At 69.5% G+C, this 229,108-nt stretch carries 204 protein-coding genes, 4 tRNA genes and 4 pseudogenes (3 of these 212 cut by a window edge); 86 read left to right on the top strand and 126 right to left on the bottom strand.

Annotation, left to right across the window (positions count from 1 at the left end):
- Nucleotides 1-45 carry the final stretch of a VanW family protein gene (locus tag ACYVAG_RS05820; protein ID WP_460767786.1) on the top strand. 753 nt of this gene lie to the left of the window's left edge, so 45 of the gene's 798 nt are visible here — the last part of the coding sequence; its start codon lies off the left edge, out of view; the stop codon is at nt 43-45.
- Here the strand turns inward: ACYVAG_RS05820 and ACYVAG_RS05815 are convergent.
- The 3 genes from ACYVAG_RS05815 to ACYVAG_RS05805 form a co-directional block, all read right to left on the bottom strand.
- Nucleotides 1-550, bottom strand: the 5' portion of a protein-coding gene (locus ACYVAG_RS05815; protein WP_460767783.1) for an SRPBCC family protein. Its footprint begins 35 nt before the window's first position; the window shows 550 of its 585 coding nt (coding positions 1-550); the start codon lies at nt 548-550; the stop codon falls past the left edge of the window. The genes ACYVAG_RS05820 and ACYVAG_RS05815 overlap by 80 nt on opposite strands.
- A 6-nt stretch (nt 551-556) precedes the next feature.
- Nucleotides 557-2,137 carry a signal recognition particle protein gene (gene ffh, locus ACYVAG_RS05810; RefSeq protein ID WP_460767780.1) on the bottom strand — a complete coding sequence of 527 codons (1,581 nt, stop codon included), beginning with the start codon at nt 2,135-2,137 and terminating at the stop codon, nt 557-559.
- Between the two features lie 96 nt (nt 2,138-2,233).
- A complete protein-coding gene (locus ACYVAG_RS05805; protein WP_460767777.1) occupies nt 2,234-2,362 on the bottom strand; it encodes a hypothetical protein in 129 nt (42 codons plus the stop codon).
- A 27-nt stretch (nt 2,363-2,389) separates the two neighbouring features.
- On the opposite strand from ACYVAG_RS05805, the gene ACYVAG_RS05800 reads away from it, so the two are divergent.
- Nucleotides 2,390-2,890, top strand: coding sequence for a hypothetical protein (locus tag ACYVAG_RS05800; protein ID WP_460767774.1), 501 nt, complete (start codon nt 2,390-2,392; stop codon nt 2,888-2,890).
- Between the two features lie 304 nt (nt 2,891-3,194).
- On the opposite strand, the gene ACYVAG_RS05795 is transcribed toward ACYVAG_RS05800, so the two are convergent.
- Nucleotides 3,195-3,362, bottom strand: coding sequence for a hypothetical protein (locus tag ACYVAG_RS05795; protein ID WP_460767771.1), 168 nt, complete (start codon nt 3,360-3,362; stop codon nt 3,195-3,197).
- 31 nt (nt 3,363-3,393) lie between these two features.
- Nucleotides 3,394-4,515 (bottom strand): signal recognition particle-docking protein FtsY, encoded by a 1,122-nt coding sequence (gene ftsY / locus ACYVAG_RS05790; RefSeq protein ID WP_460767768.1) that lies wholly within the window; start codon nt 4,513-4,515, stop codon nt 3,394-3,396.
- 56 nt (nt 4,516-4,571) lie between these two features.
- On the opposite strand from ftsY, the gene ACYVAG_RS05785 reads away from it, so the two are divergent.
- Nucleotides 4,572-5,009 (top strand): nitroreductase family deazaflavin-dependent oxidoreductase, encoded by a 438-nt coding sequence (locus ACYVAG_RS05785; RefSeq protein WP_460767765.1) that lies wholly within the window; start codon nt 4,572-4,574, stop codon nt 5,007-5,009.
- A 14-nt stretch (nt 5,010-5,023) separates the two neighbouring features.
- On the opposite strand, the gene ACYVAG_RS05780 is transcribed toward ACYVAG_RS05785, so the two are convergent.
- The 7 genes from ACYVAG_RS05780 to ACYVAG_RS05750 all read right to left on the bottom strand — a co-directional run bounded on the left by ACYVAG_RS05780 (nt 5,024) and on the right by ACYVAG_RS05750 (nt 12,123).
- Nucleotides 5,024-5,224: a hypothetical protein gene (locus ACYVAG_RS05780; RefSeq protein ID WP_460767762.1), complete on the bottom strand. Its 201-nt coding sequence runs from the start codon at nt 5,222-5,224 to the stop codon at nt 5,024-5,026.
- A gap of 142 nt (nt 5,225-5,366) precedes the next feature.
- On the bottom strand, nt 5,367-8,921 hold the full coding sequence (gene smc / locus ACYVAG_RS05775) for a chromosome segregation protein SMC (RefSeq protein ID WP_460767758.1): 3,555 nt from the start codon (nt 8,919-8,921) through the stop codon (nt 5,367-5,369).
- A gap of 3 nt (nt 8,922-8,924) precedes the next feature.
- Nucleotides 8,925-9,599, bottom strand: coding sequence for a GtrA family protein (locus ACYVAG_RS05770; RefSeq protein ID WP_460767755.1), 675 nt, complete (start codon nt 9,597-9,599; stop codon nt 8,925-8,927).
- A complete protein-coding gene (gene mutM, locus ACYVAG_RS05765; protein ID WP_460767752.1) occupies nt 9,596-10,501 on the bottom strand; it encodes a bifunctional DNA-formamidopyrimidine glycosylase/DNA-(apurinic or apyrimidinic site) lyase in 906 nt (301 codons plus the stop codon). Before mutM ends, ACYVAG_RS05770 begins: the two co-directional genes overlap by 4 nt.
- A 1-nt stretch (nt 10,502) precedes the next feature.
- Nucleotides 10,503-11,285, bottom strand: coding sequence for a ribonuclease III (gene rnc, locus ACYVAG_RS05760; protein WP_460767749.1), 783 nt, complete (start codon nt 11,283-11,285; stop codon nt 10,503-10,505).
- A gap of 14 nt (nt 11,286-11,299) precedes the next feature.
- Complete coding sequence (gene rpmF / locus ACYVAG_RS05755; RefSeq protein WP_460767746.1) at nt 11,300-11,491, bottom strand: 50S ribosomal protein L32; 192 nt, start codon at nt 11,489-11,491, stop codon at nt 11,300-11,302.
- A gap of 83 nt (nt 11,492-11,574) precedes the next feature.
- Nucleotides 11,575-12,123, bottom strand: coding sequence for a YceD family protein (locus ACYVAG_RS05750; protein WP_460767742.1), 549 nt, complete (start codon nt 12,121-12,123; stop codon nt 11,575-11,577).
- A 180-nt stretch (nt 12,124-12,303) separates the two neighbouring features.
- On the opposite strand from ACYVAG_RS05750, the gene ACYVAG_RS05745 reads away from it, so the two are divergent.
- The 3 genes from ACYVAG_RS05745 (at nt 12,304) to ACYVAG_RS05735 (ending at nt 14,763) form a co-directional block, all read left to right on the top strand.
- Nucleotides 12,304-13,746 carry a sensor histidine kinase gene (locus ACYVAG_RS05745; protein ID WP_460767739.1) on the top strand — a complete coding sequence of 481 codons (1,443 nt, stop codon included), beginning with the start codon at nt 12,304-12,306 and terminating at the stop codon, nt 13,744-13,746.
- Between the two features lie 12 nt (nt 13,747-13,758).
- Complete coding sequence (locus ACYVAG_RS05740; protein WP_460767735.1) at nt 13,759-14,418, top strand: response regulator transcription factor; 660 nt, start codon at nt 13,759-13,761, stop codon at nt 14,416-14,418.
- 111 nt (nt 14,419-14,529) lie between these two features.
- Nucleotides 14,530-14,763, top strand: a complete 234-nt coding sequence (locus ACYVAG_RS05735) for a hypothetical protein (protein WP_460767732.1) — start codon at nt 14,530-14,532, stop codon at nt 14,761-14,763.
- 665 nt (nt 14,764-15,428) lie between these two features.
- On the opposite strand, the gene coaD is transcribed toward ACYVAG_RS05735, so the two are convergent.
- Nucleotides 15,429-15,911, bottom strand: a complete 483-nt coding sequence (coaD, locus tag ACYVAG_RS05730; protein ID WP_460767729.1) for a pantetheine-phosphate adenylyltransferase — start codon at nt 15,909-15,911, stop codon at nt 15,429-15,431.
- Nucleotides 15,908-16,531, bottom strand: a complete 624-nt coding sequence (rsmD, locus tag ACYVAG_RS05725; protein ID WP_460767726.1) for a 16S rRNA (guanine(966)-N(2))-methyltransferase RsmD — start codon at nt 16,529-16,531, stop codon at nt 15,908-15,910. The genes coaD and rsmD overlap by 4 nt, the downstream gene beginning before the upstream one ends.
- A gap of 92 nt (nt 16,532-16,623) precedes the next feature.
- On the opposite strand from rsmD, the gene ACYVAG_RS05720 reads away from it, so the two are divergent.
- Together ACYVAG_RS05720 and ACYVAG_RS05715 are read left to right on the top strand one after the other, a co-directional pair.
- On the top strand, nt 16,624-17,061 hold the full coding sequence (locus ACYVAG_RS05720; protein WP_460767723.1) for a pyridoxamine 5'-phosphate oxidase family protein: 438 nt from the start codon (nt 16,624-16,626) through the stop codon (nt 17,059-17,061).
- Nucleotides 17,062-17,130: 69 nt separating this feature from the next.
- Entirely contained in the window at nt 17,131-17,910 is a 780-nt protein-coding gene (locus ACYVAG_RS05715; protein ID WP_460767720.1) for an NAD-dependent epimerase/dehydratase family protein, read from the top strand.
- A 20-nt stretch (nt 17,911-17,930) separates the two neighbouring features.
- Here ACYVAG_RS05715 and ACYVAG_RS05710 read toward each other — a convergent pair whose 3' ends face one another.
- The 3 genes from ACYVAG_RS05710 to ACYVAG_RS05700 form a co-directional block, all read right to left on the bottom strand.
- Entirely contained in the window at nt 17,931-20,144 is a 2,214-nt protein-coding gene (locus ACYVAG_RS05710) for an ATP-dependent DNA helicase RecG (protein WP_460767717.1), read from the bottom strand.
- A gap of 311 nt (nt 20,145-20,455) precedes the next feature.
- Nucleotides 20,456-20,641, bottom strand: coding sequence for a 50S ribosomal protein L28 (gene rpmB / locus ACYVAG_RS05705; RefSeq protein ID WP_460767714.1), 186 nt, complete (start codon nt 20,639-20,641; stop codon nt 20,456-20,458).
- A gap of 173 nt (nt 20,642-20,814) precedes the next feature.
- Nucleotides 20,815-22,500: a ribonuclease J gene (locus ACYVAG_RS05700; protein ID WP_460767711.1), complete on the bottom strand. Its 1,686-nt coding sequence runs from the start codon at nt 22,498-22,500 to the stop codon at nt 20,815-20,817.
- A 92-nt stretch (nt 22,501-22,592) separates the two neighbouring features.
- Between ACYVAG_RS05700 and ACYVAG_RS05695 the strand changes: the two genes are divergently transcribed.
- Nucleotides 22,593-23,156 carry a GNAT family N-acetyltransferase gene (locus tag ACYVAG_RS05695; RefSeq protein WP_460767708.1) on the top strand — a complete coding sequence of 188 codons (564 nt, stop codon included), beginning with the start codon at nt 22,593-22,595 and terminating at the stop codon, nt 23,154-23,156.
- A 22-nt stretch (nt 23,157-23,178) separates the two neighbouring features.
- Here the strand turns inward: ACYVAG_RS05695 and ACYVAG_RS05690 are convergent, their stop codons facing one another.
- The 7 genes from ACYVAG_RS05690 to rpsO form a co-directional block, all read right to left on the bottom strand.
- Nucleotides 23,179-23,898, bottom strand: a complete 720-nt coding sequence (locus ACYVAG_RS05690; RefSeq protein WP_460767705.1) for an LmeA family phospholipid-binding protein — start codon at nt 23,896-23,898, stop codon at nt 23,179-23,181.
- Entirely contained in the window at nt 23,895-24,635 is a 741-nt protein-coding gene (gene dapB / locus ACYVAG_RS05685) for a 4-hydroxy-tetrahydrodipicolinate reductase (protein WP_460767702.1), read from the bottom strand. The genes ACYVAG_RS05690 and dapB overlap by 4 nt, the downstream gene beginning before the upstream one ends.
- Nucleotides 24,636-24,713: 78 nt before the next feature.
- Nucleotides 24,714-25,943, bottom strand: a complete 1,230-nt coding sequence (locus tag ACYVAG_RS05680) for an NAD(P)/FAD-dependent oxidoreductase (protein ID WP_460767699.1) — start codon at nt 25,941-25,943, stop codon at nt 24,714-24,716.
- 2 nt (nt 25,944-25,945) lie between these two features.
- Nucleotides 25,946-27,277 (bottom strand): M16 family metallopeptidase, encoded by a 1,332-nt coding sequence (locus ACYVAG_RS05675; protein WP_460767696.1) that lies wholly within the window; start codon nt 27,275-27,277, stop codon nt 25,946-25,948.
- A 3-nt stretch (nt 27,278-27,280) separates the two neighbouring features.
- Nucleotides 27,281-29,512 (bottom strand): polyribonucleotide nucleotidyltransferase, encoded by a 2,232-nt coding sequence (locus ACYVAG_RS05670; RefSeq protein ID WP_460767694.1) that lies wholly within the window; start codon nt 29,510-29,512, stop codon nt 27,281-27,283.
- Between the two features lie 254 nt (nt 29,513-29,766).
- Nucleotides 29,767-30,816 (bottom strand): DUF4185 domain-containing protein, encoded by a 1,050-nt coding sequence (locus ACYVAG_RS05665; RefSeq protein ID WP_460767691.1) that lies wholly within the window; start codon nt 30,814-30,816, stop codon nt 29,767-29,769.
- 175 nt (nt 30,817-30,991) lie between these two features.
- Nucleotides 30,992-31,255: a 30S ribosomal protein S15 gene (gene rpsO, locus ACYVAG_RS05660; protein ID WP_460767688.1), complete on the bottom strand. Its 264-nt coding sequence runs from the start codon at nt 31,253-31,255 to the stop codon at nt 30,992-30,994.
- 249 nt (nt 31,256-31,504) lie between these two features.
- Here rpsO and ACYVAG_RS05655 point away from each other — a divergent pair, with 249 nt between their 5' ends.
- The 6 genes from ACYVAG_RS05655 to nadE all read left to right on the top strand — a co-directional run bounded on the left by ACYVAG_RS05655 (nt 31,505) and on the right by nadE (nt 37,709).
- Nucleotides 31,505-32,218, top strand: coding sequence for a lysostaphin resistance A-like protein (locus tag ACYVAG_RS05655; RefSeq protein WP_460767685.1), 714 nt, complete (start codon nt 31,505-31,507; stop codon nt 32,216-32,218).
- Between the two features lie 74 nt (nt 32,219-32,292).
- The gene (locus tag ACYVAG_RS05650) at nt 32,293-34,686 is read left to right on the top strand and encodes a glycoside hydrolase family 31 protein (RefSeq protein ID WP_460767682.1); all 2,394 of its coding nucleotides are present in this window, start codon (nt 32,293-32,295) and stop codon (nt 34,684-34,686) included.
- The gene (locus ACYVAG_RS05645) at nt 34,674-35,453 is read left to right on the top strand and encodes an enoyl-CoA hydratase/isomerase family protein (protein WP_460767679.1); all 780 of its coding nucleotides are present in this window, start codon (nt 34,674-34,676) and stop codon (nt 35,451-35,453) included. The genes ACYVAG_RS05650 and ACYVAG_RS05645 overlap by 13 nt, the downstream gene beginning before the upstream one ends.
- The gene (locus ACYVAG_RS05640; RefSeq protein ID WP_460767676.1) at nt 35,450-36,274 is read left to right on the top strand and encodes an SGNH/GDSL hydrolase family protein; all 825 of its coding nucleotides are present in this window, start codon (nt 35,450-35,452) and stop codon (nt 36,272-36,274) included. The genes ACYVAG_RS05645 and ACYVAG_RS05640 overlap by 4 nt, the downstream gene beginning before the upstream one ends.
- A gap of 76 nt (nt 36,275-36,350) precedes the next feature.
- Nucleotides 36,351-36,812, top strand: coding sequence for a GatB/YqeY domain-containing protein (locus ACYVAG_RS05635; RefSeq protein WP_460767673.1), 462 nt, complete (start codon nt 36,351-36,353; stop codon nt 36,810-36,812).
- Nucleotides 36,813-36,854: 42 nt separating this feature from the next.
- On the top strand, nt 36,855-37,709 hold the full coding sequence (nadE, locus tag ACYVAG_RS05630; protein WP_460767670.1) for an ammonia-dependent NAD(+) synthetase: 855 nt from the start codon (nt 36,855-36,857) through the stop codon (nt 37,707-37,709).
- Nucleotides 37,710-37,721: 12 nt separating this feature from the next.
- On the opposite strand, the gene ACYVAG_RS05625 is transcribed toward nadE, so the two are convergent.
- On the bottom strand, nt 37,722-38,444 hold the full coding sequence (locus ACYVAG_RS05625; RefSeq protein WP_460767667.1) for a glycerophosphodiester phosphodiesterase: 723 nt from the start codon (nt 38,442-38,444) through the stop codon (nt 37,722-37,724).
- A gap of 144 nt (nt 38,445-38,588) precedes the next feature.
- On the opposite strand from ACYVAG_RS05625, the gene ACYVAG_RS05620 reads away from it, so the two are divergent.
- The 10 genes from ACYVAG_RS05620 (at nt 38,589) to ACYVAG_RS05575 (ending at nt 53,479) form a co-directional block, all read left to right on the top strand.
- Nucleotides 38,589-39,767, top strand: a complete 1,179-nt coding sequence (locus tag ACYVAG_RS05620; RefSeq protein ID WP_460767663.1) for an SGNH/GDSL hydrolase family protein — start codon at nt 38,589-38,591, stop codon at nt 39,765-39,767.
- A tRNA-Val gene (locus ACYVAG_RS05615) sits at nt 39,758-39,831 on the top strand. Before ACYVAG_RS05620 ends, ACYVAG_RS05615 begins: the two co-directional genes overlap by 10 nt.
- Before the next feature lie 227 nt (nt 39,832-40,058).
- Nucleotides 40,059-41,048, top strand: coding sequence for an alpha/beta hydrolase (locus ACYVAG_RS05610; RefSeq protein WP_460767660.1), 990 nt, complete (start codon nt 40,059-40,061; stop codon nt 41,046-41,048).
- 135 nt (nt 41,049-41,183) lie between these two features.
- On the top strand, nt 41,184-41,384 hold the full coding sequence (locus ACYVAG_RS05605) for a helix-turn-helix domain-containing protein (protein ID WP_460767657.1): 201 nt from the start codon (nt 41,184-41,186) through the stop codon (nt 41,382-41,384).
- Nucleotides 41,385-41,388: 4 nt separating this feature from the next.
- A complete protein-coding gene (locus ACYVAG_RS05600; protein ID WP_460767654.1) occupies nt 41,389-44,643 on the top strand; it encodes a helicase-related protein in 3,255 nt (1,084 codons plus the stop codon).
- Between the two features lie 10 nt (nt 44,644-44,653).
- Complete coding sequence (locus ACYVAG_RS05595) at nt 44,654-45,319, top strand: DUF4391 domain-containing protein (RefSeq protein WP_313366557.1); 666 nt, start codon at nt 44,654-44,656, stop codon at nt 45,317-45,319.
- A gap of 18 nt (nt 45,320-45,337) precedes the next feature.
- Entirely contained in the window at nt 45,338-47,278 is a 1,941-nt protein-coding gene (locus tag ACYVAG_RS05590) for a site-specific DNA-methyltransferase (RefSeq protein ID WP_313366558.1), read from the top strand.
- 8 nt (nt 47,279-47,286) lie between these two features.
- Entirely contained in the window at nt 47,287-49,032 is a 1,746-nt protein-coding gene (locus ACYVAG_RS05585; protein WP_460767650.1) for an RNA-binding domain-containing protein, read from the top strand.
- 76 nt (nt 49,033-49,108) lie between these two features.
- Nucleotides 49,109-52,186, top strand: coding sequence for a type III restriction-modification system endonuclease (locus ACYVAG_RS05580; RefSeq protein ID WP_460767647.1), 3,078 nt, complete (start codon nt 49,109-49,111; stop codon nt 52,184-52,186).
- Nucleotides 52,187-52,195: 9 nt separating this feature from the next.
- Complete coding sequence (locus ACYVAG_RS05575) at nt 52,196-53,479, top strand: HEPN domain-containing protein (protein ID WP_460767644.1); 1,284 nt, start codon at nt 52,196-52,198, stop codon at nt 53,477-53,479.
- On the opposite strand, the gene ACYVAG_RS05570 is transcribed toward ACYVAG_RS05575, so the two are convergent.
- Nucleotides 53,472-54,629 carry a DNA cytosine methyltransferase gene (locus tag ACYVAG_RS05570; protein ID WP_313366563.1) on the bottom strand — a complete coding sequence of 386 codons (1,158 nt, stop codon included), beginning with the start codon at nt 54,627-54,629 and terminating at the stop codon, nt 53,472-53,474. The genes ACYVAG_RS05575 and ACYVAG_RS05570 overlap by 8 nt on opposite strands.
- Nucleotides 54,630-54,861: 232 nt before the next feature.
- Here ACYVAG_RS05570 and mobF (ACYVAG_RS05565) point away from each other — a divergent pair, with 232 nt between their 5' ends.
- Together mobF (ACYVAG_RS05565) and ACYVAG_RS05560 are read left to right on the top strand one after the other, a co-directional pair.
- Nucleotides 54,862-58,473: a MobF family relaxase gene (mobF, locus tag ACYVAG_RS05565; RefSeq protein WP_460768043.1), complete on the top strand. Its 3,612-nt coding sequence runs from the start codon at nt 54,862-54,864 to the stop codon at nt 58,471-58,473.
- A 143-nt stretch (nt 58,474-58,616) separates the two neighbouring features.
- The gene (locus ACYVAG_RS05560; RefSeq protein WP_460767641.1) at nt 58,617-61,205 is read left to right on the top strand and encodes an AAA family ATPase; all 2,589 of its coding nucleotides are present in this window, start codon (nt 58,617-58,619) and stop codon (nt 61,203-61,205) included.
- A gap of 50 nt (nt 61,206-61,255) precedes the next feature.
- On the opposite strand, the gene ACYVAG_RS05555 is transcribed toward ACYVAG_RS05560, so the two are convergent.
- The 3 genes and pseudogenes from ACYVAG_RS05555 to ACYVAG_RS05545 form a co-directional block, all read right to left on the bottom strand.
- Nucleotides 61,256-62,296 carry an ArdC-like ssDNA-binding domain-containing protein gene (locus ACYVAG_RS05555; RefSeq protein WP_460767638.1) on the bottom strand — a complete coding sequence of 347 codons (1,041 nt, stop codon included), beginning with the start codon at nt 62,294-62,296 and terminating at the stop codon, nt 61,256-61,258.
- A gap of 241 nt (nt 62,297-62,537) precedes the next feature.
- Nucleotides 62,538-63,365, bottom strand: a complete 828-nt coding sequence (locus ACYVAG_RS05550) for a helix-turn-helix transcriptional regulator (protein ID WP_119076141.1) — start codon at nt 63,363-63,365, stop codon at nt 62,538-62,540.
- 481 nt (nt 63,366-63,846) lie between these two features.
- Nucleotides 63,847-65,468: pseudogene (locus ACYVAG_RS05545) on the bottom strand (heavy metal translocating P-type ATPase).
- A gap of 360 nt (nt 65,469-65,828) precedes the next feature.
- Here ACYVAG_RS05545 and ACYVAG_RS05540 point away from each other — a divergent pair.
- Nucleotides 65,829-66,071 carry a hypothetical protein gene (locus tag ACYVAG_RS05540; RefSeq protein WP_054683002.1) on the top strand — a complete coding sequence of 81 codons (243 nt, stop codon included), beginning with the start codon at nt 65,829-65,831 and terminating at the stop codon, nt 66,069-66,071.
- A gap of 217 nt (nt 66,072-66,288) precedes the next feature.
- Here the strand turns inward: ACYVAG_RS05540 and ACYVAG_RS05535 are convergent, their stop codons facing one another.
- The 4 genes from ACYVAG_RS05535 to ACYVAG_RS05520 all read right to left on the bottom strand — a co-directional run bounded on the left by ACYVAG_RS05535 (nt 66,289) and on the right by ACYVAG_RS05520 (nt 70,151).
- Nucleotides 66,289-67,194 carry an NADP-dependent oxidoreductase gene (locus ACYVAG_RS05535; RefSeq protein ID WP_054683000.1) on the bottom strand — a complete coding sequence of 302 codons (906 nt, stop codon included), beginning with the start codon at nt 67,192-67,194 and terminating at the stop codon, nt 66,289-66,291.
- Nucleotides 67,195-67,276: 82 nt separating this feature from the next.
- Nucleotides 67,277-67,702: a cupin domain-containing protein gene (locus ACYVAG_RS05530; RefSeq protein ID WP_054682998.1), complete on the bottom strand. Its 426-nt coding sequence runs from the start codon at nt 67,700-67,702 to the stop codon at nt 67,277-67,279.
- Nucleotides 67,703-67,807: 105 nt separating this feature from the next.
- Nucleotides 67,808-69,616 carry a heavy metal translocating P-type ATPase gene (locus ACYVAG_RS05525; RefSeq protein WP_460767632.1) on the bottom strand — a complete coding sequence of 603 codons (1,809 nt, stop codon included), beginning with the start codon at nt 69,614-69,616 and terminating at the stop codon, nt 67,808-67,810.
- A 289-nt stretch (nt 69,617-69,905) separates the two neighbouring features.
- Nucleotides 69,906-70,151: a heavy-metal-associated domain-containing protein gene (locus ACYVAG_RS05520; protein WP_054682994.1), complete on the bottom strand. Its 246-nt coding sequence runs from the start codon at nt 70,149-70,151 to the stop codon at nt 69,906-69,908.
- A 182-nt stretch (nt 70,152-70,333) separates the two neighbouring features.
- On the opposite strand from ACYVAG_RS05520, the gene ACYVAG_RS05515 reads away from it, so the two are divergent.
- A complete protein-coding gene (locus ACYVAG_RS05515) occupies nt 70,334-71,017 on the top strand; it encodes a Crp/Fnr family transcriptional regulator (protein WP_246990420.1) in 684 nt (227 codons plus the stop codon).
- Nucleotides 71,018-71,101: 84 nt separating this feature from the next.
- Here ACYVAG_RS05515 and ACYVAG_RS05510 read toward each other — a convergent pair whose 3' ends face one another.
- From ACYVAG_RS05510 to chrA, 5 genes are all read right to left on the bottom strand, one after another.
- Entirely contained in the window at nt 71,102-71,887 is a 786-nt protein-coding gene (locus ACYVAG_RS05510; RefSeq protein ID WP_246990419.1) for a ZIP family metal transporter, read from the bottom strand.
- Between the two features lie 13 nt (nt 71,888-71,900).
- A complete protein-coding gene (gene fdxA / locus ACYVAG_RS05505; protein ID WP_119076069.1) occupies nt 71,901-72,233 on the bottom strand; it encodes a ferredoxin in 333 nt (110 codons plus the stop codon).
- 48 nt (nt 72,234-72,281) lie between these two features.
- Nucleotides 72,282-73,010, bottom strand: coding sequence for a VIT1/CCC1 transporter family protein (locus ACYVAG_RS05500; RefSeq protein ID WP_460767626.1), 729 nt, complete (start codon nt 73,008-73,010; stop codon nt 72,282-72,284).
- A 24-nt stretch (nt 73,011-73,034) separates the two neighbouring features.
- Nucleotides 73,035-74,978, bottom strand: coding sequence for a heavy metal translocating P-type ATPase (locus tag ACYVAG_RS05495; protein ID WP_460767623.1), 1,944 nt, complete (start codon nt 74,976-74,978; stop codon nt 73,035-73,037).
- 124 nt (nt 74,979-75,102) lie between these two features.
- Complete coding sequence (chrA, locus tag ACYVAG_RS05490) at nt 75,103-76,266, bottom strand: chromate efflux transporter (protein ID WP_460767620.1); 1,164 nt, start codon at nt 76,264-76,266, stop codon at nt 75,103-75,105.
- Between the two features lie 290 nt (nt 76,267-76,556).
- Here chrA and mobF (ACYVAG_RS05485) point away from each other — a divergent pair, with 290 nt between their 5' ends.
- The 3 genes from mobF (ACYVAG_RS05485) (at nt 76,557) to ACYVAG_RS05475 (ending at nt 83,775) form a co-directional block, all read left to right on the top strand.
- The gene (gene mobF, locus ACYVAG_RS05485; RefSeq protein WP_460767617.1) at nt 76,557-80,093 is read left to right on the top strand and encodes a MobF family relaxase; all 3,537 of its coding nucleotides are present in this window, start codon (nt 76,557-76,559) and stop codon (nt 80,091-80,093) included.
- Between the two features lie 116 nt (nt 80,094-80,209).
- Nucleotides 80,210-81,166, top strand: coding sequence for an AAA family ATPase (locus ACYVAG_RS05480; protein WP_055344166.1), 957 nt, complete (start codon nt 80,210-80,212; stop codon nt 81,164-81,166).
- A gap of 140 nt (nt 81,167-81,306) precedes the next feature.
- Nucleotides 81,307-83,775, top strand: coding sequence for a S8 family peptidase (locus tag ACYVAG_RS05475; RefSeq protein WP_460767612.1), 2,469 nt, complete (start codon nt 81,307-81,309; stop codon nt 83,773-83,775).
- A 19-nt stretch (nt 83,776-83,794) separates the two neighbouring features.
- On the opposite strand, the gene ACYVAG_RS05470 is transcribed toward ACYVAG_RS05475, so the two are convergent.
- The 5 genes from ACYVAG_RS05470 to ACYVAG_RS05450 all read right to left on the bottom strand — a co-directional run bounded on the left by ACYVAG_RS05470 (nt 83,795) and on the right by ACYVAG_RS05450 (nt 87,680).
- Nucleotides 83,795-84,787: a DNA-processing protein DprA gene (locus ACYVAG_RS05470; protein ID WP_313366568.1), complete on the bottom strand. Its 993-nt coding sequence runs from the start codon at nt 84,785-84,787 to the stop codon at nt 83,795-83,797.
- A gap of 568 nt (nt 84,788-85,355) precedes the next feature.
- Nucleotides 85,356-85,700: a hypothetical protein gene (locus tag ACYVAG_RS05465; protein ID WP_235812663.1), complete on the bottom strand. Its 345-nt coding sequence runs from the start codon at nt 85,698-85,700 to the stop codon at nt 85,356-85,358.
- A gap of 175 nt (nt 85,701-85,875) precedes the next feature.
- The gene (locus ACYVAG_RS05460) at nt 85,876-86,718 is read right to left on the bottom strand and encodes an SDR family oxidoreductase (protein ID WP_460767608.1); all 843 of its coding nucleotides are present in this window, start codon (nt 86,716-86,718) and stop codon (nt 85,876-85,878) included.
- A 54-nt stretch (nt 86,719-86,772) separates the two neighbouring features.
- Entirely contained in the window at nt 86,773-87,231 is a 459-nt protein-coding gene (locus ACYVAG_RS05455; protein WP_460767605.1) for a redoxin domain-containing protein, read from the bottom strand.
- A gap of 20 nt (nt 87,232-87,251) precedes the next feature.
- Entirely contained in the window at nt 87,252-87,680 is a 429-nt protein-coding gene (locus tag ACYVAG_RS05450; protein ID WP_460767602.1) for a DUF3052 domain-containing protein, read from the bottom strand.
- Nucleotides 87,681-87,884: 204 nt separating this feature from the next.
- Here ACYVAG_RS05450 and aceE point away from each other — a divergent pair, with 204 nt between their 5' ends.
- On the top strand, nt 87,885-90,647 hold the full coding sequence (gene aceE, locus ACYVAG_RS05445; RefSeq protein WP_460767599.1) for a pyruvate dehydrogenase (acetyl-transferring), homodimeric type: 2,763 nt from the start codon (nt 87,885-87,887) through the stop codon (nt 90,645-90,647).
- 428 nt (nt 90,648-91,075) lie between these two features.
- Here the strand turns inward: aceE and ACYVAG_RS05440 are convergent, their stop codons facing one another.
- Together ACYVAG_RS05440 and ACYVAG_RS05435 are read right to left on the bottom strand one after the other, a co-directional pair.
- Nucleotides 91,076-93,124, bottom strand: a complete 2,049-nt coding sequence (locus ACYVAG_RS05440; protein ID WP_460767596.1) for a bifunctional metallophosphatase/5'-nucleotidase — start codon at nt 93,122-93,124, stop codon at nt 91,076-91,078.
- An 85-nt stretch (nt 93,125-93,209) separates the two neighbouring features.
- The gene (locus ACYVAG_RS05435; RefSeq protein ID WP_460767593.1) at nt 93,210-94,226 is read right to left on the bottom strand and encodes a PHP domain-containing protein; all 1,017 of its coding nucleotides are present in this window, start codon (nt 94,224-94,226) and stop codon (nt 93,210-93,212) included.
- Nucleotides 94,227-94,323: 97 nt separating this feature from the next.
- Here ACYVAG_RS05435 and ACYVAG_RS05430 point away from each other — a divergent pair, with 97 nt between their 5' ends.
- The 7 genes from ACYVAG_RS05430 (at nt 94,324) to ACYVAG_RS05400 (ending at nt 101,838) form a co-directional block, all read left to right on the top strand.
- A complete protein-coding gene (locus ACYVAG_RS05430; RefSeq protein WP_460767591.1) occupies nt 94,324-95,514 on the top strand; it encodes a PucR family transcriptional regulator in 1,191 nt (396 codons plus the stop codon).
- Nucleotides 95,515-95,599: 85 nt separating this feature from the next.
- Nucleotides 95,600-96,817 (top strand): acyltransferase domain-containing protein, encoded by a 1,218-nt coding sequence (locus ACYVAG_RS05425; RefSeq protein ID WP_460767588.1) that lies wholly within the window; start codon nt 95,600-95,602, stop codon nt 96,815-96,817.
- The gene (locus tag ACYVAG_RS05420) at nt 96,814-97,800 is read left to right on the top strand and encodes a beta-ketoacyl-ACP synthase III (RefSeq protein WP_460767585.1); all 987 of its coding nucleotides are present in this window, start codon (nt 96,814-96,816) and stop codon (nt 97,798-97,800) included. Before ACYVAG_RS05425 ends, ACYVAG_RS05420 begins: the two co-directional genes overlap by 4 nt.
- A gap of 106 nt (nt 97,801-97,906) precedes the next feature.
- The gene (locus ACYVAG_RS05415; RefSeq protein ID WP_460767582.1) at nt 97,907-98,152 is read left to right on the top strand and encodes an acyl carrier protein; all 246 of its coding nucleotides are present in this window, start codon (nt 97,907-97,909) and stop codon (nt 98,150-98,152) included.
- A gap of 165 nt (nt 98,153-98,317) precedes the next feature.
- Nucleotides 98,318-99,583 (top strand): beta-ketoacyl-[acyl-carrier-protein] synthase family protein, encoded by a 1,266-nt coding sequence (locus ACYVAG_RS05410; RefSeq protein WP_460767578.1) that lies wholly within the window; start codon nt 98,318-98,320, stop codon nt 99,581-99,583.
- Nucleotides 99,580-101,031 carry an acyl-CoA carboxylase subunit beta gene (locus ACYVAG_RS05405; protein ID WP_460767575.1) on the top strand — a complete coding sequence of 484 codons (1,452 nt, stop codon included), beginning with the start codon at nt 99,580-99,582 and terminating at the stop codon, nt 101,029-101,031. Before ACYVAG_RS05410 ends, ACYVAG_RS05405 begins: the two co-directional genes overlap by 4 nt.
- Nucleotides 101,032-101,340: 309 nt before the next feature.
- Nucleotides 101,341-101,838 carry a DUF3145 domain-containing protein gene (locus ACYVAG_RS05400; protein WP_460767572.1) on the top strand — a complete coding sequence of 166 codons (498 nt, stop codon included), beginning with the start codon at nt 101,341-101,343 and terminating at the stop codon, nt 101,836-101,838.
- A gap of 19 nt (nt 101,839-101,857) precedes the next feature.
- Here ACYVAG_RS05400 and ACYVAG_RS05395 read toward each other — a convergent pair whose 3' ends face one another.
- The 5 genes and pseudogenes from ACYVAG_RS05395 to ACYVAG_RS05375 all read right to left on the bottom strand — a co-directional run.
- Nucleotides 101,858-102,556: a YggS family pyridoxal phosphate-dependent enzyme gene (locus ACYVAG_RS05395; RefSeq protein WP_460767569.1), complete on the bottom strand. Its 699-nt coding sequence runs from the start codon at nt 102,554-102,556 to the stop codon at nt 101,858-101,860.
- Nucleotides 102,553-103,521, bottom strand: coding sequence for a VWA domain-containing protein (locus ACYVAG_RS05390; protein ID WP_460767566.1), 969 nt, complete (start codon nt 103,519-103,521; stop codon nt 102,553-102,555). Before ACYVAG_RS05390 ends, ACYVAG_RS05395 begins: the two co-directional genes overlap by 4 nt.
- The gene (locus ACYVAG_RS05385) at nt 103,521-104,507 is read right to left on the bottom strand and encodes a VWA domain-containing protein (RefSeq protein ID WP_460767563.1); all 987 of its coding nucleotides are present in this window, start codon (nt 104,505-104,507) and stop codon (nt 103,521-103,523) included. Before ACYVAG_RS05385 ends, ACYVAG_RS05390 begins: the two co-directional genes overlap by 1 nt.
- The gene (locus ACYVAG_RS05380; protein ID WP_460767559.1) at nt 104,504-105,553 is read right to left on the bottom strand and encodes a DUF58 domain-containing protein; all 1,050 of its coding nucleotides are present in this window, start codon (nt 105,551-105,553) and stop codon (nt 104,504-104,506) included. Before ACYVAG_RS05380 ends, ACYVAG_RS05385 begins: the two co-directional genes overlap by 4 nt.
- 11 nt (nt 105,554-105,564) lie before the next feature.
- Nucleotides 105,565-106,593, bottom strand: a pseudogene (locus ACYVAG_RS05375) (AAA family ATPase); the annotation flags it as partial.
- 227 nt (nt 106,594-106,820) lie between these two features.
- On the opposite strand from ACYVAG_RS05375, the gene ACYVAG_RS05370 reads away from it, so the two are divergent.
- From ACYVAG_RS05370 to ACYVAG_RS05355, 4 genes are read left to right on the top strand one after another with little or no spacing between them, the layout of a single operon-like run.
- On the top strand, nt 106,821-107,717 hold the full coding sequence (locus ACYVAG_RS05370) for a hypothetical protein (protein ID WP_460767556.1): 897 nt from the start codon (nt 106,821-106,823) through the stop codon (nt 107,715-107,717).
- The gene (locus tag ACYVAG_RS05365) at nt 107,714-108,574 is read left to right on the top strand and encodes an HAD family hydrolase (RefSeq protein ID WP_460767553.1); all 861 of its coding nucleotides are present in this window, start codon (nt 107,714-107,716) and stop codon (nt 108,572-108,574) included. Before ACYVAG_RS05370 ends, ACYVAG_RS05365 begins: the two co-directional genes overlap by 4 nt.
- Nucleotides 108,562-109,797, top strand: coding sequence for a glycosyltransferase 87 family protein (locus ACYVAG_RS05360; RefSeq protein WP_460767550.1), 1,236 nt, complete (start codon nt 108,562-108,564; stop codon nt 109,795-109,797). Before ACYVAG_RS05365 ends, ACYVAG_RS05360 begins: the two co-directional genes overlap by 13 nt.
- On the top strand, nt 109,746-111,053 hold the full coding sequence (locus ACYVAG_RS05355) for a glycosyltransferase 87 family protein (protein ID WP_460767547.1): 1,308 nt from the start codon (nt 109,746-109,748) through the stop codon (nt 111,051-111,053). The genes ACYVAG_RS05360 and ACYVAG_RS05355 overlap by 52 nt, the downstream gene beginning before the upstream one ends.
- Here ACYVAG_RS05355 and ACYVAG_RS05350 read toward each other — a convergent pair.
- Nucleotides 111,035-111,108: transfer RNA gene (locus ACYVAG_RS05350), tRNA-Ile, on the bottom strand. The genes ACYVAG_RS05355 and ACYVAG_RS05350 overlap by 19 nt on opposite strands.
- Nucleotides 111,109-111,134: 26 nt before the next feature.
- Nucleotides 111,135-112,415, bottom strand: coding sequence for a glycosyltransferase 87 family protein (locus tag ACYVAG_RS05345; RefSeq protein ID WP_460767545.1), 1,281 nt, complete (start codon nt 112,413-112,415; stop codon nt 111,135-111,137).
- 69 nt (nt 112,416-112,484) lie between these two features.
- Here ACYVAG_RS05345 and ACYVAG_RS05340 point away from each other — a divergent pair, with 69 nt between their 5' ends.
- The gene (locus tag ACYVAG_RS05340; RefSeq protein WP_460767542.1) at nt 112,485-115,028 is read left to right on the top strand and encodes a glycosyltransferase family 87 protein; all 2,544 of its coding nucleotides are present in this window, start codon (nt 112,485-112,487) and stop codon (nt 115,026-115,028) included.
- Here ACYVAG_RS05340 and ACYVAG_RS05335 read toward each other — a convergent pair.
- Both ACYVAG_RS05335 and otsB read right to left on the bottom strand, forming a co-directional pair.
- The gene (locus ACYVAG_RS05335) at nt 114,970-116,145 is read right to left on the bottom strand and encodes a polysaccharide deacetylase family protein (RefSeq protein WP_460767539.1); all 1,176 of its coding nucleotides are present in this window, start codon (nt 116,143-116,145) and stop codon (nt 114,970-114,972) included. The genes ACYVAG_RS05340 and ACYVAG_RS05335 overlap by 59 nt on opposite strands.
- An 86-nt stretch (nt 116,146-116,231) precedes the next feature.
- Entirely contained in the window at nt 116,232-117,092 is an 861-nt protein-coding gene (gene otsB, locus ACYVAG_RS05330; protein ID WP_460767535.1) for a trehalose-phosphatase, read from the bottom strand.
- A gap of 104 nt (nt 117,093-117,196) precedes the next feature.
- Here otsB and ACYVAG_RS05325 point away from each other — a divergent pair, with 104 nt between their 5' ends.
- Entirely contained in the window at nt 117,197-118,621 is a 1,425-nt protein-coding gene (locus tag ACYVAG_RS05325) for an alpha,alpha-trehalose-phosphate synthase (UDP-forming) (RefSeq protein ID WP_460767532.1), read from the top strand.
- 19 nt (nt 118,622-118,640) lie between these two features.
- Here the strand turns inward: ACYVAG_RS05325 and ACYVAG_RS05320 are convergent, their stop codons facing one another.
- The 3 genes from ACYVAG_RS05320 to ACYVAG_RS05310 form a co-directional block, all read right to left on the bottom strand.
- Complete coding sequence (locus ACYVAG_RS05320) at nt 118,641-118,982, bottom strand: bifunctional 3-phenylpropionate/cinnamic acid dioxygenase ferredoxin subunit (protein ID WP_460767529.1); 342 nt, start codon at nt 118,980-118,982, stop codon at nt 118,641-118,643.
- Between the two features lie 87 nt (nt 118,983-119,069).
- A tRNA-Asn gene (locus ACYVAG_RS05315) sits at nt 119,070-119,145 on the bottom strand.
- Between the two features lie 69 nt (nt 119,146-119,214).
- Nucleotides 119,215-119,736, bottom strand: a complete 522-nt coding sequence (locus ACYVAG_RS05310; protein ID WP_460767526.1) for a hypothetical protein — start codon at nt 119,734-119,736, stop codon at nt 119,215-119,217.
- Between the two features lie 163 nt (nt 119,737-119,899).
- Between ACYVAG_RS05310 and ACYVAG_RS05305 the strand changes: the two genes are divergently transcribed.
- The gene (locus ACYVAG_RS05305; protein WP_460767523.1) at nt 119,900-120,760 is read left to right on the top strand and encodes a sigma-70 family RNA polymerase sigma factor; all 861 of its coding nucleotides are present in this window, start codon (nt 119,900-119,902) and stop codon (nt 120,758-120,760) included.
- A gap of 28 nt (nt 120,761-120,788) precedes the next feature.
- Here the strand turns inward: ACYVAG_RS05305 and dnaG are convergent, their stop codons facing one another.
- Nucleotides 120,789-122,657 carry a DNA primase gene (gene dnaG / locus ACYVAG_RS05300; RefSeq protein WP_460767520.1) on the bottom strand — a complete coding sequence of 623 codons (1,869 nt, stop codon included), beginning with the start codon at nt 122,655-122,657 and terminating at the stop codon, nt 120,789-120,791.
- A gap of 69 nt (nt 122,658-122,726) precedes the next feature.
- Here dnaG and ACYVAG_RS05295 point away from each other — a divergent pair, with 69 nt between their 5' ends.
- On the top strand, nt 122,727-123,488 hold the full coding sequence (locus tag ACYVAG_RS05295; protein WP_460767517.1) for an ABC transporter permease: 762 nt from the start codon (nt 122,727-122,729) through the stop codon (nt 123,486-123,488).
- A gap of 230 nt (nt 123,489-123,718) precedes the next feature.
- On the opposite strand, the gene ACYVAG_RS05290 is transcribed toward ACYVAG_RS05295, so the two are convergent.
- Both ACYVAG_RS05290 and ACYVAG_RS05285 read right to left on the bottom strand, forming a co-directional pair.
- Nucleotides 123,719-125,908 carry an alpha-galactosidase gene (locus tag ACYVAG_RS05290; RefSeq protein ID WP_460767514.1) on the bottom strand — a complete coding sequence of 730 codons (2,190 nt, stop codon included), beginning with the start codon at nt 125,906-125,908 and terminating at the stop codon, nt 123,719-123,721.
- Nucleotides 125,901-126,980 carry an HD domain-containing protein gene (locus ACYVAG_RS05285; protein ID WP_460768041.1) on the bottom strand — a complete coding sequence of 360 codons (1,080 nt, stop codon included), beginning with the start codon at nt 126,978-126,980 and terminating at the stop codon, nt 125,901-125,903. The genes ACYVAG_RS05290 and ACYVAG_RS05285 overlap by 8 nt, the downstream gene beginning before the upstream one ends.
- Before the next feature lie 127 nt (nt 126,981-127,107).
- On the opposite strand from ACYVAG_RS05285, the gene ACYVAG_RS05280 reads away from it, so the two are divergent.
- Nucleotides 127,108-127,653, top strand: a complete 546-nt coding sequence (locus ACYVAG_RS05280; protein WP_460767511.1) for a hypothetical protein — start codon at nt 127,108-127,110, stop codon at nt 127,651-127,653.
- Nucleotides 127,654-127,660: 7 nt separating this feature from the next.
- Here the strand turns inward: ACYVAG_RS05280 and dusB are convergent, their stop codons facing one another.
- On the bottom strand, nt 127,661-128,809 hold the full coding sequence (gene dusB / locus ACYVAG_RS05275; RefSeq protein WP_460768039.1) for a tRNA dihydrouridine synthase DusB: 1,149 nt from the start codon (nt 128,807-128,809) through the stop codon (nt 127,661-127,663).
- 201 nt (nt 128,810-129,010) lie between these two features.
- On the opposite strand from dusB, the gene ACYVAG_RS05270 reads away from it, so the two are divergent.
- The 4 genes from ACYVAG_RS05270 (at nt 129,011) to ACYVAG_RS05255 (ending at nt 133,346) form a co-directional block, all read left to right on the top strand.
- Complete coding sequence (locus ACYVAG_RS05270; protein WP_460767509.1) at nt 129,011-129,928, top strand: carbohydrate ABC transporter permease; 918 nt, start codon at nt 129,011-129,013, stop codon at nt 129,926-129,928.
- Nucleotide 129,929: 1 nt separating this feature from the next.
- Nucleotides 129,930-130,781 carry a carbohydrate ABC transporter permease gene (locus tag ACYVAG_RS05265; RefSeq protein WP_460767506.1) on the top strand — a complete coding sequence of 284 codons (852 nt, stop codon included), beginning with the start codon at nt 129,930-129,932 and terminating at the stop codon, nt 130,779-130,781.
- Nucleotides 130,782-130,842: 61 nt separating this feature from the next.
- The gene (locus ACYVAG_RS05260) at nt 130,843-132,147 is read left to right on the top strand and encodes an ABC transporter substrate-binding protein (protein WP_460767504.1); all 1,305 of its coding nucleotides are present in this window, start codon (nt 130,843-130,845) and stop codon (nt 132,145-132,147) included.
- Nucleotides 132,148-132,239: 92 nt separating this feature from the next.
- Nucleotides 132,240-133,346 (top strand): ABC transporter ATP-binding protein, encoded by a 1,107-nt coding sequence (locus ACYVAG_RS05255; RefSeq protein WP_460767501.1) that lies wholly within the window; start codon nt 132,240-132,242, stop codon nt 133,344-133,346.
- 66 nt (nt 133,347-133,412) lie between these two features.
- Here the strand turns inward: ACYVAG_RS05255 and ACYVAG_RS05250 are convergent, their stop codons facing one another.
- The 3 genes from ACYVAG_RS05250 to ACYVAG_RS05240 form a co-directional block, all read right to left on the bottom strand.
- Nucleotides 133,413-133,976: an antibiotic biosynthesis monooxygenase gene (locus ACYVAG_RS05250; RefSeq protein ID WP_460767498.1), complete on the bottom strand. Its 564-nt coding sequence runs from the start codon at nt 133,974-133,976 to the stop codon at nt 133,413-133,415.
- A 10-nt stretch (nt 133,977-133,986) separates the two neighbouring features.
- Nucleotides 133,987-135,384, bottom strand: a complete 1,398-nt coding sequence (locus ACYVAG_RS05245; protein ID WP_460767495.1) for a glycine--tRNA ligase — start codon at nt 135,382-135,384, stop codon at nt 133,987-133,989.
- An 85-nt stretch (nt 135,385-135,469) separates the two neighbouring features.
- The gene (locus ACYVAG_RS05240) at nt 135,470-135,778 is read right to left on the bottom strand and encodes an antibiotic biosynthesis monooxygenase family protein (protein WP_460767493.1); all 309 of its coding nucleotides are present in this window, start codon (nt 135,776-135,778) and stop codon (nt 135,470-135,472) included.
- Nucleotides 135,779-135,865: 87 nt separating this feature from the next.
- On the opposite strand from ACYVAG_RS05240, the gene ACYVAG_RS05235 reads away from it, so the two are divergent.
- From ACYVAG_RS05235 to ACYVAG_RS05220, 4 genes are read left to right on the top strand one after another with little or no spacing between them, the layout of a single operon-like run.
- Complete coding sequence (locus ACYVAG_RS05235; protein ID WP_460767490.1) at nt 135,866-136,810, top strand: metal ABC transporter substrate-binding protein; 945 nt, start codon at nt 135,866-135,868, stop codon at nt 136,808-136,810.
- A complete protein-coding gene (locus tag ACYVAG_RS05230) occupies nt 136,807-137,589 on the top strand; it encodes a metal ABC transporter ATP-binding protein (protein WP_460767487.1) in 783 nt (260 codons plus the stop codon). Before ACYVAG_RS05235 ends, ACYVAG_RS05230 begins: the two co-directional genes overlap by 4 nt.
- The gene (locus ACYVAG_RS05225; RefSeq protein WP_460767484.1) at nt 137,586-138,470 is read left to right on the top strand and encodes a metal ABC transporter permease; all 885 of its coding nucleotides are present in this window, start codon (nt 137,586-137,588) and stop codon (nt 138,468-138,470) included. Before ACYVAG_RS05230 ends, ACYVAG_RS05225 begins: the two co-directional genes overlap by 4 nt.
- A complete protein-coding gene (locus tag ACYVAG_RS05220; protein WP_460767481.1) occupies nt 138,467-138,874 on the top strand; it encodes a Fur family transcriptional regulator in 408 nt (135 codons plus the stop codon). Before ACYVAG_RS05225 ends, ACYVAG_RS05220 begins: the two co-directional genes overlap by 4 nt.
- Nucleotide 138,875: 1 nt before the next feature.
- Here ACYVAG_RS05220 and recO read toward each other — a convergent pair whose 3' ends face one another.
- Nucleotides 138,876-139,616 carry a DNA repair protein RecO gene (gene recO / locus ACYVAG_RS05215; RefSeq protein WP_460767478.1) on the bottom strand — a complete coding sequence of 247 codons (741 nt, stop codon included), beginning with the start codon at nt 139,614-139,616 and terminating at the stop codon, nt 138,876-138,878.
- Nucleotides 139,617-139,796: 180 nt separating this feature from the next.
- The gene (locus ACYVAG_RS05210; RefSeq protein WP_460767476.1) at nt 139,797-140,774 is read right to left on the bottom strand and encodes a PQQ-dependent sugar dehydrogenase; all 978 of its coding nucleotides are present in this window, start codon (nt 140,772-140,774) and stop codon (nt 139,797-139,799) included.
- 215 nt (nt 140,775-140,989) lie between these two features.
- On the opposite strand from ACYVAG_RS05210, the gene ACYVAG_RS05205 reads away from it, so the two are divergent.
- A complete protein-coding gene (locus tag ACYVAG_RS05205; RefSeq protein ID WP_460767473.1) occupies nt 140,990-141,796 on the top strand; it encodes an isoprenyl transferase in 807 nt (268 codons plus the stop codon).
- Nucleotides 141,797-141,864: 68 nt separating this feature from the next.
- Nucleotides 141,865-143,406, top strand: a complete 1,542-nt coding sequence (locus ACYVAG_RS05200; RefSeq protein WP_460767470.1) for an amino acid permease — start codon at nt 141,865-141,867, stop codon at nt 143,404-143,406.
- A gap of 16 nt (nt 143,407-143,422) precedes the next feature.
- Here the strand turns inward: ACYVAG_RS05200 and ACYVAG_RS05195 are convergent, their stop codons facing one another.
- The 8 genes from ACYVAG_RS05195 to ACYVAG_RS05160 all read right to left on the bottom strand — a co-directional run bounded on the left by ACYVAG_RS05195 (nt 143,423) and on the right by ACYVAG_RS05160 (nt 152,289).
- Entirely contained in the window at nt 143,423-143,890 is a 468-nt protein-coding gene (locus ACYVAG_RS05195) for a DUF1707 domain-containing protein (protein ID WP_460767467.1), read from the bottom strand.
- A gap of 376 nt (nt 143,891-144,266) precedes the next feature.
- Entirely contained in the window at nt 144,267-146,021 is a 1,755-nt protein-coding gene (leuA, locus tag ACYVAG_RS05190; RefSeq protein WP_460767464.1) for a 2-isopropylmalate synthase, read from the bottom strand.
- Nucleotides 146,022-146,232: 211 nt separating this feature from the next.
- Complete coding sequence (argG, locus tag ACYVAG_RS05185; protein WP_460767461.1) at nt 146,233-147,648, bottom strand: argininosuccinate synthase; 1,416 nt, start codon at nt 147,646-147,648, stop codon at nt 146,233-146,235.
- Between the two features lie 74 nt (nt 147,649-147,722).
- The gene (era, locus tag ACYVAG_RS05180; protein ID WP_460767458.1) at nt 147,723-148,661 is read right to left on the bottom strand and encodes a GTPase Era; all 939 of its coding nucleotides are present in this window, start codon (nt 148,659-148,661) and stop codon (nt 147,723-147,725) included.
- A gap of 75 nt (nt 148,662-148,736) precedes the next feature.
- A complete protein-coding gene (locus tag ACYVAG_RS05175) occupies nt 148,737-150,083 on the bottom strand; it encodes a hemolysin family protein (protein ID WP_460767455.1) in 1,347 nt (448 codons plus the stop codon).
- A gap of 1 nt (nt 150,084) precedes the next feature.
- The gene (gene ybeY, locus ACYVAG_RS05170) at nt 150,085-150,543 is read right to left on the bottom strand and encodes an rRNA maturation RNase YbeY (protein WP_460767452.1); all 459 of its coding nucleotides are present in this window, start codon (nt 150,541-150,543) and stop codon (nt 150,085-150,087) included.
- On the bottom strand, nt 150,540-151,490 hold the full coding sequence (locus tag ACYVAG_RS05165) for a PhoH family protein (RefSeq protein WP_460768037.1): 951 nt from the start codon (nt 151,488-151,490) through the stop codon (nt 150,540-150,542). Before ACYVAG_RS05165 ends, ybeY begins: the two co-directional genes overlap by 4 nt.
- A 145-nt stretch (nt 151,491-151,635) precedes the next feature.
- On the bottom strand, nt 151,636-152,289 hold the full coding sequence (locus ACYVAG_RS05160) for a GntR family transcriptional regulator (protein ID WP_460767450.1): 654 nt from the start codon (nt 152,287-152,289) through the stop codon (nt 151,636-151,638).
- On the opposite strand from ACYVAG_RS05160, the gene ACYVAG_RS05155 reads away from it, so the two are divergent.
- Nucleotides 152,200-153,096 (top strand): ABC transporter ATP-binding protein, encoded by an 897-nt coding sequence (locus tag ACYVAG_RS05155; RefSeq protein ID WP_460768035.1) that lies wholly within the window; start codon nt 152,200-152,202, stop codon nt 153,094-153,096. The two genes, ACYVAG_RS05160 and ACYVAG_RS05155, sit on opposite strands and share 90 nt — an antisense overlap.
- Before the next feature lie 68 nt (nt 153,097-153,164).
- On the opposite strand, the gene ACYVAG_RS05150 is transcribed toward ACYVAG_RS05155, so the two are convergent.
- The 5 genes and pseudogenes from ACYVAG_RS05150 to ACYVAG_RS05130 all read right to left on the bottom strand — a co-directional run bounded on the left by ACYVAG_RS05150 (nt 153,165) and on the right by ACYVAG_RS05130 (nt 159,382).
- The gene (locus ACYVAG_RS05150; protein ID WP_460767447.1) at nt 153,165-153,602 is read right to left on the bottom strand and encodes a DUF5709 domain-containing protein; all 438 of its coding nucleotides are present in this window, start codon (nt 153,600-153,602) and stop codon (nt 153,165-153,167) included.
- Nucleotides 153,603-153,704: 102 nt separating this feature from the next.
- The gene (locus ACYVAG_RS05145) at nt 153,705-154,406 is read right to left on the bottom strand and encodes a hypothetical protein (RefSeq protein WP_460767444.1); all 702 of its coding nucleotides are present in this window, start codon (nt 154,404-154,406) and stop codon (nt 153,705-153,707) included.
- 181 nt (nt 154,407-154,587) lie between these two features.
- Nucleotides 154,588-155,558 (bottom strand): annotated as a pseudogene (locus tag ACYVAG_RS05140) (IS481 family transposase); the annotation flags it as partial.
- Nucleotides 155,559-155,628: 70 nt separating this feature from the next.
- Nucleotides 155,629-157,920: an ATP-binding cassette domain-containing protein gene (locus tag ACYVAG_RS05135; protein ID WP_460767441.1), complete on the bottom strand. Its 2,292-nt coding sequence runs from the start codon at nt 157,918-157,920 to the stop codon at nt 155,629-155,631.
- Nucleotides 157,921-157,924: 4 nt separating this feature from the next.
- A complete protein-coding gene (locus tag ACYVAG_RS05130) occupies nt 157,925-159,382 on the bottom strand; it encodes an MFS transporter (RefSeq protein WP_460767438.1) in 1,458 nt (485 codons plus the stop codon).
- A gap of 61 nt (nt 159,383-159,443) precedes the next feature.
- Here ACYVAG_RS05130 and ACYVAG_RS05125 point away from each other — a divergent pair, with 61 nt between their 5' ends.
- The 3 genes from ACYVAG_RS05125 (at nt 159,444) to ACYVAG_RS05115 (ending at nt 162,394) form a co-directional block, all read left to right on the top strand.
- The gene (locus ACYVAG_RS05125) at nt 159,444-160,445 is read left to right on the top strand and encodes a helix-turn-helix transcriptional regulator (RefSeq protein ID WP_460767435.1); all 1,002 of its coding nucleotides are present in this window, start codon (nt 159,444-159,446) and stop codon (nt 160,443-160,445) included.
- 131 nt (nt 160,446-160,576) lie between these two features.
- Complete coding sequence (locus ACYVAG_RS05120; RefSeq protein ID WP_460767432.1) at nt 160,577-161,653, top strand: hypothetical protein; 1,077 nt, start codon at nt 160,577-160,579, stop codon at nt 161,651-161,653.
- Nucleotides 161,654-161,674: 21 nt separating this feature from the next.
- Nucleotides 161,675-162,394, top strand: coding sequence for a queuosine precursor transporter (locus ACYVAG_RS05115; protein ID WP_460767429.1), 720 nt, complete (start codon nt 161,675-161,677; stop codon nt 162,392-162,394).
- A 229-nt stretch (nt 162,395-162,623) separates the two neighbouring features.
- Here the strand turns inward: ACYVAG_RS05115 and ACYVAG_RS05110 are convergent, their stop codons facing one another.
- From ACYVAG_RS05110 to hrcA, 5 genes and pseudogenes are all read right to left on the bottom strand, one after another.
- On the bottom strand, nt 162,624-163,643 hold the full coding sequence (locus tag ACYVAG_RS05110) for a nucleoside hydrolase (RefSeq protein WP_460767426.1): 1,020 nt from the start codon (nt 163,641-163,643) through the stop codon (nt 162,624-162,626).
- Nucleotides 163,644-163,903: 260 nt separating this feature from the next.
- A pseudogene (gene tgt / locus ACYVAG_RS05105) lies at nt 163,904-165,124 on the bottom strand (tRNA guanosine(34) transglycosylase Tgt); the annotation flags it as partial.
- A gap of 37 nt (nt 165,125-165,161) precedes the next feature.
- Nucleotides 165,162-165,902 carry a 16S rRNA (uracil(1498)-N(3))-methyltransferase gene (locus ACYVAG_RS05100; protein WP_460767423.1) on the bottom strand — a complete coding sequence of 247 codons (741 nt, stop codon included), beginning with the start codon at nt 165,900-165,902 and terminating at the stop codon, nt 165,162-165,164.
- A gap of 12 nt (nt 165,903-165,914) precedes the next feature.
- Nucleotides 165,915-167,081 (bottom strand): molecular chaperone DnaJ, encoded by a 1,167-nt coding sequence (dnaJ, locus tag ACYVAG_RS05095; protein WP_460767420.1) that lies wholly within the window; start codon nt 167,079-167,081, stop codon nt 165,915-165,917.
- Between the two features lie 11 nt (nt 167,082-167,092).
- Nucleotides 167,093-168,109, bottom strand: a complete 1,017-nt coding sequence (gene hrcA, locus ACYVAG_RS05090) for a heat-inducible transcriptional repressor HrcA (RefSeq protein ID WP_460767417.1) — start codon at nt 168,107-168,109, stop codon at nt 167,093-167,095.
- A 107-nt stretch (nt 168,110-168,216) separates the two neighbouring features.
- Between hrcA and ACYVAG_RS05085 the strand changes: the two genes are divergently transcribed.
- On the top strand, nt 168,217-169,101 hold the full coding sequence (locus ACYVAG_RS05085) for an MBL fold metallo-hydrolase (RefSeq protein WP_460767414.1): 885 nt from the start codon (nt 168,217-168,219) through the stop codon (nt 169,099-169,101).
- Nucleotides 169,102-169,119: 18 nt separating this feature from the next.
- Here ACYVAG_RS05085 and ACYVAG_RS05080 read toward each other — a convergent pair whose 3' ends face one another.
- Nucleotides 169,120-169,902 carry an inositol monophosphatase family protein gene (locus ACYVAG_RS05080; protein ID WP_460767411.1) on the bottom strand — a complete coding sequence of 261 codons (783 nt, stop codon included), beginning with the start codon at nt 169,900-169,902 and terminating at the stop codon, nt 169,120-169,122.
- Between the two features lie 103 nt (nt 169,903-170,005).
- On the opposite strand from ACYVAG_RS05080, the gene ACYVAG_RS05075 reads away from it, so the two are divergent.
- Nucleotides 170,006-171,061: a LacI family DNA-binding transcriptional regulator gene (locus tag ACYVAG_RS05075; protein WP_460767408.1), complete on the top strand. Its 1,056-nt coding sequence runs from the start codon at nt 170,006-170,008 to the stop codon at nt 171,059-171,061.
- Nucleotides 171,062-171,219: 158 nt separating this feature from the next.
- Here the strand turns inward: ACYVAG_RS05075 and ACYVAG_RS05070 are convergent, their stop codons facing one another.
- Nucleotides 171,220-172,074 carry a DUF3097 domain-containing protein gene (locus tag ACYVAG_RS05070; protein ID WP_460767405.1) on the bottom strand — a complete coding sequence of 285 codons (855 nt, stop codon included), beginning with the start codon at nt 172,072-172,074 and terminating at the stop codon, nt 171,220-171,222.
- A 69-nt stretch (nt 172,075-172,143) separates the two neighbouring features.
- Nucleotides 172,144-172,365, bottom strand: a complete 222-nt coding sequence (locus ACYVAG_RS05065; RefSeq protein WP_460767402.1) for a hypothetical protein — start codon at nt 172,363-172,365, stop codon at nt 172,144-172,146.
- 70 nt (nt 172,366-172,435) lie between these two features.
- Here ACYVAG_RS05065 and ACYVAG_RS05060 point away from each other — a divergent pair, with 70 nt between their 5' ends.
- Complete coding sequence (locus tag ACYVAG_RS05060) at nt 172,436-173,158, top strand: hypothetical protein (protein ID WP_460767400.1); 723 nt, start codon at nt 172,436-172,438, stop codon at nt 173,156-173,158.
- Nucleotides 173,159-173,309: 151 nt separating this feature from the next.
- Here the strand turns inward: ACYVAG_RS05060 and hemW are convergent, their stop codons facing one another.
- Together hemW and ACYVAG_RS05050 are read right to left on the bottom strand one after the other, a co-directional pair.
- Nucleotides 173,310-174,701 carry a radical SAM family heme chaperone HemW gene (gene hemW / locus ACYVAG_RS05055; RefSeq protein WP_460767397.1) on the bottom strand — a complete coding sequence of 464 codons (1,392 nt, stop codon included), beginning with the start codon at nt 174,699-174,701 and terminating at the stop codon, nt 173,310-173,312.
- Nucleotides 174,698-175,519, bottom strand: a complete 822-nt coding sequence (locus ACYVAG_RS05050) for an S-methyl-5'-thioadenosine phosphorylase (RefSeq protein ID WP_460767395.1) — start codon at nt 175,517-175,519, stop codon at nt 174,698-174,700. Before ACYVAG_RS05050 ends, hemW begins: the two co-directional genes overlap by 4 nt.
- 122 nt (nt 175,520-175,641) lie before the next feature.
- Here ACYVAG_RS05050 and ACYVAG_RS05045 point away from each other — a divergent pair, with 122 nt between their 5' ends.
- The 8 genes from ACYVAG_RS05045 to rpsT all read left to right on the top strand — a co-directional run bounded on the left by ACYVAG_RS05045 (nt 175,642) and on the right by rpsT (nt 183,939).
- Nucleotides 175,642-176,544: a carbohydrate ABC transporter permease gene (locus tag ACYVAG_RS05045; protein ID WP_460767392.1), complete on the top strand. Its 903-nt coding sequence runs from the start codon at nt 175,642-175,644 to the stop codon at nt 176,542-176,544.
- A 34-nt stretch (nt 176,545-176,578) separates the two neighbouring features.
- Nucleotides 176,579-177,433: a carbohydrate ABC transporter permease gene (locus ACYVAG_RS05040; protein ID WP_460767389.1), complete on the top strand. Its 855-nt coding sequence runs from the start codon at nt 176,579-176,581 to the stop codon at nt 177,431-177,433.
- A gap of 55 nt (nt 177,434-177,488) precedes the next feature.
- Entirely contained in the window at nt 177,489-178,841 is a 1,353-nt protein-coding gene (locus ACYVAG_RS05035) for an ABC transporter substrate-binding protein (RefSeq protein WP_460767387.1), read from the top strand.
- A gap of 138 nt (nt 178,842-178,979) precedes the next feature.
- Nucleotides 178,980-180,875: a translation elongation factor 4 gene (lepA, locus tag ACYVAG_RS05030; RefSeq protein ID WP_460767384.1), complete on the top strand. Its 1,896-nt coding sequence runs from the start codon at nt 178,980-178,982 to the stop codon at nt 180,873-180,875.
- A complete protein-coding gene (locus ACYVAG_RS05025; protein ID WP_460767381.1) occupies nt 180,872-181,441 on the top strand; it encodes a nucleosidase in 570 nt (189 codons plus the stop codon). The genes lepA and ACYVAG_RS05025 overlap by 4 nt, the downstream gene beginning before the upstream one ends.
- A 215-nt stretch (nt 181,442-181,656) precedes the next feature.
- Nucleotides 181,657-182,202: a rhomboid family intramembrane serine protease gene (locus ACYVAG_RS05020; protein ID WP_460768033.1), complete on the top strand. Its 546-nt coding sequence runs from the start codon at nt 181,657-181,659 to the stop codon at nt 182,200-182,202.
- A gap of 127 nt (nt 182,203-182,329) precedes the next feature.
- Nucleotides 182,330-183,538: an ornithine--oxo-acid transaminase gene (rocD, locus tag ACYVAG_RS05015; protein ID WP_460767378.1), complete on the top strand. Its 1,209-nt coding sequence runs from the start codon at nt 182,330-182,332 to the stop codon at nt 183,536-183,538.
- 137 nt (nt 183,539-183,675) lie between these two features.
- Entirely contained in the window at nt 183,676-183,939 is a 264-nt protein-coding gene (gene rpsT, locus ACYVAG_RS05010; RefSeq protein ID WP_460767375.1) for a 30S ribosomal protein S20, read from the top strand.
- Nucleotides 183,940-184,022: 83 nt separating this feature from the next.
- On the opposite strand, the gene holA is transcribed toward rpsT, so the two are convergent.
- Nucleotides 184,023-184,997 carry a DNA polymerase III subunit delta gene (gene holA, locus ACYVAG_RS05005; RefSeq protein ID WP_460767372.1) on the bottom strand — a complete coding sequence of 325 codons (975 nt, stop codon included), beginning with the start codon at nt 184,995-184,997 and terminating at the stop codon, nt 184,023-184,025.
- Between the two features lie 252 nt (nt 184,998-185,249).
- Between holA and ACYVAG_RS05000 the strand changes: the two genes are divergently transcribed.
- A complete protein-coding gene (locus ACYVAG_RS05000) occupies nt 185,250-185,705 on the top strand; it encodes a hypothetical protein (protein WP_460767370.1) in 456 nt (151 codons plus the stop codon).
- Nucleotides 185,706-185,766: 61 nt separating this feature from the next.
- On the opposite strand, the gene ACYVAG_RS04995 is transcribed toward ACYVAG_RS05000, so the two are convergent.
- The 5 genes from ACYVAG_RS04995 to ACYVAG_RS04975 all read right to left on the bottom strand — a co-directional run bounded on the left by ACYVAG_RS04995 (nt 185,767) and on the right by ACYVAG_RS04975 (nt 192,279).
- The gene (locus tag ACYVAG_RS04995) at nt 185,767-186,300 is read right to left on the bottom strand and encodes a class F sortase (RefSeq protein WP_460767367.1); all 534 of its coding nucleotides are present in this window, start codon (nt 186,298-186,300) and stop codon (nt 185,767-185,769) included.
- 227 nt (nt 186,301-186,527) lie between these two features.
- Nucleotides 186,528-188,120 carry a hypothetical protein gene (locus ACYVAG_RS04990; RefSeq protein ID WP_460767365.1) on the bottom strand — a complete coding sequence of 531 codons (1,593 nt, stop codon included), beginning with the start codon at nt 188,118-188,120 and terminating at the stop codon, nt 186,528-186,530.
- 31 nt (nt 188,121-188,151) lie between these two features.
- Nucleotides 188,152-190,497, bottom strand: a complete 2,346-nt coding sequence (locus ACYVAG_RS04985; RefSeq protein ID WP_460767362.1) for a ComEC/Rec2 family competence protein — start codon at nt 190,495-190,497, stop codon at nt 188,152-188,154.
- Entirely contained in the window at nt 190,497-191,366 is an 870-nt protein-coding gene (locus tag ACYVAG_RS04980) for a ComEA family DNA-binding protein (RefSeq protein ID WP_460767359.1), read from the bottom strand. Before ACYVAG_RS04980 ends, ACYVAG_RS04985 begins: the two co-directional genes overlap by 1 nt.
- 292 nt (nt 191,367-191,658) lie before the next feature.
- A complete protein-coding gene (locus ACYVAG_RS04975) occupies nt 191,659-192,279 on the bottom strand; it encodes a helix-turn-helix transcriptional regulator (RefSeq protein ID WP_460767357.1) in 621 nt (206 codons plus the stop codon).
- A 65-nt stretch (nt 192,280-192,344) separates the two neighbouring features.
- On the opposite strand from ACYVAG_RS04975, the gene ACYVAG_RS04970 reads away from it, so the two are divergent.
- Nucleotides 192,345-193,319, top strand: coding sequence for an endonuclease/exonuclease/phosphatase family protein (locus tag ACYVAG_RS04970; RefSeq protein WP_460767354.1), 975 nt, complete (start codon nt 192,345-192,347; stop codon nt 193,317-193,319).
- A 144-nt stretch (nt 193,320-193,463) separates the two neighbouring features.
- On the opposite strand, the gene leuS is transcribed toward ACYVAG_RS04970, so the two are convergent.
- Nucleotides 193,464-195,959 carry a leucine--tRNA ligase gene (gene leuS / locus ACYVAG_RS04965; RefSeq protein WP_460767352.1) on the bottom strand — a complete coding sequence of 832 codons (2,496 nt, stop codon included), beginning with the start codon at nt 195,957-195,959 and terminating at the stop codon, nt 193,464-193,466.
- Nucleotides 195,960-196,196: 237 nt separating this feature from the next.
- On the opposite strand from leuS, the gene ACYVAG_RS04960 reads away from it, so the two are divergent.
- Nucleotides 196,197-196,940, top strand: a complete 744-nt coding sequence (locus ACYVAG_RS04960; protein ID WP_460767349.1) for a VIT1/CCC1 transporter family protein — start codon at nt 196,197-196,199, stop codon at nt 196,938-196,940.
- Between the two features lie 20 nt (nt 196,941-196,960).
- Here ACYVAG_RS04960 and ACYVAG_RS04955 read toward each other — a convergent pair whose 3' ends face one another.
- From ACYVAG_RS04955 to ACYVAG_RS04935, 5 genes are all read right to left on the bottom strand, one after another.
- Nucleotides 196,961-197,917, bottom strand: a complete 957-nt coding sequence (locus ACYVAG_RS04955) for a carbohydrate kinase family protein (RefSeq protein WP_460767345.1) — start codon at nt 197,915-197,917, stop codon at nt 196,961-196,963.
- A 9-nt stretch (nt 197,918-197,926) separates the two neighbouring features.
- Nucleotides 197,927-198,880, bottom strand: a complete 954-nt coding sequence (locus tag ACYVAG_RS04950) for a DUF4192 domain-containing protein (protein WP_460767342.1) — start codon at nt 198,878-198,880, stop codon at nt 197,927-197,929.
- 107 nt (nt 198,881-198,987) lie between these two features.
- Nucleotides 198,988-200,139, bottom strand: coding sequence for a glycosyltransferase (locus tag ACYVAG_RS04945; RefSeq protein WP_460767339.1), 1,152 nt, complete (start codon nt 200,137-200,139; stop codon nt 198,988-198,990).
- On the bottom strand, nt 200,136-201,371 hold the full coding sequence (locus ACYVAG_RS04940) for a glycosyltransferase (protein ID WP_460767336.1): 1,236 nt from the start codon (nt 201,369-201,371) through the stop codon (nt 200,136-200,138). The genes ACYVAG_RS04945 and ACYVAG_RS04940 overlap by 4 nt, the downstream gene beginning before the upstream one ends.
- Nucleotides 201,368-202,303 (bottom strand): DMT family protein, encoded by a 936-nt coding sequence (locus ACYVAG_RS04935; RefSeq protein ID WP_460767334.1) that lies wholly within the window; start codon nt 202,301-202,303, stop codon nt 201,368-201,370. Before ACYVAG_RS04935 ends, ACYVAG_RS04940 begins: the two co-directional genes overlap by 4 nt.
- A 183-nt stretch (nt 202,304-202,486) precedes the next feature.
- Here ACYVAG_RS04935 and ACYVAG_RS04930 point away from each other — a divergent pair, with 183 nt between their 5' ends.
- Nucleotides 202,487-203,011 (top strand): PH domain-containing protein, encoded by a 525-nt coding sequence (locus tag ACYVAG_RS04930; protein ID WP_460767331.1) that lies wholly within the window; start codon nt 202,487-202,489, stop codon nt 203,009-203,011.
- Here the strand turns inward: ACYVAG_RS04930 and ACYVAG_RS04925 are convergent.
- Nucleotides 203,002-204,255 (bottom strand): peptidoglycan-binding protein, encoded by a 1,254-nt coding sequence (locus ACYVAG_RS04925; protein ID WP_460767329.1) that lies wholly within the window; start codon nt 204,253-204,255, stop codon nt 203,002-203,004. The two genes, ACYVAG_RS04930 and ACYVAG_RS04925, sit on opposite strands and share 10 nt — an antisense overlap.
- 235 nt (nt 204,256-204,490) lie before the next feature.
- Here ACYVAG_RS04925 and ACYVAG_RS04920 point away from each other — a divergent pair, with 235 nt between their 5' ends.
- On the top strand, nt 204,491-205,015 hold the full coding sequence (locus ACYVAG_RS04920; protein WP_460767326.1) for a DUF1707 SHOCT-like domain-containing protein: 525 nt from the start codon (nt 204,491-204,493) through the stop codon (nt 205,013-205,015).
- On the opposite strand, the gene ACYVAG_RS04915 is transcribed toward ACYVAG_RS04920, so the two are convergent.
- From ACYVAG_RS04915 to ACYVAG_RS04875, 9 genes are all read right to left on the bottom strand, one after another.
- A complete protein-coding gene (locus tag ACYVAG_RS04915; RefSeq protein ID WP_460767324.1) occupies nt 204,918-205,811 on the bottom strand; it encodes a 3-methyladenine DNA glycosylase in 894 nt (297 codons plus the stop codon). The genes ACYVAG_RS04920 and ACYVAG_RS04915 overlap by 98 nt on opposite strands.
- 10 nt (nt 205,812-205,821) lie before the next feature.
- A complete protein-coding gene (locus tag ACYVAG_RS04910; protein ID WP_460767322.1) occupies nt 205,822-207,015 on the bottom strand; it encodes an alpha-D-ribose 1-methylphosphonate 5-triphosphate diphosphatase in 1,194 nt (397 codons plus the stop codon).
- Nucleotides 207,012-207,818 carry an ATP-binding cassette domain-containing protein gene (locus ACYVAG_RS04905; RefSeq protein WP_460767320.1) on the bottom strand — a complete coding sequence of 269 codons (807 nt, stop codon included), beginning with the start codon at nt 207,816-207,818 and terminating at the stop codon, nt 207,012-207,014. The genes ACYVAG_RS04910 and ACYVAG_RS04905 overlap by 4 nt, the downstream gene beginning before the upstream one ends.
- Nucleotides 207,819-207,825: 7 nt before the next feature.
- Entirely contained in the window at nt 207,826-209,622 is a 1,797-nt protein-coding gene (locus ACYVAG_RS04900) for an alpha-D-ribose 1-methylphosphonate 5-phosphate C-P-lyase PhnJ (protein ID WP_460767317.1), read from the bottom strand.
- Nucleotides 209,612-210,748: a carbon-phosphorus lyase complex subunit PhnI gene (locus ACYVAG_RS04895; RefSeq protein ID WP_460767314.1), complete on the bottom strand. Its 1,137-nt coding sequence runs from the start codon at nt 210,746-210,748 to the stop codon at nt 209,612-209,614. Before ACYVAG_RS04895 ends, ACYVAG_RS04900 begins: the two co-directional genes overlap by 11 nt.
- Nucleotides 210,745-211,326 (bottom strand): phosphonate C-P lyase system protein PhnH, encoded by a 582-nt coding sequence (phnH, locus tag ACYVAG_RS04890; protein ID WP_460767312.1) that lies wholly within the window; start codon nt 211,324-211,326, stop codon nt 210,745-210,747. The genes ACYVAG_RS04895 and phnH overlap by 4 nt, the downstream gene beginning before the upstream one ends.
- Nucleotides 211,323-211,769 (bottom strand): phosphonate C-P lyase system protein PhnG, encoded by a 447-nt coding sequence (locus ACYVAG_RS04885; protein WP_460767310.1) that lies wholly within the window; start codon nt 211,767-211,769, stop codon nt 211,323-211,325. The genes phnH and ACYVAG_RS04885 overlap by 4 nt, the downstream gene beginning before the upstream one ends.
- Before the next feature lie 143 nt (nt 211,770-211,912).
- Nucleotides 211,913-212,608, bottom strand: coding sequence for a GntR family transcriptional regulator (locus ACYVAG_RS04880; RefSeq protein WP_460767307.1), 696 nt, complete (start codon nt 212,606-212,608; stop codon nt 211,913-211,915).
- Complete coding sequence (locus ACYVAG_RS04875; RefSeq protein WP_460767305.1) at nt 212,605-213,279, bottom strand: phosphonatase-like hydrolase; 675 nt, start codon at nt 213,277-213,279, stop codon at nt 212,605-212,607. The genes ACYVAG_RS04880 and ACYVAG_RS04875 overlap by 4 nt, the downstream gene beginning before the upstream one ends.
- Before the next feature lie 132 nt (nt 213,280-213,411).
- Between ACYVAG_RS04875 and ACYVAG_RS04870 the strand changes: the two genes are divergently transcribed.
- Nucleotides 213,412-214,521, top strand: coding sequence for a TIGR03364 family FAD-dependent oxidoreductase (locus ACYVAG_RS04870; protein WP_460767303.1), 1,110 nt, complete (start codon nt 213,412-213,414; stop codon nt 214,519-214,521).
- A 16-nt stretch (nt 214,522-214,537) separates the two neighbouring features.
- Here the strand turns inward: ACYVAG_RS04870 and phnE are convergent, their stop codons facing one another.
- From phnE to ACYVAG_RS04845, 5 genes are all read right to left on the bottom strand, one after another.
- Complete coding sequence (gene phnE / locus ACYVAG_RS04865; RefSeq protein WP_460767300.1) at nt 214,538-216,274, bottom strand: phosphonate ABC transporter, permease protein PhnE; 1,737 nt, start codon at nt 216,272-216,274, stop codon at nt 214,538-214,540.
- Nucleotides 216,271-217,119, bottom strand: coding sequence for a phosphonate ABC transporter ATP-binding protein (gene phnC, locus ACYVAG_RS04860; protein ID WP_460767298.1), 849 nt, complete (start codon nt 217,117-217,119; stop codon nt 216,271-216,273). Before phnC ends, phnE begins: the two co-directional genes overlap by 4 nt.
- A 23-nt stretch (nt 217,120-217,142) precedes the next feature.
- The gene (locus ACYVAG_RS04855; RefSeq protein WP_460767296.1) at nt 217,143-218,096 is read right to left on the bottom strand and encodes a phosphate/phosphite/phosphonate ABC transporter substrate-binding protein; all 954 of its coding nucleotides are present in this window, start codon (nt 218,094-218,096) and stop codon (nt 217,143-217,145) included.
- 169 nt (nt 218,097-218,265) lie between these two features.
- Complete coding sequence (locus tag ACYVAG_RS04850) at nt 218,266-218,739, bottom strand: hypothetical protein (RefSeq protein ID WP_460767293.1); 474 nt, start codon at nt 218,737-218,739, stop codon at nt 218,266-218,268.
- 33 nt (nt 218,740-218,772) lie between these two features.
- Nucleotides 218,773-218,907, bottom strand: coding sequence for a hypothetical protein (locus ACYVAG_RS04845; protein ID WP_460767291.1), 135 nt, complete (start codon nt 218,905-218,907; stop codon nt 218,773-218,775).
- 197 nt (nt 218,908-219,104) lie between these two features.
- On the opposite strand from ACYVAG_RS04845, the gene ACYVAG_RS04840 reads away from it, so the two are divergent.
- Together ACYVAG_RS04840 and ACYVAG_RS04835 are read left to right on the top strand one after the other, a co-directional pair.
- Nucleotides 219,105-219,248, top strand: a complete 144-nt coding sequence (locus tag ACYVAG_RS04840; RefSeq protein WP_460767289.1) for a hypothetical protein — start codon at nt 219,105-219,107, stop codon at nt 219,246-219,248.
- 199 nt (nt 219,249-219,447) lie between these two features.
- Nucleotides 219,448-220,410, top strand: a complete 963-nt coding sequence (locus ACYVAG_RS04835) for a LacI family DNA-binding transcriptional regulator (protein ID WP_460767286.1) — start codon at nt 219,448-219,450, stop codon at nt 220,408-220,410.
- A 122-nt stretch (nt 220,411-220,532) separates the two neighbouring features.
- Here the strand turns inward: ACYVAG_RS04835 and ACYVAG_RS04830 are convergent, their stop codons facing one another.
- The 3 genes from ACYVAG_RS04830 to ACYVAG_RS04820 all read right to left on the bottom strand — a co-directional run bounded on the left by ACYVAG_RS04830 (nt 220,533) and on the right by ACYVAG_RS04820 (nt 221,657).
- Nucleotides 220,533-220,844 (bottom strand): hypothetical protein, encoded by a 312-nt coding sequence (locus tag ACYVAG_RS04830; protein ID WP_460767284.1) that lies wholly within the window; start codon nt 220,842-220,844, stop codon nt 220,533-220,535.
- An 89-nt stretch (nt 220,845-220,933) separates the two neighbouring features.
- Nucleotides 220,934-221,164, bottom strand: a complete 231-nt coding sequence (locus ACYVAG_RS04825) for a hypothetical protein (RefSeq protein WP_460767281.1) — start codon at nt 221,162-221,164, stop codon at nt 220,934-220,936.
- A 16-nt stretch (nt 221,165-221,180) separates the two neighbouring features.
- On the bottom strand, nt 221,181-221,657 hold the full coding sequence (locus ACYVAG_RS04820) for a TetR/AcrR family transcriptional regulator (RefSeq protein ID WP_460767278.1): 477 nt from the start codon (nt 221,655-221,657) through the stop codon (nt 221,181-221,183).
- Nucleotides 221,658-221,704: 47 nt separating this feature from the next.
- Here ACYVAG_RS04820 and ACYVAG_RS04815 point away from each other — a divergent pair, with 47 nt between their 5' ends.
- The gene (locus tag ACYVAG_RS04815) at nt 221,705-222,262 is read left to right on the top strand and encodes a hypothetical protein (protein ID WP_460767276.1); all 558 of its coding nucleotides are present in this window, start codon (nt 221,705-221,707) and stop codon (nt 222,260-222,262) included.
- A 120-nt stretch (nt 222,263-222,382) separates the two neighbouring features.
- Here the strand turns inward: ACYVAG_RS04815 and ACYVAG_RS04810 are convergent, their stop codons facing one another.
- From ACYVAG_RS04810 to ACYVAG_RS04800, 3 genes are read right to left on the bottom strand one after another with little or no spacing between them, the layout of a single operon-like run.
- Nucleotides 222,383-223,615 (bottom strand): metal-dependent hydrolase family protein, encoded by a 1,233-nt coding sequence (locus tag ACYVAG_RS04810; protein ID WP_460767273.1) that lies wholly within the window; start codon nt 223,613-223,615, stop codon nt 222,383-222,385.
- Nucleotides 223,612-224,064, bottom strand: coding sequence for a hypothetical protein (locus tag ACYVAG_RS04805; protein ID WP_460767271.1), 453 nt, complete (start codon nt 224,062-224,064; stop codon nt 223,612-223,614). Before ACYVAG_RS04805 ends, ACYVAG_RS04810 begins: the two co-directional genes overlap by 4 nt.
- Nucleotide 224,065: 1 nt before the next feature.
- Complete coding sequence (locus ACYVAG_RS04800) at nt 224,066-225,424, bottom strand: MFS transporter (RefSeq protein ID WP_460767268.1); 1,359 nt, start codon at nt 225,422-225,424, stop codon at nt 224,066-224,068.
- 112 nt (nt 225,425-225,536) lie between these two features.
- Here ACYVAG_RS04800 and ACYVAG_RS04795 point away from each other — a divergent pair, with 112 nt between their 5' ends.
- Entirely contained in the window at nt 225,537-226,418 is an 882-nt protein-coding gene (locus ACYVAG_RS04795; protein WP_460767266.1) for a MurR/RpiR family transcriptional regulator, read from the top strand.
- A 165-nt stretch (nt 226,419-226,583) separates the two neighbouring features.
- Here ACYVAG_RS04795 and ACYVAG_RS04790 read toward each other — a convergent pair.
- Nucleotides 226,584-226,656, bottom strand: a tRNA-Ala gene (locus tag ACYVAG_RS04790).
- 97 nt (nt 226,657-226,753) lie between these two features.
- Between ACYVAG_RS04790 and ACYVAG_RS04785 the strand changes: the two genes are divergently transcribed.
- Together ACYVAG_RS04785 and ACYVAG_RS04780 are read left to right on the top strand one after the other, a co-directional pair.
- Nucleotides 226,754-227,122, top strand: coding sequence for a nuclear transport factor 2 family protein (locus tag ACYVAG_RS04785; RefSeq protein WP_460767263.1), 369 nt, complete (start codon nt 226,754-226,756; stop codon nt 227,120-227,122).
- The gene (locus tag ACYVAG_RS04780; RefSeq protein ID WP_460767261.1) at nt 227,119-227,730 is read left to right on the top strand and encodes a class I SAM-dependent methyltransferase; all 612 of its coding nucleotides are present in this window, start codon (nt 227,119-227,121) and stop codon (nt 227,728-227,730) included. The genes ACYVAG_RS04785 and ACYVAG_RS04780 overlap by 4 nt, the downstream gene beginning before the upstream one ends.
- A gap of 109 nt (nt 227,731-227,839) precedes the next feature.
- On the opposite strand, the gene ACYVAG_RS04775 is transcribed toward ACYVAG_RS04780, so the two are convergent.
- The 3 genes in view from ACYVAG_RS04775 to nadD are tightly spaced (each overlapping or abutting the next) and all read right to left on the bottom strand, a layout consistent with a single transcriptional unit that may run on beyond the window.
- The gene (locus ACYVAG_RS04775; RefSeq protein ID WP_460767258.1) at nt 227,840-228,457 is read right to left on the bottom strand and encodes a histidine phosphatase family protein; all 618 of its coding nucleotides are present in this window, start codon (nt 228,455-228,457) and stop codon (nt 227,840-227,842) included.
- Nucleotides 228,454-228,840, bottom strand: a complete 387-nt coding sequence (gene rsfS / locus ACYVAG_RS04770) for a ribosome silencing factor (protein ID WP_460767256.1) — start codon at nt 228,838-228,840, stop codon at nt 228,454-228,456. The genes ACYVAG_RS04775 and rsfS overlap by 4 nt, the downstream gene beginning before the upstream one ends.
- Nucleotides 228,837-229,108, bottom strand: the end of a protein-coding gene (gene nadD, locus ACYVAG_RS04765; protein WP_460767254.1) for a nicotinate-nucleotide adenylyltransferase. The gene runs 391 nt beyond the window's last position; the window shows 272 of its 663 coding nt (coding positions 392-663); the start codon falls outside the window, past its right edge; the stop codon is at nt 228,837-228,839. Before nadD ends, rsfS begins: the two co-directional genes overlap by 4 nt.

Here is a 229,108-nt window from a genome sequence, read left to right as displayed (position 1 = left end):
GGGTGGCCGCGGCCGCCTGAGCCGGCGAAGGCGAAGCAGTGCTGACACCGCTCCGGCCTAGGTCGGGTCGGTCGTGGCCCGCGGCGTCACGGCCGCCAGCACCACCGGGTCGGGCGCACCCTTGCACGAATCCCGCCAGCCGCGCCCGGATCTCGCGGCCCAGCAGCCACTGCCCGATCGGTTCGGCGACGGGCCGCAACCACGCCGGCCTGATCGTGTAGGTGTATTTCCAGACCGCCCGCGTCCCGTCGCCGTCCGGCGTGAACCGCCAGCCCCCGCCGAAGCTCGCGAAGAACCACGGGCCGCCCTCCATGGTCATGCCGACGCTGGTCGGGGGGCGCCACGCGACACAGCGGGTGATCATGGACGGACCGAGCCTTGCGTGCGTCTTGGTGCGGACGCCGACGGCCGGCGCGGTGGCGCCGTCGAGGAAGTGCTGGCGCCGGATGAACCCGTCCCAGCGCAGGCGCACGTCGCCGGTGGTCTGGGAGACCGCGTACGCGACCTCGGGCGGGACGGGCACGTACGCCTCGGCGACCACCTGGGGCACGTCAGCTCACTTCTGGTTCTTGAACATCTTCTGCAGCTCGGGCGGCAGCTGGAAGTCCTGGGCCGACCCGCCCTGCAGCGCCGCCGGGTCGAAGCCGCCCCCGAAGGCGTCCATCGGGTTGGCCGCCGGAGCCTCGGCCTCGGCCGGGGTCTGCGTACGCCGGGCCGGGTTGCCGGACACGCCCTTCTTGTTCTTGGCGGTCTTCTTCTGGGCGGTCTTTGCCCGCTTGGAGGCGCCGCCCGGGAGTCCCGGCATGCCGGGCATGCCGGCCGGCATCTGGCCGTTGGCGAGCGCCGACATCATCTTGCGGGCCTCGAAGAAGCGGTCGACGAGCTGGTTGACCTCGGTCACTGTGGTGCCGGAACCCTTGGCGATGCGGGCGCGGCGGGAGCCGTTGAGGACCTTGGGGTCATCGCGCTCGGCGGGCGTCATCGAGAGGATGATCGCCTCCAGCCGGTCAACCTCCTTCTCGTCGATGTTGGCGATCTGGTCCTTCATCTCGCCCATGCCGGGCATCATCGCGAAGATCTTGGACAGCGGCCCCATCTTGCGAACGGCCTTCATCTGCTCCAGGAAGTCGCCCAGGCCGAACTCGTTGCCGCCCTTGGAGGCGATCTTCGCCGCGGCCTTGCGGGACTTCTCCTCGTCGAAGGTCTTTTCGGCCTGCTCGATGAGGGTGAGCATGTCGCCCATGCCGAGGATGCGCGACGCCATGCGCTCGGGATGGAAGACGTCGAAGTCCCTCATGCCCTCGCCGGAGCTGGCGAACATGATGGGCCTGCCGATGACGCGGGCGATGGACAGGGCGGCGCCGCCGCGGGCGTCGCCGTCGAGCTTGGTGAGGACGACGCCGTCATAGCCGACGCCCTCGGCGAAGGCCTGGGCCGTGTTGACGGCGTCCTGGCCGATCATGGCGTCGACGACGAAGAGCACCTCGTCGGGGTTCACCGCCGCCTTGATGTCGGCGGCCTGCTGCATCAGCGTCTGGTCGATGCCGAGGCGGCCGGCGGTGTCCACGATGACGACGTCATAGAGCTTGCGGTCGGCCTCGGCCAGCGAGGCGCGCGCCACCTGGACGGGGTCGCCCACTCCGTTTCCGGGCTCGGGAGCGAAGCAGTGCACGCCGGCGCGCTGGGCGACGACCTGCAGCTGGGTGACGGCGTTGGGGCGCTGGAGGTCGGCCGCGACGAGGAGCGGCGAGTGGCCCTCGCTCTTCAGCCAGTGGGCCAGCTTTCCGGCCAGCGTGGTCTTGCCGGCGCCCTGGAGGCCCGCGAGCATGATCACGGTCGGCGGACGCTTGGCGAAGCGCACGGTGCGCGTGTCGCCGCCCAGGATGTTGATCAGCTCGTCGTTGACGATCTTGATGATCTGCTGGGCCGGGTTGAGTGCCTCGGAGACCTCCGCGCCCTTCGCCCGCTCCTTGACGTTGGCGATGAACTCCTTGACGACGCCCAGGTTGACGTCGGCCTCGAGCAGCGCGATGCGGATCTCCCGCGCGGTTGCGTCGATGTCGGCGTCGCTGAGCCTGCCCTTGCCGCGCAGGTTCTTGAACGTGGCGGAGAGGCGGTCGGACAGTGTGTCGAACAAGGTGTTCCCTCGGTCAGTCGGGCGGTCGGTCGGTGTCTCGAACGGGGTGCGGCCTCCCAGATTACAAGGTTTCGCCCCGACGGGTTCCCTCGTCGGTCACAGTCCGTTGACGCGCCCGAGCCAGGCCAGGGACTGGGAGAACGCCTCATGGTAGGTGTCGGGGGTGTGACCGCCCCGCTCGAGGACGACCTTCGCCGTCCCGGGCCAGCGGGCCGCAGCGTCCACCGCGGCACCCGAGTCGCCCTCGCTGCCGTGGCCGCCCCACGACGCCGGGTCGCCCTTCGACGTGATGTTCAGCAGCTTCGTCGGAACGGGCTGTTCACTCCGGAGTCGACCGAGGATGTCCGCCGCCTTCTTGCGCGCCGGGTCGCCGCCGAACAGGTCGCCGATCGTGTGGTCGGACCAGGCGTGGAAATAGCCCCCGATGGAGACCGCCGCCCCGAACCGGTCGCGATGGTTGAACAGCAGGTTCGCCGCGCATTAGCCGCCGGTCGACCACCCGCTGAGGCTCCATCGCTGACGGTCCTTCGAGACCCGAAGGCGCTCACTGACCGCGCGGCCGACGTCGTCGACGAGCCAGGTCGTGGCCTGCGGGCCGCCCGGCACGTCGAGGCACTCGGAGCTGCGTGGCGGGGCGATCGCGATGGGCGGCAGCACGACGACGAACGCTTCGCCGCGCCCGACCGGATCGCCGCCGACGCGCGCTGGTCGATCTCGAACTGGTCCAGCATCGCCTGCGGGTTGCCCGGCTGACCCGGCATGAAATAGAGGACCGGGAGGTCCTGACCCGCCAGGGCATCGTCATAGCCGGGCGGCAACCACACCAGCACGTCCCCGCGGGCCTTCGACTCGTGACCGGTGACATCCAGGGAGACCATGCGGGCGCCGGACGGCAGGGTCCTGCCCTCGGCCCCCGGCGCGGCGGTGGCGCCTCCCGCTCCCCCTGTCGCGGCTCCTCCGGCCGGGGCCTCCTCGAGCGTCGCCGACGCGGGCCTGCCGAACAGGTCGGCGGTGCTCACGAAGAGCCGGAACTGGTTGTTGACGAGCACGAACGCCGTCACCATGGCACGAGGCCCTGGGCGAGCAGAACCACGAACCAGCGGCCCGGGCCCGGGCGTACGCCCCACCGCCAGGATCCGGCCGAGAACCGCGGCGCATGACTCCCCCGCCGGGCCGGCCCCCAGATCAGCAGCAGCGGGACGATGAGGGTGAGTCCGATGAGCACACCGGCAAGGACGGGGACTGGTGAGGTCCACTCAGCCCTCCAGGAGCGCGTCGACGAACTGCTCGGCGTCGAAGGGAGCGAGGTCGTCGGCCCCCTCACCGAGCCCGATCAGCTTGACCGGGACGCCCAGCTCGCGCTGGACCTGGACGATGATGCCGCCCTTGGCCGACCCGTCGAGCTTGGTCAGCACGATGCCGGTGACGTCGACGACCTCGCGGAAGATGCGGGCCTGCGTGAGGCCGTTCTGGCCGGTGGTGGCGTCGATGACGAGCAGGACCTCGGTCACCGGGGCCTTCTTCTCGATGACCCGCTTGACCTTGCCCAGCTCATCCATCAGGCCGATCTTGGTGTGGAGACGGCCGGCGGTGTCGACGAGCACGACGTCGACCTCGTTCTCGACGCCCGCGGCGACCGCCTCATAGGCGACCGACGCCGGGTCGGCCCCCTCGGCGCCGCGCACGGTCGGGACGCCGACGCGTCCGCCCCAGGTCTCGAGCTGGTCCGCGGCGGCGGCGCGGAAGGTGTCGGCGGCGCCGAGCAGCACGTCCTTGTCCTCGGCGACCAGCACGCGCGCCAGCTTGCCGACCGTGGTGGTCTTGCCGGTGCCGTTCACGCCGACGACGAGCACGACGGCGGGGTGGTCGCCCTCGCGGTCGAGATTCAGCGCTCGATCGAGCGAGGGGTCGACCAGCGCGAGCAGCTCCTCGCGGAGGATCGTGCGGGCGGCCTCGGGCTCGTTGACCCCGTCGACCGCGAACCGCGTACGCAGCCGGTCGACCAGCTCGGTGGTCGGGCCGACGCCCAGGTCGGACTGGATGAGCGTGGCCTCGAAGTCGTCCCAGGTGTCGTCATCGATCGTGCCCCCGGAGATGAGGCCCAGCAGGCCGCGCGAGAGCGGATTGTTCTGGCCCGCGAGACGGGCACGGAGCCGCTGCAGGCGCGTCCGGGCGGCCTCGGGACGCTCGAGGGTCGTGGTGCCGCCGGCACCCGGCGCGGGCTCCCGCTCGCGGCCGATCTCGTCGGTCGTGGGGAGCTCGCCGGTGCGCCCGCGCTCGAGGGTTCGGCGACGCTGACGGACGACGACCGCGCCGACCCCGACCACCAGGACGGCGGCGACGAGGGCGATCAGGAGATAGAGGGTTGTCGGATCCACGCGCCCATCCTAGGGGCGCACGGAAGATCTCCTGGGCCGCTGCCTAGGCTGGGGGCATGCCCATCATCGGAGAATATGTCCCCAGCACGTCGGACTGGGTCCGCGAGCAGGTCGAGGCCATCGAGGAGGCCGGCACCACCGACGCGGTGTCCATGCAGGGCCTCAAGGTGGTCCTGCTGACCATGCTCGGCGTGTCCGGCAAGGTCCGCAAGGTCCCGCTGATGCGGGTCGAGCACGACGGCTCGTACGCCGCCGTCGCCAGCCAGGGCGGCGCGCCCGAGCACCCCAAGTGGTACGCCAACCTCAAGAAGAACCCCGTGCTCGACCTGATGGACGGCGCCCAGACGCAGGCCGTCCGCGCCCGCGAGCTGGCGGGCGACGAGCGCGCGGAGTGGTGGGAGCGGTGTGTGGCGGCATTCCCGCCCTACGCCGACTACGCCACCAAGACCGAGCGGCTGATCCCGCTGTTCGTGCTGGAGCCGGTCGAGCCCTGAGGACGGACCGCGCGTCAGCGCGCGGTGCGCACGAGGCGGTCGAACACGTCGGGCGTCTCGCCGTCGCCGTTGAGCGCCATGGCGGCGCGGGCGAACGAGTCGGCCATCCGTGGGTGCTGGTGTTTGCCCTTGCCGCGCATGCCCATCGCCACCGCGGCGATGACGAAGGTGCCGACAACGACGACGAGAAGCATGGCGAAGATGATCGAGCCCATGGGGAAGTGCCTTTCAGAGGGTCTTGACCGGGGAAGGTGCCGCCGTCGACCACGCGGCGGGCACCACCAGTGTGACACCTGTGACTCGTGTGACCCAAGCCGGACAGGGTCACGATCCCCTAACAGCGCTCCGCCGCGGGGCTCAGTCGCGCAGTCTCTGCGAGATGACCGTCGACACCCCGTCGCCACGCATCGTCACTCCGTAGAGCGCGTCCGCGATCTCCATCGTGCGCTTCTGGTGGGTGATCACCAGCAGCTGGGAGTTCTCACGGAGCTGCTCATAGATCTCCAGCAGCCGACCCAGGTTGGTGTCGTCGAGGGCCGCCTCGACCTCGTCGAGGATGTAGAACGGGCTCGGTCGCGCGATGAACAGCGAGACGAGGAAGGCGACCGCCACCAGTGACCGCTCGCCCCCCGACAGCAACGACAGGCGCTTGACCTTCTTGCCGGCCGGCCGGGCCTCCACGTCGACCCCGGTGGTCAACCACTGGCCGGGATCGGTGAGCACCAGGCGTCCCTCTCCGCCGGGGAACAGCGTGGCGAACACCTTCTCGAACGCCTGCTCGACATCGGCGTACGCCTCCGCGAACACCTGCTCGACCCGGTTGTCGACCTCGGTGATGATGTCGGCGAGGTCGCGTCGCGTCTTGTTGAGGTCGTTCAGCTGCTCCGACAGGAACTGGTGGCGCTCCTGCATCGCGTCGAACTCCTCGAGCGCGAGCGGGTTCACCCGCCCCAGGACCTGCAGGCTCTTCTCGGCGCGACGCAGGCGCTTCTCCTGCTCGGCCCGCACGAACGGCACCGGGTCGGGCACCTCGTCGTCGGCGGTGAGCGCCGTCCCGTCGGGGCGGGTGAGCACCGGCACCGCGACCTCGGGTCCGAACTCCTCCATCAGGGCCTCGGCCTCGAGCCCGAGCTCTTCCATGGCCTTCTCTGCGAGGTTGTCGACCCTCATGCGCTGCTGGGCGCGCGCGATCTCGTCGCGATGCACGGTGTCGACCAACTGCTGCAACTCGCCCGCGAGCTCGCGGGAACGCTGACGCGCGCCCGACAGCACCTGCTCGGCCTCGGCCCGGGCCGTCTCGGCCGCCCTCCGCTCGACCTCAGCCGCGTCGCGGGAGGCCTCGACCCGGACGACGAGCCAATCCGCCGCCTGCTTCACCGCGCGGGCGATCTCGGCCTCCCGCTGCAGCTGCAGGCGGCGAGCCTCGGCGCGTTCCCGGGCCTGGCGCTCGTTCTGGGCGGCGCGGCGCAGCGCGTCGGCGCGGCCCGAGAGGCCGCGTACGCGCTCCTCCACCGTTCGCAGCGCCAGTCGCGCGTCCATCTCGCCCTGGCGGGCCCGGCGGGCCTGTTCGCCCAGGCGGTCGCGCTCGCTCGGGTCGACGTCCTCGTCGATCTCCTGCGCCGAGGCGTTCGCGAGGCGCTCTTCGAGGTCGGCCAGCTTGGCGGCGTCGGCGTCGCGGCCTTCATGGGCCTGGGCGATCGACTTCGTGAGTCGCTCGGCCTCGCCCGAGGCCTGCCGCGCGGTGGACTGCAGCTGGCCGAGCTCCTCGGCCAGCGCGGCCATGGCGGCGTCCGACTCGTGCAGGCGGGCGAGCGCGACCTCGACGCGGCCCTCGGCGTCCGCCAGCCGGGCCCCGACCTCCTCGAGCGAGAACCGCACGCGTTCGACGGTGTGGTCGGCGTCCACCAGTCGCTTCTCGGCCTCGTCGACTGCGGCCTGCACCTCGATCAGGGACTGTTTGTTGCCGGAGCCGCCGGACGCGAACCACGCCGAGAGGATGTCGCCGTCACGCGTGACCGCGGTGACGTCGGGAAGGTCCCCCACGAGCCGGCGGGCGGCCGGAAGGTCGTCGACGATCGCGATCTTGCGCAGGACGCGCACCACCGCGGCCCGCAGGGCGTCGTCGCACGTCACCACGTCGGCCGCGTAGCGGGCCCACTCGGGCAGGCGCGGCCACACCTCGCCGTCGGTGACGGCCCCGTGCATCAGGATGCCGGCGCGGCCCAGGTCTTCGGACTTCAACAGGTCGAACGCGCCCACCGCGGCGTCGACGTCCGACGCGGCCACGGCGTCCGCGGCGGAACCGAACGCCGCCGACACAGCGGCCTCGAAGCCCGGCTCGACGCTGACGAGCGCGGCGACCGAGCCCAGGAGTCCGCCCACGCGGTCGCCCGCCGCCAGCAGGGCCGCCGACGCGTCCTTGCGTTCCAGCCCCAACCGCAGCGCGTCGAGCCGCGCGGCGGCGGCGGCGCGGTCCTGACGGGCCGTCTGTTCCTGTTTCTGGAGGTCGCGGACCTCCCGCTCGATGGCCTCGAGCAGCTCGGCGGCGTCGTCGTGCTCCGAGTCGAGGTCGAGCTCTCCGGCGTCCAGCCCGGCCACGCGCGACTCGAGCGCCGTGAACTCCCGTGTGGCCCGTTGGGCGCGCTCGCGGGCGGCGTCGCGCGACTGCTCCAGTCGCGTGATCTCCGCGACGACCGCCTCGGTGCGCGACGCCATGGAGTCGACCTGGCCACGGAGCCGGGCGAGGCCCTCGCGCCGGTCGGCGATGGCCCGCAGCTGTGCGTTGAGGCGCTTCTCCTCGGCGGCATGGGCGAGTTCGAGCTCGTTGCGCGCGCGCGTGGCCTCGGCCAGCGCCACCTCGCGCTGGGCGGCCTCCTCGCGGAGCGCCGCCTCCTGCCGGCCGACCTCGTCGGCCTCCTTCTCCATCATCGCCGGGTCGCGGCCCTGCCGGTCCTCGGTGGGCTGGTTCGCGGCATTGCGTACGCGCTCGCTCGCGATCGACGCGGTCGAGGCGACGCGCTCGCGCAGGGAGGACAGCGAATACCAGGTCTCCTGGGCCCGCTGGAGGGCCGGGAGCCCCTCGCGGACGGCCTCCTCGGCCTCCGCCTCGGTCGCGCGGGCCTGCGCCAGCGCCTCCTCCACGGCCGTACGCCGGGCCCGCAGCGCCTGCTCGTCGGCGAGGTCGGACTCAAGGGCGAGGGTGGCCTGGACGAGGTCGTCGGCCAGCAGGCGGGCGCGGGCGTCGCGCACTTCGGCCTGGATCACCGCTGCGCGGCGGGCCACCTCGGCCTGGCGACCGAGCGGCTTCAACTGGCGCCGGATCTCCGCGATCAGGTCACTGAGTCGGTTGAGGTTGCCCTCGGTGGACTCGAGCTTGCGCAGCGCCTTCTCCTTGCGGCGCCGGTGCTTCAGGACCCCCGCAGCCTCCTCGATGAACCCGCGACGGCCCTCGGGCGTCGCCTGCAGGATCGAGTCGAGCTGGCCCTGGCCGACGATGACGTGCATCTCGCGCCCGATGCCGGAGTCGGACAACAGTTCCTGGACGTCGAGCAGGCGCGCGTTGTTGCCGTTGATCTGGTATTCCGAGCCCCCGTTGCGGAACATGGTCCGGGCGATCGTGACCTCGGAATAGTCGATCGGCAACGCCCCGTCGGAGTTGTCGATCGTCAGCGCGACCTCGGCCCGTCCGAGCGGGGCTCGGCCGGAGGTGCCGGCAAAGATCACATCTTCCATCTTGCCGCCGCGCAGCGACTTCGCGGCCTGGGCGCCCATCACCCACGAGAGCGCGTCGACGACGTTGGACTTGCCGGAGCCGTTGGGCCCCACGACGCAGGTGATGCCCGGCTCGAAGTTGAGGGTGGTGGCCGAGGCGAAGGACTTGAAGCCGCGCAGCGTCAGGCTCTTCAGATACACCGGTCAGCCCGTCCGATCACCCGGTCCGGGGCGAGCTTCCGCCGCCGCGTCCTGCCCCGCGGGCAGGGGGTTGCCCTCCTCGTCGACGACCTCCGGTGCGACCACGGGCGCCACCATCGGCAGCTCGGAGGTGGGACGGGCCTTCCGCCCCCGCACGGCGCGGAACGTCCACAGCTTGTTCACGATGAAGTTGATCGGCATGGTGAGCACGATCTGGATGAGGTTCGCCCAATAGAGCGCCGTCCGCAGCCCCGTCGAGTCGTCGAGCGCCGGCACCAGGTCGGCCAGCTCGACCGGCGACCCGTGCCACAGCAACAACTGGATGATGACCTGGCCGACCACCAGCGCGACCGAGCCGACCGCGAGGAACGGGAGGAACTCGCGCCACCACCCCGCGTGCTTGCCCGACTTGAAGGTCCACGTGCGGTTCAACTGGAAGTTCCACGTGTTGGCGACGAGGAACGCCACGACGGTGAACACCACGAACCAGCGGACGTTGAAGGCCGTGAACGGGATGGGGAAGGCCACCGCGCGATAGTCGCCGTCGATGAGCTTCTTCAGGATGATCAGCACGAGCTGGTTCACGAGGACGCCGGACCCACCCACGGCCCCGAACCGCAGGAATTGCAGCCAGTTGTGGCGATGCCGCACGAAGACGAAGTGGGTGACTCTTTTCACGATTCGCCCACCCTAGCCGTCCCGGTGGGCATTTCCGAACGATGCGGGGGCCGCGTACGCGGGCGGGGCGGGCGCTGGCACGTCGGGCACAGGAACGACGAGCGGTTCATGAAGGCCTCGCGTCGCATCGCCGTTCCACAGCGCTCGCACGGCTCGCCCTCGCGGCCGTACGCATGCAGCGCCCGATCGAAGTAGCCCGATTCGCCGTTGACGTTCACATAGAGCGCGTCGAAGGACGTCCCGCCCTCGGCGAGCGCGGCCGCCATGACGGCGTACGCCTCCCCCAGCAGGCCGACGGCCGCCTTCTGGGTGAGGGCATCCGCGGGCCGCGCGTAGTGGAGCCGGGATCGCCACAGCGCCTCGTCGGCGTAGATGTTGCCGATGCCGGAGACCAGCGTCTGGTCGAGCAGCGCGCGCTTGACCCCGGTCCGCTTGGCGCGCAGGCGCCGCGCCACCGCCCCCACGTCGTACGCCGGGTCGAACGGGTCGAGGGCGATGTGGGCGATCTCGCTCGGCAGCGTCGCGCCGTCGCGGGCCAGCGAGAGGCCCCCGAACATGCGCTGGTCGACGAAGCGCACCTCGTCACCCCCGTCGTCGAAGGCGAAGCGGACACGCGTGTTGCGCACGTCGGGCGCCGCGGTCGACGCGGTGCGGAACTGGCCGCTCATGCCGAGGTGGACCAGGAGCGCGTCGCCGTCGTCGAACGGCAGCCAGAGATATTTCCCCCGACGCCGTGGCTCGGCGAACGTGCGCCCGACCAGGGTGGCCGCGAAGTCGTCGGGGCCGGCCAGATGGCGGCGGACGGGGCGCGGGTGGAGGACGTCGACCCGCGTGAGCCGCCGCCCGGTCAGGTGGCGGGCCAGGCCCGCGCGGACCACCTCGACCTCGGGCAGCTCCGGCATGTCAGGCCCGGGGCGCCGAGGGAGCGCCCGAGGTCGCCGGATCAGTCGCGGCCCCCACGTTCGCGGACTCGGTGATCTTCTGCAGCTCGGCGAACCCGAGGCCGGCGGCCTCCTGCTCGGCCTGCTTCTTGTTGCGGCCGCGCCCGGGGCCGAACCTCAGGTCACCCACGACCGCCATCGCCTCGAACCGCTTGTCGTGGTCGGGACCGGACTCGGTCACCTCATAGCGGGGCGCCCCGAGGCCGGCGTTGGCCGCGAGCTCCTGCAGGGACGTCTTCCAATCGAGGCCCGCGCCCAGCTGGGCGGCCTCGTCCATGAGGGGGTCGAAGAGGTGGTGCACGAGGACCCGCGCCCCGTCGATCCCGTGGGTCAGATAGGTGGCCCCGATCAGGGCCTCCATGGTGTCGGCGAGGATCGACGACTTGTCGTGACCGCCGGTGGTGACCTCGCCGCGCCCGAGACGGATGAGCCGGCCCACGGCGAGGCCTCGCGCGACCTTGGCGAGGGCGCGGGCGTTCACCACCGCGGCCCGCAGCTTGGCGAGCTCGCCTTCGGAAAGGTCGGGGTGGGTGGTGTAGAGGTGGTCGGTCACCACGATGCCGAGCACCGAGTCGCCGAGGAACTCGAGGCGCTCGTTCGTCGGCAGGCCACCGTTCTCGTACGCGTACGACCGGTGGGTGAGGGCAAGCACGAAAAGCTGGGGGTCCACGGGGACCCCCAGCTTCGCGCAGACCTCTTCGAAACCGTCACCGACGGTCTCGGGAGTCGTGGACCCTTCGGTCACGCCGCGGCGACGGCTCAGGACTCGAGGACCTGGCGACGCGCGGTGCGCGGGCCGTACTGGCCGCAGGCGGCGCAGGCGGTGTGGGGCAGGTGCTTCTCGCGGCAGGCCGGGTTGGCGCAGGTCACGAGGGTCGGCGCGGCCATCTTCCACTGCGAGCGGCGATGGCGGGTGTTGCTACGGGACATCTTCCGCTTGGGAACTGCCACTGGTCTCTCCTGTCGTGAGTCGCCGGCCGGTCGGCCGCCGAGGTCGTACGCGTGTTCGTGCTCTGGTCCTGCGATGGTGCTGGTCAGGCCTTCGGGTCGCCCCAGTCGGCGAGGTCTCCCCAGCGTGGGTCGACCGCGTCACCGTGACCATGACCGGGGTCGTCGTTGAGGTTGGCCCCACAGGTGGGGCACAGTCCCTCGCAGTCGTCCCGGCACAGCGGCTGCAACGGCATCTCCAGCACCACTTCGTCGCGCACGAGGGGCTCGAGGTCGATGAACTCGCCCTCCATGCGGCTGGCGTCGTCATCGTCGAAGTCTGACCCGGGGTGGACGAACAGCTCCTGGATGTCGATGACGAGATCGTCCTCGATGGGTTCCAGACAGCGCCCGCACTCCCCGACCACGCCGACCTCGGCGGTTCCGGTGACCAGCACTCCCTCGACCACCGCCTCAAGCCGAAGATCGAGGTGGATGGGCGACGTGGGTGGTACGCCGATCATGTCCGTGCCAAGGCCCTCGGGAGCGTCGACGACTGTGTCCACCGTCGTCATCGCGCCCGCGCCACGACCGAGGTCGTGGGTGTTGAGGACCAGCCCGGAGCGGGGGTCCACGGCGCGATGCGAGGAAGTCACCACAGTCCCTTTCACATCCGGGGTCATGACGCGTCATAACCGACCGCCAACCTTACCCCCGTCGCCCGCTCCACGCCAAACGAGCGCATACGGCAGTATGGCGGACATATGCTGGCCGCTGACCGCTTTGGTCCACACAGGGCCGACCACGCCGCACACCGGCACGATGGCGAAGGCACCATGGCACAGACACCAGCGCAGGACAACCACGAGGACAGCACCTCGTGGATCGCGAGCCTCCGCTTCCGCGTCTTCGCCGCCCTCGTTCTGGCGACACTGCTGTCGCTGCTGGTCGCCGGCACGGTCACGTATTCGTTGGAGCGGGGGCGCCTCGATGCCGACATCGACGCCCACCTGCGCCAGCGCCACGCCGAGGTGACGGCGCTGGCGGCCCGCGGCAACGACCCGTTCACCGGGCAGCCGATCACCGACGTCACGAGCCTCCTCCGCGCCTCGATGCAGACCGTCCTTCCCGGGCCCAACGACGGGGAGATCGGCATCGTCGACGGTGTGGTGACCCTGACCGCCCCGTCCAGCACCCGGGTGCGCCCCGAGAACAACACCGCACTCGTCAGGCTGGTCACCAGCCCCGGCGACCGCGCCCTGATCGACACCACGACCGGCACCGACGGCACCTACCGCTACATCATCGTTCCCGTCAGCGTCCCCGGTGACGCCCGCACCGCGTCCCTGGTCGCCGTCGTCGACCTCGGCGCGGAGCGCACACGCCTCAACGCGAACTTCCGCACGTTCACCCTGGTCGGCCTGGGCTCCAGCCTCCTGGTGGGACTGCTGGCCTGGCTGATTCTTGGACATCTCCTCCAGCCCATCGAATGGGTACGCCGGACCGCGCAGGAGATCACCGACCGCGACCTGTCCCGCCGCATCCCCGTGCGGGGGCGCGACGACCTGGCGGCCCTCACACGGACCGTGAACGCCATGCTCGACCGGCTCCAGTCGACCTTCGCGTCCCAGCGCCAGCTCCAGGACGACGTCAGCCATGAGCTGCGTACGCCCCTCACCGTCATGCGCGGCCACCTCGAACTCATGGACGAGACCGACCCCGACGACGTCGACCAGGCCCGCGCGGTGGCCCTGTCGGAGATCGACCGCATGGCGGGGCTCGTGGAAGACCTGATCACGCTGGCGAAGTCCGATCGCCCCGACTTCGTCCAGCCGGTCACCGTGGACGTCGCCATGCTCACCGACGAGGTGCTGGACAAGGCGACCGCGCTCGGCGATCGACGCTGGTCGCTCGACGGCCTCGCCGACGTCGAGGCCGTCCTCGACCCACGGCGTGTGAGCCAGGCCCTGCTCGAGCTGGCCCGCAACGCGGTCAAGTTCAGCGAACCCGATTCCGCGGTCGCCGTGGGCAGCGCGGTCGTCGGTGACCGCGTGCTCCTGTGGGTCCGCGACGAGGGTCGCGGCATCGAACCCGACCGCCTCCACGAAGTGACGCAGAGATTCTCGCGCATCCACCACGATGTGGAAGGATCGGGACTCGGCCTGACGATCGTGACGTCGATCGCGCGGGCCCATGGCGGGTCACTCCGCGTGGATTCGCACCCGGGTGAGGGCAGCACCTTCACCCTCGACCTGCCCCTGAGCGGGGCGCATGACTGAGGAGGTCCCGACGTGTCATCGACGATCCTGATCATCGAGGACGAGGCGGCGATCGCCGCCTTCATCGCCAAGGGACTGGCCCGGGATGGCATGCGCGCCACCGTGGCGGGAACAGGGGCGAAAGCCATCGAGATCGCCACCACGGACCCCCACGACCTGGCCGTCCTCGACCTGGGACTCCCCGACATGGACGGCTTCGCCGTCCTGGCGCGCCTTCGTGAGGCGGTGCCCCAGATGCCGGTGATCATCCTCACCGCGCGCTCGTCGGTTCCCGACACGGTGGCAGGGCTCCAGGGCGGCGCCGACGACTACATGGCCAAGCCGTTCGGCGTCGAGGAGCTGGTGGCCCGCATCAGGCTGCGGTTGCGTCAGGACTCGCCCCGCGACCGGCTCGTCCTCACCCACGGAACGCTCTCGCTGGACGTGCGTACGCGCAGGGCGACCGTCGACGGCCGACAGGTCGAGTTGACGTCCCGCGAGTTCGCGCTCGCCGAGACCTTCCTGCGCAACGCCGGCACCGTGTTGAGCCGCGAACAACTGTTGTCGGAGGTCTGGGGCTACGACTTCGACCCGGGGTCCAACGTGGTGGAGGTCTATATGCGCTATCTCCGCAAGAAGCTCGGCGCGGAGCGGTTCGTCACCGTGCGCGGCATGGGCTATCGGCTGGCCTGACAGACATCTCAGGACCTGGGGCGAGGACCCCCGGGTCGGCACTTGTCGGGGTCGTTGCCCCAACCGTGGTCATGGTCGTCCGGGTTCTCCACACAGGGTGTGGGGCTGGGCGTGGGCCTCGGAGTCGGCGTCGCGCTGGGCGTGGGCCTCGGAGTCGGCGTCGCGCTGGGCGTGGGCCTCGGAGTCGGCGTCGCGCTGGGGGGCGGTGTCGGCATCGGCGTCGCGCTGGGAGTGGGCTTCGGAGTCGGTGTCACGCGGGGGGGCGTGGTCGCCGGCGCCGGAGGCACCGGCTTCTGCGTGACGGGCTTCCCCGGGACAGGAACAGGTCGCTCGGTCCGGACGTGATCCGGACGCGATGGACGGTCGGTCGGCCTGCCGGGCCCCCTGGTCGGTGCGGGTCGACGCGGCTGGTTGGTCGGGCGAGACGCACCGTCGCCACCGGAGGCCGCCGGCGGGTTGTCATCGGCGCGCGTCCGAGTGCTCTCTGTCGACCGAGGGTCCCCATCCGACCCTCCCCCGTCCTGGGTCGCAGGCTGCGATGGGGGCCCCTGGTCGGGGACCCCGACGTTCGCGGGCGACTCAGTCGTCTGGCTGGCCGAGGGGCTCGGGTCAACGCCCGGCACCGGGGTCGCGGCCGGAGGAAGTGGGGGCACAGGATCCGTCGCGGGTGCAGCCACGGGAGTGGAACTCCACCGCGGCGCTTGGGGACGGACGACTCGCGGGTCGTGGGTCGGGGCCACGGCCGCGCTCACCCCGGGCACCGCCTGGACCGGCGCGCCCAACTCGACAGGATTCCGTTGGAGAGCGGACAACGAACTCATCGTGAGCACCGCGGCCGTCGACACGGCGGCGGCGCCCACAGCGGCCGTCGTCATGTGTCGGGTGGCCATGCCGGTCCTCACGCTCGGAGTCAACTTAGAGGACCATTATGCCGCGCGCGGGGGCCCGATCTGCCCGGGATCGGCCCGAACTCGTGAGAAATGTCCAATACTGCGCTCCGCAGGTGGCGATCAGCCACGGCCTTGTGCCGCGCGCTCGCGGATGCGCTCGGCCACCATGGCCGGCACGAACTCGCGCACGTCCCCCCCGAGCGCCGCGACCTCGCGCACCAGCGTACTCGACACATAGGACCACTGGGCGGCGGTCGGGAGGAGGATGGTCTCGATGCCGGTGAGTTTACGGTTCATCTGGGCCATCTGAAGCTCGTAGTCGAAATCGGACGCGAACCGCAGACCCTTGACGATCGCCTCGATGTCGTTCTCGCGGCAGAAGTCGACCAGGAGTCCCGAGATCGGGGTGACCTCGACGTTGCCCATCTCGGCCACGGCATCGGTCAGCATCTCGACCCGCTCGTCCGGCTGGAACAGGCCGTTCTTCGCCATGTTGCGCCCCACCCCGACCACCACGGCATCGAACAGGACGGACGCCCTCCCGATGATGTCGAGGTGTCCGTGGGTGACGGGGTCGAACGAGCCGGGGCAGATCGCCTTCATGAGGTCATCCCTTCAGTGCGGTCGTCGGGGGTGTCAGGCTCACCCGGCTGGGCGAAATGGAGCGTGGTCTCACCGTAGCGCCGCTCCCAGCGTTCGCCCAGGACGTCGGGCCACCGGGGAGATGCGCTGCGCCGGGAACGCTCCACCACCACCAGGCCGTGCTCGGCCAGCCAGCCGCGGCCCACCAGGTCGGCGACGACGTCGTCGACCACCTCCGAGGCGACGTCGTAGGGCGGGTCGGCCCACACGATGTCGAAGCCGCCCGCCGGGCTCGTCGCCAGGAAGGTCTCGACCTTCGCGGCATGGACCGCGGCGTCCAGGCCGAGTGCCTGGGCATTGGCCCGTGCGAGGTCGGCGGTCCGCCGGTCGGCCTCCACCAGCCCCACGGGTCCCGCGCCCCGGCTGGCAGCCTCGAGGCCCACCGCGCCGGAGCCCGCGTACAGGTCGAGGAAGGAGAAGCTCTCCAGGGCCAGGTCCGGGCTGCGGTCTGGGCCGTCCGCCCAGGCGACGAGTGCGGAGAAGAGGGCCTCGCGTACGCGGTCGGTCGTGGGTCGGGTCTGCTGGTGGGCCGGCATGGTGAGGCGTCGCCCCCGTGCCCGGCCGGCGATGATGCGGCTCATGGGGTGACCACGCTATCCGACGCGTCGCGATGTGGCGCATCACTCACCCTGTGGGGGGTGACGTGGGCCGACCGGCTTCCCACGATGGACCCATGAGCGACCACGGATCCACCAGCGACCAGAGCCCCGTGACCCGCCTCGACGACGCGGAGAGCTGGGAACTGCTCCGGTCGGAGCGGGTGGGTCGCCTGGCCACCAGCATCGACCGTCAACCGGAGATCTTCCCGGTCAACTTCGTCGTCGACGGTGACGACATCGTGTTCCGCACGGCCCAGGGGTCGAAGCTGTTCGAGGTCGTCGCCAACGACCACGTCGCCTTCGAGGTGGACCGCTGGGACGAGGGCGAGTCGGGGTGGTCGGTCGTCTGCACCGGTCGCGCCGCACGGGTCGAGTCGCAGGCCGACGCCGACCATTGCGACACCCTCGGGCTGCGTCCCTGGGTGGCGAAGGTGAAGACCACCTACGTGCGCATCCACGTGACCCGGATCAGCGGTCGCCGCTTCGTGTTCGGCGACGAGCCAGAGCTCTGACGCCCTGGCGACACGGCCGAATCGACGCCCGCCCCCACGCGCCGGAGGCCGGTCCCGGAGAATGGGGTCATGACGAATCCCCGACGACGCATTCTCATCACCGGCGCCACCGGCGGCATCGGGCTGGTCCTGGCCGACCGCCTCGCCGACGACTACGAGGTGGTCCAGCACGGGCGCACGCCCCGCACCGACGAACAGGAACGTGTTCTGCGCCGCGCGGACCTCACGGACCGCGACGAGGTCGGCGAGCTGATGGACGGCGTCGATACAGTGCTCCACCTGGCCGGCTCGGCATCGCCCGAGTCGTCGTGGGAGGACGTCCTCGAGGCCAACATCATCGGCTACCGCAATGTGCTCGACGCGGCGCGGGAGGCGGGCGTACGCCGGGTCGTGTTCGCCTCCTCCAACCACGCCATGGGCATGTATGACCGCTATGAGGAGTGGCCGGTCTATGCGTCCCAGCCGACCCGTCCCGACTCGCTCTATGGCGTGTCGAAGGTGTTCGGCGAGGCGATCGGCCGGTTCTACCACGACGAGTTCGGCATCGACGTGATCTCGCTGCGCATCGGCTGGATGACCAAGGACCCGCTGGAGGCCGACCAGGACGTGCTTCGGGCGATGTGGCTGAGCGAGGACGACACCGAGCGCGTGTTCCGCTGCGCGATCGAGGCCGAGACGACGTATGGCGTCTACTACGCGATCTCGGACAACCCCAACCGGCGCTGGGACCTCACCAACACGATGTTGGAACTCGGCTATCGGCCCCAGGACTCGTGGACCGACCTCGAGCCCGAGGAGGTCGTCGAGGGCGGCGAGGACACGCCCGACGACTGGCCGCGAGGCTCCTGAACCGGGGGCTGGTGGCTGGCTCAGCCGCGTTCGAGCCACTCCCCCGCAGCCAGTTCCTCGACCTGGGCGACGGCGTCGGCCACGCCCGGGTGGGCCAGGTCGGGGTCGGCGGTCGCCCACCGCTCGGCCAGGGTGCGGCACTCCTCGATGATCGCGGCGTGCTCCAGCACGCGCAGCAGTCGCAGGCTCGACCGGCCACCCGACTGGGAGGCCCCCAGCACGTTGCCCTCGCGGCGTTGCGCGAGGTCGGCCTCGGCGAGCGCGAACCCGTCGCGCGTACGCGCCACCGCGGCGAGCCGCTCGGCGGCCAGTGAGTCATCCGGCGCCTTGGTGAGGAGCAGGCAGACGCCGGGGTGGGCACCGCGGCCGATGCGGCCGCGGAGCTGGTGGAGTTGGGAGACCCCGAACCGGTCGCCGTCGCAGATCACCATGACCGAGGCGTTGGGGACGTCGACGCCGACCTCGACGACGGTCGTCGCAACGATCACGTCCAGGTCACCCGCGGCGAAGCGTCGCATCACGGCGTCCTTCTCATCGGTCGCGAGCTGGCCGTGGAGCATCGCGACGCGGAGGTCGGCCAGCGGTCCGCCGGGCTCGCTGAGCTCGGCGTACAGCTCGGTGACGTTGCGCGGCACGATCTTCTCGGTCTTCTCGTCGGACGCGTGGACCGACTCGGCCGATCGGTCGTTGGGCGTGATCTGGGGGGCGACCACGAACGCCTGGCGGCCCTCGGCGACCTCTTCGCGGATGCGCTGCCAGGCGCGGTCGACCCACCCGGGGTGGAGGTTCTCGTCGACGACGGTGGTCGACACGGTGCTGCGCCCGGCGGGGACCTCGGTGAGCGTCGACACCTCCAGGTCGCCGAAGACGGTGATGGCGACTGTCCGCGGGATCGGGGTCGCGGTCATGACGAGGACGTGGGGCCGCTGGGCGGCCTTGTCGTTGAGGGCGGCGCGCTGCTCGACGCCGAAGCGGTGCTGCTCGTCGATGACGACGAGCCCGAGGTCGGCGAACTGGACCCGGTCGGCGAGGAGGGCGTGGGTGCCGATGACGATGCCGGCCTCTCCGGTCGCGATCTTGAGCATCGCGGTCTTCTTCTCGGCGGCCGACTGGGAGCCGGACAACAGGATGACGTCGGTCCCGCCGGTGACCAGACCCCCGTGGCCCAGGCTGCCGAGTTGGCCCGTGATGGTCTGGAAGTGCTGGCGCGCGAGCACCTCGGTGGGTGCGAGCAGGGCGGCCTGTCCCCCGGCGTCGACGACGGCGAGCATCGCGCGGAGGGCGACCAGCGTCTTGCCGGAGCCGACCTCGCCCTGCAGGAGCCGCTGCATCGGGTGGGTCTGGGCCAGTCCGGCGAAGATCTCGTCGCTCACGGCCCGCTGTCCTTCGGTGAGGGTGAACGGCAGTGCCTCGTCGAACTTCGCGAGGATGCCGTCGCCGGTCGCGCGCCGCGGGGTGGCGGGGACGAGGCGCGCGGCCGCACGGCGATAGGCCATGGCGGCCTGGATGGCGAAGGCCTCGTCGAACAGGAGGCGCTCGTGGCCGAGCTCGGCGCGCTCCACGGTGTCGGGGTTGTGGACCGCGTCGATCGCCTCGGCGAGGCCGAGCACCCCGGCCTCGCGGACGATGTCGTCGGGCAGGGGCTCGGGCAGTTCGCCCAGGCCCTCGCGTACGAAGTCGAGGGTCTCGACGATCGACCACGTGGGCATCCTGGAGGTCGCCGGATAGATGCCGATGAGACCGGAGCGAGACGCGAGCCGCGCCATCTTCTGGTTCTCCTTCGAACCGGCCGTGATGGCGCCGGTCTCGTCGAACATCACGAACGCGGGATGGGTCAGCTGGAGGAGGCCGTTGAACTTCCCCACCTTGCCGACGAACAGGCCACGGTCACCCTCGCGCAGTTTCGACGACCAATAGCCGATCAACCCAGACTTGCCGAAGAACGTCAGCCGCATGCGGGCCGTGCCGTCGGAGACCGTCACCTCCAGCCGCAGGCGGGGCTTGACGCCCTTGACCTCGGCCTTGGTGATGGTCGAGATCACGGCGGCGTCCTCGCCCACCACGAGGTCACGCAGGCTCGAGTCCTCGGCGCCGCGCAGGTAGCGCCGCGGCACGTGACGCACGAGGTCGCCCACCGTCGCGAGTCGCAACGAGGCCAGGTCCTTGGCCGTGCGGTCGCCCACGACCTCGACCAGGGGCTGGTTCAACGTCTGGTACGCCGGGGTCCGCCACATGGGCAGCAGCCTAGCGATTCGGGCTGCGCCCTTGCCCACTTGCGGGCTGCGCCCTTGCCCACCTTGTGGGCTGCGCCCTTGCCCAACTTGCGGGCTGCGCCCTTGCCCAACTTGTGCACCCCGCTGCGCGAGTTGCGTCGACACGCCGGGTGAAAAACGCAATCCGTGCACTCGGGTGCACAAGTTGGGCACTCCGGCGAAGCCGGACCGCACACGAAAAAGCCCCCGCGGCGGGACTGGAACCAGTCCGCAGCGGGGGGCTTCGACGACCGAGCCGGAGGCAGCGCCTCCAGCCAGTCAGCGCTGAGGTGTCAGCGCGAGACCTTGCCGGCCTTGAGGCACGACGTGCACACATTCATGCGCTTCGAGGTGCCACCCATGAGGGTCTTGACGCGCTGGATGTTGGGGTTCCAGCGACGCTTGGTCTTCTTCTTGGACCAGGGCACGTTGTGGCCGAAGCCCGGGCCCTTGGCGCAAACGTCACATACGGCAGCCACTGGAGCTCTCCTCGTTCATGCTGCCCACGGTGAGCAGACTTGGTCGATCCACCGGGGTGGATGATGTTCGGGATGGGGTACGCCGGGCCGGGGCCCGAGCGACAACCGCTCTAGCGTAGCCGAGGCCACGCGTACGGACCAAATCACACGGGTGTCCCGCCGACAGGCCGACCTCAGGTCGTGACGACGACCGGAACGATCATGGGACGGCGGCGATGGACCTTGTTCACCCAGCGGCCGATGCGCCGGCGGATGACCTGCTGGAGGCGGTGGGAGTCGTCGACACCCTCCTGCATCGCCTCGACGAGCGCACGCTCGATCTCGGGGCGGATCTGGTCGAACACGGTCTCGTCCTCGAGGAAGCCGCGGGCGTGGATGTCGGGGCCACTGACCACCTGGCCCGAGTGGGGGTTGATCACGACGACGACCGAGATGAAGCCCTCCTCACCGAGGATGCGGCGATCCGTCAGCGACGTCTCCGACACATCGCCCACCGACGACCCGTCGACGAAGATGTAGCCCGCGTCGATCTTGCCGACGACCGACACGTTGCCCTTCGCGAGGTCGACGACCTCGCCGTCCTCGACGACCACGGTGTGGTCGATGCCCACACCGGTCGAGACCGCGAGGTCACGGTTGGCGATGAGGTGGCGCACCTCGCCGTGGACCGGCATCACGTTGCGCGGCCGCACGATGTTGTAGCAATAGAGCAGCTCGCCCGCCGAGGCGTGGCCCGAGACGTGCACGAGCGCGTTGCCCTTGTGGACCACGCGCGCCCCGAGCCTCGACAGACCGTTGATCACCCGATAGACCGAGTTCTCGTTGCCGGGGATGAGCGACGACGCCAGCAGCACCGTGTCGCCCGGCTCCAACGCGATGACCGGGTGCTCGTGGTTGGCGATGCGCGCCAGCGCGGACAGCGGCTCGCCCTGTGACCCGGTCGAGATGATGACGACCTTCGACGGGTCGTGCTTCTCGATGTCCTTGAGGTCGATCAGGGTGTTGCCCGGCACCTTCAGATAGCCGAGGTCGCGGGCGATGCCCATGTTGCGGACCATCGAGCGGCCCACATAGACGACCTTCCGACCGTGCTTGACCGCGGTGTCCATGACCTGCTGGACGCGGTGGACGTGGGAGGCGAAGCAGGCGACGATCAGCCGCTTCTCGGAGGTCGCGAAGACCCGCTCCATGGCCGGGGTGATGTCCTTCTCGGGCGTGGTGAAGCCCGGCACCTCGGAGTTGGTCGAGTCGGTCATGAACAGGTCGACGCCCTCCTCGCCCAGCTTGGCGAAGCGGCGGAGGTCGGTGATGCGGCCGTCGAGCGGCAGCTGGTCCATCTTGAAGTCGCCGGTGTGCAGCACGTTGCCGGCGGCGGTGCGCGCGAAGACGGCCAGCGCGTCGGGGATGGAGTGGTTGACGGCGACGAACTCGAGCTCGAACTCCGGCAGCTTCACCAGGGAGTCGTGGTCGACGACGCGCAGGTCGCAGTCACGCAGCCGGTGTTCGCGCAGCTTCTCGCGCAGCAGCGCCAGCGTCAGCTCCGACCCGATGACCGGGATGTCGCGCCGCATGCGCAGCAGATAGGGGGCAGCGCCGATGTGGTCCTCGTGGCCGTGGGTGAGCACGAGGCCCACCACGTCGTCGAGGCGGTCAGCGATGGCGTCCAGCCCCGGGAGGATGAGGTCGACGCCCGGATGGGTGTCCTCGGGGAACAGCACGCCGCAGTCGATCAGCAGGATCTTGCCGTTGACCTCGAGGGCCGCCATGTTGCGGCCGACGTCGCCCAGACCACCCAACGGGATGACGCGCAGGGTGTCGGGTTTGAGCTTGGGCGGGGTTCGCAGGCCGGTCGGAGACATGCCCTTCAGGCTAGCGGATCGCGGCCGGGAAGCCCGCCCCGCCGAGACCCGCGTGCGCCGTCACCCGCCTCCCGATGGCCTAGGGTGCAGGGGTGAGCGACGACGTGCAGACCCCCGGAACCTCCACCCCCGATTCCGTACGCCTGGCCCTGCCCCGCGAGGCCGCCGACATCGCGGGACTCCAGCGCCGTTCGTGGGCCGACGAGCTGGGCGGCGTCGGCGGCGCGTTGCTCGACAACCTGGCGCTCGACGAGATGGTGGGCGCCTGGCACGAGGCCATCACCCGTCCCCCGCTGGCGGCCTGCCGCGTGCTCGTCTGCGTCGAACAGGACAAGGTCGTCGGCTTCGCCACGACACTGCCGAGCGACGACCCCGACGCCACGCCGGGCCAGGACGGCCTCATCTCGGAGTTCATCATCGACCCGACGGCACGCGGTCGCGGCCATGGCTCGCGCCTGCTGAACGCCTGCGTCGACACCCTGCGCGCCGACGGGTTCTCGCGCGCCGCCCTCTGGCTGCGGTCGACCGACGACGCGACGCGCGAGTTCGTCACGTCGTCCGGCTGGGCGACCGACGGCTCCCACCGCGAGATCGGCACCGAGGACGACGGCACCCGCATCAAGCAGGTACGCCTGCACAGCGACATCAGCGCCTGACGGACAGGCCCGCCCCCCGGCTTCAGCCGACGAGCTTCACGTCCTTGCCGGTCAGTTGGAGGTCGAGCCCGTCGGCCGACGCGGTCGCCCCGGTCGCCCGAAGGCCCAGCGGCAGGTTCAGCGGGGTCGGGCGTACGACGTCGTTCATCACCAGGCGCACGATCGAGTCCGGCACCTTCTGACCCGCGAGCTCGGCGCGCGGCTGGGCGAAGGTGAACGTCTGGCGCGCCGGGTCGATGGACGGCACGCCGCTGACGGTGATGCGGATCGTCTGCCCATAGACCCGCTGCGACGCGTCCAGCAACACGCGGTCACCCCCGCCGTGGCGGATCGGCAGCTTCACCAGGCGGGCCGTCTCGTCCCACGCGAGCTGGACGGTGCCGTCGAGCCCGGTCGCGGTCACCTTCTGGAACTGCTGGGCGGTCACGACGTCGGTGAGCCTCAGGCGCACGCGGCGCAGCGCGAGCGACTGGCCGCCGTCGGCGAGCACCACGCCGTCCCCGGCCACGTTGACCTCACCGAAGCGATTCGCCGCCACCTGGGTGAGGAACGGGAAACCCTCGATCGCGACCTTCGGGTCGCTCGCCATGGCGAGCTGCGTACGCAGCCGCGCGGCCACTTCCTTCTCCGCGTACGCGTCCGCGGCGCGGTCGGCGCCGAACAGCAGGGCGGCCAGCAGCGCGCCGACGAGCAGGAACGCCAGGGGGCCGCAGCCGCCGCGTCGCCTGTTCCGTGCGCTCACTCGAGGCCCAGGATCGACTCGATCCCCTGGGTCAGGCCGGGGCGGTCGCCGACCGCGCGTACGGCGGCGATGACACCGGGCATGAAGGAGATGCGGTCGAAGGAGTCGTGACGCAGGGTGAGGGTCTCGCCGTCGGTGCCGAACAGCACCTCCTGGTGGGCGACCATGCCCTGGAGGCGCACGGCGTGGACGGGAATGCCGTCGATCCGGGCGCCGCGGGCGCCGTCGACCTCGTGCTCGGTGGCGTCGGGCAGGGCGCCCAGCCCGGCCGCGGAGCGGGCTTCAGCGATCTGTCGGGCGGTCGTCGTCGCCGTGCCCGAGGGGGCGTCGGCCTTGTTCGGGTGGTGGAGCTCGATGATCTCGACGGACTCGAAGAAGCGGGCGCCACGGCGGGCGAGGTCCATCATCAGGATGGCGCCGATGGAGAAGTTCGCGGCGATGATCACGCCGACCTCGGGCTTCTCGGCAAGCCAACCCCGAACCTCCTCGAGGCGCTCGTCGGTCCAGCCCGTCGTGCCGACCACGCAGTGGATGCCGCGCTCGACGCACCACCGGACGTTGTCCATCACGGCCGACGGATGGGTGAAGTCGACGACGACCTGGGCCCGGGCGGCCTCGTCGCGGGGGTCTCCGTGGTCGATGCCGGCGAGCAGCGTCAGCCCCTCGGCGCGGCCGACGGCGCGGCAGACCTCCGCGCCCATCTTCCCGTTGGCTCCGAACACTGCGACGTCGATCATGGTTCCTCTTCCTGGCGGCGGTCGTGGGACGGCGGTCGAGACCCAGCGTAGTGCGGGCGTCCCAGCGCAGATCGCGGGCTACCGGGCCAGCTTTTTCAGGTTGACCGTCGGGTCAGCGAGCTGGGCGGGGTCCACCACGAGCCCCCGGTCGATGATGCGGCGCGCTGCACGTACGCCCACACCGCCGTCGATCGCGGCCGCGCCGAGCATCCGCCCGTCGGGGGCGAGATGGAACGCCATCTGGGGCATTCCCTCGACCGCCCGCACCACTGACCGCCCGGCGCCCGCCATCGACCCGACCGCCTCCAGGTGGACGCCGTGGCGGTCCGACCAGAACCAGGGCGCTGTGGGCGCTGGGGGCGACTCCCCCACCAGCCACGCTGCTGCGGCCTGGGCCTCGTGCATCGCCGACTCCCAGTGCTCGTGGCGACGGAGCAGGTTGCCGTTGGGCAGCTGCGTACGGGCGGAGTCGCCGACGGCGAGGACGGCCGGGTTGGCCGTGCGCTGGTGCGCGTCCACGAGGATGCCGTTGTCCACATCCAGCGCCGCCGACTGGGCCAGACCCTCCTCGGCATCGATGCCGATCGCGACCAGCACCGTGTCGGCGTCCACGACCCGACCCCCGGCGTCGGCCCCGCCGTCGATCTCGAGGCGGTACGCGTCACCCCGAGCCTCGATCCGCGACGTCGTGCCCGTGATCGTGGTGACGCCGGCTGCCGTGTGCATGGTCTGCAGGCGTGAGGCGAGCTCGGGCCCGACGACCGGAACCAGTGGCACCGGCACGGGGTCGATGAGCGTGACCGCCAAGCCCTGAGACACGGCGGTGGAGGCGACCTCGGCGCCGATGAGCCCCGCGCCGATGATGGCCAGGGTTCCGCCAGCCACGAGCCGCTCCCGGAGTCGGTCGGCGTCACTCCGCGTGCGCAGGACCAGGACCCCGGGCAGGTCACCCCCGGGGATGGACAGGCGCCGCGGCAGGCCGCCGGTGGCCAGCACGACCGCGTCGGCGATCACCCTGCGCCCGCTGTCGAGCAGCACGGCGGATTCGTTCGCCACAAGGCGATCGGCGCGATCGGTCACGATCGTCACGGCGGCCTCGTCGAACCAGGAGGGCGCGCAGAGCGCCAGCTGGTCCGAGGTGTACGCGCCGCTCAGGTAGTGCTTGCTCAGCGGGGGTCGGTCGTAGGGAAGACCTTCCGGATCGATGAGGTCGATGCGGCCCGCGAAGCCCCGCGCCCGCAGCTCCCGTGCGGTCGTGAAGCCCGCGACACCCCCGCCCACGACGGCCACCGACTCTGGGACGGTCATGATCAGCCCAGCCAGCGCGACACGAGCGTCTGCAGCCGGCTCCGGTTCGCCTGAGCGCCGACGACGGCCAGCACGGGAGGCCTGGAGAGCAGCTCGGCGGCGACCTGCTGCACCTCGGCCTCGTCGACCCGTGCATACCGCTCGAGGATGTCGCTGATCGTGCGCGCGTCGCCGATCAGCTCCGACGTGCCCAGGCGCGACATCCGTGCGTTGGGGCCCTCATAGCCCAGCATCATCTGGCCCCGCATCTGGCCCTGCGCCCGGGCCAGCTCCACCGGCGTGATGCCGTGCTCGATCACGTCGCCCACGGTGGCACGGACCACGTCGGCGATGGCGGGGACCCGGTCGGCCGCGCTCCCCCACTCGATCGTGAACGTGCCGGCGTCGGCGTACGCGGCCTCGCCCGCCTCGATCGCGTAGGTGAGCGCGCGGCGCTCGCGGACCTCGACGAACAGGCGCGAGCTCATGCCGCCGCCGAGCACGAGCGCGAGCACGTTCAGCGCATAGCGGCGCTCGTCGAACTCGCCCGGCGCCGCGAAGACGCCGGGGCTCGCGAAGGCGAGGACGGCGTTGGAGTGCTCGAGCGGGCGCCTGTGGACCAGGACGCCGGGATCGCCGGCCTTCACGCGCGCCACGGGCGTACGCGGGGTCGTCCCCCGTTTCGCGAGCCGCTCGTCGAACGGGCGCAGCTGGTCGACCAGCCACTCGTGGTCGACGTGGCCGGCGGCGGCCACCACGATCGACCCGGCTCCGTAGTGACGCCGCCAGTAGGACGCCACCTGGTCGCGGTCCAGCCCGCGGATCGAGGCTTCGGTGCCGATGACGTTGCGTGCGAGCGACGAGCCGGCGAAGAGCCGGGACGAGACGAGCTCGTGGGCGACCTCGATCGCGTCGTCGTTGTGCATGGCGATCTCGTCGAGGATCACGTCGCGCTCGGCCTCGAGGTCGGTGCGGCGGATGACCGATTCGGCGAGCATGTCGACGATGACGTCGACCGCGACGCCGGCGTTGTCGGCCAGCACCTTGGCATAGAAGCAGGTGTGCTCCTTGGCCGTGTAGGCGTTGATGTCGCCGCCGACCTCCTCGATGGCCGCGGAGATCTGCTCGGGCGTACGCCGCCGTGTGCCCTTGAACAGGACGTGCTCGAGGAAGTGGGAGGCGCCGTGCAGGTGGGCCGACTCGTGGCGCGAGCCGGTGGCCACGAAGAAGCCGAGGCTGAACGTGTGGGACCCCGGCATGTCCTCGCTGACGACGCGCAGACCGCCCGGCAACACAGTGCGGCGGGTCTCCCCTCCGATGTATCGCCGGGCGGTCTGTGCAGTGCGGTCAGGCAAAGATCAGGCGTCCTCGCCCGCGGCGGCGTCGACGGCCTTCTCCTCGTCGGTCTCGTCCTCGATGACCGGGATCAGCGAGAGCTTGCCCCGGTCGTCGATCTCGGAGATCTCGACCTGGAGCTTCTGGCCGACCGAGACGACGTCCTCGACGTTCTCGACGCGCCCGCCACCCGCGAGGGGACGGAGCTTCGAGATGTGCAGCAGGCCGTCCTTGCCGGGCAGCAGCGACACGAAGGCGCCGAAGTTGGTCGTCTTGACGACGGTGCCGAGGTAGCGCTCGCCCTTCTCCGGCATCGTCGGGTTGGCGATGGCGTTGATGGTCGAGCGGGCGGCCTCGGCCGACGTGCCGTCGGCGGCACCGATGTAGATCGTGCCGTCGTCCTCGATCGTGATCTGGGCGCCGGTGTCATCCTGGATCTGGTTGATCATCTTGCCCTTGGGGCCGATGACCTCGCCGATCTTGTCGATCGGGATCTTCACCGTGATGATGCGCGGCGCGTACTGCGACATCTCGTCGGGGCGATCGATGGCCTCGTTCATGACCTCGAGGATCGTGTAGCGGGCCTCCTTGGCCTGCATGAGCGCCTTCGACAGCTCGTCGGCGGGGATGCCGTCGAGCTTGGTGTCGAGCTGGAGCGCGGTCACGAACTCCTTGGTGCCGGCGACCTTGAAGTCCATGTCGCCCAGCGCGTCCTCGTCACCGAGGATGTCGGTCAGCGCGACATAGTGGGTCTTGCCGTCGATCTGCTCGCTCATGAGGCCCATGGCGATGCCGGCCACGGGGGCCTTCAGCGGCACACCGGCGTTGAGCAGGGCCAGCGTCGACGCGCAGACCGAGCCCATCGACGTCGAGCCGTTGGAGCCCAGCGCCTCGGAGACCTGGCGGATCGCGTACGGGAACTCCTCGCGGTCGGGCAACACCGGCACGAGCGCGCGCTCGGCCAGGGCGCCATGACCGATCTCGCGGCGCTTCGGCGAGCCGACGCGGCCCGTCTCGCCCGTGGAGAACGGCGGGAAGTTGTAGTGGTGCATGTAGCGCTTCGAGCTCTCGGGAGCCAGCGTGTCGAGCTTCTGCTCGAGGCCCAGCATGTTCAGCGTGGTCACGCCGAGGATCTGGGTCTCGCCGCGCTGGAACAGCGCGGAGCCGTGGACACGCGGGATCACGTCGACCTCGGCCGACAGCGTGCGGATGTCGCTGACACCGCGGCCGTCGATGCGGACCTTGTCGGTCAGCGTGCGGTGGCGGACGAGCTTCTTCGTGAGCGCCTTGAACGCTCCCGAGATCTCCTTCTCGCGACCCTCGAACTGCGCGTCGAGCTGCTGGTGGAGCTCGGCCTTCAGCGCGTCGGAGGCGTCGTTGCGCTCGGCCTTCGAGGCGATCGTCATGACCTGCTTGAGCTTGTCCTCGCCTGCGGCGCGGACGGCCTCGAGCACGTCGTCCTCGTAGTCCTTGAAGACCGGGAACTCCGTGGTGTCCTTGGGGAACCTGGCGGCGAGCTCGGCCTGGGCCTCGCACAGCGCCTTGATGAACTTCTTCGACTCCTCGAGGCCCTGGCCCACGACCTCCTCGGTCGGGGCGGTGCGCCCGGCGCGGACGAAGCCCCAGGTCTGCTCGGTGGACTCGGCCTCGACCATCATGATCGCGACATCGCCGTCGGCGAGCACGCGGCCCGCGACGACCATGTCGAACGTGGCGTCCTCGAGCTGGCCCACGGTCGGGAAGGCGACCCACTGGTCCTCGATCAGGGCGATGCGCACGCCGCCGATGGGGCCGGTGAACGGCAGCCCGGCGAGCTGGGTCGACATCGACGCCGCATTGATGGCGATGACGTCGTAGGCGACATCGGGGTTGAGGGCCATGACGGTCACGACGACCTGGACCTCGTTGCGCAGGCCCTTGACGAAGCAGGGGCGCAGCGGGCGGTCGATCAGGCGGCAGGCCAGGATGGCGCCCTCGGACGGGCGGCCCTCGCGACGGAAGAACGAGCCGGGGATGCGGCCCGCGGCGTACATGCGCTCTTCGACGTCGACGGTCAGGGGGAAGAAGTCGATGGCGTCACGCGGCGTCTTCTGGGCCGTGGTCGCCGAGAGGAGCATGGTGTCCTCGTCGATGTAGACCGCAGCGGAGCCGGCGGCCTGACGGGCCAGCAGGCCCGACTCGAAACGAACGGTGTGCTTGCCGAACTTGCCGTTGTCGATCACGGCTTCGGTGAACTGCAGGTCAGGTCCCTCCACAGGGATTCCTTTCGTGGTGCGATCGCAGCCGCACGCAGCCGGTCCGTGGGGTGGAGACCGGTCTTCGATCGAGGTCCGCGGGCGGGCGCCGAACGCGGCGGTTCCCGAAGACCACTACCGAGGACCGAGGCCTCCCGAAGCGGGCGGGCGAGCGCGATCTGGTGATCAGATTTATGCGGTTGTGACCCTCAGGCTACTAGACAACGTCGGCTTTGGCCCCTCCGCACCCGCGCGCGCCCCAACCCGGGCGCCGCTCAGATGCCCTGCGCCTTGCACAGGAACACGCGATAGGACCGGATCGCGTCGTTCCACTGGCTGACGGTGAACCAGAAGTTGTCGAAGGTCGAGCCCGGCATGATGAAGCCGCCGTACGGCGAGGTGATGGTGTTGCCCGACTGCATGTTCGGGTGGCCGTTGACGATGAGCGTCCGGCTGGGCGCGGCGTGCAGGTTCGCCGTGGGCAGCGGGAACTTCTTGACCTTGATCGTCGCGTCGGCCGGCTCGAACCAGGACAGCGCGTACGCCCCGCTCATCGCGCGGAAGCTGATCTCGCCCCACGCCTGGGGCGGCATGATCGTGGAGGCCGGGTGGCCCCAGCCCCAGTCGCGGCCGTTCCAGCCCCACGGCTCGTACGCGCGGGGGTCGCCGACCCGGTCGTGGCGGACGCGGTGGAGCAGCAGCTCCGACGGCGTGTTGCGGTTGAAGCGGCTCGACATGACATAGCACCAGCCGTCGTTGGCCACCGCGTACGTCTTCTGCTGGAACGCGCCGCGCAGCATGTCGCCGGGCCACTGGCACAGGTAGCGCCACGTCTCGCCGTTGTCGCGCGACTCCCACAGGTCGGAGTGGTGGGTGGCGTGGAGGCGTCCGCGCATGAGGTGCATGTAGAGCCGGTCGCCGATGCGGAAGACGTCGGACGGGAGCGCGGTGTTGCCGCCGGCGTGGTTCTCGGGGACCATGCCGCGGGCGAAGTTCCCGCCGACCGCGCCATCGATCGCGCCATCGCGGCGGTGGGTCGAGCGCAGGCCGATCGGCGAGCGCCAGTTGCCCTGCCCGACCCAGCCGCCGTCGAACGTGTCACCGCAGACATAGAGCACCGAGCCGTTGGGGCAGCGCACCGGGATCGCGAGGTCGGTGAGCGGCGCCCCGAAGCGGCCGGTCTCCGCGGGTCCGGTGAGGGTGCGTACGCGACGGGCGGCCGCCGGCATGAACGCACTGGCGGCCTGGGGGGCGACGGCACCGACCGCGGTGATCGCGCCGACGCCGGCACCGGCGAGGAGGAAGGAACGGCGATCGAGGCCCATGGTCGACTCCTGGAGTGAAGGGCCCCGGGGGTGGGGTCGGGGGCCACGAACCTGAGTCAAGCGACCCAGGGTCGGTCCGGGCAACTGTGGAGGCGCGGAAGTTTCCGTCTTGAACGCGACGAACGCCGCCCCCCGTCCGGGGGAGCGGCGTCCGTGAAGATCGATCGGCGCTGGGTCAGCGACGCAGGCCGAGGCGCTTGATGAGCTCGCGGTAGTGCTCGACGTCCTGCTTCGCGACGTAGTTCAGCAGGCGGCGGCGCTGGCCGACCATGAGCATGAGGCCGCGACGCGAGTGGTGGTCACCCTTGTGCTCCTTCAGGTGCTCGGTCAGGTGGGCGATGCGCTTGGTGAGCAGAGCGATCTGGACGTCGGGCGAACCCGTGTCGCCCGGCTTGGTCGCGTACTCGTCGATGATCTTCTTCTTCAGGTCGGCGTCCATGGAACGCTCCTCTCCGGTTTCCCGTTGCGCGGCGCCCCCGTGCCGTGTGCGTTGGGAGCTCTTGTTCTTCCGCGGCCGTCGTGACGGCAACCGGGGAACCATACCAGCGTGCTCGCCGCCCACGCGAATCCCGCGAGCGGTTTCGACAGGTGAGGGTACGCTTTGAGGTTGCCCGGCCGCAGGCCCGGGACGTGTCACCGTCGAGGCGGCACGGCGACCTTGAACACCGGAACGGATCGAACCCCACCCATGCAGAGCACCACCCCCGCCCCCACCCCTGAAGCGACCGGCACGGGCTGGCGGAACCCCGTCACCTACGTCGCCCTCTATGCGCTGCTCGCGCACGCGATGCCCGAGATCGTGGGGCGGTTCGTGCCCCAGGAGCGCCTCGGGGTCTGGAACGCGGTCACCGTCGCGGCGTACGCGGTGCTGGGCGCCGCCGGCATCGTCCTGTTCCGGGAGACGCTGCGCGCAGCCCTCGCCGACTGTCGCCGCCACCCGTGGCGGGTGCTCGGATCGGCCGTCGGCGCCTTCCTTGTGGTCTTCCTCGCCTCGGCCGTGTTGCTCGCCGTGCGGGGAGGCGCGACGCCTGTGACGGAGAACCAGACCGCGGTCAACCAGCTGCTGCAGGCGTCGGTGCTGAGCACGGTGATCATCGTCGTCGTCGGCCCCCTGGCCGAGGAGCTGATCTTCCGCGAGGTCCTGATCGGACGCCTCCGACGCTGGGCGCCACTCTGGGTCCTGTGCCTCCTCTCCACCGCGGCCTTCGCCCTGATCCACCTGAAGTCGTTCACGCTGGGCGGGCTCGCCGACCTCGGTCAATACGTCATCCTCGGCGCCGTGTTGTCCGTCCTCTATGTGCGGTCGAAGGGGAAGCTGGCCTATCCGCTCGCGGCCCACCTGTTCAACAACCTCATGGCGACGCTGCTGTTCTATGCGAGCCGACTGGCCTCGGCCGCCTGACGGTCGGGGTCGCGGCGTCACGCTTGTCGCGGACCGGCGGGCCGGTGCGGCCAAGGCCCGGCTAGCCTCGGCGCATGAAGATCCTGCGGGACCTGCGACTCGTGGACCACGACACCCACAAGGTGGTGTGGGAGGTCGACGGGCGCCACCGGCTGACTGTCGCCGTGCTCGATGAGCACCTGTTCCGGGTGTGGCTCCAGCCCGACTCGGTGTCGCTGGTCGACCGCACGTGGCTGGTCGCGCCGGAGGGCGACGTGCCCTTCGAGGGCCGCGACCGCGCCTCGCTGGACGGGTTTCCCCTGCCGAGCTGCACGATCAGCGAGGACGCGGGCGTCCTGACGATCGCGACCGATCGGCTGCGCGTACGGGTCCAGGCCGACCCGGTGCGGCTGGAGTGGGAGCACGCGGGTGCCGACGCCGCGTGGGCGCCGCTGGTGCACGACCGGGTGACGGGCGCGTACGCGGTGGGCCGCGACGGCTCGGTCCACCACTGGCAGGACTTCCCGGCCCACCACCGCTATTTCGGGCTGGGCGAGAAGGCCGGCGACCTGGAACGCACCGGACGCCGCTTCGAGTTGCGCGGGCTCGACGCGATGGGCTATGACGCGGGGTCGACCGATCCGCTTTACAAGCACGTGCCCGTGACGATCACGGCTCCCCGGGTCGCTGACGCCGGAGCGGGGTGGGCCCCCTTCGGCATGCTCTACGACAACCTGGCGACGAGCTGGTTCGACCTGGGCAACGAGATCGACAACTACCACCGGCGCTACCGCACCTACACCGCCGAGTGCGGCGACCTCGACTACTACCTGTGGGTGGCCGATGGCGTCGAGGCGGTGACGCGGGAGATCCCGCGTCTGACGGGGCGCACGTGCTTCCCGCCGAAGTGGTCGTTGGGCTATTCGGGCTCGACCATGCACTACACCGACGCGCCGAACGCGAGCGAGCAGCTGCTCGAGTTCATCGACCTGTGCCGCGAGCACGACATCCCGTGCGACTCGTTCCAGCTGAGCTCCGGCTACACGTCGATCGCCGGCAAGCGCTACGTCTTCCACTGGAACCGCGACAAGTTCCCGGAGCCGAGGGCGACCACCGCCGCGTTCGCCGAGGCCGGCATCCACCTCGCGGCCAACATCAAGCCGTGCCTGCTGCACGACCACCCCGCGTACGCCGACGCCGAGCGCGAGGGCCTGTTCCTCACCGACCCCGACACCGGCGCCCCGGAGCGCTCCCCGTTCTGGGACGACTGGGGCAGCCACCTCGACATGACCAATCCGGCCACGATCCGTTGGTGGCAGGGAAATGTGACGAGCCAGCTGCTCGAGCTCGGCATCGGCTCGACGTGGAACGACAACAACGAATATCCGGTGACCGACGGCGCGGCGGTGTGCGACGGGTTCGGTCGATCCCTTCCGGTGAAGGCGATCCGGCCGTTGCATCCGCTGCTGATGAACAAGGCGTCCCGCGAGGCGCAGGAGGCGTACGCGCCGGACGCGCGGCCCTACCTGATCACGCGCTCGGGGCCGATCGGGCTGCAGCGCTATGCGCAGACGTGGTCCGGCGACAACCGCACGAGCTGGCGAACCCTGCGCTACAACACCCGCATGGGTGTGGGCATGTCGATGTCGGGCCTCTACAACATCGGCCACGACGTCGGTGGCTTCTCCGGCGACCGGCCCGATCCTGAGCTCTTCGTGCGCTGGGTGCAGAACGGCGTCATGCATCCTCGATTCACGATCCACTCGTGGAACGACGACCACACCGTCAACGAGCCCTGGATGTACGCCGACGCCCTGCCCGCCGTCCGCGACGCGATCGCGTTGCGCTATCGCCTGCTCCCCTACCTCTACACGCTCCTGTGGCGCGCGGCGGCGTTCGACGACCCGATGCTCCGCCCGGTCTTCTTCGACTTCCCCGACGACCCGGGGGCCTGGGAGGAGACCGATGATTTCCTGCTGGGCAAGGAGATCCTCGTCGCCTCGGTCGTCGAGCCGCGGGCGACGACGCGGCGCGTCCGCCTCCCCGCGGGCGGCGCCGGGTGGATCGACTGGCACACGGGCGAACACCACGCGTCCGGCCAGACGATCACCCTCGACGCGCCCCTCGACCGCCTCCCCCTGCTCGTGCGTGCGGGCGGCGCGATCCCCATGTCGGAACGGATTGCGCACGTCGACCCGGCCGCCGACACCACGCGCACGCTGCGGCTCTTCCCGGCGCCGGCGTCCGAGGGAACCGTGAAGACCGAGGGCCAGGTGTTCGAGGACGACGGCGTCGGCCACGGCTGGACGACCGACGACCATTTGGTCATTGACTGGACGCTCACCTCGACGCCGGACGCGGTCACCCTCGGCATCGCCCACCGCGGCGCGTACGCACCCCCGTGGGGACAGCTCCGCATCGCGATGCCGGAGGCTGAGCAGAGGCCGCTCACGATCACCGACCCGGAGGGCCTCACGTGCCGCAGCTGACCACCGAAATCCGTGGCCACACGGCGATCGTGACGATCGACAACGCTCCCAAGCGCAACGCGATCTCGGTCGCGATGTGGGAGTCGTTCCCCCCGCTGTTCGCGCGGATCACCGAGGACGACGCGGTGAAGGTCGTCGTCCTCACCGGCGCCGGCGCCCACTTCTCCGCGGGGTCGGACATCGCCGAGCTCGACCAGCTCGGCGACGCCCGCCTCCCGGTGGCCGCGGAGGCCTCGATCGCCGACTGCCCGAAGCCCGTGATCGCTGCCATCACGGGGTTCTGCCTGGGCGGCGGCTGTGAGGTGGCGACCGCGTGTGACCTGCGGATCGCCGGCGACGACGCCCGCTTCTCGGTGCCGCCCGCCAATCTCGGCATCATCTATCCCCTGTCGGCGACCCAGCGTCTGGTCCACCTCATCGGCCCAGCAGCGACGAAGCTCCTCACGTTCACCGGCGAGCCCATCGGTGCCGCCCGCGCCCTCCACATCGGGCTCGTCGACGAGGTCGTCGCCCCGGACACCGTGCTCGACCGGGCCCTCCACGTCGCCGACCGCATCGCCTCGCGCTCCCAGCTCACGGTCCAGGCCACCAAGGAGATCGTGGACGGCATCACCGCGCACCGCCCGGACGTGGCGGCCCTGGCCGGCGACTGGCTGCGCCGCGCGAACTCCGGCCCCGACCTCGCCGAGGGCCGGACCGCCTTCCTCGACCGCCGCGACCCCGCCTTCACCTGGACCCGCCACACCCCACAGGAGTTCGACGCATGATCGCCACCTCGCCCCGTCCCTGGCGCCGCTACGTCGCCGTGGGCGACTCCTTCACAGAGGGCATGTCGGACGCCGATCCGACGCGCGCGAACCGCTATGTGGGGTGGGCCGATCGCCTCGCCCACCGCCTCGCGGTCGTCGCGGCCCGCGAAGGATCGCAGTTCGAGTACGCCAACCTCGCCATCCGCGGCCGCAAGCTCGACGACGTCGTCGGGCGCCAGGTCGAGCTCGCCCTGGCGCTCGAGCCCGACCTCGTCTCGCTCGTCGGGGGCGGGAACGACATCCTGCGCCCCCGGGCCGACATCGACGCACTGGGCGACCAGCTCGAGGCCGCCGTCGTCCGCCTGCGCGAGGCCGGCGCCGACGTATTGCTGGCGACGCCCATGGATCCCGTCAACGCCCCCGTCATCGAGTGGACGCGTGGCCGCGCGGCGACCTACGGCTCGCGCATCTGGTCGATCGCCGAGGCCCACGGCTGCCACGTGGTGAACCAGTGGGGCATGGGCGTCCTCAAGGACTGGCGCCTGTGGGCCGAGGACCGCATCCACATGACGGCCGAGGGCCACGAGCACGTCTCCCTGAAAGCCTTTGCGGCATTGGGGTTCGAGGCCGCCGAGGGCGACCTCCTGGAGCCGCTGCCGCCGCTGCAGCCCGTGCCGTGGCGCACGATGCTGTCCAGCAACGCCGCGTGGACGCGGACGCACCTCGGCCCATGGATGCACCGCCGGCTCACGGGACGGTCCTCGGGCGACGGCATCGAGGCGAAGCGCCCCCACGCCGAGGTCGTCGACCCCGCCACTCCCCTGCCACCGGTGCGATAGCCCCGGCCCGCCACCGAAAACCGCTTCCTCCCGCGTGGGAGGATGGACGGCGTACCGACGACGAAAGGAGCCCACCATGGCCGAGCTCAAGGACCGCCTTCGCGCCGACATGACCGCCGCGATGAAGGCGAAGGAGAAGGAGACCACGAAGGTGCTCCGCGCCATGCTGTCGGCCTTCCAGACCGAGGAGGTGTCCGGCGACGCCGCCCACGAGCTCACCGCCGACCAGGAACTCGCGATCGTCACCAAGCAGGTCCGCCAGCGCCGCGACTCGGCCGACGAGTACGCGAAGGGCGGCCGTCAGGACCTCGCCGACGTCGAGCTGGCCGAGGCCGAGATCCTGCAGGCCTATCTTCCTGCCCCGCTGACCGACGCCGAGCTGGCCGAGCTCGTGGATGCGGAGGTCGCCGCCGCCGGACCCGACGCCTCGATGAAGCAGATGGGCCAGATCGTGCGCGCGGTCAACGAGAAGGCGAAGGGCCGCGCCGACGGCGGCACGGTCGCCGCCGCGGTCAAGCAGCGCCTGATGGGCAAGTGACGCCCGACCACCTCACCGTTTCCCACCGCTGAAGGGATTTCCGTGGACAAGCAGCTCCAGACCCAGATCATCGACGAGCTCGAGGTCGTCGCTCCGGACCGCTTCGACGCCGCCACCGAGGTCGAGAGACGCGTGGCCTTCCTCGCCGACTACCTGCGCTTCACGCGCTGCTCGGGCTATGTGCTCGGCATCTCCGGCGGCGTCGACTCGTCGGTCGGCGGACGACTGGCCCAGCTCGCCTGCGAACGCGTACGCGAGCAGGGGGGCGATGCCACCTTCGTGGCGATGCGGCTGCCCTACGGGACTCAGAAGGACGAGGACGACGCGCAGCGCGCACTGGGGTTCATCCGGCCCGACGAGCGCATGACGGTCAACATCAAGCCGGCCGTCGACGGCCTGTGGGCCGAGCTCATCGGCGCCGGCATGCCGGTCACCGATGAGAAGGACGACTTCGTCAAAGGCAATGTGAAGGCCCGCGAGCGCATGATCGCCCAATACACGGTGGCCGGGGCGCGCAGCCTGCTCGTCATCGGCACCGACCAGGCGGCCGAGGCCATCGTGGGCTTCTTCACCAAGTTCGGCGACGGCGCCTGCGACCTCACCCCGCTCACGGGCCTGCCCAAACGTCGGGTCAAGGAGATCGCGCGCTTCCTCGGGGCCGACGAGCGCGTGGTCGAGAAGGTGCCCACCGCCGACCTCGAGGACGACAAGCCACTGGTCGCCGACGAGGTCGCCCTGGGCGTCCGCTACGAGCACGTCGACGACTACCTCGAGGGCCTCGACGTGCCGGCCGACGCCGAGAAGACCATCCTTGGCTGGTATCGCCGCACCGGACACAAGCGCGCCCTCCCCGTCACGCCGCGGGTGCGGGAGCAGGAGCTGAAGCCGCGGGGCTGACTCCGCGACAGGTCAGGAGTTCAGCGCGTCCAGCCCGCGGTCAGGGTGGTTGGTGATGATGCCATCAACCCCGGCGGCGACGCACAGGGCCAGGTGTTCCGGCTCGTTCACCGTCCAGACGTTCACCTCGACGCCGGCCTGGTGGGAATATTCGACCACGCCCGGCACCTGCAGGAACGGCAGCGCCGGGTGGATCGCCCGGGCGCCGAAGTCGGCCGCGTACTCCCACGGCAGATAGAGGCCCTCGGCGAACAGCAGCCCCAACGGGAGCAAGGGGTCGAGCTGCTGCACCGTCTTCAGACTGTAGTGGTTGAACGACGAGATCAACACCCGGTCTGCCATCCCCAGGTCACCCACGAGGTCGACGACTCGCTTCTCCATGCCGGGATAGAAGTTGATGCCGTTCTTGAGCTCGACGTTGACCACCATGTCCCCGGGGCTGACCGCCTCGAACACCTCGCCCAGCGTGGGGATGCGGACGTCAGAGAAGCCCGCCATGCCGTTCGCGAAGTCGAACGCACGCAGGGAGTCCAGCGACAGGTCCACGACCCTTCCTGACCCGGTCGACGTGCGGTCGACGGTCTCGTCGTGGATGACCACGAGCTCCCCGTCGGCGCTGAGCTGGACGTCCAGTTCGATGCCGTCCGCCCCCTGGCGCTCGGCGAGCTCGAAGGCTTCGATGGTGTTCTCGGGCGCATAGGCCGATGCCCCGCGGTGGGCCCAGATCTTCGTCACGCGGCCCATCGTGCCGCAGCCGGGCGACCCGGAGGTGTCGGGAGGGTGAACCGTGTCGGATCGCACCGTCGATGCGCCCGGGCGGCGCCATAGGAGCCCTCGGGCGCATCGAGCGTGCGATCGCGCACGTGCGACGATGCCCCCATGACTCCGCCCGCGCTGATCGCCGTCCCGATCGACCCCCTCGTCCGCGGAGCCGCCGAGGTCGAGCAGACCGACGAGGGCCTTCGGGTGCACCGCCTGCCCGGGTGGGCGCGGGCGCAGTCCGCCGACCCGCAGCTCGCGATGGTCGAGGCCCAGCCCAGCGGCGTCCGCCTGGCCCTCCGCACCTCCGCCACCGTCCTCGAACTCGACCTCCATCGGACGGTCACGGTCTTTCGCGCCCTGCCCGCGCGCCCCGATGGCGTCGTGGAGCTGGTCGTCGGCGGCGAGGTCGTGAACCACTCCCCCACCTCGGCGGGCACCCGGGTCACGATCGACCTCGCCACGGGCCGGCCCGAGGTCGAGCCGGGCCCCGCCTGCACGGTGCACTTCGCCGAGCTCTCCCCCGACGCCAAGGACGTCGAGATCTGGCTTCCGCACAACGAATCCCTGACGATCGTCGAGCTCCGCGCGGACGCACCGGTCGAGCCCGCGCCACCGAGCGCCCGCCCCGTGTGGGTCCACCACGGCAGCTCCATCAGCCACGGGTCGAATGCCACGCGCCCGACCGGCATCTGGCCCGTCGTCGCGGCCCGCCTCGCCGGCGTGGACCTCGTCAACCTGGGCTTCGGCGGCAGCGCCCTGCTCGACCCCTTCGTCGCGCGCCACATCCGCGACACCCCCGCCGACGTCATCAGCATGAAAGTCGGCATCAACGTCGTCGGCCGCGACGTGATGCGCCTGCGGGCGTTCGGCCCGGCCGTCCACGGGATGCTCGACACCATCCGTGACGGGCACCCGACGACGCCGCTGCTCGTGGTGTCCCCGCTGTTCTGCGGGATCCACGAGGACACGCCCGGCCCCGGGACCTTCGACCCCGAGGCCATGGCCCGTGGCGAGCTACGGTTCGCCGCCGCAGGCGATCCGGCGGCCGTCGGAGCGGGCGCGCTGACCCTGAAGGTCGTCCGCGACGAACTCGCCCGCATCGTCGCCGAGCGGCGCGCCACCGACCCGAACCTCCACCACCTCGACGGGCTCGAGCTCTACGGCGAGGCGGACGCCGCGACCCTTCCCCTCCCCGACGCGCTGCACCCCGGGCCCGAGACCCACCAGGTCGTCGGCGAGCGATTCGCGCAGGCGTGGCTGAAAGCGGCTACCATGGTGCAGCCCTCGGGCGCATAGCTCAGTTGGTTAGAGCGTCTGCCTTACAAGCAGGATGTCGGGGGTTCGAGTCCCTCTGCGCCCACCGCACGCACAAGGCTCGAACCCTTGCCAACGGAAACGTTGGTCGAGGTTCGGGCCTTGTTCGCGTCCGCGACCCAGGTTAGAGCGTTGGCGTTGACCTGCGGATCGAGCAGCATCTCGAAGGGGCGGTTGTGCTGGACGCGCAGTTCGTTGTCCTCGTCGATGAAGACCTTCGTGAAGAACGCCTGGTTGCACAGACGCCGGTTGGTGTCGTCGCAGCGGGTGTAGATGTCGGCGCAGTTGGCGAGCAGGCCGAGGGCGTCGTCGAGGTGGGCTCGGGCGTCGGCGTTCGAGCACGGCGGCTGGGCGCAACTCTCCACCAAGATCATCGATTGCGGACCCACCCACGTCGCCCGCAGGATCACAGGCGTAGCGCCCGGTCTGACCCCGAAGGCCGGTGATCGCGCTTCGTGGAGCGGCATCTACTACGCCACCCCGGCCGACGGCGGACTTCGTGTACGCGACATCACCATCGCCACTCCCGCCGGACAATGCCCGGCCTGGCGCATCGACGGCGACCCCTCGGTCTGGGCAATCCACATCCACGGTCTCGGCAGCACCCGCGCCGGCACCCTCCGAGGGGTCCTCGCCGCAACCGAACTCGGGTACACCTCACTCGTCGTCAGCTACCGCAACACCGCAGAAGACCCCCGCGTCGGCAACGGCCGCTCAACCCTCGGCGACACCGAGATGGCCGACGTTGACGAAGCCATCGGCTACGCAGTCCGACGCGGAGCCCGCCAGGTCGTGCTCTTCGGCTGGTCAATGGGAGCCGCCATCGCGCTCCAACTCGCCGACCAGCCGCGACACGATGAGCTGATCGCCGGGCTCGTCCTCGACTCACCAGTACTCGACTGGTCTGAGGTCATCAAGACCAACTGCGCCCGAAGCGGACTGCCCGCAACGGCCGGGCACCTCGCGATCCCGTGGTTCACCCTTCACCCGTTGGCGCGCGCCGTCGGGTTGCCGGAGCGCATTCCGCTCCGCTCGTTCGATTGGACTGCGCGAGCCGCAGACCTCGTGACGCCGATCCTGATCCTCCACGGCACCCGCGACGACTCCGTGCCGATCGGGCTCTCTCAAGCACTCCGAGACGCCCGCCCGGACCTCGTCACGCTGGAGCCCTTCGACGCCGGCCACACCCTCTGCTGGAACGCCGACCCCGACCGGTGGCATAAGTCAGTGACCTCCTGGCTCCAGTCGCGTGTCGCACGCTGATCGGCCGACCGGACCCACCGCTCTCGGCACCCATCTCGTTCGGCCACGCCCGGAGAAACCCAACTCAAGCCGTACCTCCGCCGGTATCATCGTGAGAGTTGGCCTGCCTGGGCCATAGAGCGAGGGAGGACCAACGTGGCTGAGCCGTGGCTGTCCGCAGACGACATCGCCGCCCACCTCGGGGTCACCAAGGACACCGTCTACACCTGGATCGCCGAGAAGGCCATGCCCGCCCACAAGGTCGGACGCCTCTGGAAGTTCGAAGCCAGCGAGATCGATGACTGGGTGCGACGAGGCGGCGCATCATCCTCGACTCACGACGAGGACGCCGGGTAGTCACGTGCGAATCATCAACAACGTCTCCGACCTCCTGGGTGACGATCTCAAGGCCGAGATCGCGCCGGGCTCGAAGGTGCGCATCGCCGCGTCGACGTTCTCGATCTTCGCGTTCGAGGCGCTCCGCAAGGAGTTGGAGAAGGTCAGCGAGCTGGAGTTCATCTTCACGTCGCCGTCGTTCGTGACCGAGAAGGTGACGGACAAGCTCCGCAAGGAGCGGCGCGAGTTCTTCATCCCCGGCGGACAGGCCGAGTCGAGCCTTGCCGGGTCCGACTTCGAGATCAGGCTACGCAACAAGCTCACCCAGCGCGCTATCGCACGAGAGTGCGCGGACTGGGTTCGCCGGAAGGTCACCTTCCGCTCGAACGCCACGGGCAACCCGATGCAGCAGTTCGCGGTCGTCGATGACAAGGCTGCCTACACCCAGCTCCAGGGGTTCACGACCGCCGATCTCGGCTACGAGCGCGGCAACGCCGTGTCGAGCTTCGTGAACCGGCTCGACGAGGCTCCGATGACCGAGCAGTACATGCAGCTGTTCGACCAGATTTGGAATAACCCCGAGCAGGTCAGCGATGTCACCCAGGCCGTCCACGACCACATCGCGAGCGTGTACACCGAGAACTCGCCGGCACGTATCTACTTTCTGATCCTCTACAACCTGTTCGCAGAGTTCCTCGACGACATCAACGAGGACGTGCTGCCGAACGACCGCACTGGGTATCAGGAGACGAAGGTCTGGCAGAGCCTCTACAACTTCCAGCGCGACGCGGCCACCGGCATCATCAACAAGCTGGAGACGTACAACGGCTGTATCCTCGCCGACTCCGTGGGCCTCGGCAAGACGTTCACCGCGCTCGCGGTCATCAAGTACTACGAGCTGCGCAACAAGTCGGTGCTGGTGCTGTGCCCAAAGAAGCTCGCGGAGAACTGGACGAACTACAACGCCAACCTCACGACCAACATCTTCGCCGCCGACCGGTTCAACTACGACGTGCTCGCCCACACCGATCTCTCTCGCACCAAAGGTGAGTCGCTCGGGCTGCGGTTGGACCGGATCAACTGGGGCAACTACGACCTCGTCGTAATCGACGAGTCCCACAACTTCCGCAACGCCGACTACGCCGAAGAGAAGGAGTCCCGCTACCAGCGCCTCATGCGCCAAGTCATCCGCGAGGGCGTCAAGACCAAGGTGCTGATGCTCTCAGCCACGCCGGTGAACAACCGGTTCAACGACCTCAAGAACCAACTCCAGCTCGCCTACGAGGGCGAGTCAGAGAACCTCGCCCAGCACCTGAGCCTCTCCACGACCGTCGAGAAGGTGTTCTCCGACGCCCAGCGCGTGTTCAACGAGTGGTCCAAGCTCGATCCCGAGCAGCGCACCACCGACCGCATCCTCCAGATGCTCGACTTCGACTTCTTCGAGCTGCTCGATTCGGTCACCATCGCCCGCTCCCGCAAGCACATCCAAGCGTTCTATGACACCACCGAGATCGGCGCATTCCCCGAGCGCCGTCCACCGATCTCTATCCGCGAGCCGCTCACGCACCTCCCGGATGTGCCCGGCTTCAACGACATCTTCGAGCAGCTCCAAGCCCTGACTCTCGCCGTCTATACCCCGCTCGCTTACGTGTTCCCGAGCCGGCGCTCCAAGTACGAAGACCTCTACAACGTCACCGCAGGCAGCGCTCGATCCAACCTCGGGCAGGCAGGACGTGAGCAAGGCTTGAAGAAGCTCATGACCGTCAACCTGCTCAAGCGTCTGGAGAGCTCGGTCGATGCCTTCCGTCTCACGTTGGCGAAGATCGAAGAGTCCGTCAGCCAGACGCTGGGACGCATCAGCAACCACGCGGGCAACCTCGCCGACCTCAGCCCCGAGCTCGCCGGGCTCGACTTCGATGTCGATGACGAAGACGACGCGAACATCGAGGCGCTGTCGTTCGGTGAGAAGATCAAGATCGACCTCAACGACCTCGACATCGAGTCCTGGCAGCGCGACCTGTGGAACGACCGCGAGACACTCCGCGAGCTCCTCGACGAGATGCGCAAAGTCACTCCCGACCGCGACCTCAAACTCCGCAAACTCAAGCAGCTCATCCAGGACAAGGCCCAGCACCCGCTCAACGACGGCAACCGCAAGGTGCTCGTGTTCTCCGCCTTCGCCGACACGGCCGACTATCTCTATCGAGAGCTGGCGCCCACCCTCGCGGCGGCGGGACTCGACACTGCGGTGATCACCGGCGGAAGCCACGGTGCGAAGACGACCCTCGGCACGGGCTTCGACTTCCAGCAGGTCATGTCCCTGTTCTCGCCGCGCTCAAAGCAGCGCCACCTCACGATGCCGCGCGAGACGCGCGAGCTGGATGTGCTCATCGGTACCGACGTGATCAGCGAGGGCCAGAACCTCCAGGACTGCGACTACCTGATCAACTACGACATCCACTGGAACCCCGTGCGCATTATCCAGCGCTTCGGACGCATCGACCGCATCGGCTCCACCAACAGCCAGATTCAGCTCGTGAACTTCTGGCCCGACATCTCCCTCGACGAGTACATCAACCTCAAGGAACGCGTCGAGAACCGCATGGTCATCGCCGACCTTGCCAGCACCGCCGACGACAACGTCCTCACCCTCGAAGACTCCGACGCGGCCTTCCGCAAAGAACAGCTCCGCAAGCTCCAAGATGAGGTCATCGAGCTCGAAGATGTCCGCACTGGGGTGTCGATCACCGATCTCGGGCTCAACGACTTCCGCATGGACCTTCTCGGATACATCAAGGAACACGGTGACCTTGACACCGCACCCCGCGGTCTCCACGCTGTGATCCCCGCCGACCCCAGCAAGGGACTGCGGCCTGGTGTCATCTTCGCCCTGCGGACCCTCACCGCAGACGAGCACATCAACCGAGGCAACCGGCTCCACCCGCACTACCTCGTCTACCTCGACGACCAGGGCGAAGTCATCGCGAACCACACCGAGGCCAAGCACCTCCTCGACCTACTGCGCGCCGGCTGCCGCCCCTACGAGGAGCCGGTCAGTGATGTCGTCGGGGTGTTCAACGCCGCTACCGTCGAGGGTGCCCAGATGGGGATGTACTCGGCGCTGCTCACCGACGCGATCCACTCGATGATCGATGTCACCGAGGAACGCGACATCGACAGCCTCTTCACCGGCGGCAGCACCACCGCCCTCACCCAGACCATCGCCGGCCTCGACGACTTCGAGCTGACCGCGTTCATCGCCGTCGTAGACCCCACCTAGGCTGGCGCCGATGACTGACGTCCTCTACCGCTGGCCCGAGGCAGCGAAGTTCGGCAGACGAGTGCCGAAGGAGAAGTTCTACGAGCACGGCACCGTCAGCACCGCTGTCCGCGAGAAGTTCATCAACGAGGTCCAACGCATCACCTGGGCCTACAAACTCGCCGAGGCCACCATTAACCTGCCCGGCACGACGACCGTGCCGGAGATACAGGTCTTCACGATCGACGCCAAAACCGATGACGTGAGCGAAGCCGTCCTGGGCGCCGTCGACAAGGCCATCCCGTTCCCGATCATCTTCGAGATCGCGCACCACCGCGGTGAGCAGCCCGAGGCGCGGACCGTCGCGGCACACAAGCAGCTCGGCACCGGGGCGCCCAAGATCAGTGCCTACTACTCGACCGGCTGGCAGCCAGGAGACACGGAGCGGCAGGCCATGCCGACAGCGATCACGCTGCCCGCCCTCTACGCAGCGCTCCTGCAGCCGCTGACGCCGATCACCGCCCGCCCGGGCGAAGAAATGTCAGACGTCGCCGACAGACTGGCCAAAGTGCGCAAGCTCGAGCGCGAGGTCGCGTCCTTGGAGCGCAAGCTCCGTACCGAGCCACAGCTCAACCGCAAGGTCGAGCTCCGCCGCACACTCAAGACCAAGCAACACGAACTGGAACAGCAGGGGTAACCCGTGGAGAGACTACGCATGACATCGCCCGACCTCACGCGGGCCAACATCGACAAGATCGCTGATCTGTTCCCCAACGTCGTCACCGAGCGCTCCGACGCCGACGGCAACCCCGTGCGAGCGGTCGACTTCGACCTGCTGCGCCAGGAACTCAGCGACCACATCGTGGAGGGTCCGCAGGAACGGTACCGGCTCGACTGGCCCGGCAAGCGTGCCGCCGCCTTCACTGCGAACGCTCCGATCGCGAAGACCCTTCGCCCCGTGCGGGAGGAGTCGGTCGACTTCGACACCACGAAGAACCTCTTCATCGAGGGCGACAACCTCGACGCACTCAAGCTGCTGCAGGAGTCCTACCTCGGCAAGGTGAAGCTGATCTACATCGACCCTCCGTACAACACTGGCAACGACTTCGTCTACGAGGACGACTTCGCGGAGTCAAACGAAGAGTATTTGGAGCGATCTGGACAGACGGATAGTTCCGGTGCCCGTCTCACTGCCAATACTGAGTCCAACGGTCGCTTTCACTCAGACTGGCTGAGCATGATGTATCCGCGGCTCAAGTTGGCCCGCAACCTGCTCTCGGATGATGGCGTGATGTTCGTGTCAATTGATGACGGCGAGCACGCAGGTCTCGTTGAGGTACTGAAGGAGCTTTTCGGCGCGAACAACTACATTGCGTCTGTAGCCAGGGTGACCAAGAAGACTTCAAATAAGGGCACTCACTTTGCACCGTCCAAGGACTACGTGGTTGCCGTGGCCCGCAACGCAAGTGCTGTCCCCCCTCTAATGGACGAGGTTCCTGATGAGTACCGAAAGAAGTTCTCTGGTCGCGACGACCGCGGGCACTTCGCGACAGTTGGCCTCTACCAGGCCAGTCTTGACCCGTTGAGGGGCTGCGCAAATCAACGGTACTGGATCGAAGCACCTGACGGTACTTTCGTACTTCCCCCCGGCCCGAACCGCCCTGCTTCCGTGGGCGATGCCTCGAACCGTCCGCCGGAGAGCCGAGAAGATCGCGTTTGGCGCTGGTCTTTCCAGTCATACCTGGAGAAGAAGGATCTACTCGTCTTCAAGGAAACGCCATCCAGCCCACTCCAGGATCAATATGGGCGCCAATCCCGCTGGAACGTGTACACGAAGTATTACCTCGAAGATCGTCTGGGTGACGGAATTCGTCCGAGGGATTTCCTAGATGGTGTGACGAATGATCAAGGCACGAAGGCACTCATAAAACTAGGACTCGGCGGTATCTTTGACTTCGCCAAGCCGCCCCAGCTAGTTTCCAAACTCCTCACGTGGATAGACGATCCTCACGCCGTCATTCTGGACTTCTTTGCAGGGTCTGGAACGACGGCCCAGGCGGTAATTGATCACAACGAACTCGATGGCGGGGGTAGGCGGTTCATCTGCATCCAGCTCGATGAGGAGTGCCCTGAGGGGTCTGAAGCTCGGCGGGCAGGGTTTACCAGTATCGCTGAGATCGCTCGCGAGAGGGTGCGACGGTCTGGCCAGGCATTAGTTGAACGGGAGGGGCTCAGTGCAGGTCACACAGATCGTGGTTTCCGTGCGCTCCGCGTCGACACCACGAACCTTGAAGACACACTACGAGCGCCCAATGCTACCAATCAGTTCGACCTTGAATCATTTCAAGGAAGTATCAAACCAAGCCGCTCCGGCGAGGACCTCCTATTCCACGTCCTCCTCGATTGGGGCCTCGACCTGTCGCTACCGATAGTTCGAGAGACGGTCGACGATCGTGGGGTGTACTCCGTCGACGATGATGCGCTGGTCGCCTGCTTTGCTGAGTCTGTGACTCCCGAGGTCGTGCGAGTGATCGCCGAACGTGGCCCGCTGCGCGTGGTCTTCCGCGACGATGCCTTCGAGTCCGACGCTGCACGTATCAACGCCGAGCAGGTGTTCCGGGAGGTGTCGCCCGCGACTGAGGTAAGGACTATCTGAGGAACGACATGACCCTTACGAACGACGAACTCACCGAGCTCCTCGACCGGCTGTTGGCCGGTTGGGAGAACGAGGTTGTCGAGTTCAAGGAGGCTGCGCGGCAGTTCTCTGCGGACAAGACAGGTGAGTACGTCTCGGCACTGAGCAACGAGGCGAACCTACGCGGACTCGCCTCGGGGTGGCTCGTCTTCGGGGTCTCGAACGCTCGGCAGGTCGCGGGCACAACGCATCTCATCGATGTGCAGCAGCGTCAGACCTTGAAGCACCACATCCATCAGTCCATCGACCAAGGCCTGACCGTGAGAGAGGTCTACGAGGTCACGCACTCGGGCAAGCGTGTGGTCCTTCTTGAGGTGCCAGCGGCGCCCCGCGGCATGCCAATCTCGTGGAAGGGTGACTACCGAGCTCGCGCCGGCGAGATCCTGGTGCCGCTCTCGCTCGACAAGTTGGATGAGATTCGGCGGCAGACGATCAGCGCGGACTGGACAGCGGTCGTGGTTCCTGACGCCACGCTCGCTCACCTCGATCCAGCGGCGATCGCCCGCGCGCGTCAGGGGTTCACCGAGCGGTACGCCTCTCGCATCCCGGCCGCCGACATCGACGCATGGGATGACACGACCTTCCTGGCCAAGGCGAGGTTGACCCGCGACGGTCGGATCACCCGAGCTGCGCTCCTTCTGCTCGGCGCCGACACCTCCACGCACCTGCTGACCCCGCACCCGGCTCAGATGACCTGGAAGCTCGTTGGCGAGCAGCGGGCGAACGAGCACTTCCGTCTGCCGTTCCTGCTGAACACGACCGCGCTCGCGAAGCGCATCCGCAACGTGCAGCTCCGGCTCCTGCCGCCCGACGAGCTGATCTATCGAGAGATCAGCAAGTACGACGAACGCAGCCTGCTCGAAGCGCTCTACAACTGCATCGCGCACCAGGACTACACACGAAACTCTCGGATCATCGTCACCGAGCATGCTGACCGCATCGTGTTCGAGAGCGTGGGCGAGTTCTTCGACGGCACACCCGACGACTACGCCCTGGACGAGCGCACCCCGCGGCAGTACCGCAACCCGTTCCTCGTGGAGGCGATGACTGAGTTGAATCTCATCGACCAGATGGGCTACGGAATCCACCGCATGGTCCAGGATCAGGTCCGTCGCTTCTTGCCGCTACCTGACTACGACCTCAGCACCGCTGGCGAGGTGAAGCTCACCATCCCGGGTGCGGTGATCGATGAGTCGTACTCCCAGCTGCTCATGGTCCGTACCGATCTCCCGCTCGAAGACGTGCTCGCGCTGGACCGGGTGCAGAAGGGACTCGACATCAGCGAGAAGGCCGCCCGCCATCTGCGCAGAGTCGGCCTGATCGAGGCCCGCAAGCCCCACCGCCGGATCACCCCTCGTGTGGCGGCGGCAACGGGAGCGATGGCCGACTACATCCGCACCCGACCCCAGGCGGATGCCCACTACGCCGCCCTGCTGACTGACTTCCTCCGCGCGCAGGGACACGCAAACCGCGGCGACGTGGAGGCCCTCCTCCGGCCCGCACTCAGCGAGGCGCTCACCGAGCAGCAGAAGGCCACCAAGATCACGAACCTACTGACGAATCTGCGACGCCACGGCGTCATCATCAACCGAGGCACCCGCACGAAGCCACGATGGGAGCTTACTTTCGCAGGCGACGAAGGCGCGCAGTTCGAGCCCTCTCGCAAGAAGGATGACGACACAGGCGGGACCGCTAGAGGGCCAGGATCAGCATGAACACACGCATCCACACCGCCCGCAACCTTCTAGCAGCGGCGACGAACAGCGTCGGTTGCAGAAAGAAAGACACTCGATGAAGCTCCAGTTCAAGGTCCAGCAGTACCAGACCGATGCCGTCGATGCTGTCGTCGAGACCTTCGCCGGGCAGCCGAAGCACGACGGCATCTCCTACCGGATCGACCCCGGCAAGGTCCGCCCCGTGACTGCCCCGGCACTGTTCGAGGCCGAGGAGCGGCCGGACGCCGGTCTGCGCAACGCTGAGATCGTCCTGTCGGGAGCGCAACTGCTGGAGAACGTCCACGCGGTGCAGCGGTCACGGAACCTCCCGCTGTCGGCCAAGCTCGCCTCTAGTGCTGCCGCGCCGGGTGCGCCGAACCTTGACGTGGAGATGGAGACCGGCACGGGCAAGACCTACGTCTACATCAAGACGATCATGGAGCTGCACAAGCGGTACGGCTGGTCGAAGTACATCATCGTGGTGCCATCAGTCGCGATCCGCGAGGGCGTGAAGAAGTCGTTCGACGTGACCGCCGAGCACTTCCAACAGCTCTACGGGACCAAGCCGCGCTCGTTCATCTACAACTCCTCCCAGCTGCACGAGCTGGAGCGATTCAGCTCGGACGCCGGGGTGCAGGTGATGATCATCAACATCCAGGCGTTCAACGCCACCGGCAAAGACAACCGCCGCATCTACGACGAGCTGGACGACTTCCAGTCCCGCCGTCCGATCGACGTGATCAGCGCCAACCGGCCGATCGTGATCATCGACGAGCCGCAGAAGATCGGAGCGCCCAAGTCGCTGGAAGCGCTGTCACGGTTCAACGCCCTGATGCTGCTGCGGTACTCCGCCACGCACAAGGTCGACCACACCAAGGTGCACCGCCTCGACGCGCTGGACGCCTACAACCAGAAGCTCGTGAAGAAGATCGCCGTGCGAGGCATCACCGTGAAGGGACTCGCCGGATCGACCGCCTACCTGTACCTGGACGCCATCGAGATCGCCAAGGGTGCCAAGCCTCGGGCGCGGGTCGAGATCGAGGTGCAGACAGCCTCGGGCATCAAACGGCAGGTCAAGCGCCTCGACATGGGAGCAAACCTTCACGATGTCTCCAATGGGATCGAGGCATACAAGGGCTTGTTCATCACCGAGGTGGACGCCAACCGCGACGTGATCGAGCTCAGCAACGGCGATGTGGTCGTGGCCGGGCAGCTCGCCGACCGGGATGTCACCGAGGAGACCAAGCGGCGCATCCAGATTCGCGAGGTCGTCCGTGCACATCTGGACAAGGAGCGCGAGCTGTTCAGCCAAGGCATCAAGGTGCTCTCGCTGTTCTTCATCGACGAGGTCGCCAAGTACCGCGACTACAGCCGCGAGGACACCCTCGGCGACTACGCGCGCATGTTCGAAGAGGAGTACGCCGCGATCCGCGACGAGGTGCTCGGCGAACTCGCCATCGATGCGGCCACCGAGGAGTACCAGACCTACCTGCGCCGCGACGACGTGCACCGGGTACACGAGGGCTACTTCTCCATCGACAAGAAGACCAAGCACCAGATCGACGGCAAGGTCTCCGGCCGGGGCGACGATAAGGGCCAGTCCACGGACACCGACGCCTACGACCTGATCCTCAAAGACAAGGAACGCCTGCTGTCGTTCGTCGAACCCGTCCGGTTCATCTTCTCCCACTCCGCACTGCGCGAGGGCTGGGACAACCCCAACGTGTTCGTCATGGGCATGCTCAAGAAGAGCGACAACACCGTCTCCCGTCGCCAAGAGATCGGACGTGGCCTGCGGCTGGCCGTCGACCAGCACGGAGAGCGGATGGACAACCCCGTCACGGTGCACGACATCAACGAGCTGACCGTCGTCACCGACGAGTCCTACACCGACTTCGTGACCGGTCTCCAACGCGAAATCTCCGAGTCGCTCGGCGCGCGGCCGCGCAAGGCCAGCGTCAAGTTCTTCGTCGGCAAGACCATCCAGACGCTCTCCGGCGAGTCGGTCATCGAGGAAACCGTCGCCCAGGCCCTCTACAAGTACCTCGTCAAGAACGACTACGTGAACGACGACGACACCATCTCCGACGCCTACAAGCAGGCCAAGGAAGAAGGCACCCTCGCCGCGCCAACGTCCGAGGTGCTCAAGCCGGTGATCGACTTCGTGTGGCCGCTGATCGACGTGCTCTACCTCGACCTGCCAGTGCCAACCGATGACCGCAAGCCGAAGAAGATACCGCTGAACGAAGCCAACTTCGCCCGCAAGGAGTTCCAGGCGTTGTGGGGCAGAATCAACCACCGCGCCGTCTACCAGGTCGAGTTCGACTCCGGCGAACTGATCCGCAAGGCCATCGGCCACCTCGACAAGCACCTCAACGTCGCCGCGCTGCAATACGTCGTGCAAGCCGGCCAGCAGCGCGAGCAGTTGGAGGCCGACGACCTGACCAGCGGCTACGGCTTCGCAGTGCAGACCACGCAGACGCACACCGAGACCGTGAGCGCCGGCTCGCAGGTGAAGTACGACCTGCTGGGCGAGATTACCGAGAAGACCCAGCTCACCCGTCGCACGGTCGCGGCGATCCTCCGCGGCGTCACGCCAGGAACGTTCGCCAAGTTCCGCCTCAACCCCGAGCAGTTCATTACCGAGGCGGCCCGGCTCATCAACGAGCAGAAGGCCACGGTCATCGTCGAACACCTCGCATACGACGCGCTCGAAGACCGCTTCGACTCCGCTATCTTCACCGAGAACCAGACCGCCCAAGACTTCTCGAAGGCCGGCTCGAAGCTCAAGAAGCACGTATACGACTACGTGATCACCGACTCCAAAATCGAGCGCGAGTTCGTCACCGAACTCGACACCAGCCACGAGGTCGCCGTCTACGCGAAGCTCCCGCGCGGGTTCTTCATCCCCACACCGGTCGGCGACTACAACCCGGACTGGGCCATCGCGTTCACCGAGGGCAGCGTGAAGCACGTCTACTTCGTTGCCGAGACGAAGGGCTCGCTGTCTACACTCCAGCTGAAGGGCGTTGAGGACGCCAAGATCGAGTGCGCCCGCAAGTTCTTCGCATCCCTCAGCGAGCAGAACGGCAACGACGTCACCTACGACGTGGTGACCGACTACACCGAGCTGATGCAGCTCGTTACGGCGTAGGAGGAATCCATGCCGTTGTACGCGTCCACCTTCCTGTGGCCCGACCCAGTCATAAGCTTCGTTTCTCTCTCCTCCGGGGCTCGTGACGGCGACGCGGAACTCGTAGAGAAGAGCGATCGCTGGATCCTGAAAGCGCCCGGACACTTCTCGGGAGCCACCGGTCAGTCTGAACAGCGCGTCCTCAGTACGACTCTCAACGGCGAACCGACACTGATACGAGGTTCGGTATTCGTGATCGACGGCGACCTCGGCCTTCGCGTGGATGAACTGAGGGTTGGATCAGTGGAGCCGGATGCAGAGTACGTGTCTGCCACAGCCCACTTTGAGCACCTCGCCTCCGCGTGCACGTATCGACATGAAGACGGCGCTGCCCGCGACGCCCACCAAGCTCTCACGTTCCCAGCCCTCGACGATGGGCCCGGAATGCGAGCGGAGCTCCCTTGTTGCGCCACGGCCATCACACTTTCCGCAGATGAGCCCGTCCCTCTGGAGGCGTTCGAGACACAGCTCACCACATTCCAGGACCTACTCACGTTTGCAGCCGACCAGCCATGCGGTAGAACGAGCCTGATACTGACCGATCGCTCAGGCAATGATGTTCAAGTTTTCGGCAGGGACAAGTACAAGCCGTTCAACGGGAAGACGCGGAAGCCGGTTGAGTTCTCGCTCCGCTTCGTCAGCGATCAGACTCAGCGAGTGATTGACGGGTGGTGGAAAGCTCGTGACGAGCTGCTCCCGGTCACGCAGATCATCGCTGGGCTCCGCTACCAACCGGGATACGTCGAAGCGGACGCTATCCTGAGCGCGGCTGCGATCGAGGCCTTGGCTACTGCCGCGCTGGGCGCTTCTCGGCCCCCATTGAGCGTTGAGGAGGCTGAGCCGATCATTACTGCTCTGGACTCGCTGAGTGGCATGAATAGCGCTCAGAGTGAAGCGATCGCGAGATTGAAGGGGGACCTGCATAGGACCACATTCCGCTCGAAAGTTGAGAGTCTGATCCAGGGCGTAGCGCCCGAGAAGTGGCGGTTCTCCCGAGTCGAGGTAGATGAGTGGATCAAGCTATTCATCAGGGCGAGGAACGGAATCGCGCACGCAGCTTCGGGACTTCCCGGCGGAGCGAACATCTGGAAAGAGAGTGAACTCCTTCGCAGCATTCGGGACGCGAACTGGATCGTCATCACCCTGGTATTGCTCACCCAGCTTGGCGTACCGGATGCGGCGATCGATCGGGCGGCAGAACGCCTCGGAACGCGCTACGGCGTTCGCCACAGCGGTACACCGATATTCACGTAGCGGGAGTGCTGAGTCTCGCATCAGAGAACCACGCCCACCCCTGCTGGACCAACATCGACAGCGCCGAGGTGGCTTGGAGCGGCAGAACGCCATTGCCGAGCGCGGTGATCCGCTGGTTCTGCGTCAGGTTGTCGGTGCCGGTGACCCACCCTGCGGGCAGGCCCATGAGCCATTCGACGAATGCTGGTGCTGGGCGGGGGCCGTCAGCGTCGTTCAGGAGCGCTGGCGCTGGCGCGGGACGTCCGGTGATGTGTTCCCAGCGGGCGATTGCGTCGGCGTAGCGTCCCCAGCGCTGAACAGTCCGTCGATCAGGGACCACAGCGTTTCCGATTCGCCTCTCCTGCTCGGCGAGCCAGCCGGTCCGTGGAGTGCGAAGTCGATGATCTGGTGCGACAGCGCGATCGTCCCGCGCCTCGCTCGCACTTGGTCGAGAGTCTCCCAGCCGCGAGATGAGTCCGTCGCCAGCGGGGTGCGGAACAGCGCGCCGGGCGAGGGCGAAGACGCGGGAGCGTTGGTGAGGAGCGTCGACAAGAGAAGCCGGTAGGCCGATCCATCGTGCATCCAGCCGCAGGTCGGCCAGATCGCCGAGAACGGCGCCGAGAGCCCGTAGAGGTCGAGCTGCGTTGTCTCCCAGGTGCCACGGGTCGCGTTCCATGACGCGAAGGGTTGCGCCGTCGGGGTTGCGTTGTCCATGGTCGTCTCCTTGTGCGGTTGGCCGTGTCGCGGGTGAGGACAGCAGCCCGCAGACGTTCTCGATGACGACCCATTCGGGCTGGAGCGCGTCGATGGCTGCGGCCATGTGTGCCCAGAGCCCCGAGCGCGTTCCGGGTGCGAGGCCGGCGCGCTTGCCAACGGTGGACACGTCTTGGCATGGGAACCCTCCGATGAGGATGTCAATGGGCGCGACGTGGCTCCAGTCGATGGTGGTGATGTCACCGATGTTCGGTGCGCCGGGCCAGTGGTGGGAGAAGACTCTGGCGACGGACTCGTTGAGTTCGGAGAACCACACGGTCTTGGCGTTGAAGACGTGCTCGACGCCGAGGTCGAGGCCGCCGTAGCCGCTGAATAGCGACCCGATCCTGAGTTCTGAGCCGCCGCTGGCGTTGAGGTCGTGCATGAAGTCCGCTCCGGTGACGGTCGTCTCCGGCATCGCCTCGTCACGGAGCTGATGCCGAGCTGGTCACCTGTCAGGTGCACGGCTCCGACACACCCGCCGCTCACCGAGCCCTGATCGACTCCGCGAGTCGCGCCACTGCCTCCGGTCTCTGCTCGCGCCCTGTTCGAGGTCACACGCGTCTTGCAGATCGAGGTTGACCGAGCATTCCCGCGGCCGAGATCACCGGGTGCGGGAGCTCACCTGCCCGGCAGGAGCGGAGGTGAGCATGACGGTTTCGATGCGTGTGATGTCGGCGGGTGATGGCTACAAGTACCTGCTCAAGACGGTTGCGGCAGCCGACGGGAACAGACCATTCTCCACGCCGCTCACCCGCTACTACATGGAGGAAGGCACCCCGCCTGGTCGTTGGCTCGGCGCGGGCGTAGCGGCCCTCGGCAAGGGCGAGATTCAGGTGGGTGACCGAGTTTCGGAGCACCAGCTCCAGCTCCTGATGGGGACTGGCCATGATCCGATCACCGACGAGCCGCTCGGTCGTGCCTTCCCGACCTACAAGAGCCAGGACGAGCGGATCGAGGGACGGATCGCCGCTCTTGACCAGACGCTCACACCTGGGGCCAAGGGCGAGGCCATCGCGCAGATCGTTGCCGAGGAGACCGCTCACAGCACACGGCGTGCGGTCGTAGGCTTCGACTTCACCTTCTCCATCCCGAAGTCCGCATCGGTGCTGTGGGCAGTCGCCGACGCCGGAGTCCAAGCACTCATCGCCAAGGCGCACCATCGAGCGGTTGCGGAGGTGGTTGCGTTCATGGAACGTGAAGTTGCAGCCACCCGCACAGGCGCAACCGCCGGAGACGGCGCGGTTGCGCAGGTCGATGTCACCGGGCTCATCGCAACCGCCTTCGATCACTTCGACTCCCGCGCCGGCGACCCCCACCTCCACACGCACGTGGTCATCAGTAACAAGGCCAAGACCGTCCTCGATGGGAAGTGGCGCTCGCTTGACGGCAGACCGATGCACGCCGCCGTCGTTGCCCTCTCCGAACTACACGAAGCCGTGTTCGCCGACCATATGACGCGCTTCTTCGGCGTCTCGTGGGAGGAGCGCGAGATGGGGCGGGACCGGAATCCGGCGTGGGCGATCACCGGGGTTCCGGAAGAGCTGGTCTCGGAGTTCTCGTCCCGTGCCCGTCACATCGACGTCGAGAAGAACCGGCTCATCGCCGAGTACGTTGCCCATCACGGACACCAACCATCGAACGCGACGATCCTCAAGCTGCGAGCCCAGGCCACGCTGGCCACGAGGCCTGAGAAGCAGGTCCGATCCTTGGCTGACCTGACCGCCGAGTGGCGGGATCGCGCGTCCAAGACGCTCGGTCGGGACGCGACGGCGTGGGCACGCGAGATGACCAACAACGACAAGCCGCTCCTTCTGCGGGCCGACGACGTTCCCCTCGATGTGATCGGCGAGCTGGGACGCTCGGTCGTCGAGGTGGTCGGTGAGAAGCGCTCGACCTGGCGACGGTGGAATCTCATGGCCGAGGCCTCCCGGCAGACAATGGGTTGGCGATTCGCCGCCACGCAGGATCGGGAAGCCATCGTCGCAATGGTCGCCGATGCTGCCGAGCTCGTCTCGCTTCGGTTGACACCGCCCGAGCTCGCGGCCTCGCCGGTCATGTTCCGTCGGCCCGACGGCACCTCGGTTTTCCGACCGAAGAGCTCGACCGTGTTCACCTCCGAGTCCCAGCTCGCGGCCGAGGACAGACTCCTCGAACGAGCAGCCAACCTCGGCGGGCCAACGGTGCCGCTTGCCACGGTCGAGAAGATCACGCACGGCCCCGACTCGGACGGCAGGATGCTCGGCGACGACCAAGCCGACGCCCTGACCCGCATCGCGGTATCGGGACGGGTGCTCGACGTGTTGGTCGGTCCTGCCGGGGCGGGCAAGACCACCGCTATGAACGCGCTCCGCCGCGCCTGGGAAGCCGAGCACGGCACGGGCTCCGTCGTCGGGCTCGCACCGTCAGCGGTCGCCGCACAGGTCCTCGCCGACGATCTCGGAATCGCGACGGAGAACACGGCGAAGTGGTGGCAGAACCACCTCCTCCACGGCACCACGTTCGAGGCGGGACAGCTCGTCATCATCGACGAAGCCTCCCTCGCCGGCACCCTGTCGCTGGACCGCATCACACACCTCGCCCAAGACGCGGGCGCGAAGGTACTGCTGGTCGGCGACTACGCCCAACTGCAATCCATGGACGCCGGTGGTGCGTTCGCAATGATCGCCAGAGATCGAGCCGACACTCCCGAACTGGTCGACGTTCACCGCTTCACCCACGCCTGGGAGAAGACCGCCTCACTCGAACTGCGTCACGGACGCGCCCAATCCATCGACACCTACCTCGCCCATCAGCGCATCATCGACGGCGACGCCGAGGCTATGACCGACACGGCGTACAACGCATGGCGTGCCGACCGCGACGCGGGACTGATCTCGGTGCTGATCGCCGAGGCTCACGAAGACGTAACCGCACTGAACAGCCGCGCCCGAGCCGACCTGATCCTCAACAAGACGCTGAACCCCGACCGCGAGGTCGAACTGCGCGACGGCACCTCCGCAGGCGTCGGCGACACCATCATCACGCGACTCAACAACCGCGACCTCCGCACCCTGGCCGGGCGGGATTGGGTACGCAATGGCGACATCTGGACCGTGACCGCCGTCGGCGACGACGGGACAATCACCATCGCACGCGACTACGGGACCGGCACTACCGTCCGCGACGACGGAACCATCACGGCTCCCAGGCGTGGGCGCAGGCTCGGCGGCAGCATCATCCTCCCGGCGTCGTACGTGGCCGAGCATGTCGATCTCGGCTACGCGGTCACCGCCTACCGAGCGCAAGGCATCACGACCGACACGGCGCACGTGCTGGTGGAACCAACCTCGACGAGAGAGACCTTCTACGTCGCGATGACCCGAGGACGGCACTCGAACCACGCCTACGTGACGCTCGACCGCGCAGACGACCATGCGCAGCCACACCCCGGCGACGACCCGCACGCCACCGCGCGAAGCGTGCTCTACGGCGTTCTGCAGCACAGCGGAGCCGAACTCTCGGCGCACGAGACCATCGTGGCCGAACAGGAACAGTGGGGCTCCATCGCTCAACTCGCCGCCGAGTACGAGACCATCGCCGCCGCAGCCCAACACGACCGCTGGGCCACCCTCATCCGCGGCTCCGGGCTCACCGACGAACAGGCCGAGAGCGCCATCGAGTCCGACGCGTTCGGGCCGCTCGCGGCCGAGCTCCGCCGTGCCGAAGCTAACCACCACAACCTCAATGCGCTCCTGCCGCGCCTCGTCGCAGCGCGTGGGTTCATCGACGCCGACGACATCGCCGCAGTCCTCCACTACCGGGTCGAGCAGGCGACCGCCCGTCCCGCAGGCTCGGGCCGGGCTCGCAAGCCACCGCGACTCATCGCCGGCCTCATCCCACAGGCCCACGGCGTCATCGACGCCGAGATGCGAGCGGCTCTCGACGAACGCGAATCACTGATCGAGGCCCGCGCCGACGCTGCACTCGAAGCTGCGCTCACCGAGAACGCACCGTGGACGAACGCTCTTGGAGCAGCACCCACCGACCGGCAACGAGCCGCGGCCTGGCGCAAGGCCGCCCGCGTAGTCGCCGCCTACCGCGTCCGCTACCGCATCACCGACGACGCACCCCTCGGAGCCCCGCCCGAGTCAGCCGCCCAGAAGATCGACGCCGCACGGGCCCGTGTAGCCCTCGACCGAACGCTGAACGTCGCTCGCGTCGAACAAGACCAAGAACACTCTCGACGCGCTCGGACCCAGCGCACCGGGCCGTCGCTGTGAGCCAGAGTGAGCTTCGAGCGCCGCGTCCGCTGTGTCGTCCAGCCTGACCCCGGCTCCTCGGGCATGATGGACAGCACGATGACAGTTCGAGTTGGACCGGTGACACGTATCTCCTGACACCGTTCGCCAGGACGGAGGTAGACGTGGCCGCTCAAGAGGTCTCAGTCAACTTGGGAGATGCGACGCCCCGACGCCTGCTGGTGGATTGGGCGAACGGTCAGGACGCATGGGTGCGTCAGATCACCGCTGAAACGATTCTCTCTCGCCAGGCACCGAGCAATGCCTTGCTGGACGCCGCCTACGCCACCTTCCTCGCTGAGAAAGGGCTTGGCGATGACGAGGCCCCGGAAGTCCCAAAGCTTGAACTCGTCGCTGCGGATGCGGCGGAAGAGGAGACTCTCGAACTCGTCAGTCTGGCGAACATCGAAGGCGTCAATGCACTCGCCGCCGGCCAAGAACTTGCCTTCGACCCGGAACTGACCGTGCTCTTTGGGCAAAACGGATCGGGGAAGACGGGGTATGCACGAATACTGAAGCGCATCTCGGCTGTTCGGACCGCTGAGGACATCCTGCCGAACGCGCACACCGCCTATTTCGACAGCCCGCCGTCGCCCAGCGCCACCATCCAGTACCGATTGTCTGGCACGGACTCCTCGGTGATGTGGAAGGACGAATCCGGCCTTGCGCCATTCACCCGCATCAGCGTCTTCGACGCGAGCGCAGTCTCGCTGCACGTTGACAGCGATCTGGGTTACGTCTACACGCCGGCCGAACTCGCACTGTTTGGTCACGTCGCTGCCGGGCTGCAAGGCATTCAGCAGCGGATCGCAACCGAGGTCAAGGCCTTGGCACCGGGGAGCAACCCGCTGTTGTCGAGGTTCACGCGAGGTACGAAGGTGTATCCCGTGATCGAGACCCTGGGTGCTACCACAGACCTCGCGGAGCTTGACGCACTGGCAACGCTGCCCGACGGTGCCGAGGTCAACCGCGAGCGTCTCGAAGGTGAGATCGCGGCATTGCGTTCCAACTCGCTCGACGCGATTCTCTCCAGCACACAGGAGATGGGACGTCACCTCAATCGGCTGCACAGCGTGCTTACAACGGCGATGAACTTCGATGCGGTCGTCTACGAGAAAGCCCGGGTGAAACTCCAGGAAGCGGAGGGTCGGAGGGCAGAAGCGCGAGAGCAACTCTTCAGTCAGGATGAGCTGCCGGGTCCAGCAGATGGGGAATGGCAGGAATTCATCGTTGCGGGAGACTCGTACCGCCAACACCTTGGCCGCGGGCACTATCCAACTGCCGGGGACAAGTGCCTCTACTGCATGCAGGAGCTCAGCCCGACGGCCTTGAATCTGCTGACTCGCTATCGCACGTTCCTCGATGAAACGCTTGTCCGTCAGGTCGAGGACGCGAACACCGAGGTGCGCAACTCCAGCCTCAGGTTCGACGAAGCCGAGCTAACCCGCGCGAACGAGTTCGCCACAGAACAGCGGGATGGTGAAGACCCACCAGTATGGGCGAGGCAGGCATGTGAGGTGCTCGCGGCGGCCCGAGCCGCAGCTCAGGACACCGCGAATGGGAAGCCCGTGACCGCAGGCACCCTCCGAGCGAGCGCAGAAGCAGTGGCCTCCAAGGTCGGAGCCGAACTGGCGACTGCACGGGCCGCCGTCCAGGAGATGTCGGAGGATAAAGCAAATGCGGCAAGCGCGCTCACCGGAAAGCAGAAGGAGCTTTCAGAACTCACGGCACGCATTGAGTTGAACCGGAACATCGCCGCAGCCCGCGAGTACGTCCGACGCGCGCGAAGAGCGCAACAACTCGACAAGCTCTCACGGGTCATTTCAAGCGGCGCGTCGAAGCAGCTCACGGTCCAGTCCAAGCTTGCCAGTGAAGACCTCGTGAACAAGAACTTCGAGGCGCTGTTCGCCGAGGAGTGCGCTCGTCTTCGAGCGCCTCAAGTCGCACTTCGATTTCAGGGGCGTAGCGGACAGGCGCAACGCAAGAAGGCGGTCGCCGCCTACAAGCCCTCTGCGGTGCTCTCGGAAGGTGAGCAGAAGGTGTTGGCGCTGGCCGATTTTCTTGCCGAGAGTCGGATGCGAGGGACCAAAGCACCTTTGATCTTCGATGACCCGGTGACAAGTCTCGACTACCGGAGACTTGATGAGGTTGCTGCACGCATCCAGAATCTCGCAGAGACGCATCAGGTTGTTGTCTTGACTCACAACATCATGTTCGCGTCAGCGCTGATGGCGGCCAGGCAGAACAAGAAGCTCAGGACGAAAATCTACGAGGTGCGCGACGGCGGAGAGGTCAAGGGAATCCTGGCCCCGGACGTCGAGCCGAGACTCGATACGCCAGCCGATCTGGCCAAGCGGATCAACGTCAAACTTCAAGAGATGACGAGTGCTGAGCCGGTGGTTCAGGATGCACTCATCAAAGAGACCTACGACCTCATTCGCGCCTGGTGCGAAGCATTCGTCGAGCAGGAGCTCCTACAGAACGTCACACAGCGATATCGCAAGAACATCATGATGACCCGCCTGTCGAAGATCGACAGCTCTCGGCTCGATGCTGCCATCGCAGTCATTGAACCTCTCTTCGATCGTGCTTGCGAGCGGATGACCGGACACTCTCACGCCGCCGAGTACATGAGCACTAAGCCGACTGTGAGCGAAGTGCAGGAAGACTGGGAGAAGGCCAAAGCAGCGCGGTCGGCATACATCACCACCTGAGCTGCAGATCGTCGTAGAAGCGGCTCGCAGGCGCTACAGGATGCGTGCGCTCATCGACTCCGTGGCTGTTGAGGGGCGCCCTGAATCGCGGGATGCCGCAGAAGCCCGGATCGTGCTTGCGCTGTCACGTCCGCGTGGAGAGAGCACGTCCGCAGCATCCGTAACGCCAGGGGTGCGAACACGATCGCCACCAGCAACAGTGCCTTGCGCACGAGCAGCGACAGCCACACGATCGCGGCGGCGGCGATCGCCAGGCCGGCGAGGAAGATCGTGATGATCGCGCCCACCCCGGGCGCGGCGATGTTGATCCCGACCAGGCCCGCGGCGAGGAGGGTGATCTTGTCGCCCATGGACTCGGTGGTCTCTCCGGCGGCCTGGATGATCCCGACACAGAGTTGGTCGACGATCTCCAGCAGCAACGCCGTCAGGGTGATCGCCACGAACGAGCCGAGCACGGACTTCGCCAACCCGAGGGCCGCCCGAGACAGGGCGGTGGGGTCACGACGGATCAGCCCGGTGATCAGTTGGAGGCAGAAGAAGATCAGCATCACGAACACGGCGATGTCCCAGAGACCGGTGGGGGCCTCGCCTTCCAGCAGTGTCGGCGCCGGAGGCTCCGGGAGCGGCTCGCCAGCAGTCTGGGAGGCGTCCCACACGTAGGCGGGGCGGACGGTGATCATCTTCGACCGGACCACCTCGCCCGGCCGGGGCCTCTCACCCTTGCCCAGGCGCCGCCACGACTCCGCATCAGCTGGGTTCGATGAGGCGAACCGGCCGGTGACCGGCGCGAGAATCTGGTACCCGGCCTGCCCCTTCTCGACCTGCCGGCCCAGGGTCTGCCACTCCCGGTACCCGGCCACATACGACGGCATCGGCTCCGGTACCCGGCCTGCTTCGTAGGCGCCCTGGTGCTGGACCCAGATCAGCAGTGTGTTCGAGAACGATCTGGCCCTGAACCGAGCCGCGAACGCGAGCGCCCGCGCCCAGTCGTCCCCGGAGACGAGCTGTTCGACCGCGCCGGTCAGCTTCTTGTGCAGCTCGTCGAGTTTCGCCTCCCGCGCCGCCTGGGTGTTCTCCCGTGTCGCGGCCATTCTCGCTGTCCCCTTCCCGATACCCCGAGCACCGGGCCAGTACTGGCTCGGTGACCCTCAGGTACGCCGGGACCACCAGGGGCGAGGAGACGGACAACGAAACGGGCGATGCGACCGTCAGGCGCGGCGGTGAACCCAACGAGTCCCTCCCGGACTACCAGCCCACAACCCAGATACGAGCCGGGATCGACCGATGATGCGGATCGGCGTATCGCAAATGCGAAGATGTGTATCGAAACGGTCAGACGTCGCCCTCATCCCGGCTGAGTTGCCGGTACCGCGTCGGGGTGACGCCGACGGCCTGGCGGAACAGTCGAGCGGCGTGACCCCGGCTGCGCCAGCCGACCTCACCCATCGCCACCTCGATGGGCAGGTTCGTCTCGCGCAGCAAGCGGGCCAGGAGTTCGGCACGCAGTGTCGTCAGGTACGTCATCGGGGTGGCGCCGTAGGCCTCGACGAAGACCCGACCGAGCTGCGACGGCGACAAGTGCACGGCACCGGCTAGTTCTCGCAGCGTCCATCTCAGAGTCGGCTGCTCGCGCAGGAGGTGGGCCGCAGCGCGGGCCTCGGAACGCAGGGGTGCGAACCGGCGATGGTGTGGCAGGCCGGGCCGGGTCGATTTCCGTTGTCTCGGCGTCCGTCGCATGGTAGTCGTTCTCACGTACGGCGTCACGATATCCAGCACGGCGAACAGCAGTGCTTGCAGCCGGTAGAACCGCTCTGGCGAGGGGCCGTCAATGCTCAGCGCCACAAGCTCATCGAGCCACGGCATCAGCATCCCGGCCTGGTCCTCGCCGAGCTGGAGTATCTGGGCTGGCTCGGAGTACAACTTCTCGGCGAAGTCCTGCGCGTCCCATCGATCCGCTAACTGCGCGGCGTACTGCCAGAACACCTGATCGACCACGTAGTCATGGTCGAGGTAGAGAGTGGTTACCGTGATCGAGCACTCAGGTTCACTGCCGCACAGCGTGTTGGCACCGAGCATGACGACGTCGCCGATGGTCACCGGTTTCTCGCCGAACTCGCTCAATAAGATTGCTGAGCCGGCGCGTACGAAGATCAGTTTCACGCAGTCGTACGCCACCGGCGCGATGGGGTGGTGTATCGACCTCGTACGTGCGACGACCGGCGCGAACCGGTCGAGATCAGGTGTATCGGGGTCCCCATCTCGACTCACCAGTGGTCCGATTGATCCTCGCGGCCAGCGCTCCGAGTCATCCTTACGTCACACGGGTATGCGTCGTCCGGAAGCGTCGGCTACGGCGCTGAGCCTGGCGTCAGCAACAGGCCTTGACAGCGCGGGTGGACGCTTCAACGACCCAGTGAGTCCGTCTGGGACTGCTTGACGTCTGGAGGCCTGCTTCACGTTCTGTCGAGGTGCGGAGGTCAGCGTTTGGAATGCAAGCAGCAGAGGTTTGAGACAGGTGCATGCGGGGCGCATCCAACCACGGCCGTTCAAAACTTGACCAAGCGGTGTTTTGGTCTTGGTGGCCATCCTGTCTGCTCCTGTTTCGTGGCTTGGCGAATCTGATGTCGGTCCGGTCGGGTATTCACCCGGACGTATCGCGGTCGAGGAACCTGGAGGTGCTGTGGGCTGGAGTCAGATCTAGCCGACGCAGCAACTGGGCGTTGAGCGCGACCACCACGGTCGAGGCGGACATGAGGATCGCGCCAACGCTCATCGGCAGTACGAATCCGATCGGTGCGAGCACTCCGGCGGCCAGCGGTACGGAGATGAGGTTGTAGCCGGCGGCCCACCAGAGGTTCTGCTTCATCTTCCGGTACGAGGCCCGGGAGAGGTCGATGACCGACAGCACCGAGCGCGGGTCCGAGCTGGCCAGGATGACACCGGCGGAGCCGATGGCCACGTCGGTGCCTGCGCCGATGGCGATGCCGACATCGGCTTGGGCCAGTGCCGGGGCATCGTTGACTCCATCGCCGACCATGGCCACCTTGCGGCCCTCGCCCTGAAGTTCGGCGACCATGGCGGCCTTGTCCTCCGGCCGGACCCCGGCGAAGACTCGGTCGATGCCCAGCTCGGCGGCGACGGTGTCGGCCACGGCCTGGGCGTCGCCGGTGATCATCACGACCTGCGCACCGGCAGCGTGGAGCGCATCGATGGCGTCGCGGGACTCGGACCGGACCTCATCGGCCAACCGCAGCGCGCCGATCACCTGGCTGTCGGCAAGGATGTGCAGGATGATCGCGAGGTCGGTGCGCCACTCATCGGCGACGGCGAGTTCGTCGAGGCCACGCTGGTCCAGGAGGTGGGGGCCGCCGACCTCGACTACGGTGCCGTCCACCCTGGCCCTCACACCCACAGCGGGCGAGGAGGAGAAGTCGGTCGCCTCGGCCACGGCCAGCTCACGGGCGCGCGCCGCCCCGACCACGGCCCTTGCCAGCGGGTGCTCGCTGTCGCTCTCGGCTGCTGCGGCCAGAGCCAGCACCTCGTCTTCGGTGTGCCCTTCGATCGGTTCGATCCCGGTGACGTTGGGCTCGCCCTTGGTCAGGGTTCCGGTCTTGTCGAACAGGACGGTGTCCACCGTTCGCATCGACTCCAGCGCGAGGCGGTCCTTGACCAGCACTCCGCCGCGGGCGGCGCGTTCGGTGGCGATCGAGACCACCAGCGGGATCGCCAACCCCAGAGCGTGCGGGCAGGCGATCACCAGCACGGTGATCGTCCGTACCACCGCCGTATCCGGCATCCCTAGGAAGCTCCAGATGACGGCGGTGATCGCGGCCGCACCGATTGCGAACCAGAACAACCAGGCCGCCGCCGTGTCGGCGATGCGCTGAGCGCGCGAGATGATGCCTGCGCGTCGGTCACCAGCTTCTGGATACCGGCCAGGGCGGTGTCCTCGCCGATCGCGGTGACCTCGATGCGCAAGCCTGAATCGGTGGCCACCGTGCCGGCGACCACCTGCTCGCCGGTCTCGCGTCGGACGGACTTGGATTCGCCGGTGACCATGGATTCGTCCATGCTCGCCGAGCCGTCGGTGATTCTGCCGTCGGCGGGCACGGAGGCGCCGGGGCGCACGATGACGATGTCACCGACCGCGAGGTCGGCCGGAGCGACTGTGACCACGTCGTCGCCGTCGATCTTCTCGGCCTCGTCGGGCAGCAGGGCAGCCAAGGAATCGAGTGCGGAGGTGGTCTGCGCCAGGGAACGCATCTCGATCCAGTGGCCCAGCAGCATGATGACCACCAGCAAGGCCAGTTCCCACCAGAAGTTCAACTCGTGATCCAGAATTCGCAGACTCGCGCCCCAGGAGGCGATGAACGCCACGGTGATCGCCAGGCCGATGAGAAGCATCATGCCGGGTTGGCGGGCGCGGAGCTCGGAAACCGCGCCGGTCAAGAACGGCCGGCCGCCCCAGACATACATCACGGTGCCCAGAATTGGGGAGACCCACCACACCCATCCGGCATCGGGGAGCTGGTAGCCCAGGAGGTCGGCGAACATGTCGTTGAAGCCCACCACTGGCACCGCCAGAACCAGCATGATCCAGAACAGCCGCCTGAACTGCCCGACGTGGTCGCCGTGGCCTGCATGACCGCCGTGGTCCTCGTGCCCGGCGTGGTGCTGGCCGGCCTGACCGTGATCGCCATGGTGGCCGGCGTGCTCGTCACGGTGTGCTGGGTCATGATCTGGACTGCCGTAATGGAAAGGCGCGTGATGATGGTCGTGACCGCCGCCATCGGAGTGCTTGTCGCCGTGATCCGTGGCGCCCGAGTGCGTGTCGGGATGGTCTCCGTGCTGCTCAGGTGTGGGTGATTCTGGCGTTCGGTGATGATCGGGTCGCGTCATCATGCTCCTTTCTTTACCCGGTATGGGTATGCGGCGGGCGGGCTTAAGGACACCCGGCTCGTCAGCCAATGGAAGCGGCCCAGTGCCGGTGGTCGTTCCCATGGTGGTTATCTGTTGTCATGTGTTCGTCTTCGGATTTGCCGGTTGATCACCCACGCCCCCGGTGGTGTCGGTGGAGCCAGCCTTAGGGCACCACGATGATCTTTCCAGCGGCGTGTCCGGTCTCCACTGCGGCAATCGCCTGATCTGCTTGATCAAGGGCGAACTGAGCGTCCACGTGGGGATCGACCAGTCCGTATTGGATGACCTCGGTGATCTTGGCCATGGCCTCATCCGTGCGTGCCAGGGCCAGGCCGCCCAGCTCGGCGGCGGTGTCTGGGTCCGCTGCGGAGATGATCCGGGTTCGGTCGGGCACCAGGTCCGCAACAGCACGCAGCGCATCGCCACCGACGAGATCAACAATCAGGTCGGGGCCGTCGGCACTCACCTGCCGCACCCGATCGGCCACCCCTGGACCGGATTCGATGAAGGTGGCACCAGTTGACTCGACGAGTTCCCGCTTGGTTGCGCTGGCCACGCCGATGACCGTGAACTCGTGCACGCGACCAATCTGGGTCGCCATCAGTCCCACTCCGCCGCCGGCGCCGAGCAGTAGCAGGGTCTGGCCAGGTTTGAGTTCAATCTGGTGGGTGGCGTCGTAGGCCGTGGCTGCGGCCACCGGGATGGTGGCCGCGTCGGCGAAGGAGATCTCCTCGGGCTTGGCCACAGTCGTGGAGGCGCGCAGCAGTGTGTGCTCGGCCATTCCACCCTGCCCGGGCGCCACCAGGCCGAGCACCTCGTCGCCCACGGCGAAGTCCTCGACCCCGTCGCCGACCTCAGTGACTACGCCGGCGGCTTCACGGCCCATCGGCGCCGGCAGGCTCCAGTGACGGCCCAGCTGGCCTTCCCGGATCTTCCAGTCCGCCGGATTTACACCGGCGGCTCGGACTTCGATGGCCAGTTCCCCGGGCCCGGGCGTTGGAACAGGCCCCTCGATCAGTTGCTGGGTCTCGGGTCCGCCGTAGCCGGTGAAGACATAAACCTTGGACATGAATCGAATCTCCTTCTGATCTGGACTGGGTGGCGCGTCGTCGACGTCCCGGGTGGGTCTTTCGTGGCGGTGGCGGTGGCGGTCAGGACCGGGGCGGTTCGTCCTCACCGGCGGCTTCGGCGGCGTCAGCCTCTTCCCGGGTGGCGAATACGGCGCCGGTAGCGTGCTCGGGTGGGCTGTAGATGGTGTACAGCACCAGCGGCTCGTCGCCGGTGTTGCGGAAGTTGTGCTGGGCACCGGCGGGTACCGCGCACTGGTCACCGGCATCGATGGGGTGGGTGTGGCCATTGAGGTCGGCTTCGCCGGTTCCGGAGACGAAGGTCAGGATCTGATCGGTGTGTTCGTGGACCTCGTCTCCGATCTCGCCACCGGGCGGAATGGTCATCACCACGATCTGGGTGTGTTCTCCGGTCCACAGCACCTTCCGGAAGTCAGGATTATCCCTGGCCACGTCCTCGATGGTGAAATGCTCGACGTTGTCGCCAAGGGTGAAGTTCTTTTCGCTCATGGTCGGTCTCCTCTGTTTCGTGTGTTGATTTTGGTGTTCGCGTCGTTGTTTTGAGTCTTGGAGGTGCCCGGTGTCCGGGGTGGGTCCATTGCCCCGGGATGGGCGTCAGGCGGCCACCTGCTCCGCAGCTGTCCCGATGGTGCGTTCACTCTTTGGCATCGTCGTGGAGTCTCGGGTGTTTCGCAGCAGCCGCATCGCGTTGGCGATCACCACGAGCACGGAGGCTTCGTGGACGAGCATGCCGATCGACATGGTCACTCCGCCGGCGAAGACTCCGGCCAGTAGCAGCACCACGGTGATCAGGGCGATCGCGATGTTCTGCTTCATCACGTTCACGGTTCGCTTGGCCAGGCCGATGGCCTCGGGCAGCTTGAGCAGGTTGTCGCCCATCAGGGCGATGTCCGCGGTCTCCACGGCCACGGCCGAGCCTGCCGCACCCATCGCCACGCCGATGTTCGCGGTGGCGAGAGCCGGAGCGTCATTGACGCCGTCACCGACCATCGCGATCGTGTGGCCCTGGCGCTGTAGCTCGGTGACAGCGTCCAGCTTGTCCTCAGGGAGCAGGGAGGCGTGGATCTCGTCGATCCCGGTGGCTTTGCCGACGGCCTCGGCCACCAGTCGGGTGTCACCGGTGAGCATGACGACCTTCTCGACGCCGGCCCGGTGCAGTCGCGCGACCATCTCCGGTGCGTCCTGGCGGATCTGGTCCGCGACGGCGACGACGCCGATCACCCTCCCGTCAACAGCGACGATCATAGGTGTTTTCCCGGCGGCGGCCAGGTCCTGGGCGGCCTGCGCAGCCTCGGCGATGCCCGAGGCAATGCCGTACTGCTCCAGTAGCGGCGGGTTGCCGATCAGCACCTGGCGGCCATTGACGTTCGCCACGATGCCCTTGCCGGGGACCGGGGTGACGGCGCCGGGGATGCCCTGCGGGGCAACGCCCTCCTCGCGGGCGGTCTCCAGGATGGGGCGGGCCAATGGGTGTTCGGAGCCGGCCTCAGCTGCCGCGGCCCAGCGCAACACCTCCGTACGGTCGAGCGTGGAATCCAGGATGATGACGTCGGTCAGCTGCGGTTTGCCCTCGGTGAGGGTGCCGGTCTTGTCCACGGCGACCGCCGTGATCTTCGCGGAGGTCTCCAGGAACTCGCCGCCCTTGATGAGGATGCCGTTGCGCGCGGCGCGGCCGATGCCCGCCACGATGGCGACCGGGATGGAGATCACCAGGGCGCCCGGGCAGCCGATGACCAACAGGGTCAGGGCCAGCACCACGTCTCCGCTGATAAGTCCGGCCACCAGGGCCAGGACCATGACGGCGGGGGTGTACCACGTGGAGAACCGGTCGATGAAGGCCTGGGTCTTGGCCTTGGCGTCCTGAGCCTCTTCCACACGGTGGATGATGCGGGCCAAGGTGGTATCTGCGCCGATGCCAGTGGCCAGGACCTGTAGGAAGCCGCCGCGGGAGACGGTGCCGGCGAAGACCTGCCCGCCTTTAGTTTTCTCCACCGGGATGGACTCGCCGGTGATGGAGGCCTCGTCGATGGCACCGGTGCCGGAGACGACCTGGCCGTCCACGGGGACCTTCGCACCGTTCTTGACCAGGACGATCTCGCCCATTCTCACTTGCCCGGCAGGGATCTCCTGTTGCTCGCCATCGCGCACAACGATCGCGGAATCCGGGGCGACGGCGACGAGTTCGGCCAGTGCCGAGCGGGTCTTGTTCAGGGTCGCAGCTTCCAGCGCGTGGCCGATCGCGAACAGGAACGTGACCGCCGCGGCCTCCCAGAAGTTGCCGATGATGACCGCGCCGATAGCCGCAACCGACACGAGCAGGTCGATGCCGACGACCTTGGCGATCAGCGCGCGCACCGCCTTCACCACGATCCCGTAGCCGGCAACCACGGCCGCGGCGATCATGAAGACATCCCCGAGGGTGAAAGCCGCGCTGGCGTGAGTGGCGTGGGCCCCGGCGTCGAGCCACCACTGGGGGCTGACGGTGAGGTTGGCGACACCCCCGGCCAGCCACTGGATGGCGAAGGAGATGATGATGAGCACGCCGGACACGACGGGGACTGACCAGTTCCCATAGACCCATTTTTGGAGCCTGTTCACTTTCGGGTACGACCTTTCTGGGTCTCGTGCCAGCAGACCGGCAGCGTGGAATGTCGGAAGGATGTCCGCAGGCGGCCCGCGGGGGCCGTTGGCCTCAGAAGGCAGACGGTGCGGCCCTGTAGCCGGCTTTGGCGATAGCGGCGACGAGGTCATCCACGGAGATGCGCTCGGCGTCATGGTCGACCTCGATGCGGGCGGAGGCGAAGTGGACCTTCACGTTCTCGACACCCTTGAGTCGCCCGACCTGCTTCTCGATCTTCGCCACGCACGACGGGCAGGAGAATCCCTCCGCTCTCAGGACGGTGTGAGTGGTGGTGGGGGTGGAGGTGGAGGTGGCCATTGTGGACCCCTTTCGTGATGTGTTCCTTATTGGTACCTTCACGATAGGTTTGCGGCGCCCGGAACTCCTTGACATAGATCATGTTCGGTGCGCGCCTGCTACCGAGGCGTCGCTGCCGCTGCCGCTGCCGCTGCCGCTGTCCGGTCCCGCGGCGCCGATGCCGACTCCGGTAGACTTGCCACATGCCTGTGGATGATTTGTGCGTCAGCCGCGTGCCGATCTTCCAAGGACTCACCCGCGAGGAGCAGTTGCGGGTCGCGGAGTTCGTCCGCCCGGTGCATGTTGCCAAGGGAGAGACGGTCTATTCGCCAGGACAGTCGGTGTCGCGTCTGTTGGTGATGCACAGCGGACAGCTCAAGGTCAGCCATGCGGCGGCCAATGGCCAGGAACAAATCCTGCGCACGGTGACCAACGGTGATGTCGTGGGCGAACGGGCCTTCCTGACCGGCCACCTGCCCAATGACCTCGTCGTCGCGCTGGAAGACAGCCGGATGTGCGTCTTCGACCACACCGACCTCTCGGCCCTGCTGCGCGACTACCCTGATGTCGGTCTGCGGATGCTGCGGACTCTGTCCGACAGGCTCGCCTCCGTCGAGCGATTGCTGGCCGCCATCACCTCCAGCGATGTCAGTGCCCGCATCGCGGCCTACTTGCTGGATCTGCCCGGCAGCATCCGAGACGGCGTGCCCACAGTGTGGCTGCCGTTGGCGAAGTACGAAATCGCCTCCTATCTGGGCACCACGCCAGAAACTCTGAGCCGACGCCTTGCCGCGCTCTCCGCCTCCGGTGTCATCGAACTCCACGGGCGTCGTGATGTCACGATTCTCGACATTGATGGGCTCGAACGCGTAGCCACACCTCGATAGACCGGTATCGCCATGGCTTGGCTAAAGGTGGCGTGCGACCGGGCCCGTATGCGGCTTGCCCCGTCCTCGGGTGCGTAAGCATGGTCACATCAGCATCATGAGGATGAGAAATAGCAGGAAGCCGCCGGCTGCCATCGCGATGGTGCCGGTGCTCTCTTTGATTTCGTAGGCTTCGACCAACAGCTCTGCGACGGCGGTGAAAAGCAGGGCGGCGGCACCAAAGCCGAGGCCTGCGATCAGCACGGGGGCTGAGACACCGGCGAAGACGACAGCGCCGAGCACCGCGCCGATAGGCATCATGACCGCAACGAAGGCGCCGACACCGATCGCGGTGCCGAGGGAGCCGCCGCCCGCGCGCGCGGATCCCGCTGTGGAGGCGGCGACGAACAGAAGCTCGATCGACAGCGCGATCGCGATCAAGAGGGCTGCCGCCCCGCCGGCGGACAAGGCGATGCCGATGATGGCGCCGTCGATCAAGACAACGACCGCGAGGGCGACGACGAGGCGGAGATTCACACCCGTGACCGCCTTGGTCTGACTATCACCGTGCCCGTGCCCGTGCCCGTGCCCGTGCTCGTCGCCGTGGGAATGGCCGTGGCCGAACCGGGTGAGGAGCGCGCGCAGCGCCAGCATGAACGCAGTGCCTAGCACGAAGCCGATGATCAGCGGCCAGCCGCCACCCAGGTGGAGCGCCTCCGGGAGCAGATCCAGTGTTGCCGCGGCGATGATCAAGCCTGCGGCGAAGTGTTGTACATAACTGGTGAGTGTGGAGGTCTGGCCACGCGTCGCGAGAGCCGCGATCACCGCCCCCAGGACACCTGCCACCAGGCCGATCGTGCCCAGTCCGAGCGCCTGTCCGAACAGTTCCATGTCGATTCGCCAGTTAGAGGCTGGCGTCTTTATTTTGCGGGGGCAATGCCGCAACCAATGGATGATCCCTGCCGGTGTTGCCGAGTTTGACGGCGCCACCCGGTGAACCCAGTTCGTCAAAGAACTCGACATTCACTCTGTAGTACTCCGCCCACTGATCGGGGGTGTCATCCTCGTAATAGATGGCTTCAACCGGACAGACGGGCTCGCAGGCCCCGCAGTCCACACACTCGTCCGGGTGAATGTAGAGCGACCGCTCGCCTTCATAGATGCAGTCCACCGGGCACTCTTCAACGCAGGCCTTGTCCTTGACGTCTATACAGGGCTGGGCGATTACATAAGTCATGGGTGAACGCCACCTTCACGGTCAGCTGGGTTCAGCGGTCGTCTCCGCTCAGCCAACAGCGACGCCGAAGAGCAGGCCGATGAGGTAAGTCGCAATCATCGTCGCTGAGCCCATCACCACGTTCCGGAGGATGGCCCGGCCGCGCGGGGCCCCGCCGAGGGCGGCGCTGATCCAGCCGGTGAGGAACAAGCCGATCACCACTGCAACCGCGGCGATCCAGACGCGATTCTCGCCGAATGGCAAAAGGATCATTACGAGCGGGATGAGCGCTCCCAGCGCGAACGAGACGAATGACGAGACAGCCGCCGCCCAGGGGCTGGTGAACTCTTCGGGGTCGATTCCAAGTTCAACCTCTGCATGGGCTGCGAGGGCGTCCTTCGCGGTGAGCTCGACCGCGACCTGATGCGCGAGGTCGTCCGAGAGCCCACGCTGACGGTAGAAGCCGGCGAGTTCTTCGAGTTCTTCCTGAGGTATGGTCTCGACTTCCCATTTCTCCTTGGCGATCAGCGCCTTCTCGGTATCGCGCTGGGTGCTCACCGAAACGTACTCGCCTCCGGCCATCGAGAATGCGCCAGCGACCACTGCGGCGATTCCTGCCGTGGCGATCGCGAGAACGTTGTTCGGGGTCGCCGCTGCGACACCGATCACGACGCCAGCGGTCGAGACGATGCCGTCGTTCGCTCCCAGTACCCCGGCGCGCAGCCAGTTGAGTCGCTGGCCGGTGCCCCGGTCGTGAGGTTCGCCGGGATGGGCTTGGGGTGCTGTTTTTCTAGCCATGGCTCGGTGCCTCCATAGTGATTCTCAGTGGGTTCGCTGGCTCTCTCGGCCTGTCAGCGGTGTGCGCTGTGCGCCGTCTGCGTTGGCTCGCGACGCCTTGAGTTTGCGCTCGGCGCGCGGGCCGACGGCGCGCAGCGCGCCCAGGATCGCGACGAGGTCGACGACTTCTTGGAGCCAGGCCCCGATCAACGCGGGAAGGAACCCGAACGCTGCGACGAGCATGAGACCCACGCTGATGATGATGCCGAGCCAGATGCTCTGGAGAGCGATCCGCACCGTGTCCTTTCCCACGCGTACCGCCAGGGGGAGGGAAGCGAGGGTGTCGTACCGGTTCACAATGTCGGCGGACTCGCTCGCGGCGGTCGCGCCCCGAGCCCCCATCGCGAAACCGATATCGGCAGCGGCGAGCACCGGGGCGTCGTTGAGGCCGTCGCCGACCATGATGAGCGGCCTGGGCTGCACCGTGCTCACGATGCGTACTTTGTCGGAGGGCCGGCACTCGGCGTGCACCTCGTCGATGCCGAGGCTCGCGGCGATCGGCTCGGCAGTGGTCGCCACGTCGCCGGTGACCATGAGCGTGCGTTCGATCCCGAGCCCGTGCAGCTCGTGGAGCGCCTGCGCAGCCTCGTCCCGCGTCTGGTCGCGCATCACGATCGCGCCCGCGAAGCGGTCGTCGACGGCGACGTAGATCGCGAGCTCCCCGGGCTCCAGCGAGGCGAGCGCGAGGGTCGGGGCGAACTCGCGGAGCCAGGAGGGCTTGCCTACCCGTACCGTCGCCACCGCACCGTTTGTGCTGTCGGACGCGAACTGCGCGGCGACGCCGTTGGTGGCGATCTCCTCGGCTCCGAGCTCCTCGGCTCCGAGCACTTCCAGCAGCGGATATCCGTGCTGCTTGGCCGCCGCGACGACCGATTCTGCGAGCACGTGGGACGAGTACACCTCGGCCGATGCGGCGAACCGGAGCACGCTCATCTCGTCGAAGCCGGGCTCAGCAAGGATGCGTTCGAGCACGGGCCGCCCGGTCGTGATGGTGCCGGTCTTGTCGAACGCCGCGGAGCGTACCCGCGAGAGCTGTTCGAGAGTGCCGCCGCCCTTCACGATAAGCCCGAAGCGCGCAGCCCGGCTCATGCCGCCGAGGAACGCGACCGGTGCGGCGATCAGCAGGGGGCACGGCGTTGCGACCACCAGCACCTCGGCGAATCTGACCGCCTCCCCGCTGGCCACCCATGCAACGCCCGCGATGACGAGCGAGAGTACCGTGAACGGCACCGCATAGCGATCGGCGAGCCGCACCACTTTCGCCTTGCTGCCCGCGGCCTGCTCGACCAGACGCACGATCTGCTGGTACTCGCTGTCTGAGGCGAGCGCGACAGCCCGCATCGTGACCGCACTCGCACCGTTCACCACTCCGCTGGAGACGCGCTCGCCCGCCACGCGCTCGACCGGCAGGCTCTCACCCGTGAGCGAGGATTCATCGAGCACAGCATGCTCTGACACGAGCACCGCGTCGACCGGTACGAGCGCGCCGGGCCGTACAAGCAGCAGATCGCCGACCTCGACGGCTTCGACCGGCACGTCCTCGGCGACCGCCTCGAGGGTTGAGCGGCCCGCCGGGGCGGCCTCGTCGCGCAGCAGCCTGGTGGCCTGCTGCGGGGCTTTGCGCAGCAGCGCGGTGAGCTCGCGCTTGGAGCGGTTCTCAGCGTAGTCTTCGAGGGCCGCGCCGCCGGTGAGCATGAGCACGACCACGAGCGCGGCCCACGGCTCACCGACGAGCACAGCCGCAGTGATCGCGGTGACCGCGAGGATGTCGAGCCCGGCGTGGCCTTTGAGGAGCTGGCGGATCATGCCGACCGCCTCCCACGCTGCGATCGCCAGCGCATACGCGCCGACGAGCCACGGGGCGGTTTCTCGGGCAGGGGTGGTGAGCAGGATCAGGCCGACCATCGCGATCAGCAGGGTCGCGAACACCAGCGGATACGCCTTGGCTGCGGCAGAAACTCGTCTCACGCTGCAAGCTTCGCAGATCGCGGGCGTCGGCGCATCGCAGGCGGGCCTTGCCTCAGCCTGCTTCGGTCTCGGCCGAGGGCGTGGTTCAGAGCAGCAGCGCCCCCAGCCCAGCAGCTCCCAGCACCACCGCCCAGGCGGGAGCCTTCCACGCGGTCAGTGCGACGAATGCCACTGCGACGATTACGAGAGAGTGCGGTCCGGCGACGCCCTCGTTGAACACCGGATCGTACAGGGCCGCCGCGAGCAGGCCGACGACTCCCGCATTCACGCCCTTCAGCGCTCGCTGCACCCTCGGGGCTCGGCGCAGCCGATTCCAGAGCGGCAGTACGCCGATGATGAGGAGGGCCGAGGGGAGGAAGATCGCGACGAGGGCGATCGATGCTCCGAGCGCCCCCGAGGGGCCGCTCGTCGTGACCGCGCCAAGGAAAGCGGAGAACGTGAACAACGGACCAGGCACCGCCTGCGCGGCTCCGTACCCGGCCAGGAACGCGCCGGGCTCTACGAGCCCTGTCTGCACCGTCTCCGCCTGCAGGAGCGGCAGCACGACATGGCCGCCCCCGAACACGAACGAGCCCGCACGGTAGAAGAGGTCGAACAGACTGAGTGCCGCATCTCCTGTCGCTGTTGCGAGGATCGGGAGGGTCACCAGCAGCAGGGCGAACGCGATCAGGCAGCCGATCGAGACGCCCCGGTGCAGGCGCACCGGAAATCGATCCTCAGTCCTGGCGGGTGCCCCGGTGTGCGCGGTGCGCGCAAGGAACAGCAACCCGGCGATGCCCGCGGCGATCATGGCACCAAGCATCGCGAGCGGGCCCGGCACGAGCAGCACGAGCACCATGACCGCGACCGCGATCGTCGCGCGACGAGCATCGGGGGTGAGCGATCTTGCCATGGCGAGCACAGCGTGGGCGACTACCGCGACCGCAGCCGCCTTCAAACCGAGTACCCAGCCCGCCTGCGAGAGATCCCCGCTCGCGCCGATACCGAGCGCGAAAGCGAAAAGCAGCATGGCTGAGGGGAGCGTGAAGCCGGCCCAGGCGGCGAGCATGCCGAGGATACCGGCGCGCTGCAGGCCGATCGCCATGCCGACCTGACTCGACGCCGGCCCGGGCAGGAACTGGCACAGCGCGACGAGATCCGCGTAGGCGCGGTCACTGAGCCATCCTCGCCGCTCGACGAACTCGGTGCGGAAATAGCCGAGGTGAGCGACCGGCCCGCCAAACGACGTCAACCCGAGCCGCAGGAACACGAGGAAGACCCGTCCCGATGAACCCGGGAATGGGCGAGACGCAACTGAATCAGGGAGTCCCATCCCACCAAGTCTGCCGTTGAGCCCGCGCTCTGGAAAGCAACTCGCCAGCTGACACCTAACGTTCATATTGGTTCGCATGACTCCGAAACGCATTTGCCTCCTTGCTCCCGGATCTACCCCGTTCCCCTCCAGTGCTCTCGGCAACAAGATGGAAGCCGTCTGGAGCTCAGGGCTTGAGCCAAGCCTCGGATTCCTACCTATCGGATGTGACGGTTACGATGCGCGTGATGAGCGCCGGTGACGGCTACAAGTATCTGCTGCGCTCCGTCGTTGCAGGCGACGGCGACCGGAGCCTTTCGACGCCGCTGACTCGCTACTATGCCGAGGTCGGGAATCCTCCCGGCAGCTGGCTCGGCTCTGGCCTCGCCCAGCTCGGCGAAGGTCGCATCACTCCCGGCGAGGAGGTATCGGAGCAGCAGCTCCAGCTCCTCATCGGGATGGGCTGCGACCCGGTGACAGGCGACCCGCTCGGCCGCGCCTACCCGGTGTACAAGACCCCGGCCGAGCGCATCGCCGAGCGTGTCGAGGCTCTTGACGCGGATCTCGGCCCGGCCTCGCGTGCGGAAGCGATCGCCGAGATCGAGGCCGAAGAACACGGACGCGGAACGAGGAAGGCCGTCGCGGGATACGATTACACGTTCTCGCTGCCGAAGTCGGCGTCGGTGCTGTGGGCGGTCGCTGACGCCGGAACCCAGGCGCTCATCGCCGAAGCGCATCACGCGGCGATCGCCGAGGTGATCGACTTCATGGAACGAGAAGTCGCCGCGACCCGTGTTGGCATGACCGGCGCCGACGGTGGAGCGGTCGCGCAGGTCGATACCTTCGGTCTCGCCGCGACCGCCTATGACCACTACGACTCCCGTAGTTCCGACCCTCACCTTCACACGCACGTCGTCGTGTCGAACAAAGTGAAGACCACGCTGGACGGGCGGTGGCGGTCTTTGGATGGGCGGCCGATGCACGCCGCGACCGTCGCGCTCTCCGAACTGCACGAGGCGATCATCGCCGACCACCTCACCCGACTGCTCGGAGTGGAGTGGGAGGCGCGGGATCGCGGCCGCGACCGCAACCCCGCCTGGGCGATCTCGACGGTGCCGGAAGAGCTCGTGCTCGAGTTCTCCACCCGCGCCCGCCAGATCGACGCCGAGAAAGATCGCCTCATCGCGGAATACGTCGAGAAGCATGGGCGGCAGCCCTCGGCCGCGGCGATCATCAAGCTCCGTGCTCAAGCCACGCTGTCCACCAGGCCCGAGAAGCAGGTGCGATCCCTTGCCGACCTCACGACCGAGTGGCGCAAGCGCGCCACAGCACTGCTGGGGCGGGACGCGTCGGAATGGGTGCGAGAGGCGATCCCGGCAGCACCCGCACGGGTGCTGCGCGCCGACGACCTTCCCTTGGATGAGATCGAGAAGATCGGCCGCGCCGTGATGGAGGCCGTTGGTGAGAAGCGGTCGACCTGGCACCGCTGGAACCGGACCGCCGAGGCCGCACGGCAGACGATGGAGTATCGCTTCGCGACAACACGGGATCGCGAGGCCGTCAGCGGGATGGTCGTCGATGCCGCCGAACACGCCTCGCTGCGACTGACTCCGCCGGAACTCGCGTCGACGCCGGCCCGGTTCCAGCGTCCGGATGGGTCGAGCGCGTTCCGCCCCCGCCACGGCATCCTGTATTCCTCCGAGGCGCTGCTCGATGCGGAGAAGCGGCTCCTCGAACGCTCCCGAACCCTGACCGGCCCCGAGCTCCCGCTCGCCCTCATCGAGAAGGTCACGAGACGCCCGGACAGGGAGGGGCGGATGCTCGGCTCTGACCAGGCCGACGCGCTCACACGGATCGCGGTCTCAGGCCGTCAGCTCGATCTCCTCGTCGGCCCGGCCGGCACCGGGAAGACGACCGCGATGCTCGCGCTCCGCACCGCCTGGGAACAGCAGCACGGCACCGGCTCCGTGGTCGGACTCGCCCCGTCAGCGGTCGCTGCGGAAGTGCTCGCCGGAGATCTCGGGATCAAGACCGAGAACACTGCACGGTGGTGGACGCTACACATCATGACCGGCAGCACCTTCCAGACGGGTCAGCTCGTGATCGTGGACGAGGCGAGCCTCGCCGGCACCCTCTCACTCGACCGCATCACCGGGGCTGCGGCGAAAGCCGGCGCGAAGATTCTGCTCGTCGGCGACTACGGGCAGCTCCAATCCCCGGCAGCGGCAGGTGCGTTCGGGCTCCTCGCCGGCGACCGCCCTGACACCCCGGAGCTTTCCACGATCCACCGCTTCACGCACGAATGGGAGAAGACCGCATCGCTACGCCTCCGCCTCGGAGAACCCGACGTGATCGATGTCTACCAGGACGCCGACCGGATCATCGGCGGCACCACCGACGACATGACCGCCCGCGCCTACGAGGCGTGGAGGGCGGACCGTGAAGCCGGGATCGAGTCGATCCTGGTCTCGGACTCCGGCGAAGCGGTTGCAGCGCTGAACCTGCGCGCCCGTACCGAGCTCATCCTCGCCGATGTCGTGAACCCGCTCCGAGGCGAAGTCACGCTGAACGGCGGCGTGCAAGCGGCTGTGGGTGACACGGTGATCACGCGGAAGAACGAGCGGAAGCTGCGCACCCGGTTCTCGTGGGTGCAGAACGGGAACAGGTGGACGATCACGAAAGTGCGCCCCGACGGATCAGTGACCGTGCGCCCCGCCGGCCCAGGCCGTGGCGAGTCGATCGTGCTCCCCGCCGACTACGTCGCCCAGCACCTCGACCTCGGCTACGCAGTCACCGCCTACCGCGCCCAAGGCGTCACGACCGACACTGCGCACGTACTGGTCGAACCGACCTCGACCAGAGAGACCTTCTACGTCGCGATGACCCGAGGACGGCACTCGAACCACGCCTACGTGGCTCTCGACCGCGCAGACGACCATGCGCAGCCGTACCCCGGCGACGATCCGCATGCTACGGCGCGAAGCGTGTTGTACGGCGTTCTGCAGCACAGCGGGGGCGAACTCTCGGAGCACGAGACCATCGTGGCCGAACAGGAACAGTGGGGCTCCATCGCTCAACTCGCCGCCGAGTACGAGACCATCGCCGCCGCAGCTCAACACGACCGCTGGGCCACCCTCGTCCGGGGCTCCGGGCTCACCGAGGACCAGGCCGAGAGCGCCATCGAGTCCGAGGCGTTTGGCCCGCTTACGGCCGAACTGCGCCGCGCCGAAGCCAACCACCACAACGTCGATACGCTCCTGCCCCGCCTCGTCGCCGCGCGCGGGTTCAGCGACGCCGACGACATCGCCGCCGTCCTTCATTACCGGGTGGAGCGTGCGACAGCGCGTCCCGCAGGCTCCGGCAGGACTCGCAAGCCACCGCGACTCATCGCCGGCCTCCTTGCACAGGCGCATGGAGTCATCGACGTCGAGATGCGAGCAGCGCTCGACGAGCGAGAGGAGCTGATCGAGGCACGCGCCGACGCCGTACTCGACGGCGCGCTGACCGAGAGCGTGCCGTGGACGAAGGCCCTTGGAGCGCAGCCGAACGACCGACGACGAGCGGCGACCTGGCGCGAGGCCGCCCGCGTAGTCGCCGCCTACCGAGACCGCTACCGCATCACCGACGACGCACCGCTCGGAGCCCCGCCCGAGTCGGCCGCACAGAAGATCGACGCCGCAAGGGCGCGCGCCGCGCTCGACCAAGCGCGAGTGGCCGCTGAAGCCCTGGATGATGCTCATGTGGTTCGGAGCCCGTCAAGAGGCGGTCCGTCGCGGGCGCTGTAGGGCCAGTGGCGGCTCCAGGGTGCGGACGGTCGAATGTCGGCGCGGCCAAGTAGCCTCGGAGCCACACGCCAGTAGACTTGAACCCACATGACGACACGGCTGAAGGAGGCGGGACGATGGCGCGCGCTGATCTACTCCTAGACCTCGTCGAGGCCGAACGCCGCGGTGATCGGGAACGCTTCAAGGTGCTGGTTGAGTCGGTCATCGCCGAAGAGCGCGCCAACCAGCATCATCTTCTCGCTGATCGGCTCTCGCAACTCATCACGACGACGGGGCAGGGACCCGTCCGTGACGACCGAGCAGCGGCGATCCGCGATCTCGTGCATGAGGTCGTACCGAACCGTCGGCTACATGAACTCGAACTTGCACCGGTCCCGCAGCGAGTCGTTACCGAACTGATCGAGGAGCAGAAGCGCGCGGAACTTCTGCGTAGTTACGGTATTGAGCCGCGCAACCGCCTTCTGCTGTCCGGCCCGCCTGGAAACGGGAAGACGAGTGTGGCCGAAGCGATCGCGGCAGAACTGATGCTTCCCTTCTACGTGATCCGCTACGAAGGTGTGATGTCGAGTTTCCTCGGCGAAACGGCCGCACGGCTTGACAACGCCTTTGAGTTCGCGCGGACTCGCCGTTGCGTGCTGTTCTTCGACGAACTGGACACCATCGCCAAAGAGCGAGCGGACGAGCATGAGACCGGCGAGATCAAGCGAGTGGTGTCGACGCTGCTGCTCCAAATCGACAGACTGCCACCCCACGTGATCCTCGTTGGCGCAACGAACCACGGCGAGCTGCTGGATCGGGCGGCATGGAGACGGTTCCAGATTCGGACGGAGTTGGGAGCGCCTAGCCGCGCACAGGCGACGAGATTCCTCGAACGTCTCGCTGAGCGCCTCGGAGGCGACCTCGGTTTCGCTCCTCGGACCCTCGCTGACAAGTTGGCCGGCGCGAGCTTCGCCGAGTTGGAAGAGTTCGCACTTGATGTGCGCCGCCGTGCGGTACTGGAACTTCCGGATGACAACATCCGCCGGATCGTGCAAGAACGGCTTGAACACCGCCGAGGTCAGGCGGCAGGGTGACAGTTGAGCGTAGACCGCTCCTTGCGTTCGGGCCGGCGGAGGTTGTAGCGCGGCCAACTCAGACCCCGCGTGATCTTCCACGTCTGTCAAGGCCGGGCGCTGGGCGACAAGGTGAACGCCTGACTCCTCAGTTCAAGGACTTGGCCGCGGCTTTCGAAGCCGAACGTGCCCGTCTGAGCGCAGACACCCCAGAGGAGATCGACCCCGCACTCGTGGTCGTGTTTGATCTGGCGGGAAGCGTCAAGGACTTCCGCAACGCGATCAACCGGATCGATGGCCTGGAGTTTCTGTCTGAGCTTCTCGGGGATCAATCTGACCCCGACGACGATTTCCACATGAGGGAGTGTGAAGCTGGACGGACCGACAAGCGCGTCACGCACTCGCTGTACCTGGTCATGTCCAACACCAAAGCGATCGACGAACTACTCCGGCTCTTCGCTCAATGGCAGGCCGACCCGTCCGCGTCGTTCGAGCACGGGCTCGGCAAGTTCAAGACGGCCTTCCAGCAACTGACAGCGATACGTCGGTGGGGCGCTGAGGACCGCATCCGTGAGACTGGTCTACGAGAGCGCTGGGAAGAGACTCTCAGCATGGTCGGTCAGTCAGTAAGCACCGTCCTCGTCGAAGTCGAGCTCTGGCACAGGCGTGATGCCGCCCAGCGTGCGGCTGCCGAGGCGCACGTCGAGGAAGTCATCACTTCCAGCGCCGGGCGAGTCTTGGATCGCTCGCAGATCGGAGAGATCGAGTACCACGCGCTCCTGGCTGAACTCCCGATCCAGCAGGTCCAGTCCGTGTTGACCAACGGAGCTTCGGCCATTCGGCTCCTCACGACTGATGATGTCATGTTCGTCAGCCCCTTCACCCCGATGAGCGTTGCGCCAGGGACTCTTGAGCCAGTTGCTCAAACCCAACTTGCTCGCAGCGACAGAATCGAAGGCAAGCCTCGGATCGCGCTGCTCGACGGGCTGCCGTTCACCAACCACGACGCGCTCCAAGGTCGGCTCTCGATCGATGACCCTGATGAGATCGGTGAGAACTACCCCGTCGCGGCTCGCCACCACGGAACCGCCATGGCGTCACTCATCATTCACGGCGACCTCACTGATGGCGGTCCACCGCTTGATCGTCCGCTCTACATACGACCGATCCTGCAGCCCCACGAGTTCATGCCTGGACACGAGCAGGTAGTCCCAAATCGTCTGCTCACCGACGTCCTTCACCGCGCAATCAGACGGATTGTGAAAGGCGAGGGGAACCAACCTGCCGCAGCGCCGAGCGTCCGGGTTGTGAACCTGTCCATTGGCGCGCAGACGCGAGCACTCACGCGCCGAATGAGCCCCGTCGGGCGCCTGCTGGACTGGCTCGCCCACTCGTACAATCTGCTGTTCGTCGTCAGCGCGGGCAACCACACCGACGAGTTCACGATCCCCGCCGATGCCGCGCACGACACCGAGGCCGCTCGCCTGGCTGCAATGCGGGACGGCTTCGAGACGGCGCTGCTGCGCGGCATCCTTCCGCCTGGCGACGCCCTGAACGCCCTCACCGTCGGCGCCACGCACTCAGACGGCCTCGGTGAGATCGAGGTTCCGGACACGGTATGGGACATCACCCACCCGGACGCTCCCGCACACTATGGGTCTGTTGGGCCCGGCGTCGATCGGTCGGTCAAGCCGGACCTTCATCACTCCGGAGGTCGCGCCCTCTACACGCGCCCCATCGTCCTGCCCGGTCAGACTGACGTTGCCGTCGGCCTGGCTCATACCGCCGCGACGGGACCCGGCTTGCAGGTGGCCGCTCCGGGACGAGGCGGTGCTACCAACAGCACGGTGTTCACGAACGGCACCAGTAACGCGACCGCGCTCGTCACCCGTGAAGCCAGCAGGCTGTTTGACCTCCTTGAGTCCGACAACCGCGACCCCGAAGACGCACCCCTTCCTGATCCGCAGTACCACCCGCTGCTCGTGCGTGCCCTCCTTGCCCATGCAAGCAGCTGGGGCGCCTGGGAGAACAGCCTGCGCAACGGTCGTGGTCTCAATGGCCAGGACGCTCGGCGGCAGCTGACGGCTCTGCTCGGCTACGGTCGCCTCGACCTCAGCAGACTCGGCGAAGCCGCATCCAACCGAGCGGTCCTCGTTGCCGGCGGTCAAATCGCACGGAACGAGCGCCATACTTACGGCTTCCCACTGCCTCCCTCACTCCGAGCGAAAGCGGAATGGCACCGCTTCACCATCACGCTGGCATTCATGGCTCCAACGGTCGGCCAGCTCACTCGGTACCGCAGCGCCAAGGTCTACTTCAGCACGCCGGACACGACCCTGGCGGGTGGAGACCGAACCGATGCAGAGCACAACGCCGTGCGGCGAGGCAGCCTTCAACACGAGATCGTGCAGGGCACCCGCTCGATGTTTTTCGTAGATGGCGATGCCTTCCCGATCCACGTCGAGTGCATGGACGATGCCCAACGACTCCGTGCCGGTAACACCATCCGATATGCGCTGGTCGTGTCAGCAGAGACTGCCGAACAGACATCAAACACGATCCACGATGAAGTTCGCGACAGACTGCGACTCCGCGCGCGCGAGCGTGCCCGTGATCGCATCCGCTCGTAGCGCGATCTGAGACAGCGGCCTACAGCTGCCGCACTTCCCGAGCGCTGCTGACTGTGCGTTCAGGCATCAACAGAGATGCAGAACTCCCGCGCTCGACGTCGCGGGTCTCCAACGCGCGGTAGAGGTCAGCAGCATCGGTGATGACGGCGCAGTCCTTGTCGCGCAGCAGGCGGTGCGGCCCTGCGCTTGTTGCGCTGGTCACCGGACCGGGTACCGCGCCAACAATCCGCCCCAACTCTTGGGCGCGCTCTGCCACCTTCATTGATCCTGAGCGAGCTCCGGCCTCGACAACGACAGTCGCTGTGGAGAGCGCGGCCATCAACCGCGCCCGTGCAATGAAGCGGTGGCGCGTCGGAACCGCGCCTGGTGGAACCTCGCTGACCAGGAGGCCGAGGTCAGCCACCCGCTCAAGAAGTTCACGGTGACCGATTGGGTAGGGGCGATCAACGCCGTTCGCCACGACTGCAATCGTGTCGCCGTCGGATGCCAGCGCCGCTCGATGGGCAGCCCCTTCGATGCCGTACGCGCCGCCGGCCACGACTATCCGCTCCGCGTTGGCGAGATCGGAGGCCAGTTCCGCGGCGACGTGCTCGCCGTATGAAGTCGCGGCCCTCGCCGCGGTGATCGTGACGAGATCATCGAGTGGTCGCGCGAGGAAAGATGTCGTGCCACGAGTCCACAGGACGTATGGCCGCCGGTCGCCAAGATCGTCGAGTGCGGATGGCCACTCCCCGTCGCCGGGGATCAGGGTGCCGATGCCAGCGCGCTCGGCGTCGACGATGCGCTGCCCAAGTGTCCGAGCGTCTGAGCGCTCGAACTGGGCGCGCCACACCTGAGCGTCAACAGCACTGAGGCCCGGCACCGCGTCATCACGCTCAGCAAGCCGAAGCAGCTCAAACGCCCCCAGCTCGCCCAGGAGACGGCCTGTCACGGCGTCCTCTGGTTCGACGGTCATCGACAGCAGCATCCGTGCTGTGCGCTCGTCCTGGACTACGTGGCTCAGGTTCGTCATCGTCGGGTCCTCTCACTCCTACAGAGAGGTGCGCGCGGCGACGCGGGAGCCCAAGGGTTCCGTGAACGCCGACCCCGGCGTACAGTGGATGATGAGGCAGGTTCTCCTCATATTGCGGGTCCTCCGGGACGGCCTTCGGGCACTCACACACGTTCTGCCTCCTCGACGGAGTAACACGTGTGACAAGAGGCCGTCATGTTCCGCCTTATCTGGACGCTCAGCGTTCGCACTCGCGACTATCTGCACCGCTACATGCCGAGCAACCGGCTGCTCGCTGCTGTCCGCACCCGTCGCGGACTCAAGTGGGGGATGCCCGCGATGCTGGTCCGCTTCCGTACATCCTGATCGCCAGCGTGTGCTCTGGCTCGGCAGCCGACGGTGGCCCCGGTTGGCTCCACCTCATCGTGCTGTGGGCCTGCTGGAACGCACTGAAGTTCATCGTCATGGGACCCGTGAGCGTCGTTCTGCTCATCCGCGCGCGCCTGCGCGAGGCTGCGATCCGTCGTCGCCAGCGCCACGACTCGCTCGCCGAGGCAAGCACGCATGAGCCAGATCTTCGTGTCTAGGCTCAACTGCCCACGGCAGCGGCTGCTTTGATCCGAGAACGGCGGCCACCAGGTCGGATCACGACACCGTGCGATGCGAGCGCTTGCCGGACCGCCTGAGGCCCCGCCCCGACCTTCATGCCGACCTCTACCAGCGTCAACCCGCTGAGGTAGAGGTCGGCTGCTTCGTGGATGCGGGACGGATCGAACCGACCGCGGCGGATGGTGACCTCCCGACGGGTGAGGTGGGTGGCGACCGTGCGGCGGTTCACTCCGAACACGGATGCCAACTCCACGAGCGTCGCGCCCTCGCGGTACTGCGCCACCAGATTGTCGACCTGCTCGGGCCGTAGCAGGGTTTGAGCCATCCCAAGTGATCGCACCACTCGACCCCTGGAGTCGGAAACGGTAGGCTCCGAGGAGCGATGGTCGTGGTCGTAGAAGCCTCGTGACCTGCGCAAAGACAGGGTTTTCAGGTGTGGGCAGGGGTTCTCAAACTCTCTACGGAGGTCCACCGTGTGTCGCCGCCCTGGCGGAGCCACCTCACGCGTCGAGGTCCAGCGACGCCGACAGCTCCCGGTGTGCGTCGATCTGGCCCTGGATGGTCCGCAGGTTCTCCTCCGCGCTCGCCATGCCGTCCGCCCCGGCGACGAAGCGCAGCGGCATGTCCCCCGAGTCGGACAGCGTCACCAGCGCCCGGCCCAGCTTGGCCGGATCTCCACCCTGCTGGCCGTTCATCGCCGACCAGGCCTCGATCGTCTGCGCAGTGCGCTCGTCATAGTCGTCGACCTTCAGCTCGGGCCAGATGGTCGACGCTCCCTCGACGAGCAACTCGGTGCGGAAGAAACCCGGCTCGACCAGCATCGTCGCGATGCCGTAGGGCTCCACGTCGAAGCGCAGCGACTCCATCCATCCCTCGAGGGCGAACTTGGAGGACGCGTACGCCGCGCAGAACTCCTGCCCGATCAGGCCGGCCATCGACGAGATCGTGATGACCTGCCCCGCGCGCTGGGCGCGCATGGTCGGCAGCACGCCCCGGGTGACGTTGAGCGGCCCGAAGAAGTTGGTCTCCATCTGGGCCCGGAACTGCTCGGGGCTGATGTTCTCGAAGAATCCGGCATAGAAGTTGCCGGCGTTGTTGACCAGGACGTCGATGCGGCCGAACCGGTCCGCCGCCGCACGGGTGGCGGCGCCGCACGCGGCCGGATCGGTGATGTCCAGCGCCACCGTGAGCAGCCGTTCGTGGTCGCCCACCGCAGCCAGCACCCGGTCGGCGTCACGACCCGTGGCGACCACCTCGTGGCCGGCTGCGAGCGCGGCCTGCGCGATGTGGATGCCGAGCCCGCGGCTCGCCCCGGTGATGAACCAGACGTTCTTCCCGCTCATCTGACTGTCCTCCCACGTGCCGTGGTGGGTGCTGCAGTGATTGGTTCGGCGACCCTAGTCCTCCCAACGGTCCCCGTCTTCGCCCCGCAGCCGCTTCATCTGGTCGAGGTGGTCGGGGATGTCGCGGCCCGTCCCCACATTGTTGACCGTCGTCCACCGCACCGTGCCGCTCGGGTCGATGAGGAAGGACCCGCGTACGGCAGCGCCTGTCTGCTCGTCGAACACGCCGAACCGGCGGGCGATCTCGCCGTGCGGCCAGTGGTCGGTGATGAGGTTGCAGCCGAAGGACTCGGTGTCGGCGAACACGCGCAGCGAGAACATCGCGTCGCACGAGATGGCCGCGATGCGGCAGCCGAGTTCCTCGAACTGGGGGCGCAGGTCACGCAGGGCCCGCAGCTCGGAGCTGCAGATGCCGGTGAACGCGTACGGATAGAAGAACAGGAGCCACCAGGAGTCGCCCGGAATGGCGGTCTGTTGGCCGTACTGGTTGGTGCCCTCGAACGGCTCGATCACGGACCCCACGTCCGTCGGCGTCACTTGCGGCCGCCCTTGGGGCGCACGAGCTTCGTGGCGGCCCACTCGCGCGACACCGATGTCGTGCTCGTCTGGGAGAAGCCGGCAGCGACGGCGGCCTCGGCGATGTCGGCCGGGTCGACGTGACCCTCGCGGCCGACCTTGGGGGTGAACAGCCAGATGAAGCCGCCCGACGTGAGGTCGGTCAGCGCGTCGACGAGACCGTCGACCAGGTCGCCGTCCTCGTCGCGCCACCAGAGCAGCACCGCGTCGACGGCCTCCATGGCCTCCTCGACCAGCTCGCCGTCGATGGCGTCCTCGATGTCGACGCGCAGGTCGTCGTCGACATCGTCGTCCCAGCCCAGCTCCTGGACGACCATGCCCTGCTTCAGGCCCAGTTTCTCCGCCGCGGCGGACGTGACGCCCTCCGGTCCTGCGTTGGTGCCCACCCGTGTTCCTCACAATCCCTGTCGGTGTCGTGCGCGGCCAAGTCGACGCCGCGCACGGCCTTCCTTCCAAATCGTGCCAGACACGAGCCGAACGTGGTACCCCGGGCATGCCGGCCACCGTTTGCCCCGCTGTGGAACCGACCACTTGGAAGTGCAAAGATGGATGAGATAGCACGCAGTCGAAGCACCACTAAGGAGTCCTGCATGGCCAGGCCAGGAGAGCGTCCCGCGATCACCGCTGAAGGCACGGCCTTCCAGCTCCCCGACATCGATCCCGACGAGACGCAGGAGTGGCTCGAATCCTTCGACGGCCTGCTCGATGCGTCGGGACAGAACCGCGCGCGCTTCATGATGTTGAAGATGCTCGACCGCGCCCGGCAGCGCCAGGTGGGGCTGCCCGCGCTGCGCAGCAGCGACTACATCAACACGATCGCCCCCGAGGACGAGCCCTACTTCCCCGGCGACGAGGACCTCGAACGCCAGATCCGCCGCGCGATCCGCTGGAACGCCGCGATCATGGTGTCCAAGGCCAACCGCAAGGGCCTGGAGGTCGGCGGCCACATCGCGACCTACCAGTCCGCCGCCTCGCTCTACGAGGTCGGCTACAACCACTTCTTCCGCGGGAAGGACCATCCCGGCGGCGGTGACCACGTCTTCGTGCAGGGTCACGCCGCGCCCGGCATCTACGCGCGCTCGTTCCTGCTCGGCCGCCTGACGGCCGACCAGCTCGACGGCTTCCGCCAGGAGCACTCGCGCGGCGAGGGGAAGGGCCTGTCGTCCTACCCCCACCCCCGCTCGATGCCGGAGTTCTGGGAGCACCCGACGGTGTCGATGGGCATCGGCGCGATGACCGCGATCTATCAGGCGCGCTTCAACCGCTACCTCCACAACCGCGGCATCAAGGACACCTCCCAGCAGCACGTCTGGGCCTTCCTCGGTGACGGCGAGATGGGCGAGCCCGAGTCGCTCGGCGCCATCAACGTCGCCGCTCGCGAGGGCCTCGACAACCTCACGTTCGTCATCAACTGCAACCTGCAGCAGCTCGACGGCCCCGTCCGTGGCAACGGAAAGATCGTCCAGGAGCTCGAGTCGATCTTCCTCGGCGCCGGCTGGAACGTCATCAAGGTGCTGTGGGGTCGCGACTGGGATCCGCTGCTGGCCAAGGACGTCGACGGCGCTCTGGTCAACAAGATGAACACGACCCCCGACGGTCAATACCAGACCTACACCTCGGAGTCGGGCGGCTACATCCGCGAGCACTTCTTCGACGACCCGCGCCTCGCGCGCATGGTCGAGAACATGTCCGACGACGAGATCGAGGGCCTGTCGCGTGGCGGTCACGACTACCGCAAGGTCTTCGCGGCGTTCCAGTCGGCGTTCAACCACGTCGGCCAGCCCACGGTGATCCTCGCCCAGACGGTCAAGGGCTGGACGATCGAGGCCCTCGAGGCCAAGAACGCCACCCACCAGATGAAGAAGCTCACGACGGCCGACCTCAAGGCCTTCCGCGACCGCATCAAGATCCCGATCCCCGACGAGCAGCTCGAGGACGCGTACAACCCGCCCTACTACCACCCGGGCGAGGACTCCGACGTCATCAAATACATGATCGACCGGCGCATGAAGCTGGGTGGGTACGCGCCCATCCGCCGCGTGAACCCGCGCAAGCTCGAACTGCCGGCCGACAAGGTGTACGCGCCCCTGCTCGCCAAGCCGGACGGCGACAAGGTGCCGAAGGTGGCGACCACGCAGGCGTTCGTCCGCCTGCTCCGCGACCTGATGCGCGACAAGGGCATCGGCCAGCGCATCGTGCCGATCGCGCCCGACGAGTTCCGCACGTTCGGCATGGACTCGATGTTCCCGACCGCCAAGATCTACAACCCGGCGGGCCAGAACTACGAGTCGGTCGACCGCAAGCTGCTGCTGTCGTGGAAGGAGTCGGCCCAGGGCCAGCTGCTCCACGAAGGCATCTCCGAGGCCGGCGCCCTGTCGTCGTTCACGGCGGCCGGCACGGCGTACGCGACCCACGGCGAGCCGATGATCCCGGTCTATCTCTTCTATTCGATGTTCGGCTTCCAGCGCGTCGGCGACTTCATCTGGGCGGCCGCCGACCAGATGACGCGCGGCTTCCTCATCGGCGCGACCGCCGGCCGCACCACGCTGACCGGCGAGGGGCTGCAGCACGCCGACGGCCACTCCCCGCTGCTTGCGGCGACGAATCCGGCCGTGGTCCACTACGATCCCGCGTTCGCGTTCGAGGTGGCCCACATCGTGCAGGACGGTCTGCGCCGCATGTATGGCTCGAGCGAGGACCACCCGCACGGCGAGGACGTCATGTATTACCTGACGGTCTACAACGAGCCGACCGAACAGCCCGGCGCGCCCGATGACCTCGACGTCGAGGGCCTGCTCAAGGGCATCCACCTGTTCCGCCCTGCCGCCGACAAGGGCAACGCAAAGGCCCAGATCCTGGCGTCCGGCATCTCGGTTCCGGCCGCGCTCAAGGCGCAGCAGCTGCTCGCCGACGAGTGGCACGTTGACGCCGACGTGTGGTCGGTGACGTCGTGGAACGAGCTGGCGCGCGAGGCGCTCCACGTGGAGGACGACAACTTCCTCCACCCCGAGGCCGAGAACAAGGTGCCCTTCATCACCCAGCGTCTCGAGGGCGCCGAGGGCCCGGTCATCGCGGTCAGCGACTACCAGCGCGCGGTGCAGGACCAGATCAGGCCCTACGTCAAGCAGACGTGGCGTTCGCTCGGCACCGACGGGTTCGGCTTCGCCGACACCCGCGCGGCCGCCCGTCGCTTCTTCCGCACTGACGCCGAATCCATCGTGGTCGCGACGCTGGACGCGCTGGCCCGCGACGGGAAATACCGCAAGGACGCCCCGGCGGAGGCCTTCGCGAAATACAGGATCGACGACCCGACGGCCGTCGCGAACGTGAAGCAGGAGGGGGCGGGGGCCTGACCTGATGGCGTCGCTCCGCGACGTGATCGGCCTCGCACGCACAATCCGGTGCCTTCGGACGCTCTTCGCAACGCGGCCCTCGTGACCAGATCGGTTCCGGTCTGGTTGCGGGGGCCGCGTTGCTCATCGGTCCTCCAGACACCGGGCGCGCGAGTCCCAAGAACCCTCGTGGTCACGCTGGCTGAGCGAGGCCGCCCGCGGCCGAGTCGAAGCCCCCACGCTGGCTGAGCGAGGCCGCCCGCGGCCGAGTCGAATCCCTCTTCTGGACGATGTGCAGAGATCGGCGTTCAGAAGGCTCAAAAGGGCTTCGGGAGCGCCGATCCGGACACATTGTCCATAGCCCGATAGCACGACAGCGGCCCCACGGTTCGAGGTGAACCGCGGGGGCGCTCCTGGTCTCGCTCGCGCTCGCTCGGAGCGCATGATGGTCAGCGGCGACGACGCAGCAGCCAGCCTCCGCCGGCCACCGACAGCAGGCCCGTCAACAGCACCGCGAGCGCGGGGCCACCGGTGTCGGCCAGCGGTCCGGTCGGGGTCGGCTTCGGGGCGGGCTTCGCCGACGGGGCCACCGTCGGGGCCGCGCTCGGAGCCGCAGTGGGCGCCGCGGTCGGCGCCGGCGACGCCGTCGGGCTCGCCGACGGTGCGGCGGTCGGGCTGGCCGAGGCCGACGGGGTCGGCGTGGGCGTCGGCGTCGCGAGGCCCGTCCCGGTCAGCTTCCAGTTGAAGGCGTAGAAGTCGGCCGGGTCGATGACCTTCTTCGCCGCGGCGTGGTCGATCAGGGCCTGGCGGATCTCCAGCTGGGCGTTGTAGACGACCGGCGCCTTCGCGATGTGCGGGAAGGCGCCACCGCCGGAGCGGCGGTAGTTGTTCACGGCCACCACGAACTTCGCGTCACCCGCGACGGGCGACCCGTCGGGCATCGTCAGGTTCTCGATGCGCTGGCCCACCGGCTTGGAGACGTTGATGTCGTACTTGATGCCGGAGGACACGTCGTAGTTGTAGTCCCACACCTGCTGACCGTTGTAGGTCACCGACGTGTCCTTCTCCGGGTCGAACTTTCCGCCCGGGGCCACCTGACCGAAATATTTCGCCGAGAACTCCAGGTAGTCGCGCACCTGCGATCCCGTCATCACCACGGCCTCGAGCGTGTTGTCGTAGATGTAGAGGCCCGCGATGTCGCGTACGGTCACGTCGCCCTTCGGGAAGACGGCCTCGCGGCTGAACGGCGCGGCGATCGAGAGGACAGGCAGGCCGGCGTACTGGCCGCCCGCGAGCGCCTTCGTGACGGTGTTGGTCTGCACCATCTGGATGTAGTCGAGGATCGCGGTGTCCTCATAGCGCGACTTCGCGGCGGGCAGCTCCTCGGTGGAGCGGGCGACGACCTGGTTCACGTACGCCACGGTGGCCTTGTGGGCCGCGTCCGTCGCGGTGAGGACGGCCTGCGACTCCGGCGCGTTCTGCGAGGCGAGCTTCGCCGTGCGGATCGAGCCCAGCGTCCAGCCCGGGCCGTTGTCGGTCAGCTTGAACACCATGTCGGACACCGACCCTGCCCAGCGGTAGGGCTGGGTGATGACGACCTCTTTGCCGGTCGTGGTGTTGGTGATGCGCTTCTCGGGGATGTCCTGGTGGGTGTGGCCGATGACCATGGCGTCGATGCCGGGCACCTGGGCGATCTGCTCGACCGGGTTCTCCGGGCCGAGGCCCTCGGCGGGGGCGTACGACGACTGGCCGATGCCGGCGTGGGACAGCACGACGATGATGTCGGCGCCCGCCGCCTTGAGCTTCGGCACCTCGACCTTCGCGGTCTCGGTCATGTCGTTGATCTTGACCTTGCCGTCGAGGTTGCCCTTGTCCCAGATCATCGACCCGGGCGTGGTGAGGCCGAGGACGCCGATCTTGACGGGCGAGTCGGCGCCCTTGGGAGTGCGCTCGATGATGGTCGTGCCCTGATGGACCGGCTTGCCGGTCGTCGCGTCGACCACGTTGGCGGCGAGCAGCGGGAAGTTCAGCTGACCCTTGTAGGCGTTCAGCAGGTCGAGGCCGTAGTTGAACTCGTGGTTGCCGATCGACTGTGCGTCGTATTTCAGCGCGTTGAACGCCCCGGCCATCGGGTGGGTGGTGCCGTTGGTCGTGAACGGCTTCACCTTCGCGGCCCAGTAGTCGAGCGGCGTGCCCTGCAGGATGTCGCCGTTGTCGACGACGAACACCGACTCGGCGCCGCGCTCGGCGCGGACCTTCTCGATGTGGCCGCCGGCCTGGGCGAGGCCGATCGCGCCGCCCTGCTTGTCGCTGTAGGGCGCGTTCTTGAAGTAGTCCCAGTTGCGGACGTTGCCGTGGGTGTCGGTCGTGGCGAGCATGGTCAGCTCGACGGTGTCACCGGTCGCGGCGCGGGCGCCGGCGGCGGGGACGAGGGCGAGGGAGGTGACGGCGGCCATCGCAAGGGTGCGTACGGCCGCGCGGGAAAGGCGGTGTGCCATGGTGATCCTCAGTGATCGTGAGTCGGACGACCAAAACCTAGGGTCCCCGGGTTACACGCAGGTAAAGAGGCGGCGTACGCCGGGCTCAGCCCTTCGCGCACCACTCCAGCAGCCGGTCCACCGGCCAGGTGTTGACGACCCGCTCCGCGGGGACGCCGAGGCGCACCGCACGTTCGCAGCCGTACTGCTGGAAGTCGAGCTGGCCCGGCGCATGCGCGTCGGTGTCGATCGAGAAGAAGCAGCCGACCTCGATCGCCAGCGCCAACAGCTCGTCGGGCGGGTCGCATCTTTCGGGCCGCGAGTTGATCTCGACGGCGACCTGGAACTGCTTGCAGGCCTCGAACACGATCTCGGCGTCGAAGTCCGACGGCGGGCGGGTGCCGCGGTCCCCCTCGATCAGCCGGCCGGTGCAGTGACCCAGGACGTTCGTGGCGGGGTTGGCGATGGCGGTGACCATCCGGTGGGTCATCGACTCCGAGTCCATGCGGAGCTTCGAGTGGACCGACGCGACGACCACGTCGAGCTCACCCAGCAGGTCGCGCTCCTGGTCGAGCCCACCGGCGTCGAGGATGTCGACCTCGATCCCCGCCAGCACACGGAATCCGTCCATCGCGTCGTTCAGGTCGGCGATCAGCGCGAGCTGCTCGCGCAGGCGCTCGGCGCTGAGCCCGCGCGCCACCTTGAGCCGCGGCGAGTGGTCGGTGATGGCGCAGTAGTCGTGGCCCAGCTGACGCGCCGTCAGCATCATCTCCTCCAGCGGCGAGCCCCCGTCGGACCACGTCGAGTGGCAGTGCAGGTCGCCGCGCAACTGCGTACGCATCGCCTCGCCGCCGGTCGCCAGCGGCTTCTCGCCCGCGGCCCTCAGCTCCTCCAGGTACGCCGGGACTCCCCCGCCCACCGCCTGTCCGACGACGGTCGCGGTCTTGGGCCCCAGACCCGGCAGCGACCCCCAGTCGCCCGCGCGCTGGTGGTCGGCGCGGGCCTCGGGGGTCAGTTCGGCGACCTGGTCGGCGGCCCGGCGATAGGCCTTCACCCGGTGGGTGTCGGCGCGCGAGCGCTCGAGCCAGAAGCCGATCTCGCGCAGTGCGTCGACGGGATCCACGCCCACCTCCTCGTCCGGCCCCCGCGGCCCGGACCGTGCGGTCCGTGCCCTGTCCGAGGGACGGACCCACCCTAGCGATCCCGCTAGTCTCGACTCCATGACCGAGCCCCGGGGCGCACGCCCGCCGCAGCTGTCGTCGCGGCAGCGCCAGGCCGTCACGAAGCGGCTGACGTCGGCGTCCGGCACGATCGCCACCGCGACGCTGGCCGAGATGGAGCGCCGCCACGACTGGTTCACCGCGCTCGACGCCGACAACCGCTCCTGGGTCGGGGTCGTCGCCCGCGCCGGCATCGACGGGTTCGTGCAGTGGTTCGCCGACCCAGAGTCGGAGGCGTCCGGCCTCGAGGTGTTCGCCCAGGCCCCGCGCGCACTGGCCCGCCACATCACGCTCCACCACACCGTCGAGCTGGTCCGCACCACGATCGACGTCGTCGAGACCCAGCTCTCGGAGGTCCTCCCGCGCGGCGACCGTGCCGCGGCGCACGAGGCCCTGCTGCGCTATTCCCGCGAGCTCGCCTTCGCCGCGGCCGAGGTGTACGCCCGCGCCGCCGAGACCCGAGGCGCGTGGGACGCGCGGCTCGAGGCGCTGGTCGTGGATGCGCTCGTGCGCGGCGAGTCCGACGAGACCGTGCTGTCGCGCGCGTCCACGCTTGGCTGGACCACCGCCTCCTCGGTCGCCGTCGCCGTCGGCCCCGCTCCCGACGCCGACGAGCCCCGCCTCGGCGAGCGCCTGCGCCGCCGGGCCCAGCGCTCGGGGCTCGACCTCCTCTCGGCGGTCCAGGGCGATCGCCTGGTGATGGTGATGGGCGGCGACGCGCTCGCCCGCGACGCGGTCTCCCCCGTCGCCGAGCTGCTCGAGCACTTCGGGCCGGGTCCGGTGGTCGTCGGTCCCGTCGTCGACCACCTCGTCGACGCCGCGGGCAGCGCCCGCGCGGCGTTGTCCGGACTCCGCGCGGCGGTCGCCTGGCCCGAGGCGCCGCGGCCCGTACGCGCCGACGACCTCCTCCCCGAGCGTGCGCTCGCGGGCGACGGCCACGCCCGGCGCGCGCTGGCCCATGACGTGTTCGGTCCGCTGAGCGACGCCGGCGGAGGGCTGCTGGAGACCCTGGTGTCGTTCTTCGACCAGGGGGCCTCGGTGGAGGGATCGGCACGGGCGCTGTTCGTCCACGCCAACACCGTGCGCTATCGCCTCAAGCGCATCCACGACGTCACCGGCTTCAGCCCGTTCGACGCGAGGGACGCGTACGTCCTGCGCATCGCGCTGACGCTGGGGCGCCTGCTGCGCTGACCTTGTAGGAACCCCACAACATCGCCGTGTCGTTTTCGTGATGTCGGTGCGCGCATCCGGCGCGTCGATTGGGCAGGGTTGAACCGTGCTCGCCATCGTTGCGCCCGGTCAGGGCGCCCAGACCCCCGGCTTCCTCACCCCCTGGTTGGAGGATCCCCGCTTCCGCGCCCGCCTCGAGTGGCTGTCGGCCGTCAGCGGGATCGACCTGATCCACTACGGGACCGAGGCCGACGCCGACACCATCCGTGACACCGCGATCGCCCAGCCGCTGCTCGTGGCCTCCGGCATGGTCGCGGCGCTCGCCCTGTTCCCGAGCCCCGCCGAGGCCTTCCGCGTCGTCGGCGTCGGTGCGGGCCACTCGGTCGGCGAGATCACCGCCGCCGCGGCCGCCGGCGCGCTCTCGGCCGAGCAGGCCATGGTGCTGGTGCGTGAGCGCGGCGCCCAGATGGCCGCCGCGTCGGCCGCGACGCCGACGAGCATGACCGCCGTGATCGGCGGCGACGCCGCCGAGGTGCTGGCCGCACTCGACAAGCACGGCCTCACCGCCGCGAACAACAACGGCGCCGGCCAGGTCGTCGCGGCCGGGACCGTCGAGCAGCTCGCGGCGCTGGCCGCCGACCCGCCCCACCGCGCCCGTCTCGTGCCGCTGTCGGTCGCGGGCGCGTTCCACACGGTCCACATGGCCCCGGCGGTGGCCCACCTCGAGCGCCTCAGCGCCGCGATCACCACCCACGACCCCCGCGTACGCCTCCTCTCGAACGCCGACGGCGCCGTCGTGTCCGACGGTGGCGAGGTGCTTCGCCGCATCGTCGCCCAGGTCGCCAACCCGGTCCGCTGGGACCTCTGCATGGAGACGATGCTCGACCTCGGCGTCACCGGCCTGCTGGAGCTGCCGCCCGCCGGCACGCTGACCGGCATCGCCAAGCGCAACCTCAAGGGCGTCGAGACCTTCGCGCTGAAGACCCCCGACCAGATCCACGACGCCATCGACTTCGTCCAGCGCCACGGCGAGCCGTCGACCCCGTCGGCCCTGTACGCGACCCCGACGTGGCGCCTGGTCGTCTCGCCCGGCAAGGGCCACTTCACGCCGACCGAGGGCATCGTCGAGGGCGCCGTGCTGCCGCCCGGCGCCGCCATCGGCACCGTCGCGACCCTGCGCGACGAGTCCACGGTCACCACGCCCCACGGCGGCACGCTCACGGAGTGGCTCGTCGAGGACGGCGACCCCGTCGCCCCGGGCCAGCCGCTGCTGCGCCTCTATCCGTCCACCGAGAACGCCCAGGCCACGGAGGTCTCCCATTGAGCACCCAGATCAAGACCACCGAGGGCACGTACGCGAAGATCCTCGGCACCGGCGCCTACCGCCCCAGCCGCGTGGTGACCAACGAAGAGATGTGCACCATGATCGACTCCACCCCGGAGTGGATCGAGCAGCGCACCGGCATCGTCGAGCGCCGCTGGGTCGCCGAGGGCGAGGACCTCGAGCAGATGTCGTACGCGGCCGCGCTCCAGGCCCTCGAACGCTCGGGCCTGACCGCCGAGGACCTCGACTGCATCATCGTCTCGACCGTGTCGCACAGCCTCGTCACGCCCAGCCTCGCCCCGATCCTCGCCCACCGACTCGGGACGCACGCGGCCGCGTACGACATCTCGGCGGCGTGCGCGGGCTTCTGCTACGGCCTCGCGCAGGCAGACGGACTCATCCGTGCCGGTCACGCGCGCCACGTGCTGGTCATCGGCGCCGAGACGCTGTCGCACCACACGAACACCTCCGACCGCTCGACCGCGTTCCTGTTCGGCGACGGCGCGGGCGCCGCGGTCGTCGGGCCGAGCGACGTGCCTGAGATCGGCCCGGTCGTGTGGGGCTCCGACGGCGCGAACGCCCACGTCATCAACTCCGATCGCCGCTATGACGAACCCGGCGAGGGAGCACCCAAGCTGACCATGGAGGGCCAGCCGGTGTTCAAGTGGGCGTCGACGTTCGTCGCCCGCCAGACCTTGGAGATGCTCGAGCAGGCGGGTCTCACGCCCGACGACCTCGAGATCTTCATCCCCCACCAGGCCAACAACCGCATCATCGACGCGATGATGCGTACGCTCCGCCTCCCCGAGCACGTCGTCGTCGCCCGCGACATCGCCCAGCAGGGCAACACGTCGTCGGCGTCGATCCCGCTGGCGATCGAGGCGTTCCACGACCACGGCGTCGACGTCAGCGGCAAGCTCGCGCTGATCGTCGGCTTCGGCGCGGGGCTGGTGTTCGCGGGCCAGGTGGTCCGGCTGCCCTGAGCAGGCGTACGCCGGATTTCCCGCCCACACAGGGAATCACAGACTTCCGGGCCCTTGGGCCCGGGGAACCATGAACCACGACAGATCCACCACAAGGAGACACAGCATGGCCACCACCGAAGAGATCCGCAGCCAGCTCGCCGACATCGTCCACGAGGTCTGCAACGTCCCCGTCGAGGACGTCCAGCTGGACAAGTCGTTCATCGACGACCTCGACGCCGACTCGCTGGCGATGAGCGAGATCATCTACGCCGCCGAGGACAAGTTCGGGGTGTCCATCCCCGACGAGGAGGCCAAGAACCTCAAGACCGTCGGTGACGCGGTCGCGTTCATCGAGCGCGCGCCGGCCTGACCCCAGACCGGGCCGCACCCCCACGGCCCACCCCCGCCCGGGTCCCGATCACCTGGGCACCTGCCGCGTGGCGGTCGGTCCGCGATCCGGACCGGCCCCGCGCGGCCCACACCCACTCCCCTCGCCACACTCTCCACCCCACCACCACGAACCCTGGAGCAGGACATGACCCGCACCGTTGTCATCACGGGCCTCGGCGCCACGACTCCCCTGGGCGGCGACGTCGCCAGCACCTGGGAGGGCCTGACGTCGGGCCGATCCGGCGTCCACGCCATCACCGAGGACTGGGCCGCCGACCTGCCCACGAAGTTCGCCGCCCGCTGCGTCGTCGACCCGGGCGAGGTCATCCCGCGCGTCGAGGCGCGCCGCATGGACCGCTCCTCCCAGCTCGCCGTCGTCGCCGCCCTCGAGGCGTGGGCCGATGCCGGCCTGAAGCTCGGCGACGAGAACGACCTCGACCCCGAGCGCACGGCCGTCTCCATCGGCACCGGCATCGGCGGCCTGCACTCCCTGCTCGAGAACTGGGACACCATGAAGGAGCGCGGCGTACGCCGGGTCTCGCCCTTCACCATCCCGATGCTGATGGCCAACGCGCCCGCGTCGAACGTGGGGCTGCGCATCCGGGCCAAGGCGGGAGTCCACACGCCGGTCTCGGCGTGCGCGTCGTCGAACGAGGCGCTCGCGCAGGCGCTCGACATCATCCGCTTCGGGCGCGCCGACGTGGTCGTCGCAGGCGGCACCGAGGGCGTCGTCCACCCGCTGCCGATCGCGGCGTTCGGCCAGATGCAGGCCCTGTCGCGCCGCAATGACGACCCCGAGCGCGCCTCGCGGCCGTGGGACGTCGACCGCGACGGATTCGTGCTGGGCGAGGGCGGCGTCGTCCTCGTGCTGGAGGAGCTCGAGCACGCCCGGGCCCGCGGCGCGCGGATCTATGCCACGCTCGCCGGCGCCGGCCTGTCGGCCGACTCCCACGACATGGTGCAGCCCGACCCGAGCGGGGCCGGCCAGGCGTCCGCGATGCGCAAGGCGCTCGCCGACGCCGACCTCGCGGCCGGAGATGTCTCGCACGTCAACGCCCACGCCACCTCGACGCCGCAGGGCGACATCACCGAGGCCGGGTCGATGCGCCAGGCGCTCGGCGAAGGAACGTCGGCCGTCGTCACCGGTACCAAGTCGATGACCGGCCACCTGCTCGGCGCCGCCGGCGCGATGGAGTCCCTGGCAACGGTGTTGGCGCTGCACCACCGCCTCGTCCCGCCGACGATCAACCTCGAGAACATGGAGCCCGGCCTCGGCATCGACATCGCCGCGAACACCGCGCGCCCGCTCGGGCCGGGCGACCTCGCCGCGCTCAACAACTCGTTCGGCTTCGGCGGCCCCAACGTCGCCCTCGCCTTCACCAACGCCAACGCCTCGGAGGCGCGCTCGTGACCACGACCACTGATCCCCAGACCGCGAAGGTCGACGCGAAGCCCGCGGCCAAGGTGAAGGTTCCCCGCGAACAGGACCCCCGCAACCCGAACACCCGCCTCGCCGCGCTGCTCGACGAGGGGTCGCTCGAGCTGATCACGCCCGACGACGGGTCCGGCATGCTCTCGGCCGTCGGCACCATCAACGGCTGCCGCGTCGTCGCCTTCTGCTCCGACGCGACCGTCATGGGCGGCGCGATGGGCGTCGACGGCTGCAAGGCGGTCGTCACGGCGTACGAGCGGGCGATGACCGACCGCGTGCCGATCCTCGGCATCTGGCACTCGGGCGGCGCGCGCCTCGCCGAGGGGGTACTTTCGCTCGACGGCGTCGGCGAGATCTTCCACGCCATGACGCGTGCCTCCGGCAAGATCCCCCAGATCTCGATCGTGCTGGGCTTCGCGGCCGGCGGCGCGGCGTACGGGCCGGCGCTGACCGATGTCGTGATCCTCGCGCCCGAGGGGCGCATCTTCGTGACCGGCCCCGACGTCGTCCGCTCGGTGACGGGCGAGGACGTCGACATGCTCCGCCTCGGCGGCCCCGACACCCACGGCCGTCGCTCGGGTGTGGTCCACCTCGTCGCCGACGACGAACCGCAGGCCATCGAGCAGGGTCGCTCCGTGGTGTCCCTGCTGGCCGACCAGGGGGCCGTCGCCGCCGACGTGGCCGACGACGACCTCACCGCACACCTGCCGGAGTCTCCCAAGCGGGCGTACGACGTGCACCCGCTCATCAACGGGCTCCTGGACGATGGCTCGGTCGTCGAGCTGCACGCGCGCTGGGCGCCCAACGTGACCGTCGCCCTCGGCCGGCTGGCCGGGCGTACGGTCGGCGTGGTCGCGAACAACCCGCTGCGCCTCGGTGGCTGCCTCGACTCGCTGTCGGCCGAGAAGGCCGCGCGGTTCGTGCGCATGTGCGACACGTTCGGCGTACCGCTGGTCGTGCTCGTGGACGTTCCCGGCTACCTGCCGGGCGTGGGCCAGGAGTGGGACGGCGTCGTCCGCCGCGGCGCCAAGCTGCTGCACGCGTTCTCCGAGGCCGTCGTCCCGCGGGTGACGCTGGTGACGCGCAAGGCGTACGGCGGCGCATACATCGCAATGAACTCGAAGTCGCTCGGCGCCACGAAGGTGTACGCGTGGCCCGGCGCGGAGGTCGCGGTGATGGGACCGGTCGCAGCCGTACGCATCCTCCACCGGCGCAAGCTGGCGGAGACACCCGACGACATCCGCCCCCAGGTCGAGGCCGAGCTGGCCGCCGAGCACGAGCGCATCGCCGGCGGCGTCGAGAAGGCCGTCGAGATCGGCGTCGTCGACGAGATCGTGTCGCCGTCGGTGACGCGGTCCGCGCTGGCGCGGGCCATCGGCGAGGCCGACCACGGGGAGCGCGGACAGCACACGAACATCCCGCTGTGACGCGGGCGGCGTGAAGCCGCCGGGCACGAACCCGGGGGCGCGGCACGAACCCCAGCGTTGAGGACGAACCCTGGCGTGCAGACCGAACCCCACATGCGGGGTTCGAGGTCACCCTGGGGGTTCGCGCTCACGCCCACGGTCCAGCGCGAACCCCGAGGTGCGCCGCGAACCCACTCCCAGGGTCCGCGTCATGCTCGCGGCCCATCGGCACTGGTGCTGGTGTGAAACGTGATGCACAATGGACCCACGGTTCACCCGTGAGTGTTGAGGATGCTGGGGAAGGCACAACTCAACGCCTGGGAGGAACCGATGAGCACGACCCGTGGAGTCCTGTATGTCCACTCTGCGCCGTCTGCGCTGTGCCCGCACATCGAGTGGGCCGTCGGCGGCGTCCTTGGCATGCGCCCACACGTCGACTGGACCCCCCAGCCCGCCGAGCGCGCGGCCTATCGCATGGAGCTGTCCTGGACCGGCCCCGCCGGCTCCGGAGCGGCGCTGGCCTCGGCCCTCAAGGGCTGGCAGCGAGTCCGTTTCGAGGTGACCGACGAGGGGGCCGCGCCCGGCGAGGGAGCCCGTTGGTCCTACACGCCGACGCTCGGGGTCTTCCACGCGATGACCGGCGTCCACGGCGACATCCTGGTTCCCGAGGACCGCCTCAGGGCCGCGGTCGTGGCCGAGGCGCTGCGCGGCGAGCCGCTCCACGACGCGATCGACAAGCTCCTGGGCCGCCCGTGGGACGACGAGCTCGAGGTCTTCCGCCACGCCGGCGACGGCGTGCCGGTCCGCTGGCTGCACGAGGTCGTCTGACCCCGCTGGCCCCCGACGTCTAGGCCGGCGGTCGCGACCCGAAGATCGCCGTCCCCACGCGCACCACGGTCGCCCCCTCGGCGATCGCCTCCTCGAGGTCGCCCGACATGCCCATCGACAGCGTGTCCCACTCCCCCGGCACGCCGTCGGCGCGCAGCCTCTCGCTCAGCTCCCGGACCCGCCCGAAGCAGGCCCTCACCTCGGCCCGGTCGTCGGACTGCATCGCCATCGTCATCAGCCCGCGCGGCCGCAGCGACGCGTACGCCCCCAACTGACGCGCGAACTCCGGCACGTCGTCGGGCGCCAGGCCCGACTTCTGCTCCTCGCCCGACGCGTTGACCTGCACGAGCACGTCGAGCCCGCGGCCGAGCGCCTGCAGCCTCCGGTCGAGCGCCTCGGCCAGCTTCAGCGAGTCGAGCGTCTGCAGCTCGTCGGCGAACGCGGCCACGTTCTTCGCCTTGTTGGTCTGGAGGTGACCGATGAACACCCAGCGCACGCCGCGGCCCGCGTACGCCTCCGCCTTCGACTCGGCCTCCTGGACGCGGCTCTCGCCGAACGTCCGCTCCCCGGCCGCGTACGCCGCCTCGAGCAGGTCGATCGGGTGGGTCTTCGAGACCGGGAGCAAAGTAACCTCGCCGGGGTCGCGACCGGCGGCACGGCAGGCCGCGTCGATGCGGGCGCGTACGGCGGCGAGGTTCGCCGCGATGTCGCCGCTCACGGCCATCGCGCGCCCAGCGAGATCATGCCGAGGCTCGCGAGCATCGCCAACGCCAGGCCGTAGCCCACGAACGTGCCCGTGATCTCGCGATAGGCCTTCTCCGAGCCGGCCGACCGGCGGATGTCCGCGTACGTCTTGCGGAGCTCCTCCGCCGTCGGGGCCTCGTACGCCTTGCCGCCGCCCTCGGCCGCGATCTCCCGGAGCTGCTCGACGTTGACCGCGACACGGACGCGCGAGCCCTCTGAATAGATGTAGCCGTGGTTGGTGCCGTAGGCGATGGTGTGGACCGGTACGCCGCGCTTCTTCGACTCGCGGGCCGCCTCATAGGGAGAACGCCCGGCCATCGACTCGCCGTCGGACAGCACCACCATGACCGCAGGGGTCTTGGCCTTCGGATCCTTGGGGTCGGGCGGCACCATCAGCAGGGTGTCCAGGCCCGCCCAGATGCCTTCGCCGATGGCGGTGGCGCGGCGCAGGGTGAGGCGGTCGATGCCGCCCAGGACCATGCCCCGGTCGGTCGTGGGCGGCACCGCGATCGCCGCGCTGCCCGCGAACTCGACCAGCGCCACGTTGAACCCAGGGGGCAGCGAGTTCACGAACTCCTTCGCCCCGTCCTTGGCCGCGGCCAGCCGGTTCGGCGGCACGTCATCGGCCTCCATCGACAGGGACACGTCGATGACCACGATCACGGTCGCGCGCTCGCGGGGCACGTCGGTCTCGGCGCGCGGTCGGGCCCATGCCAGCGTCAGGCTGACGAGGCTCGCCAGCGCGAGGCCCACGGCGAGGTGGCGCACCCATGGGCGGTCGACCGATCTCACGAGCTGGCTCTGGGAGCGGGTCGATCGACGGCGCAGCAACCCGAGGTATGCGAGCGCCAGCACCGGGACCAGCAGGAGACCCCACAGGTGTTGGGGATCGCCGAACGACGGCGCGGCGAGCGGGGTGATCATCGTCATCAGCTCCATCACGGCCACCTCGCGGCCAGCGAGATCGCGCACAGGGCCGCCAGGACGGCGAAACCGAAGCCATAGCCGGCGTACTGGGCCGTGACCTCGCGCTCGGCCTTCTCATAGCCGACCGACGTGCCGATCGACGTGTAGACCTTCTTCAACTGGTCGGGGGTGGCCGCCTTGAAATATTCGCCCTCGGTCTGCGCGGCGATCTTCTTCATGAGGTCATGGTTGACCGGCACCAGCTCACGCCTGCCCTCGAAGTCGACGTAGCCGTTCTCGGTGCCGTACGCGATCGTGTAGATCTTGCGCTTCGCCTGCGCCGCCTCCTGGGCGCCCTGCTCGGCCGGACGGCCGATGGTGTTCGTCCCGTCGGACAACATGACGATGGCGCCGGGGGCGATCTCGTTGGGGTTCGCCCGGTCCTTCGGGGCGAGGTCGAGCGCCCGCAGCGCCATCACGATCGACTCCCCGATCGCGGTGGAGTCCCGCAGTTCGGCGCGCTCGATCGCCGCGTTGATGGAGGTGCGGTCGAGCGTCGGCGGGATGACCAGCGACGGGCTGCCGGACAGGGCCACGAACGACACGTTGTATTTCGCCGGCAGTGAGTTCACGAAGTCGATCGCGGCCTGCTTCGCCACCGTGATGCGGTCGGGCTTCACGTCCTTGGCCGCCATCGACTGGGACACGTCGAGCACGACGACGATGGTCGCCCGCTCGCGCGGTACGTCGATCGTCGCCTTCGGTTTCGCGAACGCCATGGTGAGCGTGACCAGCGACAGCAGCGACAGCGCCACCGCGAGGTGGCGGCGCCACTGCGACTGCGGCTTCACGACCGCACCCAGCATCGAGGTGTTGGTGAAGCGCATGCCACGGCGGTTCCGCAGACGGGTCAGGACCACGTAGAGGGCCACGAAGACCGGGATCGCGAGCAGCCACCACAGGCGGTTGCGCACTTCGAAATGGGGCAACTCGATGGCCAGGGCGTACAGGTCGGTCATCGGGCCACCCCCTGCGGCGGTGCGTGGAGCATGCTGGCGACCCGCCTGTACGCCAGCACGAAGCGTGCGATGTCAGCCACCCAGTCACGGTCGGTGCGCAGCTGGATGTGGCCCACGCCGGCCCGGCGCAACGACGCGCGGATGCGTTCGCGCTGGGCGGCGCTGGCGGCGTCCATGCGGGCACGGGCCGCCGCGTCTCCAGTATTCACGTAGCGTTCAAAATCGGTCTCGGGGTCGCGGATGAGCATCTCGCCCACGTCGGGGAACTCGAGCTCACGCCGGTCGACGACCTCGATGGCGAGCACCTGGTTGCGCACCGCGAGGCGCCGCAGCGGCCGCTCCCACGGCGGAGGGACCTCGGGGTCGAGCTCGTGGTCGCCCGGGGTGAGGAAGTCGGACACGACCACCCGCATGCCGCGGCGCCGCTGGGTGCGGGCCAGCTGCTCGATGCCCTCCGGCAGGTCGAAGGTCCCGACCGCGTGGTCGGGCACGATGGGTTCGTCGAGCATGCGGCGCAGGAGGCCATAGAGCGCCGTACGCCCCGACCTGGCCTGCATGCGGCGGACACCCTCGGGCCGCATGATCATGCCGCCGAAGCGATCGCCCATGCGTTGGGAGAGGAAGCCGATGGTGGCGATCGCGGCGATGCCGAGGTCGCGTTTGGTGACGCCCTCGGTGCCCCAGTTCATCGACGGGGTCACGTCGAGCAGCGCCCACACCTCGAGCTCGCGGTCGGCCATCGTGTCGCGGACGTGCGGGATCGTCGTACGCGCGGTCACCGCCCAGTCCATCTTGCGGACGTCGTCCTGGCCCGGCTGGTAGATGCGGGCGTCGTTGGTGTCGGAGCCCGGCCCGGGCAGCAGGCCCTGGTGGTCGCCGTGCAGGAAGCCCTCGAGGCGGCGCACGATGGCGAGCTCGAGCCGGCGCAGGGCGGCCTCGGGCGCGAGTTGGTGGAGCGGCAGCGTCGCCCCGGTGGGGACCGAGACGATGGGATCGGCGGGGCCCTGCGGCTTGGCACCCTTTCCGCCATCTGCGGGCTGGCTCATGGAGACTCCGCTCAGCCGCGGAACTCGGGCTGGTGGTGGTGCTGGTCGTGGCTGGCCTGACGCTGCTGGTTGTTCCACACCGGCGTGGGCGGCGGGACCATCGCCAGGATGCGCTCGACGACCTGCACCGGGCTGATGTTGTCGGCCACGGCGTCGAAGCCCAGCACGAGGCGGTGGGCCATGACGTCCTTCGCGACGGACTGCACGTCGGTCGGCAGCACGTAGTCGCGCCCGTGGATCAGGGCGAGGGCGCGCGAGGCCGCCACGAGGCCGAGGGTCGCGCGCGGCGAGCAGCCGATCTGGATGACCGACGTCAGGTCGGGCATGTTGAACTCCGCCGGCGTACGCGTGGCCAGCACGAGCCGGACGATGTATTCGGCGACCAGGTTGTGGACGAACACGTCGGACGCCATGGCCTGGAGCTTCAGGATGCGCTCCGGGTCGAGCACGGGGCTCGCCTCGGGCGGGCTCACCGACATGCGGCGCAGGATCTCGAACTCCTCGTTGCCGCGCGGATAGGGCACGTCCACCTTCAGCAGGAAGCGGTCACGCTGGGCCTCCGGCAGCGGATAGACGCCCTCGGACTCCACCGGGTTCTGGGTGGCGATCACGATGAACGGCTTCGGAGCGGGGTAGGTGCGGCCACCGATCGAGACCTGCTTCTCCGCCATGAGCTCGAGCATCGCCGACTGGACCTTGGCCGGCGCGCGGTTGATCTCGTCGGCGAGGACGAAGTTCACGAACACCGGGCCGAGCTCGATGTCGAACTTCTCCTGCGAGGCCGAATAGATGCGCGTGCCGACGATGTCGGACGGCACGAGGTCGGGCGTGAACTGGACGCGCGCGAAGTCGCCGCCGACGACGGTCGCGAACGAACGGACCGCGAGTGTCTTGGCCACACCCGGCACACCCTCGAGCAGGCAGTGACCCTTCGCGAGCAGGGCGACCATCAACTGCTCGACCATGTGCTCCTGGCCGACGATGACGCGCTGGACCTGCCCGATGGCCTCGCCGAGCAGACGGGCCGCCTCCTGGCTGTCGGGGGCCTGCCGCGATTCCGGACTGCTCACGCACATCTCCTGTGGCTCGACTTGGTTGCGCCCACCCTACCCAAGTCGTCGGTTCGCACCAGCGCGCGCACGGTGCACGGACCGGCCCGCACCGCGCGCTGGCTGCGCCGGACGCACCCGCCGATGGCACACGTCCGCGCCCCGCGATGGGGCACAATGGTGCGCGTACGCCGACCGCCGCCACCCACTAGGACCGCATGAGCCCGTCAGACGAGAGCCCGCCGAAGCCGTTCGGCGCGCCGGTGACGCCTCTGCTCCCCGAAGACCCGCCGCGCATCGGCGACTACTGGATCGACGGCGTCGTCCACCGTCGCCCGTCCGGGGCGGCCTACCTGGCCCACGGCGACGGCCGACCCCACCTCTCCCGAGGCACGGTCACCGACGACGAGCCTGTCGTCCTGGTCCAACTGTCCAAGGGGGCCGCGGGCGACAAGGCCGCTCGCGACCGCTTCTCGGGCCTGATCAACCGCATGCACATCGACGACGTCCCCGCGCGCGGAGGACACGAGCAGGACGAGGGGCGGCTCGGCAAGCGGTTCCGGTCGGAGGACGACGACCCGGTCCACCCCGACGACGACGTGCCGCTGGCGCCCTGGGTGGCCCTGAGCCACGACGGCGGCCGGCGCATCCCCGACGCCGCCCTCGGCCTGCTCACCGAGGTCGACCTCAGCATGCTGCCCCACCGCGGGCGCCCCGCCGGACCCGACTACCGCCTCCACTGGCTCGACGACTCGCGGCCCGGGCTGTCGCGCGTCTGGCCGCTGCCGTGGCCGGGCCGCCACGACCGCGCCGGCTGGGTCTCGATCCTCGTCTCGTGGCTGCTGATGATGCTGTTGGCACTCGCCTCCGTGCTCATCGCGATCTGGATCTTCAAGGACGAACCCCCGCAGAGTCCGCCGCCGCAGGCAGGCGGCACCGGCACGGCCACCTCGACGGCGTCGTCCACGGCCAGCTCGACCGCCTCATCGACCGCCAGCTCCTCGGCCAGCCCGACGCAGGGCTCGGCCTCGCCCAGCCCCCAGTCCGGGTCCCCGTCGCCGGCGCCGTCCGGTTCGCCCGGTGCCGGCACCCCCACGCCCCCCTCGAAGATGTGAGCAGCGACGTGGTGATCGGCGCCCCTCACGCCGCCCGGAATGGCGTACGCCCCCCGCGGCTGGTCGTCTCCGACCTCGACGGGACGTTCCTGCTGCCCGACGGGTCGGTCAGCGAGGCGAGCCGCGCGGTGCTGGCGCGGGCCCGCGACGCGGGCCTGCGCGTCATCTTCGCCACGGGACGTCCGCCGCGGTGGCTGGACGTGGTCGCCGGCCTCCCGATGATCGACCCCGTCGTCGTGGCCAGCAACGGCGCGTTGCTGTGGGACCTGTCCGCGGGCGCCGCGGTGCGACGCCACGACGTGCCCGGTGACGTGGCCCTCGAAGTCGTCCAGGAACTGCGCGCCGCCGTGCCTGGCACGGCCTTCGCCGTCGAACAGGGCCTGCGATTCGGCTTCGAGGCGAACTATCAGACGTGGATGAACCTCGAGGACATCGGCGGCGACGCACGCTTCTTCAGCGCTCCCGCCGAAACCCTCGTCACCGAGCCCTTCGTGAAGCTGCTGGTGCAGCACACCGCCCTCGGTGCCGAAGAGTTGGCCGCCGTCGCGGGGCGCATCGTCGGCGACCGGCTGACCGTGACCCACAGCGCCTTCGGCGGCGTGGGCCTGCTCGAGGTGAGCGCGCCCGGGGTCACCAAGGCGACCATGATCGACGAGTACGCCACCTCGCTCGACATCACCGCCGCCGAGGTGGCAGCCTTCGGCGACATGCCCAATGACCTCGACATGTTGCAGTGGGCCGGACTGCCCCATGTCATGGCGTCGGCCCACCCGGCCCTGGCCGCCGTGCCTGCGGTGCAGATCGGGTCGAACGTCGACTCCGCGGTCGCCGCGACCATTGACGGGTGGCTCGCGTGAGGCGCCGCCCGCCTCGGCTGCCGTCCGGGGCCGCCGTCCTCGCCTGGCCCCTGCTGCCGTGGTTCGGGGCGCTGTGGGCGTCGTCGAACTATTCGAAGTCGAGCCCCTTCGACCCGCGCATGGAAGACCTGCAGGTCTATCGTCGCGCAGCCTCGGCGATCCTCGCGGGACAGGACCCGTACACCCTCGCGAACTCGTTCCCCTTCATCTATCCCCCGTTCGCTGCGCTGCTGTCCCTCGTCCTCGCGCCGCTCGCCGCCCCGGTGACGACCATGGGATGGGCCGCGCTCAATGCCGCCGCGGTCTGGGCCCTGGTGCGGCGCCTCGGCGTACGCGGGTGGCGGCTGCCGGTCATCACCACGGCGCTGCTCACCCTCGTGCAGCCGTTCGTCCACACGCTGGGGCTCGGCCAACTCGGCATCCTGCTGATGGTCGCCTGCCTCGTCGACGTGCTCGACAGCGGTCCGAAGGGTTCGGACGCGGCACGGCGTACGCGCCCACGCTGGCTGCCCGTCGGCCTGCTCGTCGGCCTCGCGGCGGGGATCAAGCTGACGCCGGTGGTGTTCATCATCCTGCTGTTCCTCCTCGGCAGGCGGCGCGCCGGCCTGGTCGCCGGCGGCACGTTCGCGGCGACCATCGTTATCGGGCTCGTGGGACTGTTCAAACCCGCTGCCGGCTATTGGGGCCGCCTGCTCCACGGTGACTCGGGCGCGAACCCTGACGCCTTCGGCTGGCTGCACAACCAGTCGATGCTCAGCGGTTGGCAGCGCTTCTTCGGCGTCGAACACACGCTCGGCGGGCTCGCCCTCTCGGCGATCCTCGTCGGGATCGCCCTGCTGGCCGCCCGGCGCTGCGTCCGCGAGGGCCACGTGTGGCTGGGCGTCGGCCTGCTGGGTCTCGCCTCCAGCATCGCCAACCCGATCGCGTGGGTCCACCACATGACGTGGGTCGTGCCGCTGGTCATCGGCGCGTGGCGCGCCGGCGTACCCATGGTGCTGCGACTGCTCGCCCTGCTGGCGGCGCTGTGGTGGCAGTGGTTGCCGTATTCCGTGCTGACCGGCGCGCCGTGGGCGCAGGCGGAACAGCACCTCTATTCGGTGGGCGAGAAGTTCCTCGCCTGCGGCGGCGCGCTGGCCTGCATGGCAGCGGTCATCGCTGCCATGGTTGTCCCGTGGCCGCGCCCGTCCGGCGCCACCACCCCCGGAGGGAGTGCACATTCGTGAAGGCCGCTGTGAGAGCGCTGACCTGGGTGCTGTTGGCGATCCCGCCGATCGTGGCCACCCTGTGGGCCGGATTCACCGACATCGGGTTCATGATCGACCTCGACGTCTACATCCGCACGGCGAAGACGATGCTCCACCACGGCAACGTCTATCAGCCCATCCCCAACACCTACCCCTTCATCTATCCCCCGTTCGCCGCGCTGTTGGCCGCTCCCCTGGCGCTGGCCCCCAGGCTCGCCACCGAGATCGGCTGGCTGGTGCTGAACACGGCCGTCGTGGTGGCGATGGTCCACCGGCTCGGGTTCCGCGGGTGGAAGCTGAGCGCCGTCGCGACCGCCGCGGTCTGGTTCATCGAGCCCCTCCGCCACACGCTGGGCTATGGCCAGGTGAACCTCTTCCTGATGGCCCTGGTGCTGCTGGACCTGTTCGGCGGCGACCGCATCCTGCCCTTCCGGCGGCTGCTCCCCCGCGGCACCCTCACCGGCGCGGCCACGGCCATCAAGCTGACCCCCGCGATCTTCGCCGTCTACCTCTTCCTGGCCGGGCGCGTCCGCACGGCGCTGACCATCTTCTTCTCGTTCGTCGCCTGCACGGTCGTGGGATTCGTGCTCATGCCGAGCCAGTCGCAGATCTTCTGGGGCAAACTGCTGCGCGGTGACTCCGGCATCAACGTGGGCCTGAAGTTCGTCACCAACCAGTCGATCGTCGGCAACTACGTGCGCTGGACGAAGGAGGACGTCGACCGCATCCCCGCGGGCGGCCTGGCCATCGCCGCCGTGGTCGCGGTCATCGGCATCATCGCGGCCGTCCTGTGGCACCGGACGGGCGAGGAGGACTTCGCGGTCTGCCTCGCCGCCCTGACCGGGCTGCTGGCCTCGCCCATCTCGTGGAGCCACCACTTCGTGTGGGCCCTGCCGATCCTCGTGATCGCCCTGCGGTCGGGGAGCCGACTGCCCACCTGGCTGCGCGCGTACGCCGTGTTCACGTGCCTGTGGATCGCCCACGCCCCGTTCACGAAGCTGCCCGAGTTCAAGGAGATGTCCTATCGGAAGTGGCAGCTGCTGGTGGACTCGGGCGACGCGCTGCTCGGCACGGGGCTGCTCGTCCTCGCGATCGCCGCGGCGCTGCTGCGCCGGCGCGAGGACGGTGAGCCGCTGCTGCCGCGCTGGGAGCCCGACCTCGCCTTCCTGCGGATCGGGCGGGACGAGACGGACCGCGAGACGGAGAAGAGCGGGAGTACGCCGAGCGGGGCTTGAACCCGCGACCCAGGGATTATGAGTCCCCTGCTCTGACCGGCTGAGCTATCGGCGCGCGCGGCGTGCACCGCACCGAAGATCCTACCGCGACGCGACCGTGGACCCGCCGCCCTCGGCCGGCGCCGGTGCGCGGACCGGTTCGGCAGCCGGCTCCGGTGCGCCGGTCACCAACGCGGCCCAGCGGCGGGACGGCGTACGCAGGACCGCGGTCGCCAGGGCCACGGCGACCATGGCGACGGTCCAGAGCGCGGTGAAGCCGGCGAGGGTGGCCTGGGCGAACGTGTAGTCGAGCTCGACGACGGACGGCGTCGACGAGGGCAACACCCACCACGCCGAGGCCCACACCCAGAACAGGTGGAACCACGCCATCACCTTGAGGATCGTCGGCACCGCGGCGGTTGTCACCGCGACGGCGAGCGCGACCGTCCACACCATGTGGTGCACCCAGGCGATGGGGTTCGCCATCACGCTGACGACGCCGGCGAGGCAGACCGCGTACAGCCACTGGCCGCGGCGCGCCCACAGGGCCGCGGCGACGACGGCCGCCACCACGACGAGGGCGATGAGCGCGAGCCCGACGCGCGTCTGGGCGGGCCCCATGGCGCCGACGAAGCGGTAGAAGCCGGACAACATGCCCTGGTTGGCCAGCCACGCGTCCGGCTTGGCGCGGGCGCCGCCGCTGATGCTGCTCCAGAACCCGAGCGCCTCGGTCGGCCGCAGGAGGAAACCCACGGCGACGGTGGCAAGGAACGTGCCGGTGGCGACCATGGCCGCGCGCCGCTTGCCTGCGGCCCACAACATCACGATGAGCACCGCCGGCGTGAGCTTGATGCCGGTGGCGAGCCCGGTCAGGATCCCCTCCCACCACGGCGACCGCGGCCGCCCGTCCGGGCCTTCGCGATGCACGAGGTCGACGAGGCCGGCGGCGACAAGCACCATGCCGAGCTGGCCGAACACCAGCGTGTCCCTGACCGGCGGTGCGAACGCGAGCGCGGCGGCGGACAGGAAGCTCAAAGGCCACCCGCGCAGCCCGCACTTCGCCAGGATCACCACGGTCAGGAGCGCATTCGCGATCGCCGACAGGGCCATCATCGTGAACGTTGCGAACCACGGCAGCACGGTGAACAGGAGGGCGGCGAAGGGCGGATAGATGAACGGGAAGGGGTGCGGCAGGTCATAGAAGTCCTTGCCGGCGGCGAAGAACTCGCCGGCGAGGCGATAGACCCTGAGGTCCTCCATGTTGGGGCGCCACGGGGCGAACGTGGCCCCGGGTTTGAACTGCACGGCGGCCCAGAGGGCGACGACCACGGGGAGGACGAGCAGCAGGGGCCACTCGAGCAGCCGGCGCGTGCGATCGTTCATGCGGCGAACCTACGGCACGCCCTCGCGCATGGCCGGACGGACGCGCGGCGGCGTGGGAGGATTCCGCCCATGAGCAGTCTGGCCCCCTCGACACAGTCCTCCCGTGCCGAGGGCGACCGGACACCCTGGTGGGCCTGGCCGCTGCTGATGGTCGCGCCCCTCGCCTCGGCCACGTGGTTCGTCACGCGATGGCCGGGAGCGACCTACAGCGAGCCCTGGCAGCCCCAGACGCCCGAGTTGCACTGGTGGCGGGCCGCGGGTGACGCCGTCCTGGCCGGGGCCAACCCCTTCGCCGAGAAGGTCCACTTCGAGGGGACCCCGTTCGGCGCCCTCGTCGGCGCCGGCTGGACATGGCTGTCGCCGTGGTCCATGCAATGGGTCTTCTGTGCCCTCGTCGCCCTCGTCACCCTCCTCGTGTTGCACCGGGCCGGGCTGCGGGGGTGGACGCTGACGGTGGCTGCGGCCGCCGTGCTCTCCCTCCCGCCATTCCACCAGGCACTCGGCCATGGCAGCCCCTTCCCGCTGCTGCTCGGCCTCGCGCTGCTCGACCTCGTCCGATCGCCCGATCGCGGGCCGTCCGCCCGTGGGGACCGCTGGCCGGTCGGCATCGCCCTCGGCATCGCCATCGCCCTGGAACCACTGTTGGCGGGCCTGTGGATCATGCTGCTGGTCGCCGGCCGCTTCCGGGCCCTCGCCACCTCGTTGGTCACCGTGTTCGCAGCCGTGGTGGTCGCCCGCTGGTGGCTTCCGGCGGGCTCCACGGGGCGGTGGCTGCGGATGCTCACCGAGCGCCGGCTGGGTTTCTCCGACCAGATCGCCCAGCCGTTCGACGAGTCGGTCACCGCGGCCCTCGTCCGCCTGGCCGGCGGCACCGAGCAGGCCCTGGCCACAGCGCTGCCCATGGCCGCTGGTGTCGCCGTCGTCGCTGCCGTCGCCGGCGGCCTGCTGCTGCGCCGCCGGCAGACGTGGACCGCCGTGGGCATCACCGGCCTGGCCGGCCTCGCCGTCCACCCGATCGGGCTGACGCCCGTGTTCGTCTTCGTGCTGCCCCTGGCCGTCGGCGTCCTGCGTCGGGGCACCGCCCCCGCGCTGCGGGCCGCCGCACTGGCGCTGGCGCTGTGGATCACCGCCGTCCCCTGGACCACGGTCCAGGGGCGCCCGACATACGAGGGCCAGGAACTGGTCGTCCTCGTCGCGTCCGGACTCGGCGTCATGGCCGTCGTGGGCGTCGCCCTCCTCGCAGGCCTGTGGGGCCTGTGGCGTCCGCGACCGCTGGAGCTGCCGCCGCCCGTGGGTGAGGCCCGCGCGTGGCTGACCCGCCTGGCCGTGCTCGCCGCGGTCACCGTCGTGGCCTGGTTCGTGGCCGCGGTGTTCCTCGAGCCGTTCCACACGGGCTGGATCGCCTGGCGCCCCGGCATGCCGGACTTCGCCGTCTATGTGAAGGCCGCACACGCGTTCCTGTCCGGGGGGAACATCTATGCGGCGGGCCCCGAGGAGTGGCCATTCCTCTATCCGCCCGTCGCCGCCGCGCTCGCCGCACCGCTCGGCGTGGTCGAGCTCGGCACCGCCCAGTCCTGGTGGCAGGCCATCACGGCGGTCGCGCTCCTCGCGCTCGGCCACCGGCTGCGCCTCAACGGCTGGGTCAACGGGTTCGCCACGTGTCTGGCCGTCATCGCGATGGCGCCGATCCGCCACAACGTCGGGCTCGGTCAGGTCAGCATCGTCCTGATGGTCCTCGCGCTGCTCGACGTCGTGGAGGGCCCCCGGTTCGTCGCCGACCGCGTACGCGGGGGTCGCCCGCTGCTGCCCGTCGGCGTGCTCGTCGGGATCGGGGCCGCCATCAAGCTGACGCCGGCGGTCTTCATCCCCTACCTCTTCCTCACCGGCCGGCGCCGCGCGGCCTCTTGGGCGACGGGCACGTTCGCGGGCCTGACGGCCGTGGGCTGCGCGATCGCGCCGGGCCGCTCGCTCCACTACTGGACCACCATCGCCTCGGGATCGCTGCAGTTCTTTCCCGACACGCGCGGGTGGCTCCACAACCAGTCGCTGCAGAGCGCCGTGCAGCGCTTCCTCGGCGTCGGGGTCGACGCGAGCCGGATCGGCCTTGTCCTCGGCCTGGTGGTGGCCGGGCTGGCCCTCCTCGCCGGCGTCCGCTGGGCGCGGATGGGGCACCCCCTGCTCGGCGCGTCGCTGGCCGGCGTCGCCACCATCGCCGCCGTTCCGGTGGCGTGGCACCACTACTACGTCTGGGTCTTCCCGATGGCCTTCGCCCTGGTCGGCCCGCGCGTCCCCTCCGCCCTGCGGGGTGCCGGGCTGCTGTGGGTCGGCTGGTGCTCGATCGCCCCCTTCTGGGCGCTCGGCACCGACGACCGTCGGCGCATCGAGTTCGCCTACACCGACGACGCCAAGCTGTCCGCCGGCGCCGCGGCGTTCGGCATGATCGCGGTCGTCGTGGTCGCGTTGGCCTGTGCCCGTCCGGTGTGGGACCGGCTGGGATCCTGGCTGGGCACGTCGGTCGGGGCGTTGTGGGCGGCCGCGGCCGGGCGTACGCCGGTCAGCGCGACCGATACACCCGCCCCGGAACCGCAGGCCCGACCAGCTCACTCGTCGTGACGATCTGATAGCCCTGCGCCTTCAGCCCGGCGATGATGCCGGGCGCCGCGTCCACGGTCGTGCCGTGGAGGTCGTGCATCAGCACGATGGCACCGGGGCGCACGTCGCGCAGCACGCGGTCGGTGATGAGTCGGGCGTCGCGGTCGCGCCAGTCGGAGGGGTCGACGTTCCACAGCACGACGCCCTGGCCCGTGTCTGCGGCCGCACGGTCGACCGTGGGGCTGCCTGCACCGTACGGCGGCCGCATCCACGTCGCCCGGCGGCCCGTATGGCGCAGGATGCGGTCGTTGACCGGGTCGAGCTGGGCGCGGACGGCCGCATAGCCGTAGGACGACAGGTTCGGGTGGTTCATCGTGTGGTTGCCGACCTCCATGCCCATCTGGGAGGCCCGGCGTACGGCCGCGGGGTTGTTGTCCACCATCGTGCCGACGACGAAGAAGGTGGCCTTCACGCGCTCGCGCCCCAACGTGTCGAGCAGTCGGTTGGTGTGGGCCGACGGTCCGTCGTCATAGGTCAGCGCCACGCACTTCTGCACCGCGCAGTCGACGCCGACCACGATGCCGCGGTCGCTGCGCCACGTGATCGTGCCGCGCTCGAAGCGCTGGTCGCACACGCGTACGCCGGGCTCGTCGCGGCACGCCTCGCCACCGAGCGGATAGCCCCAGCGGCTGTTCTCCCAGCCCTCGCGCGCCCAGTGGTCGCGAATGGCCCCGATCACGGGATGGGCGCCCGTCGGATAGGTCCAATAGATCGAGCCGCGCTCGAAGTGCTGGAAGCACCCGCGCTCGCGGATCCAGCACTCCTCGCCCGTCGTCGGGTAGCCCACGAACGCGTTCTCCCACCCCAGCCCCGCCCACCGCTCACGGATGGCGCCGAGGACGTGATGGGCCCCCGTCGGATAGGTCCAATAGATCGAGCCGCGCTCGAAGTGCTGGAAGCACCCGCGCTCGCGGATCCAGCAGGCCTCCGAGGTGATCGGTTCGCCGACCTTGACCCGCGACACGGTGCGCCACTCCTCGCCGATGGCGCCGATCACGTCGTACGCCTGCGCCCGGCCGGGCTGGATGAGGGCCATCGCCACGAGCACGGCGAGGAGGAATCGGGCAAGCATGCGCATGGAGGGCTCCCTGGGTGTCGACTCGAGTGGAGCCTAACGCCTCGGACCGACACGCAGCGTGGCGCTCGCCGCGCGCACCGTGAGCCTCAGCGCAGCAGCGCCGCCAGCGCGCCCAGCCAGGCGGCCACGCCCTCGGGCCCCTCCACCTCGACGTCGGCCAGCGGGGCCAGCGCGTCCTGCTCGGGCGATGCGGAGCGGATGAGCACGCCCGGGACACCGCGCCCGCGCAGCCCGTCCACGGCCCGGAACGCCGGGAGGTCGCCCAGGTCGTCGCCCGCGTACGCCACCGCGCGCACCCCCCGCTCGGCGACCAGCGCCTCGAGCGCGTGACCCTTGTCGAGCCCCGCGGCCCTGACCTCGAGCACGTTGCGGCCGGGTTCCAGGTGGAGCCCCAGCCGCTGCGCCGCCGCGGTCACCGGGCCGACCACCGCGGCGTACGCGGCCGCGGGATCGGGCGCGCGGCGGGTGTGCACCGCCAGCGCGCGCCCCTTGTCCTCGATGTGGAGCCCCGCGTGGCCCGCCTCCGCGAGCAGGTCCGGCAGCTCGCGCCGCAGGGCGTCGATCTCGGGGGGCGCCTCGGGTTCGGAATAGCGGTCATCGGCGCCGTCCCAGCGCTCCACCCCGTATTGCCCCAGGACGATCAGGTGGCCCAGCCCCGGGGCGCGGTCCAGCCCGCCGAGCCGGACGGCCGTCCGCACGGGTCGGCCCGTGATGATCGCCAGCGTGCCGACCCGCTCCCCCAGCTCGCCGAGCACCGCGATGGTCGCGGGCAACGCGTACGCCTGCTCCGGGTCGTCGACGATCGGCGCGGTGACGCCGTCGAAGTCCAGCGCGATGAGGGCGTGGGCGGGATCGTCCACCAGCGCACGCACGCCGGCGACCCCGTCGGCGGTCGCGGCGAGGGCTGCGTACGGGTCGTGATCACGGCGGGAGTCAGGGGAACTCATGGCCAACAGCCTAGGGACCGACGCACGTACGCCGTCGCGCGCATCCCCATCACGGCAGGCATTTGTCGACCTTTAGACTGGCGCCGACCGGAAGGCGATTCCTGATGACCACGAAGAATTCCACATCCTCCACCCCGTCCCGCGCCGCGTTCGTCGTGGTGGCCAACCGGCTGCCCGTCGATCGCGTGGAGCTCCCCGACGGCACCGTCGACTGGCGCACCTCGCCCGGCGGTCTCGTGACCGCGCTCGAGCCGGTGATGCGGGCCAATGAGGGCGCGTGGGTCGGCTGGCACGGCGCCCCCGACGAGGAGTTGGAGCCCTTTGTCGACGACGGGCTGTCACTCATCCCCGTGCCGCTGTCGACCGAGGAGGTCCGCGACTACTACGAGGGCTTCTCCAACGGCACGCTGTGGCCGCTCTATCACGACGGCGTGGCGTTCCCGGAGTTCCACCGCGAATGGTGGGACGCCTACGTGACGGTCAACCGCCGCTTCGCCGAGCGCGCGGCCGAGGTCGCCGACGAGGGTGCGCTGGTGTGGGTGCAGGACTACCAGCTCCAGCTCGTCCCGCAGATGTTGCGGGAGCTGCGCCCCGACGTGCGCATCGGCTTCTTCCTCCACATCCCGTTCCCGCCGGTCGAGCTGTTCATCCAGCTGCCCTGGCGCCGCCAGGTCATCGAGGGCCTGCTGGGCGCCGACCTGATCGGTTTCCAGCTGCCCGGCGGGGCCCAGAACTTCGTACGCCTGGTCAAGCAGCGCCTGCGGCACGAGACCCGCGGCGACACCGTGAAGCTCCCTGACGGCCGACGGGCGGTCGCGCGGGCCTATCCGATCTCGATCGACGCGTCGGGTTTCGAGGAGCTCGCGAAGAAGCCCGAGGTGCAGGAGCGGGCAGCCCAGATCCGTCACGACCTGGGCGATCCGAAGCACATCTTCCTCGGGGTCGACCGCCTCGACTACACCAAGGGCATCAAGCAGCGGCTCCGCGCGTTCGGCGAGCTCGTCGGCGAGGGCCGACTGGACGCCGACGAGGCCGTGTTCCTCCAGGTGGCGACGCCGTCGCGCGAGCGGGTCGAGGAATACAAGAAGCTCCGCGACGAGATCGACCGCCTCGTCGGCCACATCAACGGCGATTCGGGCCGCATCGGGCGACCCCCGATCACCTATCTCCACTCCTCGTTCCCGCGCAACGAGATGGCGGCGATGTACACGGCGGCCGACGTCATGGTCGTCACGCCGCTGCGCGACGGCATGAACCTGGTGGCGAAGGAGTTCATCGCCTGCCGTTCCAACGACGACGGCGCCCTGGTGCTCAGCGAGTTCACGGGCGCGGCCCACGAACTCAAGCAGGCCTACATGATCAACCCGTACGACATCAACGACATGAAGGACACGATGATGGCGGCCGCCGAGGACACCCCGGCGAACCACCGCAAGCGCATGAAGGCGATGCGCCGTCAGGTCTTCGAGTTCGACATCGACCGCTGGGCGTCGCGGTTCCTCGACGACCTGCGCGGCACGGCCGACTGAGGCAGCCGGCCGCGCGGGTTCACCCCTGCGCGGCGGGCTCCCCCGGCGTCAGGAAGATCTCGTCGCCGCGCACCTCGACCCGGTGGGTCTTCACGCCCACCGTCGCGGGCAGGCAGAGGGCGTCACCGGTCTTGAGGCAGAAGCGGGCGGCGTGGAGGGGGCATTCGACCTCGGTGCCCTCGATCCACCCGTCGGCCAGCGAGGCGTCCTCGTGGGTGCAGGTGTCGTCGATCGCGAAGAAGGCGCCATCGCTGTGGACGACGGCGATGTCGTCGTCGGTCCCGGCCACCTCGGCTGAGATGACCATGGCCTCGCCGTCCTCGATGTCGCCGACCGCGGCAACCCTGATGGCCTCACCCATGCGTACTCCTTCGTTCTCCGATCGAGTGCAACCTGACCCCATGGAACACCGCAGGGCCGCAGGCGTGTGCCTGCGGCCCTGTGCGGATGGCTCCTCCAACTGGACTCGAACCAGTAACCCTTCGATTAACAGTCGAATGCTCTGCCAATTGAGCTATGGAGGACCGTGCCCCACCGAGGTGGCGCGAGCAGGAACACTACCAATCCCCGAGCGCCCGAGGCAAATCCGAAGGTCAGGCGTACTCGCCCCGCAGGGCCTCCAGGCGAGCCTGCAGGGCGGCCTCGACCTCGGGGGTGTCGGGGGTGCCGCGGCCACGTCGCGTGCGCCACTCGATGGCGTCCTCGGCCGACGTCAGGTCACGGCGGGCCGAGACCACACCGCCCTGCCGTGTGCCCTCGATCGGCACGTGTTCCTCCAGCACGATGGTCGCCTCCACGCGCTCCCGGAACACCTCGGGCAGGCGCCCTGGCTCGTCGAGGAAGACGCTGCCGCGCCGGCCGTCGACGAGCGTCCACTGGAGCGTGGACCCCTGGCCGTTGAAGCCGCCGCGCTCGATCGTGTGCCACGGGATGAGCACCCACTGCGGCGCCCCGTCGTTGTGGGCCAGCGCGTCGACGGTCAGGACGCACCAGCCCGACCCGGTCGGGGCCGCGGCGAGCACCTTCGACCGCGCCGGCAGGCCCGCGTCGGAGCGGGCTTGGCGCAGACCCTCCTCGACGTCGCGGTCCAGGCTGCGGCGGCGGAACAGGCTCATGGGGCCACCTTAGCCGCGGCGCCGGCCCTCTGGCTCACACGCGGTCGTCCTGGCCCCTCGGCCGGTGTGACGGGTGTGGACAGATCGGTGTTGTCCGAATGTTGACTCCACAGGACCTGCACGGCCGGTCCACGGAGACCGCATCCCGGGCAGAGTTGCGGACATGGACCTGACCCTCGACGAGCCCCTGCTGACCCCCGACGACGAGATCGACCTCGCCCGGCGCATCGAGGCCGGAGCGCTCGCCGAACACCTGTTGGCGACCGGCCGGACGCTGCGGGGCGCCACGCAGGGCGAGCTGGCCGGGATCGCCGCCGAGGGCCGGGCCGCCCGCGACCGGTTCGTCCGCGCCAATCTGCGGCTCGTCGCCCAGGTGGCGCGCGTGGAGGCTCGGCGCACCGGGCTCCCGGTCGACGAGCTGTTCCAGGAGGGGGCGCTCGGCGTCATCACCGCCGTCGACCGGTTCGACCACACGCGTGGCCTGCGGTTCTCCACCTTCGCGGTCGCCTGGATCAGGTCCCTCATCGGCAAGGCGGCACTCCGGCGCTGTGGCGACCTGCACCTGTCCACCCACCACGCCGACCTGCGCCGCTTGGCGCTGAGCGCCGCGCGTCGACTGGCCGTCGACCTCAGGCGCGAGCCCACCAGCACCGAGGTGGCCGCCGAGCTCGGGCGTCCTGTCGACCTGGTGGCCCCGCTGCTGGCGTTCCAGCGGCCCGCCAGCCTCTCGACCCCGGACGGCGGCTCGCTGGAGTGCCCCGATCCGGAGGCACAACAGTCGTTCGCCGACGTCGACCACGCGCTCGTCACGGCCCAGATCCCCCTCGATGCGCTGAACGACGAGGAACGGTCCGTCATCGGCCTTCGCTTCGGCCTCGACGGCCGCGAGCCCCGTGCGTACGCCGATGTCGCCGGCCAGCTCGGGCTGTCCACCTCCAGCGTGCGTCGCCGGGAACGTGCCGCGCTCGCGCGGCTTCGGTCGCGGATGGGACCGGGGTCGAGCCCGCTCGTCCGGGCGGCGTGAGGCGAGCCCCAGCGCGCGTGAACGAGTCTCAGTCGTTGACGCCGAGCGTCTGCGCCTGCAGGTCCTTGCGCGCCGCCTCGAGGCCGAGCAACTCCGAGAACATCTGGTTGTAGGCCTGCTGATGTTCGACCGGATTGGTGCGCTGCAGCCGCGACTTGAGGTCGGCGATGCGGCGCATGGTCGTCAGCAGCCGCAGCTTGCTGGCGTACGCGGCCGCGTACCGCTCGTCGGGCGCGTGCAACAGCTGCTCGACCGCCAGCGCCACGACCAGCTGGGCGACGGTCGGGCTCGTGGCGGCCTCGCGTACGCGCTGGCTCCACTCCCCCTCGCCGCCCGCCGCGCGGGCGGCCTCACAGGCGGCGAGGACCGCGGCGTACGCGGGGTGGGTGAAGTCGTCGGCGGTGACGCCGCACCAGTCGCCGGTGAACAGGTCGGGGCGCTGCACCAGCAGCTTGGTGGTGTCGCGCTCCACCTCGAGCCCACGCTGGCCCGGCTGGGGCCAGGGAACGTCTCCCTGGGCGCGGACCTCGGAGTCGGGCGTCCGCACCTCCACAATCTCGGTGGGCCGCGGCCCGCTCCCCCGCCGCGACGCGGCCGCGACCTCGCGCCGGACCTCGTCGAGGTCCATGCCGAGCATGCCGGCCAGCTCGCGCGCATAGCCGCCGACGAGCGAGGTGTCGCGGATCGAGCCGACCAGCGGGGCCGCGGCGCGCAGTGCAGCGAGGCGGCCGTCGGCCCGGTCGAGGTCATAGCGCTCGAGCACGTTCCCCATGACGAACCGATAGAGCGGCACGCGGCGGGCGACGAGCTCCCGCACCGCGGCCTCGCCGTGCTCCAGGCGCAGGTCGCAGGGGTCGAGGCCGGTCGGCTCGACCGCCACGTAGGTCTGGGCGATGAAGTTCTGGTCGCCGTCGAACACCTTCAGCGCGGCCTTCTGGCCCGCCGCGTCGCCGTCGAAGGTGAAGATGACCTCGCCGTTGAAGGCGTCACCGCCCATGAGGCGCTGGAGCAGGCGGGCGTGCTCGTCGCCGAACGCCGTGCCACAGCTCGCGACCGCGGTCTCGACGCCCGACAGGTGGGCCGCCATCACGTCGGTGTATCCCTCGACGACCACCGCCTGGGACTTCTTGCCGATCTGCTGGCGCGCCAGGTCGAGGCCATAGAGCACGTTCGACTTCTTGTAGACCGGCGTCTCGGGGGTGTTCATGTATTTCGCGGGCACGCGGTCGTCGTCGAAGATCCGTCGTCCGCCGAACCCGACGACCTGACGGCTCGAGTCACGGATGGGCCAGATCAGGCGACCGCGGAAGAAGTCATAACCGGCCTCGCGGATCAGCCCCGCCTTCACGAGGTCGGAATCCTTGAATCCCTTGCTGCGCAGGAGATTCAGCAGGGCCCGCCCGCCGCGCGGCGCGAACCCCACGCCGAAGTGTTCGGCGGCGGCGCGGTCGAACCCGCGGCCGTCGAGGAACTGCCGGGCCACCAGCGCGTCGGGAGTCGTCAGCTGGGAGGCGAAGAAGTCGGCGGTGAGCTGGTTGGCCTCGAGGATGCGCGTACGCAGCCCCGGCTCGACCCTCGGACCACCGTCGCCCTCCTCGTAGCGCAACACCACGCCGACGCGGTCGGCGAGGTTCTCGACGGCCTCGACGAACGACAGGTTGTCGTGCTTCTGGAGGAAGGAGATGACGTCGCCGCCCTCACCGCAGCCGAAGCAGTAGAAGAAGCCCTTCGACGGGGTGACCTGGAAGCTCGGAGTCTTCTCGTCGTGGAACGGGCAGAGCCCCTTCATCGACCCACCGCCGGCGTTCCGCAGCGCCACGACCGAGCCCACGACGTCCTCGATGCGTGCGCGGCCACGCACCTCGACGACGTCCTCGTCCCTGATCCGGCCTGCCACGGATGTGAGTGTACGCGGGTCCGGCCCCGGCTAGGGTGGGCGCGTGCCCCCGACCCACGCCACCTGCCCGTGAGCGTCACGACCCTCGACTGGCGGCTGGGTGTGGCCCTCGTCGCGCTGGTCGCGGCGGCGGTCGGGGCGTCGGTCGCGACCCGGCTCCGGCTCGAGCGCCAGGTGGTGGTGGCGGCGGTCCGCGCGGTCCTCCAGCTCGCCGCGGTCTCGTTCCTGGTGACCGCCGCGCTCACTCATCTCGCCTGGGCGGCGGCATTCGCTCTGCTGATGTTCGCCATCGCCGTGCGCACGTCCGCCGTGCGGTGTGGCGTAGGCGGGTGCTGGCCCTGGGTCGCGCTGGCGATGGCGGCGGGCATCGTGCCGGTGCTGGTCATCGTGTTCGCGTCAGGTGCGTCGCCGTTGAACGGCGCCGCCCTGGTGCCGATCGCCGGCATCATCATCGGCAACACCATGACCGGCCACACCCTGGTGGCGCGCCGCGAGTTCGACGCGCTGCGCGACCACCACGGGGAGTACGAGGCGGGGCTCGCCATCGGCCTGACCCGCGCCGAGTCGATCGGCGAGGTCACCGAGCGCGTGCGCGCGGAGGCGCTGATCCCGACGCTCGACTCCACGCGCACCGTCGGGCTGGTCACGCTGCCAGGCGCCTTCGTGGGGGTGTTGCTCGGCGGGGGCAGCCCGATGCAGGCGGGCGCGGCCCAACTGCTGGTGCTGTTCGGCATCGTGGCGACCCAGTTCTGCTGCGTCGCCGTGGCCCACCGGCTCATCGGCGCGGCGCGCGTACTCCCGGAGGACCTGCGGGAGAAGCTGCGGGTCTGAGCCGCGTCGGCTCAGCCACGTTCACGTTGGCTGAGCGACCCACCACGTTGGCTGAGCGAGCGCAACCCACCACGTTGGCTGAGCGAGCGCCAGCGAGTCGAAGCCACCTTCGACTCAGCCGCAAGCGGCCTCGCTCAGGAACGTTGGCTGAGCGAGCGCCACCCACCACGTTGGCTGAGCGAGCGCCACCCACCACGTTGGCTGAGCGAGCGCCAGCGAGTCGAAGCCCCTCACCCCTCGACGGCCTCCACCTCCCACAGCACCGCCGTGTCCGGCTGGAATCCCGGCGCCTGCACGCCGACGGTCTCCAGCAGCCTCCCGGTCAGCACCAGTTCCTCGTCCCACCACGGCGGCGTCGCCCGCACGTGCATCGGGGTCGACGCCAGCGCGACCCGGCGTACGCGGTAGCGCCGCTCGGGGTCAAGCCCCGGCAATGTGACGGGGCCGGGACGCCCGGCGTCGATGCGTTCGGTCAGTGCGCACGAGAAGACGGCGCGCGACCGGTCCGCCGCCACCACCCCGTGCACCACGACGCCGCGCTGGGCGTCGACGCGCCGGATCGTGTCGCTGTGGAACAGCGCGCGGTGGTCCTTGTGCCACGCGATCCAGGCAGCGAGCCGGTCGAGCTCGTCGTCGTCACAGGCAGTGAGGTCCCACTCGACGCCCAGGTGGCCGAAGATCGCCGTCTGGCAGCGGAAGTCGAGGGTGCTCGTGCGGTGGGTGACGTGGCTGGGGGATGACGGGACGTGGCACCCCATCAGCTCCCACGGCAGCAGCTGGGTCGTCCAGCGGTGGATCTGCTGGCGTTCGTGGGGGTCGATGTTGTCGCTCACCCAGATGCGGTCGCAGAGCTCCATGGCCCCGAGGTCGACGCGTCCGCCGCCCGAGGCACACGACTCGATCTCGAGCCCCGGTCTGCGCTCCTTGAGCTCGGCCATCAGGCGATAGGCCGCCAGCGTCTGGGCGTGGACGCCGGGTTCGCCGCCCGGCGCGGTGCCGGCGTCGACCAGGTCGCGGTTGTGGTCCCACTTCAGGTAGGCGATCGGGTGGGCCTCGAGCAGCGCCACGAGCTGGTCGCGCACGTGGACATAGCAGTCCTCGACCGCCAGGTTGAGGACCTGTTGGAACCGGTGGTCGACCGGCAGCCGCCCACCGGTCTGCATGACCCATTCGGGATGGGCACGCGCGACGTCGGAGTCGAGGTTGACCATCTCGGGCTCGATCCACAGCCCGAACTCCAGGCCGAGCCCGGTGACGTGGTCGATGAGCGGCCCGAGACCGTCGGGCCAGACCTCGGGCGACACGACCCAGTCGCCAAGCCCGGCCTCGTCGTGGCGCCGGGCGCCGAACCAGCCGTCGTCGAGCACGAACCGCTCCACCCCCACGCGTGCGGCGGCGTCGGCCAGGGCCGACAGGCGCTCGAGCGAGTGGTCGAAATAGACCGCCTCCCAGACGTTCAGGGTCACCGGCCGCGGACGCCGCGGGTGGTGGTCACGGCTCCGCAGCCAGCGGTGGAATCGCCCCGCCACGGCGTCCAGACCGTGGCCCCAGGACGCGAACAGCCACGGGGTGGCGTACGCCTCCCCCGGCGCGAGTCGCACCTCGCCCGGCAGCAGCACCTCACCCCCGCCGATGACCTGCTGGCCGGTCCACACGCGCTCGGCGTAGTGGCGGTGGTTGCCGGACCACCCGACGTGGACCGCCCACACCTCCCCGTGGGCGAAGTCGAACCCGGGCACGCCGAGGTGGAGCACCGTCGCGGCATCGGCGCCGGTGCGGCCGCGGCGGCCCTCGCGCACCCAGCGCCCATCGGTCATCGCGTGGCGCTGCGGCACGCGCTCGTGGGTGCCGGCCCCGGCGAGGTCGAGCACCTCACCGGGCCGGCGCGGGACGGGCAGGGCCAGATTGAGGTCGCCCAGCGCGTACGCCTCGCGCCCGCGGTTCGTCACCGTCGCCCGCAGGCGCACGAGACCGGAGGCGTCCAGACCCAGCGCGATCACGAGCCCGAGCCCGAGGACGTCGTCATCGGCCACGATCTCGACGTCACCGCCGTCGGGCAGGTCGACCAGCGCGTCATCGACGACGTCGCCGCCCACGCGTACGCGGCCGTTGCGGAACCGCGGCGACCAGTCCCGTCCCTCGCGGCTTCCGGACAGGCCGGGCAGGCCGGGCCAGGCGTACGCGGCCTCCGGCACGAGCGCGAGGCGGATGGGTGCGTCCGGGCCGTTCTGGACCAGCGGCTCGTCGAGGCCGCGGGCCATCGCCTCAATCGTGGCAAGGTCCAGCGCGCCCAGGCCGGCGCCCCAGTGGAGCACGGCGGGGGCCGCCCCGTCGCGGAGGTCGACGACGACCGACACCCCGCCGCCGCGGAGGTGGACGAAGCGGGTGGGCGTGGGCCCCGACCCCATGGGCTCAGCCACGGCGATCGATGCCCTGCGGAAGCTCGGACTCGGGCCAGTTCAGCACGCGGACGGCGGTGTCGAACGCGTAGCGGTCGGTCATGCCGCCGATCCAGGTCACGGCCGCCCGGACCGCCGCGTCGCTGCCGGGGTCGGCCTCGATGAGGTCGGGCAGTTCGCGCGGGCGCGCCGCGTAGTGCTCCACCAGCGCCTGCAGGATCTTGACGACGGCGTGGGCCTGACCCACGGACTCGGGTCGGGTGTAGATGTTCTCGTAGTTGAACGCCCGCAGCCCGGCCAGGGCCGCGGCGACGTCGGGCGCCATGCAGACCTGTCCGTGGTCGCGCGCGCCGGCGATCACCGCGTGGACGAAGGTGCGCAACTGGTCCCTCCGCGTGCGGCCGCAGATCTCCGCGATGTCCGCGGGCAGCGCCGACTCCGCGACGATGCCGGCATGGATCGCGTCCTCGAGGTCGTGGGCGCAGTAGGCGATGCGGTCGGCCCACGAGACGATCTCGCCCTCGACCGTCGTCGGGGCCGGGCGCGACCACGAGTGGTTGCGGATGCCGTCGAGCGTCTCGGCGCACAGGTTCAGCGGGGTGAGCACCACGTCGGCACCCCACGGGCCGTGGTCGTAGCCGCCCGGGATGAACGCATCGAACGCGTCCTCCGACGCGTGACCTCCCGGGCCGTGGCCGCAGTCGTGGCCGAGCGCGATGGCGTCGGTCAGGGCGACGTTGGCCCCGACGCCGCGCGCGATGGACGTCGCGACCTGGGCGACCTCGAGGGCGTGCGTCAGCCGCGTGCGCTCGTGGTCGCTGGGGTGCACCACCACCTGGGTCTTGCCGGCGAGGCGACGGAACGCTGTCGAGTGGACGATGCGGTCGCGGTCGCGCTCGAAGCACGTGCGCTCGGGGTCGGGCTCCTCCTCGACGGCGCGATTGCCGGCGCCCCGCGCCAGCGTGGAGCCGGGAGTGAGCAGCGCGGCCTCGCGCTCCTCGCGCTCTTCACGGCCCAGCACGCGCGCGAGCCGCAGGCCCGCCGCGGAGTCGCGGTGGGCGCGGACGGCCGCGTCGTCGCCGTGGCCAGCCATGGTGGCCGCCCACTGCTGGGCGCGTGGAAGGGGTTGGTTGGGGGGCGTTGATCGCGTCATGGAACCTCCTGCGCTGCCTACACTAGGGGTACCCTCCGACACGGAGGATCCTGAGACGAGGAGTCCCGTGAGCACCTACGGCCAGCAGCCCCCCACCGAGCCCTCCGGCGCTTGGAGTGGCGGCCCCCAGCAACCCGGCGGCTCCTATTACGGCACCCAGGGGTCGGCGCCCGAGCCCGCGTACGGTGCGCCCGGACCCTACGGCCAGGGCTCCGGCTACCCGCCCGGCCCCGGCTACCCGCAGGGTGGCGCCTACCCCGGTCAGTACGCTCAGCCGCAGCCCAAGTCGAAGAAACTGGGCCTCGCGGCCCTGGCCGTCCTGTCGGTGGCCGTGCTGATCGGCACCGTGTGGTCGGTGCTGAAGGCGAACAAATTCTACAGTTTCCAGCAGGCGAACCCGAACGCGACCAGCTACCCACCCGACGTCACGGCCTATCTGGTCGGCGCCGGAGCACTGTGGGTGGTCGGCCTGGTCTGCTTCATCCTCGGCATCATCGCGGCGATCAGTGGACGCGGTCGCCTCGCCGGCATCCTGGCCGTCGTCCTGAGCCTGATCGCCCCGTTCCTCACGATGGGCCTCGGGATGGGGATCGGCTCGGCGCTCGGCTATTGAGCGCCGCCTAGCCGCCCGACGCGTCGCTCTCGGCCGCGGCCAGGTCCATGTCGATGCCGCACGTGTCGTCCAGCCATCCCTCCGGCATGACGATGCGGTGGCGCGGCGTCCCCTGCCGTCCGCGGGGGCGCCCGAGCTCCCGCACCGGATAGGGCGCGTCCGCGTCCAACTGCTCGAGCCAGTCGTCGAGCTCGGCGAGGCTCGACACCATGGCCAGCCTGCGCCGCACGTCGCCGCCGACGGGGAAGCCCTTGAAATACCAGGCCATGTGCTTGCGCAGGTCGGTGAGCCCGCGCTGCTCCCCCATCACGGCGGCCAGCAGCTCGCCGTGGCGACGAACGACACCGGTGACCTCGCCGAGGCTCGGCAGCGCCCGAGAATCCTTGCCTGCGAAGCGATCCGCGAGGTCGCGGAAGAGCCACGGACGGCCGAGGCAGCCCCGCCCGATCACCACGCCCGCGACGCCCGTCTGCTCCACCATGCGGATGGCGTCGTCCGCCTCCCAGATGTCGCCGTTGCCGAGCACGGGGATGTCGACGGCCTCGACCAGTTCGGCGATCGAGTCCCAGTCGGCGTGGCCGGAGTACGCCTGCTCGACCGTGCGCCCGTGCAGCGCGATCGCTGCGCAGCCTGATTCCTGGGCGATGCGTCCCGCGTCGAGGAAGGTCAGGTGGTCGCCGTCGATGCCCTTGCGGGTCTTCATGGTGACCGGCACGCCATAGCGGTCGCCCGCCGCGACGGTCGCCTCGAGGATGGCGCGCAGGCGGTCGCGCTTCCAGGGCAGTACGCCGCCGCCGCCCTTGCGCGTCACCTTCGGCACCGGGCAGCCGAAGTTCAGGTCGACGTGGGCGACGCCGAACTCGTTGCACAGGATCTCGGTCGCGTCGGCCATCGTCTTCGGGTCGACGCCATAGAGCTGGACGCTGCGTACGGTCTCGCCCGGGTCGAACGCCAACATCGCCAGCGATTTCGCGTCGCGCTCGACCAGGCCGCGCGACGTGATCATCTCGCACACATAGAGGCCGGCGCCCTGTTCCCGGCACAGCTGCCGGTACGCCGCGTTGGTCACCCCGGCCATGGGGGCGAGGACGACAGGGGTGTCGACCACGACGGCGTCGGCGCGTCCGGGTGCGGACAGCCCGAGGCGCGACGGCAGCGCGCGGCGGCTGGTCAGGGTCGTGGTCACCGCAGGATTCTACGTGAGAGCTCGTCGTGCCCGAAAAGCCTTGCCCGAGAAACGGTTGCGGGGTCAGTCCGCGGCGCCTCCGGCCCGTCGTCACGGGAACTTGGACATCTGTTCACCTTTGCGTCACCCGCTGTCCACTGACCGTTGTGTCAGAGCCACGACGATCGGGCCGTGAACACCCGAGCCCCCTCGACAGGGGCGCGCCCCCGGCGCACCCAGCGCCACGACGCCCGTGAGATCGCCCTCGCCGCGCTCCTGCTGCTGCCGAACCTCGTTCTGCTGGGCCTGTTCACCTATCGTCCGCTGCTCGACAACATCAGGCTCTCGTTCTTCGACTGGAACATCTCGTCGCCGTACGCGACCTTCATCGGCCTCGAGAACTATGCCGAATGGGCGTCGCGCCCCGACACCTGGCAGATCGTGGGCAACACCGCGATCTTCACCCTGGCGACGGTTGCGGGGTCGATGGCCCTGGGCCTGGCCCTCGCGCTGTTGCTCGACCAGAAGCTGTTCGGCCGATCGGCCGTGCGCTCGTTGGTGTTCGCGCCGTTCGTGATCTCCGGCGCCGCGATCGGCGTAGCCTTCCAGTTCGTGTTCGACCCGTCGTTCGGACTGGTGCAGGACCTCCTCGACCGCCTCGGCCAGAAGGCTCCCGATTTCTACCAGAACAGCGGTTGGGCCCTGTTCATGGTGACGGCCACCTACATCTGGAAGAACGTGGGCTATGTCTTCGTGATCTACCTTGCGGCCCTCCAGGGGCGGCGGGCCGAGCTCGACGAGGCCGCAGAGATCGACGGAACCTCTGCCTGGCGGCGGTTCTGGCGCGTCACGCTGCCCCAGCTCAAGCCGACGACCTTCTTCCTGTCGGTCACCGTCCTGCTCAGCTCGGTGCAGGTCTTCGACATCATCAACGTGATGACGCGCGGCGGGCCCTACGGCACCGGCACCACGACGATGGTCTTCCAGGTCTATGAGGAGACGTTCGTCAACGCCCGCGCCGGCTATGGCGCGACGGTCGCGACGATCATGTTCTTGGTGCTGCTCGCCATCACGCTCGTGCAGGTCCGCCTGCAGGACAAGGAATCCTGACATGGCCCGCCCTTCCCCCAGCCCGAACGACCGCGGCCCCGTCGGCAAGGCGCTCGGCTACCTCGGCATGCTCGCGACGATCGCGATGGTCGCCGTGCCGCTGTTCTTCATCCTCATCACGTCGCTCAAGCGGCGCGAGGAGATCTACACCCACCCGGTGACGTGGTGGCCGAGCCCGATCACGTGGGAGAACTACGCGACGGTGTTCACCGAGGTTCCGTTCACCAGCTATCTCGTGAACTCGCTCATCATCACCGGCATCCTCACCATCGCGAAGGTGACGCTCGGCGTGATGTCGGCGTACGCCCTGTCGTTCCTGCGCTTCCCGGGCCGCACGCTGCTGTTCGTGGTGATCATCTCCGCGCTGATGGTGCCGAACCAGATCACGGTGATCTCGAACTACGCCCTGGTGTCCCAGCTCGGCTGGCGCAACACCTTCCTCGGCATCATCGTGCCGCTGGCCGGCGTCGCCTTCGGCACCTTCCTGCTCCGCAACCATTTCCTGTCGCTTCCCCAGGAGGTCATCGAGGCGGCGCGCATGGACGGCGCGGGCCCGATGAAGATGCTGTTCCGCGTCGTGCTGCCGATGTCGTGGCCCACCCTCATCGCGTTCACGCTCATCACGCTGGTCAACGAGTGGAACGAATACCTGTGGCCCTTCCTCATGGCCAACGACGAGCAGGTCGCCCCGCTGCCCGTGGGCCTGACGCTGCTCAAGGACAACGAGGGCCTCACCAACTGGGGCCCCGTGATGGCGGGCACCGTGCTCACCATGCTGCCGATCCTCGTGGTGTTCCTGCTGCTGCAGAAGCACATGATCAAGGGCCTCACCTCGGGCGCCGTCAAGGGCTGACGCCGCCCCCTCCTCCCCCGTCCGCCTCCCGACATCTCAACCACACAACAGGAGCACGACCATGAAGCTGGACCGCCGCAACTTCCTCACCATCGCCGGTGGCGCCCTCGCCGCCACCACCGTCACCGCGTGCGCCGGCACCGGCGGCGCCCCCGCAGCCCCTGCGCGCAAGGGCGAGGAGGGTGTCATCAAGTTCTGGTCGAACCACCCCGGCAAGTCGAAGGAGCTCGAGCAGAAGATCATCGACGCCTTCGTCGCCGCCAACCCCGGCACGAAGGTCGAGCTCATCGACGGCGGCGCCTCCTATGAGGAGCTGGCCCAGAAGTTCAACGCCGCGCTGACCGGCGGCGACCTGCCCGACGTCATCGTCGCCTCCGACGTCACGTGGTTCAACTTCGCGCTGAACAAGGCGATCACGCCGCTCGACGACCTGTGGAAGACCGTCGGCGTGAAGTCCGACGACTATGTCGACACCCTGCGCGACGACTACCTGTTCAACGGCAAGCACTACGCGATGCCCTACTCCCGCTCGACCTGCCTGATGTATTACAACAAGGACATGTGGGCCAAGGCCGGCCTCGGCGAGAACGGCCCCAAGACGTGGGCCGAGTTCGACCAGTTCGCCGCCAGGATCGCCGCGGCCAACCCGAACGTCGCCCCGCTCGGCATCCCGAGCGGCACCAACTACCTGGACTGGTATTTCCAGGGCATGATCTGGACCTTCGGCGGCAAGTATTCGGACAAGTGGGACATGAAGTTCACCTCGCCCGAGTCGCTCGAGGCCGGCAAGTTCCTGCAGTCGATGGTCAAGGCCAACAAGATCAAGATCTCCAAGGATCCGGTCAACGAGTTCGCGACCGGCATGAACGCCGCGCTGCTGGAGTCGACGGGCTCGCTCGGCGGCCTCAAGAAGACCGCCAAGGTCAACTTCGGCACGGCTTTCCTGCCCGGCCCGAAGCCCGGTTGCCCCACGGGCGGCGCCGGCCTGGCCATCCCCCAGAACATCTCCGACGAGCGCAAGAAGCTCGCACTGAAGTTCGTCGAGTTCATGACCAACCCCCAGAACACCGCGACCTTCACCCAGGCCACGGGCTACATGCCGGTCCGCAAGTCGGCCATGGAGGACGCGTCGCAGAAGAAATACCTCGAGTCGGAGCCCCGCGCGATGACCGCGATCAAGCAGCTCAGCGAGAACACCGCCCCGCAGGACTATGCGCGCGTTTTCGTCCAGGGCGGCGGCAAGCGCATCGGCGAGGGCCTCGACAAGATCACCACCGGCGGCGCCGACGTCCAGCAGGTCTTCGCCGCGCTCGCCGAGGAGACCAAGAAGATCGTCGACCGCGACATCAAGCCGAAGCTCGGCTGAGTCCGCCCACACCCCGCATACGCCGGCCCCCGCCCTCCCAGGACGGTGGGGTCGGCGTACGCACCCCTGAAACGCAAGCCACAAAGGAAACCATGGCCACCGTGACCTTCGACGGAGCAACCCGTCGCTTCGACCCCACCGCCGCCCCCGCCGTCGATGCCCTCGACCTGGAGATCGCCGACGGCGAGTTCCTGGTGTTGGTCGGCCCCTCGGGTTGCGGCAAGTCGACGAGCCTGCGCATGCTGGCGGGCCTCGAGCCGACCGACGACGGCCACATCCGCATCGACGCGCGCGACGTCACCGGCGTACGCCCCCGCGACCGCGACGTCGCGATGGTCTTCCAGAGCTATGCGCTCTATCCGAACATGACCGCGCGCCAGAACATGGCGTTCGCGCTGCAGAACCAGAAGATGGGCTCGTCGGAGATCGCGACGCGCGTCGCCGAGGCCTCGAAGATCCTCCAACTCGACGACCTCCTGGATCGCAAGCCCGCCAAGATGTCCGGCGGACAGCGCCAGCGCGTCGCGATGGGCCGCGCCATCGTGCGCCAGCCCAAGGTGTTCTGCATGGACGAGCCGCTGTCGAACCTCGACGCGAAGCTCCGGGTCTCGACGCGGTCCGAGATCGCTGCCCTGCAACGCCGTCTCGGCACCACGACCGTCTATGTCACCCATGACCAGACCGAGGCCATGACGATGGGCGACCGCGTCGCCGTGCTGCTCGACGGACGCCTGCAGCAGGTCGCCTCCCCCGAGGAGCTCTATGAGCGCCCCGCCAACACGTTCGTCGCCGGCTTCATCGGCTCGCCGTCGATCACGCTGATCGACAACATCCCTGTGCACGAAGGGTTCGCGAGCTTCGGCTCACGCGGCCACGCGCTCGCCCTCCCGGCGCGCTACGACCGCGAGGTCGTCACGGTAGGCGTGCGCCCCGAGTCATGGGAGCTGACGTCGGCCGACGACCCCGAGGCGCTCGACATGGCGGTCGAGCTCGTCGAGGCGTTGGGGTCGGAGTTCTTCGTGTATGCCACCCCGATCGATCCCCAGGACGGGGCCGTCGTCCGCCGCGACCGCATCACCGTGCGGCTCGACAAGCGTGCCCGCCCGAAGATCGGCGACGTCCTGCACGCGAAGCCGGTCCACCAGGAGGCGTACTTCTTCGACGCGGAGACGGGCGCGAACCTGGCGCTGAATCGCTGAGAGCCAAATCGCTGAGAGTGGTGCACCGTGCCGTGAGTACGCGGCACCGTGCAAACTCCTGATGGTTCAGCCCCGCCGCCGCGTCCCGTGCAGCCACGGTGCCAGCAGCCGCGTCGACAGCGGCAGCAGCGCGTACGTCATGGCGGGCGTCATGATGCAGATCGACAGGAACACCCGCGCCCAGATCGGCCACGCCGGCACGAGCCAGGCCAGCAGATAGTTCATCACCATCGACAGCGGCAGGAACGGGAGGAAGATCGACACCGACTGCTTCCACCGCGGGGGTGGCGGCGTCATGCGCTGTTGGACCTCGACCGACGACGGCTCGTCGAACCAGCCCTCGATCCCGGTGCGGTGCTCGCGGTGGGCGTCCTCGATGTACGGCCCCGCCATCTCCAACCAGTGGCGCCGCTGGTCGGAGTTCTCCCACCCCGCCAGCGATTCCGCGTCGGCGAAGCGATAGACCATGTGCCACTGCGTCGACTCCGGCCGGGAGCGCATCCACCCCGAGCCCAGATAGCCCGGGAAGGCGCGCGCCAGCTCCTGGCCGGCGCGCGCCCACGCGTTCGCGTACTCCGAGCGATCCAGCGGCACCTCGCGCCGGATCGAGACCGTGATGGGCTCCCCCACGGTCGTCAGGTCAGCAGCCGATCAGGCGCGCGGCGAGATAGCCCTCGACCTGGTCGAGAGCGACGCGCTCCTGGCCCATGGTGTCGCGGTCGCGGATCGTCACGGCCTGGTCCTCGAGCGTGTCGAAGTCGACGGTGATGCAGAACGGCGTACCGATCTCGTCCTGGCGGCGGTAGCGGCGGCCGATGGCCTGGGCGTCGTCGAAGTCGACGTTCCAGTTCTTCCGCAGCTGGGCGGCGAGGTCCTTGGCCTTCGGCGACAGCTGCTCGTTGCGCGACAGCGGCAGCACGGCGGCCTTGACCGGCGCGAGGCGACGGTCGAGCTTGAGGACCGTACGCGTGTCGGTGCCGCCCTTGGCGTTGGGCGCCTCCTCCTCGGCGTACGCGTCCACCATGAACGCCATCAGCGAGCGGGTGAGGCCGGCCGCGGGCTCGATGACGTACGGCGTCCAGCGCTCGTTGGCCTGCTGGTCGAAATACTGCAGCTGCTTCTCCTTGCCGGAGTGCTCGCCGTGGGTCTTCAGGTCGAAGTCGGTGCGGTTGGCGATGCCTTCCAGCTCGCCCCATTCCGAACCCTGGAACTGGAAGCGGTATTCGATGTCGACGGTGCGCTTCGAATAGTGCGACAGCTTCTCCTGCGGGTGCTCGTAATGGCGCAGGTTGTCGCGGGCGATGCCGAGGTCGGTGTACCAGTCTGTGCGGGCGTCGATCCAGTACTGGTGCCACTCCTCGTCGGTGCCGGGCGCGACGAAGAACTCCATCTCCATCTGCTCGAACTCGCGGGTGCGGAAGATGAAGTTGCCGGGGGTGATCTCGTTGCGGAACGACTTGCCGATCTGGCCGATGCCGAACGGCGGCTTCATGCGGGCCGACGTCATGACGTTGGCGAAGTTCACGAAGATGCCCTGGGCGGTCTCGGGACGCAGGTAGTGCAGGCCCGACTCGTCCTCGACCGGGCCGAGGTAGGTCTTCAGCAGGCCGTTGAACTGGCGCGGCTCGCTCCACTGCTCCTTGGCGCCGCAGTTGGCGCAGGCGATGAGGTTCAGGTCGACCGAGTCGGGGTCGGGGATGCCCTTCTTCTCCGCGTACTCCTCCTGCAGGTGGTCCTCGCGGAAGCGCTTGTGGCACGACTTGCACTCGACGAGCGGGTCGACGAACGCCTTGATGTGTCCCGACGCCTCCCACACCTTCGGCGGCAGGATGACCGACGAGTCGAGGCCGACGATGTCGTCGCGCGAGGTCACCATCGTGCGCCACCACTGGCGCTTGATGTTCTCCTTCAGCTCGACGCCGTAGGGCCCGTAGTCCCACGCCGAACGCGTGCCTCCATAGATCTCGCCGCACGGGAAGACGAACCCGCGCTCCTTGCAGAGGTTGATGACTTTGTCGAGCCTGCTGGTGGGTGCCATGGTGGCCTCTCCTCATGATCACGGCCGTACGCCGGGGCGCCGGCCCACGGGCACCCGGCTGGCGCCCGCGTGGTCAGCGAGAAGGCTATCGGACGCGCGGCAGGTTCTCGCCCACGTGTTCAGGGGCGTCGTACGCCGAGGGCTCGTCGATCGAGCGCGACAGGAACGGCACGAGCGTCATCTTCGACTCGAACCCGCCCAGCGCGCGGCGGTAGGCCCCCACGTGGTCCCACCGTGTCACCAGCGCCCAGAGGTCGGGCTCGTCGAGGTTCTGCACGAGGTCGACCGACTGGAGACCGGCCTTCGTCCGCAGCAGCGCGACCGCGGGCTCGGCGGCGGCGTGGAACGCGAGGCCGTCGGCGTCGGTGACGCGGAAGCGGTTGACGACGATCATGGGCCGACCCTAGCGCTCTGGTCCGAGCGTCTCCTACCCCCTGTAAATGAACTTGACTTTCATCTACACGTCGCGTGGAATGGATCCATGCGACAGATCCCGCGCGCGCTCGGCGCTCTCCTCACCGTTCCGGCACTCCTCCTCGCCGCCGGTTGTGGGGGCACTCAGGGGGCCGCGACCCAGCCTGGTCAGCTCACGGTCGTGGCGGCGTTCTATCCCCTGCAGTACGCGTCCGAGCGCGTGGCGGGGTCTGCCGCGAAGGTCGAGAGCCTCACCCAGCCAGGCGCCGAGGCCCACGACCTCGAGCTCACGCCCAAGCAGATCGCGTCGCTGTCCAGCGCCGACGTCGTCGTCTACCAGAAGGGCTTCCAGCCGGCCGTCGACAAGGCCATCGAGCAGGCGAAGCCCAAGAAGGTTGTCGACGTCGCGTCGGTGGTCACGTTCACCACGACCGAGGCCCAGGACGAGGGCCACGGCACCGCGGGCCATGACCACGACCACTCCAAGGACGCGAGCGACCCCCACACGTGGCTCGACCCCCAGAACATGGTCGCGATCACCAGGGCCGTCAACGAGGCGCTCGCCACCGCGAAGCCCGACCAGAAGGACGCCTTCGCGACCAACGCCGCGGCGACCACGCGCGAGCTGACCGAGCTCGACACCGCCTTCACGAGCGGGCTGAAGACCTGCAAGCGCAAGGAGTTCATCACCTCCCATGCGGCGTTCGGCTATCTGGCCAAGCGCTACGGCCTGGAGCAGATCGGCATCCGTGGGGTCAGCCCCGACGAGGAGCCGTCGCCCACCCGCATCGCCCAGGTCCACCAGCTCGCCACCGAGCACAACGTGACGACGATCTTCTACGAGACCCTCGTCTCCCCCGCCGTCGCCGAGTCGGTGGCGCGGGACCTCAAACTGAAGACCGACGTGCTCGACCCCCTCGAGGGCATCACCGACAAGTCGCGCGGGAAGAACTATGTTGAGGTCATGAAGTCCAACCTCACCGCGCTGCGGGCGGCCAACGAGTGCGCGTGAGCGAACTCCCCACCACTTCCGCAACCGCCCCCGCCGCTGCGCTCACCGATGTCTGCGTGAGCCTCGGCGGGGCGTTCGTGCTGTCGGGCGTCTCGGTGCAGGTCGGCCGGGGCGAGGCCGTCGCCCTGATGGGCGCCAACGGCTCCGGCAAGTCGACCCTGATCCGCGCGCTGCTCGGCCTGGTGCCGAGCCGCGGTGACATCTCCCTGTTCGGCACCCCGCGTACGCGGTTCCGCGACTGGTCGCGGATCGGCTATGTCCCCCAGCGCTCCTCGGGTTCGCTGGCCATCGCGACCGTACGCGAGGTCGTCGCGTCCGGTCGGCTGCCCACGCGTACGCCGCTGTTCCCCGCGTCCGCCGCTGACCGGCGGGCGATCGACGCCGCCCTCGACCGGGTCGGCCTCGCCGGCCGGGGCCGCGACGAGATGCCGAACCTGTCGGGCGGCCAGCAGCAGCGCGTGCTCATCGCGCGCGCGCTGGCCGGCTCACCCGACCTGATGATCCTCGACGAGCCGATGGCCGGCGTCGATCTCACCACCCAGGACCAGCTCACCGACGTCATGCGCGGGCTCAAGGACGACGGCATGGCGATGCTCGTCGTGCTCCACGAGCTGGGCCCGTTGAGCGCGCTGATGGACCGCGCGATCGTGCTGCGCGACGGCCAGGTCGTCCACGACGGACCGCCGCCGGTCCACCACGAGGACGGTCACGAGCACGTCGAGGAACCGCGCCGCCGGGCCCTGCTCGACGGCGCCGTCGACGGGAGGCACTCGGCGTGATCGAGCTCTGGAGCTTCCCCTTCATGCAGCGCGCGTTGATCACCGCGCTCCTCACCGGCCTGATGGCGCCGGCCATCGGCACCTACATCGTGCAGCGCCGGCTGTCGCTGCTCGGTGACGGCCTCGGTCACGTCGCCATCGCCGGCGTCGGCCTCGCGCTGATGACCGGCAGCGCGCCGATCCCCGTCGCCGTCGCGACCACGGTCGCCGGCGCGGTCGTGGTCGAGCTCCTGCGCCAGCAGGGGAAGGCGACCGGCGACGTCGGGCTCGCGATCCTGTTCTACGGCGGGCTCGCCTCCGGCGTCCTCATGGCGGGCGTCGCCGGCCAGGGCGCCGGGGCACTGGCGCAATACCTGTTCGGCTCGCTCACCACGGTGACCCCGACCGACGTCTGGCTCGTCGTCGCGCTGGCGGTGGTGGTCCTGGTGCCCTGCATCGGCCTCGCGCCCCAGCTGTTCGCGATCTGCGCCGACGAGGAGTACGCCCGGGTCCTGGGCCTGCGCGTCCGCGCGTACAACCTGCTCGTCGTGGTGCTCGCCGCCGTCACCGTGACCATCGCGATGCGGACCGTCGGGCTGCTGCTGGTCAGCGCATTGATGGTGATCCCCGTCGCCGCCGCGAACAACGTCGTCAAGGGGTTCACCGCCTCCCTGTTCGCCGCCATGGCGATCGGCGCCGTCGTCGCCGTCGTGGGGGCCGGCGGCTCGTTCTATGCGGACGCCGCACCCGGTGCGATGATCGTCGTCATCGCCATCGGCGTGTTCGTGCTCTCGTGGCCCATCACGCTGCTGCGCGACCGTCGCCGCGCGGCGCTGTTGCACGCCGGCCATCCCCACGCCTCATCGCAACACACAGACTCGATCGAAGGGAGCCGACCGTGACCGGGCTCAACCTCCGCGGCGGCCAACCGCCCCAGCGCCGCACCCGCCAGCGCACGGCCGTGGCCGCCATCATGGCCGAGACGAACGACTTCCGCACCGCGCAGCAGATCCACGACCTGCTACGCGCCAAGGGCGACCAGATCGGCCTGACGACCGTCTATCGGACGCTGCAGACCATGGTCGACTCGGGCGAGGTCGACGTCATCCGCACCGAGACCGAGGCCGCGTACCGGCGCTGCGCGACCGACGAGCACCACCACCACCTGGTGTGCCGCTCGTGCGGCCACACCGTCGAGATCTCGGGCCCGACCGTCGAGAAGTGGGCGGCGAAGATCGCCGACGAGAACGGGTTCCGCGACGTCGGCCACGAGCTTGAGATCTTCGGCACCTGCAAAAACTGCTGAATCAGCGCTCGAGGTGGGCGAGCGACCGCAGCCCGCGGTCGAGGTGCCACGTCGTGAACGCCGACACCATGCCCGACGCCTCGCCGAGCACGGCGGTTTCGACGCCCGCCGTGGCCGGCCAGTCGCCGGTGAGCAGGGCCGTCAACAGGTCGAGCGTCTCGGGTCGCGGCATCACCGATCCGGTGGGACGGCACGTCGAGCAGACCACCCCTCCGGCCGCCGGGTTGAACCAGCGATGGGGCCCCTCGACGCCGCACTTGGCGCAGTCGGTGAACGTGGGGGCGTACCCCGCCGTGGCGAGGGAGCGCAGCAGGTAGGAGTCCAGGATCATGGTCGCCGGGCGCGGCCCGTCGGCGGTCCCCTCGTTGAGCACGCGCAGCGCGCCGACCAGGAGTCGGTATTGCTGCACCGCCGGCTCGTTCTCCTCCACCACCAGCCGGTCGGCGGTCTCCAGCATCACCTGGCCGGCGGTGTAGAGCGCGAAGTCGTGGGCCAGGGGTTCGCCGTAGGCGTGCAGCGACTCGACCTGCGCGACGATCTCGAGGCTGCGGCCCGACGCGAGCTGGATGTCGACGTGGCTGAAGGGTTCCAGCCGAGCGCCGAACTTGGACGAGGTGCGGCGTACGCCCCGGGCCGCCGCGCGGAGCTTGCCGTGGCGGTGCGAGAGCAGGGTGATGATGCGGTCCGCCTCACCCAGCTTGTGGGTGCGCAGGACCACCGCCTGATCGCGATAGGTGGGCACCGAACGATTGTGCCCCACCCAAGCCCGGTTTCCCCGTTGGCTGAGCGAGCGCGCCCCCTCCCCGTTGGCTGAGCGAGCGCCAGCGAGTCGAAGCCCCCTACGACCGCGCCCCTCCCCGTTGGCTGAGCGAGCGCGCCCCCTCCCCGTTGGCTGAGCGAGCGCCAGCGAGTCGAAGCCCCCCTACCCCGCCGGGATCGCCAGGATCCTGTCGTCCCCCGGCCGCGGCGACCCGCGGAACGTGTTGCTCGTGACGATCCAGATCCGGCCATCGGGCGCGGCCACCACGTCGCGGATGCGGCCGTGGTCCGACTCGACCGGGCGGCTCGCCCCGCTTGCCAGCTCGACACGCCAGACCCGCTCCCCCCTCAACGCCGCGACGTACGCGACGTCGCCGACGATCGCGACCCCGCTCGGTGACGCCTCGTCGGTCGTCCATTGGACGAGCGGATTCGCGTACGCCGGGTCACTCCCGCGGCCCTCGACCCGCGGCCACCCATAGTTCGCCCCCGGCCTGATCTCGTTGAGCTCGTCATAGGTGTTCTGGCCGAATTCGGTGGCGTACAAGGTGTTCCCGCGCCACGCCAGGCCCTGCACGTTGCGGTGGCCCAGGCTGAACACCCTGCTGTTGAAGGGATTGCCGGGTGCCGGGGCGCCGTCGGCGGTCACGCGGAGGATCTTCCCGGCAAGGTCGTCGCGGTTCTGCGCGGCGTCCCGCTCGCCCGCATCCCCCGTGGCGACGTAGAGGAATCCGTCGGGGCCGAAGGCGATGCGGCCGCCGTTGTGGAAGCTGGACTTCGCGATTCCCTCCACGATCACGCGATCGGGCACGAGGCGATCGGCCTCCAGCCTCAGGCGGACGACGCGGTTGTCGGTGGACGACGTGTGGTGGACGAACACGAAGCGGTCGCTCGCGAACGTCGGCGACACGGCGATTCCGTGCAGCCCGCCCTCGCCCTGGGCGACGACGCCGGGGACGGTGCCGACGTCCGAGGTGCGGCCGTTGGCGATGCGCACCACGCGCCCGTCGTTGCGCAGCGTGACGAGCGCCGATCCGTCGGGCAGGAACCCGACACTCCACGGGACGCGCAGGTCACGCGCGACCTCGTCGCGGGTCGTGGGCGCGGGGGCGGGGGCAGGCCCCGGCGTCGACGGGCTCACGGAGCCCTGTGCCGAGGGCGATCCCGAGGACGGGGCCGAGGAGCTCGCCGGTGCCGTCGACGAGGATCCCCGCGCAGACGTGGGGGGCGACACGGGTTGGCCTGCCCCGCCCGAGCACGCGGTCAGGGACACCGCCAGCGCGGCGGCGGCGAGGGAAAGTCGGGACGCATCCATGACCCAGTCTCTCAACCCGGCCGCCGGGCTAGGCTGGCGGGGTGAGTCCCAAGCGTCCTGCAGCCCGCCCACCGAAGCGTGGTCCGATCCCCCACCCCAGCGGCGCGCGGCCGCCGCAGATCCCGGCCGAGGTCATGCCCCAGCACGTCGCGATCGTCATGGACGGCAATGGCCGCTGGGCGAAGGAGCGTGGTCTGAAGCGCACCGAGGGGCACGCCCGCGGCGAGGACGCCCTGTTCGACGTCATCGAGGGCGCGATCGAGATCGGCGTCAAATACCTGTCCGCGTACGCCTTCTCCACCGAGAACTGGAAGCGCTCCCCCGACGAGGTGCGCTGGCTGATGGGGTTCAACCGCGACGTCATCCACCGCCGGCGCGACCAGCTCGACGCCATGGGCGTACGCATCCGCTGGGCCGGCCGCCGTCCCCGCCTGTGGGGGTCGGTCATCCGCGAGCTCGAGGAGGCCGAGGAGCAGTCGAAGGACAACGACGTGCTGACGCTGCAGTTCTGCGTGAACTACGGCGGCCGTGCCGAGATCGTCGATGCCGTACGCGAGGTCGGCCGACTCGCAGCCGAGGGCCGGCTGGACCCGTCACGGCTCACCGAGGAGCGGTTCCGGCATTTCCTCGACGAGCCGGAGATCCCCGACGTCGACCTGTTCCTCCGCAGCTCGGGTGAGCAGCGCACGTCGAACTTCCTGCTGTGGCAGTCCGCGTACGCCGAGATGGTCTTCCTCGACACCCTGTGGCCCGACTTCGACCGACGCGACCTGTGGCGGGCCATCGAGACGTACGCGCGGCGCGACCGCCGGTTCGGCGGAGCGCTGCCGAACGACGTGTCTGGCTGAGAGATTTTCTCAGCAGACACCGCGGTGGAGATGTCGACACGGCCCCTGCGGCTCACTAGCGTGACGGCATGACAATCACCCCACCTCGCTCCGGGGATTCGTCCGACAGCTCGGGATCGGTCCTGCGCAAGAAGGACGTCGAGACGGTCATCCACCAGAACGACGACGACCCCACCAGCGAGAGCGAGGGCGGCGCCAAGCTGAAGAAGCGGCTCGGCGCCCTCGACCTCATGGGCGTCGGCATCGGCATGGTCATCGGCACCGGAATCTTCACCCTCACAGGCGTTCAGGCGAAGTTCAACGCGGGGCCGGCCATCGTCATCGCATTCCTGATCGCGGGGGTCGTCAGCCTCTTGGCCGCGCTCTGCTATTCCGAGTTGGCCTCGTCGGTGCCGACGGCGGGCAGCGCGTACACCTATGCGTACACGACCATGGGCGAGATCTTCGCCTGGATCATCGCGTGGGACCTCGTGCTGGAGTTTGCGTTGGGCGCAGCCGTCGTGGCGCGCGGCTGGTCGGGATATCTCGGCTCGATGTTCAACCTGCCCGAGCAGTTCTTCGGTGAGAAGTCGGTGGTGAACCTCGGCGCCGTCGCGATCGTGCTGGTCCTCGGCGCCGTCGCCGCGCTCGGCATCAAGGAGTCCCGCATGGTCACCAACACCCTCGTGGTGATCAAGGTCGCCGTCTGCGTCTTCGTCATCGGGCTCGGCGCGTTCTTCGTGAAGGCGGCGAACTGGACGCCGTTCGTCCCGCCGTCGGCGCCGGTCGACCCGAGCCAGAGCAAGGGCGGCCTCAAGGAACCGCTGTGGCAGTTCATCACCCAGGCCGACCCGACCGCGTTCGGCATCTCTGGCATCCTGTTGGCGACCGCCGTGGTCTTCTTCGCCTACAGCGGTTTCGAGGTGGTCGCCAACATGGGCGAGGAGTCGAAGAACCCGGCGAAGGACATGCCCAAGGGCATCATCGGCACGCTGGCGATCTGCACGCTGCTCTACATGGGCGTCTGCCTGATCGTGACCGGCATGGTCCACTACACCAAACTCGAGGAGGGCGCCCCCATCGCCGAGGCGTTCAAGGCCGTCGGCCTCGGCTGGGCCGGCATCCTGATCTCGATCGCAGCGCTCGCGGGGCTGACCTCGGTCATCCTCATCGACATCATCGCCATGGGTCGCATCGTCTTTGCGATGTGCCGCGACGGCCTGCTGCCGGCCAAACTCGGCCGCGTCAGTCCGAAGACGAACACCCCGGTGCTCGTCACGTGGATCACGACGGGCGCGGTCGCGCTGCTCGCCGCCTTCGTGCCCCTGAAGGACCTGGCCGACATGGTGTCGATCGGCACGCTCTTCGCGTTCCTGATCGTGTCGATCGCCGTGATCGTGCTGCGCCGCACGAAGCCCGACATGGATCGCCCGTTCCGCGTCCCCCTCTCGCCGTTCATCCCCGCGCTCTCTGCGCTGGCGTGCGCGGGACTGATGGTGAGCCTGGGCGTCGACACGTGGATCCGCTTCATCATCTGGATGGCTCTCGGCCTGATCGTCTATGTGGTCTACGGCCGCCGCCACTCCCATCTGGGCCGAGGCGAGTCGGCCTCGACGAGCCAGATGCACTGAAACGCGCACGCAGCCGTTACCGGCGCACCGCAGCCCCCGGGCACGCGGTGCGCCGGTTCTGCTTCCTGCGCAGGTATTCCGCGGGCAGCCGATGGGCCAGCACCCCGGTGGTGACGACCCCGATCCCCCACCCCATGATGGGCCACACGGGCCAGAAGTAGCGTGCTCCCGTCATCACCCAGATGAGCACGAACACCACAGCCATGACGGCCCAGGGCAACAGGCCGGTGGAGAACCAGAGCGCCTTGGCACGCCGAGCGAGGTCATCGCCCGACGGTGCCTGCTCCAGCCGCATGTTCGGGGCGGGCAGATCCCGACGCAGCTCGTCGAGCTCGCCCTGCGTGCGTGCGCCCAGGGCAGAGGTCACGCGCTCGTCGAGCTCGTCGCGGGTCAGCCTCCCGGCAGCGAAGTGGTCGCCGAGCTCGTTCACCAGGTCGGACCGCTCGCGGTCGCCGACCCGCACTTGGATAGCAGAAGTCTCCATAACTGGATAGTACGCCTACCCAGTTCGTGGATCAAGACTCCCCCACCTCGCGCAACTCGTGCACACCGCCCGACATGTTGGGTCGACACGCCGAGGGGAACACCCAACTCGTGCACACGCGACGCCAGGCGTACGCGGGTCGCCTTCGCGCGGCCGTACGCAGAGCCGCGTACCCGAGTCGTCCGCACGGCCGCAGCGGTCGTACGCAGAGCCGCGTACCGACCACGGCGTACGCGCCGCCACACCTCCCGCGGCTCGGTCGCGTGTGCACGAGTTGCGTGATTGGCCCGGCGTGTCGTCCCAACTTGTGCAGCGGTGTGCACGAGTTGGGGACGACGGGGCATCGCGAGGCCGATCGCGTCGCGGCAGGACGCCGTCAGACCGCCCGGTTCACCGCTCCCACCACGGCCTTCAGGGAGGCCGTCACGATGTTCGCGTCGATGCCGACGCCCCAGACCACGCGGGCGTCCTCGCCCTCGCCGACCTCGCACTCGACGTACGCCGCCGCCTTCGCGTCGCCGCCGGTCGCCAGGGCGTGCTCGGTGTAGTCGAGGACGCGTACGCGGTGGCCGATCGACCCGAGCGCGTCGACGAACGCCGACACCGGACCGTTGCCCTCGCCATGGACGGTCTTCTCGGTGCCGTTGACGCGCACCACGGCGTCCACCGCATCCTGCTCGCCGTCGGAGCTCGTCGACTTCACCTTCACGAACTCCAGCGGGCCGGTCGCCTTGAGATATTCGTTGTCGAACGCCTCCCAGATCTTCACCGACGGCACCTCTCCACCCTCGGAATCGCTGTGGGCCTGGACGATGCGGGCGAACTCGATCTGCAGGCGGCGCGGCAGGTCCATCCGGTGCTCGGACTTCATGATGTAGGCCATGCCGCCCTTGCCCGACTGGGAGTTCACGCGGATGACGGCCTCATAGGTGCGGCCGACGTCCTTCGGGTCGATCGGCAGATAGGGGGCCTCCCAGGCGATCTGCGACGGCTGGACGCCCTCATCCTTCGCCTTCTGCTCCAGCGCCTCCAGCCCCTTCTTGATGGCGTCCTGGTGGGAGCCGGAGAAGGCGGTGTACACGAGGTCGCCCGCGTACGGGTGGCGGGGGTGGACAGGCAGGTTGGTGCAGTATTCGACCGTACGCCGGATCTCGTCGATGTCGGAGAAGTCGATCTGGGGGTCGATGCCCTGGCTGAACAGGTTCATGCCGAGGGTGACCAGGCAGACATTGCCGGTCCGCTCCCCGTGGCCGAACAGGCACCCCTCCACACGATCGGCGCCGGCCATCAGCGCCAGCTCGGTCGCCGCCACCGCGGTGCCACGGTCGTTGTGGGGGTGCAGCGACACCGCGACGTTCTCGCGGTTGCGCACGTTGCGAATGAAATATTCGATCTGGTCCGCGTACGTGTTCGGCGTCGACATCTCGACGGTCGCCGGCAGGTTCAGGATGATCTCGCGGCCCTCGCCCGGCTGCCACACGTCCATGACCGCGTTGCAGACCTCGATCGCATAGTCGGTCGGGGTCTGGGTGAAGATCTCGGGCGAATACTGATAGCCGAACTCGGTGTCCCGCAGGAACTGCTCCGCATATTTCATGACCATCTCGGTGCCGCGCGTGGCCAGCGCGATGCACTCGGCCTCGTCCATCTTGAACACGACGCGGCGGAACAGCTCGGCCGTGGCGTTGTAGAGGTGGATGTTGGCGCGGTGGGCGCCCTCCAGCGACTGGGCCGTGCGCTCGATCAGGTCCTCACGCGCCTGCGTCAGGACCGAGATCGTCACGTCCTCGGGGATCGCGTCATCGGTGATCAGCTGGCGTACGAAGTCGAAGTCGGTCTGGGACGCCGAGGGGAACCCGACCTCGATCTCCTTGTAACCCATCGCCACGAGCATCTCGAACATGCGCCGTTTGCGCGCGGGCGTCATGGGGTCGATCAGCGCCTGGTTGCCGTCGCGCAGGTCGGTGGACAGCCAGCGCGGGGCGTGGGTGATCTTGTTGGTCGGCCACGTGCGGTCGGGCACGTCGACGGGCTGGAAGGCGGTGTAGCGCCCGAAGGGCATGGGGCTGGGCTGCTGGACGGGACGCGGCTGGGTCCTCGTGCCGAACGTGGTGGTGAAGTCGGTGGTCATTGCGGTCTCCTCGATCGGGGGGCGTCAGTTGCGCCGGAACCGGGCGGGCACCACGAACTCCGCAGCGAGGAGGCCGCCCGTCAGTGGGCCTCGCTGCGGCGGCGAAGGAGGAGCGCCTGCCACGACATGACAGCACCCTAACCCACTCCCCCACCACCGGTCGCGGGCGGGTCCGCAGGCTGGAACTCCCGCGGCCCACCCCTGCCCCGCCTCAGTCGGTGCCGGACTCCATCGCCGCGCGGTCCAGCGCCTCCTGGTCGTCGTCCGGTCCCACGCCGCCGACGATCGCGGTCGCGCCGCCCGCCTCGAGCTCGCCCACCAGCTGCGCCGTCGCGCCCCCGACGATGCCCAGGGCCGCGTACTGCTCCAGCCGGGCGCGCGAGTCGGCGATGTCGAGGTTGCGCATCGTGAGCTGGCCGATGCGGTCCTCGGGACCGAATGCGGCGTCGCCGACGCGCTCCATCGACAGCTTGTCGGGGTGATAGCTGAGGCCGGGCCCAGCCGTCTTGAGGAACTGGTAGTCGTCGCCGCGCCGCAGCCGCACGGTCACCTCGCCGGTGACCGCGGAGCCGACCCAGCGGACGAGCGCCTCGCGGAGCATCAGGGACTGCGGGTCCATCCAGCGACCCTCATACATCAGGCGGCCGAGGCGACGGCCCTCTGCGTGGTAGTTCGCGATCGTGTCCTCGTTGTGGATCGCGTTGACGAGCCGCTCATAGCCGATGTGGAGCAGGGCCATGCCGGGCGCCTCATAGATGCCGCGCGACTTGGCCTCGATGATGCGGTTCTCGATCTGGTCGGAGACCCCCAGCCCGTGGCGGCCGCCGATCTCGTTGGCCTTCCGCACCAGCGCGACCGGCGAGGAGAACGTCTCGCCGTTGATCGCGACGGGACGACCGGCCTCGTACGCGATCGTGACCTCCTCGGTCGCGATCTCGACGTCCTCGCGCCACGACGCGACGCCCATGATCGGCTCGACGATGTCGAGGCCCGCGTCGAGGTGCTCGAGCGTCTTGGCCTCGTGGGTCGCACCCCAGATGTTCGCGTCGGTCGAGTAGGCCTTCTCCTTCGAGTCGCGATAGGGCAGGTCGCGCTCGGTCAGCCACTGGCTCATCTCGTCGCGGCCGCCGAGCTCGTTGACGAAGGCGGTGTCGAGCCAGGGCTTGTAGATGCGCAGGTTCGGGTTCGCCAAGAGTCCGTAGCGATAGAAGCGCTCGATGTCGTTGCCCTTGTAGGTCGACCCGTCGCCCCAGATGTCGACGCCGTCCTCCTTCATCGCACGCACCAGCAGCATGCCGGTGACCGCGCGCCCGAGCGGCGTGGTGTTGAAGTACGCCTTGCCGGCGGTCCTGATGTGGAACGCGCCGCACATCAGCGCGACCAGGCCCTCCTCGACGAGCGCCTCGGTGCAGTCGACCAGGCGCGAGACCTCGGCCCCGTACGCCTGGGCGCGGCCCGGCACGGACGCGATGTCGGGCTCGTCGTACTGGCCGATGTCGGCGGTGTAGGTGCAGGGAACCGCACCCTTCTCGCGCATCCATGCAACTGCGACAGAGGTGTCGAGACCGCCCGAGAAGGCGATCCCGACGCGTTCACCGACGGGGAGACTGGTCAAGACCTTGGACATGGCTCTACCCTAGCGCATACATATTCCAAGTGTCGAATATTCATGCCATGCGCCTCCGGGAGGAGGCCGGCTGCTCAGAAACCCAACCGGTTCAGGTATTTCGGGTCGCGCTGCCACTCCTTGAGCACCTTGACGCGGAGGTCGAGGTGGACCGGGGTGCCGAGGAGCGCGGTGATCTGGTGGCGTGCGGCGGTGCCGACCTCGCGCAGCCGCGAGCCCTGGTGGCCGATCATGATGCCCTTCTGGGAATCCCGTTCCACGATGAGGTTCGCGAAGACGTTGAGCAGCGGCCGATCCTCCGGGCGCCCCTCGCGCAGGCCCATCTCCTCGATCGTCACGACGATCGAGTGGGGCAGCTCGTCGCGGACGCCCTCGAGGGCGACCTCGCGGATGATCTCGGCCACGAGCGTCTCGGTCGGCTCGTCGGTGATCTCGCCATCGGGGTAGTACTGCGGCCCCTCCGGCAGCAGGCTCACCAGCACGTCACAGACGTCGTCGACCTGGGCCCCCTCGGTCGCCGAGACCGGCACGATGTGCTCCCACTGGATCTCGAGCTTCTCCTCGAGTGCCTGGATCGCCATCAGGTGTTCCCGCATGCGGGTGTCACCGACGAGGTCAGACTTCGTCGCGAGCGCGACCAGCTTGGGCCGGCGCTCGAGCTTCGCGATCTCGCCCACGAGGAACGTGTCGCCCGGGCCGATGCGCTGGTCGGCCGGGAGGCAGACGCCGATCACGTCGACCTCGGCCCACGTGTCGTGGACGAGGTCGTTCAGTCGCTCGCCGAGCAGCGTACGCGGCTTGTGGAGGCCCGGCGTGTCGATCAGGACGAGCTGGGCATCGGGCCGGTGGACGATGCCACGGATGGCGTGGCGCGTCGTCTGGGGCTTGCTGGAGGTGATGGCGATCTTCGAGCCCACCAGGGCGTTGGTGAGCGTCGACTTGCCGGCGTTGGGGCGGCCGACGAAGCAGGCGAAGCCGGAACGGAAGCCCTCAGGGGCGTTGGTGAAATCCATGGTGGAGCCATTCTCCCCCACCGCGGCTGCGAGCGCACGCGGGCGACGCTGCGTGCGCCCACCCGTGAGGCCGCGTCAGGTCGCCCGGTCGGCCGACTGGGCCGCGAGGGCGGCCGCGGCGGCCGCCCCGGCGTCCGCGTCGGCGTCGTGCTCGTCGGGCAGCCGCGTCACGAGGATCGTGCCGATCTGGTTGCGCCGGCCGGCCGCGCGTTCGGCGACGAGCTCGAGCCCGTGGACGCGCACCAGCGAGCCCGGGATCGGCACGCGGTTGAGCTCCTTGGCCATCAGGCCGCCGACGGAGTCGACGTCCTCGTCGTCGAGGTCGAGGCCGAACAGCTCACCGACCTCGTCGAGCGGCAGCCGGGACAGCACCCTGAAGCGCTCCTCCCCCAACTGCTGCACCGGCGGGATCTCCTCGTCGTATTCGTCGACGATCTCGCCCACGATCTCCTCGAGGATGTCCTCGATCGTGGCGAGACCCGAGGTTCCCCCGAACTCGTCGACCACGACGACCAGGTGGGACCGGGTGAGCTGCATCTCGCGCAGCAGCTCGTCGACCGGCTTCGAGTCGGGACAGAACACCGGCGCGCGCATCATCGACGCGACGCGCTCGGACGTTTGGGCGTCGGCGTTGTCATAGACGCGCTTCATCACGTCCTTGATATAGAGGACGCCCACCACGTCGTCGAGCCCGCCCTCGCCGATCACGGGGATGCGGGAGAAACCCGACCGCAGCGCGAGCGACATCGCCTGGCGCAGGGTTTTGTGCTCCTCGACGAAGACCATGTCGGTGCGCGGAACCATGACCTCCTTGACGATGGTGTCGCCGAGGTCGAACACCGAGTTGATCATGCGGTGCTCGCGGGCCTCGATCAGGTCGCTGGCCACCGCCTTGTCGACCAGCTCGCGCAGCTCCGCCTCGGAGGCGAACGGGCCGTCGGAGAAGCCGCGGCCCGGCGTGAGCGCGTTGCCGAGGAGGATCAGCAGCTGCGGCAGCGGGCCCATGATCGTGTTGAGGAACGCGAGTGGCCCGGCGGCCGCGCAGGCCACCTTGTCGGGGTGTTGGCGCCCGAGCGTACGCGGGGCCACGCCCCACGCAATGAACGACACCAGGACCATGACGCCGATGGTGATCAGCAGGCGCGCCCACAGCGGGCCGACGTGGGCGAACACGACGAGCGCCACGAGGACGATCGAGCAGATCTCGAACAGCGTCCGCAGGAAGAGCGCGGTGTTGAGATAGGGAGCCGGGTCCTCGGTGATCGAGAGGAGGCGCTTGGCCCCCGGCCGATCCTCCTCCACGAGGTGTTCGGCGCGCGCCTTCGAGAACGAATAGAGGGCCGCCTCCGCGGCCGCGAGGAGCGCGGCCAACAGCGCGAGGACGAGCGACGTGGCGAGCACGACGATGTCGCGGGTGGTCACCTCAGCGGCTCCGGTGGTCGGCCCACGCGGCCAGCAGGTCGTCCTTGAGCCCGAACATCTCAGACTTCTCCTCGGGCGTGGCGTGGTCATAGCCCAGCAGGTGGAGCAGGCCGTGGACGAGGAGGTATTCGGCCTCCTCCTCGGGCTGTCGCCCGTGCTCGGCGGCCTGGCGGCTCGTCACCTCGGGGCAGAGGACGATGTCGCCGAGGTGACCCACCGGCGGCTCCTCGCCGTCGGCCGGCGGCCGCAACTCGTCCATGGGGAACGACAGGACGTCGGTCGGCCCCGGCTCCCCCATGTGTTGCTCGTGATAGGCCGACATGGTGTCGACGTCGACCATGAGCAGCGAGAGCTCGGCCTGGGGATGGATGCGGAGCTGGTCCATCGCGAACGTCGCCAGCGCGACCAGTCCCTTCTCGTCGACCTCGACGCCGGACTCGTTGTTCAGCTCGACGGTCACCGGCGGGGCCCCTTCCTGGGATGGCTCGTGGGATGTTCGGTGGTCTCGAAGCGGTCGTACGCAGCCACGATGCGCCCGACGAGGCGGTGACGCACGACGTCGTGGTTGGTCAGGCGGCAGAACGCGATGTCGTCGACGCCGTCGAGGACCTCCTGCACCCCGCGCAGCCCCGACGCCGTGCCGCCCGGGAGGTCGACCTGGGTCACGTCGCCCGTGACGACGATCTTCGAGTTGAACCCGAGCCGGGTGAGGAACATCTTCATCTGTTCCATCGACGTGTTCTGGGCCTCGTCGAGGATGATGAACGCGTCGTTCAGCGTGCGTCCGCGCATGTAGGCCAGCGGCGCGACCTCGATGGTGCCCGCCGTGAGCAGGCGCGGGATCGAGTCGGGGTCGAGCATGTCGTGGAGGGCGTCATAGAGCGGCCGCAGGTAGGGGTCGATCTTGTCGCTCAACGTACCGGGAAGGAAGCCCAGCCGCTCTCCGGCCTCGACCGCGGGGCGGGTCAGGATGATGCGGTTGACCTCCTTGTTCTGCAGCGCCTGGACGGCCTTCGCCATCGCGAGGTAGGTCTTGCCGGTGCCGGCCGGACCGATGCCGAACACCACGGTGTGGGCGTCGATCGCGTCGACGTAGCGCTTCTGGTTCAGCGTCTTCGCGCGGATTGTCTTGCCGCGGCTCGACAGGATGTTGGCGGTCAGCACCTCGGCGGGGCGCTCGGCCTCGTTGTCGCGCATCATCATGATGATGCGTTCCACGGCGTCGCCGGTGAGGCCCTGGCCGGTGCGGATGACCGTGACCATCTCGGTCAGGACGTCGGCACCCAGGGCGAGGTCCTCGGGCGAGCCTGACAGCGTCACCTCGTTGCCGCGCACGTGGATGTCGGCGTCGAGCTCGCTCTCGAGCGCACGCAGGAAGGAATCGGCCGGCCCCAGGATGTGGACCATGTCGATGGACGCCGGGATCGTGATGCGGCGCATGGCGGGCTGGTCGCCGTGACCGGGGTGATCGACCTGTTCGGGCTTGATGGGGTCCTCCAGTGGACTGGTGCGGTGCTGGTGCCGACAGTCTAGTGAAGGGGACCGACAGGGGTCACCCGGCTTTTCCCTCGACGGGCGAGGGGCCGGATTCGAGGACTGCGCTCAGTCGACGCCACGAGTTGCGCCAGTTGGCCGCCGCCGCAGCCTGGGCCAGGGCCGCATCATTGGCGCGCAGCGCACCGAGGATCATCAGGTGCTCGTCGTGGGCCGCAGCCCGAAGCCCGCTCTGGGCGAAGGCGACCCGCTCCGTACGCATCGTCTCCCGCACGACGCGCTGGAGGGTGTCGCACAGCACCTCGCTCCCGGCTGCGCGGTAGTAGATGTCATGGAACTCGAGGTCCAGCCGCGCCAGTTCCCGAGGATCGCTCGACGCCTCCATCTGCGCGAGGATCTCGGCCATCCGATCGGCGGTCGCCCCGTCGATGCGCGCCGCCGCGAGACTGGCGGCGAAGCCGTCGAGCACCGCCCCCACGTCGTAGTATTCGCCGGCACGCACGAGGTCGATCTCGGTCACCACGGTGTTGCGGCCCCGGTGGAACTGCACCAGGCCCTCCTGGGACATCCTGATCAGCGCCTCCCTCACCGGGGTGCGGCTCACCCCGAGTTCTGCGGCCAGATCCGCGTCCCGCACCACCGTGCCCGGGTCGAGTGGACCATTCACGATGCGGTCCAAGATCTCGGCATAGACCGTCGAGGCCTCAGACAAGGTCGCCCCTCCTGTTCTCGTCCCGCGGGAGCGCCGCTCGGGCAGACTCACGCGCGTGGCGTCGGTTTCCCCCTCCAGCTGCGGCGTACCCCGCGCGCCGAGATCGCCACCCGGGTCGACGCGGTGCTGGAGAAGGTGGGGCTGTCCGGTGTCGGGTCACGCTATCCCCACGAGCTCTCGGGCGGTCAGCAACAGCGCGTGGCGTTGGCCCGCGCCCTCGCCCACCCGCCCACACTGCTGCTGCTCGACGAGCCGCTGTCGAACCTCGACGCCAAACTGCGCGAGCAGGCGCGACACTGGCTGAAGTCGCTGCAGTCCGAGACCGGTCTGACCACGATCCATGTCACCCACGACCAGACCGAGGCCCTCGCGATGAGCGACCGCATCGCCGTCCTCGACGCCGGGCGGCTCAGCCAGGTCGGGACCCCCGCCGAGATCTATGAGACGCCGGCGACCCTGGCCGTCGGCCGTTTCGTGGGCAGTTGCAGCCTGCTGTCGGGTCACGCGGCGGAACGGCTTGCAGACGGGCGTACGCGCGTCGTGCTCGACCAGGCGGCGGGTCAGGTCCTCGCCGCGCACAGCCACGTGAAGGTCGGGGAACGCTGCGTGGTGTTCGTCCGCCCCGAGCACGCGAAGATCGTGTCCGAGGGGGCGGTCGATGGCCACGACCACGTCGCCGGGCGCGTGACCGGGTCGGCCTATGTGGGCACCGGTCGCGACCTGACCGTCCAGACGCCGGCGGGGGAAATCCTCGTCACCTCCGCCGAGGACCACGCGGGCCCCTGCCGGGTTGCGCCTGCGCGGTGATCGGTGCACGGCCTTTCCGGAGGCGGCCCAGGACGACCACCTCAGCCGCGCCGGCTGAGCCCGCGGGCTCAGCGGCGGCCGTCCTCCCCATCGTCGACCACGTGCATCGCAGCCTCCTCGGCGCTCGCCGCGGCGCCGTCGATGCCGACGTCCTCGCCGAGCAACTCCGACTCGGTGTCCTCGCCCGGATAGCCGTGGTTGGCGTCGACGAGACGGCCGGCGCGGCGGTCGCCGACCTCGTGGTCGTCGAGGTCCTCGTCCGCCGGGTCGTCGGCGTTCGGGTCGGGGTCGGGGATCTCCTGCTTGAGGCGCTGCTCCAGGGTCTCGCCCTCGCGCATCTCGGTGGCGGTGTTGCCGAAACCCTCGGCCGGGGACCAGTGATCGGGCGCGATGTAGCCCTCGTCGAGCGTGTCGTCCACGTTGCGGTCCACCAGCGAGCGCTCTGGCTCGAGTTGGTCGAGCTGTTCCGACTCGTCGGGCGTGAACTGGTCGTCGATGTCTGCCATGGCCCCAGTGTTCCACGCGTCCCGATCCCAGTGCGGGGCCTCACCCGAAGGTGACCGGACGGACGGTTTTCGCATTCGTCGGACATATGACCGAGACCTCATCTAGCTGTACTGACCGGAGACGTTGATCGACAGGTTCGTGTTGGACCTCGTTAGGGTCGCCAGATGAGTGAGGCGCAGCGGGTGGACTTCCAGGGCTCGGATGAGGCCTGGCCGGTGATCGGCGCGCTGTTCGCGCGCATGCAGGCACTGCCTGAGTCGGGGACGCCGCGGACGAACCTTGCGCCTCGCCAGATTGATCTCGCGCAGACCGCTGGACACCGCATATACATCCAGTCGCACGCGCTGCTGGGCTTCGCCTATGAGCACCATCAGGCTTTCCTCGCGCACATCAACACGGTGGGCTTCGGGCCGCGGGCTCCGTTCAACCTGCTGCGCCCCGTGCTGGAGTCGTCGTTGTGGGCGCTGTGGCTGCTCGACCCCCATGACAGCGCTACGCGACGGAAACGCGCCCTGCAGTACGAGATCCATGACTTCAAGGCCGAGATGGCCTACCTCGACGAGCTCGGCAAGAGGTCCGGCGGCCTGCCCATGCGCGAGGCCGCCGCCGAACGCCAAGCTCACGCCGGCAAGTCCTATCGCGAAGAAGCAGCGCAGTTGGGGCTGGACTACGCCGCGCTGAGCAAGACCAACATGAACCTCACTGACGAGATCCCAAAGATGCAGCGCCTCCTTGACCGCCACGACAAGGACACCGCCCGCCTCATCGTCGCCGAGTGGCGACGGCTGTCCGGGTACCAGCACGGCAAGACCTGGTCGGTGGCCCTGGGATCGGACCAGACCTTCCTAGCGAAGATCCCCGGCGGGCAGACTGTTCACCTCGTCGCGTCAGACAGCTCCCATCAGCATCGCGACCGGCCTGACCGCGCTCGTCTTCATGGAGGCCCTCATCCTGCACATCGACCGCTGCGAGAACCCCGGCAGATGAGTAAGGCGCCAGTCTCGAGTCCGGCGGCCGGTTGCCGCACGCGGTGTGTGGTCGTACCTCGTTGTAGTGGCGAAGCCAGGCGGGCAGGGCATCGCGGCGCTCCTGCTCGCTGGTGTAGCAGCGGCGTAGGCCCACCCGTCAGCCATAGTCCGGTGGAAGCGTTCGACCTTGCCGTTGGTCTGCGGCCGGTACGGGCGCGTCCGCTTCGGCGCGATCGACAGTGCCTGGCAGGTATCACGCCACAGGTGTGACCGGTAGGCGCCGCCGTTGTCCGACAAGACGCGCTCGATGGTCACGCCGCGCTCACCGAACCAGCCGACCGCCCGGTGCAGGACCGCGGCGGCGGTGATGGCGGTTTCGTCGTCGTGGACTTCGGTGTACGCGACGCGGGAGTGGTCGTCGATGACGGTGTGCACGAACGCGTAGCCCAGCTTCGGGCCGCCGTACTGATTGCGTGGCTTGCCTGGGGTGGCGACGCGGTTCTTCTCGCCCTGGCGGCGGCCGACGTAGCGCCAGCCGCCACCGTCGGGGATATTGCCGACCTTCTTCACGTCGACGTGCACCAGCGACCCGGGGTGTGGGTGCTCGTACCGGCGGATCGGCTCACCGCTGGCCCGGTCGACGTACGACAGCCGGTTGAGGCGTGCGGTCGTGAGGATGCGGTGGACTGTCGACGGGGCGATGTCGAGGCGGGCGGCGAGCTGAACCGGCCCCTCCCGCAAACGTATTCGCAGGCTGACGCACCGCTTCGTCACCGCCTTCGGAGTCTTGTGCGGCGACGTTCTCGGGCGCGACGACCGGTCCTGCATCGACTCGCCGGACAAGTACCGGCCGACCCAGCGCTTCACGGTCGGCCAGGAGACCTGGAAGCGGGCGGCGACCTCACTGATGGGCCACCCGTCGTCGACGACGAGGCGGGCGACCTTGAGGCGGTGGCGTGGTGTCAGTGCTGCGTTGGCGTGTGGCATGGAATTCCTTGTGCGCGTAGTCGTCACTCGACTGCGGGCGTCGAGCGTGAGGAGCAGTCCCCTCGGTGGGTCACAGGGCGAGTCGCGCGGCGAGGGCCCGGCCGGTGTGGGTGTCGGTGGTGGGCAGGTCGGCGGCTGGTCCTTGGTAGGTGATGTGGCCGCCGTCGGGTCCCGCGTCGGGGCCGAGGTCGATGATGTGGTCGGCGGTGGCGATCAGGTTCAGGTGGTGGTCGGCGATGACGACGGTCGCGCCGGCGTCGACGAGGCGGTGGAGCAGCCGGGTCAAGGTGTCGACGTCGCTCATGTGCAGCCCTGTGGTGGGTTCGTCCAGGGCGTAGACGGTGGCGGACTGCGCGATGCGGGTGGCGAGACGCAGGCGTTGGCGTTCTCCTCCGGAGAGGGTGGATAGGGGTTGTCCGAGGGTGAGGTAGCCCAGGCCGACATCGACCAGTCCGGCCAGCGGCGGGCCTGCGGGAGTGTTGGTGTAGCGGGTGGCGGCGTCGGCGACCGGCAGGCCGAGGACGTCGGCGATCGTCAGGCCGTCCAGGGTGTGGGTGAGCACGCCTGCGGTGTAGCGGGCGCCGTTACAGGTGGTGCAGGTGACGGGGACGGGGCCGCTTCCGGGGGCGTCGAGGTAGGTGACGCCCAGGCCGGTGCAGTCCGGGCATGCGCCGGCGCTGTTGGCGCTGAACATGGCGGGCTTGAGCTTGTGTCCGGGGGTGCTGCCTGCTTTGGCGAAGGCGTCGCGGAGCCAGTCCAAGACGCCGGTGTACGTGGCGGGGGTCGAGCGCCGTGATCCGCGGATGGGGCGTTGGTCGATGACTGCGATGTCGTCGCGTCGGGGCAGGTTCGTTAGCAGAGATGTCTTCCCGGCGCCGGCGACGCCGGTGATGCAGGTCAGGACGCCCAGGGGGATGTCGACGTCGAGGTGGTGCAGGTTGTGGGTGGTGGCGTCGCGGATGCGCAGGGTGCCGGTGGGAGTGCGGGGCGTGGTGTTGAGGGTGGGTCCGGCGGCGAGTGCTGCGGCGGTGGGAGTGTGCGCGTCCGCGAGCTGGGCGGGCGTGCCCTGGAAGGTGATGGTGCCGCCGGCGGTGCCGGCGCCAGGGCCCAGGTCGATGACGTGGTCGGCGGCGGTGATGACGTCGGGGTGGTGCTCGACGACCAGGACGGTGTTGCCCTTGTCGCGCAGCGCGTGCAGGAGCGTGACGACCTGGGCGGTGTCGTGGGCGTGGAGCCCGGCGGCGGGTTCGTCGAAGACGTAGGTCAGGTCGGTGAGGGCGGAGTCGAGATGAAGGACGGTGCGGATGCGTTGTCCCTCGCCGCCGGACAGGGTGGAGGTGGGGCGGTCCAAGGCGAGGTAGCCCAGGCCGACGCGGGTGAGGTTGGCCAGCAGAGACTGCAGCTGGGCGATGAGCGGTGCTGCGGCTGGTAGGTCGAGGTCCGCGAGCCAGCGGTGCAGGTCCGTGGCGGGCATGGTGTGGCAGGTGGTGATGGGGGTGTTGTCGATGGTGCAGGCGCGGGCGGCTGAGTTCAGGCGGGTGCCGGCACAGCCGGGGCAGGGCCCGGTGGTGGCGGCGAGCTCGAGGGCCTCGCGCAGGCGTGGTTTGAGCGCGGCGGGGTCCTTGGACAGGTACAGGCGGGTGATCTTGGTCAGGACTCCTTCGTAGGCCATGGGGTAGGTGCCGGTGTCGACGTTGGGTCCGGTGCCGGTCAGGAGGTGCTCGAGCTCGGCCGGGGTGTACGACTGCACCGGCTTGTCGTTGTCGAACGCCCCGCTGCGGGCGTACACCTTCCAGAACAGGGACCCGACGGTGAAGTTGGGGAAGGTGATCGCGCCATCGTTCAATGACAGGGATCGGTCCAGGACGAGATCGACGTCGAGGGTGGCGGTGCGCCCGGTGCCTTCGCAGGCCGGGCACATCCCGGTGGCAGCGTTGAAGGACAGCGCGTGGGAACCGGGCACCGGCGGGGTGCCGTGCCCGGCGTAGAGCTGGCGCAGCAGGGACCAGGCATCGGTCGCGGTCCCGACGGTGGAGCGGGGGTTGGCGCCCAGGGGAGCCTGGTCAACGACGATCGAGGCGCTGAGACCTTCGAGGGTGTCGACGTCGGGGCGCGGCAGGTGGGGCATGAGGTTCTGGACGAAGGCCGGGTAGGTCGCGGCGAGGAGCCGCTGGGACTCAGCTGCGATGGTGTCGAGGGCCAGGGAGGACTTGCCTGACCCCGAGACCCCGGTCACCACGGTGAGCTGCTTCTTCGGGATGTCGACGTCGACGTCGCGCAGATTGTTCGTGCGGGCGCCGCGCACCCTGATGACGTCGCGGTTCGACACGGGCTGCTCCTGGTGGTGGGTCGTGGAGGTCATCGGTTCAGTCCTGGTGGGGCGCTGCGGTCTTGGGCAGGGCGAGCATCGCGACAGCCGCAAGCAGGTAGGTGGCGACCTGCCAGGGCATCACCTGGGCCAATGCGTCGCCGAACAGCTCGGCCGGCGCGGTCGCGGGGCCGGCGCTCGAGGCGGCGTTGAAGAAGACGGTGCCCAGGACGCCGACGCCGACTGCACCGCCGATCTGGTTGACGGTGGACAGCACGCCGCCGGCGGCGCCGGCGCGGCGGCCGGGAACCCCGGCCAGGACGACGTTGACCAGGATCGGGGCGCCAAGTCCCAGGCCGAGGCCGCCGAGGAACATAGCGCCGGCCAGGGGCCAGTAGCCGGGGGTGGTGGAACCGTCGCGGACGAGCCACCACAGCAGCGCCTGCGACGCGGCCAGGGTCAGGGACCCGGTCAAGAGCAGGGCCCGCCCGGCCCTCGCGGCCAGGGCGACACCCGCACCGGAGGTGAGCATCGACCCGATGGCGTACGGCAGGATCACCAGGCCCGTGTCCCAGGCCGAGCGACCGGTGCCGGCCTGCAGGTAGATCGACACGACGAGGAAGAACGAGGCCAGGCCACCGAAGAACAGCACCGACGCGGCCAGGCCCGCGACGAACGGGCGGACCCTGAGCAGGTCGGGGTCGAGCACCGGCTCCCCGCCGCGGCGCGCGAGGGCGCTCTCGTAGCGCAGGAACCCGGCCAGCACGAGCACCCCGGCGGCGAGCAGAGCCCATCCCCACGTGGGCCAGCCCCAGTCGCGGCCCTGGACGAGGGGCAGCAGCACCAGCAACACCCCGACGGCGGCAAGGAGCGCACCGACTCCGTCCAGGCGAGAGCGGGCGGCAGCGCGGGAGTCGGGTAGGACCCGCCAACCCAGGACGAGAGCGACCAAGGCGACGGGGATGTTGATCCAGAAGATCGTGCGCCAGCCCAGGCCCCACAGGTCGGCGTCGACCAGCGCTCCGCCGATCAGGGGTCCGGCGACCGAGGCCAGCCCCTGGACGGCGCCGTAGGCCCCGAAGGCCTTGGCCATGGCCGCCGGCTCAAAGGAGGAGCGGATGATCCCGAAGACCTGCGGGACCAGGAACCCGCCCGCGAGTCCCTGGACCGCCCGAACGGCGATGAGCGCGCCTGCGGTCGGGGCCAGGGCGCACGCTGCGGACGCGACGGCGAAGGCCGCCAAGGCGGCCAGGAACACCCGGCGCCGTCCGTAGTCGTCGCCGATGCGGCCACCGGTGATCAGGCCCGAGCCCAGCGCGAGGGTGTACGCGGCGAGCATCCACTGCAGCTGCGCTGGCGAGGCGTTCAGGTCTGCCGCGATGTGCGGGGCCGCGACCGTGACGATGGTGACGTCGAGCAGGTCCATGAAGGAGGCGAACAGCACGACCAGCAGCGCGAGCGATGCAGCCCGGCCGCCGACCCGAGCATCCGCGGCGGTGTCTTGAGGAGAAGTCATGGACTCATCGTGACGTCGGTTCAGGACACCGAATGACCGCAACTCGCGCCATGCTGGTGGAATGGCCGATACCTCCGCCCGCATCCTGCGGCTGCTGTCCCTGCTCGAGGCGCGCGTCGAGTGGCCCGGTGGCGACCTCGCCGAGCGGCTCGGTGTGTCGGCGCGGACGGTGCGCCGGGACATCGACACGCTGCGCGAGCTCGGCTACCCCGTAGAAGCCGTCACCGGCCCCGGTGGTGGCTACCGGCTCGGCGCCGCCGGCAAGCTCCCGCCCCTGGTGCTGGACGATGACCAGGCCATCGCCATCGCGCTGGCCCTGCAGACCGCACCAGCGACCGTGACCGGAATCGACGACGCCGTCGCCCGAGCGCTGACGACCCTGCGCCAGGTCATGCCCGCACGCCTTCGCGCCGCCAGCGAAGCCTTCGAGGTCACCGCACTGCGCAACTACTGGGAATTCTCGGCGCCACCCATCGACGTCGCGACGCTGCAGGCCGTTGGGTCCGCGATCCGCACGAGCTCGTGCCTGCGGTTCGACTACGCAGACCCCGACGGGCGGGTCCCCGGGCCGGGCGACGCCGACTTCCGCCCGCCCCACGACGTCGAGCCCCATCACCTCGTCGTGTGGGCCGGCCGCTGGTACCTCGTCGCCCGCAACCGCGGCACCTGGGGCACCTACCGGGTCGACCGCATCCGCCCCAAGACCCCCGCCGGGGGCCCCTTCACCCCCGCCCCGCTCGACGCCGAAGACCTGAACCGGCTCGTCGTGCGGAACCCCGAACGAGGTGACACCCCCGGCCAGTGGCAGTGCGTCGGCGCCGCAACCCTCGCACTGCCCGCCGACGTCGTCGCCCGCTGGGCCCCAGGCGGGTCAGTCGTCGCCCCCATCGACCGCCACTCCTGCCGGCTGACGATCGGGGGGTGGTCCTGGGCCGGAGTAGCCGGTCTGTTCATCACCTTCGACGCCGACCTCACGGATGTCGAGCCGGCCGAACTAGGCGACGCCTTCGCCGCCATCCGGCGACGCCTGGAACCGGCCCCGCCAGCGGCGCTACGCCCATGACGCCAACACTGACAGGCACATACCTGGCACGGAGGGCCCGGGGTTCTTCGCATCCTCCTGCATGAGGACATGGCTGGCTGGCGCAGGGCCGGTCAATCAACGTCCCCGGTCAGTACATCTAGCGTGGGCCCATGGCCACGGGCGATGGGGCGGACACGGCGCGACGCGCGCTCGCGTACCCCGAGCACTACATCGATCGCTACCGCGGACTGCTGCTCGGGATGATGCTCGGCGACCTGCGTACGCCGTCCGCGCCGCACCGGTCGGGGGCCTTGACCCAGGTGCTCTGTTTCACGGTGGACGCGATGATCCGGGCGGAACTGCGGGCCCGTGCCGACGGGAGGGCGGCCCATCCGATCGACGAGGTCCGGGCGGGCCTGCTGCGCTGGGGCGGCACGCTGGGCCAGGTCTCGGTGCCCGACCTGATGACCGGCTGGGTGGCAAACGTCCCTGCGCTTGCGGCGGACCGAGGAGAATTGCCGGCGACCGCGTGGGCGCTTCCGGGACTCGCCGAAGGTCTCCACCTGGCCGCCAACGACGCCCGCAGCTCCGATGCGATGCTACGGTCGCTGCCCCTCGCCGCCGCGGCGGGATTCGTATGCCCCACGACCCTGACCTCGTGGGCCCAGGGAGCCGCAGGGCTGACCCACGGCCATCCCGAGGCCTGGAGCGCCGCCGCGTTCCTCACCATCCTGGTGGGCGCCCACCTCGTGACGGTCGGACAGCAGAGCGGATCCTGCGCCGTCGACCCGACGCCGGCCCTGCGATGGCTGCGTACCGCTGCTCCCGACGACCCACTCCTGGCTCGGGTGGAAGCCGTGATCGACGACGAGGAGCCCTTCACCCCCGCGCGACTCGCCGAGCACTCCCCGGATGACACGGCGGCGTCCGTGCTCACGGGAGGGCTGTATGTCCGGGCGCGGGCCGGCGACGTCTCGCGCGCCCGCGAGCTGGCGCGTGCGGCCCGCGACCCAGCTGCCGTGGCCGCCCTCGCCTGCGGTCTCGTCGGGCTCGAGCTCGGGCCGGCCGCGCTCGACGTTGCCGAGCTCGCCGACCACGAGCTCACCTGGGTCGTCGACTGCCTGGCCCGCGACCACGCCACCGTGCTGTGGAGCCCGCCTGCCGCGGGCTCCGACGACCTGGTGGCCCTCGGGTCGCGCTACCCCTGGTCGGTCGACGACCCTCGCTGGCCCACCGCGCGCTGCTGAGTCGGTCTAGACTGCCCGCTCGTGACCGAAGCGAATCGCACTGTTCCCGACGAGGCCCCCGCGTACGCCGACACCGGCTCCGCCCACTACGCAACGATGCTCGCGATGGTCTGCGTGGTGGTGATCCTCTCCGGCATCGGCGCGTCCAAGGGCGTCGTCCTGGGGCCCGTGATCACCGACGCCGCGTTCTTCCTGTTCCCGCTCGCCTACATCCTGGGTGACATCATCACCGAGGTCTACGGCGGGCGGGCCGCGCGACGGGCCATCGTGATGGGCTTCGTCGTCAACATCGTGTCGGTGCTCTGCTATGCGCTGATCATCGCGCTGCCGGGCTTCACCGACGACTTCGGCACCCAGAAGCAGACCGCGCTCGAGGGGGCGCTCGGCCCCGTGTGGCAGGTCGTGCTCGCCGGCCTGCTGGGCTATGCGGGCGGCCAGACCTGCAACACGCTGATCATGATGGCGATGAAGCGGCGCTCGAAGGAGAAGGGGCTGCTGCGGCGGCTGGTGTCGTCGACGGGCGTCGGCGAGTTCGTCGACACGCTGATCTTCTGCACGGTCGCGGCGACCGCGATCGGCATCTCGTCGGTCGGCCAGTGGGCGAACTACACGTTCTTCGGGTTCCTCTACAAGGTGCTGGTGCAGTATGCGGCGATCCCCGCGACGGCGGCCGCGATCGGGTGGCTGAAGAAGAACGAGCCGAGCTATGGGCGGGGTTGCGGCCTGAGTGGCCCAGTGTGAAAAGTGCACACGTGTGCGGAGAAGTCGCGGTCGGGGAGCGGTCGGGGAGCGCTTTGCGCACACCCGCGCCCAATCCGTGACCTGAACGCCCCCTCGGGCAGCGCTTTGCGCACACCCGCGCCCAATCCGCGCCCCGAAAGCCCCACGGCCAGCGCTTTGCGCACACCCGCGCCCAATCCGTGCCCTGAAAGCCCCCACGGCCAGCGCTTTGCGCACACCTGCGCACTTTTCACACCACTGGGTGAGCCCCCAGCCGCTCCACCAACTCGTCCAGCACCGCCGCCGGGTCGGTGTCGGTGACGATCCGCGCGTTCGGCGCATGACCCAACAACTTCCGCGCGTCGCGCACCGTCGTCCCGCGCGTGAGCTCTGACGTCGTCTCCACCCCGACCCACGTCGTCATCGTCGAGTAGGCCACCGCGTCCAGCGCCACCATCGCCGCGAACAGATCGTGGATCTGCGCGAAATAGCCGTAGCCCCAGTCCACGTGGAACTCGAAGTAGTGGCGCAGCGCGTCGCTCAGCAGGTCGACGACCGCGTCGCCCGAGTCGGTCGGCTGAAGGTCGCGTACGCCGCCTTCGGCCAGCCTCGGCGCCCACGCACCTCTGGCCTCGACCAGCCGGTCGAGATCAGCCGGAACCAGAACGATGCGCTCAGTGGTCTCCAGGGCGCACACGATCGGCAGCCGATCCTCCGGTTTCCCTTCCCACGCGGCGAACACCTCGGCCGCCGCATGGGGATCCACCCACGCGTTCCACTCCGCCGTCGGCGTCGTGTTGCCGGGGTGGTCGAACGCCCCGCCCATGATCACGACCCGCCCGACCAACTGGGGCAGGTCCGGCTCGGCCCGCAGCGCCACCGCCAGGTTCGTCAGCGGGCCGGTCACCAGCAGGTCGACCTCCCCCGGCGCGGCGCGGAACGCCGGCAGCCAGACCTCGAGGAAATCCTTGCTGACCAGGCGATCGCGCACGTCGGGCAGCCGGGCGTACCCCAGCCCGTCGGCCCCGTGGGTCTCCGGCGTCGTGCTGGCCGGGACGACGAGCGGGGCCGGCGTACCCACCGTCACCGGCACGTCCCCACGCCCGCAGATCTCCAACACCGCAAGGGAATTGAGCGCCGCCTGCTCCGCCGACGTGTTGCCCGAGGTCGTCGTGACCGCGACGAGGTCGACGTCGTTGCGCGCCGCCAGCCACGCCAGAGCGACGGCGTCGTCGATGCCGGTGTCGACGTCGGCGATGAGGGGTGTCACTCCTCGACTCGCTTCGCTCGCTCGGAGAGCGTTGGGGATGCCTTCGCTCGCTCGGAGAGCGTGGTGGGCTCTGCTCGCTCGGAGAGCGTTGGGGATGCCTTCGCTCGCTCGGAGAGCGTGGTGGGCTCTGCTCGCTCGGAGAGCGTGGTGGGCTCTGCTCGCTCGGAGAGCGTGGTGGGCTCTGCTCGCTCGGAGAGCGTGGTGGGCTTCGCTCGCTCGGAGAGCGTGGTCGCCGCTGCCGCTGCCGCCGCGCGCTTCTTCGCATAGAACCGGCCGAGATAGTCCTCACGATGCGCCTCGAAGTCCCCCGACTCGATCGACGCACGGATGTCGTCGACCAGCCGGATCGTGAACCGCTCGTTGTGGATCGTCGCCAGCGTGAACGCCAACATCTCCTTCGCCTTGAACAGGTGATGCAGATACGCCCGCGTGTAGTTCGCGCACGTGTAGCAGTCGCAGGATTCGTCGATGGGGTTGAAGTTCCGACGGTTCGCCGCGGTGTCGATGTTGAACCGGCCGTCGGGGTGATAGATCGCCGCGTTGCGCGCCACCCGCGACGGCATCACGCAGTCGAACGTGTCGGCGCCCTGCTCGATCGCCGCGAAGAAGTCGTCCGGCTCGGAGATCCCGAGCAGGTGGCGCGGCCGGTCCTCCGGCAGCTCGTCACACACCCAGCCCACGATCGTGCCGAGGTTCTCCTTCTCCAGCGCGCCACCGATGCCGAAGCCGTCGAACGCCTGACCGTCGACCTCCATCGCGCCCAGGTCACGCGCGGCCTTGCGGCGCAGGTCCTCATATTGCGCGCCCTGCAGGACGCCGAACAGCGCCTGGTAAGGCTTTCCGGCCCGTTCGGTCGTCAGTCGCCGGTGCTCGGCGAGGCAACGCTCGGCCCACAGCCGCGTACGCTCCAGCGACTGCTCCTGATAGGCCCGCGTGTTCATCAGCGTCGTCAGCTCGTCGAACGCGAACATGATGTCGGCGCCGATCTGGTGTTGCACCTGCATCGACACCTCGGGCGTGAACCGGTGCACCGACCCGTTGAGGTGGGACTTGAACGTCACGCCGTCGTCGTCGACATGCGCCAGCCGCTCGCGGCCGGCGGCGATCACGTCGTCGTTGGACACGCGCGACACGTCCATCGCCAGCACCTTCTTGAACCCCGCCCCGAGGCTCATCACCTGGAAGCCGCCCGAGTCGGTGAACGTCGGCCCCGGCCAGCGCATGAACTCCCCCAGCCCGCCGGCCTCGTCGAGCAGGTCGGCGCCGGGCTGCAGATAGAGGTGGTACGCATTGGCGAGCACGGCCTGCGCCCCGACCGCCTGCATCTGCTCCGGCAGCACGGTCTTCACGGTCGCCTTGGTGCCGACCGCGATGAACGCCGGCGTGCGGATCTCCCCGTGGGGCGTCGAGATCACCCCCGTACGCCCGTGGCGGCCCTCGAGCCGGGAGTCGATGGAGAAGCCGAAGTCGGAGCTGGTCACGAGGGACGATCCTACGCGTCGCCCCACCCCAACAGCGTCACAAACGGCAGCGCAGCCGCAGGTGGGCCGTCGCCACCGCCCCCGCCGTCGACGTGCGCAGCACCCCGTCACTCACCAGCACCGCGCGCGCCCCCGCAGCCGCGAACGCCGCCAGCTCGTCGTCGCTGATGCCGCCCTCGGGCCCGACGACGACCATGACCTCGCCCGCCTCAGGAACCTCCACCTCGGCCAGCGACCGATCAGCCGACTCGTGCAACACCAACACCAGATCGACATCCGCCATCCGCGCCGCCAACTGCTTCGTCGACACCAGCGCCGAGACCTCCGGCGTACGCAGCCGCCGGCTCTGCTTCGCCGCCTCGCGCACGGTCGCGCGCCACTTGCCGAGCGACTTCTCGCCGCGCTCGCCCTGCCAACGCACGATCGACCGCGATGCCTGCCAGGGCACGATCTCCGACACCCCGACCTCGGTCAACATCTCGATCGCGAGGTCGCTGCGGTCGCCCTTGGCCAGCGCCTGGACGGCCACGATCCTCAACCCCGCCACGGATTCCGGCAACACCTCGGTCACCTCGAGATCAAGCCCCTGCTTGTCGGCCCCCACCACGCGCGCCCCGACGCCGCGCCCGGAACCGTCACCCACCACCAGCTCCTCGCCCGGCTGGAGCCGGCGTACGACCGCGGCGTGGCGACCCTCGTCGCCGCCGAGGCGCACGACCGATCCCACCGTGGGCAGAGGAGATGCCAGATCAGGCAGCAGGAACAGCGGACGGGTCACAGCCTCAGCCGATCACTTGAAGGCTTCGCGGAAGCGACCGAACATGCCCTTGTCGCGCTTCTGGCCCTGGACGTCGATCGACGTCTCGTCGCGCAGTTCGGCCAGGCGGCGCAGCAGCTCGCGCTGCTCCTCGGTCGTCTTCGTCGGCGTCTGCACCAGGAATGTGATGCCGAGGTCGCCCGGGCGGCCGGTGTCGATGCCGGTGATGCCGCGTCCCTCGAGGGCGATGCGCGTGCCGGACTGGGTGCCGGCCGGCACCTCGACGCTGACCAGACGGTCCTCCTCCTCGGAGCCCTCCCAGTCGGCCTCGAGCGTGCGTACCTCCACCGTCGTCCCCAGCGCCGCGGCTGTCATCGGGATCTTCACGACCATCTCGAGGTCGTCGCCATTGCGCTTGAACACCGGGTGTTCCGCGACCATCAGCTCGACATAGAGGTCGCCCGCGTCGCCGCCGCCGGGACCGACCTCGCCCTGGTGGGCCAGCCGCATGCGGTGGTTGCCGCTCACGCCGGCGGGCACCTTCACGGTCACCTCGCGGCTGGCGCGGATGCGCCCGTCGCCGTCGCATTCCACGCAGGGGTGGGGAATGATCGAGCCATAGCCGCGACAGGCCGGGCACGGCTGCGACGTGCGGATGTCGCCGAGGAACGACCGCTGGACGCTCACGACGTCGCCGCGGCCCTGGCACGTGCCGCAGGTCTGGGGCTTCGAGCCCTCCTGCGCGCCGGTGCCGCTGCACTTGGGGCACAGCACGGCGGTGTCGACGCGCACGTGCTTCGTCGTGCCGAACGCCGCCTCGTGGAGGTCGAGGCGCAGGCGCACCATGGCGTCCTGGCCCCGGCGTACGCGCGACCGCGGCCCGCGCGCTCCCCCACCGCCGCCGAACATCGCGTCGACGAGGTTGGTGAAGTCGAAGCCCTGGGCGCCGAAGCCCTCGAAGCCGCCGCCGCCGAATCCGCCGCCGCGCCCCGAGGGGTCGCCGCCGCGGTCATAGATCGCGCGCTTGTTCGGGTCCGACAAGACGTCGTACGCCTCCTGCACGGCCTTGAACTTGTCGGCCGCGCCCTCCTCGGTGGCGACATCGGGGTGGTATTGCATCGCCATGCGCCGGTAGGCCTTCTTCAGCTGCTCCGGCGTGGCGTCGCGAGACACCCCGAGGGTCTCGTAGTAATCGATCATGTGCTGGGTCGTCATCCTTCGTTGAGGAACCGGCCGACGTAGCGCGCGACCGCGCGTACGTTGGCCATGGTGGAGGGATAGTCCATGCGGGTGGGGCCCATGATGCCGAGCCCCGCCCAGACGTCGTCGGGGCTGCCGTACGCGGCCGTGACCACCGAGGTGGTCTGGAGCCCCGACACGGTGTTCTCGTGGCCGATGCGCACGGTGACGTCATCGGCGGTCGCCGCCTCGCCGAGCAGCTTGAGCAGCACGACCTGCTCCTCGAGCGCCTCGAGGACCGGCTTGACCGTGAGCTCGAACTCGTCGCCGAAGCGCGTCAGGTTGGGCACGCCGCCGACGACCACGCGCGTCGACGTGCCGGTGCCGAGCATCTCGAGCAGCGCGGCGATGCAGACCTGGGTCATCGCCTGGTCGTCGGTACGCGTGCGGCTGCTCAGCATCGCCACGTCGGCCGCGGCCTGGGCCGTCGTCTTGCCGGCCACGGCCTCGTTGAGCTGGTTCTTCAGCGCGGCGAGCGCGTCCTCGGTGTGGACCGGCAGCTCGATGGAGCGCTGCTCGACCCGGCCCGCCGAGTTGATCATGATCAGCAGCACCCGGTCGGAGCTGAGCGAGACCAACTCGACGTGACGCACCGTCGTGTTCGACAGGATCGGATATTGCACGATCGCGACCTGCTGGGTGATCTGCGCCAGCAGCCGCACGGTCCTCGTCACGACGTCGTCGAGGTCGAGGGCGCCCGACATGAACGTCTGGATCGCCTTGCGCTCCGGCGCGCTCAGCGGCTTGACGGCCGCCAGCCGGTCGACGAACAGGCGATAGCCCTTGTCGGTCGGGATGCGCCCCGCCGAGGTGTGGGGCTGGGTGATGTAGCCCTCGTCCTCGAGCACGGCCATGTCGTTGCGCACCGTCGCCGGCGAGACGCCGAGGTTGTGGCGGTCGACCAGGGCTTTCGAGCCGACGGGCTCGCGCGAGGAGACATAGTCGGTGACGATGGCGCGGAGCACATCGAGCTTGCGGTCGTCGAGCATCGTCCCCTCCTCGCCGTGCGTCGTGCGGTCGTCCGTGGTCCTGTGTGTGCCAGCGTGGTCGCGCCCCGGGTTGGCACTCTCCCAGAGCGAGTGCCAGTCTAGCGGCTATGGATGCGACCACCGGAAACCACGAAATGCGCGAGGAGCTCGGGGCCTGGCGGCAGGTCGCCGCCGGCGTCCACGTGCTGGTCGCCGAACCCGACACCGTCAACCTCGGCCTGGTCGTCGGCACCGAGCGCTGCCTGCTCATCGACACCGGCTCGACGCCGGCACAGGGCCGCGCAGTGCGCGCGTCGATCGCCCAGGTCACCGACCTCCCCCTCGCCGGTGCGCTGGTGACCCACGGCCACCGCGACCACTGGTTCGGCCTGCAGGCCTTCGCCGACCTCGACACGTGGGGGCACGAGTCGCTGGCGGAGCGCGTGGCCGCGCCCGTGGTGGCCGACGACCTCGACCGCCTCGGCCTGACGCGCGACGACCTCGCGGTGCCCTCCCAGCCCTTCTCCCTCGTCACCGCGATCGACCTCGGCGGCGTACGCGTGGAGGCGCTGCACCTCGGCCGTGCCCACACCGACGGCGACGTGCTCGCCCTGGTGCCCGGGGTGAACGTGCTGTTCACCGGCGACCTCGTCGAGCTGGTGGGCGACCCCGAGGCGCCGTGGTTCTCCGACGAGTCGTCGCCGAAGGGCTGGCCCGAGGTGTTGAACATGGCCATGGGGTTCGTCGACGCCGACACCGTCGTCGTCCCCGGCCACGGGCGCGTGGGCGGCCGCGACGACCTCGTGAACCAGATGGGTGCGCTGGCCGGGATCCCCTACGAGGCCGAGCGGATGGTCCAGTCCGGCGTACCGCTCGAGCGCGCGGGCGAGGAGGGCGAGTGGCCCTTCCCGTGGGCCAACATCGCGCCGGGGGTCGCGACCGCGTACGGGGAGATGAACGCGCTGGGCGTACGCACGCGCCTGCCCATCACGATGGCCGACCTGGGCGACTGAGCCCGGGCGACCGCGAACTCAGCCCTTCAGCGCCCCGCGCGCGACGTCCCATGCCTCGGCCGACGCGGCTGCGAGCAGCGGGCCCACCGGCGGACGCGCGGTGGTGTAGTCGGCCCCGTCGAGCGTGCGGGCGACGCCGCCGACCTCCTGCACCATCAGGGTTCCCGGCACGTGGTCCCACGGCTTCATGTTGCGATAGAGCAGGAAGTCGGTGCCGCCCGTCGCGAGGTGGGGATAGTCGACCCCACAACACCAGAACGTGAACGCGATCGGGTCGACCACGCCGTCGGGCGCCGGCCCGAGCAACTTGCGGTGGGACGTCGCCCCGCGCAGCGCGCCGAGGTCGGGCGCGGGACGGCTCACCCGCTCGCCGTTGCACGTCAGCCCGCCGCCGCGCTCCGCCACGAACGTGCGTCCGTGCTCCGGCTGGATGATCCAGCCGCGGACCGGCACGCCCCCGCGTACCTCGCCGACCATCAGCGCATAGTCCGCCAGCCCGCGCACGAAGTTGCGGGTGCCGTCGACCGGGTCCACCACGTACGCGCGATCGACCCGCGTCAGGGCGTCCACCAGTCCCGGGTCGGCCGCGGTCGCCTCCTCCCCCACGACGAGTACGCCGGGGTCGAGGCGCCCCAGCGCCGCCGTGAGCTCGACCTCCGACTCGCGGTCGGCCACCGTCACGTAGTCGCCGGGGTTCTTCTCGGCGATCTCGGAGTCGGCCAGCGACCGCCAGCGGGGGCGGACGACGCGCTCGGCGACGTCCCACAGCAGGTCGGTGATGGTCTCTGTGGGGACACTCATGGGGCCCATGATTCCTGAGTGCGTTGACACTCGGGGAGGGGGCGGCTGGTAGCGTCAATGCTGGAACGTTTCAGCGTTCCGCCCCGAGCCGCGAGGAGACGCCGTGCGCGTGACCATCAAGGACGTCGCCGCGGCCATGGGCGTGTCCCCCGCGACGGTGTCCAACGCGTACAACCGCCCCGACCAGCTCTCGGCAGCGCTCCGGGAGCGCATCCTCGCCAAGGCCACCGAGATCGGCTATGACGGCCCGAACGCCGCGGCCCACGCCCTGCGGTCGGGCAAGGCGGGGGCCATCGGGCTGCTGCTGAGCTATCGCCTGCAGTACGCGTTCTCCGACCCCTTCGCCGTCGGCTTCCTCGCCGGGGTGGCCGAGGCCTGCGAGGCGTCCGGCACCGCTATCGTCCTGCTGCCGCTCGCGTCCGACGACCAGGCCGCCGACCTCGCCGCGCTGCGCCGCGCCAACGTCGACGGTCTGACCGAGATCTGCCTGCTCCACATCCACGACGTGCGCGAGCTCGCCCGGCGCCGCGAGGTCCCCTTCGTGGGGACGTTCGTGAGCCCCGACTACGACCACGTCGCGATCGACGACGAGCGGGCCGGCGCGCTGCTGGGCGAACACCTCGCCTCGCTCGACCACCGCCGAGTGGCGATGGTCATCGACTCGGGCTCGCCCCCCGACACCCCCGTACGCCGGGTCGCGCGGCTGGCCCCCGGTGAGGCCTGGGACCAGTCACGGACGCAACTCGACGACATGTGGCACGTCCGCATCCGCGGCCTGGTCGCGGCGATGCCGGACGCGACGATCGAAGTGATCCAGTCGGGCACGAACTCGCTGGAGGCGGGACGGTCGGCAGGCGCGTACGTGTTGGACCGGGCCGAGCGCCCCACCGCCGTCGTGGGGGCCAGCGACGTGCTGGCCCTGGGCGTGTTGGACGCGATGGCCGTACGCGGGCTCCGCGCCCCCGGGGATGTGTCGGTCTGCGGCATCGACGACATCCCCGCGGCCGAGGCGGCGGGCCTGACCACGGTCCACCAGCCCATTCACGAGAAGGGGCTGCGGGTGGGCCGCCTCCTGCTGGACCCGACGCTGGAACCGCGTCAGGTCGTCCTGCCGATCCACCTGGTGGCGCGGGAGACGACGGGGCCGGCCGTTCCCTGAGCGAGGCCGCCCGCGGCCGCCACGTTCCCTGAGCGAGGCTGCCCGCCACCGCCACGTTCCCTGAGCGAGGCTGCCCGCCACCGCCACGTTCCCTGAGCGAGGCCGCCCGCCACCCCCACGTTCCCTGAGCGAGGCCGCCCGCGGCCGAGTCGAAGGGACTACCCCACGTGGTCCTGTGTCACGAAGTCGATGAGCTTCTCCACCTCGGTCAGCAGCTTCGGGTCGAGGTCGGACCACGTGTTCACCTTGGCGAGAATCGCCTGCCAGGCCCGCGCGATGTCGGTCTGGTTGCGGGCCGGCAGGCCGAGGTGGGTGCAGATGCCGGTCTTCCAGTCCTGACCCTTGGGGATATGCGGCCATTCCTTCAGCCCGACGCGCTCGGGCTTGACCGCCTCCCAGATGTCGATGAACCGGTGGCCGGTGACGAAGACGAACTCCGCGTACGGCCCCGAGGTCACCTGGTCGGCGATCCGCTGCTCCTTGGAGCCGGGCACGAGGTGGTCGGCCAGCACGCCGAGGCGGCGTCCCTTCTCGGGAGCGAACTTCTCGACGATCGCCGGGAGGTCGTCGATGCCGCCGAGGAACTCGACCACGACGCCGACGTGGCGCAGGTCGTCACCCCACACCTTCTCGATGAGCTCGGCGTCGTGGCGACCCTCGACATAGATGCGGCTGGGCAGCGCGACCTTGGGTTTCGTGTCGGTTCCGCGGCGCGAGCCCGACGCCGTGTGGGTCAGGGCCTTCGGGGTCGCGGCCTTCTTGCCGGGCACCTTGAGGTTCACGGGCTGGCCCTCGACGAGGAACCCCGGGCCCAGCGGGAAGGAGCGCTTCTTCCCCTTGCGGTCCTCGAGGATCACGATGCCGTTCTCCCAGCGCACCACGGCGCCGCAGAAGCCCGAGGTCGGCTCCTCGACGATGAGGTCCAGCTCCAAAAGCTGGTCTCGGGTCTGTGGCTTGTTGGCGCGCTGCCAGCCGGGCTTCAGGACGTCACGGGAATAGCGATCGAAGGACACCGGTCGAGGGTAGGCGCTGTGCACTGCACGCGCTCGGAGAAACGCGGGCAGCGGGTGAGCCGAACGCGTTCAGTCGCGCGACTCGGCCTCCGCATGCCGCTCGCGCAGGCGGTCGCGCACCTCGTCCGGGGTGTACGCGCGCCGCGCCCGCTCGTTGCGTGCGACCAACGCGCCGGTGGCGGCGACCGAAGCAACCCCGGCGAGGCCGAGCACCTTCCACAGCAGGGATCGGCGCGGCGGCTGGGGCTTGCGCGACTTGGCGGCGGGGCGTGCTGCGCGTCGAAAGAACATGGCCGCAGGCTAGTCGGCGCGGGGTGCGGTGAGCCGCGCCGGTCGGCCGCTCACCTGCAAGGATGACGCCATGGCGCCCTCCACCACACGTTCCTCCGCCCGGCCCCCGGTGTCGCTCGACGACGCCGTCGCCCACGCCCGCACCGGCGACCTGTGGATCTTCCGCGGCGACTCGCGGGCCGACCGCGCCATCCGTGCCGTGACGAACGCGCCGGTCAACCACGTCGGCATGGCCGTCGTGCTCGACGACCTGCCTCCGCTGATGTGGCACGCCGAACTGGGCCGCTCGCTCCGCGACCAGTGGACCGGCGACCACCACCGCGGCGTCCAACTCCACGACCTCCGGGCGGCGGCGCTGCGCTGGCACGACAGCTACGGCCAGCAGGGCTGGGTGCGTCAACTCTCCCCCGAGGTCGGCCGACGCCACGAGGACGCGCTCATGCGGGTCGTCGCACGCTGGGACGGCGCATCGTTCCCGTCGACCGCCGCGCTCGCGTGGCGCTGGCTGCGCGGGCGGCGCCTGCCCAGCGACCTGCCCCTGCCGGCCCTCCCCCGCCGCCACCGCGACGACGAGGCGGCGGCTCGAGCGGCCTCTGCGTACTGCGCGGAGGTCGTGGCCGTCACGCTCGAGCAGATGGGCATCCTGCTGCCCGGCAAGCCCGCCAACTGGTATGACCCCGGCCGGTTCTGGTCGGGTGACGAACTGCCGCTGGCGCCGGGCTGGGCGTACGGGCTGGAGGTCGGCGTCGACTTCACCCAGCCGACCGAGCCGACGGAGGTGTGGAGCGAGTAGGTGGCTTCGACTCGCTGGCGCTCGCTCAGCCAGCGTTTCCCGAGGCCTGCTGACCCCACCCACGTTCCCTGAGCGAGGCCGCCTGCGGCCGAGTCGAAGGGATCAACCCCACGTTCCCTGAGCGAGGCCGCCTGCGGCCGAGTCGAAGGGATCAGTCCAGCAGGTCCCGCACCACACCGTCGGCCATCAGCCGCCCCTGCAGCGTGAGCGCCAGGCGCCCGTCCCGCACCACACCCTGGCCCCGGTCGACGATTCCCTGCACCCGTGAGGATTCCGTGGGCGTCAGCACGTCCAGCGGCAGCCCGCGCGCCAGGCGCAGCTCGAGCAGGACGCGCTCGACGCGCCGGGTCTCGGCGTCGAGGACCTCGCGGGCGTAGGCGGGGCTCCTCGACTCGCTGGCGCTCGCTCGGAGAACGTCAGGGCCATCGGCGCTCGCTCGGAGAACGTCACGGCCATCGGCGCTCGCTCGGAGAACGTCACGGCCATCGGCGCTCGCTCGGAGAACGTCAGGGCCATCGGCGCTCGCTCGGAGAACGTCAGGGCCATCCGCGCTCGCCCGGACCTCGTGGGGAGCCAGCCGCCCCGCGTACGCCACCGGGTGTTTCACGTTCCAGAACCGCGTCCCGCCGATGTGGGAGTGGGCGCCGGGGCCGACGCCCCACCAGTCGCGCCCCAGCCAGTACGCGAGGTTGTGCCGGCACTCGTCGTCCGGCGTGCGGGCCCAGTTCGACACCTCGTAGGCCGCGAACCCCTGCCCCACCAGGAAATCCTCGGCGGCCAGATAGAGGTCGGCGTGCAGGTCGTCGTCGGTCATCGGCAGGCGCCCGCGCCGGATGTCGGCGGCCAGCCGGGTGCCGTCCTCCACGATCAGCGCGTACGCCGACACGTGGTCGGGCTCGGCCTCCATCGCGACGGCGAGCGTCGACTTCCAGTCCTGCAACGATTCCCCGGGTGTGCCGTAGATCAGGTCGAGGTTGACCGACTCGAACCCCGCGGCCCGCGCCTCGCGTGCGGCCTCGATGGGCCGGCCCGGTGTGTGGACTCGGTCGAGGGTGGCCAGCACGTGGGGCGAGGCCGACTGCATGCCGAACGAGATGCGCGTGAACCCCTGCTCCCGCAGGGATTCCAACCCGCGCGCGTCGATCGACTCGGGGTTCGACTCGGTCGTCACCTCGGCGCCGGGGGCGAGCCCGAACGCGTCACGAACCCCCTGCACCAGTCGGCCCAACTCAGCCGGCGGCAACAGCGTCGGTGTACCCCCGCCCACGAACACCGTCGACACCGCCGGCGCCCGTCCGTCGAGCACCCGCGCCGCGAGCTCGAGCTCGCGCAGGGCCGAGTCGACGTAGTCGTCGTGCGACGCCCCCGGCCCCAGTTCCGAGGCGGTGTAGGTGTTGAAGTCGCAATAGCCGCAGCGGGTCCGGCAGAACGGCACGTGGAGATACACCGAGAACGGCCGCTCCCCCACCTCGGCCAGCGATGCCGCCGGCAGCGACCCGTCGTCGGGGACCGGGTCGCCCTCGGGCAGCGCCGACGGCGTCACGGCAGCTCGAGCGGCAGGGTCATGCCGTCCAGCACGCGGCGGCACGCACAGCTGGCCTCGTCGTCGCCCTCTGCGGCCGGCATGTCGTCGATCACGCGCAGCAGCAGGCCCTTCAACCGGTCGATGTTCCCGGCGAACACCTTCAGGACCTGCTCGTGGGTGACGGCCTCGCCGCCCTCGACGCCCGCGTCGTGGTCGGTCACCATGCACACGGTCGTGAAGCACATGGCGAGCTCGCGCGCGATCGTCGCCTCGGGGACGCCCGTCATGCCGACGACCGACCAGCCCTGCGCGGCGTGCCACTGCGATTCGGCGCGGCTCGAGAAGCGCGGCCCGTTGATGACCACGAGCGTGCCGCCGTCCACCAGCGGGCCCGACGCACCGTCGGCGGCGTCCAGCATGACCTGCCGCCCGCGCGGGCAATAGGGGTCGGCGAATGCGACATGGATGACCGGCGCCCTCACCTCGTCATAGATCGTGTGGCCCCGTCCCCAGGTGCGGTCGACGAGCTGGTCGGGCACGACGAACGTGCCGGGCCCGAGTTCGGGCTTGAGCGACCCCACGGCGCACGGGGCGAGGACCTGGCGCACGCCGACCGCCCTCAGGGCCCACAGGTTCGCGCGATAGTTCACACGGTGAGGCGGGAACTGGTGGTGGTCGCCGTGGCGCGGCAGGAACGCGACCGTACGCCCGTTCACGTCACCGATCGCGACCTCGTCCGACGGGGCCCCGAACGGCGTCTCGACCTTCACCTTCTCGGGGTCGCTGAGGAACTCGTAGAAACCCGATCCGCCGATGATGCCGATGTCTGCACGCATGGGAAAAGCCTATGGCCTGGACCGACTGTCGCCCGCATTCCCAACCTGACTAGGGGTTTCGTTGACGCGTAAACCATCCCGGATGTGCACGCCCACCTACAAGTTTCAACTATGCTCGCCCCATGTCGACATCCGTACGCCCCGGCACGCGCGCCCGGGCCCGTCGCGAGGCGGTCTCCGCCTGGGCACTGCTGGCGCCCAGTCTCGTCGGCATCGTCGGCTTCCTGCTGCTGCCCATCCTCGTCGTGCTGTGGCTGTCGCTGAACCAGTGGGACCTGCTGTCCCCCATCCGTTTCGTGGGCCTGGACAACTGGGCCTCCGTGCTCTCAGAGCCTGTGTTCGGCCACTCGTTGCTCGTCACGCTGCTGTTCGTGGCACTCGTGATCCCCCTGCAGACCGCGCTCGGGCTGTTCGCCGCCGTGCTGCTGTCACGTGGGCTGCCCGGGTCGGCGCTCTTCCGCGTGATCTATGTCATCCCCTGGATCTGCGCCCCACTCGCGCTCGGCGTGGTGTGGAAATGGATCTTCGCCCCCTACAACGGCGCCCTGAACACCCTGCTGGGCCGCAACATCGACTGGCTGACCAATCCCGACCTCGCCCTGCCCGCCGTGGCCGCGGTGAGCATCTGGTCGCAGGTCGGCTACACCACCCTGTTCTTCCTGGCGGGCCTCGCCGGCATCCCCGGGTCGATCCTCGAAGCGGCCTCGCTCGACGGCGCGTCGGCGTGGCAGACGTTCTGGCGCGTGAAGGTCCCGCTCCTCGGCCCCACGCTGTTCTTCGTCCTCGTCACGGGCGTCATCTCGAGTTTCCAGGCCTTCGACCACGTCTATGCGCTGACCCCCAACGGCGGCCCGCAGGGCGCCACCGACGTGATCGCCGCCCGCATCTATCTCGAGGCCTTCCAGGGCGGCTTCAACCTGGGCCGTGCCTCGGTGATGTCGCTGGTCCTGTTCGCGATCCTCGTCGCCATCACCCTGCTGCAGCAGCGATTCTTCTCGAGCCGGGTGACCTATGACCTCAGCTGACGCTCCTCGTCTCGCTGGCGCTCGCTCGGAGAACGTGGGCCGGTCCACCCCGCGCGCGGCCGGCGTACGCCGCTCCGTGCTCGCCGACGTCGCGACCTATCTCGTCCTCGTGCTCGGCGCCCTGCTCACCCTCGCGCCCTTCGTGCTGTCGTTCATGACCGCGTTCAAGTCGCCGGGCCAGATGGCCTCCGAACTCGCGCTGAATCCGCCGAACCCCTGGACGGGCGAGAACTTCTCGAACCTGTTCGGCACCAGCGGGTTCATCTCGCCGATCATCGTCACCGCCCAGGTCGTCGTGGTGATCCTCGTCGGCCAGATGGTGTTCTCGATCATGGCCGCGTACGCGTTCGCCAAGATGACCTTCCGCGGCAGGGACGCCCTGTTCTGGGTCTATCTGGCCACGCTGATGGTGCCGCAGGTCGTGACCGTCATCCCGCTCTACACCATGTTCACCGCGGCCGGCCTGGCGAACACCTTCTGGGCGCTGGTGCTGCCGTTCTGCTTCGGATCACCGTACGCGGTGTTCCTCCTCCGCGAATATTTCCGCGGCGTCCCCGACGACATCGTGGCCGCGGCCCGCGTCGACGGCGCCGGCACGTGGCGCATCCTGTGGCTCATCATCGTGCCGATGTCGCGGCCGATCATCGCCACGCTGACGATCATCACGATCGTGTCTCACTGGAATAACTTCATGTGGCCGCTGATTATCACCACTGGCAGGGACTGGCAGACGGTGACCGTGGCGACCGCTGCGCTGCAGGGGCAGTACAACGCGAACTGGACGCTGGTCATGGCCGCCACCACGGTGGCCATGGCTCCCCTGCTCCTGGTGTTCGTGGTGTTCCAGCGCCACGTCATCAACTCGATCTCACTCACGGGGTTCAAGTGACCGACCCGTGGGTGACCAAGTGACCGGGGGACCACCCCCACGACCGAGGAGTGCCATGACCACCACCTTCAGCCGCCGGACGGGCCTGACCGCCCTTGCCGGACTCGCCGCGACCGCCATCGTCACCGCCTGCTCCCCCGCCCAGCAGCAGGGACGCACCGAGCAGACGGCGGGCGGCCAGACCACCGTCACGGTCCGCGTCTGGGACGAGCAGGTCGGCAAGGCGTACGAGCAGTCGTTCGCCGAGTTCACCAAGAAGAACCCGAACATCACGGTGAAGGTGACCCAGGTCCCCTACTCGAGCTATTTCGACAAGCTCCGCACCGACGTCGCCGGCGGCCAGGCCGACGACATCTTCATGATGAACGGCTCCTACATCGAGCCCTACATCAAGAACAAGAACATCTTCGAGATCGGCCCGGAGTTCGCGTCCCAGAAGGGCGAGTGGGTGCCGGCGGCGGTCGAGCAGTACACCTACGAGGGCAAGCTCATGGGCGTCCCCCAGCTCACCGACGGCGGCATCGCGCTGTACTACAACAAGGCGCTGCTGGAGAAGGCCGGAGTGAAGCCCGAGGACCTCGCGAACCTCACCTGGTCGCCCGACGGCACCGGCGACACGCTGACGGCGATGGCCAAGAAGCTCACCACCGACGCCGCCGGCAAGCGTGGCGACGAGCCCGGGTTCGACGGCTCGAAGCCCGGCACCTGGGGCTATTCGGCAGCCCAGGACCTGCAGGGCATCTACTACAACTTCATCGGCTCCAACGGTGGCGAGTTCCAGGACAAGCAGAACAACTTCACGTTCGCCTCGCCCGAGTCGACGAAGGCCTTCGAATACATCGTGAAGCTGATCAACACCGACAAGGTCGCCCCGGCCGCCGCGAACACCAACGCCGACGGCGACTTCACCCGCGACCAGTTCCTCCAGGGCAAGATCGCGCTGTTCCAGTCGGGCGTCTACAACCTCAAGAACGTCGCCGACGGCGCCAAGTTCGAGTGGGGCATCGCCCCGCTGCCGAAGGGCCCGAAGGGCGCCGTGTCGGTGGTGAACTCGGTCGTCATCGCCGGCAACGCGGCCACCAAGCACAAGGAGGCCACCGTCAAGGTGCTCCAGTGGCTCGGCTCCGCCGAGGGCGCGAAGTTCGTCGGCTCGTCCGGCGCGGCGCTGCCGGCCGTCTCGAGCGCCCAGTCGGCGTTCCAGGACTACTGGAAGGGCAAGAACGTCGACCCGACGCAGTTCGCGAAGGCGGGCGAAGGCATGACGACCCGCGCCCCGGCCGGCCCCAACTACTCGGCGGCGTTCAAGGCCTGGAAGCCGACGTTCGACGAGATCTTCCTCGGGCGTACGCCCGCGGCCCAGGGCCTGCCGAAGGCCCAGGAGGCGGCGAACAAGGCGATGCAGGGCTGACAGACCCTGCGGTGAACGACGCGGCGGCGGTCGCCAGCGGCTGGGCTCAGCTGCTGGGGGCCGCCGCTGCGTTGCGTCGGTGGATGCGTACGCCGACCGCGCCCGACGACGTGAACCGCCACGCCCCTTCATGAGAGGATGACGTGTCCACCGCCCGATCGATCGACTGGAAATCCATTGGCACCGACCGTTCCCAGCGCCGGCAAGACCGACCCGGCGATCATCCGGAACTTCTGCATCATCGCCCACATCGACCACGGCAAGTCGACGCTCGCCGACCGCATGCTGCAGCTGACGGGGCTCGTCGATGATCGGACGATGCGGGCGCAGTACCTCGACCGCATGGACATCGAGCGCGAGCGCGGCATCACGATCAAGTCGCAGGCCGTCCGCATGCCGTTCGAGGTGGGTGGCCAGGCGTACGTGTTGAACATGATCGACACCCCCGGCCACGTCGACTTCACCTATGAGGTGTCGAGGTCGCTGGAGGCGTGCGAGGGCGCGATCCTGTTGGTCGACGCCGCGCAGGGCATCGAGGCCCAGACGCTCGCGAACCTCTATCTGGCATTGGACGCCGACCTCCACATCATCCCGGTGCTGAACAAGATCGACCTCCCGTCGGCCAACCCCGAGAAGTACGCGGCCGAGTTGGCCGGCATCATCGGCTGCGACCCGTCGGAGGTGCTGCGGGTCTCCGCGAAGACCGGCGTCGGCGTGCAGGAACTGCTCGAGGAGATCGTCACGCAGGTCCCCGCGCCGGTCGGCGACGCCGATGCGTCGGCGCGCGCGCTGATCTTCGACTCGGTCTATGACACCTATCGCGGCGTCGTGACCTACGTCCGCGTGGTCGACGGCGAGCTGTCCCACCGCGAGAAGATCCTGATGATGTCGACCAAGGCCACCCACGAGGTGCTGGAGGTCGGCGTGATCTCCCCGGAACCGATGAAGGTCGACCGGCTCGGGGTCGGCGAGACGGGCTATCTGATCACCGGCGTGAAAGAGGTCCGCCAGTCGCGTGTCGGCGACACCGTGACGACGTCGAACAAGCCGGCGACCAAGATGCTGTCGGGCTACAAGCACCCGAACCCGATGGTCTATTCGGGACTGTTCCCCATCGACGCCAACGACTTCACGATCCTGCGCGAGGCCCTCGACAAGCTGCAGCTCAACGACGCGGCCCTGGCCTACGAGCCCGAGACGTCGACGGCCCTGGGCTTCGGCTTCCGCGTCGGCTTCCTCGGCCTGCTCCACATGGAGATCGTGCGCGAGCGCCTCGAGCGCGAGTTCAACCTCGACCTGATCTCGACAGCGCCGAACGTGGTCTATCGCGTCGTGATGGAGGACGGCTCCGAGCGCGTCGTCACCAACCCCTCGGAATATCCGACGGACGGCAAGATCGCCGAGGTCTATGAGCCGGTCACGAAGGCGACCATCCTCGCGCCCAGCGAATACATCGGCACCATCCTCGAGCTGTGCCAGCAGAAGCGCGGCGTACAGCAGGGATTGGACTACCTGTCCGAGGACCGCGTCGAGATCCGCTACACGCTGCCGCTGGCCGAGATCGTGTTCGACTTCTTCGACGCGCTGAAGTCGCGCACGAAGGGGTACGCGTCCCTCGACTACGACGAGGCCGGCGAGCAGTCCTCCGACCTGGTGAAGGTCGACATCCTGCTCCACGGCGACCCGGTCGACGCCTTCTCGGCGGTCGTCCACAAGGACAAGGCCTACCAGTACGGCGTCGCGATGGCCGGCAAGCTCAAGGAGCTCATCCCGCGCCAGCAGTTCGAGGTGCCGATCCAGGCCGCGATCGGCGCGCGCGTGATCGCCCGCGAGACGATCCGGGCGATGCGCAAGGACGTGCTCGCGAAGTGCTACGGCGGCGACATCAGCCGCAAGCGCAAGCTCCTCGAGAAGCAGAAGGAGGGCAAGAAGCGCATGAAGATGGTCGGCCGCGTGGAGGTCCCCCAGGAGGCGTTCGTCGCCGCGCTCTCGACCGGTGAGGCGAAGTCGGACAAGAAGGAAGACAAGAAGTGACGCCGGTCGAACCCACGAAGCCCCTCGTCATCGTGGCCCACCGGCTCGAGGCGGCATACCTCCCCGACGACGCCGACGTCGTCCTCACCGGCATCGGAATGAGCCGGGCCGCGGTCGCCACGACCCGCGCGATCCTCGAGCGCTGGCCCACGCCGGAGCAGCGCGCGGCCGGGCTCGTGGTCAACCTCGGCTCGGTCGGCTCGCTCCGCGACGGCCTCGGCGGGCTCCACCGCCCGTCGCTGGTGATCAACCGCGACGTCGATGAGGAGCTCATGCGCGCCATGGGCAGCGACCCGTCGAACCGCATCGAGCTGGGCGGCGACGGCCCGGTGCTCGGCACGGGCGACTCCTTCGTGGCCGGGGGTGCCGCGCGCGACGCGCTGGCGAAGCGGTGCGACATCGTCGACATGGAGGGCTATGCCATTGCGTACGCCTGCGGCGAGCTCGGCGTGCCGCTGACGATGATCAAGCACGTGTCCGACTCCGCCGACGAGGGTGCGCTCGACTGGGACGCGCTGGTCGACATCTCGGCGAAGGCGCTGGCGGAGGCGTACGCGGCTCTTTAGCCGCATGGGCTTGACTTTTCGCTCATCAGTGCACATCTCGAGTCTCCAGATCGCCTCGAGATCGTCACTGATGAGCGAAAAGTCGCACTCATGGCCGATTCACAGGCCCGCGGCCTTGGGAATCGCCGCACAGCACGGACAATGGGTCCATGACGACCACGCTCCCCACCCCGCGCCGCTCCACGCTCGAGACGCCGAAGGGTGCCGGGCTGTTCATGCTGGCCGTCGCGGCGCTGCTGTGGGCGCTGGAAGGCATCGACACGGTGCTCGGCAACGCCCTGGACGCGTTCGGCATCAGGGCATGGGTGCCTGACGGGCTGGTCGGTATCCTGTTCGCGCCGTTCCTCCACGGCGGCTTCCAACACCTGATCTCGAACACCGTCCCCCTGCTGGTGTTGGGCTTCGGCATCCTGGTCGGCGCCGGCGGCGTACGCCGGTTCTTCGCCTCCACGTCCATCAGCGCGCTGACCTCGGGGCTGGCCGCATGGTTCGGCTCGCTGCCAAACACGATCACCATCGGCGCATCCGGGGTGATCTTCGGGTGGTTCACCTATTCGGTGATGCGCGGGTTCTGGGCGCGCGACTGGCGCTCGATCGTCATCGCCGGCGTCGTGCTGTTCCTCTACGGCGGCATCATCTGGGGCGTCGTGCCGAGCGAGGCCGGTGTCTCGTGGCAGGGCCACCTCGGCGGGGCCATCGGCGGCATCATCGCCGCGTCGCTGCTGCACCGACGCGACGTGCGGCGCGCCCGGCGCCACTGATCGACACGCCCCTGACTCACAAGTCAGGACGCCTCCCTGACCGTGTGGACGCGGGCATGCCCGCACTGATAGGCATTTCCCATCGGGCGATCGGCCCGTGAGTCGAGCCTGACACGAAAGGATCTCCATGACAGAGCTGGGATCGCGCGAACATATCGAGCTGACCGAGCAGTGGGCCGCCCACAACTACCACCCGCTGCCCGTCGTGCTCGCCTCCGGTGAGGGCGCGTGGGTGACCGACGTCGAGGGCAAGCGCTACCTCGACTGCCTCGCGGGCTATTCCGCGGTGAACTTCGGCCACAGCAACCCCCGCCTCGTCGCGCGCGCCCAGGAGCAGGTCGGCCGCCTCACGCTGACCTCGCGCGCCTTCTACAACAACCAGCTGGGCCCCTTCGCCCGCGACCTCGCCGAGCTCGTCGGCAAGGAGGTCATCCTGCCGATGAACTCCGGTGCCGAGGCCGTCGAGACCGCGCTGAAGGTCGTGCGCCGCTGGGGCTACCAGAAGAAGGGCGTCCCGGAGGACCAGGCCAACATCGTCGTGATGGCCGGCAACTTCCACGGCCGCACCACGACGATCATCAGCTTCTCCGACGACAACGTCGCCCGCGACGACTACGGCCCCTACACCCCCGGGTTCCGCGCCGCGACCTACGGCCACCTGGCGTCGGTCGAGCGTCTGATCGACGAGCACACCGTCGCCGTGCTGCTGGAGCCCATCCAGGGCGAGGGCGGCGTCGTCATCCCGCCGGAGGGCTTCCTCACCGGCGTCCGCGAGCTGTGCACCAGGAACAACGTGCTGATGGTCGCCGACGAGATCCAGTCGGGCCTCGGCCGCACCGGCAAGCTGTTCGCCTGCGACCACGAGGGCGTCGTGCCCGACCTCTATTGCATGGGCAAGGCGCTGGGCGGCGGCGTCGTCGCGCTGTCGGCCGTCGCCGGCGACCACGACGTCATGGACGTCATCACGCCCGGCTCCCACGGCTCGACCTTCGGCGGCAACCCACTCGCGTGTGCCATCGGCCACGAGGTCGTCCAGATCCTCAGGACCGGCGAGATGCAGGACCGCGCGGCGACCCTCGGCGCGCGACTGGCGGCGGGGCTGGAGAAGCTCGTCGGCCACGGCGCGCTCCGCGTCCGTGCCCGCGGCCTGTGGGCCGGAGTCGACGTCGACCCCGCGCGCATGACCGGCCGCGACCTGTCTGAGCGCCTGCTGGCGCGCGGTGTGCTGGCCAAGGAGACCCACGGCTCGACCATCCGCCTGGCGCCGCCGATCGTGGCGACCGAGGACGACATCGACCGCATCATCGCCGCGTTCACCGAGGCCCTCGAGGCCTGATGGTGCTCGCTCGACGGTGAGGCACGGGGCGGCGGCGGATTTGGATCCGTCGTCGCCCCGCTGCTAATCTTGACCGTCGTGCCGCGCATCGGCGCGGAATCGATCATTTTCTCAACGACCAAGTAGAGGCTTGCCCAGTGGCGAACATCAAGTCCCAGATGAAGCGGATCAAGACGAACGAGAAGGCTCGTCAGCGCAACAAGGCTGTGAAGTCCCAGCTGAAGACCGCGGCTCGTCGTTTCCGTGATGCCGTCGAGGCCGGCGACACCGCCAAGGCCACCGAGGCCGGTCGCGCCGCGACCCGTCTGCTCGACAAGGCCGTCTCGAAGGGCGTCATCCACAAGAACCAGGCCGCGAATCGCAAGTCGAAGATCGCGTCCAAGGCTGCCAAGCTCTCCTGAGCCCCAGTCCCCTGCGCCCCGACCTCGGTCGGGGCGCTTTTTTCTGCCCGTACGCGGGTTCGCGCGCTCGGCCGGCCGATGGGTCAGGCACGCCGCGCGCGCGACACGGCAAGCACGCACTTCTCCAGCGCGAACTCGGCGTTGTCGGCGGCGCCCTTGATGTCGGCGTCGGCCTGGGCCACGGCGCGGATCGCCCCGGCGATCGAGGGCTGGTCCCACCCCCGCAGCTGGACCCGCATCGACTTGAGTTTCCACGGCGGCACGCCGATGTCACGCGCGAGGTCGTTGTCGCCCATGCCGGAGCGGTTGGTCGCGAGCTTGCCGAGGCCACGCAGGCCGTTGGCGAGGGCCGAGGTGATGAGGACGGGGGCGACGCCGGTCGAGAGCGCCCAGCGCAGCTGCTCGAGAGCCTGCACCGTCTGGCCGGCGAGGGCCTTGTCAGTCACCGCGAAGCTGGTGACCTCGGCGCGGCCGCCGAAATAGCGCCGGACGAGCTCGGGGTTGACCTCCTCGCCCTGCGAGTCGGAGATGAGCTGGTCGACCGCCCCCGCGAGGGCGCGGAGATCGGACCCGACGGCGTCGATCAGGAACTGGGTGGCCTCGGGGCTGATGCGCCCCTTGTGGCGGCGCACCTCGTTGGCCACGAAGCCCGGCAGGTCGCGCGGTTTGAGGGCCGAACAGTCGATGACCTCGGCCTTGGCCTTCTTGACCTTGTCGAGCAGGCCCTTGCCCTTGTTGCCGCCGCCGTGGACGAGGATCAGCGCGACCTCCTCGAACGGGTCCTGGGCCATCGCCGCGACGGTGTCGGTCAGCTCGGCCGGCAGGTTCGCGAGGTCGCGGATGATGGCGACCGCGCGGGTGGCGAACAGCGACCCCCCGGTCATCGAGGCCAGCGCGCCGGCGTCGAGGCGGATGGCCTCGATGTCACTCACTTCGGCCGAGGCATCCTCCTTGCGGGCCGCAGCCACCAGGCTCTCGACGGCGCGGTCGGCGAGCAGCCCTTCCGGGCCGCTGACGAGGACGACGCGTCCGAACGGGGAGCGTTGAGCGGCTGGCATGCGCCCAAGCATGCCAGCCCGGACCGACAGTTGCGGCGTACGCTGTCACTTCTGCTCGATGAGCGCCGCCCACAGTGACACCTGCCGAGTTCATGAGTCACGTGACCGTCGGCTACCAGCGTTCGCCAGGTGGATCACACCGAAGGACGACATGGGAAAGTCAGCATCACAACTCTCACCGACGGTTGTCCATTTCAGGTGAGACATCTGCCCCTCTCTCACAGTCTCACACTCTCACCAAGGAGCTACGCCATGCCGCTCGATGATCGATCCCTGCGAGCCTTGGACTGGTACCGCAGCTTCAACCTGCTCGGTGGAAGGCGAGTCAACGATCCAGCCACCCACGACGCAATCGCCAAGGCCCGAGCATTCACTCAGGTGAAGTTTGGAGTGCCGGTCCCCCAAGATCTCTTCGACGTGTGGTCGGTCTGCAACGGGTTCGGCGGCAATGGCTTCACCTTCTGGAGCATCCATGAGATCACCGGCCACCCCTACAACGACGGCTACATCGAGAGCAACATGATCGTTCAGGCCCCGCCTGGTCTCCTTCTCCTAGGTACATGTGGGGACGAGTACCTCGCCTACGACCCGTTGACGGGCCAGCTTCCCCTCGTCGACGGTGTCTCTCGCGACGTGAGGAAGTTCTTCCCCAACATCACTCTGGCGATCGAGCACATCATCTGTCCCAACTACTCAGAAGACCTCTGAGTGTCCACTCCGGGCGTGGGACGCCGGCGATCTCCCCACGCCCCACGCCTGCATCTGCCACTCAGGCGGGCACCGCGGTGACCACGAGGTTGTCCCGGTAAGCCCTCCTCCCCTCGCTGGTGATGACCGGGCCGGTGCAGGTAACGACGACAAGGCGCTCGGGTCCGATGGCTCGCGTCAGATCTGCGGGGAGCGCGTCCGCGCGGTGGACGTCCAGGCGTACGGCCTTCCACCTGCGAGTGCCGCCGGGACTGGTGGTGATCAACTCGGCGCCCGGCGCGAGGGTGTGCAACGGCCACAGCGACCCCCGCTCGCGGCCGACGGTGACGTGACCGGCGACGAGCAGTACGCCGGGGCGCGGCGCCAGCCGGGCGGCGAGGTCGCCGCCGCCCGGACGATAGGCGCCGACCGCCCCCGGGTCGCGGGGAACGGCGTACTCCCCCGCGACGACGTCGGCGGCGACCACACGTGCACGGATGGCGAGCGAGGGCACCTCGAGCGCCGGCGGCCCGGCCCGCGGACCGGCAGTGGCCGGTGTCCTGGGCGCCGGCGGAGCCGCGGTCGCCCATCCCGCCGGAGCCGCGGGGGCTGCCATCTCGGGCTCGACGATGTCCGGGGCAGATGTGGCGCCCCCATCCGCAGCGGGAGGGGGCGCTGGCGTGTCCGCGGTCGACGGCGTCGGACTGGATGTGGACGCCGTGGCCGCCGCAGGCGCGGCGAGCGCCGAGGGGGCATGCTCTGGCTGGTTGACGCCACGCACCACCGCGAGAGCCACGGCCAGCACGATGGCGAGTCCCACCCCCATCGGGACGGCGAGGCGCCTCATGCGGGCTCACCCGACCTGATGCGCAGCGGCGGGGCCGGCTTCTCCTCGGGCAGTGGCTCGGGCTTCGCCTCGGGCAGGGGCTCGGGCACGGGCGGTGCAGGTTGCGGGACCGGAACAGGAGTGGCCGTGTGGCTCGCTGTCGGAATGGGGCTCGGTGTCGGAATGGGGCTCGGTGTCGGAATGGGGCTGGGTGTCGGGATGGGGCTCGGCTTCGGAGTGGGCTTGAGGGTCTGCGTGGGCGTCGGAGTGGGCGACGGTGTGGCGCTCGGAGTCACCTTCGGGGTTGGCGTGGGCGTGGGTGTCGGTTTCGCCACAACCTGCGACGTCTCCTCGACCACGCCGCACGGCGTCGTCACGGCCTCGGCCGCCTCGCTGGCAGGCAGGAACTCCTGCCAGACATAGAATCCGGGCGCCTTCACCGCCACCCCTGGCGTCGTGTAGGTCCCGTCACCGGCGATCGCGAACTCCACCTGCCCCGCGACAGGGTCGCCCTTCCGGCAGTCCTTCGCGGTCGGGCGCTGGGCGTAGGGACCCCACAGGGTCGCCGTCACCGATACGCGGTGGCCGGCTGCGCCCTTCACCTCGACCCGATCGGTGAGCGTCGCGCCGACCTCGACCCGGACGTCCGAGGTCACGGTGGTCACGACCGGACGCTGCGGGGTGACCCGCCATTCGGTCTCGGCGCGCAGGGTCTCGCGGGGAGCGGCGGACACCATGCGCTGGATGCGGTGGTCGGGGCTGCGGGGGTCGTCGAATCGCTCTGCGACATGGAGGATGGGTCGCGACGCCACCACCTGCGTACGCGCCTGAACACGATGGTGGCCGACCCCTGCGGGCAGTGGCACCTGGGCGCGACCGTCCGGGCCGGTCTTCACGGTGGTCGGGCGCCCGTCGAGTTCGACTACGACCTCCTGCGCCAGCGGGCGCCCGGCGCGGCTGCGCAGGTCGATGTCGAGCGCTCCGGGCCTCGTGGCCGTCGGTCGAGCAGCGACCGCGACCTTGAGGTGGTGGGGACCGGCCTGCGCCACATCCCGCGCCAGCCCGGCCAGCCGTGCCTCGGCACCGTGGTGGGCCCGGCGTACGGCGTCCCAGCGCGCGGTCATGCGGCCGCGCTGGGCCGCGTCACCGACGGTGCGCAGGCGGATGAAGTGGTCCACCACGGCGGCGTCGAGGTCGTCACGTACGCCGCTCCTGGCCCAGTCGAGCACCCAGGCGACCTCGGCGAGCTCGGTGTCGGTCATCACGGGTCCGGTGAGGTCGGAGCGTCCGCCGCGATCACCGAAGTCGTTCTGCTTGCGCACGTCCGTCGCGGGACCTCGGCGCCAGCCTGTCGCGCCCGCCGGCCCGAGGGAGTTCAGGTCGATGCACCACGTGACCTCACGACCCAGGTGATATTGGCCGACCTCGGCCAGTCCCCCGGCCGCCTGCACGCGCAGACCTCGTGGGCCGAAACCGTCGATCGAGCGCCCGTGGGCGGGCACGAGCCAGGCCAACCCGAGCACAGCGATGACGGCGAGGACGACTCCGGACCGGAACAGTGCGCCGCGGGACGGCAATCTGCGCGGCGGGTGGGCGGTGGGATGAGACATGAGTTTTTCCTTCCAGGGTGGGTGATGCAGGTCAGCGTTGGGTGGTCAGGACGAGGCGGTCGGGTGGCCCGCCGACGGCGACGGCCCCCTGACGGTCGGTGCGCAGCACGGTCATGTGGTGGCGGGCGAGCAGGCGCAGGGCCGCGGGCGCGGGGTGGCCGTAGTCGTTGTCGGCGCCCGCGCTGGCGACGGCCACCTTCGCGCCCGTCGCCCGCACGAAGGCCTCGCTCTGGCGCGACGACCCGTGGTGGGCGACCTTCAGCACGTCGGCGCGGAGGTCAGCCCCCGACGCGAGCACCGCGTCCTGCGACGACGGCTCCGCGTCGCCGGTGAGCAGTACGCGTACGCCCGCGACCTCGGCGAGCGCGACGATGCTCGAGTCGTTCTCCGCCGAGCTCTCACCGCCTCGCGCGGCGGGTGCGGCTGGCTCGGGCACGCGGACCGGGCCGACGGTCGACCAGCGCACCGCACCCACGCGGATCCGCTCCCCCGGCCTTGCCACGCTAAGCGAGGCCCCGGTCGCGGCCGCTCGACGGCGGACGTCCAGCGCCGCTCCCGCGGGCGAGTCGAGCGGCGAGACCAGCACGTGCCCCACGGGCACGTGACCCCAGATGGCGGCGAGCCCCCCGATGTGGTCGGCGTGGTAATGGGTCAGGACCAGCAGCGGGACCCGGCGTACGCCGACGCTGGCCAGGCAGGTCGCGAGCGACCGGGGCTCGGGCCCGGCGTCGACGAGCACGGCCTCGCCTTCGCCGGCGCGCAGGAGCACCGCATCGCCCTGACCGACGTCGCAGGCCAGGACGGCCCAGTCCTTCGGCGGCCAGCCCGGCGTGATCGGCGCCCGAGCGAGCACCGCGACCACGACGACGGCGACGCCCAACGCGATCCAGCGGCGTGCCAGCAGCGGTCCCATCAGCACGATGAGGGCCAGACACCCCGCGGCCACGAGCGCGACGCCGACCGGGCCGGCCGGCCAGCGCCAGGACGCACCCGGCAGGGCGGCGCCGGCGTGGGCGACCCACAAGATGCCCTGGGCGCACCAGCCGGCCAGCCAACCGGTGAAGCCGGCCAGGGGCGGGCAGACGACAGCGATGGCGGCGGTCGCGAACCCCAGGACGGTCGCGGGCCCGACGAGCGGACCCGTGAGCGCATTCGCGACCAGACCGACCATCGAGACCTCACCCGAGATCGCCGTGACGACCGGCTGGGTCGCGAGCTGCGCCGCGAGCGGGACCGTGACGGCCTCGGCGACCGGACCGGGCAGCCATCCCATGCGAGCCCGCCAGGCCGACGCGCACGCGATGATGCCACCCGAGGCCAGCACCGACAAGGTGAACCCCACCGATCGGCCCAGCCACGGGTCGAGCAGGAGCAGCGCGAGCATCGCCCCCGCGAGGTGGCGCAGGCCCTTCCCCGAGCCGGGGTTCCCACCCAGTGCGGCGAGCATCACCAGCCCCATCGCCGCCGCCCGCAGAACGCTCGGCTCAGCCCGACACAACAGGACGAACATCGCCACCGTGGCGATCCCGACGACCGTGAGCCAGCGCCCGCGTACGCCGGCCCAGCGCGCCCCGGCGAGCAGGAACGCCAACATGATCGCGAGGTTGGCGCCGGAGACCGCGGTGAGATGGGTGAGCCCGGTCGTGCGGAAGTCGCGCTCGAGCTCCGCGCTCATGCGGGAGGTGTCACCGACGACGAGCGACGGCACGAGTGCGCGCGGCTCGTCGGCACTGGTGGCCATCGCCGTACGCAGCCCCGCGCGGACGTGTTCCGCGGCTCGCAGGGGTGCGGGGGCCGGGCCGAGCGACTGCGGGTGCCCCATCAGCGTGGCGAAGGCCGCGCGATGGTCGCCCGGCTCGGTGGGTCGTAGGCGTACGCTCGCGCGCCACCTGCTGCCGACGGGCTGCGCCGCGAGTTCCTCGAGCCGGTCGCCGGACGACCGGATCAGCACCGCGTGGCTCACACCCCACCGGCGCCCGCGTCCGTCGACCGCCGTGACCGTGGCGGGCACGGACACGGCGTCGCCGAACCGGCCCTCGGTGCGGCGGGGGTCGCCGTCGACGCGATAGTCCAGCGTGACGAGCGCGCCGGAGCGGGCCAGCGTACGCAGGGGCGACGCGTCGAGCTGGTGGGCGCGGGCGGCGCCGGTGGCGAGACAGACCAGGGCGACCAGCGCGGCGGCCACGATGAGCAGGTCGCGGCGAGCCCAGCCGATGAGGCAGACGACCACTGCGACGACGGCTCCCGTGCCCCAGAGCCAGATGTTGCCCGAGGTCGCCAGCCACATGGCGACCCAGGCCGACAGGGCGGCGACGACGAGCCTGAGGTCACGAGGTTCGGCGTCCTTGCGTGGGACGTCACGCCCGTCCGCGCCCATCAGACCGTCACCATCGGCTCGAGTTCGGCGTACGACTTCGGCCCGATGCCGGGGACCTCCTGGAGTTCGGCGACCTTCGTGAAGCGCTGGTGTTCGGTGCGCCACGCGATGATCTTCTGGGCCGTGACCGGCCCGACACCGGGGAGTGCATCGAGCTGTTCGACGGTCGCGGAGTTCAGGTTCAGCTTCGCCTTCCCTCCGGGCGCAGCCGCGGTTCCCGAGCCTCCCGGCGCCGCGGGCGCACCCGGAGCCGACGCCTCCCCACCGCGCACCTGCCCACCCGGGCGCCGGACGTCGCCGACGACGACCTGCTGCCCATCGGCCAGCGGCGCGGCGAGGTTCAGGTCACCCGGGCGGGCCTGCTCGGTCAGCCCACCGGAGGCGTCGATCGCGTCCTGGACGCGGGCACGGGCGGGGAGCGTGACGACGCCGGGCCTGCGTACGGCTCCGACGACGTGCACGCGGATCGGGTCGGGCGTCGGCGTCGGCCGGGCCGAAGCCGAGGACGCCACCGACGGCGGGGCGGACTCGACCGCCACCGGTGCCATCGGGATGGCGCGGGCCCGGGTGAGCGCATAGAGCGCGACGAGGACGCCCAGCGCGAGGATGCCGGCCACGACCATGAGGTGGCGCTTGGTGAAGGCGGGACGGGATGACACAGGAACCGGGAGCGGAGTCTCGGGCGCGGGTGGCACCGCCGATGGGGCCAGCGCCGGGTGTGCGCGCTTGACCGTGGCGTCGTCATCGAACCCGAGCGCCGGCAGTGCTCGTCGCGGCGGGGTCTCGGCCAACAGCGCGTCGAGGCGCGCCCGCACATGGTCCGAGAGGACCGGCGGGGGCGACTGACGTGCGGGGGCGCCGAGGGGCATGTCCGCACCTTGGCGGCGAGACGGCCCGGCGGTTCACCTCAGGAGCAATCTGTGGACAACTGTTGTCGGTCGGATTGGTCCTGTGGACAAGGTCACAGGGGGTGGCGTGGCGTTGGCTGAGCGAGGCCTCCTGCGGCCGAGTCGAAGCCCAGTGGCGTGGCGTTGGCTGAGCGAGGCCGCCTGCGGCCGAGTCGAAGCCCAGTGGCTTCGACTCCTTCGTCGCTCAGCCAGCGTTGGGCTCCTCGACTCGCTGGCGCTCGCGCGGAGAACGTGGAGGCGCGCTCGGAGAACGTCAGTCCTTCGGCAGGTGCACCATGCAGCCGCCCGGCACGAACGGCTCGATGTCGGCGTCCTCGCCCGCGAGCTCCTTCAGCAGGCCCAGGTGCACGTTGCAGACGACCTCCGGGTTCCGGCGCGCCGACGACAGCAGCGGGCACTGGGTGAGGCGTACGCCCTCCTCGTCGTGCACCGGCCTGAAACCCATGCCTGCAAGGGCTTTCACGGGCTCCGCCTCCGGGAGCGTACGCCCCCACGCGCGGCCCGCCTCGATGGCCTCGCCGCGCGGGTCGTCCGACGTGCGCCGGATGTGTCCGGCCAGCGCGTCGACCAGCGACACGTATTCGCGCGTGCCGTGCAGCGGCTCCGCGTCCTCGAGCACCGCGTACGTGATGGCCGGGCGCCCGCGCCCGATCGGCTTCGCGCTCTCGCGCCCGACCATGCCGAACTCGGTCAACGCCTCGAGGTGCTCGCGCACCGTGTTGGCGTGCTGGCCGCTGCTCGCGGCGATCTCCTTGACGGTGACGGGCCGCGCCGCGTCGACCAGGTAGGCCAGAATGGCCGCCCGCGCGCTCGACAACCGCGTCGCCGGATCGGCGACCGGCTGGGGCCCGAGCACGGGCTCAATGTTTTCCACGAATCCAGTGTAGTTAATCGATCACGGATTCGGGAAGAGGTCCGCGACCACGCATACTGGAGCGCGTGACCCGCCGCTCCGCCCTGATCGCCCTGCTCGTCGTCCTGGCCGTGCTGGTCGCACTCCCCTCCGCCGTCGCGACCGCGCTCGGAATGATTCCCCGGCTGCAGGTCCTCCACATCAGGTTGGCCCAGGCGTCGTCGTTCCTCCACTACGGCGGGCTGGGCTGGCTCGTCGCACTCGGCCTCGGCGGCGCCGCCTGGGTGCTCACCCGGCGCCGGGCCCTCCTGCTCGTCGTCGTGCCCGCGCTCGCCGGCGTTCTGTTGCACGCAAGCTGGGTCGCGCCCTACTACTACCCCAACCCCCAGCCGGCGCGCGCGCCGCTCGGCGTGACGGTCCTCAACGTCGAGTTCGGCAATGCCGACGGCGAGACCCTGGCCCGACGGCTCGCCGGGTCCGACGTGGTCGCACTGCTCGAGGCCACGCCCGAGACGATCACCGCCCTGACGAAGGCTGGGATGGACAACCGTTTCCCCCACCGCGTCGGCCGTGGCGCCCCGGGCGTCGCCGGGACCGTCGTCTACAGCCGCCTGCCGCTGACCGACCTCGGCCAGGGTCCGACCACCCTGGAGTCACGGCTGGTGCGCGTCCAGACGCCCGGGGGGCCGGTCCTGGTCGCAGCCGTACACCCCATCAATCCCATGTCTGGCCCAGGCCCCTGGGCCGTTGACGCCGCGCTCATGCACGACTGGCTCCGGCCCCACCTGGGCTCCGACCTCATCGTCGGCGGCGACTTCAACGCCATCGACCGCCACATCACGATGAAGCCGTTCTGGGACGCGGGCCTGCGCAGCACGGCCGACATCACGGGCGCCGGGTTCCAGCGGACGTGGCCGATGAACCGGAAGTTCCTCCCGGCGCTGATCGGCATCGACCACATCCTCGTGTCGCCGCGACTCACCGCCGAGCGCCACGAGGTGTTGCGGTTCGATGACACCGACCACGCCGGCGTGCGCGCGACGGTGGCGTTCGCTCGGTAGCTTCGACTCCTCCGTTGCTCAGCCAGCGCTTCGACTCCTCCGTCGCTCAGCCAGCGCTTCGACTCCTCCGTCGCTCAGCCAGCGCTTCGACTCCTCGTCTCGCTGGCGCTCGCTCGGAGAGCGTAGGTCGTCGCTCAGCCAGCGTCAGGCCGGGACGATGCTGACCAGCTTCGGCGCCCGCACGATCACCTGGCGGATGTCGCGCCCGTTCAGCGCCCGCTGTACGCCGGGGTTGGCCAGCGCCAGCTCGCGCAGCTCGTCCGCGGTGGCCGACGGCGACACGTCGAGCTTCGCCCGCACCTTGCCCTGCACCTGCACGACGCAGGTGACCGACTCGGCCACGAGGAGCGCCGGGTCGACGCTCGGCCACTGGGCGTTCGCCACCGACGGCGCGCCGCCCAGGACCTCCCACATCTCCTCGGCCGCGTACGGCGCGACCAGCGACAGCATGACCGTCAGGGCCTCAGCGGCCTCGCGTACGGCCGGGTCACCCGCGCCGCAGCCCGAGTCGATGGCCTTGCGCGTGGCGTTGACCAGCTCCATCAGCTTCGCGACGACGACGTTGAAGCGATAGGAGTCGAGCAGCTCGGTGGTGTCGGCGACCGTGCGGTGGGTGACGCGGCGCAGGGCCAGATCGCCGTCGGAGAAGGAGATCCCCGGCTCCGAGGTGACATCGCACGCGACGCGATAGGCGCGCTGCAGGAACTTCAGCGTCGAGCCGGGCGAGACGTCGGCCCAGTCGATGTCCTCCTCCGGCGGGCCGGCGAACACCACCGTGGTGCGGATCGCGTCGACGCCGTAGAGGTCGATCTGCTCGCCCAGGTCGACGCCGTTGCCGAGCGACTTCGACATCGACTTGCCCTCGTTGATGACCTGGCCCTGGTTCAGCAGGCGCTTCATCGGCTCGTCGAACTCGACCATGCCCATGTCGTGCAGCACCTTGGTGAAGAAGCGCATGTAGAGCAGGTGGAGGATCGCGTGCTCGACGCCGCCGACGTATTGGTCGGTCGGCATCCATCGGGCCACGTCGGCCGGGTCGAACGGCCCGCCCTCGAAGCCCGGGGAGCAATAGCGGAAGTAATACCAGGACGAGTCGACGAACGTGTCCATCGTGTCGGTGTCGCGCTCGGCCGCGCCGCCACACGTCGGGCAGGCCACCTGGCGCCACTCGGCGGCGTCGGGACCGGCCAGCGGTGACGTGCCCTTGGGCGCCAGCGCCGCGCCGCGCAGGTCGGGCAGCTCCACCGGCAGCTGGTCGTCGGGCACCGGCACCTCGCCGCACGACGGGCAGTGGATGATCGGGATCGGGCAGCCCCAGAAGCGCTGGCGGCTCAGCAGCCAGTCGCGCAGGCGGAACGTGATCGCGCCCTTTCCGGTGCCGCGCTCCTCCAGCACCCCGATGATGCGGGACACGCCGGATTCCTTGTCGGCAAGACCATCCAGTGCACCCGAGTTCACGTACGCGCCGTCGCCCGCCGTCGCCACGCCGGTCTCGGCCGGGTCGCCCTCGCCGGTGTCGACGACCATGCGTACGGGCAGGTCGTAGGCCTTCGCGAACTCCAGGTCGCGCGCGTCGTGGGCGGGCACGGCCATGACCGCGCCGGTGCCGTAGTCGGCCAGGACGTAGTCGGCCGCGTACACCGGGATCTTCTCGCCGGAGACGGGATTGGTCGCGTACGCGCCCAGGAACACGCCGGTCTTGGGGCGCTCGGTCGACTGGCGCTCGATCTCGGTGGCCTGCTTGGTGCGCTCGACGTAGGCCCGGAACTCGGCGCGCTGCTCGTCGGTGACGATCGCGGCGGCCAGCGCGGCCTCGGGTGCGACGACCATGAAGGTCGCGCCGAACAGCGTGTCGGGGCGCGTGGTGAACACCGTGACGGGCTCGTCCAGGCCGTCGACGACGAAGTCGACGTGGGCGCCCTCGGAGCGACCGATCCAGTTGCGCTGCATCGCCAGCACGCGGTCGGGCCACGCGCCCTCGAGCTGCTTCATGTCATCGAGCAGGCGGTCGGCATAGTCGGTGATCTTGAAATACCACTGGTTCAGCTGGCGCTTGGTCACCGCGGCGCCGCAGCGCTCGCACGCGCCCGCGACGACCTGCTCGTTGGCCAGCACGGTCTGGTCGTTGGGGCACCAGTTGACGAACGAGTTCTTCCGGTACGCCAGCCCCCGCTCGTGGAAGCGCGTGAACAGCCACTGGGTCCAGCGGTAGTAGTCGGGGTCGGACGTGTGCAGGCGCCGGCTCCAGTCGAGCGACAGCCCATAGCGCTTGAACGAGTTCGCCTGGGTCTCGATGTTCGCGTACGTCCATTCCGCCGGGTGGGCGTTGCGCTTGATCGCCGCGTTCTCGGCGGGCAGGCCGAACGAGTCCCAACCGATCGGGTGCATCACGTCGAAGCCGCGCAGGCGCCAGTAGCGCGCGACGACATCGCCCATGACGAACGCCTCGGCGTGGCCCATGTGGAGGTCGCCCGAGGGGTAGGGGAACATGTCGAGCACATAACGGCGCTCGCGAGAGCCGTCGTCGAGCGGCGCGAACGTCTGGTCGGTCTCCCAGAACGACTGCCACCGCTCCTGGGCCGCTGCGGCGTCGTAGGCGCGCGGCTCGCGCCCGTGCTCGGTCGGTGCCTGCTGGCTCACGTTCTCTCCCTGTCGCAATACGTCAGGCCCGGACGGTCGGCTCCGGGCCCAGTGGCGGAGTCTATCGGTTCTGTACGCGGGGTTCGCGCGCATTCCGAGGCCCCCGTGACCACGCTGGCTGAGCGAGCGCAGCACCCACATCACCACGCTGGCTGAGCGAGCGCAGCGAGTCGAAGCCCCGCATAGGCCTGCCTGACCTTGCTTGTGGCCCCCGCCCCACGGGCGCATCGTTGTCCCATGACCAGCAGCCGAGATGTCACCACCGCCGACCTCGCCGAACACGTGGCCGAGGAGCCCGCCGGCGACCTCGGAGCGAAGCTCAACTGGCTGCGCGCCGGCGCGCTCGGCGCCAACGACGGCATCATCTCGACCGCCGGGCTGGTCGTCGGCGTGGCCGGCGCCGCCGCGTCGCGCGAGCAGATCCTCGTGGCCGGGCTCGCCGGGCTGGTGGCCGGATCGCTGTCGATGGCGGGCGGGGAATACATGTCGGTGTCGACCCAGAAGGACACCGAGCTCGCCGTGCTGGAGAAGGAGCGCCGCGAACTCGCCACCATGCCGGACGAGGAGCTCGCCGAGCTGACCGCGATCTATGAGGCCAAAGGGCTGTCGCCCCGCGTCGCGGCCGAGGTCGCGCGAGAGCTGACCGCCCACGACGCACTCGCCGCCCACGCCGAGGCCGAGCTCGGCATCTCGTCGACCGATCACACGAGCCCGTGGCAGGCGGCGTGGGCGTCGCTGATCGCCTTCGCCCTCGGCGCGCTGCTGCCCCTGCTCGCGATGGCACTGACGCCCGGACCCTCCCGGGTCGTCGTCACCTTCGTCGCGGTGCTGGCCGCCCTGGTGCTCACCGGCCTGGTCACCGCGCGCCTCGGCGGCGCCGGACGCGCCCGGCCCGTGGTGCGGAACCTCATCGTCGGCACGCTGACGATGGGGCTGACGTTCGTCATCGGCAACCTCGGCCAGGCGGTCACGGGCGGTTGAGGGTCACCGGCGGCTGAGGGTCACGGGCGGGTGAGCGCGGCCTCCAGCTCGCCCCGCGTCGGTGGCTGCGGCCCCTGGCGCGTGCACACCAGGGCCGACGCGGCGATGCCGCGGTCGAGCGCGTCCTCCAGTGAAGCGTCGTTGGCGTACGACGCCAGGAATCCCGCCATGAACGTGTCTCCCGCGCCGACGGTGTCGACCACCTCGACCGTACGCCCGGGCCGGCGTACGACCCGCTCCCCCGCCGCCGCGGCCGCCCCGTCGGATCCGAGCGTGACCACCGACACCGCCGCGCCGACCTCGTCGCCCCAGCCAGCCAGCACCTCGACCGGATCGCCGTCCACCCCGGCACCGCGCGCGAGGAAGGCGACGTCGTCGTCGGAGGCCTTGAGCACGCCGCCGTGTTCCCCCACCGTCTCGAGCCACGGCCGCACGGTCTCCCAATAGACCCCCGGGTCGGCGATGACCGTCGGCCGCACGTTGATGTCGAGCGACACCCGCGCGGCGGTCGACCGCACCCACTCCAACAGCACGGGCGCGGCCGGCTCGACGATCGTCGCCAACGATCCGATGTGGAGCCAGTCGTCCTCGCCGAGCTCGGGCAGCTCGTCGCGCGTCCACCCGAAGTTGGCGGTGTTCGCGAAGTGGAAGGCATAGCTGGCCTTCTGGTTCTCGTCGAGGCTGACCGCCGCCAGCGAGGTCGGGTCGTCGGTGACGACCGCCAGCTCGAGCCCGACGGCGTTCGCCACGAGGTGGGACTGCAACTGGCGGCCGAAACGGTCGGTCGACAGCCGGCCACAGAACTCGACCCGCTCCCCCAGCCGCGCCAGGCCGACGGCCGTGTTCATGGGGCCGCCGGCCGACAGGGCCTCCCACGTGGTGCGGAAGGTGGAGGTCGCGGGCGTGCCAAACAGGTCGACGCGCTCGACCGGGGCCAGGTCGATCAGGGCCTCACCGCACACCACGAATCGTTGCATGGCGGCAAACTACGCCAACTCCTTCAGCTGGGCGCACAGGGAGTCCCACTCGTGGGGCGGCACCCCGGCGTCGCTGATGTCCTGGAGGATCGCCAGCAGCGAGAAGTCGGGCTCGGCCCTCTCGGCGCGCTCGATGCACACGTTCATCAGTGCCCCGTCGCCCGACGCCCACGCCGCGACACCCGCCAGACACACCGGGGGCACGTCGAACGGCGCGGCCGAACCACGCGCCACCTGGCTCCACAGGTCGACGTGGTCCTCGGCGTCGCGCCGCCGGATGCGCGTCAGGGCGATGTCACGCACCTGCGGGTCACGGACCAGCATCGAGAGCTCGGCACACTCGACGGGCTCGAGCAGCCGGGGCCGGGCCAGCCAGTCCTCGAGCACCAGCGCGAGCCGGTCGCGACGCTCCTCGGCCGCCCCCTCCGCGAGCGCCGGACCCTCCACCTCCTCATAGGCCCGCGTGACCACCTCGAGCGCCTCGCCGTCGGGCTCGCGCACGAGGTCGTGCAGATCGGCACGCGTGCCGGAGATGCGCAGCCCCGCCATGACGGCGGCCGCGGCGGCGGCAGACGTGGTGGGGTCGAACGGGGTGCCCCAGTGGTCGTCGCAGTAGGGATCGAGGCACCAGAAGTGGCCCTCATCGACCCGCCAGCCCTCGAGCACGTCGATCGCGGGGGCGACGAGGTTGCAGAACAGGTCGACGAGGTCGAGGGTCTGGTCGTGGTCGGAGGCGTAGGCCACCAGCACCAGGTGGTCGGCGCCGTTCTGGCGGGCGATGGCGCCGACGCGGGGCGCGTCGAACAGCGCCTGGGCGTCTAGGTCGAGGCGGGCGGTGAAGACGACCCGCGAGTCGGCGACAGCCACGACGACCAGGGATTGCTCGGGGTGGAACCCCAGCAGGTAGGGGATCAGCGAGAACAGCTCGGCGGGCTCACCCGCGCGTACGACCGAAGGATTCATGGCCGAAAGATGGCGGCGGAATCGTCCGACGGGTCACCTCGGGAGCCCGCCTGTGGATGACGCTTCGGGGTGGTCCGTGCCTGTGGACAACTTCGGCGCGGGACGCGTCAGCGGCGCGCGACCAGCCCTCGATAGATCTCCTCGAACGTGTCGATCGTCGCGCCCAGCGCGTGCTGGCTGACCATCTCGCGGCTGACCGCCCCCATGCGGCGACGCAACTCGGCGTCGCGCAGCAGCGTCTCGAGGTGACCGGCCAGCCCGTCGATGTCGGTCGGCTCGAACAGGAACCCGTTCTCCCCCTCGCGCACCAGGTGGGGCAGGGCCATCGCGTTCGCCAGCACGACCGGCATGCTCGCCGACATCGCCTCCAGCGTGACGAGGCTCTGCAGGTCGGCCACGCTCGGCATGCAGAAGATGTCGGAGCGGCCGTAGGTCGCGTACAGCTCCTCGTCGCTGATGAAGCCGCGGAACGTGACACGGTCGGTGACACCGAGCCTCTCCGCGAGCTCGCGCCACGGCTGGGCCATCGATCCGCTGCCGACGATCTCGCAGCGTCCCGGCAGGTCCTTCGGCAGCCGCGCGAACGCCTCGATCAACTCGTTGACGCGCTTCTCCTGGTCGAGTCGGCCGACGAACAGCACGACCGGTTCCTCGCCGTGGACCGCCGACTTCGCCGCCGTCTCGTAGGTGTCGATGTCGACGCCGTTCGACACCGGGATCGCCGGCAGCCCCGTCGCCTCGGTGAGCAGCTCGACCGCGCGCGGTGTCGGCGAGGTCAACACGTCGGCCAACTTGAACACGCGGCGCACGTCCCACCACAGCAGCCGGGCGCCGTGCTCGCGCCACGCCACCGGCAGGGGCACGTGGTCCCAGAAGTTCGACGGCACGAGGTGGTTGGTCGCGACCACCGGGATGCCGCGCTTGCGGGCGGCCACCACGAGCCGGCCTGCGAGCAGGAAGTGGTCCTGGACGTGCACGACATCGGGCTTCACCTCGTCCATGACGCGGCCTGCGGTGACGTCGGTGGAGCCGGGGATGCAGAGCGGGAACGTCTTGTACGCCGGCCACGCCACCGACCGCACGTGGTGGAGGGTGAGGCCGTCGGGGTCGACCATGCGTCCCGGACGGCCGTTCGGCGAGGGGCACACGACGTGCACCTCGTTGCCCCGCCGGGCCAGGGCCACCGCGAGCCGGTGGCTCGACTGGGCCGCGCCGTTGACGGTGGGCGGGTAGGTGTCCGTGCCGATCAGGATCTTCATGGGGTTCTCTCGGTTGCCGTACGGGGGGTGGTCAGGTGGGTCTGCGTACGCGCGGCCCGCGCGTACACCTCGGAGATGCCTGCGACGAACGCGTCCACGCCGAACATGGGGCGTACGTCCATCGCCGCGGCCGACGCGGCGAGGACCGGAGCGGGGTCGCCGGCGAGCGCGACGAGCCGGTCGCGCAGGACGGAGTCGGGGCCGAAGGCAGGGATGCCGGCGCGGTCGAGTCCCTCGGTGAGGACAGGATCGCAATAGACGCCGCCGCGCCCGGCCATGATCGACTCGGCGACCGTCATGGGCTGGTTGTCCCAGCCGACGGAGCTGAGGGCCGTGACATGGCTGCGCGCCAGCCAGAGCGGGACGTCGGCGTGGGGCTGGCGGCCGTGGAGGGTGATGCCGGGGCCTGCGGCGAGGCGGCCGGCCTCGGCGAACTCGGGACCTGATCCGATCAGGTCGACCCGCAGGCGATCGGGGCCGGCCGCGTCGACGGCCGCGCGGGCCGCGCGCACGAACGGGAGCACGCGCTTCTCGGCGGCGAACCGTCCGATCCAGAGCACGCGCAGGGGGCCGTCGATGGCGGTCACCGGAGCGGCGTCGGGGTTGTCCGCGACGGTGTTGGGCAGGGCGGAGACGCGGGCGAGGCCCGCGTCGCGCAGGCGCTCGGCCTGGTGGGCCGACGGCGACACGACCTGGTCGACACGGCGCGCGACGGCCAGCGTCATGTTGCGCAGGGCGGAGTCGCCGGGGCGTTCGGCCAGGCGTACGCCGCGGTGGGCGATGCCGGTGACGCCGCGGTGGAGCACCGGGCCGAGGAGCTGGGCGGGACGCTGCATCGTCGGACCCGCGGCCCAGAAGAAGGTGTGCACGGTCTGGATCACCGGCAGGCCGAGCGTACGCGCCGCAGCGATGGCCGCCGCGGCGAGACCGAACTCGGAGTGGAGGTGGACCACCTCGGTGCCGTGGTCGCGGAAGGCCGCGACGAGGCGGGCGCGCAGGCGGGGGGTGTTCACGATGACCGGGAAGCCCAACGAGTCGACAGTCGCGAGCGCGCGGATCGGGAGGGTGCGCACGCCGAGCTTCGTGAGCCTGTCGCTCGGTGGGCCCACGGCCAGCACCTCGGTGTGGGTCGCGAGGGCGCGGGCCTGGTCGTGGTATGCGTTCTCGGCCCCGCCCAGTGTGGCGAGGCTGTAGTCGCTCACCAGCGCGACCCGCGGCAGGGAGGGGGTCATGCCCGGGACGGCTCCCGGGCAGCGGCGGCGGCCTCGCGTCGCTGCAACACCTCGGGGTGATATTTCGACAGGACCAGCGCACCGGCGACCGCGAGCGCGGCCGCGGCGACCATGCCGAGGTAGGCCCACCACGGGATGGTGACGCCCTCGCCGAGCACGAGGATGCCGAACAGCACCGCGACCACCGGGTCGACGGTCGTCAGCGAGGCGACGACGATCTCCGCGTGGCCCACGGCGTGGGCCTGCTGGATGAACCAGCCACCCACCGCGTACGTCGCGATGATGCCGACCACGGGCAGCAGTACGCCGACCGACAGGATCGGGTGGCCGGCCTCCAAATATTTGAACATCGTCTTCATCAGCGCCGAGGCGAGCCCGTAGAGAATCGCTCCTCCCGACGCGAGCGCCACGCAGCGGAAGGCCGCGGGCGCCTTCTGGCCGAAGAGGGCGAGCGCGAGTCCGGCGACGGCAACGCCGATCGCGCTGACGACGATCAGGGTGGGCCGCAGCTCGCTGTGCTCGCTCGCGAACCGGGCGGACAGGAGCGTGAAGGCCACGATGCCGACGACGGTCATGGCGACGCCGGCCCAGACACCGGAGTTGTTGCGATAGCCGTGGATGCGGCTCGAGAGGAGCACCGACCAGGCAACGGCCAGGATGCCTACCGGCTGGATCACCGTGACCGGAGCCATGTTCAGCGCGACGAGGTGAAGGGCGGCTCCGAGGCCGATGAGGGCCGTCGATCCCAGCCACCGCGGGTTCCGCAGCAGCGACACGACCTGGCCGAACGACATCGCCTGGTCGTTCCTGCTGGCGTCCTCGGCGGAGCCCTTGGCGTGACCGACCGCGGAGAACTGGCCGACCGCACCGAGCGCGAAACACACCGATGCGATCACGACCAGCCCGATGGCCAGCGGGATGTTGTTCGACAAGTCGCTCCCCTCACAGGTCGGCGCGCGGGGTTCGGCGCCCACGGGGAGTCTAGCGACGGAGGTGCCTCTCGCCGGGTGAGCGAACCCGGGCAGGGCCCTGATTCATCCCCCGGTCGTACGCCGGGGCGCGGCTATGTTGGGTGAGTGAGCCAACGCGAGCCTGCTCCCCCGCCACCTCGGCCGGTGGCACCCCGGTCAGAGGGCCCCACAATCCTGTATCGGGTTCGCCTCGCCCCGTGGTTCCGCGCCTATGTCGGCGCTATTTCCGCGGTCGTCGTCGGGATGTTCGGGTGGGGTCTGGTGCGCACGGTGACCGGCGGCCAGGGACAGGTTCCCGTGGTGGCGGCGCTGTGCGTGGCAGGCATGCTGGCTGGCGCGGCTCCCGCAGTCATGGGACTGCGCATGGCCTTCACCGTCACCACCGACGGCCTCGAGGTCGCGACGGCGACCCGCACCCGCCGCATTCCCTGGCCTGAGGTGGGCGTCATCCGGATCAGCCGCGCGACCTTCAGCCGCGGCGCGACCGAGGTCGTCACGAAGGACGGCCGCAGCATCGTGGTCCACCTCACGGCGGCTCGCGCCGCGATCCGGCGAGGTGAGCGCACCTCAGACCACGGCCACGACCTGCTGCAGCCCTCACGGCCCACCCGTGCGGCGATGGACGCCCACACACGCCATCTGCGGGGCGAGTTCGGCGGTCAGCGGTAGACGATCACCTTGTCGCCCTCGTTGACCTGGCCGAACAGCCAGGCCACGCCCGCCCGGTCGCGCACGTTCACGCATCCGTGGGAGCCGCCGTTGTAGCCGCGCGCAGCGAAGTCGGCCGAGTAGTGCACGGCCTGGCCGCCGGAGAAGAACATCGCGTAGGGCATCGGCGTCTTGTAGATCGTCGAGATGTGGTCGCGCGACTTCCAGCCGACGTTGAACGAGCCCTCGCGCGTCGGCATCTCGTCGGTGCCGAAGCGGACGGCCAGGGTCTGCTTGACCTCGCCGTTGACCATCCAACGGAGCTTGTTCTGGGCCTTCGAGATGCACAGGACGCGGCCGGTCATGCAGCGCGGGTCGATGCCGGCGGGCACGGCGGGCTTGGCCGCGGGAGGCCCGGCCGGCGTGGTCGCCGGGGCGGGCCTGGGCTCGAGGCCGAGGTCGGCCCTGGACGGGGTCTTCGTCATCGCGACGAGCTTGTCGAGGGTGGCCTGGTCGACCTCGCCGGTCGTGGGGAGCCCGCGCTTGGACTGGAACTCCGTGACCGACCGGGCGGTCTCGGACCCGTAGTTGCCGGTGGCCTGGCCCTCGAACCAGCCGAGCTGGGCGAGTCTGGCCTGGAGGTCGCGCACGCGGTCGCCGGTGGCACCGCGGCCGAGCAGGGCCGGGCCGGCGACCGGACGGTCGGCGAGCTCCGCGGCCGAGGGCGTACGCGTCATCGCCCGCAACGCGTCAAGGGTGCCCCTGTCGATCGCGCCGGTGGGGACGAGCCCGCGCTTGCCCTGGAAACCCTCTACGGCCGCGGCGGTGCTGGCGTCGAAGCGACCGGTGATCTCTCCCTCGAACCAGTCGAGCTGCTTCAGGCGGGCCTGAACCTCACGGACCTGGTCTCCGCTGGTGCCGCGGGCGAAGAGGACGGGACCCGCGACGGGCCGCGGGGCCGTGGAGGTGGGCGCCTGGGTCGGTGCCGACGTCGGGTCGGGGGCGGCGGAACGCCGAGGCAGCTGGGGCGTCTGGGGCGCCGGAGTTCCGGCCGCCTCGGGCGTGGGAATGCTGCCGGCCTGTGGCGTGGGTTCCGGTGTCGACACCTCGGCGGTCGCGGCGGGGGCGGGCTCCGGGGCGGGGGCCGCCGACGGTGTCTCCCACGGCACGGTCGGCACGGCCTGCAGCCCCGGGCGGGCACAGCCGGCCAGGGTGAGGCTCGCGGCGGCGAGGGAGATGACGACGGCACTGCGGGGCGCAAGCATGGATGGTCCTTCGTTGTCGGGGGAAGACGACCGGGACAGGCTAACGGGGTGGTCAGGGACGCGGTCGGCGACGCGCGGGACCGCGACCGAACCGTGATTTCCGTCGGGCCAGCGACCGAGCGCCGGATGGTGGCGGCTGCGACCGTGGTCCCCTCCATGATCCCTGCCTACGACCCCCGTCCTGCAGGTGCTCAGGATCCTGTCGAAACGCCCCGGGCCTGCCAAGAATGACTGCATGGACACCACACCCACCGCAGCGCTGCCGATGGACCTGGCGCCGACCGAGACGCGAGACCCGACGACGACGCCCACGGGCCCGCACCTCCGCGTCGGCGACGACGAACGATCCGCCGTCTGCGAGATGCTCGCGGCCAACTTCACGCTGGGCCGCCTGACACCCGATGACCTCGACGAACGCCTGGCCCGCGCGCTCAACGCGACCAGGCGGGCAGACCTCGACGAGCTCATCGACGACCTGCCGCCGCTGCCGCCGGCCCCGGTCGCGCCACCGCAGTCCCCGCTGCGCACGATGTTCGAGGCCGCCGGGGTCCTGTCGGCGCTGGGGGCCATGGGCATCGTCGGTCTGATGATCGTGGGCAGCCTGTTCCTGGGGGTGGGCGTCTGGTTCTTCACCCTGGTGGGCGGCACCCTGACGGCCTATTTCACTGCAGTCCTGACCCGTTCCTACTACCGCTCGCACCCGCCACAGGGCGCACCGCGTCCAGGAGGGCCACGCGCAGCGGGCGGGCCCGCTCGCTGAACTCGCGCTGCTGGCGCACATAGTCGGCGCGCCCCTGTGGCGTCTCGACGGCGACCGGGGTGTGGCCGAGCGACGACACGTCGTAGGCGCTCGCCCGCATGTCCAGCACCCGGATCTCCCGGGCGAGTTCGAAGCAGTCCACGACGAGCTCCGACGACACGAGCGGGCTGAGCTTGTAGGCCGACCGATAGAGGTCCATCCCGACGTGCAGGCAGCCCGGCTGGTCCAGCTCCAACTGGTTGTCGCGCGTGGGAGCGTACGCGTTGGCGGGCCGCGCCCGCTCGGTGAAGAAGCGGTACGCGTCCACATGGGTGCAGCGCAGACCGCGCTCGGCGACGATGTCGGCGGTGCGCTCGGGGCTGAACCTCAGGCCCAGTTGGGGATGTCGGGTCTGTTCGGGGCGGTGGCCGAGCACCATCGCCCACTCGTGCATGCCGAAGCAGCCGAACGACGGGGCGCGGTCGAGCGTGGCCTCGAGCAGCGCGACGACGCTGCGGACGGTGTTCCCGCGGCGGTCCATGATCGCGTCGACGTCGACCTCGAGACCATCGGGCGTACGCCGCCACTCGCGCGGCGTGCCGAGTTCGTCGGCGTCGGCGAGGACGACGCCGTGGCCGGGCGACCACCGCCGCAGGTGGGCGGGGCGATGGGAGTAGTACTCGAACAGGAAGTCCTCGATCGGGTGCTTCTCGCCGCGTGCCGCGCGCTCGCGGTGGCCCGCGATCACCGCGTCGACGCGGGCCTCGTGGGCGGCGCGGCGGGCGCGCCAGGCGGGGGCGTCGAGGATCGTGGACATCGGAGGGATTCTAGTCGGGGAGTTCCTGTGTCCCTCCGGGCAGCGTCGCGGCGACCGTCAGCCACCGGCGCCGATCGTCCACCAGGACCAGGTCGGCCCTCTCCCCCACCGCGATGGTGCCGCGATCGGCCAGCCCCGCGACGCGCGCCGGCCCCGAGGTCACCAGCCGCACGGCCTGCGGAAGCCCGAGTTCCCCGGCGGCGACGCTGACCGCGCCCAGGAGCCCGCTGGGCAGGTAGTCCGACGCGAGCGCGTCCAGACACCCCATCAGCGCCAGTTCCCATGCGGACACGTTTCCCGCGTGGGATCCGCCCCTCAGGACGTTGGGGGCGCCCGCCACGATGAGCAGACCGCGCTCACGCGCCCGCCGGGCCGCCTCAACGGTGGTGGGGAACTCGGCCACCTCGGCCCCCCGGGCCACGAGCTCGTCGACGGCCTCGGCGGAGTCGGGGTCGTGGCCCATCAGCCGGATGCGCCCCTCCCGCGCGAGCTCGCCCAGCCACGCGAGGTTGCGCTCGCGGACATGCTGGTTGGCCCGCGACTCCTCGCGCAGCTGCGCCACCTGGGACCAGGCGTCCTCCGGACTCGTCCCGTCGGCACCCACCATGTAGGTGACCAGGTGGCTCGCGTCCACATATTGCCCCTGCCCCGGCGTGTGGTCCTCATGGGACACCAGCGGAGGGGCCGCATCGCGCGGACGCTCGTCGAGCCAGGTGGACAGCGTCGTGGCTCCGGCCTCGCTCAGCACGTCGAGCCGGTGGAGGATGCGGTGGTCCACGCGCTCGTGGGCGTGGGCGGTGACCTCACGACACAGCTCGAGCGCGGTCTCGGGGTCGCGGCGGACGCCCCGCGCATGTTTGTGCTGGAACCCGGCCCCATGGAACATGGTGGTGATGCCGGCCGCCGCCAGTTTCGCCTCGAAGCTCGTCAGGGCGAACTCCCACGGCAGCACTGCCGAGGGGCGTGGCGCGCGCTCCTTCTCCAGCGCGTCGGAGTGCACGTCGACCAGACCGGGCAGCACCAGACGCCCCTGACCGTCGACGTCGCCGGACAGCGAATGGCCCACGATCTCGGCGATCAGCCCGTCGCGCACGACGATCGCGCCCTCCAGGATGTCATCGGGGAGCACGACGCGTACGCCGGACAGCACGTAGTCGGCGGGCGGGAGCGTGACCGGCCAGGGGCGTACGCGGGTGTCGGTCATCGTGCGGCCCGCCCGTCGACCAGGTCATCGGTGAGGTGGTCGGCGAGGGCGCCATGTTCCTGTGCCAGCACGGATTCCGGCGTCCCGTCGGCCACGATGCGGCCGTCCTCGACCACGAGCAGCCGCCCCGCCAGCCGACGGATGATCTTCATGTCGTGATAGACGGCGAGGACGGACACGTCGTGGGCGCGCAGGTCCTCGATCAGCAACAGGGCCTTCTCTCGGTTCGCCGGATCGAGGGCCGAGACAGGCTCGTCGAGGAGCAGCAGGCGGGGTGGGCTGACGGTGCCTGCGGCCAGATTGACCCGCTGGCGCTCACCTCCCGAGAGGACGGTGCAATCCACGTCCCACAGGGGTTTGTCGATCCCCAGTCGGGCCAGCGCATCACCCGCGACCTCGCGGGCGGCGGACGGGTCGAGCCCGCGCCTGCGGGCAGCGCGGACGACGAGCTCCCAGGGGCCGACCCGCGGGGGGGCCTGCAGGAACTGCGACACATAGCCGAACTCGCGCCCGCGCAGGCGTGCCATCTGGCGATCGGCGAGCCGCGTCAGGTCGACCGGCCCGGTCGGGGTGTGGAGCACCACCGTGCCGGAGTCGGGCAGGTAGGTGCGGTGAAGACAGCGCAGCAGACTGGACTTCCCGGCTCCTGAGGCCCCCGCGACCGCCACGTGCTCCCCCGCGCCGACGTGGAAGGACACCCCGGCGAGGCTGGTCACCCTGCGCCCACCGACGGCATGCAGGGTGAAGGTCTTGACCAGGTCGGTGACGGTCAGGATCTGTGTCGTGGCAGGGGTTGCGGTCATGGCGTCCTCAGCTTCCGGCTGCGGCGACGAGCCGCTGGGTGTAGGGGTGGTGGGGGTCGGCGAAGAGCTGGTCGGTCAGGCCCTGCTCGACGATGCGGCCGTTGCGCATGACGATCGCCCGATCAGTGAGCGCCGAGATGACACCGAAGTCGTGGCTCACCACCGCGACCGCGATCTCCCGCTCCGCCAGGAGCTCGCGCAGCAGGTCGAGGACACCTGCGGCGACCGACGCGTCGAGGCCGGTGGTCGGCTCGTCGAGGAGCAGCACCTGAGGATCCCCGGCCAGCGCCTTCGCGATCTGTACGCGCTGCCGCATGCCGCCGGAGAACTGACCGACCACGTCATCGATGCGCGCCAGGGGGACCTCGACCCGATCGAGCAGGGCCGCTGCGCGCCGACGGATGTCGTGGTAGGAACGCCAACCCGCAGCGGTGAGCCTGTCCGCGATGTTGCCACCGGCGCTGATGCGCAGGTTCAGTCCCGCCGCCGGGTCCTGGTGGACCACGGCGAGGGTGTCGATCCGCAGCGCGCGCCGCGCTGCAGCGTCGAGGTCGAGGACGTTCGTCCGGCCGTCGTCGAGGTCGGCGAGCAGGACGCGCCCCTCCTGGGTGATCTCCTCCCCGATGATGCAGCGCATCACGGTCGACTTTCCCGAGCCCGACTCACCGATGATCCCGAGCGCCTCGCCGGGCGCCACGTCGAAGCTCACGTCGTCCACGGCGCGGACGGCGCTGGAGCCTCGGCGGGCCGCGTACGTCTTGCCCAGCGACTCCACCTTCAACGACCACTCCTCCCCCGGTGCCGTGCGACTGCGCGCAGCGCCCAACTCGAGCGATTCCTTGCCGGAAAGGGATCCCGCGGTGGCGCGCACGCGGCGAGTGGGATCGGGGAGCCAGACGAGCGGTGCGATGATGCGGTGGTCGTCCGCGTCCACGTCGCCGTCCCGCACCCGCGAGCACCATTCGACATCGGAGCACAGCCAGTCCCCCGTGCGCGTCTGGACCAGGTAGGTGTCAGTCGACCCGCACAGCCCGCACGCGGCGCCCGACTCGTGTTCGACCTCGAACGGCACGTCGTCGAAGGTCAGGGGTTCGACGTGCGTGTGGGGGGGAACGGCGTACAGCTTCTTGTCGCGACCGTGCGACAGGAGGGTCAGGTGGTCAGATCCGTTCAGGCGCGGCACATCCCAGCGCGGGATGGGGCTCGGCGCCATCAGGTGGCGGTGGTGGACCATCACGGGATAGCCCGCCGCCGCGTTGACGACACCGCCGGTGACGAGGTCTTCATACATCGCGACCCACATGCGGGAGTAGTCCGCCTCCCCGTGCATGCGCCGGCACTCGCGCACGCTGCGCTCGACGGGACGCAGGGGCTCGGACTGCGGCACCTGGAGGACGACGATCTGGTCGGACCGCAGGCGATCTTCCGGGATCCTGTGCCTGGACTGGATGATCGACGCCTCACGGGTGTCACCCGTGGTGCCGCAACCCAGCGTGCCTCGGATCAGGCGGCGCAGGTTGACCGCGTTCACGCCCTCCTCGTCGCCCTGGTCGATGACCTTCACCGTGTCGTCGGCACTGCCGATGGCGACGGTCACCTGGAGCCCACCTGACCCCCAGCCGCGGGCCACCGGCATCTCTCTGGACCCGAAGGGGACCTGGTGGCCGGGGATGCAGACGGCCGACAGGCAGGCCCGACGCACTTCGCGCTTGCCCTGCTCGTCGAGGACCGTGGGGCGATCCGGGCCGGACGCCAGCCGGGCTGCGAGCTCCGCGACGCCGAGGTCGGGGGTCTCAGTGGTCATGGTCGCACTCCTCGTCGTGGGCGTGGCGTTGCTGGGGTGTGGCGGCTCTGTCTTCCTGTCCGGCGGCCATCGCCCGGTCGACCATGGACCGGAACGTCACATAGTGGGGCAGCTTGAGGTGTTCGAGGAATCCGTTGCTGGCAAGGCCGTCGGTGGTCATCATGATGATCTGCTGGAGCGCTGCTCCCTCATCGGTGGAGCCATAGCGGTGGGCGGCGAGGTCGAGGATGGCCATGGAGATGGCCTTGCGCTCGTTGTGACCGACTGCCATGCCGAAACCGACGTCGAACTGCGAGGAGTCCTCGCCGCGTTCGTCCAGGTGGGCGATCGCCTCACATTCGCTGGTCTCGATCTTCCCCACCACCACAGGGTTTCCGGTGTGGGGATGGATCACGCGCACGGGCAGGCGACCGTGTCGCACCTCGCCCAGGGTGACGGACTCGTCGGCATAGCCGTCAGGGCCGAGGATGCTGCGATACCACTGCGCGACGAGGCCTCCGGTCTCGGCCATCGCCATGGCCGACAGGAGGGCCGAGCGGGGTGCGGGCCATGTGACGTTCTCCAGGGCGAGGTCGAACGGTTCGGGATCGTCGTCCAGGCTGCGGTCCATCACCAACCCGCGTTCGGCCAGCCACTCGCTGTAGCGCCGCGGAGGCGTGTCGACCCCGGGAGCCGTGGTGGCGACAGGCTCGTCGCCCGTCTGCGCCAGCGGGTCCGGCGCGCCGGGCTCGCGCACCAGCCGCGCGGTGTAGTCGACCGTACGCCCCAGGAGCTGGGGCCCGTCCGGGCTCCGGTGAGCGGGGACGATGCGGCGTACGAGCTCGATCTCATCGGGGTCGACGGGCTCGCTGACGGCGAGTCGCGGCAGCGTGGATCGGTGTGCACGCAGGAGGTGCACGGCCTCGGGCAGGTCGCCCCGCGCCTGCACGAAGGCGACGGCCGCCAAGCGCCGATCCCACAGCGAGGCCTCCCCCATCAAGCGATCGAGCGCCTCGCCGAAGGTGCGCTGGACCTGGTCGACGTCCACCTGGTCGACGCCGTCGCGAAGCCGCGCGTCGTCGTGGACCAGCGCTTCGGCCGCCAGGATCGCCGAGGTCCCGCCACGATTCGTCCCGGCGTAGCTCATCGCGCCTGCTCCATCACCGTGGTCCGCGGCAGCCCGAGGACCCGGTGGTCATCAGTGACGCACAGCAGGTCGAACCCCTGCGGATAGTCGGCCATCAGACGGGCGCGCTCACGCACACAGCCAGGAGCCAGTGAGATGGTGATGCGCAGTTCGTCCCGGATGCCGGGGCCGGTGACGACGTAGTCGGGTCCGCCCGCGTCCAGCGACACGGGCACCACGACCACGGCCCCGAGCTGCGGTTGCTCGTCGGTCCCGCGCGGCACGGTCCGCAGCAGGTCGGGGCTCAGGTCGTCACCGGCCAGGAGCCAGCGGGCGTCGCTCACCGCGGACAGGGGCGCACGGGTGAGGCCGGCGATCTCGTCGATCGCGCGCCGGGTGACCTGCGCGCCGCCGAGCGCCGCGACGGGGGTCATGAGATCGGTCAGGGCGAGCAGCGGAAGGCGTGCCGCGTCGTGGCGGTGGCAGCCGAGGTCATGCACGGTGCCGGGGCGGGCGAGGGCGTCCAGGCACGCCCGGAACACCTCCTGGCGTTCGGATTCGTCCAGCAGGACGGTACGCGGGGCTTCGGTGACGCTCACGGGATCTCCTCGAACTCGACGACGGTGGGGGCGAGCCGCTCCCATTCGGCGGCCCGCTCCATGCGGGCGGTGGACGCGACATCGGCACAGGCCCGGCGCAGCCGGTCGGCGCGTTCGCCGCCGCGCTGCAGTTCGGCCTCGCAGACGGCCTGGGCCAGGACTGTGGCGGGATCAGCACCGGCGCGCATGGCCCAGCCCGGCGTGCCGCCGAGGGTGACCTCGGCCGAGGTGACCAGAACGTCGACCAGCAGGAAGCGGGTGCCGGCGACCGGCTCACGCACCTGGGTGGCGACGGTTCCCACCTCCGGCCCTCGGACGACCTCCAGCGGCGCCGTGGCGAGGCATTCATCGGCCACGGCCATCAGTGTGGCGGGTTCCAGCAGTGACAGCTGCTCGCACAGCTCCTCGCGGGTGGGGTTGTCGCGGATGGGGGTGTGGTTCACGGCGTCCTCCCTCTCTCGCCCCCAGCATCGCCAGCAGGGGTGGCGATGCCAGGTGGGGCAGGCGAACGCAGGGTTACGCCCGTGTGAAGACGCCCACGGGTTGTCCGGCGTACGCTCCACCATGGCCCTCATTCGACAAAGGCTCAGAGCTCGCAGACGAACCGGACGAGGTCGATGCGCGTCCAGTTGGCGCTGAAGAACAGAGGACGACCCGTCCCCTCGTCGACGTTGAGGCTGCTCACGCTCCACGCATGGGTGCCCGGTGGGAGGTCGAGCCGCTCGCACACGTCATCGGGTGGGCAGTCCACGGTCACGCGACACCAGTGGCGCAAAGGGGTGAAACCCGACCCCCGAAGGAGTTCCTCCACGGAGTCGATCACGCTCACGCCCACCGCGAGCTCGTTCACGACCCCCTCGGCGAACCACTCCTGCAGGAACGTCGTCACCTCGTCGTTCATGTAGGCAAGGCGTTCCAGCCGCATCAGCGGACCTACGGCTTCCAGCCGGTCGGAGATCTCCTCCGGTGGGTCGACGCGCCGGGCCGACAGGACGAACGTGCGGGCGCGGCCGCCCGACGCCTCGATCGTGCGGTGCAGCGACGGCCTCTTGGCGCGGGCGATGCCGTAGTCGAGCCGCCGGTGCACGAATGTCCCCGCCCCCTGACTCCGACGCACCAGGTATTGGTGCTCGAGGAAGCGCAACGCCCCCCGCGCCTCCGCCCGGGAAACGTCGAAACGCGCCATCAGCTGGTGCTCGCTGGGCACGCGTGTCCCGGTGGGCAGGTCGCGGATCTCCTCGGCCAGGATCGCGGCGACCTGGCGACTGCGGGGTTCGGTCACCGGAGCGCCGCCACGAGGGCCGCGACATCGGCCGCCCGATCGAGGATCGCGTGGTGCGGACAGGCCTCTAGTTGGGCGCGCGTGCCAGCACCGGTGAGGACGCCGAAGCCGAGCGCGCCGGCCGCCGCAGCGGCGTCGAGGTCGGCCGCGGTGTCGCCCACGGCCCACACGCGACCCGGGTCGTCGACCCCCAGGTCGGCCATGGCGCGCCGGATCATGTCGGGCGCGGGCCGTCCGGCAGCGACCTCCGTGGCACAGACGACCGCGTCGACCACGCCGTCGGTCCAACCGAGCGAGGTCAGCAGGTGGTCGGCCGTGGGGCGGTCGAAGCCGGTCGTCAGCGCGATGCGTACGCCGGCGGCCCGCAGCGCGTCGAACGCCTCCTCGATGCCCGGACACGGAATGGGCGGGGCGGCGGCGTAGCGTCGGGAGAGCTCGCCCGTGAACCGGGCGTGCACCGCGTCGACCCGCGCGGGGTCGTCGGTGGCGAGCAGCGCCGCGACGGCCGCGCGCTTCTCGGTGCCAGTCCAGCGGGCGAACATGGCGTCGTCGTAGTGGGCCCCGGCCGCGAGGGTCACCTCGCGCAGGGTGGTGTAGACGATGTCGTGCTCGTCCACCGTTGTCCCCGCCATGTCGAACGCGATCAGGCCGGGCTTGCTCGTCTCGTCCATCACCACCTCCTTCGCCGAAGGTAGGCTTCCGTCCCCTCGCGCGGGCTACGGGGCGGTGAACGGTACGTGAATGCTGGAGCAAGTGGGCGTACGTTCCCCGCGACACCCGTGCGGGCCGCAAGGATCGGGGACATGACCAGCGCAGACCTGATCATCGTCGGGGCCGGCATCGTCGGCCTGAGCCACGCCTGGGAGGCCCGACGCCGGGGGCTGAGCGTGCGGGTGATCGACCGCGACGCGCGGGCGGTCGGTGCCTCGGTGCGGAACTTCGGCCACTGTTGCCTCAGCGCACAACCGGATGACCTCGACGCCCTCGCGGTCGCGTCGCGCGAGGGATGGCTGGCGGCGGCCGCCGCGACGGGCGTGTCCGTTCGCACCCACGGCGGCATGGTGGTGGCGCGCAGCGACGCCCAGCGCGACCTGCTCGAGGAATTCGCGGCGCGCCGTCCCGAGCGGACCCGGCTCCTGTCAGCGGGCGAGATCAGCGACCGCCTCGCCGACGGCACGCGCGACCTGCCCGGCGTACGCGGGGGCGTCGAGCTCACGCAGGACCTGCGGGTCGACCCTCGGACGACGGTGGCTCACCTGGCTGCGCGCCTGGCCGACGACGGGGTCGAGTTCAGCTGGCGCACGTCGTGTCTGGGTGCGGATCACGGCACCGTCCAGACCTCGCGCGGCGCGATGACCGCCGAACGGGTCCTCGTCTGCGTCGGTCACGACCTCGACCTCCTGCGCCCCGACGTGGCCGACGCGGCCGGGATGGAACGGTGCGCCCTGCAGATGGCGTTGGTCGACAGCCCCGCTGGGTTCACCACCCACGCGGCGGTGCTGACGGCCACGTCGATGCTCCGCTACGGCGGCATGGCGTCCATGCCGGCGGCGGACCGCGTCCGCGCGGAGGTGGCGCCCGAGCTGCTGTCCATGGTGGCCAACGTGATGTTCGCCCCGCGGCCGGACGGATCCCTGCTGGTGGGTGACTCCCACACCTACGACCTCAGTCACGAGCCGTTCCTCGACGAGGGTGTGTCCGACGTGCTCCTGCGGGAGGTGGCCGGCGTCCTCGGGGTGGAGGCACTGCGCGTCCGCCAGCGCTGGCAGGGCGTCTATGCGTCCAGCCCGCTGTCCGACCTGCTCGTCGAGCAGCTCGACGCCCGCACGACCGCCGTCGCGGTGACCTGCGGCGTCGGCATGACCCTCAGCTTCGGCCTCGCCCGCCGGGTGCTGGACGAACTGGGCGCCTGAACCGGCCGCGAGGCCCTTACTGAACCGCTTTCCGCACGAACACGGCCAACGCCTCCACGAGCAGGACGGTGGCGAGGATGAACAGGAGGATGGTCGTGACGACCTCGAACTCCTGAACACGTGCGGCGTTGAGGAGGAGGAAGCCGACGCCGCCCGCACCCACGATGCCGAGCAGGGTCGCCGAGCGGATGTTGACGTCCAGCAGATACATCACGTGGGCGACGAACGCGGGCAGTGCCTGCCGAACGGTCGCGCCGAAGAAGACCTGCAGGGGTGAGGCGCCCGTGGCGCGAAGGGCCTGCTGGACCGCGACGTCGGTCTCCTCGAGCGAGTCGGCGACGAGTTTGCCGAGCAGGCCGACTGCCCCGATCGCCAGGGCCAGCGTGCCCGCGACGCCCCCGAGGCCGGTGACCACGACGAAGATGATCGCGATGATGAGTTCAGGGATGCCACGGATCACGACGATCAGGAGGCGGAAGCCGGTCGACACGGCCCGGTTGTGCACCACGTTGCGCGCCGCCAACACACCGATGGGCACAGCCAGCACTGCGCCGAGCAGGGTCGCCGCGAGTCCGATCTGGATCGTCACGAGCATGTCGGCGGCGATGTCGTCGAGAATGTCCATCCCGCCGGGCGGCCAGAAGAGGTCGGCCGTCGGCAGGACCCTCCCCGCGCCGCGCGCGACGTCGTCCCAGGTGACCCCCGCGGCGATGCACGATGCGACGACCAGCACGAACACGAGCGCGATCCCCCCGAACCGTCCGCCCCGCGCGGCGTCCCACGGGGGCGTCAGGCGCGCCGGGCGCGACGACGCCGGCGCGGTCGTCGGAGCGGTGGCCGGTGTGGTGGCCGGTGCCGTCGGGCGAACCCCGGCGACGCGGCGGGTCACCCGGTCCGCCCAGGTGGGGCGCGACGAGGTCGCCCCGGTCCGGCTCATGATGGCCGTGCGGATGGCCCCCGAGACGAGTTCGACGACGATGCAGAGGACCAGCACGGCGAAGGCGTACGCCATTCCGCGCTGATAGTTCAACGAGCGCAGCGAGTCGGCCATGGCGAGGCCGACCCCCTCGACGCCCACATAGCCGAGGATCACCGAGGTGCGGAGGTTGATGTCGAAGCGGTGGAGGGCGGTGGCGATGATCTGCGGCATCAGGGGCGGGATGATGCCGGCGGTGATCTGTTGCAGCCGTGAGCCGCCGGCGGCGCGGATGGCCTCCTGCGGGCCGTTGTCGAGCGATTCGATGGCGTCGGCATAGAGCTTGCCGATCATGCCGACCGAATGCAGTCCCATGGCGACGATGCCGGGCAGGGCACCCAGGCCGAACACCCGCAGGAAGAAGATGGCGAGGATGAGGTCGGGGATCGCGCGCGCCAGGACGATGACGCCACGGCTGGTCAGCCGGGCGGCGGGATGGATCGTGGTGTTCCAGGCCGCGAGCAGCGCCACGGGGATGGCGAGGACGACGCCCAGCAGGGTCGCCAGCAGGACGATCGCCAGCGTCTGCAGGATGACCAGCGCCAGCTCGGCGGCCGGAGGGAAGTCGAGCGGGAACATGCGCGCCACGAAGCGGCCGGCGTTGTCAGCGGAGTCGAGGAACGACGCGACGTTGATCCGCAGCTCCGCGGTCGCCCAGACCGCCGCGGCCAGCAGCCCCACCATGATCACGGTGGCGGCGATGGATCTCGGGCTCGGAGCCGGACGCCTGGGCCCGGTGACCTCGGCCGCCGGACGGCGCACCTGTGTGGCGGTCACCGCATCCCCGCGGGGGTGGTCAGCGGGGCGCCGGCCGTCGGCGCCGCAGGAGCCTGCGGGTGGTCGCCCGTGACCGCCCCCCGTTCGTCCCGGCCGGCGACGCTGGCATAGATCTCGTAGGCATCGCGCCGATCGATCTCGCTGGTGTCGCGGTCCAGCACGACCTTTCCCTGATGGAGTCCGACGATGTGGTCGGAGAACTCCATGGCCAGTTGCACCTGGTGGAGGCTGCACACCACGGTCAGGTCCTCCTCGCGGCTGATGCGGCCGATCAGTTCCATCACCTGATTGGCCGAGACCGGATCGAGGGATGCCACCGGCTCGTCGGCCAACAGGATCTGCGGTCTCTGGATGAGCGCTCGTGCGATCGCCACGCGCTGCTGCTGGCCACCGGAGAGGGTGTCGGCCCGTTGATGGGCGCGGTCGGCCAGACCGACCCGATCCAGCTGCTCGAGCGCGTCACGACGCACCTGCTTCGGATACATCAACAGGGACAGTCTCGGCCCGCGCAACGTGCCGAGGCGGCCCGTGCAGACGTTCTCGAGGACCGACATGCTTCCGACGAGGTGGAAGTGCTGGAAGATGAAGCCGATCCGGCGACGCAGTCTGCGCAACTCGGCCTCGTTGACACGATCGACACGCGTGCCGAGGACGTCGATCTCCCCCGACGTGGGGCGCTGGAGGCCGTTGACGTGGCGGAGCAGCGTCGACTTGCCCGAGCCCGACAACCCCAGCAGGACGGTGACCTGGTGGGCCCCGAACGAGACTGACACGTCGTCGAGGCCCTTCACCGTCGGGGAGAACCTCTTGGTGACGCCCCGCAGCGCGATGGTGGGCTCAGTCATGGTGTTCCTCCGGTTGCCGAGCCTCAGGCCTTGTTGCAGGCCTGGGACTTGGTGACCTCGCAGACCTTGCGGATGCCGTTGTAGGCCGAGTCGTCGATGGCCACGTAGCCGTACTTCACCTTGTCCGGCATGTCGCACTTCTCGGCCGTGCAGATGCCGGCCGCGATGAGCGCAGGGACGTTGGCCTTCTTCGTGATCGCGTCCTTGATTTTTGCCTGGGTGGCGGCGTCGAGCGTCTTGGTGTTCATGGCGAGGGGCGAGCCAGCGATCTGCTCCGACTTCCAGACCTGCTTGACGTCGTCGGCCTTGAGCTGACCCTTCGCCACGAGCTGGTCGATCATGGTGTCGTAGGCGAAGCCGACCTCGCACTGGCCCGACTTGATCGCCAGGAGCGAGGCGTCGTGGCCGCCGGCCATGACAGGTGTGACGTCCTTCTCCGGGTTGATCCCGGCGGCGAGCAAGCCGGCCGATGGGTAGAGATATCCGGACGTCGACGCCTTGTCGACGAAGCAGGTCTTCTTGCCCCTGAACCCCTCGATCGACGTGACCGGCGAGCCTGCAGGCACCCACCCCATGGAGTAGTAGCCGGGAGGGGTGTCCTTGGTCTTGACGGGCGAGCCGACGGGCTCGACGGGCACACCGCCGTCCCTGGCGATCTTGTAGGAGAACGGACCGTAGCCGGCGAGGTCGATCTTCCCGGCGCGCTGCCCCTCGATCACCGCGGCGTAGTCGGTGGCGTTCTGGAAGGTGACCTTCTTTCCGGTCTCCTTCTCGATGAGCTTGATCACGTTCTCGTACTGCCCCTGCAGGCTCTGCGACTGCTCCGACGGGACAGCGGCGAGCACGATGGTGTCCTTGGAACCGGCGGGACCGGAGGCGGCGCCGCCGGCCTGGCTCGCCGACTGACCGCAGGCCGACGCGGCGAGGACGAGGATGAGGGCCGAGGTGAGGCCGAGGGCGCGGACGGTGGTGGTCACGGGTGCTCCTTGGGCAGAACGGAACTGACGTGGCCACTCAAGGCGAACGGTGCGAAGCGGGCCCGCTGCGCGGGTGAACGGGGGGCGACGAACGGTTGTGCAGTTGGATTGGATGGGCGACAAGTGGAATCCGCGGTGGGCCACCCGCGCCACCGTCGATCACCAGTGATCACTCCACGCGGAAGGGCGGCGGTTCTGAGTCGGTTCCGTTGTAGAGCTGGATCAGGTCCGTCGCCAGGGTCAAGCCGTAGGAGTTCTGTGCGGCGTACAGGATCCGCTCCCCCACCAGGTCGGTCACGACGCGCGAACGATGGCCGCGCGCCACGCAGTGGAAGCCGCTGAGGAAGCGGATGCGTACGTCGCCGATGACCACCACGGGCTGCGGCCCCGGCTCCGCCGCGGTGACGGCGTGCCCGATCAGGTGGGCCCAGCGGGTGTCTGGGGGCGGGGCACAGGCGTGTAGCACGCGGGCGATCTCGCGCAGGAACTCGGAGGCAGTCAGCCCAAGACCTCCATAGTCACACGCCTGCTGGCGCCAGCCGATGACCTCGTCGAGCTCGGCCTCGTCGAAGCGCGCGATCAGGCGCTCGACCTCGACGGGGACACGTGTGCAGACCACCGGGCTGGCCCCGAACGAGTCCACGACGAGGTCGCGGAAGTCGTCGTAGTCGTCGCCTCAGCACTGGTAGATGCACCCGAGCAGGTTGGCGAGGTCGGGATAAGCGTCCCACACCCGGTCACGCCCGGCGCGCAGGGCGTCCGCGTCGGCCGGGTCCGGCAGGTCCCCGAGCGCCCGGATGAGGTTCAGCACAGAGCCAAGGTAGATGGTCGAGGGGGCGGCGTACGCTGGCGGCCATGAGCGAGCCGCGCATCGCGACGCTCACCATAGACCCGGACGAAGGTTTCCCAGGCCGTCGCGGTAGCCGCGGTGGCGTACGCCCTGAGCTTCGGCGGGTTCAACGCGAAGCTCCCCGTGCAGACCCCGGAGGCGCTGACGCGATCCGCGCGGTGGTCAGGCTGGGCCCCGCGGTGCTCGGCATCATCGGCGCCCTGATGTTCCTGGCCTATCCGCTGACCGATGCACGGTTCACCGAGATCGTGGCGGAGATGCGGACGCGCAAGGAGGCGAAGGGGTCGGCGGCGGTGGGCTGATATGGTCCTCGACCCAGATCGTGAAGCCCAGATCGTGAAGCCCAGATCGTGAAGCCCCAATCGTGAAGCCCCGATCGTGAAAAGTGCACACCTGCGCCCGAATCGCTGCCCGAGACCCTCGGCGCCCAGCGTGTCGGGCGCAGGTGTGCACTTTTCGCGTGCCTGACACTCACCTGACGAGCAACTCCGGCCACCCCCCTTGACGGCCAGCAAGGCATTGAACGGGCGCGGGCGCATGGCGGCGGCGACCCGCGACCGCGTACGCGCGGTGGCCGACGAGCTCGACTTCCGGCCAGATCCGCTGGCGCGCTCGTTCGCGACCGGCCGCGCGGAGCTGATGGGGCTGCTGTCGCGCGACGCGCTCGAGCCCTTCGCGATCCCTGTTCTGGCAGGGGTTTCACTCACGTTCGGAGAGGACGACCGCGCCGTGCTGATGCGCGACGCTCGCGACGACGCCGCCCGGCTTCGTGACCACGCGCGTGCGCTCGCCGCCCGTCGCGTCGACGGGGTTCTCGTGTTGGGCAACGGTCCGGGGAGGCTGATGCCGTCGGTGACGCCGACGTTCCGAGCGCCTGTTGTTTATGCCTATGAGCTGAGCGACGATCCCGAGGATGTCTGCTTCATCCCCGACGGCGTGCAGATGGGCGGGCTCGCGGCCGAACACCTGATGGACGTGGGATCGTGGGCACCGGTGCACATCACAGGAGCCGCTGACGACCTGTCGGTGCAGGAGCGCGAGCAGGGCTTCACTCTTGGGTTGACGGGGCGGGGGGTCGACCTCGCCGAGCCCGTCCTCCACGTCGACTGGACGGCCGCCGGCGGCTATCGCGCGGCCACGTCGCTCGTGGAACGCGGGGTCGACTTCGACGCGATGTTCTGCGGCAACGACCAGCTCGCGCTGGGCGTGCTGGCGTGCCTGACGGCGCACGGGGTCGACGTGCCGGGATCGGTGCGGGTGATGGGCGTCGACAACGTCGAGGACAGCACGTCGGGGCGCGGATTCCTGACGACGATCGACCGCGAACTGATGGAGCTGGGCGGGCGGGCGGCGCAGGCGCTGACCGACCTGGTCGCGGGCACGGGACGCCTCAGCGGCGTGCAGCGTACGCCGTGTCGGCTGGTGCAGGGACACACGACGGTGAGCCGCGACGGGAAGTGGTGAGCTCCCCCGCCGTCACCAGCGGACGCTGACCGCCAGATCGGGGCGGGAGTCGGACCCGGCCACGGCGTCGATGAGTGTGGCCATGGTCCACGCAGCCGTGTCGGAGTTCGCGATCGGCGCGGTCACGGGCCACTCGAGCACCGTCGACAACGTTGGAATTCGGTCTGCGGCAGTGAGAAATCACGCGGGTTCGTCGCGGCGAGTGCGACGAGATCGTTCGCCAGCGACGCTGGCTGGGGCGGGCCGAACCGGATGATGCGGTTGGCCTGCACGCGCCGCTGCACGAGGGAGGCGAGGTGATCGGGGGGCAGGTGGTTGACGCCGATCGTCGCGGTCAGCGCGTGGTCGCCCACCGTGTTGCCGTCACCGACCCAGAGGGGGCCGCCGAGGTGGCGTGCGGGGCGGATCGTGTCCCGTGGCAGGTAGGCGGACATGGCCGACAGGTGTGGATCGCCGACAGCGTTCAGCACGTCCAGGACGCACGCGATCGCTGCCTGGAAACAGATGGACGAGTCCGCGCGGTTCAGGTCGAGGTCGAGCCTGACGTCGAGGGTGCCGTTGTGGGCGCCGACGCCGGAGGGGTGAACTCCGCACGCGCGATCCCCCAGCCCACGGTTTCCGGGGTGAGGTCCAACGCCAGCGATCGGTCGAAGATCAACCCGTGGGCGTCCTCGGTGAGGCGTGCGTTGTCGACGCCAGGGGCGAACTCTGTTCGGAAGAGCAGTGCGCAGGTGACGAGGCGAAGCGGGCTCATGGGACCAGCCTAGGCGTCATCGCTGTGAGCACAGGGATTCCAGCCCCACACGCAGCGACGGCGCGTACGCGAGCGCAGCGCCCTCCATCCACGCACCTGTGAGCGTTCCGTGGGTCAGCGCCCACGAGCGTCGGGCGTGGTCGGCGTCCCCGCCGGGGCACTGGCCCCAGAGATCGAGCACGCGGCCGAGCAGGCGCGCGTGCAGGCGTACGCCCTGGTCGTCCTCGGTCGTGGCGCCCAGAAGCTCGAACAGGTGGGGTTCGGCGGCGGCGTACGCGACGTAGCGCTCGGCGATCTTTTGGCAGGTCACCGGGCCCCTCAGGTGGGAGATGAACTCGTCGGCGACGCGATCATGGACACCGGCCAGCAGCTTCGCCCGGCCCCCGAAGGCTGTGTAGACGCACATCGTCGAGCGCCCGGCCGCGGCCGCGAGCTGGCGTACCGACAGGTCACTGGTGCCGCCGGAGCGGATGTGCTCGCGTACGCCGCGCAACAGCTGCTCGGTGACGGTCGGGTCGTCCTTGGGCAGCCAGCACCCTCGTGCTCATCATCGGCACCCTCAAGCGAGGCGGCGTCGTGCCGGCCGTGCCCGTCACCCAGCTGATCGCGCCGTTGGGCCAGGTGTTCGGGATCCTCCTGATCATCGGCCTGTTCACCGCCGTACGCCCGCTCGGCCGCATCGGACGGGCCGTGGGGGTGCTCTCGGTGATGAGCCTCACGCTCGTCGTCGGGGTCGAGTTCATCCTGAACCTGGTCTTCCCCTACCTGCCGGTGGCGACGATCGCTGCGCTGCGCCAAGGGCCGCTGGGCCTGGCGCTGACCATCACCTCGCTGCTGTTCCTGGCCACCACGACGGCGACGGCGATCACGCTCGGGCGCGTGGCGGGAAGTCCTCGGATTGCCCTTGCTGCGTACGCCTTGGGCGCGGCCGTGGTCGCACTGCGGGCGTTCGTCTCCCCCACGATTCTGGTCGTCGGACTCACCGTGTTGACGATGGGTGCGGCCGCACTGTCGGTGTGGCTGCTGCGAAAGTCGATGGCGGCGGCCGAGGACGTACGCCGGGTCGACGAGCGGGAGCCGGCACTGCAGGGGATGTGAGCATGGACGATGTGCAGAGATCGGACGCCAAACTGCTCAAATGGCGGCCAACTCCTCGATTTCTGCACATCGTCCATGGGCCGTGCAGGGACGGGCCGATATCCCGACCTGCGCAGCTCATCACGGGTGGCCTGCAGCCCCCTCCCCCACCACGACGGCACCGTCCTGGACCACCTGACGAGGCGTCCCCGCCGCCAGGATCTCCATGTCCTGCAGGGGATCCCCGTCGACGATCACGAGGTCACCCCTGGCTCCGGCAGTCAGCACCCCGAGCTCCCCCTCGCGCTGCAGCAGCCGGGCCGCCACCGTCGTCGCCGACCGGATGACGTCGATGTTGTCGACGTGCTCGGCGCGGATAGCGAACTCGCGCGCCTGGTGGCGCTGCATGCCGCCCAGCAGGTCCGACCCGTACGCCGGGATCACCCCGGCCGCGTGGGCGAGCTTCAACGCCTCGACTCCGCCCGAGAGCACCGCCTCGATCTTCGCGTACTGGTCGGCCGGCAGACCGTGCTCGCGGCCCTCCTCCTGCAGTGCCCAATAGGTCACGAGGTTCATGGTGACGAAAGCGTCGTGCTCCTTCAGCGCATCGACCACGGACTGGTCCATGAGGTTGCCGTGCTCGATGCTGCGTACGCCGCCCTCGAGCGCCCGAAGGATCGCCCGTGCCGTGTACGCGTGGGCCGCGACGTAGCGGTTCGCGGCCTCCGCTTCCTCAACCACTGCACGGATCTCGTCCATCGAGTATTGCGTCGAGTCGATCCGATCGGTGGGCGAGGCCACCCCACCGCTCACCATGATCTTGATGTGGTCGGCCCCCTTCCGCAGCTCGTCCCGCGCGGCCCGGCGCACCTCGTCGACGCCATCGGCCAACCGCGAGATGCTGGGGCAACACGCGTGGGCGTCGAACTGCTGGCGGCCACGATGACGGGTGTCGCCGTGCCCGCCGGTCTGCGAGAGGGCTTTGCCGCCGAAGAAGAGCCGCGGGCCGCGGACCAGACCCTCGGCCTGGGCGGACTGCAGGCCGAAGTCTCCGCCGCCCACGTCGCGCACGGTCGTGAAACCACGGTCCAGCATCTCCCCCATCGTCCGCGCGGCGGCGAGGGCGACGTAGTTCGGGGACATCTCCCCCACCGCCCCCAGGTCGGCGGTGGCGGCGGCCAGCACGTGGACGTGGCAGTCGATCAGACCGGGCAGGACGAACCGCCCACTGGCGTCGATCCGACGTGCGTCACTGGGGGCGTCGCCACCGGGAACCACGACGCCGTCACGGATCGCGACGTCTCGGGTCTCCCAGGAGCCCGACACCGGGTCGAGAACCGCTCCACCCGTGACGACGAGGTTCTGCCCGCTCATCGCGCGTCCCCCTTCGCCAGTTCGTCGCGCACGGCGTCGACACAACCCGCGGCGATGCGCCGCACCTCGGTCGCCGCGGCGGAGGTCAGCCCTCCCTCGGGTGTGAGGATCGAGAGTGCGCCGATCACCGCCCCGCCGTCGATCACCGGGGCGTTGGCGATAGCGCCACACCCGAGGCTCTCGATCAGGGCGTGGTCGGCGAAGATGCACTCCACGTCCCCGGGCGTGAGCCCGAGGAAGACCTCACCCCGCTGCACGCACGTCTCCACCCATTCGGGAGCGATGTCGACGCTGAGGCTTTTGCGTCCCCCAAGGGGGTACGCCTCGAGATCGCTGGAGTGCAGGCGGACGACCTCGTCGCCGCTGATGCCCAGCACGGTGAACAGGCGCACGTCGTAGAGGCGTCGCGCGGCCTCCTCCGCCTCGGCCAGGTTCGAGAACTGTTCCATGTCAGACCCTTTCGTTCGTGATGTGCTCCAGCGAGCGGCCCTTCGTGGGCTTCGCGAAGAGCAACGTGCAGACGATGCCGACCGCCAGGACCGCGGTGGTCATGCCGAAGACGCCCACGAACCCCCACTCGGCGGCGAAGATGCCGATGATCATGGGCGCGGTGATGGAGCCGATGCGCCCGAAGGATGAGCTGAGACCCACGCCCGTCGCCCGCAGCCAGGTCGGGAAGACCTCCGGCGTGTACGCGTAGACGCCGGCGTACGTGCCGTTGAGGAAGAACGACAGGGCGATGCCCGCGGCCGTGATCCAGACCGGATCGGTCATCTGGCTGAGCCAGTAGGCGCTGATCGCCGCGCCGAACAGGTAGGACGCGATGGTGTATTTGCGGTCGAACCGCTCGTTGAACCATGCCGCCGAGAAATAACCGGGGATCTGGGCGAGGTAGATCAGGATCGAGAAGTTGAACGACTTGGTGACCGTCAACCCCTTCGACACCAACAGCGAGGGGATCCACGAGAAGAATCCGTAATAGGCGAACGTGATCACGAACCAGATGAGCCACGTCACGGCCGTGGTGCGCCACATCTGGCGGCTCCACAGGTGTTTCAGCGCACTGCCCATCGTGAACTTGCGCGGCTCGGGCTCGCCCGCGTGGTTCGGATCGACCGGCGGGAGCGCGGCGTTGGTCGCCGTCCTGACCCTGTCCTCCAGCTGGGCGACCACCGCTTCGGCCTCGTCCTTGCGTCCCTCGTTGAGCAGATAGCGGGGCGACTCGGGCAGCGAGCGACGCCACCAGAGCAGCATCACGATCGGCAGGAAGGTGATGACCTGGGCCCAGCGCCAGCCATGCGGGATGGTCGGGACCACGAAGCGTCCGATCAGCGCTGCCATGACGAATCCGAAGGAGAAGAAGCCGGACAGCGCGCCGACGAACCACCCGCGTCGCTTGCTGGGCACGAATTCCGACAGGAAGGGCGCGATGATCGCGCTCTCGGCGCCGGCGCCGAAGCCGGCGAGGATGCGCATGGCGAGGAAGATCGGGAAGTTCCACGCCGCCGCGGCGACGAGGGACGCGATCGCGTACACGACCAGCGCGTACATCATGACCTTCTTGCGGCCGATGCGGTCACCGAGGTAGCCGGCTGTCACCGCGCCGAACAGGAAGCCAAACGGCGCCGACGACGCGACCATGCCGAGTTGGGCGGGGCCGAGCTGGAACACCTGCTTCACGTCCGGCAGGAGGAAGGCCACGATGGCGCTGTCCATGCCGTCGAAGGTGTAACCGAGGCCGCCGATCAGCAGCAGCGCATAGTGGGGCCTGCTCAGTGGCAGGCGATCGAGACGAGCCGAAAGGGACACGGGAACTCCTCTGCTCTGGGATGCCAGAACAGTAAGTGGCCCGATCTTGCAGGTCAATGAATTCTGCAAATCTGTTTGCATGTCGGCTCACGACTGTCCCTAGACTGCAACCATGGCGAGACGCGACGTGGACCAGTCCCTGCACGACTGGCTGGGCTCCCTGGTGGGCGCGGACCAGTTGACCGGGCGTACGGGGCAGGCGTTCCGCGAGATCGTCGCCAACCCCGGCCGCTCGAGCTATTCGCCCGCCGGCGCAGTGGCGGCGGCGGCAGGGGTGAGCGTGTCGGCGATCACGCGCCTGGCCCAACGACTGGGGTACGCCGGCTGGCCGGACTTCCAGTCGGACCTGCGCGCCCACTATGTCTCGCACCTCTCGGTGGTGGAGGTGGCGACCGAGCACGGACTCCGGGAGACGCCCTTCCACGACTCCGTACGCCGGGACGCTGAATCGACCGCGGAAGTGCTGCGCCGCATCCCCGACGCCGACGTGGTCCGGGTCGCCGAGCGCATCGCGGCGGGGCGTTCGATCTTCGTGACCGCTCAGGGCAGCTTCGCGGCCGTCGGTCACGCGTTGAGCCACAATATGAGGCTGGCCGGTTTCCCTTGCCACGAGCTGTTGGATCGCCCGGCCTCGATCTCGAACGCTGTGGCGTTCATGCAGCCCGACGACGTGCTCATCGTGTGCTCGTACTGGCGGCTCTATCAGAGCTCGGTCACCGCGGCCCAGACCGCGCACGACAAGGGGGCGACGGTCATCGCCCTGACCGACAACCTCACCAAGGCGCTGGCAGACTGCGCCGACGAGTGCCTGATCGTGCCGGCCGAGGGGACGTCGTTCTTCCCGAGCCTGGCGCCGGCGATGTCGGTCGTGCAGGGACTGGTGGCGACGCTGGCGTCGCTGGATCCGGAACGTACGCTGCGGTCGATGCGCGCGGTCGAGGAGTCGTGGGGCACGTTCGACCTGCTGCACCGATCGGTGCGGGGGCAGGGGTAGAAGCCGGTCCCCCACTCTGTGGTGGTGCTGGCTCATGGACGATGTGCAGAGATCGGGCACCAAACCGCCGGGAAGGCGCCAAAGTCTCCGATTTCCGCACATCGTCCACAGGTGAGTCCAGAACGCAGATCAGGGCGGACCCGACCGGGTCCGCCCTGAGATCTGTGGAGCTAAGGGGATTCGAACCCCTGACCTCTTCCATGCCATGGAAGCGCGCTACCAACTGCGCCATAGCCCCGCATTCGCGCCGGTCTCCCGGAAATCGCGACCAGAGAAAGGTAGCGCATCCCCTGCCCCGCCACCAAATCCTCGAGTCCCCTCCGTACGCTGGCCGCATGACCGCCCGCGACGACATCCTGACCAACTGGCGTACGCAGCTGACCGCCATGGACGAGGCCGACACCTCCGCCCTCGCGGCCTGCTTCACGCCCGATGCGACGCTCGTGCACATGACCGGCTATCGCCAGCCCCTCGACGAGTGGATGGACGGCATCCGAGCCCGGCAGTTCGTCTATCACCGGGTCGTGGAGAAGTCCGTGGAGGTGACGATCCAGGACGACGACAACGCCAAGGTCAGCGGGCACATCCTCACCGGCGTCACCGACGACGGATCCGGCCAGACCTGGCCGCTGGACGTCGCGCAGGACTTCGTCCGCATCGGCGACGCGTGGCTCTGCAGCAGTTCCCGGGTGACGATGTGGTGAGCGAGAAGTCCCGCGACTTCTGGGACTCGATGGCAGGCGAGTACGACCGGCGTTCGGCCCGGCTCGAGCGCCGCTTCCTCAACCAGGGCAGGGTTTGGGCGTGCTCGCGCGCGACGGGCGATGTGCTCGATGTGGGCGTGGGGACGGGCGCGAACCTTCCCCACCTGCCGGCCGGCGTACGCATCACCGGGCTCGACCAGAGCCCCGCGATGGTGGAGCAGGCGACGCGGCGAGCGCGGGAACTCGGGCTGGACGCGACGATGCGGGTGGGCGACGCCGGCGTACTGCCCTTCCCGGACGCGAGCTTCGACACCGTGCTGAGCACGTTCGTGCTGTGCTGCGTGCCGGACGAGGGTGCTGCGTTGCGCGAGATGGTGCGGGTGCTGCGGCCGGGCGGGCGACTGGTGCTGGCCGATCACGTGGAGTCGACGAACGGGGCCGTACGCGTGGGCCAGCGGGTGCTCGAAGCGATCACCGGGCCCGGGCAGGGGGAACGGTTCACGCGGCGGCCTGCGGGAATCGTCGCGGAGATGGGCGAGTTGAGCGTCGTCGAGGGCGAGCGCCGGGCGTTCGGGGTGCTGGAGCAGGTGTGCGGGGTGAGGAACTAGCTCCTCGTCTCGCTTCGCTCGCTCGGAGAAGGTTGCGGTGGCTTCGACTCGCTGGCGCTCGCTCAGCCAACGTGGGGCTCCTCGTCTCGCTTCGCTCGCTCGGAGAACGTCAGCCTGGGCCCACGTTGTACGCCGCGATCCTCCATGGGTGGCTCTTCTGGTGGCTGCGTTCGATGACCACGCAGTGGCAGTTGTCGATGCGGCCGAAGCTCTCCTTGATTCCCGCAGGCACCCCCACCAGCTCCAGCGAGCCGACCTTGCCGGCCAGCCCGTGCATCACCACGGCCACCACCGCTCCGTCCGGGGCTGCCTCACCGATCTCCGCCAGCGCCTGTGACACCCGGCGCTCGACCTGGCGTACGGACTCTCCCCCGCCGCGCACCACGTCCTCGCCGCGGGCCTCGCGCTCCATGACGTCGGCGAACTCCTCCATGAGCTCCTCGACCTTGCGGCCCGACCAGTCCCCCACCGAGATCTCCCGCAGCCTGCGGTCGACCTTCACGGGCAACCCGGTGACCTTCGCCAACTCCTCGGCGGTGTCCCGAGCGCGCGACAGGTCGGACGCCCAGATCTCCGTGATCCCCAACCCAGCAACGAAAGGAGCGGCAGCGCGGGCCTGCTCACGGCCCGTCGCGTTCAGCGGGATGTCGGACTCACCCTGCCAGCGCCGCTCCAGGTTCCAGTCGGTCTGGCCATGCCGCCAGAGGACGAGCCGGGCGGCTGTCACTCGGCCGCAGCCTCGGGCGGCGTCGGGAGGTCGAGCGGAATGCGCGGGCAGTCGTGCCACAGCCGCTCGAGCGCATAGAACTGGCGCTCCTCGGAGTGCTGCACATGGATGACGACGTCGAGATAGTCGAGCAGCACCCAGCGGTTCTCGCGGTCCCCCTCGCGGCGCACCGGCTTGGCCGCGTGGTCCTCGCGCAGCTTCTCCTCGATCGCGTCGACGATCGCGCCGACCTGCCGGTCGCTCGACGCCGACACGACGAGGAACACGTCGGTGATCGCGAGCTGTTCGGAGACGTCGAACGCGACGATCTCCTGGCCCTGCTTGTCGTCGGCCGCCAGCGCGGCCGCCCTGGTCAGTTCGAGCGCGTGGTCGGTTGCGGTCATAGCTCCCTCTCGGCGGCCTCGGGGACATAGAGGCCGCGCTTCTGGATGTGTTGGACGATGCCGTCGGGCACCAGATACCAGATCGGATCGTTGTGGGCGACGCGCTCGCGGCACGCCGTCGAGGAGATCGCCATGGCCGGGATCTCCAACAGGGTCACGCGATCGGCCGGCAGGTGGGCGATGTCGGGCGCGTCCAGTTCGATGCCGGGGCGCGACACCCCCACGAAGTGGGCCAGGTCGAACAGCTGGTCGGCGCCGCGCCACGTCA

The organism is Mariniluteicoccus flavus (genome assembly GCF_054776655.1).
Note: the sequence above shows the minus strand (reverse complement) of the source record. Positions and strands in the feature narration are given on the sequence as shown.

What these genes read in the sequence shown, in the direction of transcription:
- ACYVAG_RS05500 (WP_460767626.1), bottom strand. Translation starts at nt 73,010, where the DNA reads ATGGCTAGAAAAACAGCACCCCAAGCCCATCCCGGCGAACCTCACGAC.
- ACYVAG_RS05410 (WP_460767578.1), top strand. Translation starts at nt 98,318, where the DNA reads ATGACCCGCACCGTTGTCATCACGGGCCTCGGCGCCACGACTCCCCTG.
- ACYVAG_RS05535 (WP_054683000.1), bottom strand. Translation starts at nt 67,194, where the DNA reads ATGTCCAAGGTTTATGTCTTCACCGGCTACGGCGGACCCGAGACCCAG.
- ACYVAG_RS05520 (WP_054682994.1), bottom strand. Translation starts at nt 70,151, where the DNA reads ATGGCCACCTCCACCTCCACCCCCACCACCACTCACACCGTCCTGAGA.
- era (WP_460767458.1), bottom strand. Translation starts at nt 148,661, where the DNA reads ATGGATTTCACCAACGCCCCTGAGGGCTTCCGTTCCGGCTTCGCCTGC.
- ACYVAG_RS05480 (WP_055344166.1), top strand. Translation starts at nt 80,210, where the DNA reads ATGGCGCGCGCTGATCTACTCCTAGACCTCGTCGAGGCCGAACGCCGC.
- ACYVAG_RS05525 (WP_460767632.1), bottom strand. Translation starts at nt 69,616, where the DNA reads ATGATCGCCGCGGCCGTGGTTGCCGGCTACGGGATCGTGGTGAAGGCG.
- ACYVAG_RS05715 (WP_460767720.1), top strand. Translation starts at nt 17,131, where the DNA reads ATGACGAATCCCCGACGACGCATTCTCATCACCGGCGCCACCGGCGGC.
- ACYVAG_RS05720 (WP_460767723.1), top strand. Translation starts at nt 16,624, where the DNA reads ATGAGCGACCACGGATCCACCAGCGACCAGAGCCCCGTGACCCGCCTC.
- ACYVAG_RS05400 (WP_460767572.1), top strand. Translation starts at nt 101,341, where the DNA reads ATGAGCACGACCCGTGGAGTCCTGTATGTCCACTCTGCGCCGTCTGCG.
- ACYVAG_RS05415 (WP_460767582.1), top strand. Translation starts at nt 97,907, where the DNA reads ATGGCCACCACCGAAGAGATCCGCAGCCAGCTCGCCGACATCGTCCAC.
- ACYVAG_RS05120 (WP_460767432.1), top strand. Translation starts at nt 160,577, where the DNA reads ATGGCCACGGGCGATGGGGCGGACACGGCGCGACGCGCGCTCGCGTAC.
- ACYVAG_RS05440 (WP_460767596.1), bottom strand. Translation starts at nt 93,124, where the DNA reads ATGGCACACCGCCTTTCCCGCGCGGCCGTACGCACCCTTGCGATGGCC.
- ACYVAG_RS05595 (WP_313366557.1), top strand. Translation starts at nt 44,654, where the DNA reads ATGACTGACGTCCTCTACCGCTGGCCCGAGGCAGCGAAGTTCGGCAGA.
- ACYVAG_RS05320 (WP_460767529.1), bottom strand. Translation starts at nt 118,982, where the DNA reads ATGGGTGAGGCCATCAGGGTTGCCGCGGTCGGCGACATCGAGGACGGC.
- leuA (WP_460767464.1), bottom strand. Translation starts at nt 146,021, where the DNA reads ATGACCACCGACTTCACCACCACGTTCGGCACGAGGACCCAGCCGCGT.
- ACYVAG_RS05265 (WP_460767506.1), top strand. Translation starts at nt 129,930, where the DNA reads ATGGCCCGCCCTTCCCCCAGCCCGAACGACCGCGGCCCCGTCGGCAAG.
- ACYVAG_RS05710 (WP_460767717.1), bottom strand. Translation starts at nt 20,144, where the DNA reads ATGTGGCGGACCCCGGCGTACCAGACGTTGAACCAGCCCCTGGTCGAG.
- ACYVAG_RS04940 (WP_460767336.1), bottom strand. Translation starts at nt 201,371, where the DNA reads ATGACCCCCTCCCTGCCGCGGGTCGCGCTGGTGAGCGACTACAGCCTC.
- ACYVAG_RS05310 (WP_460767526.1), bottom strand. Translation starts at nt 119,736, where the DNA reads ATGAGCCTGTTCCGCCGCCGCAGCCTGGACCGCGACGTCGAGGAGGGT.
- ACYVAG_RS05580 (WP_460767647.1), top strand. Translation starts at nt 49,109, where the DNA reads ATGAAGCTCCAGTTCAAGGTCCAGCAGTACCAGACCGATGCCGTCGAT.
- rpsO (WP_460767688.1), bottom strand. Translation starts at nt 31,255, where the DNA reads ATGGACGCCGACCTGAAGAAGAAGATCATCGACGAGTACGCGACCAAG.
- ACYVAG_RS05380 (WP_460767559.1), bottom strand. Translation starts at nt 105,553, where the DNA reads ATGAGCCAGCCCGCAGATGGCGGAAAGGGTGCCAAGCCGCAGGGCCCC.
- mobF (WP_460768043.1), top strand. Translation starts at nt 54,862, where the DNA reads ATGACGGTTTCGATGCGTGTGATGTCGGCGGGTGATGGCTACAAGTAC.
- ACYVAG_RS04920 (WP_460767326.1), top strand. Translation starts at nt 204,491, where the DNA reads ATGGACACCACACCCACCGCAGCGCTGCCGATGGACCTGGCGCCGACC.
- ACYVAG_RS04915 (WP_460767324.1), bottom strand. Translation starts at nt 205,811, where the DNA reads ATGTCCACGATCCTCGACGCCCCCGCCTGGCGCGCCCGCCGCGCCGCC.
- mutM (WP_460767752.1), bottom strand. Translation starts at nt 10,501, where the DNA reads ATGCCGGAGCTGCCCGAGGTCGAGGTGGTCCGCGCGGGCCTGGCCCGC.
- ACYVAG_RS05085 (WP_460767414.1), top strand. Translation starts at nt 168,217, where the DNA reads ATGGATGCGACCACCGGAAACCACGAAATGCGCGAGGAGCTCGGGGCC.
- ACYVAG_RS05340 (WP_460767542.1), top strand. Translation starts at nt 112,485, where the DNA reads ATGAGCAGTCTGGCCCCCTCGACACAGTCCTCCCGTGCCGAGGGCGAC.
- ACYVAG_RS05000 (WP_460767370.1), top strand. Translation starts at nt 185,250, where the DNA reads ATGCCGCTCGATGATCGATCCCTGCGAGCCTTGGACTGGTACCGCAGC.
- ACYVAG_RS05575 (WP_460767644.1), top strand. Translation starts at nt 52,196, where the DNA reads ATGCCGTTGTACGCGTCCACCTTCCTGTGGCCCGACCCAGTCATAAGC.
- ACYVAG_RS05650 (WP_460767682.1), top strand. Translation starts at nt 32,293, where the DNA reads ATGAAGATCCTGCGGGACCTGCGACTCGTGGACCACGACACCCACAAG.
- ACYVAG_RS04910 (WP_460767322.1), bottom strand. Translation starts at nt 207,015, where the DNA reads ATGACCGACACCCGCGTACGCCCCTGGCCGGTCACGCTCCCGCCCGCC.
- dnaJ (WP_460767420.1), bottom strand. Translation starts at nt 167,081, where the DNA reads ATGATCGATTACTACGAGACCCTCGGGGTGTCTCGCGACGCCACGCCG.
- ACYVAG_RS04785 (WP_460767263.1), top strand. Translation starts at nt 226,754, where the DNA reads ATGACCGCCCGCGACGACATCCTGACCAACTGGCGTACGCAGCTGACC.
- ACYVAG_RS05240 (WP_460767493.1), bottom strand. Translation starts at nt 135,778, where the DNA reads ATGATCGTCGTCAACCGCTTCCGCGTCACCGACGCCGACGGCCTCGCG.
- ACYVAG_RS04955 (WP_460767345.1), bottom strand. Translation starts at nt 197,917, where the DNA reads ATGCAACGATTCGTGGTGTGCGGTGAGGCCCTGATCGACCTGGCCCCG.
- ACYVAG_RS04905 (WP_460767320.1), bottom strand. Translation starts at nt 207,818, where the DNA reads ATGACCGCAACCCCTGCCACGACACAGATCCTGACCGTCACCGACCTG.
- lepA (WP_460767384.1), top strand. Translation starts at nt 178,980, where the DNA reads ATGACGTGTCCACCGCCCGATCGATCGACTGGAAATCCATTGGCACCG.
- ACYVAG_RS04825 (WP_460767281.1), bottom strand. Translation starts at nt 221,164, where the DNA reads ATGAGCCCGCTTCGCCTCGTCACCTGCGCACTGCTCTTCCGAACAGAG.
- rocD (WP_460767378.1), top strand. Translation starts at nt 182,330, where the DNA reads ATGACAGAGCTGGGATCGCGCGAACATATCGAGCTGACCGAGCAGTGG.
- ACYVAG_RS05655 (WP_460767685.1), top strand. Translation starts at nt 31,505, where the DNA reads ATGCAGAGCACCACCCCCGCCCCCACCCCTGAAGCGACCGGCACGGGC.
- ACYVAG_RS05390 (WP_460767566.1), bottom strand. Translation starts at nt 103,521, where the DNA reads ATGGAGCTGATGACGATGATCACCCCGCTCGCCGCGCCGTCGTTCGGC.
- ACYVAG_RS05570 (WP_313366563.1), bottom strand. Translation starts at nt 54,629, where the DNA reads ATGCCGGAGACGACCGTCACCGGAGCGGACTTCATGCACGACCTCAAC.
- argG (WP_460767461.1), bottom strand. Translation starts at nt 147,648, where the DNA reads ATGTCCAAGGTCTTGACCAGTCTCCCCGTCGGTGAACGCGTCGGGATC.
- ACYVAG_RS04895 (WP_460767314.1), bottom strand. Translation starts at nt 210,748, where the DNA reads ATGAGCTACGCCGGGACGAATCGTGGCGGGACCTCGGCGATCCTGGCG.
- ACYVAG_RS05255 (WP_460767501.1), top strand. Translation starts at nt 132,240, where the DNA reads ATGGCCACCGTGACCTTCGACGGAGCAACCCGTCGCTTCGACCCCACC.
- ACYVAG_RS04945 (WP_460767339.1), bottom strand. Translation starts at nt 200,139, where the DNA reads ATGAAGATCCTGATCGGCACGGACACCTACCCGCCCACCGTCAACGGC.
- ACYVAG_RS04870 (WP_460767303.1), top strand. Translation starts at nt 213,412, where the DNA reads ATGACCAGCGCAGACCTGATCATCGTCGGGGCCGGCATCGTCGGCCTG.
- holA (WP_460767372.1), bottom strand. Translation starts at nt 184,997, where the DNA reads ATGCCAGCCGCTCAACGCTCCCCGTTCGGACGCGTCGTCCTCGTCAGC.
- ACYVAG_RS04925 (WP_460767329.1), bottom strand. Translation starts at nt 204,255, where the DNA reads ATGCTTGCGCCCCGCAGTGCCGTCGTCATCTCCCTCGCCGCCGCGAGC.
- ACYVAG_RS05640 (WP_460767676.1), top strand. Translation starts at nt 35,450, where the DNA reads ATGATCGCCACCTCGCCCCGTCCCTGGCGCCGCTACGTCGCCGTGGGC.
- ACYVAG_RS05195 (WP_460767467.1), bottom strand. Translation starts at nt 143,890, where the DNA reads ATGGAGACTTCTGCTATCCAAGTGCGGGTCGGCGACCGCGAGCGGTCC.
- ACYVAG_RS05430 (WP_460767591.1), top strand. Translation starts at nt 94,324, where the DNA reads ATGACCGAGCCCCGGGGCGCACGCCCGCCGCAGCTGTCGTCGCGGCAG.
- ACYVAG_RS05125 (WP_460767435.1), top strand. Translation starts at nt 159,444, where the DNA reads ATGGCCGATACCTCCGCCCGCATCCTGCGGCTGCTGTCCCTGCTCGAG.
- ACYVAG_RS05325 (WP_460767532.1), top strand. Translation starts at nt 117,197, where the DNA reads ATGACCACGAAGAATTCCACATCCTCCACCCCGTCCCGCGCCGCGTTC.
- dapB (WP_460767702.1), bottom strand. Translation starts at nt 24,635, where the DNA reads ATGATCGACGTCGCAGTGTTCGGAGCCAACGGGAAGATGGGCGCGGAG.
- ACYVAG_RS05470 (WP_313366568.1), bottom strand. Translation starts at nt 84,787, where the DNA reads ATGACGAACCTGAGCCACGTAGTCCAGGACGAGCGCACAGCACGGATG.
- otsB (WP_460767535.1), bottom strand. Translation starts at nt 117,092, where the DNA reads ATGAGTTCCCCTGACTCCCGCCGTGATCACGACCCGTACGCAGCCCTC.
- phnC (WP_460767298.1), bottom strand. Translation starts at nt 217,119, where the DNA reads ATGACTGAGCCCACCATCGCGCTGCGGGGCGTCACCAAGAGGTTCTCC.
- ACYVAG_RS04830 (WP_460767284.1), bottom strand. Translation starts at nt 220,844, where the DNA reads ATGTCCGCCTACCTGCCACGGGACACGATCCGCCCCGCACGCCACCTC.
- ACYVAG_RS04795 (WP_460767266.1), top strand. Translation starts at nt 225,537, where the DNA reads ATGGCGAGACGCGACGTGGACCAGTCCCTGCACGACTGGCTGGGCTCC.
- mobF (WP_460767617.1), top strand. Translation starts at nt 76,557, where the DNA reads ATGAGCGCCGGTGACGGCTACAAGTATCTGCTGCGCTCCGTCGTTGCA.
- ACYVAG_RS05135 (WP_460767441.1), bottom strand. Translation starts at nt 157,920, where the DNA reads ATGACCTCCACGACCCACCACCAGGAGCAGCCCGTGTCGAACCGCGAC.
- ACYVAG_RS05700 (WP_460767711.1), bottom strand. Translation starts at nt 22,500, where the DNA reads ATGTCTCCGACCGGCCTGCGAACCCCGCCCAAGCTCAAACCCGACACC.
- ACYVAG_RS04875 (WP_460767305.1), bottom strand. Translation starts at nt 213,279, where the DNA reads ATGGACGAGACGAGCAAGCCCGGCCTGATCGCGTTCGACATGGCGGGG.
- coaD (WP_460767729.1), bottom strand. Translation starts at nt 15,911, where the DNA reads ATGAAGGCGATCTGCCCCGGCTCGTTCGACCCCGTCACCCACGGACAC.
- ACYVAG_RS05045 (WP_460767392.1), top strand. Translation starts at nt 175,642, where the DNA reads ATGTCGACATCCGTACGCCCCGGCACGCGCGCCCGGGCCCGTCGCGAG.
- ACYVAG_RS05370 (WP_460767556.1), top strand. Translation starts at nt 106,821, where the DNA reads ATGAGCCCGTCAGACGAGAGCCCGCCGAAGCCGTTCGGCGCGCCGGTG.
- ACYVAG_RS05635 (WP_460767673.1), top strand. Translation starts at nt 36,351, where the DNA reads ATGGCCGAGCTCAAGGACCGCCTTCGCGCCGACATGACCGCCGCGATG.
- ACYVAG_RS05285 (WP_460768041.1), bottom strand. Translation starts at nt 126,980, where the DNA reads ATGGCTGGCCACGGCGACGACGCGGCCGTCCGCGCCCACCGCGACTCC.
- ACYVAG_RS05515 (WP_246990420.1), top strand. Translation starts at nt 70,334, where the DNA reads ATGCCTGTGGATGATTTGTGCGTCAGCCGCGTGCCGATCTTCCAAGGA.
- ACYVAG_RS05305 (WP_460767523.1), top strand. Translation starts at nt 119,900, where the DNA reads ATGGACCTGACCCTCGACGAGCCCCTGCTGACCCCCGACGACGAGATC.
- ACYVAG_RS05785 (WP_460767765.1), top strand. Translation starts at nt 4,572, where the DNA reads ATGCCCATCATCGGAGAATATGTCCCCAGCACGTCGGACTGGGTCCGC.
- ACYVAG_RS05345 (WP_460767545.1), bottom strand. Translation starts at nt 112,415, where the DNA reads ATGAACGATCGCACGCGCCGGCTGCTCGAGTGGCCCCTGCTGCTCGTC.
- ACYVAG_RS05510 (WP_246990419.1), bottom strand. Translation starts at nt 71,887, where the DNA reads ATGGAACTGTTCGGACAGGCGCTCGGACTGGGCACGATCGGCCTGGTG.
- ACYVAG_RS04995 (WP_460767367.1), bottom strand. Translation starts at nt 186,300, where the DNA reads ATGGCAGCCCCCGCGGCTCCGGCGGGATGGGCGACCGCGGCTCCGCCG.
- ACYVAG_RS05200 (WP_460767470.1), top strand. Translation starts at nt 141,865, where the DNA reads ATGACAATCACCCCACCTCGCTCCGGGGATTCGTCCGACAGCTCGGGA.
- rsmD (WP_460767726.1), bottom strand. Translation starts at nt 16,531, where the DNA reads ATGAGCCGCATCATCGCCGGCCGGGCACGGGGGCGACGCCTCACCATG.
- ACYVAG_RS05060 (WP_460767400.1), top strand. Translation starts at nt 172,436, where the DNA reads ATGGCGCCCTCCACCACACGTTCCTCCGCCCGGCCCCCGGTGTCGCTC.
- ACYVAG_RS05245 (WP_460767495.1), bottom strand. Translation starts at nt 135,384, where the DNA reads ATGGCACCCACCAGCAGGCTCGACAAAGTCATCAACCTCTGCAAGGAG.
- hrcA (WP_460767417.1), bottom strand. Translation starts at nt 168,109, where the DNA reads ATGCTCGACGACCGCAAGCTCGATGTGCTCCGCGCCATCGTCACCGAC.
- ACYVAG_RS05020 (WP_460768033.1), top strand. Translation starts at nt 181,657, where the DNA reads ATGCTGGCCGTCGCGGCGCTGCTGTGGGCGCTGGAAGGCATCGACACG.
- ACYVAG_RS05555 (WP_460767638.1), bottom strand. Translation starts at nt 62,296, where the DNA reads ATGGCCGCGACACGGGAGAACACCCAGGCGGCGCGGGAGGCGAAACTC.
- ACYVAG_RS05130 (WP_460767438.1), bottom strand. Translation starts at nt 159,382, where the DNA reads ATGACTTCTCCTCAAGACACCGCCGCGGATGCTCGGGTCGGCGGCCGG.
- ACYVAG_RS05260 (WP_460767504.1), top strand. Translation starts at nt 130,843, where the DNA reads ATGAAGCTGGACCGCCGCAACTTCCTCACCATCGCCGGTGGCGCCCTC.
- ACYVAG_RS05610 (WP_460767660.1), top strand. Translation starts at nt 40,059, where the DNA reads ATGTCGGCGCAGTTGGCGAGCAGGCCGAGGGCGTCGTCGAGGTGGGCT.
- ACYVAG_RS05065 (WP_460767402.1), bottom strand. Translation starts at nt 172,365, where the DNA reads ATGTTCTTTCGACGCGCAGCACGCCCCGCCGCCAAGTCGCGCAAGCCC.
- ACYVAG_RS05165 (WP_460768037.1), bottom strand. Translation starts at nt 151,490, where the DNA reads ATGGTCCACATCCTGGGGCCGGCCGATTCCTTCCTGCGTGCGCTCGAG.
- ACYVAG_RS05235 (WP_460767490.1), top strand. Translation starts at nt 135,866, where the DNA reads ATGCGACAGATCCCGCGCGCGCTCGGCGCTCTCCTCACCGTTCCGGCA.
- ACYVAG_RS05585 (WP_460767650.1), top strand. Translation starts at nt 47,287, where the DNA reads ATGACCCTTACGAACGACGAACTCACCGAGCTCCTCGACCGGCTGTTG.
- ACYVAG_RS05745 (WP_460767739.1), top strand. Translation starts at nt 12,304, where the DNA reads ATGGCACAGACACCAGCGCAGGACAACCACGAGGACAGCACCTCGTGG.
- ACYVAG_RS04950 (WP_460767342.1), bottom strand. Translation starts at nt 198,880, where the DNA reads ATGAATCCTTCGGTCGTACGCGCGGGTGAGCCCGCCGAGCTGTTCTCG.
- ACYVAG_RS05465 (WP_235812663.1), bottom strand. Translation starts at nt 85,700, where the DNA reads ATGGCTCAAACCCTGCTACGGCCCGAGCAGGTCGACAATCTGGTGGCG.
- fdxA (WP_119076069.1), bottom strand. Translation starts at nt 72,233, where the DNA reads ATGACTTATGTAATCGCCCAGCCCTGTATAGACGTCAAGGACAAGGCC.
- ACYVAG_RS05620 (WP_460767663.1), top strand. Translation starts at nt 38,589, where the DNA reads ATGACTCCGCCCGCGCTGATCGCCGTCCCGATCGACCCCCTCGTCCGC.
- ACYVAG_RS05150 (WP_460767447.1), bottom strand. Translation starts at nt 153,602, where the DNA reads ATGGCAGACATCGACGACCAGTTCACGCCCGACGAGTCGGAACAGCTC.
- ACYVAG_RS04960 (WP_460767349.1), top strand. Translation starts at nt 196,197, where the DNA reads ATGACCAGCAGCCGAGATGTCACCACCGCCGACCTCGCCGAACACGTG.
- ACYVAG_RS05460 (WP_460767608.1), bottom strand. Translation starts at nt 86,718, where the DNA reads ATGAGCGGGAAGAACGTCTGGTTCATCACCGGGGCGAGCCGCGGGCTC.
- ACYVAG_RS04985 (WP_460767362.1), bottom strand. Translation starts at nt 190,497, where the DNA reads ATGGGCGCGGACGGGCGTGACGTCCCACGCAAGGACGCCGAACCTCGT.
- ACYVAG_RS05530 (WP_054682998.1), bottom strand. Translation starts at nt 67,702, where the DNA reads ATGAGCGAAAAGAACTTCACCCTTGGCGACAACGTCGAGCATTTCACC.
- ACYVAG_RS04805 (WP_460767271.1), bottom strand. Translation starts at nt 224,064, where the DNA reads ATGGAACAGTTCTCGAACCTGGCCGAGGCGGAGGAGGCCGCGCGACGC.
- ACYVAG_RS04900 (WP_460767317.1), bottom strand. Translation starts at nt 209,622, where the DNA reads ATGACCACTGAGACCCCCGACCTCGGCGTCGCGGAGCTCGCAGCCCGG.
- ACYVAG_RS05680 (WP_460767699.1), bottom strand. Translation starts at nt 25,943, where the DNA reads ATGACCGTCCCAGAGTCGGTGGCCGTCGTGGGCGGGGGTGTCGCGGGC.
- aceE (WP_460767599.1), top strand. Translation starts at nt 87,885, where the DNA reads ATGGCCAGGCCAGGAGAGCGTCCCGCGATCACCGCTGAAGGCACGGCC.
- rsfS (WP_460767256.1), bottom strand. Translation starts at nt 228,840, where the DNA reads ATGACCGCAACCGACCACGCGCTCGAACTGACCAGGGCGGCCGCGCTG.
- ACYVAG_RS05665 (WP_460767691.1), bottom strand. Translation starts at nt 30,816, where the DNA reads ATGGGCCTCGATCGCCGTTCCTTCCTCCTCGCCGGTGCCGGCGTCGGC.
- ACYVAG_RS05080 (WP_460767411.1), bottom strand. Translation starts at nt 169,902, where the DNA reads ATGAGTGTCCCCACAGAGACCATCACCGACCTGCTGTGGGACGTCGCC.
- ACYVAG_RS04980 (WP_460767359.1), bottom strand. Translation starts at nt 191,366, where the DNA reads ATGCCCCTCGGCGCCCCCGCACGTCAGTCGCCCCCGCCGGTCCTCTCG.
- ACYVAG_RS05050 (WP_460767395.1), bottom strand. Translation starts at nt 175,519, where the DNA reads ATGCGTGCAGACATCGGCATCATCGGCGGATCGGGTTTCTACGAGTTC.
- ACYVAG_RS05590 (WP_313366558.1), top strand. Translation starts at nt 45,338, where the DNA reads ATGACATCGCCCGACCTCACGCGGGCCAACATCGACAAGATCGCTGAT.
- ACYVAG_RS05335 (WP_460767539.1), bottom strand. Translation starts at nt 116,145, where the DNA reads ATGCGCATGCTTGCCCGATTCCTCCTCGCCGTGCTCGTGGCGATGGCC.
- ACYVAG_RS05780 (WP_460767762.1), bottom strand. Translation starts at nt 5,224, where the DNA reads ATGGGCTCGATCATCTTCGCCATGCTTCTCGTCGTCGTTGTCGGCACC.
- ACYVAG_RS04810 (WP_460767273.1), bottom strand. Translation starts at nt 223,615, where the DNA reads ATGAGCGGGCAGAACCTCGTCGTCACGGGTGGAGCGGTTCTCGACCCG.
- ACYVAG_RS05385 (WP_460767563.1), bottom strand. Translation starts at nt 104,507, where the DNA reads ATGACCGACCTGTACGCCCTGGCCATCGAGTTGCCCCATTTCGAAGTG.
- ACYVAG_RS05035 (WP_460767387.1), top strand. Translation starts at nt 177,489, where the DNA reads ATGACCACCACCTTCAGCCGCCGGACGGGCCTGACCGCCCTTGCCGGA.
- ACYVAG_RS04990 (WP_460767365.1), bottom strand. Translation starts at nt 188,120, where the DNA reads ATGTCTCATCCCACCGCCCACCCGCCGCGCAGATTGCCGTCCCGCGGC.